Origin of the sequence: Pseudomonas sp. CF161 (assembly GCF_000416215.1) — a bacterium.
Lineage (GTDB): Bacteria > Pseudomonadota > Gammaproteobacteria > Pseudomonadales > Pseudomonadaceae > Aquipseudomonas.
This window is the reverse complement of the sequence record NZ_ATLP01000112.1, coordinates 1-228595: the sequence shown is the minus strand read 5'-3', so window position 1 is coordinate 228595 and position 228595 is coordinate 1. Positions and strand designations below refer to the sequence as shown.

The following is a 228595-nucleotide window of genomic DNA, read 5'->3' as shown; positions in this document are numbered from 1 at the left end:
ATCGACATCCAGGCCAGGGTGAAACCCAGGGGAATCAGCAGCACGCCGAAGACGAATTCACGGATGGTGCGGCCGCGGGAAATCCGTGCGATGAACAAGCCCACGAACGGCGACCAGGCAATCCACCAGGCCCAGTAGAACACTGTCCAGCCACCCAGCCAGTCGCTGGGTTTGTCGTAGGCGTAGACGTCGAAACTCTTGGTCGGCAGCGCGCCGAGGTAGTCCCCGATGTTCTGGATCAAGGTGTTGAGCAGGTGCTGGGTCGGTCCGGCGAACAGCACGAACAGCAGCAGCGCCACCGCCAACAGCATGTTGATGTCGGACATCACCCGCACGCCCTTGTCGACACCGGCCACCGCGACCAGGATCGCCGCGCCCATCATCAGGGTGATCAGGCCGACCTGGATCCACTGGGTGTGAGCGATGCCGAACAGGTAATCCAGCCCGGAGTTGAGGTGCAGCACGCCAAAGCCCATGTCGGCGCCCAGGCCGAACACCGTGGCGATGATGCCGAAGCCATCCACCGCATAGCCGATGGGGCCGTTGATGCGCTTGCCGATCAGCGGGTACAGCGCCGAACGCAGGGCCAGCGGCAGGTTATGCCGGTAGGCGAAGTACGCCAGGGCCATGCCGACGAAGGCGAACACGCCCCAGCCGTGCAGGCCCCAGTGCAGGAACAGCAACTGCATGGCCTGGCGCGCGGCGTCGGCGGTGCCGGCCTCGCCCTGGGGCGGTTGCAGCATGTGGGTCAGGGGTTCGGAGACACAGAAGAAGAACAGGGTGATGCTGATCCCGGCGGCGAACAGCATGCCGGCCCAGGACAGGTAACTGAATTCGGGTTCGTCGTGGTCGGCACCGAGCTTGATCTTGCCGTAGCCGGACAAGGCGGTGACCACCACGAAGACCAGATACAGGGTCATCGCCAGCATGTAGTACCAGCCGACCGTGTTGGCCGCCCAGTTTTGCGCCGCCAGGAGCCAGGCGCCGGCCTGTTGCGGCAGGGTGATGACCACCAGGCCGAAGATCAGGATAAAGCTCGCCGCGAAGTAGAACACCGGCGGATTCATGCGAATTTGACTGTTGGCGGGAGTAGGCGACGCACTCATGAAAGGTGCACCTCAAACGGGTTGGACGTGGCTGAAATAAACGGACTCAGCAAAGGCAAGCCTCCTGTTGTGAGCGGGCAGCGAACTACCGATTTAACTTGAACGAGCGTTCAAGTTAAACATGGATGGGGGTTCGAGGACTAATCGCAAGGCTCAGCGGTACCTTCAGTACGCTAGCTCAAGGAAGGGTATGACGTAGGCGTGACGGGATCGTTCCGCAGAAAGATCGTTGTTGAGCGTGGCTGCTGGGCCGCAAGAACGCCGAGGGGTGTCAGGGAGGTGCAAGGCGTTGCACAGGGCCAGCGCAGCCTCGCGGGCTCGGCAGCGGCTACAGGCTGCGTTGGGCCGCGAGGGTGCTGAGGGGTGCCAGGTTTACTTCTGCGTCCCATCGTCATGCTGCAAATTGGCCTGGGTCAGGTTGCAGCCGGCCGGCACGCTGCGGGTCAGCCAGACGTTGCCGCCGATGGTCGAACCCTGGCCGATGGTGATGCGCCCGAGAATGGTCGCGCCGGCGTAGATCACCACATCGTCCTCGACGATCGGGTGCCGTGGATGGCCCTTCTGCAATTGCCCGTCTTCGTCCGCCGGGAAGCGTTTGGCGCCCAGGGTCACCGCCTGATAAATCCGCACCCGCTCGCCGATGATCGCGGTTTCGCCGATCACCACGCCGGTCCCGTGGTCGATAAAGAAACTGCGGCCGATCTGCGCCCCCGGGTGAATATCGATGCCGGTCGCCGAGTGGGCAATTTCCGAGCTGATCCGCGCCAGCAGCGGCAACCCGGCGCGGTACAGGTGGTGCGCCAGGCGATGGTGAATCACCGCCAGAATCCCCGGGTAGCACAGCAGCACTTCATCCACGCTGCGCGCCGCGGGGTCGCCGTGGTAGGCCGCCAGCACGTCGGTATCGAGCAGCACCCGCAGGCCCGGCAGGGCCAGGGCGAAGTCCTGGATGATGCGGATGGCCTTGGCCTCGACGTCCTCGGCCTGCTCACCGCCATGGCGGGTGGCGTAGCGCAGTTCGAGGCGTGTCTGGGCCAGCAGCGCATTGAGGGCGGCGTCCAGGGTGTGGCCGACGTAGAAGTCTTCGCTTTCCTCGCGCAGGTCCACCGGGCCCAGGCGCATGGGGAACAAGGCGCCGCACAGGGCTTCGAGAATCTCGGCCATGGCCGCTCGAGACGGCAGTTCCCGGCCGCCCTGCTCGCCACTGACCCGACCATTGCGGGTACGCCACTGGTCGCGGGCATCACGCAGTTGGCCGACGATGGTCTGCAGTTGCCAATGGCTGGATCGCTCGCTCACGCTCAACACTCCTCACTCAGGTAGCCGGACAGTCTGGCTACGGAAACGGCATCCACTTTACGGTATGGGCCGCAGGCAAAATTAAGAACTAATTGTGCTGGTCTTAGCACTTTTTGACATATGCGATTGGCGGTTGCCCGGGCAAATATCGCTGCCTATAGTCCCCGCATTCCCTCAGCCCGTGCACCCCCATGATCAAACAACAGCTAGCCCGCTTCGACCGCCTCGACCTGCTTGGCCACGCCACCGCCCTGGAAAAACTCGAACGCCTGTCCACCTGGCTCGGGCGCGATGTCTACGTCAAACGCGACGACACCACGCCGCTGGCCATGGGCGGCAACAAACTGCGCAAGCTCGAATACCTGGCGGCGGATGCCTTGGCGGCCGGCGCCGATACCCTGATTACCGCCGGGGCCATCCAGTCCAACCACGTGCGCCAGACCGCCGCCCTGGCGGCCAAGCTCGGCCTGGGTTGCGTCGCCCTGCTGGAAAACCCCATCGGCACCGAAGACAGCCATTACCTGCACAGCGGCAACCGCCTGCTGCTGGACCTGTTCGACGCCAAGGTCGAGCTGGTGGACAACCTGGACCACGCCGACGAGCAATTGCAGGCCCTGGCCGAGCGCCTGCGCAGCAATGGCAAGAAGCCCTACCTGGTGCCGATTGGCGGTTCCAACGCCCTCGGCGCCCTGGGTTATGTGCGGGCGGGCCTGGAGCTGGCCGAGCAGATCAAGGACAGCGGCCTGGAATTCGCCGCCGTGGTCCTGGCCTCGGGCAGCGCCGGCACCCACAGCGGCCTGGCCTTGGCGCTGAGCGAGGCGTTGCCGCAGTTGCCGGTGATCGGGGTGACCGTGTCGCGCACCGATGAAGCCCAGCGGCCGAAGGTCCAGGGCCTGGCCGAACGCACGGCCCAATTGCTGGGCGTCGAGCTGCCGGCGAGCTTCAAGGTGGAACTGTGGGACGAATATTTCGCCCCGCGCTATGGCGAGCCGAATGCCGGCACCCTGGCCGCGGTGAAATTGCTGGCCAGCCAGGAAGGCCTGCTGCTGGACCCGGTCTACACCGGCAAGGCCATGGCCGGCCTGCTCGATGGTGTCGGCCGCCAGCGTTTCAATGACGGCCCGATCATCTTCCTCCACACCGGCGGCGCCCCAGCCTTATTCGCCTACGCCAGCGCCTTCGCCTAACCCTCTGTGACCGCTATAGCCGCTGCCTCGCGGGCTCGGCAGCAGCTACAGTTTGCGGGGAGGGTTCACAATTTACGCAACCAAACAAAAAGGAATAACAAACTATATTTATATTATTTTTAAACCTATAAAAGGCGCTTTATAGTCGCGCCGCAGGCTCATTTGCCGCGAGACGCGCAGGCTGCATTTAAGGCAGGATGAGCGCTCGTCACGTTCCTCGATTGACCTGCAACTCCCACCCGCATTGCGCATAAGAAACCACAGGGGCTTGTCATGAATTTTTCTGCACTACGTCGAAATCTGCTTATTGGCACACTGGGTCTGGCCATCGGCGCCGGAATGCTGGGGCAGGCGGTTGCCGGTGAGCAACTGCAAAAGATCAAGGACGCCGGCGTGATCAACGTCGGCCTGGAAGGCACCTACCCGCCTTTCAGCTACGTCGATGAAAACGGCAAGCTGGCCGGCTTTGAAGTGGAGTTCTCCGAAGCCCTGGCGCAAAAGCTCGGGGTCAAGGTCAAGCTGCAACCAACCAAGTGGGACGGCATCCTCGCCGCCCTGGAATCCAAGCGCCTCGACGCCGTGGTCAACCAGGTCACCATTTCCGAAGAGCGCAAGAAGAAGTACGACTTCTCCGTGCCGTACACCGTCTCCGGGATCCAGGCCCTGACCCAGAAAAAGGACGAAGGCAAATTCAAGACCGCCGCCGACCTGGGTGGCCACAAGGTCGGTGTCGGCCTGGGCACCAACTACGAGCAATGGCTCAAGGACAACGTACCAACCGCGATCATCAAGACCTATGACGATGATCCGACCAAGTACCAGGACCTGCGCGTAGGCCGCATCGAAGCGATCCTGGTGGACCGCCTGGCCGCCTTCGAGCTGATCAAGAAAACCAACGACACCCTGGCCGTTTCCGGCGCTCCGTTCTCCCGTCAGGAAGCCGGTATCGCCCTGCGCAAAGGCGAACCCGAACTGCTGGCCGCGGTGAACAAGGCCATCGAGGAACTGCGCGCCGACGGCACGCTGAAAAAACTCTCGGAAAAATACTTCAACGCTGACGTCACTCAATAATGGAAGCAGGCCTTCAACTGGCGCTGGATTCGGCGCCCTTTCTGCTCAAGGGCGCCTACTACACGGTCATTCTCAGCCTGGGCGGCATGTTTTTCGGCTTGCTGCTGGGCTTCGGCCTGGCGCTGATGCGCCTGTCGCGCTTCAAGCTGCTGAGCTGGACCGCCAGGGTCTATGTGTCGTTCTTTCGCGGCACGCCGCTGCTGGTGCAACTGTTCGTGATCTATTACGGCTTGCCGCAATTGGGCATCGAACTGGACCCGTTGCCGGCGGCGCTGATCGGCTTCTCGCTGAACATGGCCGCCTACGCCTGTGAAATCCTGCGGGCCGCCATCAGCTCCATCGAGCGCGGCCAATGGGAAGCCGCCGCCAGCATCGGCATGACCCGCGCCCAGACCCTGCGCCGGGCGATCCTGCCACAGGCCATGCGTACCGCCCTGCCGCCCTTGGGCAACAGTTTTATTTCACTGGTCAAGGACACGGCCCTGGCCGCCACCATCCAGGTGCCGGAACTGTTCCGCCAGGCGCAGTTGATCACCGCCCGGACCTTCGAAATTTTCACCATGTATCTTGCCGCCGCCCTGATCTACTGGATTCTTGCCAGCGCCCTGGCGCACCTGCAGAACCGGTTGGAAGCGCGGGTCAATCGGCATGACCAGGAGTCTTGAACCCATGATCGTGGTTGAAAAACTGACCAAGCAATTCAAGGGTCAGACGGTGCTCAATGGCATCGACCTGACCGTCGCCGCCGGCGAAGTGGTGGCCATCATCGGCCCCAGCGGCTCGGGCAAGACCACCTTCCTGCGCTGCCTGAATTTTCTCGAAGAACCCAGCAGCGGCCGGATCAAGGTCGGCGACATCGAAATCGACGGCAGCCGGCCCCTGAGCCAGCAACAAGGCCTGGTGCGCAAGTTGCGCCAGCAGGTGGGTTTCGTGTTCCAGAACTTCAACCTGTTCCCCCATCGCACCGCACTGGAGAACGTGATCGAGGGCCCGCTGGTGGTAAAAAAAACACCGCGCCCCCTGGCCGAAGCCCTGGGCCGTCGGCTGCTGCTCAAGGTCGGCCTGGCGGGCAAGGAAGACGCCTACCCCCGGCGCCTGTCCGGTGGTCAGCAACAGCGCGTGGCGATTGCCCGGGCACTGGCCATGGAGCCGGAAGTGATCCTCTTCGACGAACCCACTTCCGCCCTGGACCCGGAACTGGTGGGCGAGGTGCTGGCGACCATCCGCAGCCTGGCTGAAGAAAAACGCACCATGGTCATCGTCACCCACGAGATGAGCTTCGCGCGCGACGTGGCCAACCGGGTGATCTTCTTCGACAAGGGCGTGATCGTCGAACAGGGCGACGCCAAGGAGCTGTTCGCCCACCCCAAGGAAGAACGCACCCGGCAGTTTCTGAGCAAGTTTCTCAACCCCGGCACATGAAGCTTCAAACTCCCACCGTCGACTACCCGCTCCCATTTCAGCCCCTGGAAACCTGATGCTGGCGCCGCAGAAAATCCACAACCTGCTCCGGCTCTCGCCCCAGGCCCGGTGCGATTACCTGATCCGCAAGGTGGCGGATTTCCAGGTCATCTGGGGGCTGTTCGCGGACGGCTGGGCCAGCGCCGGCGCTGCCCAGGCCAGCGCCATCCCGTTCTGGCCGGAGGCGGATTTCGCCGCCTTGTGCGCCCACGGCCCATGGCAGGGCTTCCAACCCAAGCCCATTGAGCTGACCCATTTCCTCTCCCACTGGCTGCCCGGCATGCAGCGTGACGCCACGCTCTGCCTGGTGTTTGCGGATGCGCACGGGCAAGGCCTGTTGCTGCCCCCCGAGTCGCTGCTGCAATCGCTCACCGACGAGCTCGACCAGTACCAGTAACGCCCGCGACGCCGCCTGAACGTCCGCCGCTGATCGCCTCCCATCGGGTGTTTTCATCCCTCCCGCCGTGCTCGTTGCTGCCGACGAAAAATGCTCGCCGACGGCGGCCACACACCGCGCCAGCCCGCAGCCACTGGGCCGCCATCGGCCATCCTGCCGTATACGTAAACCCCTTCTATGTATATTCCTAAAAGTTAGTTTATTTAATTTTTATACACGCATAGGGTATATGCACCGGACCACCGGACATTCTTTGATTCTGATTTCGCCGCACGACCGCGGCATATCCATGAGATGTGAGGTAGGTATGGTCCGGAACACAATCACCCCAGTGCAGATCGCCAGGGCATTGCGTGCAGCCAAGGAGTGGCGCTGATGTCCAATCTGGCCGATGCAAAAGTCCAGAGCGATCTGGATATCGCCCCCCTGTTGCTGCCCGCACAGGTCCTGCTCAACGACGCCCAAGCCCTGCAAGCCGCCCATGAACTGGCCGCAGCCGCGCGCCAGCAGGCCGCGCAGCGCGATCGCCAGCGCAAGTTGCCCTGGGCGCAGATCGAGCAATTCACCCGCAGCGGCCTGGGCAGTATTGCCATCCCCCGCGAATACGGTGGCCCGCAGGTTTCATTCGTGACCCTGGCCGAGGTCTTCGCCATTGTGTCCGCCGCCGACCCGGCCCTGGGGCAGATCCCGCAAAACCAGTTCGGGGTGCTCAACCTGGTCCTCGCCAGCGCCACCGAACGGCAGAAAAAACAACTGTTCCAGAGCGTGCTCGAAGGCTGGCGCATCGGTAATGCCGGCCCCGAGCGCGGCACCAAAAACACCCTGGAACTCAAGGCACGCATCACCGCCGACGGTGACGGCTATGTGATCAACGGCCAGAAGTTCTACTCCACCGGCGCGCTGTTCGCGCACTGGGTGGCGGTCAAGGCGCTCAACGATGACGGCAAGCAAGTGCTGGCGTTCGTGCGGCGCGGCACCCCGGGCCTGCGCATCGTCGACGACTGGTCGGGCTTCGGCCAGCGCACCACCGCCAGCGGCACCATCCTGCTCAACAACGTGCGGGTCGACGCCGACCTGGTGGTGGACAACTGGCGGATCAACGAGGTGCCCAATATCCAGGGCGCGGTGTCGCAACTGATCCAGGCCGCCATCGACGCCGGCATTGCCCGTGCGGCGATCGACGACGCCATCAGTTTTGTTCGCGAGCGGGCGCGGCCCTGGGTCGACGCCAACGTCGAGCGCGCCAGCGATGACCTGTATGTGATCGCCGATATCGGCAAGCTGAAAATCGAACTGCACGCCGCCGAGGCGCTGTTGCGCAAGGCCGGCCGGGTGCTGGACCAAGTCAACGCGGCGCCGATCACCGCCGAGTCCGCCGCCCGCGCCTCGATCGCCGTGGCCGAAGCCAAGGTACTGACCACCGAGATCTCGCTGCTGGCCAGCGAGAAGCTGTTCGAACTGGCCGGCAGCCGCGCCACCCTGGCCGAATTCAACCTCGACCGCCACTGGCGCAACGCGCGGGTACACACCCTGCACGACCCGGTGCGCTGGAAATACCACGCCGTAGGCGCCTATCACCTGAACGGCACGTTGCCTGCTCGCCATTCCTGGATCTGACAACCAGACCACTGGAGAAGTACATGACTCTTTCCCAACACGTCGCGGTCATAACCAGCGATGAGCAAGCCCTGATTGTCGCCAGCGACCTGGCCGAAGATTTCAAGCGCGACAGCGCCCTGCGCGACCGCGAACGCCGCCTGCCGCACCCAGAGCTGGAAGTGTTTTCCCGCTCGGGCCTGTGGGGCATCAGCGTGCCCAAGGAGTACGGCGGTGCTGGCGTATCCAACGTCACCCTGGCCAAAGTCACCGCGCTGATCGCCCAGGCGGATGCCTCTCTGGGGCAGATCCCGCAAAACCATTTTTACGCCCTGGAAGTGCTGCGGGTGAATGGCAGCCCCGAGCAGAAACAACGGCTGTACGCCGAAGTCCTGGCTGGCCGCCGCTTCGGCAATGCCCTGGCGGAACTGGGGACCAAGACCGCCCACGACCGCACCACGGCCCTGACCCGCGACGGCGATGGCTACCGCATCAATGGCCGCAAGTTCTACGCCACGGGCGCCATCTACGCCCAGCGCATCCCGACCTCGGTGGTGGATGAACACGGCGTGCAGCAACTGGCCTTCGTCCAGCGTGACAGCCAAGGCCTGAGCGTGATCGATGACTGGTCGGGTTTTGGCCAGCGCACCACCGGCAGTGGCTCGGTGCTGTTTGAAAACGTGTACGTCGCCGCCCAGGACGTGGTCCCGTTCCAGAGCGCCTTCGAGCGCCCGACCACGGTCGGCCCGCTGGCGCAGATCCTCCACGCCGCCATCGACACCGGCATCGCCCGCGCCGCTTACGAGGACGCGCTGCATTTCGTGCGGACCAAGACCCGGCCGTGGATCGACGCCACCAGCGACAAGGCCACCGAAGACCCGCTGACCCTCAAGAGCTTCGGCCACCTGAGCATCCGTCTGCACGCCACCGAGGCGCTGCTGGAACGCTCAGGAGAGTTCCTCGACCTGGCCCAGGCCCAGACCAACGCCGAGACCGTGGCCGCCGCCTCGATCGCGGTCGCCGAAGCCCGCGCCCTGAGCACCGAAATTTCCCTGGCCGCCGGCAGCACCCTGTTCGAGCTGGCCGGCAGCCAGGCGACCCTGGCCGAGCACGGCCTTGACCGTCACTGGCGCAACGCCCGGGTGCACACCCTGCACGACCCGGTGCGCTGGAAGTACCACGCCGTGGGCAATTACTACCTGAATGAAACGAACCCGCCACTGCGGGGGACGATCTGATGGGGGCGAAAAAAAAGATCCTGCTCAATGCCTTCAACATGAACTGCATCGGGCACATCAACCACGGCCTGTGGACTCACCCACGGGACAACTCGACCCAATACAAAACCCTCGCCTACTGGACCGAACTGGCCCAGTTGCTGGAGCGCGGGCTGTTCGACGGGCTGTTTATCGCCGACATCGTCGGCGTGTACGACGTCTATCAGAACTCGGTGGACGTCACGCTGAAAGAGTCGATCCAGCTGCCGGTCAATGACCCGCTGCTGCTGGTTTCGGCCATGGCCGCCGTGACGAAAAACCTCGGTTTCGGCCTGACCGCCAACCTCACCTACGAGCCGCCGTACCTGTTCGCCCGGCGCATGTCGACCCTTGACCACCTGAGCAGCGGCCGGGTCGGCTGGAACATCGTCACCGGCTACCTGGACAGCGCAGCCAAGGCCATGGGGCTCTCGGAACAGGTGGAACACGACCGGCGCTACGACCAGGCCGACGAGTACCTGGAGGTGCTGTACAAGCTCTGGGAAGGCAGCTGGGAAGACGACGCGGTGCTCAACGACCCGGCGCAGCGCATCTACGCCCAGCCGGACAAAGTGCACAAGGTCGAGCACCAGGGCGAGTTCTATCAGGTCGAGGGTTATCACCTGTGCGAGCCCTCGCCCCAACGCACCCCGGTGCTGTTCCAGGCCGGCAGTTCGGACCGCGGATTGCTGTTTGCCGGGCGCCATGCCGAGTGCGTCTTTATCAGCGGCCAGAACAAGCCGTCGACCAAGGCCCAGGTGGACAAGGTCCGCGCCAGCGCCGTGGCCGCCGGGCGCAACCCCGAGGACATCAAGGTGTTCATGGGCCTCAACGTGATCGTCGGCGAGACCGAGGAAGCCGCCTGGGCCAAGCACGCCGAGTACCGCAGCCACGCCAGCGCCGAAGCCGGTGTCGCGCACTTTTCGGCCTCGACCGGCATCGACTTCGCCCAGTACGAAATCGACGAGCCGATCCAGTACGTGAAGAGCAACGCCATCCAGTCGGCCACCAAAAACCTGCAGAACAACGACTGGACCCGACGCAAATTGCTCGACCAGCACGCCCTCGGCGGACGCTACATCACCGTGGTCGGCTCGGCGCAGCAAGTGGCGGATGAACTGGAATCGTGGATCGCCGAAACCGGCCTCGACGGCTTCAACCTGACCCGCATCGTGACCCCGGAAAGCTACGTCGATTTCATCGATCTGGTGATCCCGGAACTGCAACGGCGCGGCTCGTACAAGACCGCCTACGACGACGGCACCTTGCGCGAAAAGCTGTTCCGCCAGGACCGCAAGCTGCCTGAACGACACACCGGCGCGGCCTACCGCCGCTGAGTCCCGGCGGCTCTAGCGAGCCGCCGTGGCTGCAACCCTTGTGGCGAGGGAGCTTGCTCCCGCTGGGTCGCGTAGCGGCCCCAAATCCGGGCGACGCAGTTTCTCCAGCAATACCGCGTCATCAGGGTTTGGGCTTGCTTCGCAAGCCAGCGGGAGCAAGCTCCCTCGCCACAGACAACGCTCTTCGCTGCACCCACAAAAATTGCTCAACTCATTCGTATTGACTGGAAATAACCACCATGAAAAGCAAACTCCTGAGCCACCCAGTCAAAGCACTGGTCCTCGCCCTCGGACTCTTCAGCGGCGCCGTGTTTGCCGCCGACAAACCCCTCAAGGTCGGCACCACCGCGGCCTTTGCCATCCCCCTGGAAGCCGCCGTTGAAGAGGCCGGCAAACAGGGCCTGAACGTCGAGCTGGTGGAATTCACCGACTGGATCGCGCCCAACGTCAGCCTCGCGGCCGGTGATATCGACGTGAACTATTTCCAGCACATCCCGTTCCTGGAAAACGCCAAGGCCGCCGCCGGTTTCGACCTGGTGCCCTTCGCCCCGGGGATCATCAACAACGTCGGCCTGTACTCGAAGAAATACAAAAGCTTCGACGAGCTGCCCGAAGGCGCCAGCGTCGCCATCGCCAACGACCCGATCAACAGCGGGCGCGGCCTGCAACTGCTGGCCAAGGCCGGCCTGATCACTCTCAAACCGGGCGTGGGCTACAAGGCCACCGAAGACGACATCATCGCCAACCCGAAAAAGATCAAGATCCTCCAGGTCGAGGCCGTGCAACTGGTACGCGCCTATGACGATGCCGATCTGGTCCAGGGCTACCCGGCGTACATCCGCCTGGCCAAGACCTTCGACGCCGGCTCCGCCCTGCTGTTCGACGGCCTGGACCACAAGGAATACGTGATCCAGTTCGTGATCCAGCCCAAGAGCAAGACCGACCCGCGGCTGATCAAGTTCGTCGATATCTACCAGCATTCGCCGGCTGTGCGCGCCGCCCTGGATAAAGCCCACGGCAAGCTCTACCAAGCCGGCTGGGAAGGCTGAGATGAGCGTCGCCAGCCTTCAGCGCAAGCTGCCCGAACAACAGCCCCACAGCGCCCAGCAGGCCGAGCTGCACCCGCAGCTCAACCGCGCCCACGTGCGCTTTATCGGCCTGGGCAAGACCTACCAGGGCGCGCAAGGCCCGGTGCCGGCCCTGCAAGGCATCGACCTGGCGATCCAGCACGGCGAGGTGTTCGGCATCATCGGCCGCAGCGGCGCCGGCAAGTCGTCGCTGATCCGCACCATCAACCGCCTGGAGCAACCCAGCAGCGGCCGGGTGCTGATCGACCAGGTGGACATCGGCGAATTCGACGAAGACCGCCTGGTGCAACTGCGTCGGCGCATCGGCATGATCTTCCAGCACTTCAACCTGATGTCGGCCAAGACCGTGTGGCAGAACGTCGAGCTGCCGCTGAAGGTGGCCGGCGTACCCAAGGAGCAACGCCAGAACAAAGTCCGCGAGCTGCTGGAGCTGGTGGGGCTGCAAGACAAGCACAAGGCTTACCCGGCGCAGTTGTCCGGCGGGCAGAAGCAGCGGGTCGGGATCGCCCGGGCCCTGGTGCACGACCCGGCGATCCTGCTGTGCGACGAGGCCACCTCGGCCCTGGACCCGGAGACCACCCAATCGATCCTCGGCCTGCTCAAGGAGATCAACCAGCGCCTGGGCCTGACCATCGTCCTGATCACCCACGAGATGGCGGTGATCCGCGATATCTGTGACCGGGTGGTGGTGCTCGAGCACGGGCGCATTGTCGAGCAGGGTCCGGTCTGGGAAGTGTTCGGCAACCCGCAGCACGAGGTCAGCAAAACCCTGCTCGCGCCCTTGCAGCATGGCTTGCCGCAAGAGCTGCAACAGCGCCTGCGGGCGCAACCGGAGTCGGCCCAGGCCGCCGTGGTGCTGCGCTTGCAGTTCACCGGCGCCAGCGGCGACGAGCCGGACCTGGCGGCGCTGTTCAGTGCTCTGGGCGGGCGTGTGCGGCTGTTGCAGGGCGGTGTGGAACGGATCCAGGGGCATGCCCTGGGGCAATTGCTGCTGGCGGTGAGTGGTTCGTCCCTGGGCGCGGAAGAACTGCGCCAGCGCGCGGGCGATTGGGCACAACAGGTGGAGGTGCTGGGTTATGTGGTTTGACCGTTTGCTGCAAGGGGTCATCGACACCTTTTTGATGGTCGGCGTGTCCTCGCTGATCGCCCTGCTGGCGGGGATTCCGCTTGCGGTGATCCTGGTCACCAGTTCCAGGGGCGGGATCTATGAAGCGCCGGCGCTGAACCGGGCGCTGGGGGCGTTTGTGAACCTGTTTCGCTCGATCCCGTTCCTGATCCTGATGGTGGCGCTGATTCCCTTTACCCGGCTGATTGTCGGCACCACCTATGGCGTCTGGGCCGCCGTGGTGCCGCTGACCATCGCCGCGACGCCGTTCTTCGCGCGGATCGCCGAAGTCAGCCTGCGGGAGGTCGACCATGGGTTGATCGAAGCTGCGCAGGCCATGGGCTGCCGGCGCTGGCACATCGTCTGGCACGTGCTGCTGCCCGAGGCGCTGCCGGGGATCGTGGGGGGGTTCACCATCACCCTGGTGACCATGATCAACTCCTCGGCCATGGCCGGCGCCATCGGTGCCGGTGGCCTGGGCGACATCGCCTACCGCTACGGCTACCAGCGCTTCGACAGCCAGGTGATGCTCACCGTGATCGTGCTGCTGGTGATCCTGGTGGCCGCCATCCAACTGGGCGGCGACCGCCTGGCCCGAATCCTCAACAAACGCTGACGGTGGCCCCTGCGGCAGCGGCTACAATTCGTCGCCGCGTTGCCCCTGGGAGACTTGGGGTATATTCGGGCCCTCTCTCTTCCTCGCGCAGCCGCCATGAAACTCGCCCCCGACGACCTCGACCAGATCACCGCCACCACACTCGGCCACTACAACCAGGTTGCCGAAGGCTTTCGCGAAGGTACGCGCGATCATGATGTGAGCCAGAACATCGATGCGCTGCTGCGGCATATCCAGGGCACGGCTCCGTTTACCGTGCTGGATTTCGGCTGCGGCCCGGGCCGCGATTTGCAGACTTTCACCCGTATGGGCCATGTCGCGGTCGGCCTCGACGGCTGCGAACGTTTTGCGCAAATGGCCCGCGACGACAGTGGCTGTGAGGTCTGGCAGCAGGACTTTCTCAAACTCGAACTGCCCGCCGGCCACTTCGACGGGATCTTTGCCAACGCGGTGCTGTTTCACATCCCCTTGCAGGAGTTGCCCCGGATCCTCAAGCAACTGCACGCCACGCTGAAACCGGGCGGCGTGCTCTTCAGCTCCAATCCGCGCGGCGACAACCGCGAGGGCTGGAACGGCGAACGCTACGGCTCGTACCACGATCTGCCGGCTTGGCAGGCCTTGCTGACCGCCGCCGGCTTTGTCGAACTGGAGCACTACTACCGCCCCGCCGGCCTGCCGCGCGAGCAGCAGCCGTGGCTGGCCAGCGTCTGGCGCAAGGCCTGACGCGGCCGGCGGCTCACGCCTGCGGCTGCGGTTCCTGGATTTTGTACCAGGCCACATAGAGCGCCGGCAGGAACAACAGGGTGAGCAGGGTGGCGACGATAATGCCGCCGATCATGGCGTAGGCCATCGGCCCCCAGAACACTTCGCGGGCGATGGGGATCATCCCCAGGCTCGCCGCCGCTGCGGTCAGCAGGATCGGCCGGCGCCGGTGCTGGGTGGCTTCCACCACCGCATCCCAGGGTGAATAACCGTCCTGCTCGAAGGCATCGATCTGGGTCACCAGAATCACCGAGTTGCGGATGATGATGCCGATCAGCGCAAGGATCCCGAGGATCGCCACAAAGCCCATGGGCGTACCCGTCGGCACCAGGGCCAGGACCACGCCGATCAGGCCCAGGGGCGCGACGCTGGCCACCAGGAACAGCTTCTGCACGCTGTGCAGCTGGATCATCAGGAAGGTCGCCATCAAAAACAGCATCAGCGGCACCACCTTGGCAATCGGCCCCTGGGCCTTGCCGCTCTCCTCCACCGTACCGCCGGTGGCCACCGAGTAACCCACCGGCAACGCCGACGAAAACCGGTCGATGGTCGGCTTGAGCTGCTTGACCAGGTCGGTGGGCTGGATCTCGTCGCGCACCGCGGCCTTGATGGTGATGGTCGGTTTGCGGTCGCGACGCCAGACCAGCGGCTGCTCCAGCTCGTAACGCACGGTGGCGAAGGCCAGCAGCGGAATCGAGGTGCCGTTGGGGGTGACGATCTGCAGGTTTTGCAAGGTCTCCGGCGAACCGCGTTCATTATCGTCGGCCCGCCCGACCACGTTGATCAGGTAAATATCGTCATGCACCTGGGTCACGGTGGAGCCGCTGACGATGCTATTCATCACCCGCGCCACGTCTTCGGAAGACAGCCCCAGCTGCCGCGCCTTGTCCTGGGCGATGTCGATGCGCAGGACTTTGCCCGGCTCGTTCCAGTCGTAGATGATCTCGCCGATATGGCTGTTTTTATCCAGCTCGGTGGCCAGTTCGATGGCGTGCTTGCGCACCTGGTCGATGTCCTTGCCACTGACCCGGTACTGGATCGGCCGCCCCACCGGCGGGCCCATTTCCAGGGCCTGCACGTAGCTGCCGATGCCGACGAAGTCTTCACGCAGGCGCTTCTGCAGGCGCTGGGTCAGGGCCGTGCGCTGTTCCAGGCCTTTGCTGACGATCACCAACTGCGCGTAGTAGGGGTTTTGCAGTTGCTGGTCCAGGGGCAGGTAGAAGCGGATCGCACCTTCGCCGATGTAGGTGCTCCAGCGCTCGATATCCGGGTCGTCCTTGAGGGTCGCCTCCAGGCGATCCACGGCCAGGCGCGTCTCGTTGATCGAGGCGTTCTGCGGCAGGTTGAGGTCGACCAGGATTTCCGGGCGGTCGGAAGACGGGAAGAACTGGTTCTGCACGAAACGCATGCAAAACACCGACAGCGCGAACAGCAGCACGGTGATGCCGATGGCCCACCAGCGGTTGCGCATGGCCCACAGCAGGCCGCCGTTGAACGCCCGGCCAATGCGCCCCGGTTCATTGGAGTGGGGTTTGACGTTGCTGCTGAGGATGTGAATGCCGATCACCGGCGCGAACAGCACCGCCACCACCCAGGACACCAGCATCGCCACCGCGATCACCGCAAACAGGGTGAAGGTGTACTCGCCGGCGGAGCTGGCGTTGAGGCCGATGGGCACAAAACCGGCCACCGTGACCAGGGTCCCGGTGAGCATGGGGAACGCGGTCGAGGTGTAGGCGTAGGTCGCCGCCTGCTCCTTGCTCTCGCCCATCTCCAGGCGCGTGACCATCATCTCCACCGTGATCATGGCGTCGTCCACCAGCAGCCCGAGGGCGATGATCAGGGCGCCGAGGGAAATGCGCTGCATGGTGATGCCGCTGTACTCCATGAACACGAAGACCATGGCCAGCACCAGCGGGATCGAGCAGGCCACCACCAACCCGGCGCGCACGCCGAGGCTGATGAAACTCACCACCAGCACGATCACCACCGCCTCGAACAGCGCGCTGGTAAAGCCGCCCACCGCCTCTTCCACCACTTCGGCCTGGTCCGAGACCTTGTGCACCCCGACACCCACCGGCAGGTCGGCGGTCAGCTCGTTCATGCGTGCGTGCAGCGCTTTGCCGAAGTCCTGGATGTTGCCGCCCTTCTTCATCGCAATCGCCAGGCCGATGGCCGGCTGCCCGTTGAAGCGGAACATCGGCGTCGACGGGTCGATGTAACCACGGCTGATGTCGGCAATATCCGCCAGGCGATAGAAGCGGTCATTGAGCCGCAGGTTGACCGTGGCCAGGTCCTTCTCGGAAGCGAACTGCCCCGAGGTACGCACGGAAATCCGCTCCGGCCCGGCCTCGATCACCCCGGCCGGGGTCACCGCATTCTGCGATTGCAGGCTTTGCAGGACCTGGCGCTGATCGATGCCCAGGGCCGCCAGCTTGCGGGTCGAGAAGTTCAGGTAGATGACTTCATCCTGCTCGCCGACCATCTCCACCTTGCCCAGGTTCGGCACCTGGCGGATCTCGGCGCGCACCTGTTCCACATAGTCGCGCAGTTGCCGCAGGCTGAGGCCGTCGGCGGTAAAGGCGTAGATCGAACCGAACACATCGCCGAACTCGTCGTTGAACCCCGGGCCCTGGATGCCCTGGGGGAAGTCGCCGCGAATGTCGTTGATCTTCTTGCGCACCTGGTACCAGATCTCGGGGATGTCCTTGGCGCTGGTGGTGTCGCGCAGGTAGACGAACACCGTGGACTCGCCGGGGCGGGTGTAGCTTTTCACGTAGTCGAGGGAGTCGAGTTCTTCGAGTTTTTTCTCGATGCGGTCGGTGACCTGCTTCAGGGTTTCTTCCTGGGTCGCCCCCGGCCAGCGGGTGGAAATCACCATGGTCTTGATGGTGAAGGAAGGGTCTTCCTCGCGGCCCAGGTTGAGGTAGGAGAAGACGCCCATCAGCAGCGCAACAAACATCAGGTACCAGACAAACGACTGATGCTTGATGGCCCACTCGGATAAATTGAAGCTCCCTTTCATCGCGGGGCGTCCTCGTCGATTTTGACTTTCTGCCCCGGTTTGAGGCTGTTGACGCCGGCGCTGACCACCCGCTCACCGGCCTTGACGCCCTTGCCGATCAGGGCCGAATGCGTGTCGCGGCGCAGCACCGTGACCTCACGCGGGGCCACGGTCTGGTTCTGGGTATCGATGACCCAGATCCGGGTCTTGCCGTCGACCTCCTGCAACGCCGACAGCGGCAGCTCGGTGCGCGGCTCGATGGCCGAACTGAGGCTGACGCTGATCGCCGTGCCCAGGCGAAAGCCATCGGGGGTCTCGGTCAGGGTCAGGCGTGCGCGGCGGGTGCGGGTCGCGCTCTGCGCCTGGGGTTCGATCTCGCGGACGATGGCCGTGGTGTTGATGCTCGGGTCCAGCTGCGCCGCGACCTTGAACACCACATCCGCCGGCAGTTGATCCACCAGGCCGGCCGGCAGGTCGATCACCGCTTCCTTGATGTCCGGGCGGGCCAGGGTCACCACTTGCTGGCCGGCGGTGACCACCTGGCCGGCCTCGGCGTTCCAGGCGGTGACCACGCCGCCGTGATCGGTGCGCAACTCGCTGTAGGTGAGCTGGTCCCGGGCCTGGCTCACCGAGGCCTTGGCCTGGGCCAGGGAAGCGCCGGTGGTTTGCAGATCGGTCAGGGCGATGTCCAGCTGGGCCTGGGCGCCCACCCCGCGATCGAACAACTCCTGCTGGCGCCGGGCATTGGCCTGGGCATTGATCCACTGCGCCTCGATCCGCGCCAGGTCACCCTGGGCCGCGCGCAACTGGTTCTGCTGATCGGTGGGGTCCAGGGTCGCGAGCAACGCGCCCTGCCCGACCTCGGCGCCGACATCCACGTTGCGATTGGCGATCCGCCCCGGCACGCGAAACCCCAGCTGGGTCTCGTAGCGCGCCTGGATGCTCCCGGCAAAACGCCCCAGGCTTTCCTCGGATTCGGGTTTGATTTCAATCGACAGCACCGGGCGCACCGGCTCGGGCGCCGGCTCTTCCTTGGAGCAACCCGGCAACAGCAGCACGCTGCACAACAGCGCGGCGAACGGCAACGACAGGCGCATCATGGCTGGGCTCCCTGGGCTTTATCCTCGGCGGCGATCTCGACGAACATCTGCGGATGCAGCAACTGCCCGCCGGCCACCACGACTTTTTCACCGCCCTTGAGGCCTTCGCCGATGATCACTTTGCCGGTCAGGTAGCGCGCGACCTTGACCGTGTGCAGCTCGGTCTTGCCGTCCGCGCCCACCAGCCACACGGCGGGCTCGCTTAAGTTCTTGGTCAGCGCCGACCAGGGCAGCTCGACGCTGGCGGTGCCCGGCGCACTGGCGGTGGCACTCACTACCGAGCCCAGGTCCATGCCCGCCGGCAACTCCTTGAGCGCCACCTTGACCTGCACCGTGCCGCTGTCGGCCGAAACCACCGGGGTCACCTCGCGGAGGGTGCCAGTGGTCTTGACCTCAGGGTTGTCCAGCAGGCTGATGACGATCAGCGCGTTATCCGGCGGGGCCATCAGCAACGATTCATAGACGTTGAACACCGCGTCGCGCTCGCCGTCCCGCGCCAGGCTGAAAATCGGCACCGTGGCCTGCACCACCTGGCCGACTTCGGCCTGGCGCGCGGTAATGATGCCGGGGGCCTCGGCCACCAGCGCGGTGTAGCTCAGTTGCTCGCGGGCATTGGCCAACTGCGCCTGGGCTGCGGTCAGGGCGCTCTGGCTGCTGCGCAGGGCGGCCTGGGCCGAGTCGTATTCACTCTGGCTGGTGTAGCCCTTGGGCAGGAGTTTTTGCTGGCGCACAAAAGCCGCCGCGGCCTGCTTGACCCGCGCCTGCTCGGCCGATACCGAGGCGGCGGCGGAGTCGACGTTGGTCTGCAGGTCCTTGGGGTCGAGCCGGGCCAGTACCTGTTGCGCTGAAACCCGGTCGCCGACGTCTACTGCGCGCTGGATGATCTTGCCCCCCACGCGAAACGACAATTCGGTCTGCACCCGGGCCTGGATGTCGCCGGTCAGGGTCACGGAGGGGGCGAAGTCGCTGCTGCGCACCTCCATCACCCGCACCCGCGGGCGCTCCTTTTCCACGGGCTTTTCCGCACCGCAGCCGCAGAGTAGAGCCAGCAAGCTCATCGCTACGATCCACTTCGATTCGAGACCAGCCATGCAGGCTCCTTTGCGTGATGCTGTCGTGCCAGTGACGTTACGACTGTGAGCTTAGAACAGGGTTCCATCCCTGCACGCACCCTGTTCACCGGGGCAAGCGAACATGCCCGCACGGGCGTTTGAGCACCACCGCAGCCTCAGGTTTTGCGTCCGCTGCGCGAACGAACGGGAGCAGGCTCCCTCGCCGCAACCCTCCCTTTGCGCCAAATCAGGCACACTCCCCACCACGCAAAGGAGACCCGGCATGCTCAAGACCCTGGCGGTGGCCAATTACCGCTCGATCAACAAACTGGTAATTCCGCTGGAGCGGCTGAACCTGATCACCGGCCCCAACGGCAGCGGCAAGTCCAACCTGTACCGGGCCTTGCGCCTGCTGGCCGAGACCGCCCAGGGCGGCGTGGTCAATGCCCTGGCGCGCGAGGGCGGCTTGCAATCGACCTTCTGGGCCGGGCCGGAAAGCATCAGCCGGCGCATGCGCAGCGGCGAAGTGGCGATTGAAGGCGGCGGGCCGCGCAAGAAAGTCACGCGCCTGCGCCTGGGGTTCGCCGCTGAGGATTTCAGCTACGCCATCTCCCTCGGCCTGCCCGAGCCGCCGCCACCGCTGAACCTGTCGGCGTTCGCCCTCGATCCGGAAATCAAGAAAGAATGCATCTGGGCCGGGCCGCTGTATCGCCCGTCCAGCCTGTTGGTGGGGCGCGCCGGGCCGATGATCCGCACCCGTGAAGGGCGCACGTGGGACGTGATCGCGCAGCACACCGCGACCTTCGACAGCCTGTTCGATCAAGTCGGCAGCCTGCGCTCTTCGCCCGAGGTGTTGCTGCTGCGGGAAAGCATCCGTGGCTGGCGCTTTTATGACCACTTTCGCAGCGATGCCGACGCACCGGCTCGCCAGCCGCAACTGGGCACCCGCACCCCGGTGCTGCACCACGACGGGCGCGACCTGGCGGCCGCCTTGCAGACCATCCTCGAAATCGGCGACCCCGAAGCGTTGCACCAGGCTATCGGCGATGCGTTCCCCGGCGCACGGCTGCAGATCGCGCCGCTGCAAGGGGGGCGTTTCGCCATTGAGTTCTATCAGGAAGGGTTGCTGCGTCCGCTTTCCGCAGCCGAGTTATCGGACGGCACCTTGCGCTACCTGCTGCTGATCGCAGCGTTGCTGACCCCGCGCCCGCCGACGCTGATGGTGCTCAACGAACCGGAAACCAGCCTGCACCCGGACCTGTTGCCGGCCCTGGCGCGCCTGATCATCCGTGCTTCGCAGCACTGCCAGGTGTGGGTGGTGTCCCATGCCAGCCGGCTGATCGCCGCCCTGCAACAGGACCCCGAATGCAATTCCATCGTCCTGGAAAAAAACTTCGGTCAAACCGAAATCGTCGGCCAGGGCATGCTCGACGAACCGGCGTGGCATTGGCCGGATTAGACGCCGTTGGGTGTCAGTTTTAATGGCGGTGGCAGGTAGGGCCAGCGCAGCCTCGCGGGCTCGGCAGCGCTGGCCCTGACAGGCGCCGAAGAGGCACCTGGGAAAACACGGCTACAGGCTTAGCCCTGCCATTTTCCGCCTTCGACGATCACGCTCTCGGGCTTGGTGTCGTCGCTCAGTTCCTTGCGCACGTACTGGTCGTAGAGCTTGAGCAGGTATTTCTCTTCGCCCAGCTTGGCCAGTTCGGCGTTGACCCAGTCGCGCAGTTCGATGTTGCCTTTCTTCACGGCCGGGGCGATGGGAGCTTCGTCGCCGAGTTTTTCTTCCAGCACGCGGTAGCCCGGGTTCTGCTTGGCCCAGCTGAACAGCACCAGGTTGTCCTGGGCATAGGCGTCGCCGCGACCGTTGGCCAGGGCTTGCAGGGACTCGGAGTTTTTCTCGAACTTCAGCAGTTTCCAGTCCGGGTGGGTCTTGGTCAGCCAGATATCGGCGGTGGTGCCGGTGGTGACGATGGTGGTGCGGCTCGCCAGGTCATCGAGTTTTTTCACCTCGCTGCCATTCGGCACCAGCGCCTGCACGGCCACCTTGAGGTTGGGGTTGGTGAACTCCACCGCCTCCTTGCGCTCCGGGGTCACGGTCATGTTGGCCAGGATCAGGTCGACCTTGTCGCTCTGCAGGAATGGAATCCGGCTGGCCGGCTCGACCGCCACGAACTCGACCTTGTTCTCATCGCCCAGCAGGTCCTTGGCGAAACGTCGGCCAATGTCGGTATCGAACCCCACATAACGCCCGGCCTCATCGACGAACCCGAACGGCGGCTTGTCGGTAAACACGCCGACAATCAGCTTGTCGCGGGCCTTGATCTTGTCCAGGTAGCCGGCCGCAGGCGCAGCGCTGACCGTGCTGGCCGCAGGCTTGGGGGTCTCCGTGGATTTATCGCAGCCGGCCAGCAGGGCCAGGCCGAACAACGGCAGTAACAACAGCGAAGACTTGGCAGTTTTCATAAGCGCTCCAGTTCCTTTTCAGGTGCTTTTTTAGGCAGTGTTTCAACGAAGGAGAACTTCTCCAGGAACTGCTGCGCGCGTGCGGTCTGCGGGTTCGTAAAGAAAATCTCGGGAGGGTTCTGTTCGACGATGCGCCCGGCGTCCATAAACACCACGCGGTCGGCCACGGCCCGGGCGAAGGCCATTTCGTGGGTCACGATCAACAGGGTCATGCCGTCCCGGGCCAGGCCCTGGATCACTTGCAGTACTTCCTTGACCATTTCCGGGTCGAGGGCGGCGGTCACTTCATCGAACAACATCACTTGCGGGTTCATGCACAGCGAACGAACGATCGCGATGCGCTGCTGCTGGCCGCCGGAGAGCTGGCGCGGGAAGGCATCACGCTTGTCCAGCAGGCCGACGCGGGCGAGCAAGGCTTCGGCTTGTTCGCGGGCCTCGCGGCGCTCGCGTTTTTGCACCTTGAGCGGGCCGAGCAGAATGTTGTCGAGCACGCTCATGTGCGGGAACAGGTGGTAGCTCTGGAACACCATGCCGATCTGCTGGCGCACGTCGCGCCAGTCGGTGCCCTTGTCCAGCAGCTCCCGGCCATTGAAGGTCAGGCTGCCGCTGTGGGCCACTTCCAGCCCGTTGAGGCAGCGCAACAGGGTGCTTTTGCCACAGCCGCTGGGGCCGAGGATCACGATCACTTCGCCCGATTCGACCCGCAGGTCGACCTGGTCGAGCACCTGCTGCTCGCCGAAAAACTTGTTGAAACCCTGGAACTCGATCAGTGCGCTCATGCTTGCGTCCAGCGCCGCTCCAGCACGCGGGAAGCGGCCGACAGCGGGTAGCAGATAAAAAAGAAAAACAGAAACAGCGCGCCGTAGATCAACACCGACTCATAGGTGCGCTCGATGATCTGCTGGCCGACCTTGATCACATCCACCACGCCGATCAGCACCGCCAGCGAGCTGGTCTTGATGATCCGCGTGTAGACATTGATGGTCGGCGGCGTCATGCGTTTCAGGGCCTGGGGCAGCAGCACATAGATGAACAGTTGCGGGCCGGACAAGCCGATCGACAACCCCGCCTCACGCTGGCCACGGGGCAGCGAATGCAGGGCGCCGCGCACCACCTCGCCCACTTCACTGGCGCCCCACAGCGACAGCACCAGCACCGCGCAGGTGAAGCTGGGAATGCTGATGCCGAAAAAGATCGGAAAGCCGAAAAACAGCAGGTACAGCCAGACCAGCACCGGAATCGCCCGGAACAGCTCCAGATAGACCCGCAGCACGACGTTCAGCCACGTACTCGGCAGGTTGCGCAACACGCCATACACCACGCCGCCCAGGGTGCTGAAGGCGATGCTCAAAAAGGAGATCGACAGGGTTTGCAGCGCGCCCTTGCCCAGTTGCGGCAACGACACCCACAGCAACTCAAGACCCGAACTGGCCATGCTGGAGCCTCCTTTCCAGGCGGCTGAGCAGCAGCGACAGGGGCAAGAACAGCAACACGCAAATCAGCGTCAGCACGGCGAGCATTTCGTAGGTCTTGTAGTACAGCGCGATGTAGCTCTTGGTGGTGTAGAGAATCTCCGGCACCGCCACCGCCGAGACCACGGTGGTTTCCTTGAGCAGGAAAATGAAATTGGCGAACAGCGACGGCAGGCTGAGGATCCCGGCTTGCGGCAGGATCACGTAGCGCAGCAGTTGCCAGGGGGACAGGCCGATCGAACGCCCCGACTCCAGTTGCGCCTGGGGCACGGCTTCAACACCGGCGCGCAGCACTTCGGTGAGGTAGGCGCCGCCGAGAAAGGTCATGGTGATGATCGCCGCCGCAAACCCGGAAATCTTGATCCCCAGGGCGGGCAAGGCGAAGTACACGAAGAACAGCTGGATCAGCAGCGGCGTATTGCGCGCCAGCTCCACATACAGCGCCACCAGGCGCCACAGGTAGGGGGTGCGAAATACCAGGATCGTGGCGTTGATCAGGGCCACCAGCAGCGATGTGCAGATGGCGATCAGGCCGACCTGCAAGGTCACGCCCACGGCTTTGAGAAACGCCGGCAGGGTGCCGAGGATAAAGGCGTAATCGAGAGTCATTGAGAATCCTGAACGCCGCTGGGGTACAGCGGCGGTGGTGCGGTCCTTGGGCAGTGGATAACCACCCGGCAAGCACCGACTTTAAAGGTATAAAAACAAGAATTTAAATACCGTTAAAGCATATTGATATCACCCAAAAAACTAACCCGCGAATTTGCCGGGCTGGCGCCTAGGGTCTACCGTTTCAGCCGTGGACGCCGGGCTGCCTTTTGCCCCGGCGCGCCTCAAGGAGACACAGCCCAGGCTGCCCATCAGCCTCACAAGGACGTTGACCATGGCCGATGCCAACACCCCGCAGCCCCTCGATCCCCACGACCTGCTGAAATGGCTGACGGCCCTGCGCCGGGCGATGCAGGCCGGTTGACCGACCCGTTCCTGTGCGGCGCCGTCTGTGCTGGCGACCACGCTTCCAGCGGGCAATAAAAAACGCCGACGCTGTGAAAGCCGTCGGCGTTTAAACCTTGAAGGGGTTTGCTACAACCTCAGCGTAGTCGATCAGAACGCCGGCAGTACGGCGCCGCTGTATTTCTTCTCGATGAAGGCTTTGACTTCAGGGCTGGTCAGGGCTTTGGCCAGCTTCTGGATCGCAACGCTGTCCTTGTTGTCAGGACGCGCTACCAGGAAGTTCACGTACGGCGAGTCGGCGCCTTCAATCACCAGCGCGTCCTTGGCTGGGTTCAGGCCAGCTTCCAGCGCGTAGTTGGTGTTGATCATGTCCAGGTCGACCTGATCCAGCACCCGCGGCAGCATGGCGGATTCCAGTTCCTTGAACTTGAAGTTGTGCGGGTTCTTGGCGATGTCCTTTGGCGTGGCCAGGGTGTTGCTCGGGTCCTTGAGCTTGATCAGGCCCGCCTCGTGCAGCAACACCAGGGCGCGGCCGGTGTTCACCGGGTCATTGGGGATCGACACCGTGGCCCCGTCCTTCAACTCGGAGAGGTTCCTGATCCTGGTCGAGTAGGCGCCAAAGGGTTCGATGTGCACGCCCACCACCGGCACCAGGTCGGTGTGGCGGGTTTTGTTGAAGTCATCGAGGAACGGCCGGTACTGGTAATAGTTGGCGTCGAGGTTTTTCAGCGCCAGTTGCTGGTTGGGCTGGATAAAGTCGGTGAAGACCTTGATATCCAGGTCCACGCCTTCCTTGGCCAGGGTTGGTTTGACGAATTCGAGGATCTCCGCGTGGGGCACCGGGGTGGCACCGACGATCAGTTTTTCATTGGCGTGAACGCTCAACGACAGGACGGCGGCCAGGATGGCCAGGGACTTTTTCATGCTGTGCTCCTAAGGCAGAGGCGAGTGACCGTCGTGGGGCGCACGTGAGGCCGTTTTTTGGTTTTGAAAAGGAACGGCTCAACGCCGGCTGTAGCGCGCCACCAGGCGGTCGCCGGTCATCTGCAGGGCCTGGACCAGCACCAGCAGCAGGACCACGGTGACCACCATCACGTCGGTCTGGAAACGCTGGTAGCCGTAGCGGATGGCCAGGTCGCCGAGGCCGCCGCCGCCAATCACCCCGGCCATGGCGGTGTAGTCCACCAGGACGATGGCGGTCACGGTGACGGCCGCCAGCAACCCGCCACGGGCTTCCGGTAACAGGGTGTGGCGGATGATCTGCCAGGTGCTGCCACCCATGGCCTGGGTCGCCTCGACCACGCCGCGGTCGACCTCGCGCAGGGCGGTTTCCACCAGGCGCGCAAAAAACGGCGTGCAGCCCACCACCAGCGGCGGGATGGTCCCGGGCACTCCGAGGGAGGTGCCCACCAGCAGCGTGGTCAGGGGGATCAGCACAATCAGCAGAATGATGAACGGCAGCGAACGCAGTATGTTGACGATCACCGACAGCACCCGGTAGACGCCAATCGCCTCGTGCAACTGGCGCTTGCCGGTGAGAAACAGCAACACCCCCAGGGGCAGCCCCAGCAGCACGGTAAAACCCAGGGCGGCAAACAGCATGCTCAGGGTATCGAGGCAGGCCTGGCCGATATCGGCCCAGTAAATATTCTTCAGCCACTCAGCCATGACGTGTGCCTCAGGACCAGTCGTGGCGCGGCGGCTTCACGCCATTGAGCAGCCAGTTGCCGAGCACGTGGTACTTCCAGCGCACCGGGTCGTGCAGGGTGTGCACCCGGGCGTTGCGCCAGTGACGGTCGAAGTTGTGCTTTTTCAGGGTCGAGCGGGTGCCGCCCAGTTCGAACAGCTTGTTGCTGGCCTCGATGGCAATCTCGGTGGTCAGCACCTTGGCCCGGGCCACCGCCAGCGAGGCCAGGGCCACGTTGTCTTCATCGGGCGCCGGACGCGCCGCATCCAGGGCCAGGCCGGCCCGTTCCAACAGGGCCTCGGCGGCTTCCAGACGGATGTCCAGGGCGCCGATCTGAATGATGGTCAGCGGGTCTTCGCTGGCTTTTTCCACACCGGCGTCGATCCATGGCCGCGCATGCTGCTGCACAAAGGCCACGGTGTCGCGCAGCGCGGCACGGGCGATCCCGGCGTCGATGGCGGCGGTGGTCAGTTGGGCGAAAGGCCCGGCCAGGGTCGGGCTCTCGTAGGAGCGGTAGGTGGGAAACAGGTTGAAGGCCGGCACGTGCAGGTCCTGGGCCAGCACCGTGCCGCTGGAGGTGGTGCGCTGGCCCATGCTGTCCCAGTCATCGATCACTGAAAGCCCCGGGGTGCCACGGGGCACGAAGGCCAACTGGCCCTTTTGCTCTTCGTCCAGGGCCAGTACCGCCAGCCAGTGGGCATACAGCGAGCCGGTGCAGTAACCCTTGCGCCCGTTGATGCGGTAGCCGTCACCCTCGCGACGAATGGTGGCCTGGATGTCCTGCACGTTCTTGCCGCCGGTTTCCGACAACGCATTGGCGAAGCGATGGCCTTGCAGGGCCAGGGCGAAAAAATGCGCCTGTTGCTCGGCGCTGCCCTGCAAGCGGATGTCCTCCAGCAGGCAGTAATGGTTCTGCGGGATCTGCCCCAGGGACGGATCGGCTGCCGAGATGATCGCAATCACCCGCGCCAGCACCGCGTAGGACACCTGGGCCCCGCCAAACTCGCGCGGCACGCTGATGCCCCACAGGCCACTGTTGGAATACAGGTCGACCACCTCGGCCGGCACCTGGCGGCTGCGGTCGCGCTCGGCGTCCTGTTCCAGCAGCACGGCGGCGACCCGCTCGGCGACGCTGATGGCTTCGGCCTCGTCGCGGATCACATGGGCAGCGGGTGAATGGATGGGGTAAACGGCAGATTCAGGCAAGGAAGGCATGCAGCGCTCTCGGGTGAATAAAGGTCTGCCAGGGCTATTGCAGCTTCCATGCCGGAAGTTTTAGCCAATGAATTCAAGCAGTTGCGCCAGCGCGACAAGCAGTGGAGGTTGCCCCGGCGAGCAAACTGCTGGATCACTGTTGCCCAGCGAACAGCGCGCCACTGTTGCCGGGGCGACACCTCGTCGGCTCGCGCCAGGGCCTATGACGCCCGGGCCTATAGTGAATCCACCGGAAAAACCGGCCCACCCGCGTCACTCACCACGATCCAGGAGAAGCGTCATGAGCGTGAATCCGATTCCCGAGGGCTACCCCAGCATCACCCCCTACCTGGGCATCCAGAAGGCCGCCGAAGCCATCGAGTTCTATAAAAAGGCCTTCGGCGCCGTTGAAGTCATGCGCCTGAGCATGCCCGACGGCGGCATTGGCCATGCCGAACTGCGCATCGGCGACTGCCCGATCATGCTCGGCAGCCCCTGCGAGCAAGGCCCCTTGAGCAACCCCCAAGCCTCGCCGTCGGTAGGGCTGCACCTGTACGTCAAGGACGTCGACCAGCAGTTCGCCCTGGCCATCGCTGCCGGCGGCCAGGTGGTGTCCGAGGTCAAGGATCAGTTCTACGGCGACCGCAGCGGCACCCTGAAGGATCCGTTCGGCCATCTGTGGTTCCTCGCCAGCCGCAAGGAAAACCTCAGCAACGAAGAAATCAGCCAGCGCGCAGCACAGATGTTTCAACAGGCCTGAGCCCGAACGTTGCGGCACCTCACCGCCGCCCGCGTTCTGCCTGACCGTTAGCGGCTCACCCGCCCTCCCGCCCCCTGTGGCCTGGCCCAGGCTCGGGACCCGGTGGGGCGCTGGCTGGCTCTGAAACATTTCCTTTCATATCCACCTGCGGGTTTTAAGATTCTCATTCGTCTTAATTAGATGCAGCCGGCCGCGTTGGCTAAACCTGTGCCTCCACTTTTTGTGCCCGGGGCATGATGGCAATTTGCCAAAGCGGCTCCACTCCTCGAATCAAGACGTGCATTCAATGTCGAAGAAGTCTCGCTCAAAAATCTGGTTTCTCGTCCACAGCTGGCTGGCGCTGCCCATCTGGTTCTTTGTGCTGATCGTGTGCGTTACCGGCACCCTGGCGGTGGTCAGCCAGGAGATCGTGTGGCTGGCCAACCCGGATGTCCGGGCCAGCAAACCGTCGGATGATGCCCAGGCCCTCAGCTACGACCAGGTGGTCGCGGCCATCAAGCAGGCCGAGCCGCAGCTGCTGGTCGAGTCCATCAGCACCCCCGACGAAGCGCATTTCGCCCTGGATGTGGGCATCAACTACCCCGACGGGCGCTCGGTCACGGTGTACGTCAACCCGTACACCGGGGCGATCCAGGGGGTCAGCCCGCAGTTCGACTTCCAGGCCTTTACCCGCGCCCTGCATGGCTGGTGGCTGGTGCCGTTCACCAACGGCTACAGCTGGGGCTGGTACCTGGTATCGCTGCTGGGGCTGCCGATGCTGGCGTCCCTGGTGACTGGCCTGGTGGTGTACAAGAAATTCTGGAAAGGCTTCTTCAAGCCCGTACGCTTCAGGCACGGGGCGCGGATCTTCTGGGGCGATTTCCACCGCCTGAGCGGCCTGTGGTCGATCTGGTTTATTGCGGTGATTTCCATCACCGGCATCTGGTTTCTGATCCGGGCGATTCTGGGCGACAACCACATCAGCATCTCCAGCGAACCGATCGTCCCGGTGATCGCCCGCGAAAACGTGCCGATTTCGGCCGACGGCAAGCCGGCGGCGATGATCGGCCTGGATGAAGCCATCAGCATCGCCACGCAAAAAATCCCCGGCTTCGACATCAGCTTCGTCAGCCTGCCGAGCAACGCCTACAGCCACTTGTACATTGGCGGCCGCGGCTGGTATCCGCTGATGTTCCAGACCGCCAACATCAACCCCTACACCGGCTCGGTGGACAGCTCCAGCCTGCTGGCGGACCGCAACGCCCTGGAGTTCGTCACCGAATCCATGCGCCCCCTGCACACCGGCGATTTCGGCGGCCTGTGGATCAAGCTGATCTGGTTCTTCTTCGGCCTGCTGCTGAGCATGATGGTCCTCAGCGGCCTGCTGATCTGGACCAAACGCACCGCCCTGGCCACCGCCCACGCGCTCAAGCGCAGTAACAAACCGGCCCGTGGCAGCACCCCGCCCCGGGCTGTCCCGGCGATGAACACCGACACCCCGGAGGGCAACCTGTGAGCCAGGCAACCACGACCACACCGACCTCGGGCCTGAGCCGGCTGTGGCACAAATGGCGTTTCCACCTGAACATCCTGCTGTTGCTGGTCCCCCTGGGGTTCATGCCCAAGTACTTTGCCGACGCCGCGCTGTTTCGCGGTGACAGCGGCCTGGGCGAACGGGAACTCGGGGAAATCCAGGTCGGCCCCTGGAGCCTGCGCCTGGCCGAACTGCGCAATGAAGCACCGCGCTTCGACGGCCCGGCCGGCTACATGAAGAGCTTCAATGCGGCCCTGTGCGAGGCCTGTATCGATCAGGTCAAGGCCACCTACCTTCGCATCGGCAAACCGCGCAGCCTGCGCGCCGCCGGGGTGATTTTCTTCGGCACCCCGTACCGCATGGGCGCCACCTTGCCGGTCGCGGAAAAAACCAAGGCCGACGCCGAACTGTGGATCACCATGGAAGGCTGGGACGGCAGCATGCACCAGGCTGCCATCCCCCTGAGCCAAGCGTCGCCCGCCACCATCGCCTGGCTGAACAAACAAGGAGGCAAACCATGATCTTCGCCGCACCCATCTCCCGCCTGCGCCTGCTGGGCAGCGCGCTGCTGCTGGCCGCCGGCGCCGCATTCAGCGGCAACGCCCTGGCCCACAACCCGATGTGCGAATGCAAGGCCATCGACGCCGAGCAGATCCAGTGCACCGGCGGCTTCTCCGACGGCAGTGGCGCCCCAGGGGTGACCCTGGACGTGATCGGCTACGACGAGACCATCCTCGTCCCGGGCAAGCTGGGCACTGACTCGACACTGACCTTCAAGAAGCCGGCGTCCGAGTTCTACGTGCTGTTCGACGCCGGCCCCGGCCACGTGGTGGAAATCGACCAAGCCGATATCGAGGCCCCATGAGCGCCTCCACAACCCAGATCGTGCGCCCTGCCGGCGCCGGCCATGAAACCCTGTACGTGCTGCTGTTGTGCCTGGTGATCCTGGCCGTGGCCGGTTCGGTGGCGCTGCTGCGCGGCGAGTCGCAGACCGTCAGCAGCGTCGACAGTCATCAACTGGACGCCCGACGCGACCTCAGCGCCGGCGAACAGGGGATCTACGCCGACCTGCGGGTGACCCTCGATGAAATCCACCTGCTGCAAGCCGAGGCCCAGGCGCTGCCTAGCCCCGCGCAACTGGCCACAGAAGGTTTCGCGCCCTTTGCCCAGGACGCCAGCTCGGTCAGCCGTGGCGACCACGCCTGGCAATTGCTCGGCCAGGCCTATGTCGGCCTGAGCCAGAACCCGGAGGTGGCGGGCTCGTTTGTGATGCGCATCGGCGCTGACCCGACCAACCCGGACATCTGGCTCAACCGCAGCAAGCCCCTCGCCGCCCCGACCGACTTCAGTGACCAGGCCCTGCTCGATGCCGGCTGGAAACAAGTGGTCGCGCAATTCGATGCCGGGGTGACCCGCCAGCATCGGCACTGAAACTCCGCATTCACCCGAGAGAAGACTGCTTGCCCATGCCTATTTCATCTCTACGTCGCCCGCTGCTGCGCGGTTTGCTGGTCGGCCTGCTGGCCCTGCTGCTGGCGCCCCTGGCCCAGGCCGATCAGGCCAAGCGCCTGCGCATCGGCATCACCCTGCACCCGTATTACAGCTATGTGGCCAATATCGTCGGCGACAAGGCCGAGGTGGTGCCGCTGATTCCCGCCGGCTTCAACCCCCACGCCTACGAACCGCGCGCCGAAGACATCAAGCGCATCGGCACCCTGGACGTGATTGTGCTCAACGGCGTGGGCCACGATGACTTCGCCGACCGCATGATCGCCGCCAGCGAGCGCCCCGACATCCCGGTGATCGAGGCCAACGAAAACGTACCGCTGCTGGCCGCCACCGGTGTCGCCGCCCGGGGCGCGGGCAAGGTGGTCAACCCGCACACCTTCCTCTCCATCAGCGCCTCCATTGCCCAGGTCAACAACATCGCCCGCGAGCTGGGCAAGATGGACCCGGACAACGCCAAGACCTACACCCAGAACGCCCGTGCCTATGGCAAGCGCCTGCGGCAGATGCGCGCCGACGCCCTGGCCAAGCTGACCAAGGCCCCCAACGCCGACCTGCGAGTGGCCACGGTGCATGCGGCCTACGACTACCTGCTGCGCGAATTCGGCCTGGAAGTCACGGCCGTGGTCGAACCGGCCCACGGCATCGAGCCCAGCCCCAGCCAGCTGAAAAAGACCATCGACCAACTGCGTGAACTGGACGTGAAGGTGATCTTCTCCGAGATGGACTTCCCGTCCACCTACGTCGACACCATCCAGCGCGAATCCGGGGTCAAGCTGTACCCGCTGTCGCATATTTCCTATGGCGACTACAGCGCCGAGAAGTATGAAAAGGAAATGACCGGCAACCTCGACACCGTGGTCCGGGCGATTCAGGAGGCTGGGGCATGACCGCCATTGAAACCCTGACCTGCGGCCCGTCCATCGAGTTCGCCCAGGTCAGCCTGACCCTGGGCCGCACCACCATCCTCGACAACGTGAGTTTTGCCGTGCAACCCGGCACCGTGCACGCCCTGGTCGGCCCCAACGGCGGCGGCAAGAGCTCGCTGATCAAGACCCTGCTCGGGCAGATGCCGCACCAGGGCCAGCTGAGCCTGCAATGGCCAGGCGAGCCGGGGGTGATCGGCTACGTGCCCCAGGCCCTGGAATTCGACCGCGGCCTGCCGATGACCGTCGACGACTTCATGGCCGCCATGTGCCAGCGCCGCCCGGCGTTCCTCGGCCTCAGCCGGCATTACGCCGGGGCCATCGGCGAAGCCCTGGAGCGGGTCGGCATGCAGGACAAACGCAAGCGGCGCATGGGCGCGCTGTCCGGCGGCGAACGCCAGCGCGTGCTGCTGGCCCAGGGCTTGATCCCGGCCCCGCAACTGCTGGTGCTGGATGAGCCGATGTCGGCCCTCGACGAAGCCGGGATCCAGGTCTTCGAGCGCCTGCTGGGCGACTGGCGCCGCGCCGGGATCACCCTGCTGTGGATCGAGCACGACCTGGAAGCGGTCGGGCGCCTGGCAGACCGGGTGACCGGCCTCAACCGTCGCGTGCTGTTCGACGCCCACCCGCAACAGGCCCTGACTCCGGAACGCCTGCTGACCCTGTTTTCCACCCACCCGCGCGCTGCCGACGTTGTCAGCGGGAGTGCTGCCTGATGAGTTATGAAGCCTTCCGTTTGATGATCCAGGGCTGGGCCTCTTCCGGTTATTTACCCGAAGCCCTGGCCTACGGTTTCGTGGTCAACGCCCTGCTCGCCGGCCTGTTGATCGGCCCGGTGCTGGGCGGCCTGGGCACCCTGGTGGTGGTCAAGCGCTTCGCGTTCTTCTCCGAAGCCGTGGGCCACGCGGCGCTGACCGGGGTCGCCATCGGCATCCTCCTGGGCGAACCCTACACCGGGCCCTACGGCAGCCTCTTCGGCTACTGCCTGCTGTTCGGCATCCTGCTCAACTACCTGCGCAACCGCACGGGCCTGGCGCCGGACACCCTGATCGGCGTGTTCCTCTCGGTGTCCCTGGCCCTGGGCGCCAGCCTGCTGCTGATTTTGGCGGGCAAGATCAACGTGCACATCCTGGAGAACGTGCTGTTCGGCTCGGTGCTGACGGTCAACGGCAACGACCTGCTGGTGCTGGCCGTGGTTGGCGCACTGGTCATGGGCCTGAGCCTGCCGCTGTACAACCGCATCATGCTCGCCAGCTTCAACCCGCAACTGGCAGCGGTGCGCGGGGTGGCGGTGAAAAGCCTGGATTACCTGTTCGTGATCCTGGTGACCCTGATCACCGTGGCGGCGGTGAAAGTGATCGGCGCGATCCTGGTCGGCGCGCTGCTGGTGATCCCGGCCGCTGCCGCACGCCTGCTGAGCCAGTCGCTGAAGGGCTTTTTCTGGATCTCGGTGTTGATCGCCACGGTCAGCACCCTGTGCGGGATTCTCGCGCCGATCCTGTTCGACCTGCCCATCCCCTCCGGCGCCGCGATCATCCTGGTGGCCGGCATCGCCTTCGCCCTCGCCGCCATCGCCCGCGGCACGGTCCCCAGTCTGAAAGGGAATATCGGATAAATGCTTGGTTCACTGCACACCCCCCTGCGTCACCTGACCGTCGCCCTGGCCCTGGCCGGGCTCGGCATCAGCCATGCCGGCGCCGCCGAACGCTTCGAGCCGATGCACATGCTCGCCAGCAACGGCCTGGGCAATGCGGCCCTGCACTCGGCCACGGCCAGCAAGCCGGTCACCGTACTGGCCTCGTTGCCGGTGACCTTCGGCCTGGGGCAGATGTTGCTGCAAGGCACGTCGGTCAAGCTGGAGCGGGCAGCACCGGCCAACCTCCCGGGTTCGCGCCAGACCGCCTACTTCACCGGGCGCGGTGCCCCGGCCCTGAGCAAACTGGCCCTGAGCGCCGACGCGGTGATTGGCCTGCGCTCGATCTGGCCTGACGATCCGCTGTACCCCAACGCCCGGCGCAGCAATATCCATGTGGTCGAAGTCGACGCCGCGCGGCCGGTGGATGGCGCCCTGCCGGGTATCGCCCTGCAACCGGGCAAGACCGATGGCCTGAACAGCCAGCCCTGGCTGTCGAGCAACAACCTGGGGCGCATGGCCGATGTGCTGGCCGCCGACCTGGTGCGCCTGGCGCCCGAGGCCAAACCGAAGATCGAGGCCAACCTGGCCGCGCTCAAGCAGCGCCTGCTCAAACTCAGCGCAGACAGCGAAGCGCGCCTGGCCAATGCCGATAACCTCAGCACGTTCAGCTTGAGCGAGCACTTCGGTTACCTGGTCAGCGGGCTCAACCTGGAGTCGATCGGCGTCGATGCACGGCCCGACAACGAATGGACAGCCCAAGCCCTTGAGCAACTCAAGACCCAGCTCAAGGACCACGACGTGGCCATCGTCCTCCACCACCGCCAACCGTCCGAGGCCGTGAAAGCCGCGATCAGCGCCGCAGGCAGCCAGTTGCTGGTGCTGCAAACCGACAGCGACGACCCCCTGGCCGAGCTGGAAAGCAACATCGGCCAGGTCACCCAGGCCCTCACCCCGCAGTAACCCGCGTTGTCGCCGCTGCCAGGCTCCGGCAGCGGCGACAGGCCGCGCAGCCCCTTACAAACGCCCTACACCCGCTTACACATTCCCTCAAGAACCCGCGCGGCCCCCGGTGCTAGGCTGCTGCGCGCACCGTCAGTTCCATCAGGGAATCTATTCATGAGTGACTACCTCACGCTCAACCAGGCCAATTGGGACCAACGCGCCCCACTGCACGCGGCCTCAAAGGGCTACGCCGCCCAACGTTTTATCGACGAACCCGACTACCTGTCCGACGTGGTGCGGTTCGACCTGCCATTGCTTGGCGATATCCGCGGCCTGCGTGGCGTGCACCTGCAGTGCCATATCGGCACCGACACCCTGTCGCTGGCACGCCTGGGCGCGCAGATGAGCGGGCTGGATTTTTCCCAGGCCTCACTGAGCGAGGCGCGGGCGCTGGCTGAACGCTGTGGCGTGGCGATCGAGTTTGTTGAGTCCGAGGTCTACCGCGCAGCGCAGGTCTTGCCGCGCGCCACCTTCGACCTGGTCTATACCGGCATCGGCGCGCTGTGCTGGCTGCCGAGCATCGACAGCTGGGCGCGCACCGTCAGTGAGCTGCTCAAGCCCGGCGGGCGGCTGTTTATCCGCGAGGGTCACCCGATGCTGTGGGCACTCGATGAAAGCCGCGAAGACGAGCTGGTCATTACCCAGCCGTATTTCGAACGCAGCCAACCGATGGTTTGGGATGACGCCAGCACCTACGTCGACACCGACACCCCGCTGACGGCCACGGTGACCCATGAATGGAACCACGGCCTGGGGGAAATCATCGGTGCCCTGCTCAGGCATGGCCTGCAGATCAGCGCCCTGGTCGAGCACCAGAGCATTCCCTGGGAAGCGTTGCCCGGTCAGATGCGCTGCGACGCCAACGGCGAATGGCACCTCAAGCACGCCCCGTGGCGCCTGCCGTTGAGCTACACCCTGCAAGCCATCAAACCCCTGTAGCCACTGCCGCGGCCCGAGCCTGCGGCAGCGGCTACAGGTGCGGCGTATCTGGGATTTACTGCGCCGCCGCGGCCTGTCCATCCATTTTCTGGCGCAGGCTCAAGGGGCGCATGTCGGTCCAGACCTCTTCGATATAGGCCAGGCATTCCTTTTTGAAACCGCTCTTGCCGACGGTGCGCCAGCCTTGTGGCACGGCTTTGTAGTCGGGCCAGATCGAGTATTGCTCCTCGTGGTTGACCACTACCTGAAAGAGGATGTCCTCGCGGTCAAATACTGAAGTCATTGCGTGTCTCCATCGATATAAGGTTCGCCGCGCCACGTGCGCGACCACTGTGTAAAAGGAACGGATCAGCGCGGTAATAAATTACAAACTGCTCACCGCAGCAGCCATCGCCAGGCTGAAAATCTTCGCCACCTGGTCAATTTCCGCCGCGGTAATCACCAACGGCGGCAAGAAACGCACGACGCTGCCATGGCGTCCGCCCAGCTCCAGGATCAACCCGCGCTTGAGGCACTCGCGCTGCACCAGTGGCGCCAGTTGCCCGTAGTGCGGCGGGTGGCCCTGGGCATCGCGCTCGCCTTCGGGGTTGACCAGCTCGACGCCGAGCATCAGCCCCCGGCCGCGAATATCCCCCAGCTGCGGGAACTCGCGCTGCAGGATCCGCAAGTGCTCGGTCAGGCGTTCACCCATGGCGGCCGCGTGTTCCGGCAGGCGATGCTCCTTGAGGTAACGCATCACCGCCGACCCGGTAGCCATGGCCATCTGATTGCCACGGAAGGTGCCGGCATGGGCCCCCGGCAACCAGGTGTCGAGCCAGTCGCGATAGACCATGACCGCCATCGGCAAGCTGCCGCCAATGGCCTTGGACATCACCACCACATCGGGAATGATCCCCGCGTGCTCGAAGGCGAACATCTTGCCGGTGCGGCCGAAACCGCTCTGGATCTCGTCGACGATCAGCGCCACGCCAGCCTTCTCGGTAATCCGCCGCAGGCCGCGCAGCCAATCAAGATCGGCCGGGATCACCCCGCCCTCGCCCTGCACCGCCTCGACGATCACCGCCGCCGGCAACTGCACCCCGGCTTCCGGGTCGTTCAGCAGGTTTTCCAGGTAATGCAGGTTGACCTTGACCCCGGCCTCGCCCCCCAGGCCGAACGGGCAGCGGTAGTCGTAGGGGTAGGGCAGAAACTGCACACCACTGCTCAACAGGCCGGCCATCGCGCGCTTGGGACCCAGGCTGCCCATCAGGCTCAAGGCCCCCTGGCTCATGCCGTGGTAACCGCCCTGGAACGACAGCACGGTGCTGCGGCCGGTGGCGGTACGCACCAGCTTCAACGCGGCTTCCACCGCGTCGGTGCCGGTGGGGCCGCAAAACTGGATCTTCGCCTCGTCGGCCAGGGCCTGGGGCAACAGGCCGAACAGGTCCTGGACAAACTGGTCCTTGACCGGCGTGGTCAGGTCCAGGGTCAGCAGCGGCAACTCGTCGGCCAGCACTTGCTGGATGGCCTCGATCACCACCGGGTGGTTATGCCCCAGGGCCAGGGTGCCGGCACCGGCCAGGCAATCGATAAAGCGCCGGCCTTCGACGTCCTCGACATAAATGCCGCGAGCGCGCTTGAGCGCCAACGGTATGCGCCGTGGGTAACTGCGGGCGTTGGATTCCTGGCGCGCCTGACGCGCCAGCAACGGCGATTCGTTGAACTGATACAGGGTTTCGGCCGGCGCGGGGCTGACCCGCGCGGGCTGATCTTCAATAAGGCTGGTAACGGCTGACATCGCAAACCCTCACGCTGGGATTGACCAAAACTGCTCACCCGCCAGAGGCCGCCGTGACGGCGCACACTCGCGGGTTTTCCTGTTCTGGAAACGCACCAGCACGACAGGGATTTACACCCAGGGGACAGTTAATTGCTCAACGGCAGGCGCCGGGTAATCCGCATTCGGCGGCGTGGGCTCGCGGGCAGTCGTCAGCCGCGTTGCTCCAGCCACGAAAAAGACCCAGAGCGTGATGCCCTGGAGAGGAATCAGACGGCGTGCAGCGGCAAGGTCAATTCGACCCGCAGGCCATCCGGCCGACTGTCGAACAGCAAGGCACAACCACAGCGCTGGACGATCGCCTGGACAATCGCCAGCCCCAGGCCACAGCCGGTGCTCTGGCCATTGCGCCAGAAACGCTGGGTCAGGTGTTGCAGATCTTCCTGGGCAATACCGGGGCCATGGTCGCGCACCTGGAAGCGCACACGGCTGCCGACGGTTTCCAGGGTCAGCTCCACCGGCGCGTCGGCCGGTGTGTGGCGCAAGGCGTTGTCCAGCAGGTTGCGCAGGGCGGCAATCGCCAGCACCGAGGGCATTTCCACCGGTGCGGTGGCCACCGGTTCGTTCAGCTGCAGGCGGATCCGCTGGCGCGCGCCGCTGGCCGCGTCCTGGATCGCCAGGCGCGCCACCTGCTCGGCGTTGCACTGCACGCCGTCGTCGAACGACAGGCTGCCCTCGACCCGGGCCAGCAGCAGCAATTGTTCCAGGGTCCGGTGCATGCGGTCGGCGCCCTCTTCGGCGCGGGCCAGGGATTGGTCGCGCGCGGTCCCCTCGGTCATGCGCGCCACTTGCAGGTGGGTCTTGATCGCGGTCAGCGGGCTGCGCAGTTCGTGGGCGGCGTCGCCGGTCAGGCGGCGTTCCCGTTCCAGGGTCTTGGCGATGCGCTGGAACAGCTGGTTCTGGGTTTCCACCAATGGCCGCAGTTCGCTGGGCATCGGGTCGATCTGCAACGGCTCCAGGGAATCGGCGCTGCGCCGCATCAAGGCGTCGCGAATACGGTTGAGCGGCGCCAGGCCCTGGCCGATGCCCAGCCAGAACAGCCACAGGCACCCCAGCAGCGCCACACCTACCGGCACCGAGGCCGCCAGCAGCACCGACATGTTCAGGGCTTCGCGCTCCACCTGGCGATCCGCAGTGGTGATGCGCAGGTTGTCGCGGGCCAGGGTGAAACTGCGCCAGCGCGCGCCGTCGATCATCTGGTCATGAAAGCCGAGTTTTTCGGCCTCCAGTTTCTGTTCCGGGGTGCTGTGGCTGCGAGCCAGAATCTCGCCCCGCAACGAGCTGACCTGGCACGCCATGCCACCGGGGACGTTCAATTGCTGGGCACTGAAATGGGTGCCCTCGCCCTTGTTCGGCAGCTCCGGCAACTGCTCCAGCAGGCCGGCGACCATGCGCGCCGAGGCCACCAGGCGCTGGTCGAGGGAGAACATCATCTGATTGCGCAGGTCGCTGAGCATCCAGGCCGCCGCCAGGGCCCAGATCAGGATAAAGGCAGCGCCCAGGGTCAGGCTCAGGCGCAGGCGCAGGCTCATCACTCAGGCGTCCTCCCCGCCATCTGCCGGCCCCAGGCGATAGCCCAGGCCGCGCACGGTCTCGACGATGCCGTTGCCGAGCTTGCGCCGCAGGTGGTGGATGTGCACGTTCAGCGCGTTGCTCTCCAACTCATCGTTGAAGCCATAGACGCTGTCTTTGAGCTGTTCGCTGGAGAGCACCCGACCACGGTTGTGCAGCAGCGCCTGGAGCAGCGCCTGCTCGCGTCGGGACAGGTCCACCGGTGCGCCGCCGAGCAGGGTTTCCCGGGTACTGGGGTCGTAGCTGAGGCGGCCATGCTCGATCAGGTTGACGCTGCGCCCGGCCACCCGGCGCAACAGGGTGTGCAGGCGCGCGGCGAGTTCACGCAGGTCGAAGGGTTTGAGCAGGTAATCGTCGGCACCGGCCTGCAGGCCGTCGACGCGGTCGGTGACCGAGTCGCGTGCGGTGAGGATCAGCACCGGAATCTCCAGGCCTTGCTGGCGCTGTTGCTTGAGCAGTTTGAGGCCGTCTTCATCCGGCAGGCCCAGGTCGAGCACCATCACATCGAACTCGGCCACCCCGAGCATGGCCCGCGCCGCGGAAGCGGTGGCGACATGCTCCACGGTCAGGCCCTGGGCCGTGAGACCGGCGACAATGCCGCTGGCGATCAGCTCATCATCTTCACAGACAAGTACGTGCATGGTGAGACCTGTAGAAAAGCGTTGATTAAGACCGCGCGGGATTAAGCCGACATTATGGCCCGCACGGCCAACGCCACAAGCTGCGCAGGGTTAATCATCGGTTAATCGCCACCCGCCATTGTGCTCGCTGCCCCCAAAGGTTTAAGGCTTTAGCATGCGTCGATTGTTTATTTTGCTGTGTTTACTGGTCTCGGCCGTGGCCCAGGCGGGGAATAACCCGTTCGAGGTCAAGCCGGACTTCCTGCCGGTCGGCAAGGCTTTCGTGTTCACGTCACAACGTCTCGACTCCGGAGAGACCCAGCTCTATTGGCAAATCGCCGAGGGTTACTACCTCTATCAACAGCGGCTGAAACTCGATGGCCTGGCGGATGCGCACAAACCGCCGCTGCCCGAGGGCGAGGCCCATAGCGATGAGTTTTTCGGCGCCCAGCAAGTCTATCGCCAGGGCCTGGAACTGAAGATCCCGGCCGGCGCCAGCGGCAAGATCAAGGTCGGCTGGCAAGGCTGCGCCGACGCCGGCCTGTGCTACCCGCCGCAATCGCTGGAGGTTGACCTGGGGGGCAGCCCGGCGCTGGCCGGCAACACCCCGCAAGCAGCAGACCAGGCCCTGGCCAGCAGCCTGCAACAGCAGAGCCTGGGCTGGAGCCTGCTGCTGTTCTTCGGCCTGGGCCTGGTGCTGGCCTTTGCCCCGTGCTCGCTGCCGATGCTGCCGATCCTCGGCGGGCTGGTGGTGGGCAGTGGCGCCAGCCCCCGTCGCGGCCTGGCCTTGGCCAGCAGCTATGTGCTGAGCATGGCCCTGGTGTATGCCGCCATGGGCGTGATTGCCGCGCTGCTGGGCAGCAACCTGCAAGCCTGGCTGCAACAGCCCTGGGTCCTGGGCAGCTTCGCCGCGCTGTTCGTGCTGCTGGCGCTGCCGATGTTCGGTTTCTTCGAACTGCAACTGCCCGCCTTCCTCCGTGACCGCCTGGAAGACGCCAGCCGTCAGCGCCAGGGCGGCAGCCTGATCGGCTGCGGCATTCTCGGCGCCCTCTCCGCCTTGCTGGTCGGCCCGTGCATGACCGCGCCCCTGGCCGGCGGCCTGCTGTACATCGCCCAGACCGGCGACCTGGTATTCGGCGGCCTGGCCCTGTTTGCCCTGGGCCTGGGCATCGGCCTGCCGCTGTTGCTGCTGGTGACCGTGGGCAACCGTTTCCTGCCCAAGCCCGGGCCGTGGATGAACCTGCTCAAGGGCGCGTTCGGTTTCATGTTCCTCGGCACCGCGATCTACATGCTGCGACCGGTGCTGGACGCCAGCCTGTGGATGGGCTTGTGGGGCGCCCTGGGCCTGGTGCTGGCCTACGCCACCTGGCAACAACGGGCGATTGCCGGACGGCTGCTGCACCTGTTCGGTGCCGGCGCGCTGCTGCTCGGCCTGTGGGGCAGCCTGCTGGTAGTGGGCGCCGCCGGCGGCAGCGACAACCTGTGGCAACCCTTGCAGGTCTACAGCGGCGGCAACGTCGCCAGCGCCGCAACCGCCGACGAGGCGTTCCATACCGTCAAGACCCCGGCCGAGCTGCAAGGCGCCCTCGATAACGCCAAGGCCCAGGGCCAATGGGTGCTGCTGGACTACTACGCCGACTGGTGCGTGTCGTGCAAAATCATGGAGAAACAGGTGTTCGGCCAGGCCACTGTCATGCAGGCCCTGAGCGACGTGCGCCTGCTGCGCCTGGATGTCACCGCCGACAACGCCGACAGCCGCGAACTGCTCAACCGGTATAAAGTGCCGGGGCCGCCGAGCCTGCTGTGGATCGGCCCGGACGGCGAAGAACGTCGTAGCCAGCGGATCACCGGTGAGGTGGATGCCGCGGCTTTTCTGCAACGCTGGACCATCACCCGGGAAGCCCGTTGATGTTGACCTTTACCATCGGCACCTTTGCCATCGCCCTTAACCACCTGCTGTTGATCAGTGCATTGGCGCTCGCCACCCTGATTGGCTGGAGGGTGGCCAAGCGCGGTGGTGAAAACCCCGAATCGGTGCTGTTCAGCCTGTTCCTGCTCGGCCTGCTGGCTGCGCGCGCAAGCTTTGTGCTGGCCTACTGGAAACACTACCGCGATGACCTGTGGCAGATCGTCGACCTGCGCGACGGCGGCTTTCTGGTCTGGCCCGGGGTCATCGTCCTGGTGCTCGGGGCGCTGGCCTGGGGCTGGCGCCGGCCGGCACTGCGCCGGCCCCTGGGCGCCGGGGTCGGCAGCGGCCTGGCGTTCTGGCTGCTGGCCAGCCTGTCGCTGACCCTGTACGAGCAAGGCACGCGCCTGCCCGAGATCACCCTGCACAGCGCCACCGGCGAAAGCGTGCAGTTGACCGACTACCAGGGCGGCCCGCTGGTGATCAACCTCTGGGCCACCTGGTGCCCACCGTGCCGACGGGAAATGCCGGTGCTGGAAAAAGCCCAGCAGCAACGCCCGGACCTGACCTTTTTGTTCGTCAACCAGGCCGAAAGCATGCAAAGCGTCAGCACCTACCTGGCCACCCAGGGTCTGAACCTGAACAACGTGCTGTTCGACGGCAGCGGCCGCCTCGGCAAGGCCGTGGGTTCGATGGCGTTGCCGACTACTCTGTTCTATAGCGCCGACGGGCGCCTGTTGGGCAGCCATCTGGGCGAACTGTCCGAGGCCAGCCTGGCCCGCGCCCTGGAAAACTTCGACACGCCGCACACCTCGGCGCTCGCCCCTTCAAGGAAACTGCCATGCCCTTCATCCGCCACCTGCTGACCCTGTCCCTGGGCGCCGCCCTGCTGCCAGTAACCGCGCTGCACGCCGAGGAACTGCCGGCGCCGATCCGCAAGATCGAAGCCAAGGGCGCCAAGATCATCGGCAGCTTCGACGCCCCCAGCGGCCTCAAGGGCTACGCCGCGCAGTACCAGAACCGTGGCATGACCCTGTACCTGACCGCCGACGGCCAGCACGTGCTGCTGGGCAACCTGTACGACGCCGACGGCAAGGACCTGAGCGCCGAGCCCCTGCAAAAGCTGGTGTACGCGCCGATGTCCAAGGAAGTCTGGGCCAAGATGCAAGCCAGCAACTGGATCGCCGACGGCAACAAGGACGCACCGCGCACCGTGTACCTGTTCAGCGACCCCAATTGCCCGTACTGCAACATGTTCTGGGAACAGGCCCGGCCCTGGGTGAACGCGGGCAAGGTTCAGTTGCGGCACATCATGGTCGGCATCATCCGCGAAGACAGCCCGGGCAAATCCGCCGCCCTGCTCGCCGCCAAAGACCCGCAAAAAACCCTGGCCGACCACGAAAAAGCCGGCAAGGCCAGCACCCTCAAGCCCCTGGCGAAAATCCCGGCAGCGATCCAGGCCAAGCTCGACGCCAACATGAAACTGATGGAAGAACTCGAACTGTCCGCCACCCCGGCGATCTTCTACCTCGACGACAAGGGCGAGCTGCAACAGCAGCAAGGCGCGCCTTCACCGGACAAACTGCTGAAAATCCTCGGCCCGAAATAAGCCATACCGCCCGCCGCTTCCTGCGCGAAACGGCGGGCGGGCAACACCTTCAACCGCGCCGCCCCTCCCCTGATTTCCGCAGCAGGCAGAGGTGGATCAGCACCTCTGTGTCCGCGACCAAAGGCAAAAGGAAGCCAGGTTGATTGAGCCCTGTAGCCGCTGCCGCCAGGCTCGGGCCGCGTTCGGACGCTGGCCAGGACAGGCACCGTCAAGCGTCGGGATTACACCGCAACATCATTCACGGCGCTCGATGATATTCGGCAACTGTTCGGTCATGCCGTGCGCCGTCAAATACCGGGTCACTTCCTCGACCCAGGCGTCATTCGAGGCGATGCCGGCCCAGGCCTGGCTGCCGACTCGGTGGTAGGGGCGGTCGTCGAAGGTGTAGATCAGGCGCTGGTTGAATTGGCTCAGGTCGAGGTTGTTCTTTTCACTTTGACGCAGCAGGCCATTCAGGACTTTCTGTTCCTCTTCTTCATTGCGGCGGTAATGGGACAGTTTCGGCGAGCTGAGGACCAGGAACTGCGGCGCGACCTGTTCATCCAGGGCCGCCTGCAAGCGGTAATGGCCATCCAGGATCAGGTAGGCATTCAGGCCGCTGACGTACCACAGCAGGATCGGCGGCAGGCTGCCCTCGCGCGCCTTTTTGCGCCACCACTTCAGGCGTCCGGAAAACGGGTCCACCGCGTGCAGACCGACCACCGCCCCACCGCATTCCCCGAGTGCGACCCAGCGTGGCGCGCCGGGCTCCTGGTTGCTCAGGAGGTTGTCGCCCCGTATCGACCACTCAGGCAGATGGCTCAGGGCGTCCTGGCCGCCGACGAAATTCCAGCGCTGTTCCTGTGCCCACTGGCTCTGTATCAGCTTCAGCGGCTGATGCCACAAGCCGCGCACCAGCCAGTAGCCGGGGTACAGGAAATCGGGCTGCTGGTGCAGCAACTGGTCGATGAAAAACCGGCTCCAGGCCTTTAAGCGCAAGGCCGGCGCCAGTTGCGCATGCTGTTCGACCGTGGGCGAATCAATGGCCTCGACCAGGGTCAGCGGCAGTTGCTCGAGCAGGGTGTTGCGGATCAGCCACACCCCGTAAAAGCAGCGCGACAGGGTGCCCCAGAGCAGGGTCTGATCCCCCAGCACCAGTTGCATGCGCAGGTTGTCGCCGCTGAGCAGACGCAACGGCGGCTTGGCAGCGCACGGGCGCTTCACGTCCACGCCCAAACCGCTCCAGTTGCCTGCGAGGTCCTCGATATCACGCCAGAAAATCTGTTCCACCTTCACTCCTCAATCCCTGCCTGCCACTCGCGAGGCTCACGCCTTGCGCTGAATAATGTCCTGCAAATGCCCGGTTTCACCCTGGGCCTGCAAATGCCGGCTGACGTCATCGACCCAGGCCTGATCCGAACCGATCCCGACCCAGGTGTGGGTCTGCGGGGAATGCTCGGGGCGGTCGTCGAAGGCGTGGATCAGGACGTCATTCATGCTCGCCGGATCGAAGTTGGGGTACTTGTCGATCTGCCGGCGCAAGGTTTCCAGCACCTGCTGCTGCCAATCGGGGTCGGGCTGCACCGGCTGGATATGGGTGGAGCTGAGGACGATAAACTGCGGCGGGCGGTTTTCCTCGATCGCGGCCTGCAAGCGGTAATGGCCATCGAGCACCACATAGGCACTGAGGCCGCCGACGAACCACAACAGGATCGGCGGCAAGCTGCCCTCGCGCGCCTTCTTGCGCCACCACTTCAGGCGCCCGGCCGTGGGGTCGACGCGGCGCAGGCGCAGCAGGTTGCTGTCATGGGACCACCAGTTGATCCAGTGCACCGGCTCCACGGCCAGGTCGTCGGCCAGCGCCCTGCCCCGCAGGCGCCAGCCCGGCAGGTGGCTGGAGGTGTCGTCGATGGAGGCAAAGGACCAGGCCGCAACGCCGTTGCGCTCGATGCCACGAATGTTGTCCGGGTCCGGCAGCAGGCCCCGGGCAATCCAGTAGCCGGGGTAGAAGAAGTCCGTTTGCAGGCTGTGCAGCTGGCTGACGAAATGGCGACTCCAGGCCTTGAGCCGCACGTCCGGGGCCAGCGCCTGATGCTGTTCGACCTCTGCCGAGGAGATGCTCGGCAGCAGTTGCAGCGCCTCGGCCGCCTGGGCATTGCGGATCAGCCACACGCCGTCGCAATGACCGGCCATGGTCGCCCAGAACAGTGGCGTGGCGCCCAGCATCAGCTGCATCCGCCAGTTGTTGCCGGTCAGCAGGTGCAGCTTGGGCTTGCGCGCTTCGCCCTCGACCTGGACCCCGAGGCCGACCCAACGGCCTTGCCGACTCTCGATATCACGCCAGTAAAGCTGTGCCGTCATCGTCCCTGATCCTTGAAAGCCTGTCTGAAACAACAATGCCCGGCAGCGCCGCTGAAGGCGCTGTCAGGCAAGGGGCCGCGACTATAGCAAGAATTACAGGGGGAGACGGAGGCTGGGCTGACCTTCGATTCGCCTACCGCTGGGTTGGCGGATGGAGGGGACAGCGCAGCCTCGTGCCTCGGCAGCGGCGACAGGGTCAGGGGGTTAGAGGCCCTCCAGTTCGGCCATGAGATCGCTCAGGCGGTCGGCTTTTTCTTCATCGATTTCGCTGGTGCCCAGGCCCTCGATGTACTCGGCCAGTTCTTGCACCGTGCTGCACTCGAACATGGCCCGCAGCGGTACGTTGCGCTGCAGTTGCTTTTGCACCCGCGAGGCGATCTGCGTGGCCAGCAGCGAGTGCCCGCCGAGCTCGAAGAAGTTGTCGCGGATGCCCACCTGCTCGACCTTCAGCACCTCGGCCCAGATCGCGGCCAGGGTCTGCTCCAGTTCGTTGCGCGGTGCCAGGTAGTCCTGGCCTTGCAACTGGCCGATCTCCAGGGCCGGCAGGGCCTTGCGCTCGAGTTTGCCGTTGGCGTTCAAGGGCATGCGCTCCAGCCATAGCCAGTGCAGCGGCACCATGTATTCCGGCAGTTCGCTGCGCAGTTGCTGTTTGATCCGCTCCAGGCGTTCGCCGGGCGTGAGCGCCGAGTCACTGGCCACCAGGTAGCCCACCAGGTGCTTGCCATTGGCGCCTTCTTGCACCCCGACCGCCGCTTCGCGAACGTCCGGGTGCTCGTGCAGGCGGGCTTCGATTTCCCCCAGCTCGATGCGGTAGCCGCGGATTTTCACCTGGTGGTCGATGCGCCCGACGTACTCCAGCACACCGTCGCTGCGGCGCCGCGCCAGGTCGCCGGTGCGGTACAAACGCTCGCCCGGCGCGCCGAACGGGTTGGGCACGAACACCTGGGCGGTGCGCAGCGGATCGCTGACATAACCGCGCCCGACACCGGTGCCGGCCACGCACAATTCGCCGACCGCGCCCAGGGGCGCCAGGGCCAGGGCGTCGTCCACCAGGTACAGCAGGTTGTTGTCGGTGGGCGTGCCAATCGGCAGGTAACTGCCACGGGTCGAGGCCTGGTCGACGCGGAAGAACGCCACGTCATCGGAACATTCGGCCGGCCCGTAGGCATTGACCAAGCCCACCTGGGGATAACGCAGCAGCCACTGATGCGCCAGTTCCGGTGGCATCGCCTCGCCGGTGGGCAGCATCCAGCGCAGGCCGTCGAGCGCCACCGACTCCTGGGCGAGCATGCCCTGGATCAGTGACGGCACGCTTTCCAGCACGCTGATGCCCTGGGCCTGCACGTGTTCCAGCAAGCCCAGGGGATCGTGGGCCAGGGCGTTGGGCACGATGTCCACCCGCGCCCCGAACAGCGGCGCCGCGAGGAACTGCCAGACCGAAATATCAAAGCTCTGGGACGCCGTCTGGGCGATCACATCGGCCTCGCTCAGTTGCAGGTACGGCACCTTGCTCAACTGGTTATTGAGCATGCCGCGCTGCTCCACCATCACGCCCTTGGGCAGGCCGGTGGAACCCGAGGTGTAGATCACGTACGCCAGGTTGTCCGGGGCGCTGTAGCGGCCCGGGTTGCCCTCGGCAAAATCGCCGGCCTGCACCGCTTCCCACACCAGCAAGTGCGGGCGGTGGGCACAGGCCAACTCGTCGAGCAGGTGCTGCGCCTGTTCACGGCAGGCTTCGGTGCACACCAGCAACGGGGTCCGGCTCAGGTCGATGATGCGTTCCAGGCGCTGGCTCGGCAGGCCCGGGTCCAGGGGCAGGTAACCGGCCCCGGCCTTGAAGCTGCCGATGATCATGCCCAGCAGGTCCAGGCCACGCTCGGCCAGCAGCGCCACCGGTTGATCGAAGCCCACGCCCTTGGCCAGCAGGGCATGCCCCAGGCGGTTGCTGCGTCGGTTCAACTCGGCGTAGCTGTGGTGCTGATCCAGGCAGGTGGCGGCAATGCGTTGCGGATGGGCCACCACCTGCGCCTCGAACAGCTCGACGTAACTGCGCTCCAGTGGGTATTCATGGGCGCTCTGGTTGCAGTCGTGCAGCAGGAATTGCTGCTCCTGCTCGCCGAGCAATGGCAGGTCGGCCATGTCCCCGTGCAAGCCGTGCATCAACGCCAGCAGCAGGCGCTTGAACTCGCCCAGCATGCGCTGCACGGTGTTCTCGTCGAAGTAACGCTGGTCGTAAGAGAGGTGCAGCCCCAGGTCATCCCCCGGGTAGCACACCGCCGTCAGCGGGAAGTTGGTGTGGGTACGGCCCGAATCCGAGGTGGCATTGAGGCTTTGCGCACGGTCCAGCACCGAGACTTCCACCGGCGCGTTCTCGAACACAAACAGGCTGTCGAACAGCGGCTGGCCCTTGGGCAGTTCGCTGTGTTCCTGGATGCTCACCAGCGGCAGGTATTCGTACTCGCGCAGCTCCATGTTGCTGGCCAGCAACTCGCCGAGCCACTGACGCACGCTGCACGGCTGATCGTCGGCCGGCATCTTGACCCGCAGCGCGACGCTGTTGATAAACAGCCCCACCGTGCGTTGCATCTGCGGCATCTCTACCGGGCGTCCGGCCACGGTGACGCCGAACAGTACGTCGCGCTCGCCGCTCAAGCGCCGCAGCACCAGGGCCCAGGCCGCCTGGGCGAAGGTGTTGATGGTCAGCTGGTGCTGCTGCGCCAACTCGCGCAATTGCGCACCGTCGCGGGCATCGAGACGGGTGTAGCAGTCGCCGACGGTCATGCCACCGCTGTCTCCAGCATGTTCACGCAGGAAAGGCCGGTCGCTGGGGATCGGCGTCGTCTGCTCGAACCCTTGCAGGTTGCGCTGCCACCACTGGCGCGCCTCGGCCAGGCTCTGGCGTTGCAGCCAGCCGATGTAGTCGCGATAGCGCGGCGCCACCTCCAGCTGCGGGTCGCGGCCTTCGCCGAGGGCGCTGTAGATCTCGAAGAAGTCATTCATCAGCAACGAGCGGCACCAGGCATCGATCAGGATGTGGTGGTTGCTCATCATGAACCAGTAGCGGGTCGCGCCGACGCGGATCAGCCGCAGGTGGAACGGCGCCTGTTCCAGCAGTTCGAACCCGGCTTCGCGCTCACGCTTGAGCAGCGCTTGCAGTTGCGGTTCCTGCTCGGCCTCGGCCACCGCGGTCCAGTCCAGGTATTCGATCGGGGTGCTGCCCGGCTTGTGGATCACTTGCAGCATGTCTTCGCCGACGTTCCAGCAGAAGGACGCGCGCAAGGCTTCATGACGGGCGATCACCGCCTGCCAGGCCTGGGCGAAACGCTCGGGGTCGAGCGCGCTGTTGATGCGGTAGCGATCCTGCATGTAGTACAGGCCGGTGCCCGGCTCCAGCAGGGTGTGCAGCAGCATGCCTTCCTGCATCGGGGTCAGCGGGTACACGTCTTCGATCTGCGCCGCCGGCACCGGCAAACCGTCCAGCTGTGCCTGGGTCAGGCGGGCCAGGGGGAAGTCCGAAGGCGTCAGGCCGCCGGCATCGTCCTTGAGGCAATGGCCAATCAGGCTGCGCAGCTCGCCCAGGTAGGCCTCGGCCAGGTCGCTGATGGTCTGGCTGTCGAAGCGCTCGGCGCTGAAGGTCCAGCGCAGCACCAGTTCGCCGCCATACACCTGGCTGTCGACGCTCAGCTCGTTGGGCAGCGGCGCGTCCGGCGAGTGGGCCGGGCCCACCGGCTCTTCCAGCGGGCGGAACAGCGCGTCCTGGGCAAAGCTCTGGTCGAACTGCCCCAGGTAGTTGAAGGTGATCGGCGCCCGGGGCAAGGCGGCCAGGGTCTGGCGGCTCAGGTCATCGGCCAGGTAACGCAGCACGCCATAACCCAGGCCCTTGTGCGGCACGGCGCGCAATTGCTCCTTGATGGCCTTGATCGAGGCGCCCTGCCCGGCCGCTTCTTCGATCTGCAACGGGGTCAGGCGCAGCGGGTAGGCACTGGTGAACCAACCCACGCTGCGGGTCAGGTCGATGTCGTCGAACAGGGTTTCGCGGCCGTGGCCTTCGAGCTGGATCAACGCCGAGTCCTGCCCGGTCCAGCGGCACAGCACCCGCGCCAGGGCAGTCAGCAGCAGGTCGTTGACCTGGGTGCGGTAGGCGGCGGGCGCCTGTTGCAGCAGTTGCTGGGTGCACCGGGCATCCAGGGTCACGCTGACGGTCTGCCCATGCCGCTGTTGCTGCCCGCCCTGGGCGCGCTCCACCGGCAGCTCGGCGCTGGGGCCGGCCAGTTGATCCTGCCACCAGCCCAGTTCTTCGCGCAGGGACTCGCTGCCGGCATAGGCCTGCAAGCGCGCCGCCCAGTCGCGCAGGGCACTGGTTTTCAGCGGCAGGCGCGGCGCCTGCTGCTCGAGCAATTGGCGGTAGACGCTTTGCAGATCGTCCAGCAGCACGCGCCACGAGACCCCGTCGACCACCAGGTGGTGAATGGCAATCAACAGCCGTTGCTGGTCTTGCGGCCCGTCCACCAGCAGCGCCCGCAACAGCGGTCCCTGCTGCAGATCGAGGCTGCGCTGGGCATCGCTGAACAGTTCGAGGCAACGCTCCATGGACGGCACGCGCACGTGCCACAGCAGCGGCTCGTCACCCAGCGCCTGGTGTTCGGCCTGCCACGCGCCCGCGTCCCGGGTAAAGCGCAGGCGCAGGGCGTCGTGCTGCTCCAGCAGCGTCCGCAGGGCCTGCTCCAGGTGCTGCGGGTCCAGCGGCTGGGTCGGTTGCAGCAGCAAGGCCTGGTTCCAGTGCTGGCGCTCGGGGATGGCGCTGTCGAAGAACCAGTGCTGGATCGGCGTCAGGCCCGACGCGCCGCTGAGCAGGCCTTGCTCGGCGCTGACCTGCTGGCTGCGGCTGGCGACGGCGGCCAGGGTCTGCACGGTCTGGTGCTGGAACAGGTCACGCGGGCTGAAATGAATACCCAGCTGGCGCGCCCGGCTGACCACCTGGATCGACAGGATCGAGTCGCCCCCCAGTTCGAAGAAATTGTCGTTGAGGCCGACCTGGGTCAGGTTCAGCACTTCGCACCAGACCTGGGCCAGGGTCTGCTCCAACTCGTTGCTCGGCGCCACGTACTGCTGGCGGTTGAGCTCCGGGTCCGGCAGGGGCAAGGCGCGACGGTCGAGCTTGCCGTTGGCGGTCAGGGGCATGCTCGCCAGCAGGATCAGGTGGGTCGGCACCATGTAGTCCGGCAACTGGCTTTTCAGGTGCAGCTTGAGCGCGTCACGCAGGGCGTTCTGCTGCTCCGGGCCGTGCTCGGCTGCCTCGCTCACCAGGTACGCCGCCAACTGCCGGCCACCGGGCATCTCCAGCACCAGCACCACCGCCTCACGCACCGCGGCATGTTCCAGCAGGCGGGTCTCGATCTCCCCCAGTTCGATGCGGAAACCGCGAATTTTCACCTGATGGTCGATCCGCCCCAGGTATTCCACCAGGCCGTCGGCACGCTGGCGCACCAGGTCGCCGGTGCGGTACAGGCGCCCGCCCTCGGTGCTGAACGGGTCGGCGACAAAGCGCTCGGCACTCATGCCCGGACGCTGGTGATAGCCCTGGGCCAGGCCGGCACCGCCGACATACAGCTCACCGGTGGCACCTTGCGGCACCAGGGCCAGGTCGGCATCGAGAATGTAGGCGACACGGGCGCCGATCACGCTGCCGATGGGCACGCTGCCGACGCCCTCCTCCAGTACCTGGGGCGCGAGGCTGGCCAGGGGCATGACCACGGTTTCGGTGGGGCCGTAGGCGTTGAAGAACAGGCTCGGCTGGAACGCCGCGCGGATCCGGCTCAGGTGCTCGCCGGTCAAGGCTTCGCCGCCGGTGATGCACATGCGCACCGGCAGGGTTTCACCCTGGGTGGCCAGCCATTGCGCCAGCTGGCTGCCGTAGCTGGGGGTAAAGCCGAGGATGTTGATCCGGTGCTGGCGGATCAGTTGGCAGATCTCTTGCGCGTCCCACTGGCCCTGGGCCCGCAGCACCACATGGGCGCCGCTGAGCAGCGGCACCAGCAGGCGCTCGGTGGCGGCGTCGAAGTTGATCGAATAAAAGTGCAGCTCGCAATCGTCGGCACGCATGCCGAAACGCTCGATCACCGCCTGGCAATGCATGGCGATTTCGCCGTGGGCCACCACCACGCCCTTGGGCTTGCCGGTGGAACCCGAGGTGTAGATCAGGTAGGCCTGATGCTGCGCCAGGCTGATAAAGGGCAACTCACTGGCCGGGTAGTCGGCCAGCAGCGCGCCGTCGGCCTCCAGGCACCAGCGCCCGACCGTGGCCGGCAGCGGGCCCAGGGCCTCGAACATCGCGCGGTCGCTGAGCAGCAGGCCGATGCCGCTGTCTTCGATCATGTAATGCAGGCGGTCCAGCGGGTATTCCGGGTCCAGAGGCACGTAGGCGCCGCCGGCCTTGAGGATCGCCAGCAAGCCGATGACCATTTCCAGGGAACGCGGCAGGGCCAGCCCGACCCGGACCTGGGGGCCAACCCCACGCTCGCGGAGCATCCAGGCCAGACGATTGGCGCGGCTGTCGAGTTCGCTGTAGCTCAGGGTCTGCCCGGCAAAGGTCAGGGCCGGCGCGTCCTGGCGACGCTGCGCCTGCTGGCTGAACAGCTGCTGGATGCACTGGTCGAGACGATGCACCCCAGGCTCGATGCCCAGGCTGTCCAGCAGGTGCTGTTGCTCGCCGGCGTCCAGCAGCGGCAGTTCGCTCAGGCGCTGCTGCGGATTGGCAATCAGCGCCTGCAACAGGTTGCGCCAGTGCCCGGCCATCCGCGCAATGCGCGGCTCGTCGAACAGGTCGGTGCTGTAGGTCAGGCAGCACCCCAGGCGATGGTCGAGGTCGGTGACTTCCAGGTTGAGGTCGAACTTGGTCGCCCGCGCATCGTTGGCCAGGTACTCCACGCTCATCCCGGCCAGTTGCCGGCGTTGCTGGAACTCCCAGCGCTGCACATTGCACATCACCTGGAACAACGGGTTGTAGGCGGCGCTGCGTGGCGGTTGCAGGGCTTCCACCAGGTGGTCGAACGGCAGGTCCTGATGGGACTGGCCCTCGATCACGGTGTGCCGCACCTGCTCGAACAGCTGGGCCACGCTCATCTGCCCGTCGAGCTGGCAACGCAGGACCTGGGTATTGAGGAAGGCACCGATCAGCCCTTCGCTTTCCGGGCGGATGCGGTTGGCCACCGGCGCGCCGATGCGCAGGTCGGTCTGGCCGCTGTAGCGGTACAGCAGCACTGCCAGGGTCGCGGTCATGGTCATGAACAGGGTCAGACCCTGTTGCGCATTGAAGGCCCGGACCCGCGCCGCCAAGTCGTCACTCAGGTCGAAGCGGTACAGCTCGCCCTGATGGCTTTGCACCGGCGGCCGCGGCCGGTCGCTGGGCAACTCCAGCAGCGGGTGCTCGTAGCCCAGTTGCGTGGTCCAGTAGTCGAGCTGGCGCTGGCGTTCGCCGGCCTCCAGCCACTGGCGCTGCCACACGCTGTAGTCCAGGTACTGCACCGGCAAGGGTTCCAGGGGCGACTCGCGGTCGTCGATAAAGGCTTCGTACAGCGCGCTCAGTTCCCGGGCGAAAATATCCATCGCCCAGCCTTCGGTGACGATGTGGTGCAGGGTCAGGACCAGGTAGTGCTCCTGCTCGCCGGCCTTGACCAGGCACACCCGCAGCAGCGGGCCGGTCTCCAGGTTGAACGGTGTATGCGCCTCGCTGTCGGCCAGTTGCTGCAGGCGCGACTCCCGGGCCGCCGCGTCGAGCGCGGAAAAATCCTTCCAGGCCATGCGCACCGCGCTTTGCCCGTGCACCTGTTGCCGGGCCACGCCGTCGACGCTGGGGAAGGTGGTGCGCAAGGTTTCGTGGCGCATGATCAGCGCCTGCAATGCCGCCTCGAAACGCCCGATATCCAGCACACCGCTGAAACGCGCCATGCCGCCGACGTTATAGGCCGGGCTGTCGGGCTCCATTTGCCACAGGAACCACATGCGCTGCTGAGAATAGGACAGCGGCACCGGCAGGCTGCGGTCGACCTTGGCAATCGGCGGCTGCTGATTGCGTTGCCCCGCTTGCTGGATCAACCGCACCTGTTCGGCAAAGTCCCCCAGCTCGCTGGCTTCGAACAGCACCCGCAGCGGCAGCTCGACATCACAGGCCTGGCGGGTGCGGGAAATAATCTGGGTGGCGAGCAGCGAGTGGCCGCCCAGGGCGAAGAAATCGTCACGCAGGCCGATCCGCTCCTGGCCCAGCACGTCACGCCAGACCCCGGCGATTTGCTGTTCTAGGGCGCTGCTCGGCTCGACGTGCTCGCGCACCTGCCACTGCGGCTCGGGCAAGGCACGGCGCTCGAGTTTGCCGCTGGGGCTCAGGGGCATGGCCACCAGGCGCAGCAGTTGCGCCGGCACCATGTAGTCCGGCAGTTCGGCGGCCAGGGCCGCTTTAAGGCGGGCGCTCTGTGCGGGCTCATCCTCGCAACGGTTGCTGGCGGTGTAGTAACCGATCAGCTGCGCCCCGGCCACGGTGTCGCGCACCAGTACCGCAGCCTGGGCCACGCCGTCCTGGGCCAGCAGCCGTGCTTCGATTTCCTGCGGCTCGACGCGAAAGCCCCGCAGCTTGACCTGCTGGTCGAGGCGCCCGAGGTATTCGAGCACGCCCTCGCGGCTCCAGCGCACCCGGTCGCCGGTGCGGTACAGGCGCTCGCCGCTGACACTCAGCGGGTCGACCACAAAACGTTCGGCGGTCAGCGCCGGACGTCCCAGGTAGCCACGGGCCAGGCCGTTGCCGCTGATGCACAGTTCGCCCGGGACGCCGGCAGGCAATGGGTTGAGGTCGTGGTCGAGCACGCGGCAAATCACATTGCCCAGGGGCCGGCCGATGGGCGAACGCTCGCCGTCGGCATCGGTGCAGTGCCAGTGGGTGACGTTGATCGCGGTCTCGGTCGGGCCATAGCGGTTGTGCAGTTGCACCTGCGGCAGTTGCTCCAGGACTCGGCTGCGCAATTGGGCAGGCAAGGCTTCGCCCCCGGAGAACAGGCGGCGCAGGCTTGTGCACTGGGCGGCCAGGGGCTCATCGATAAACAGCTGCAACAGCGGCGGCACAAAATGCAGGGTGGTCACGCCGTAGTCCTGCACCAGGCGGGCGATACGGTGCGGGTCGCGATGCTCGCCGGGGGCGGCGATCAGCAACTGGCAACCGGTGATCAGCGGCCAGAAGCACTCCCAGACCGACACGTCAAAACTGACGGGCGCCTTTTGCATCAGCACGTCGCTGGCGTCCAGGCAGTAGGTGGCCTGCATCCACTGCAAGCGTTCGCTCAGCGCCTGGTGGGTCACGCCCACGCCCTTGGGCTGGCCGGTGGAGCCGGAGGTGTAAATCACGTAGGCCAGGTGCGCGCCATCCAGGTGCAGGCCCGGGGCCTGGCTCGGCCAGGTGTCGAGCTTGAGGCTGTCCATGGCGATGGTGCTGACGCCCGCGGCCTGGGGCAGGCGCTCGAGCAGGTGGGTCTGGGTCAACAGCAGCTCGACGCCGCTGTCGCCCAGCATGTAGGCCAAGCGCTCGACGGGGTAATCCGCATCCAGCGGCACATAGGCGCCACCGGCCTTGAGGATCGCCAACAGGCCGATCAGCAGGTGCGGCGAACGCTCGGCGGCAATCGCCACCCGCACATCCGGGCCCACACCCTTGTCGCGCAGGTAATGGGCCAGGCGGTTGGCCTGGGTGTGCAGCTCGGCAAAGCTCATCTTGCCGCCGTCCCACAGCAGGGCATTGCGCTCCGGGGTCAGCCGCGCCTGTTCGCACAGCAGCTCCGGCAGCCAGCGCGTGGCCGGGGTGCAGGCTGCGTTGCTCCAGTGCAGTTGCTGAGCCTGCTCGGCCGGGTTGAGCAGTTGCAGGTCGCCGATGGCGGTGTCCGGCTGCTCGCAGGCCTGTTGCAGCAGGCTCACAAAATGCTCGGCCAGACGCTCGATGGTGGCGGCGTCGAACAATTCATCGGCGTAGTCGAAGGCCAGGCTCAGGCGCCCGTTGCGGTCTTCGTCGCTGTGCAGTTGCAGGTCGAACTTGGCTTCGCGGCTGTGCCACGGCAACTCTTCGGCCAGCAGCCCGGGCAGCCGGCGCAAGGCGCTGAGATCGCGTTGCTGGTGGTTGAACATGACCTGGAACAGGCCCTGCTCCCGCGCCTGGGGGAAGGCTTCCAGCAGTTGCTCGAACGGCAGGTCCTGATGGGCCTGGGCTTGCAGTGCGGCTTGCCGGGTCTGTTGCAGCAGCTCGGCGAACGACAGCCGCGAATCGATGCTGGCGCGCAGCACCTGGGTGTTGATAAAGAAGCCGATCAGGCCCTGGGTTTCCAGGCGCGGGCGGTTGGCATTGGGCACGCCGATGCGTATGTCGCGCTGGCCGCTGTAGCGATACAACAGGCTCTGGAACGCCGTCAGCAGCACCATGAAGGTGGTCGATTGCTGGGCCTGGGCGGCCTGGCGCACGGCCTCGCTCAGGCTCGCGCCCAGGCGCAGGCTGTGGCGTGCGGCGCTGCGGGTGAGTTGCGCCGCGCGCGGGTGGTCGGTGGCCAGTTCCAGGCTCGGGTGCTCGTCCCCCAGTTGTTGTTTCCAGTACGCCAGTTGGCGCTCGCCCTCGCCCTGGGCCAGCCACTGGCGCTGCCAACTGCCGTAGTCGGCGTACTGCAACGGCAGGGGCGCAAGCGTCGCCACCTGCCCCTGGGAGGCCGCCGCATACAGGCGCGAAAACTCGTCGATCAGCAGGTTCAGCGACCAACCGTCGGCAATGATGTGGTGCAAGGTCACCAGCAGTTGGTGTTCTTCGTCGTCCAGGCGCAGCAAAGTGACCCACAGCAGCGGGCCGTGCTCCAGGTCGAACTGGGTGCGAGCTTCGTCCTCGCGGATCTGCTGGGCCCGGGCTTCGCGCTCGGCCGGCGGCAGGTCGCCGAGGTCGATCAATTGCAGGTTGAATTCCGCGCTCGGGGCCACCTGTTGCAGGGCCTGGCCGTCGCGTTCGAAAAAGTGCGTGCGCAGCGATTCATGGCGCTCGATCAATTGCTCGAAGCTGCTGCGCAGGGCATCCGGGTCCAGTTCGCCGCGCAGGCGCAAACCGGCGGGAATGTTGTAGGCCGTGCTCTGCGGGTCGAGTTGCCAGGTGATCCACAGCCGGTTCTGGGCTAGGGACTGCGGCAGGGCCTCGCTGCGGGACAAGGCACCAATGGCGCCCTGGGCCAGGCCGCCATCCTGTTGCAGGCGCGCCACCTGGGCAGCAAAGCCGGCCAGGGTCGGCGCCTCGAACAGCAACCGCAGGTTCAGCTCCAGGCCCAGGGCTTCCCGCAGGCGCGCCACCACCTGGGTCGCGGCAATCGAGTTGCCGCCCAGCAGGAAGAAGTGATCATCGGCCGCGACGTGGGGCACGTGCAGCTGCTCGGCCCAGATCTGCGCGATCACCGCGTGCAGCTCACTGCTGCCCTGCTCGGCCGGGGCCGACTCAACGGCGCCATTGAGCGACGGCGGGAACACTCCATAGTGATCCAGGCTGCCCTCGGCCAGGCGCGTGCGGCAGGCCGAACGCTGCAGTTTGCCGCTGGAGGTCTTGGGCAACGCCCCCGGGTTGAGCAGCAGCACCACGCTCGGCGCTTCCTGATAGGCCTCGGCCACGGCCTGGCGAATCAGTTTGATCAAGGCCTCGGGGGCCAGGATTTTCTGCACGCTGCGGCTGATCTCCGCGGCAATCCCGATGCCCTCCACGCCCTGCTCGGTGACGGCGAACGCCGCGACCCGGCCTTTGCGCACCACCTCCACTTCCCGCTCGATGGTTTGCTCGATGTCCTGTGGATAAAGATTGTGCCCGCGCACGATCAGCAGGTCTTTCAGGCGCCCGCTGATGTACAGCTCGCCAGCGCGCATAAAGCCCAGGTCGCCGGTGCGCAGCCAGGTGCGACCGGCGTGCTGGACAAAGGTCTTGGCGCTGGCTTCGGGGTTGCGCCAGTAACCGTGGGCGATGCTCGGGCCGGCGGCCCAGACTTCGCCCACCTGGTTCTCGGCCAGTTCGGCCAGTGTGTGAGGGTCGACGATCAGCACCGCGTGCAGCGGCTGGCTGCTGCCGCAACTCATCAGCGCGTTGCCGCTGCCCGGCTCGGCGCAGTTGCGCGCCAGGGCCTGGTCATCCAGGCGCAACGCCGGGATGCCCTGGCCACGGGTGCCGCCGGCCACGAACAAGGTGGCCTCGGCCAAACCATAAGAGGCAAAGAACTGATGGGAGGTGAATCCACAGGCGGCGAATTTCTCGGCGAAACGCTCCAGGGTGTCCAGGCGAATCGGCTCGGAACCGGAATAGGCCACGCGCCAGCGGCTCAGGTCCAGGCGCGCCAGGGCCGACTCGCTGACCCGCTCGCTGCACAGGCGGTAGGCGAAATCCGGGCCACCGCTGATGGTGCCGCCGTACTCGCTGATCGCCTCCAGCCAGCGCAGGGGCCGACCGAGGAAATAGCCCGGGGACATCAGGACACAGGGCACGCCACTGAAGATCGGTTGCAGCAAGCCGCCGATCAGGCCCATGTCGTGGTACAGCGGCAGCCAGCTGACGATCACGTCATCGGGGTTGAGGTCGATGCCAAAGCCGCGACGGATCAGCAGTTCGTTGGCCACCAGGTTGCCATGGCTGACTTGCACACCCTTGGGCAGCGCCGTGGAACCGGAGGTGTATTGCAGGAAGGCGATATCGTCGGCCGCCAGCTCAACGGCCCGCCAGCCCTGGGCCAGGCTCGGGTCCAGCGTGTCGACACAAAGCAGGGGCGGTGCACCGGGGGCTTGCAGCTCTGCCATCTGCAGCAGGGATTCGCGCAGGCTGGCGCTGGTCAGCAGCAGCCTGGGCTCGGCGTCGGCGATGATCGAGATCAGCCGCTCCTGGTGATGGCGCCGGCTCGACTCCGGTGGATAAGCCGGGACCGCAATCACCCCGGCGTACAGGCAGGCAAAAAACGCCGCGACATAATCCGGCCCGCTGGGGAACAGCAGCACCGCCCGATCGCCCAGCTCGGCGTTGGCTTGCAGGGCCGCAGCCAGGGTCCGCGCGCGCAGGTCGAGGTCGCGGTAAGTCAGGACCACGTTCTGATCCTGGTCTTCGGCAAGAAAGCGCAAGGCCACTTGATCGGGCGTCTGAGCCGCCCGGCGTTGAAGGGCGTGGGCCAGGGTGCTGGGGAGTTCGAACGCGTCCGTCATGGGGTTTCCTGCCAGGATTATGCTTGCAATTGGTGTCGATCCGGGAGCTGCCGCGCGCCTCACAACCCTTTTATAAACAAAGGGTTATGCCGATATACGGAAGGTTTTCAGCGCTGCATGACAAGGCTTTTGGCCCGTGACCTTTCTCCAATGAGAACGGATGACGTCTTGAAATAATTAGTCGCCATCCTGCCCTCCCAAGGCTCGGCGCCGGGGTCAGACGTGCAGCAGTTCTCAATCTGCACCTTAGGGGAGCATTAATTCTCTTTCTCAATTGACAATCATTATCATTCAGCCTAATTTGTCGCTCGATGTGTAGGACGAGTCCCAATCTTCTGTCGTCCCACTTACCCCCCTGCAACAAGGTGATTTCCATGACGGAACAAGTATCCACAAGCAAGTGTGATTCACCGCTTCTCCAGGCGTTTGTCGATAACCGCCTGATTCTGGTCAAGATTGCCGCGCGCATCACGGGCTGCCGCTCGCGCGCCGAAGACGTGGTGCAGGATGCGTTCTTCCGATTGCAGTCGGCACCGCAGATCACTTCGTCGTTCAAGGCCCAGCTCAGCTATCTGTTCCAGATCGTGCGCAACCTGGCGATCGACCACTACCGCAAGCAGGCGCTGGAGCAGAAGTACTCAGGCACTGAAGAGGAAGGTTTGAATGTGGTCATTCATGGCGCGTCCCCGGAAACCTCGCACATCAATTTTTCGACCCTGGAACACATCGCCGACGCCTTGACGGAGCTGCCGAGTCGCACCCGCTATGCGTTCGAGATGTACCGCCTGCACGGCGTGCCGCAAAAGGACATCGCCAAGGAGCTCGGCGTCTCGCCGACCCTGGTCAACTTCATGATTCGCGATGCCCTGGTGCACTGCCGCAAAGTCTCGGGCAACCGCGCCGATACCTACGCCCGCCGTTGAGCCCCGCCTCTTCCTGAGGCCAGCAACTTAGCTTGCAGCCGACCAGGGCCCGGAGCAGAAAACTGCACCGCCCTCGCCGGCAAGCCCGCTCCCGGGATTACAGCAGGGAGCAACGATCGAAAAAGCGTTCACGCCCCAACATCATCAGGGCCGCGCGCTTGTGAGGAAAATCGAACTCCTTCTCGCAGTGAAAACACTGGTTGTGCATATAGCCGATCATCTTCGCGTTATCGGCGCGCGGCTCGGCAACCACCGTCTGGGTGCGCGGGTCGTCGAGGAACAGGTAATGCACCAACGCCGATAACCAGCTCGCCACCTTGTGCGGGCCGCGCTGATCCTCTTCACCCACCAGCATGTGAATGCCGCGATCGTAATTGTCGGCGTCATAGAACGGCGCGATCCGGTCTTCCTTGGCCCAGTAGGCTTCGAAGTAGGCGAACGGCTGGTCGTCGAAACAGCCGATCAGGGTCAGGGTGTGGGGGTCGGCCTGCAGCTTGTCGAGGTATTCGCGGTGCTGCTCGAGGCTGCCCCCTTCCTGCCAGAAACTCAGGACCCGCGGGTTGTTCTGCCAGCGGTTGAAACGCGCCAGGTCGCTCTCGATCTCCAGGGTGCGCAACGACACCCAGCCCCCCAACCGCGCATCGAAGCGTCGATAGACTTCGCCCCGGGGCTTGACCGGACGTCGCGGGTGGCGCTTGCCGTCGCTGATGATCATCTGCTGTGGATAACTGCCGGTCAGCGACTCCCCCAGCCAGGGTTGCGGCAACTGCCAGAACAGGGTGCGCTGGCACAGGTACTGCTCGGCGTGCTCGCCGGCTATCAGCAGCCCGCTGCGCAACGCCTCGTCAGGGCGCTCGGGCAGGTGCCAGGTCAGGCACTGGCAGCTTGGGTCGCGGGCGAACAACCAATAGCAGGCGGCCCAGATGGCCTGGCCCAACGGCCGTTGGTGCAGTTGCAGCAGGTGGACCTGGGTCTGCTCCTCGCGATCGAGGCGCAGCTGGATCAGCAACTGCCCTTCCAGTATGAGGCTCAGGCAGGTGGCAGTTTCATCGGCGGCAAGGCGCTGCCCCTGGGGCAACGCCAGGGCGCTCAGATCGTTCAGATTGGACATGGGTCGGGCTCACGATAATCGTCGACAGTTCAAGCAAGTGACGTGATCGGTGAGCAAAAATTTAGCCTTCAATGCCTGGCGGCGGGCCATCAGGCCCAATCAGCGACGGGCCACTGGCCTGACCACGATGCGGTAGGGGTCGAAGATCTTCAGCATTTGCCCGTTGTCGCGCAGGCCTTGGAGCAACTGGCCGAAGGCTTCGCCGCTGATCGGGGCCTTGGAGCGGATCAGCGCATAGTGGTGATACACCTGATCGATGCGCTCGGACACCAGCAATTGCGGGGCGTCATCGGCGTTATGCAGCAGGAAGTCGCTGAGGTAGGAGCGGGTCACCAGGGCAATGTCCGAACGCCCGCGCAGCACCATCAGCAAATTGCTGTCGTGGGAGTACGTCAGGGTGGCGTTGTAGGTTTGCGCCAGGTACTTGGGGTCGGCGTTGAAGTGGGCAAAGGCATAGTGGTAGCCGCTGAACAGCGCCAGGCGCTTGCCGGAAAGGTCGTTGAAGTATTCCTGGCCCCGCTGCGGCGTGCGCTGGGCGACGAAAATCTCTGCGTCCTCCAGGCCCATGTCGACGCTGGTGTGAGCGATGTCCTGCCAACCCCAGGCGGGGTTTTCAAAAATCGCCATGTCCACGCGGCCCTGCTCGAAATCACGAAAGCGCCGGGGGATGGACGTGGGGACCAGAACGAACTGGTAGTCGCTTTGCAGTTGGTTCAGGGCTTCCACCAATTGCGGCAGGAGCCCGGTGTCGGCACCCTGTTCGGGGCGCACGGTGTAAGGCGGAAAGTGCGCTGCCGCGACCCGCACCAACTGCGCCGCGGTTGCCGGCCCCATCCATAGCGCAGCCAACGCCAGTAACGCGATTTGCGTGGCCGTACGCATGGACAAGGACATCAAGGCAACGCACCTCAAAAAAGATCGGGGGGAATGCAAGTAAGCTAGGCGGTTTCAAGCACTTCGACAACTTTTGCAACAAACAATGATGGCTTGGGCCAAGGCCTGCTAACGGTCCTTGAGCACCAGGGTCAAGGCTTCCTCGGCCAATTGCTCCAGGGTCATGCTGCCATCGGCGCGAAACCAGGTGGTGGTCCAGGACAAGGCACCGGTCAGAAAGCGCCGGGTGATAAACACATCGCCCTTGATATACCCCGCCTCCCGGGCCTCGCCCAGCACCTGCAACCAGATCTGCTCATAGATATCGCGCAGCGCCAGCACTTGCGCCTGGCCCTCGGCGGACAGCGAACGCCACTCGTACACCAGCACCGCCATGGCTTCGCCGCTGCCGCCCATGATCGACTGCAATTCACAGCGAATCAGCGCCAGCACCCGCTCGCGCACACTGCCGGCCGCCGCCAGTTCGACCCGCATCAACGCGGTGTTGTAGTGGATGGTTTCTTCCATCACCGCGCGCAGGATGTCGTCCTTGCTTTTGAAGTGATGAAAAATGCTGCCCGATTGAATGCCCACGGCGCTGGCCAGGTCTCGCACCGTGGTGCGCTCATAGCCTTTATTGCGAAACAGATGGGCGGCGGTTTGCAGCAGCTTGCCCCGGGCGCTGTCGGGATCGGTCAGTTGCCCGTTGGCGACCAGCTCGCGTATGGCCTGCAAGGCTTTTTGCTCGTCCACGGGTTCTCTCCTACATTCAGCCAATCAGAAATACGCTGCCGCCCCTGAAAACAGGCGGGTTGCGCGCGCAATTTAAGCCTCCGGGGGCGACCAAGCAAGCGCTCGGGTCGAAGATATCTTGCGCATTTACAAACCAAGCGCTTGCTTGGTAGTCTCCTCGCAGTTCTTTTACCCGAGAGCCCTGCCATGACCAAGACCGTACGCATCGGCTGCGCCAGCGCCTTCTGGGGCGACACCTCGAGCGCCGCCGCGCAACTGGTGGAAGGCGGACACCTGGATTACCTGGTGTTCGACTACCTGGCCGAAATCACCCTGTCGATCATGGCCGGTGCGCGCATGAAGGATCCGACGGCCGGCTTCGCCACGGACTTTGTCGACGTCTTGAGCCCGCTGCTGGCGACCATTGCCCAGCAGCGGATCCGGGTCATCAGCAACGCCGGCGGGGTCAACCCCCAGGCCTGCGCCGCGGCCCTGCAAGCCGCCTGCGACAAGGCCGGGGTCGGGCTGAAGATCGCCGTGCTGCTGGGCGACGACCTGCAACCTCAATTCAAGCAACTGCGCGATGCCGGCCTCCACGAAATGTTCAGCGGCGCGCCCCTGCCGGCCACGTGTGTCTCGACCAACGCCTACCTGGGCGCCCCGGGGATTGTCGAAGCACTGCGCCTGGGCGCCGACATCGTGATTACCGGGCGAGTGGTCGACAGCGCGGTGGTCAGCGCGGCGCTGGTGCATGAGTTCGACTGGTCGTGGCAGGACTACGACAAACTGGCCCAGGCCGCCCTGGCCGGGCACATCATCGAGTGCGGGGCACAATGCACCGGCGGCAACTTCACCGACTGGCGCGAGGTGCCGGACTACGAACACATCGGCTTCCCTATCGTCGAAGTCGCGGCCGACGGCCAGTTCGTGGTGAGCAAGGTCGAACACAGCGGCGGCCTGATCAACCCCCTGAGCGTCGGTGAGCAGTTGCTCTACGAGATCGGCGACCCGCGTGCCTACCTGCTGCCGGATGTGGTCTGCGACTTCAGCCAGGTCCAGCTGCGGCAACAGGGCAAGCAGGCGGTCAGCGTGCACGGCGCCAAGGGCCTGCCGCCCACGGCCCAGTACAAGGTCAGCGCCACCTACCTCGACGGGTTTCGCTGCACCGCCAGTTGCCTGATGGCCGGCATTGATGCCGTCGCCAAGGCGCGCCGGGTCAGCCAGGCGATCATCGACAAGACCAGCGAGATGTTCAGCCAGCGCGGCTGGGGGCCCTACAGCGAAGTGAACATCGAACTGCTGGGCAGCGAAGCCACCTATGGTGCCCATGGCCAGCGCCAGGACAGCCGTGAAGTGGTGATCAAACTGGCGGTGCGCCATCCGAACAAGCAGGCCCTGGTCCTGTTTTCCCGGGAGATCGCCCAGGCCGCCACCGGCATGGCGCCGGGCCTGACCGGGATCGTCGGCGGCCGGCCGACGGTGTATCCGTTGATCCGCCTGTTCTCCTTCCTGATCGATAAACAGGCCTGCCCGTTAAGCATCGACTTCGCCGGGCAGCAGCATCCCTGTGCCCTGCCCGCCGTCGATGCCCTCGACCCGGCGGCCCTGCCCGCCCCGCACCCGGTGCCCAGGCCCGAAGGGCGCGCGGACGCCAGCGTGGCCTTGATCAAGCTGGCGGTGGCGCGTTCCGGCGACAAAGGCAACCACAGCAATATCGGGGTCATGGCCCGCAGCGCCGAGTACCTGCCGTGGATTGCCGAGGCCCTGACCCCGCAAGTGCTGGTGGACTGGATGAGCCACGTGCTCGACCCGGTGCATGGCCGGATCGAACGCTGGTACTTGCCGGGCAGCCACAGCCTCAACTTCCTGCTGGAAAACGCCCTCGGCGGCGGTGGCGTGGCCAGCCTGCGGATCGACCCGCAAGGCAAGGCCTTCGCCCAGCAGTTGCTGGAAATCCAGATCCCGGTGCCCCAGGGCATCGCTGACGCCGTCAATTAACCCAAAGGTGCCGCCGTGGCTTACGACTCGATCTTCAAACCTGGGCTGTTCAGCGGCCAGACCGTGCTGGTCACCGGCGGCGGCAGCGGTATCGGCCGTTGCACCGCCCATGAACTGGCGGCGCTGGGCGCCCATGTGCTGCTGGTGGGGCGCAAGGCCGAGAAGCTGCAAGCGGTGGCCGGGGAGATCGCCGAGGACGGCGGCAAGGCCAATTGGCAGGCCTGCGATATTCGCGACGAAGAAGCGGTGAAGGCACGGGTGGCCGAGCTGATCGCCGCCCACGGGCCGATTCATGGCCTGGTCAATAACGCCGGCGGGCAGTACCCCTCGCCCCTGGCGTCGATCAATCAGAAAGGTTTTGAAACCGTGATGCGCACCAACCTGGTGGGCGGCTTCCTGATGGCCCGGGAAGTCTTCAATCAGTCCATGAGCACGCACGGCGGGAGCATCGTCAACATGCTCGCCGACATGTGGGGCGGCATGCCGGGCATGGGCCATTCCGGCGCGGCGCGCTCGGGGATGGACAACCTGACCAAGACCGCCGCCTTCGAATGGGGTTACGCCGGGGTGCGGGTCAACGCGGTGGCGCCGGGCTGGATCGCCTCCAGCGGCATGGACACCTACGAAGGCGCATTCAAGGCGGTGATCCCGACCTTGCGCGAGCACGTGCCGCTCAAGCGCATCGGCAGCGAATCGGAGGTCAGCGCGGCGATTGTGTTTCTGCTGAGCCCGGCGGCGGCCTTTATCAGTGGCAGCACCCTGCGCATCGACGGCGCCGCCAGCCTTGGCAGCCGCGCCTGGCCGCTGCACAAGGCGCAACGCGGCACTGCGGCGTACAACGGTTTCCACCGCGCCTACCTGCCGGACGTACTCAAGGATGAGGAGTAAGCCATGCCGGTGATCCACTCCCAGCTCGACCCCCACAGCCCGTCATTTGCGCAGAACCGCGAGGCGATGCTGGCCGCCATCGCGCAGATCCGCCAGCTGGAGCAGAACCTGCTGGACAAGGCCGCCCAGGCCAAGGAGAAGTTCGCCCAGCGAGGGCAGTTGCTGCCCCGTGAGCGCCTCAATTTGCTGCTGGACCCGGGGGCGCCGTTCCTGGAACTGGCGAGCCTGGCCGGCTACAAGCTGCATGACGACAAGGACGGCAGCCAGGCCGGTGGCGGCCTGATCGCCGGGATCGGCTACGTGTGCGGGGTGCGCATGCTGGTGGTGGCCAATAACAGTGCGATCAAGGGCGGCACCATCTCCCCCAGCGGCCTGAAAAAATCCCTGCGCCTGCAGCAGATCGCCCTGGAAAACAAACTGCCGGTGGTGACCCTCGCCGAGAGCGGTGGCGCCAACCTCAACTATGCGGCGGAGATCTTCGTCGAAGGCGCGCGCAGTTTTGCCAATCAGGCGCGCCTGTCGGCCATGGGCCTGCCGCAGATTACCGTGGTCCATGGTTCAGCCACTGCCGGCGGCGCTTATCAACCGGGGCTGTCGGATTACGTGGTGGTGGTGCGCGGCAAGGCCAAGCTGTTTCTGGCCGGACCGCCGCTGCTCAAGGCCGCCACCGGTGAAGTGGCCACCGATGAAGAACTGGGCGGTGCGCAAATGCACGCCCAGGTCGCCGGGACCGCCGAATACCTGGCAGAGAACGACGCCGATGGCCTGCGCATCGCCCGCGAAATCGTCGGCCTGCTGCCGTGGAACGCCCAGTTGCCCGTGGCCGCCCCGCGCCCTTACGCCGAACCGCTGTACCCGATCGACGAGTTGCTGGGGTTGATCCCCGACGACCCGAAAAAACCCTACGACGTGCGGGAAATCATCGCGCGCCTGGCCGATGCCTCGAACTTCCTGGAGTTCAAGGCCGAGTTCGACCAGCAGACCATTTGCGGCCATTTGCAGATTCAGGGTCGGGCCTGCGGCTTTATCGGCAACAACGGGCCGATCACGCCCAAAGGTGCGAGCAAGGCCGCGCAGTTCATCCAGCTGTGCGATCAAAGCCGCACCCCGCTGCTGTTTTTCCACAACACCACCGGGTTCATGGTGGGCACCGAGTCGGAACAGCAAGGGGTGATCAAGCATGGGGCGAAGATGATCCAGGCGGTGGCCAATGCCCGGGTCGCCAAGCTGACCATCGTCGTCGGCGGTTCCTACGGCGCCGGCAACTACGCCATGTGCGGACGCGGGCTGGACCCGCGCTTTATCTTCGCCTGGCCCAACAGCCGCACGGCGGTGATGGGCGGCGCCCAGGCCGGCAAGGTGCTGCGCATCGTCACCGAGGCCAAGCACGCCAAGCAAGGCCAGGTCGCCGACCCGAAGATGCTCGACATGCTGGAACAGGCCACCGCGCAAAAGCTCGACAGCCAGTCCAGCGCCTTGTATGGCAGCGCCAACCTGTGGGACGACGGGCTGATCGACCCCCGGGACACCCGCACGCTGCTGGGCTACCTGCTGGATATCTGCCACGAGGCCGAGGTGCGCCAATTGCAACCCAACAGCTTCGGCGTGGCGCGGTTTTGAAACGAAATACCCCTGTAGCCGCTGCGGCTAGGCGGCGCTGACCCTAACTGACACCGGCCGTACACCTGATATCCCTCTTGTGATTTGGAGGGCCAGCGCAGCCTTCGGCAGCGGCTACAGGTCGGGCGTTCGGGCCATCAGGATTGACGCGGTGTGACTCAACCTCAGGAGCACAATAAAAATGATCTTCACCCAGGAACATGAAGCGCTGCGGCGCACCGTGCGCAGTTTTGTCGAGCGCGAGATCAACCCCCATGTCGAGGAATGGGAGAAAGCCGGGCGCTTTCCGATCCACGAGGTGTTTCGCCAGGCTGGCGAGCTGGGGTTGCTGGGCATTTCCAAGCCGGAGAAGTTCGGCGGCATGGGCCTGGACTACAGCTATTCGATCGTCGCCGCCGAAGAGTTCGGCACCATCCATTGCGGCGGCATTCCGATGTCCATCGGGGTCCAGACCGATATGTGCACCCCGGCCCTGGCGCGGTTCGGCTCCGATGAGTTACGTGAGCAATTCCTGCGCCCGGCCATCAGCGGCGAACAGGTGGGCTGCATCGGCGTCTCCGAGGTCGGTGCCGGCTCCGACGTGGCGGGCCTGAAGACCACGGCGCGCAAGGATGGCGACGACTACGTGATCAACGGCAGCAAGATGTGGATCACCAACTCGCCCTGCGCCGACTTTATCTGCCTGCTGGCCAACACCTCGGACGACAAGCCCCATATCAACAAGTCGCTGATCATGGTGCCGATGAACACCCCGGGCATCAGCCTCAGCTCGCACCTGGACAAGCTCGGCATGCGCAGCTCGGAAACCGCCCAGGTGTTTTTCGACAATGTGCGGGTGCCCCAGCGCTACCGCATCGGCCACGAGGGCGCGGGCTTCATGATGCAGATGCTGCAGTTCCAGGAGGAGCGGCTGTTCGGCGCGGCCAATATGCTCAAGGGCCTGGAGTACTGCGTCGACAGCACCATCGAGTACTGCAAGGAGCGCAAGACCTTCGGCAACGCGCTGATCGACAACCAGGTGATCCACTTCCGCCTGGCCGAACTGCAAACCGAGATCGAATGCCTGCGGGCCCTGGTCTACCAGGCCACCGAGCAGTACGTGCGGGGCCAGGACGTGACCCGCCTGGCGTCCATGGCCAAGCTCAAGGCCGGGCGCCTGGGGCGCGAAGTCAGCGACAGTTGCCTGCAATATTGGGGCGGCATGGGTTTCATGTGGGACAACCCCGTGGCCCGGGCCTATCGCGATGTGCGCCTGGTGTCGATTGGCGGCGGCGCCGACGAAATCATGCTGGGCATCATCTGCAAACTGATGGGCATCCTCCCGGGGAAAAAGAAATGAGCCGCCTGCCCGAATGCCAGACCCTGCTGCTCGAACCCCACAACGGCGTGTTGCACATCACCCTCAATCGCCCGGACAGCCGCAATGCCATGAGCCTGCAAATGGTCGCTGAACTGCGCGCGGTGCTGGCTGCCGTGCGGGACGATCGCAGCGTGCGCGCCCTGGTACTGGGCGGCGCCGGCGGGCACTTCTGCGCCGGTGGCGACCTCAAGGACATGGCCGGCGCCCGCGCCCAGGGGCCGAGCGCCTACCGCGAGCTGAATCGCGCCTTCGGCACCTTGCTCGAAGAGGCGCAACAGGTGCCCCAGGTCTTGATCGTGGTCCTGCAAGGTGCGGTGCTCGGTGGCGGTTTCGGCCTGGCCTGTGTCAGCGACATCGCGATTGCCGACCACCAGGCGCAGTTCGGCATGCCCGAAACCAGCCTCGGCCTGCTGCCGGCGCAGATCGCCCCCTTTGTGGTCCGGCGTATCGGCCTGACCCAGGCCCGCCGCCTGGCCCTGACCGCTGCGCGTTTCGACGGCAACGAAGCCGAACGCCTGGGGCTGGTGCACTTTGTCGAGCCTGATCCCCAGGCCCTGGCGGAACGCCTGGACGAGGTGCTGGCCCACGTCCTGTGCTGCGCCCCCGAGGCCAATGCCGCGACCAAGGCCCTGCTTCTGGCCAGTGCCGACGAAGCCCTGCCCGCCCTGCTGGATCGCGCCGCCGAGCAGTTCGGCCAGGCGCTGGTCAGCGCCGAAGGGGTCGAAGGCACCCTGGCTTTTGTACAAAAACGCCAACCGGCCTGGGCCCGTTGAGCCAGTGGCCGGCCAGCCACTGCCGCTGAAGCCGGCTTCGCCAGAACTACCACCTCAGGGAGCCCCCCATGCGTGCCTTCAGCAAAATCCTTGTCGCCAATCGTGGTGAAATCGCTTGCCGTATCCAGCGCACGGCCCAGGCCCTGGGCTATCGCACCGTGGCGGTGTTCAGCGACGCCGATGCCGACGCCCTGCATGTGCGCATGGCCGATGAAGCCGTGCATATCGGCGCGGCGCCGGTGCAACAGTCCTACCTCAACAGTGCCGCGATCCTGGACGCTGCCCGGCGCAGTGGCGCCGACGCGATTCACCCCGGCTACGGCTTTCTTTCGGAAAACGCCGCGTTCGCCAGCGCCTGCGAGGCGGCCGGCCTGACCTTTATCGGCCCCAGCGCCGAAGCCATCGAACTGATGGGCAGCAAGCGCCTGTCCAAACTGGCGATGCTGGCCGCGGGCGTGCCGTGCATTGCCGGCTACCAGGGCGCCGAGCAGGACGATGCCCGCTTGCAGGCCGAGGCCGAACGCATCGGCTACCCGCTGATGATCAAGGCCAGCGCCGGTGGCGGCGGGCGCGGCATGCGCCTGGTGCAACAGCCCGCACAGCTGCAGGAGCAACTGCGCACTGCGCGCTCGGAAGCGCTGCATGCCTTTGGCAGCGATGAGTTGATTCTGGAACAGGCGTTGATCGAACCGCGGCACGTCGAGATCCAGGTGTTCGGCGACCAGCATGGCAACCTGATCTACCTCGGCGAGCGCGATTGTTCGATCCAGCGCCGGCATCAGAAAGTCATCGAGGAAGCGCCGTGCCCGGTGATGACCGCCGACCTGCGCCAGGCCATGGGCGAGGCCGCCTTGCAGGCCGGGCGCGCGGTCAACTATGTCGGCGCCGGCACCGTCGAGTTCCTGCTGGATGCCCGCGGGCAGTTCTATTTTCTGGAGATGAACACCCGCTTGCAGGTCGAGCACCCGGTCACCGAGCTGATCACCGGCCTCGATCTGGTGGCCTGGCAGCTGCAGGTCGCCGCCGGCCTGCCCCTGCCCTTGCGCCAGGAGCAGGTGCAGCTCACGGGCCATGCCATCGAAGTGCGGTTGTATGCCGAGGATCCGGCGCAGCAGTTTCTACCCCAGACCGGCCGGGTGCAGCGCTGGGAACCCGCCTCGGGCCCTGGGGTGCGCATCGACCATGGCCTGCTCGAGGGCCAATCGGTCAGCCCGTTCTACGATCCGCTGCTGGGCAAGCTCATTGCCCATGGCGCCACCCGAGAAGAAGCCCGGCGCAAGCTGCTGCGGGCGGTGGAGGATTCGGTGCTGCTGGGGCTGGCCAGCAACCAGCGGCTGCTGGCCAATCTGCTGGCCCATCCGGGATTTGTCAGCGGCCAGTTCAGCACCGCCTTCATTGCCGAGCACTGCGCCGATGACCCGAGCCTGCACGCCCTCGTCCCCAGACCCGAACAGCTGGCCATCGCCGCCGCACTGTTTTATCAACAGGCCAGCGGCGCCCATTCCCCAGGCCTGGCGGGCTGGCGCAACACCCCCAACCCGGCCCTGCACTACCGCCTGGGGCATGAGCTGCAAAGCTGGTCGATCGCGGTCAGCCCGTTGCCGGCGAACAGGGTGCAGGTGCAACTGGCAGACCAGACGCTTCAGCTCAAATTGCTGGAGCAGGACGGGCGCTGGGCCCGGGTCGAGGTCAACGGCGTGCAGCGGCGCCATGCCTACCACATGCAGGGCGAGCACCTCTGGCTGGGCACCGCCCCCGGCAGCCTGCACCTGCAGGACCTGACCCACGCGCCGGTGGCCGGCCAGGCCAGCGCCGCGACGGGCACCCTCAAGGCGCCCATGGACGGGGCGATTGTCGATGTGCTGGTCAGCGAGGGCATGCCGGTGAGCAAGGGCCAACTGCTGCTGGTGCTGGAAGCGATGAAGATGGAGCACCCGCTCAAGGCCGGCATCGACGGAGTGATCAAACGGGTTCAGGTGAGCCTGGGCGACCAGGTGAAAAACCGCCAGATTCTGCTGGAGGTGGAATAAGCCGCTAGGCGGATACGCCGGCTTTGGCTACGCTCATGCCTCATCTGGATGTTCAAGGCTGGAATTTGCGATGCCCCACTGGCTGGTAATAGATCTGGAAGCCACCACCGATGAAGGCGGCTGGCCGGTGAGCGAGATGGAAATCATCGAGATCGGCGCCACCCTGGTGAACCGGGAAGGCCGCGAACTGGACCACTTTCAACGCTTCGTCCGGCCGTCGCGGCGGCCGATGCTCACGCCCTTCTGCCGTGAACTGACCCACATCACCCAGGCCAATATCGACGCGGCGACGCCCTTGAACGAGGTCTGGCCGCAGTTCGAGCGCTGGCTCAGCCCGCACCACGAGCGCTTGCACGGCTGGGCCAGCTGGGGCGATTACGATCGCCAGCAACTGCTGCAGGAATGGCAGCAACTGCACCTGCAAAGCCACCTGAGCCAGGTGCCCCACATGAACCTCAAGCAGCGCTTCGCCAAGGCCCGGCGCCTGGAACGGCCCATGGGCCTCAACAGCGCGCTGCAACTGGCGGGGATGCAGTTCAGCGGCCAGCAACACCGGGCCCTGGAGGACGCGCGCAATACCGCGCGCCTGCTGCCACTGATTCTTCCGGCCTGAGCCTGCGGGCAACAGGTGACGCCCCTAATGCCCTTGTGCATACTGGCCGACCTTTTTGACCCTTTTTCTAGAGGAATCGCCCATGTTTAAAGTCAACGAGTACTTCGACGGCACCGTCAAGTCGATTGCCTTCGGCACGGCCGAAGGTCCGGCCACCATCGGCGTCATGGCTCCGGGCGAATATGAGTTCGGCACCGCGCAACGGGAAATCATGCACGTGGTCTCCGGCGCCCTGACCGTCAAGCTGCCCGACAGCAACGGCTGGGAAACCTTCGCCGCCGGTAGCCAGTTCAATGTTCCGGCCAACAGCAAGTTCCAGCTCAAGGTCGCGGTCGATACCGCCTACCTGTGCGAGTACCGCGGCTGATCCGAACCCCAGACGCTGCGCAAAAAAAATGCCCGAATCCTGCGATACGGGCATTTTGCATTTCAGGGCCAGGGATTATTCGAGCACGGTGACCGTCATCCCGACTTCAAGCCGACCGTTGCTGTCGTTCACCAGGTTTTGCCCGAACATCGCACCGTCTTCCTCGGCCCGATACTGCTGCAGGGTGGCCAGAGGCTCGCGGTCGGCGCTGCGCTCGCCGGTCTGCGGATCGATGGTGGTGAGGATGCAGCGCGCGCATGGCTTGACCAGCCGAAACTCGATATCGCCGATTCGCACCCGCTTCCAGCCGTCCTCGGCATAGGCGCTGCTGCCCTCGATCACCAGGTTGGGTCGAAACCGCAGCATCTCCAGGGGGCGCCCCACACGCTGCGACAAATCTTCCAGGGACGCCTGGCCAATCAGCAACAACGGAAAACCATCGGCGAAGGCCACCTGATCGTCGTCCTTGCCGTAACCGGCCTCGGTGGTACGGGCTCGCTCCAGCGGCACCTGCACCAGGCGCGTCGGCTTGCCGACAAAATCGCTGACCCAGGCCGCAGCAGTCGCGCCGGCATCCGGCACGCGCAGGGTATCGCGCCAGATGGTCACTCCCCGCAGCTCGGCATCGGCGCCGGGCACGGCGACATCGATCGCGCTGTGCCCGGGGGCACTGAGGGTCAGGCCACCGCGTTCGTTATACAACGCCGAGAGTTGGCTCATCCGCGCCACGGCACGCTGCGTCAGGAAGCGGCCGCTGGCTTCATCCACCAGCATCCAACGTCGATCGCCATCCAGGCCCAGTTTGTCCAGGGTGATCTGTTGCAGGGACTCGCCCTGGCCGGACTTGAGGGGGTATCGATAAAGCGCGCTGAGACGCATGGCTGCTTCCTGGGGGGCAAAAACGCCACCTTATACCAGCCACCGGATGATGCAAGAAAACCCGCCACGGGCAGGCCTTGCGCCTGCCCGCAGCCGCCAGGTCAGGCCGGGACTTCGTCGAGCATCAGGCGCTGGCGCACCACGTCGACCAATTTGTCCGGCTGGAACTTGGAGAGGAAGTTGTCGCAACCGACCTTCTTCACCATCGAGTCGTTGAAGCTCCCGGACAGTGACGTGTGCAGCACCACATACAGGCCACGCAGGCGCGGGTCGTTGCGAATCTCGGTGGTCAGGCGATAACCGTCCATCTCCGGCATTTCCGCGTCGGTGAAGATCATCAGCAGCTTGTCGGTCATGACCACGCCGGTATCGGCCCAGGCCTTGAGCATATTCAGGGCCTTGAGGCCGTCACTGGCGATGTGCATCTTGACCCCGAGCTGGCCCAGGGTGTCGCGCAGTTGCGACAGCGCTACGTTGGAGTCATCCACCAGCAGCACTTCGCGACCACGGGCGCGTTCCAGCACCGGATCGTCGAGCTTGTCGCGGGAAACCTTGGCGTTGTAGGGCACGATCTCGGCCAGGACTTTCTCGACGTCGATGATTTCCACCAGTTGATCGTCGACCTTGCTGATGGCGGTCAGGTAATGCTGGCGGCCGGCACTGGTCGGTGGCGGCAGGATGGCTTCCCAGTTCATGTTGACGATGCGATCGACGCCGCCGACCAGGAAGGCCTGCACCGAGCGATTGTATTCAGTCACGATGATGGTGCTGTTTGGCCCCGGGATCAGCGGGCGCATGCCAATGGCCTGGGACAGGTCGATGACCGGCAAGGTCTGGCCCCGCAGGTTGACCACACCGCACACAAACGGATGGCGCTGGGGCATCAGGGTCAGCTTGGGCAGTTGCAGAACTTCCTGCACCTTGAAAACGTTGATCGCGAACAGCTGCCGCCCGGCCAGGCGGAACATGAGGATTTCCAGGCGATTCTCACCCACCAGCTGCGTACGTTGATCTACTGTGTCGAGAATGCCGGCCATTAAAGACTCCTGGGCGTGTTCTGATGAATTCACTAAAGGGAGTTATCGGCTGATACAGCCGGACCTTGACCCCCTTACAAAATGCCACGTAAACCCATTGATGTCACATTAACATCATGGTTTACTGCGGTCGTCATCTCACACGAACAAGACATTACTGGCGCCGACTACAAAGCGCCGGCAAAGTTCCTGCGTCTAGGGGAATCCCCTAGGAACAATCAGGACCAACCTGATATTCGCAGTATCCAATAGCCATTAATGTGACGCCATTCTCATTGCATGAATGGAGTCAGGCTTTTGTGTGCGACCGCAGGAACACAGCTTGAGACCCTCTCAAGCCCCACCGTCCTTGATATTCCAGCGCACGAGCCCTCGCTTGTCAGCGGCGCTGACGGTGCCTGCCTTTGCAGATTCGGCCACTCCCTGCCCACTCCCGTCGCCCCATCAGTTGCACTGGCTCGCAGCACGCTCGGCCTCATGGGCATCCTCAAGGCCCTGATCGGCCGTACCCTTCCATTACCTGGCGTCCCGTCGTGGAGATCCGCATGCTGAAGGAAGGCAAAGAAGGGTATCAGCCGTTGTCGGAGTTCCTCGCCGAAGCCGAGAGGCTGCTGGCCAAGTCCGAAGATTGCCTGAATCACCTGCACCTGATCAGCAACGATGAAGAAGCCATCCAGTGCCTGCGCGACTCCCTGCTCACGCTGGCCAACATCACGTACGCCAGGGATGTAGAGCCTCTCAGTGATTTTGCCCGGTGCGTCCATGAGGTACTGGACCGGTCCCGAAACTCGATGGACCTGGGTCAACAGGTGCTGCTCGCACTCAAGGACTGCCTGACACTGATGGCCTGGCAGCTGGAACTGGTCGACCCCACCAGCGGCCAACTGAATATGGACGAAAGCGAACAAAGCCTGCTGCTCGATGCCCTTGCCTTACAGCTGGATCAGTACCCTCCCCGGCGGATCTCCCTAGGCACGCCCTACCAAACGCCCTCTATCTCCAAGCGAAACATCTGAAGGCGCGGCCAATCATTTCGACTTCGGGCCTGCTCAAACAGCCCATTGCGCATTTTGAGCGCGATGTCGCCATTGAATACTTCATATCCCTCAGCGACAGACTCAATTATTAGCAGCGTTAACTAAGGCCCATTATCGGACTGCAAGTTAAGCGTGCTATCGCCTAATAAAACCCCAATGAAATCAATTAGATATTTCCCAGCTTCAAGTAAGACAAAATGGAACATCCGTCCCACAGCTAATAAACCTGACTTCCCAGACATATAAGTTGCCTATTTGCCAACGCGACCAACGGTATTCGAAGTGGTATTATGCGACCCACTAGATGCATTAAGTGATGGCAAAGTGCCTTTATTCAGAACCTGAACAATGCTGGCTCGCGACTTAAAGAGCGTGCTGGTTTTTAACCTTGCCCGTTCAAACAGCACCGCTTTTCAAACCGGGTCCCGTCGCGCTTGATGACCGGGCTCCCCGTACTGAACATTTATTGGCTTCATATGCTATGCACGCCAGCCTCAAGTCCTTTATCACCTGGTCGCGCCCTCATAAAAACCTGCTGTGGCTGAGCCTGTTGCTGTGCTCATGCGCGGCCGTCGCCAATCTGGTGATCTACTGCCTGGCCAGTACCCTGCCGACGGCCCTGCTCGTGTTGAATATGGCGGCGCTGGCCTGTACCTGGATCCAGTACGGCTATACCCGCAAGTCGATCGAGTTCCAGCCCCAGGAGCTGGCCGACCGCCTGCTGGAAGTCCAGGAAAACGAACGCCATCGCCTCAGCCGCGAACTGCATGACGATATCGGGCAACTGCTGACCGCCGCCAAGCTGCAAAACGAATGGCTCAAGCGGCGCCTGCCTGAAGACCTGCACAGTCACTGTGCGGCCCTGGGCGCCACGCTGGATGAGACCCTGGCCAAGGTGCGCGACGTCTCGGCCATTCTCAACCCCCGGCAACTCAACAGCCTGGGGCTGGAAGCCAGCCTGCGCGCGCACCTGCTCAAGACCCTGGAAAACACCCCGGTGCACTGGAGCCTGGAATGCCAGCAGCACTTGACCGGGATCCCCGAGGAAATGGCCGTGGCAGCCTTTCGGGTTACCCAGGAAGCCGTCACCAATATCTTGCGTCATGCCCAGGCGCAAAACCTGCTGGTGCGCCTGCAGCGCTTGCCGCAGGGACTGTCATTGCTGATCAGCGACGATGGCCGGGGTTTTGCCCCGGCGGCCAACCCGGGTGCCCAGGGGCAACGGGGCATGGCCGGCATGTCCGAGCGCATCGCACAACTGGGCGGCACCTTGAAAATCACCAGCCAGTCCGAGCAGGGAACACAGATTGAAGCACTCTTCCCCTGGGCTCCCAGGGCACTCGAACGGGCCAGCAAGAATAAGGTTTTACATTGACCTGTAATTTACTTCTCGTGGATGACCACTCGCTTATCCGGGCCGGCGTGCGAGCCCTGGTCATGGACATACCCGGCTACGCGGTAATCGGCGAGGCCAGCGACGGCACCCAGCTGCTGGAGCTGGTTGAACAACTGCAGCCGGATATCGTGCTGCTGGATATTTCCATGAAAGACACCGGTGGCCTCGAAGCCTTGCAACGACTCAAGGCGGTACGTCCGCTGAGCAAGGTGCTGATCCTGTCGATGCACACCGACCCGGCCCTGATCATGCAGGCGCTGGAGTCCGGCGCCCATGGCTACCTGCTCAAGGACACCACCGCCACCGAACTCGAACACGCCCTGCAAGCCCTGCGCAACAACGAGCGCTACCTGAGCCCGGCCATCGCCCACACGGTGATCAACCAGGCCCTCACCCGGGTCCAGAAGCAGCAGCCGGAACAGGCCGACACCCACAACCTGACCGCGCGCCAGCTGGAAATCCTGCGCCTGATCGTGCGCGGCAAGTCGACCCGGGAGATCGCCCAGGGCCTGGGCCTGAGCATCAAGACCGTGGAAACCCACCGCTCGCAGATCATGAAGCGCCTGCAGATCTACGACGTCGCGGGCCTGGTGCTGTTTGCCGTGCGCGAACAGATCATCAGCCTCGACGACTAGTGCGCCAGACGCTGGCCGAGCAAGGGTGAACCCGCCGGCAAATGCACGCGCAGCGCCCCAGGCCGGGCGCAGAAACGCAGGCTGTCGCCCTTCAGCGGCTCGCCGTCGAGGTTGATGTCCAGGCCTTCGCTGACTTTGATCTCGACCCACGGCAAGCGCGCCCGGACAAACATGTTGTCCAGGCCAAAGCCCCCGGCCAACAGGTCCTTCAAGGTCCCGACCAGTTCCTGCGGTGCCGGCAGGATGCTGATATCCAGCAGCCCGTCATCGGCCAGCGCATTCGGGCACAGCACATGCCCCCCACCCGCCTGGCGCCCGTTGCCGATCCCCAGCGCCAGCAACTCGCCGCGCCAGTGGAAATCCGGCCCCTGCAACTCGCCGTAGGCCGCATGCAGCTCGCTGAAACGGGACAGACCGGTAAACAGATAAGCCGCACCGCCCAGGACTTTCTTCAGGTCTTCGGACGTATTGGCGGTCACCTGGCTGCCAAACCCGCCGGTGGCCATGTTCAGGAACACCTGGCCGCCGACTTCCCCCAGATCGATCGCCTGGGGCGCGACATCGAGCAAGTCCAGCGCGGCTTCCGGCTCCAGGGGGACACCGGCCGCGCGCGCGAAATCATTGGCCGTGCCCAACGGCAACAGAACCAGGCTGGCCTCGCCGGCATGCCCGGCCATGGCCTCGGCGATATCGCGCAAGGTGCCATCGCCGCCACCGGCAATCAGCTGTGGATAACCTGCGGCCAGGGCTTCACTCACCAGGCGCTGGGCGTCGCCCGCCTCCCAGGTCAGACGTACGGCCAGTTCCCAACCCTGCTCACGCTTGCGTTCGACGGCATTGCGTACTTGTTCGTTGAGGGCTTGCTTACCGTGTAAAATCAACAGCGCTTTGCGCTCGCTCATCCGTCGTCACTCCTGTCAGTCGAAGGTTGCTGCTGGATGTTGACCACCGGACGAGGAAAAAAGCCCGTGGTTGGCCATTTAATTCATCACCTTCGTCGATTCCTGTGGAAAAACCGCGCATCACACTCGTACCAGGGCGGCTCGCCCTTACCCAGCGTAGGCCGCCGGCCCAGGTTTTGTGCGCGCATGGCGTCACAAACCATTTCGCTTTTACTCGGCGCAGCCCTGGCAGCGCACCTGACCCCTGAGGCCTTCTGAGTGAGCACTCTGATTCCCTGCATCATCGCCGGCGGCGCCGGGACCCGGTTGTGGCCCGTTTCCCGGGAGGCCCTGCCCAAACCCTTCATGCGCTTGCCCGACGGCGAAAGCCTGCTGCAAAAAACCTTCGCCCGCGCGAGCGGGCTGGATGACGTCGGCCGACTGCTGACGGTAACCCGGCGGGAAGTGCTGTTTAACACCCTCGATGACTACCGCCCCCTGAACCGCCGCCAGCTGGAACTGGATTTCATCCTCGAGCCTTTCGGCCGCAACACCGCGCCAGCAATCGCCGCAGCCGCCCTGCACGTGCGCCGCCACTATGGCGAGGACGCCCAGTTGCTGGTGCTGCCGGCCGATCACCTGATCACCGAGCTGGACGCCTTCGCCACCGCGGTAAGTCGCGCTCGGACACTCGCCGAACAGGGCTGGCTGGTGACCTTCGGCCTGGTTCCTCAGCGCGCTGAAACCGGCTTCGGCTACATAGAAAAAGGCCCGGCACTGGACGATGCGAGCTTTCAGGTCGCACGTTTTGTCGAAAAACCCGACGCGATGACTGCCCAGGCTTATGTCGACAGCGGTCGCCACCTCTGGAATGGCGGCATGTTCTGCATGCGCGTCGACACCCTGCTGGAACAATTGCGCGAGCATGCGCCCGAGGTGCTGACCCGCGTGCAAGAGTGCCTGGCGCTCAGCCACAGCCGCCAGGGTCCTGGTGAGCGGCACCTGGAACTCGATGCGGACAGCTTCGCTTGCGTACCGGATATTTCCATCGACTACGCACTCATGGAGCGCTCGCACAAGGTGGCCGTAGTGCCCTGCCAACTGGGCTGGAGCGATATCGGCTCGTGGCAGGCGGTGCGCGAACTGAGCCCGGTCGACGCCCACGGCAACCAATGCCAGGGGGAAAACGTGTTGCTGGACGTCAGCAACTGCTACATCGATGCTCCGCGGCGCCTGGTGGGTGCGATCGGCCTGGACAACCTGATCATTATCGACACCCCGGATGCCCTGCTGATCGCCGATGGCGCACGCAGCCAGGACGTCGGGGTCATCGCCCAGGCCCTGAAGCGCCAGGGCCATGACGCTTATCGCCTGCACCGCACCGTCAGCCGACCCTGGGGCACCTACACGGTTCTGGAAGAAGGCCCGGGGTTCAAGATCAAACGCATCGTGGTGCAGCCCCGCGCCTCACTCTCGCTGCAACTGCACCATCACCGTAGCGAGCACTGGATAGTGGTCAGCGGCACGGCCCAGGTCACCCATGGCGAGCAGGCGTTCGTGCTGAAAACCAACGAATCGACCTTTATCAAACCGGGCCGCCCGCACCGCCTGGTCAACCCGGGGGCTGACGAACTGGTGATGATCGAAGTGCAAAGCGGCGAGTACCTGGGGGAGGATGACATTGTGCGTTTCACCGACGCCTATGGACGCACCCCCGACGAAAAAGGGCCGGCCTGATCCGGTCAGCTGGATTCTCTCGGCGAGGCTCCAGCTTTCGTACGGACTCTATTTACTTTTCTTACAACAGATTGGGAATTGCCTGAATTGACCCCATCCCGGCAATCGAAGATGGTTCAGGTCAGGCGAACGGCGCCTGTTACAGGGACGTGAACATCATGAATGACAAGCAACTTTTCGAGGGCTCGAACTCCGGCCTCAATCGCCGATCCGCCCCTAACCTGTGGTTGGCGCCCAAGCCTGTGCAGGTGGCGGGCGGGGCCATGCGCTCGACCATCGAACTCAAGGCCGGCAAGGGAAAATGCCTGCGCCTGTTGAAAAGGCTCGCCTGGGCCGGCCTGGCCGTGGCCCTGCTGACGGGGCTGCTGAGCTGGGGCATCAACAGCCGCTTCGGCTTGCTGCTGTTGCTCTTGCTGCGCTAGTCGCCTGGCCTTGCCGACACACGCCCGACCATGATCCGGCCGGGCATGTCTGTCGTCATTTCAACCGAGCACTTCACTCAAGGGAATGAAGTTGACCCAATCGCCCTCGACCAGGGTGCGGCCCTCGAGCACCTCGACCAGCCCTTCGGCCCAGGCAGCGCTGCGCAACACACCGGAGCTCTGGTTGCGGTAAATCACCGCCCGACCTTGCTCCATCCGCCCACGCAGGTACTCACGCCGGTTACCGGGCTTGGCCCAGGCAAACCCCGCAGGTACCTGAAACTGCAACGGCAGCACATCGCGTACACCCTGCCGGCGCAACAGATAAGGCCGGGCCAGCAAGGCAAAGGTCACCAGGGTCGACGCCGGGTTACCCGGCAGACCGATGACCGGCACCCCGCGAAAATGCCCAAAGGTCAGTGGCTTGCCAGGCTTTATCGCCAGCTTCCACAACGCCAGTTCACCTTCCTCGCGCAAGGCGATGCCGAGGAAATCCGCTTCACCCACCGAGACGCCGCCGGTGGATAAAATCAGGTCGACATCGGACAGCTCGGCCAGGCGCTGGCGCGTGGTCGGCAGGTCATCGGGAAGAATCCCGGCGTCTACCACCTCACACCCCAGGCGTTGCAGCCAACTGCAGAGCAGGACCCGATTACTGTTATAGATCTGCCCCGGCCCCAGGGCCTGGCCCGGCTCAACCAGCTCGTCACCGGTAGACAACACCGCGACGCGCACCGGGCGCACCACCTCAAGCTCGGCGCAACCGAGGGACGCGGCCAGCCCTTGCTCGATAGGCCCCAGGCGCGTGCCGGCCACCAGCACCGTCTCGCCTACGGTGGTTTCCTGGCCCTGAGGGCGAATGTTCTGCCAGGGGCTCATCGGCTCGCTGAACAGCACTCGCTCATCTGCCTGGACCTGGGCGTTTTCCTGCATTTCTACACAATCGGCACCCGCCGGCACCGGCGCACCCGTGAAAATGCGCGCACAGGTGCCAGGCTTCAGCGGTTCGGGCGCCTGCCCGGCGAAGATCCGCTGGCTGACCGGCAGCGGCTCGCCGTGCCAATCCGCAAGACGCAAGGCATAGCCATCCATCGCACTGTTGGGCCATGGCGGCAGGTCCAGGGTGGAAACCAGGTCATCGGCCAACACTCGCCCCTGGGTCTGGGCCAGGGGCAAGCGTTCACGCTCAAGAATCGGCGCCGCTTCGGCCATCGCCAGCAACTGTGCCAAGGCCTCTTCCACCGGCAGCAAGGCGCCGGTCTTGCCGGGCTTACCCACGGGATTCACAGGGTGCGGCCTGCTTCAAATGGGGAACGAAGTTGCATGGCCGATGGCGCGAGTCCAACTGCTCGGCGAGGATCCCGTCCCAGCCGGTGCGCACGGCATTGGTCGAACCCGGCAGGCAGCAGACCAGCGTACCGTTGGCCAGCCCGGCCAGGGCCCGGGACTGCACTGTGGAAGTGCCGATATCGGCCACCGAGATCTGCCGGAACAGCTCCCCGAAACCATCGACCTGCTTGTCCAGCAGGCAACTGACCGCTTCCGGCGTGCTGTCGCGGCCGGTAAAGCCCGTACCGCCGGTGATCAGCACCACCTGCACCACGTCATCGGCAATCCAGGTCGCCACCTGCGCGCGAATCTTGTAGAGGTCGTCTTTAAGCAGAACCCGTGCGGCGAGGTTATGCCCGGCGGCGCTCAGGCGATCGACGAAGACCTGACCGGAGGTATCGGTCTCCAGGGTGCGGGTATCACTGACCGTCAGCACGGCAATGTTCAGTGCTGCGAAAGGCACATCAGCCTTGGCTTTCATAGGCTCGATCCAGTTGTAGGAGAAACGGCCCGGTGTTATATCACAGCGCTCTCTTTGACTGCCGCTACGGAGACCTGCCATGACCTCGCGCCTGCCCACACCGCCCTGTTCGATCCTGCTCCTGGCTGGCGGACGAGGGCAACGCATGGGCGGCCAGGACAAAGGCTTGATCGAATGGCGCGGGGAGCCGCTGATCGCCCATTTGCAACGCCTGACCCGTGGCTTGAGCGACGACCTGATCATCTCCTGCAACCGCAACCTGGAGCTGTACGCCAGCTATGCCGATCAGTTGGTGCACGACGACAGTCAGGACTTCCCCGGGCCGCTGGCGGGGATTCGCGCCGGGCTCAAGGCTGCGCGCCATGAGCGGTTGCTGGTACTGCCCTGCGATGTGCCCCAGGTCGACACCGAACTGCTGCTGCAGATGCTGCAAACCGCCAGTGCCCACCCAGGCAAACCGCTGATGCTGCGCCAGGGCGAGCACTGGGAGCCCCTGTTGTGTGTCATCCCGACATCACTGCTAGCGGACGTGGAACGGGCTTGGCTGGAAGGTCAACGCAGCCCCGGAAAAGTCATGCGGGACCTGGGGTGCGTGGCCCTGCAATGCCCGGAAAATGATGCACGGCTGGCTAACCTGAACACGCCTGAGCTGTTACACCAGCACAACAGAGTGGCAGAATGACGCTAGTAAGGAACTTGCTGACGCTGTATACGTCTGAACATCAGCACTCAAAGTATTCAATTTCGGAGACATGCAATGACTCAACGGACTCTCGCCACGCTCATGCTCGCACTGGGTATCGCCACTCTTGCCGGTTGCGCCTCGCCTACAGTGATCACCTTGAATGACGGTCGCGAAATCCAGGCCGTCGATTCACCTAAGTTCGACAAGGATTCGGGCTTCTACGAATTCGAACAACTGGACGGCAAGCAAACACGCATCAACAAAGATCAGGTTCGTACCGTCAAAGAGCTGTAAGCCCACCGGCTTGCGCCCGACTGACATAAAGCCCGCCTTGCGCGGGCTTTATTCTATGCAAGGCACTGAAATCCAGCGCCGTGCCCCCTACCAGTCCAGGCGGATGCGACTTTCGAACTCACGCTCCTGCCCCGTCAGCGGGTCGACAAAACGCAGGCCCTGGGCCAGTAACTTGAGCGGCTTGGCATAGTCGTCCTCGGCGTCCTTGAGCACCTGTGGATAAAACGGGTCATTGCAGATCCCCGCCCCCAAGGCACTCATGTGCACCCGCAGCTGGTGCTTCTTGCCCGTCACCGGGTACAGCCCGTAGCGCCAGAGCTCGCCGTTTTTTTCCCGAACCTCCACCGCCGTTTCGGTATTACTGACGCCGGCGCCTTCCTGCATGCGGAAGAACGGCTCGCCCTCTACCAGGCGACTCTTGTGCACCAGGGGAAAGTCATGTTGCGGCAACGCCCGGGCAATGGCCTCGTAGCGTTTTTCAATCTGCCGCGTGGGAAACAACGATTGATAGGCCGAACGGCTATGGGGGTTGGCGGAGAACAGCACCAGCCCTGCGGTGTGCCGATCGATACGGTGCAAGGGCACCAGGTGGGGGTTGTCCAGACGCCGGATCAATCGGCGCAGTAGCGTCTGCTCGACGTACTCGCCTGCCGGCGTGACCGGCAGAAAATGCGGTTTATCGGCCACGACCAGATGCTCGTCGGCGAACAGGATCGACTCCTGCACCGGTATCACCTTTTCGTCCGGCACTTCGCGAAAATAGTGAATTCGCAAGCCTTCGCGGTACACCAGGTCAATGCCGACAGGCTGCCCCTGCCCGTCAAGCACCCGCCCGCGGGCAATGCGGTCGAGCCACTGCTCGCGGCTGATGGTGCTGAAGTGATCACAGAGGCAATCGAGCACTGTCGACCAGGAACCTGGAGGCAGGTACAAGGTGCTGGCCTGGTGCTGCGCGGCATTGAAAGGTGCGGAAGACATACGAAAAGCTCGAGCCGTTAATGCAAAGGCGCATTATCCGGCAAGGGCTGCGAGGAGCCTAGGGGAGTTTGCACAAGCGAATCAAGCGTGCCCGACCTTGGCTTGCGCCGCTGCATCGGTGAACTCCTTGAGCCAGCGCAGCACATCCACCGCCTCCCAACGCCCTGGATCGTAGAGCGCATAAAGCAGGCCCTGGTAGCCCACCACATCCAACTGGCGGTGGTAGCCGGCGCGCTGAAACAAGGCTTCGATTTCGGCGAAGCAGGTGTTGAAGTGCAACTTGTTGAACGGTGTCTTGCCTTCGGTGACCAGGCCATCCAGGCGCAGTTCGAGCACCGCCTCATGCACCACATCGGCCGACATGCGGTTCACACTGCTTTTCAGTTGTTCGACATTAACCATCATCTATCCCTTCCCTTCTTCATTCGTCCCCTGCCTGCACCCTCTGCACGGCAAGATCATCCACGGCCCACATAGCTGACCACCCACAGCACCACCCCCCAGATCTACAGCGACTCCTGATCATTCAGCGCAACCGACGGTATCGACGGGCGCGCAGCCTTGAGCAGCAGGCCGCCCCGGGGATCGGGCGCCAGCAGGCGCAGGCTGAAGCGACTTTCACCATCGAGATGGACCACGACATAGTGTTCCGCGACCGGGGTCGCCGAGCGATCGACAATCAAGCGGTCACCGGGGTAAATGCCAAACCCGAGCAAGCTGTCGTCGTCGACCAGCACTGCGCGGATCTGCGGGGCGCCCAGGCCCACGGTACGGTCCAGGGAAAACCCGTTCAGCAGCGCCTGTTCATCCGCGACAATGCTGGAATCAGCCCGCGACTCTCCGGGCTCGGGCAGCAAGTGCTGCAAGCGCTCGGCACGGGCAAGAATGGTCAACGACATGGCAGGGCACCCCAAATACTGTACAGGCATACAGTAAACGAATTATCGGGTTGTTGCCAACGGATTAGCAGGCGCGCGACAGGCGGGGAGCCAGGGCGCGTTGCCCTCAGCGCAGGAAGGCCACGACCTGTTCGGCCTCGAAAGGCCAGTCCAGCTCGGCACCGGTGTCTACCCGGCGCAGTACCGGAATGCGCAAGCCATAAGCCTCGAACAGGGCCTCGCTGTCGGCGATGTCCACCAACTCGACCAGCAACCCATGCTCGACCAGCGGCATCAATTCTGCTTCGGCGAGCTCACACAGGTGGCAACCAAGGGTGCCGAACAACTGGCATTCAGGAGGCATGACGCACAGACCAAAAAAAGGAACAGGGGCGTTATTCTAGGCCTGTCGCCCATGCTCGTCGACCCAGGCCCGGGCCGCATTACAGCCCAAATCCGGGTCTCGCCGGCGCCCTCGAATCCGCCTGCCGGACCACTCATTCCGACATTCCCGGCAAAACATGACCTATATCAGCTCACGCCCAGGGCGATTGCGCGACCCTCGCGGCTTTTTTGCCTCTAGGCTGTACCCCCACGTGCGCCCCCCTGTCCGGAGATACCTGTGTTTGCCAATCTGTTGATCATTCTCGCCTCGTCGCTGGTGGTGATAGCCCTGTTCCGGCGCCTGCGCCTGCCGCCGGTACTGGGCTACCTGTGCGTCGGCCTGCTGGTGGGCCCTACGGCATTCGACTGGGTGAATGACAGCGAAGACCTGCCGGACCTGGCCGAATTGGGGGTGGTGTTTCTGCTGTTTTCCCTGGGGCTGGAATTCTCCCTCTCGAAAATGCTCGCCCTGCGCCACGTGGTGTTCGGCCTGGGGAGCTTGCAGGTGCTGTGCTGCGGCGTATTGCTGGGCGGCCTGCTGGCGATCTTCGGCATGCCCCTGGGCGCGGCACTGATGCTCGGCACCGGCCTGGCCCTGTCATCGACGGCGATTGTCAGCAAGGAACTGACCAGCCTGGGGGAAATCTTCAGCAGCCACGGCCAGAACGCCATCGGCGTGCTGCTGTTTCAGGACGTGGTTGCGGTGTTGCTGCTGACCCTGGTCCCGGTGTTCGCCGGCCACAGCGAGCAGGCCTGGTACTGGGCCTTGCCGAGCACCCTGGGCAAGACCGTGGTGTTGTTTGTTGGCCTGCTGCTGGCCAGCCGCTGGTTGCTGCCCCGCTTGTTTCACGAGGTGGCCGCCTCCCATTCCGCCGAGCTGTTTGTACTGCTGGCGCTGGTGATCGTGCTGCTGACCGCCTGGCTGACCCACCTGCTTGGCCTGTCCCCGGCCCTGGGTGCATTTCTTGCCGGGATGCTGCTGGGCGAAAGCCATTACCGGCACCAGATCGAGGCCGACATCCGGCCGTTTCGCGACATCCTGCTGGGCCTGTTTTTCGTCAGTATCGGCATGTTGATTGACCTGCAATTGTTCGCCAGCCACGGGCTGCTGATTCTCGGCCTGACCCTGGCGCTGCTGCTGATCAAGGGGTCGGTGGTGGCGATCCTGCTCAAGCTGCGGGGCAGCGATGGCGAAACCGCCTGGCGCAGCGGCCTGGCCCTGGCCCAGGGCGGCGAGTTCTGCTTTGCCCTGATGGCGCAGATGCAACAAGGCCAGTTGATGCCCGCCGAGATCAGCGGCCTGCTGCTGGCCGCGACGTTCTGCTCGATGTTGCTCACGCCCCTGCTGTTGCGGGCGGCGCCGGCGATTGCCGCACGCTTGCACCGCAAGCCGAACCAGGAAGCCCGGCTCGAAGAAATCAGCGCCCTCACCGCCGAACTGCAAGGGCACGTGGTGATTTGCGGTTATGGCCGCGTGGGCCAGTCGATCGGGCGCTTTCTGCGCCGCGAGCAGCAGCACTTCATCGCCCTGGATGACGACCCGGTGCGGGTCCAGGAAGCGGCGGCGGGTGAAAGCTGCGTGCATTACGGCGACTCACGACGCGGCGACCTGCTCACTGCCGTCGGCCTGGAACGCGCCCGGCTGGTAGTGATTGCGGTGGATAAGACCGATATCGCCCTGCTGGTGCTCAAGGAGGCCCGGCGCCTGAACCGCCAGGTGCCGATCCTGGTGCGGACCCGGGATGACAGCCAACTGGCCGAACTCAAGGCCGCCGGCGCCAGCGAAGTGGTGCCCGAACTGCTGGAGTCGAGCCTGATGCTCGCCTCCCATGCCCTGATCATGCTCGGCGTGCCCGAACAGCAGGTGCAGGCCAAGGTCGACGATGTTCGCCGCGACCGCTACCAGTTGCTTCACGGTTTCTACCACGGTGCGCAGAGCAACCTCATGGACAACAACGGCCAGCCCCGGGTGCTCAAGCATGCGGTCAACCTGGGGCCCGACGCCCACGCCTGCTACCTGCCCTTGAGCGCCCTGGGCCTGGAACAACTGGGGGCCCAGGTGCAGAGCATCCAGCGCGACAGCAAGGAACTCTCGGCCGACACCGCGACCCGTCTGCAGCCCGGCGATACCCTGGTGCTGTGCGGGCCTCTGGGGGCAATCGAAGCCTGCGAGGCACGGCTGCTCAGCGGCCTGTAGCCCGCGCCAGCACACGCCGGGGAACGCTCGCGGTCAGTCCTGGCTGACCGCGCCGATCTTGTGCAGCGACAGGTCGGCGCCGTAATACTCCTCTTCCTGGCTCAGGCGCAGGCCGTGGCAGGCCTTGATCGTGCCGTACACGGCAAAGCCGCCGAGCAGCGCCACCGTCACCCCGAGGGCGGTGCCGATCAATTGGCTGGCCAGGCTGACCCCGCCCAGGCCACCGAGGGCGCTCTGGCCGAAGATCCCGCAGGCGATGCCGCCCCACACCCCACACAAACCGTGCAATGGCCAGACGCCCAGTACATCGTCGATCTTCCATTGGCTCTGCGCGGCGATAAAGCACCAGACAAACAAGGCGCCGGCAATGGCCCCGGTGACCAGCGCCCCCACCGGGTGCATCAGGTCGGATCCGGCACAGATCGCCACCAGGCCGGCCAATGGGCCGTTGTGCAAAAAGCCCGGGTCATTGCGCCCGACAATCAACGCCGCCACGGTGCCGCCGACCATCGCCATCAGCGAGTTGACCGCCACCAGGCCACTCACGCCTTGCAGGGTCTGGGCGCTCATCACGTTAAAGCCGAACCAGCCGACAATCAGAATCCACGAGCCCAGGGCCAGAAACGGAATGCTCGAAGGCGCAAACGCCACCAGCTTGCCGTCGCGATAGCGGCCATTGCGCGGGCCCAGCAACAGCACCGCCGCCAGCGCCAGCCAGCCGCCCATGGCGTGCACCACCACCGAGCCGGCAAAGTCGTGGAAGCCGGCGCCAAAGCGCGCCTGCAACCAGGCTTGCAGGCCGAAATTGCCATTCCAGACCATGCCTTCGAAAAACGGATAGATGAAGGCCACGATCAGCGCCGTCGCACACAGTTGCGGCACGAAGCGCGCCCGCTCGGCGATGCCACCGGAAATGATCGCCGGAATCGCCGCGGCAAACGTCAGCAGGAAAAAGAACTTCACCAGGCCGTAGCCATGATCGGCGCTGAGCACCGCCGCCGGCTGCAGGAAGCTGACGCCGTAGGAGATCCAATAGCCTATAAAGAAATAGGCCAGGGTCGAGATCGCGAAGTCACTGAGGATCTTCGACAGGGCATTGACCTGATTCTTCTGGCGCACGGTGCCGACTTCAAGGAAAGCAAAGCCGGCGTGCATGGCCAGGACCATGACCGCGCCAATCAGGATAAACAGCGAGTTGGAAGCATGGACCAGACTGTCCACAGCGCTTTGCAAATTTTCCATGGGGTTGGCAGACCTGATATCAGCAATAGACCCCTGATGCTGTGGACCCGGCTACTTGCACCAAGTTGGCACCCACCACCCCTTTGCAGGGGCATTGGCGAACCGTTTTGGCGCAGAGGCTGCGTCGAGGCAAATCGTGCTTGGGGATCAAAGGTTCGATTTTTGGTTTTTTAGGCTAAGGTTTGACGCGCCTTGCGGGTGCGGGTGCGCGTTTTCAGCGCAATCGCCCGAGATTGCGCACCACGACAAAGCAAAAGCTGTACCAGAGATTTGCACTGAACCTTCAGCCAAGGCTCATACTCGAAACACTCACAAGCCACTACGGAGATAACCATGGCCAGCAAAACGGCAAAGACTGCTCAAGAAATACTGATGGCGGATTTTCAGGCACTGGTCAGTGACACGGAACGTCTGCTGGAACACACCGCGACCCTGGCCGGCGATCAGGCCGACGAGTTGCGCGGGCAGATCCACGACAGCCTGTTGCGCGCCCGCGAAACCCTGCAACTGACTGAAGACTCCCTGCGCGAACGCGGCAAGGCGGCGGTCACGGCCACTGAAGACTATGTCCAGTCCAACCCCTGGCAGTCGGTCGGCATCGCGGCAGGCGTGGGCTTTTTGATTGGCTTGCTGGCGACACGGCGCTGATATGGCTATCGGAGATTCCGACTCGCCCGCAGCGGGCGCCAGCTCCTCATCGCGGCGCCTGGGCGCTGCTTTCCTGGGTTTGTTGCACAGCCACGTCGAGCTGTTCGGCATCGAACTGCAAGAGCAGAAATCGCGCACCGTAAGCCTGTTGCTGTTTGCCGGGCTGGCCCTGGTGTTCGCCTTGCTGTTGCTGGTGGGGCTCTCGGCGCTGGTGTTGATCCTGCTCTGGGACACCTACCGCCTGGCCGGCATCATCGGACTCTGCGTGTTCTACAGCCTGGCCGCGCTGTTTTGCGCCATGCGCCTGCGAGCCGCGATCTTCGATGAGTCCTCGCCCTTCCACGGCACCCTCGAAGAACTCGCCAACGACCGGGAGCGCCTGCTGCCATGAACCTGCCCGAGATTCCGCAAAACAGCTCCCGCCGGGAAATGCGCAAGGCACTGATCCGCTTGCGCATGGAAATGCATCGCCAGGAAATCCGCCACGAATCCCAGCAACTGCTCCAGCCCTTGCAGCGCATGCGTGGGCTGGGTCAAAGCTGGCAAGCCGGTTTGGGTATCAAGCACGCGCCGTTATGGGGCGTGGCTGCGGTGACCCTGCTGGGCTTTTTCACCGGCAAGGGGGCCAAGGGCGGCGGCGTCAGCAGCCTGACCCGGATAGTCCGCCTGGGCACCACCCTGGTGCCGCTGATCAAACTGGTCATGCAAGGCTCATCGCGTAAAAACTAGTCAGTCTGAATCTGGCTGCATTCTTGCTAAGCATCCTCGATCGGCCCCTTTATCAAAGGGGCCGTTTCCTGCCTGTCCAACCGACAGTCGCCGGCTTCAAATCCAACAAGACTCACTTAAGGAGGCCATGTGATCGACGGGCAACCGCTCGCCTGCTTTCAGCCATTCATCGATACCGCCACCGGGCGTATCGCGGGTGTCGAAGCCCTGGGGCGCCTGCGCCAGGCTGATGGCCAACTGGCTTCGGTCGGTCCTTTGTTCGCCGACTCCAGAACCCCTTCGACCGCCCTGCGCCGCCTTGATCGCCTGATTCGCGACAACGCCCTGGGCCGCTTGCACGAAGCGCCCGAGGAGTGGTTCCTGAGCCTGAATATCTCGCCGCGCTGGATCAGCCGCCTGCGCAGCGGCCAAGCCCTGCCGAGCCTCAAGCAGTTGCAGCAACATGGGGTCGACCCACAGCGCATCGTCTTCGAGATCACCGAACTGGGCGGCAACAGCCAGCGCCTGGCCGAAGTGGTGGCGCGTTATCGCGAGGCCGGGGCGCGTATCGCCATCGACGACTTCGGCGCCGGCTACTCCCAGCTCGATCGGGTGCTGGCCCTGCAACCGGATATCCTCAAGCTCGATATGCGCCTGTTCCAGGCGGCGGCCCGAGGGGGTCCGAGCAGTGACGTGGTCAAGGCCCTGGCACAAATGGCCGAGAAGACCGGCTGCTGGATCATCGCCGAAGGGGTGGAGACCGAGGCCGAGCTGAATTTCGCCCTGGAGTGCGGTTCGCGCTATGTGCAGGGGTTTCTGTTTGCCCGCGCCGAGGAACATTTTTTCGCCAGCGACGCCTTTGTCGCACCGTTCGCCCGACTGCGCGAGCGCTACGTGCAGCACAAGCTCGGCGAGCGCAATCGGTTGATGGTGATGCGCCAGCAACTCGCCGAGCTGATGGCGATTCTGCAAGCCTGGGCCCAGGCCCAGGCACCGATCAGCCAGCTGCCACAGTTGCAGGCATTCCCCTGGCTGCTGCGCTTCTATCAATGCGACCGCCATGGCACGCAACTGACCCCCAACCTGGAATGGCGCAACAACGGCTGGGAAGCCAACCACAGCTATGTCGGGCACAACTGGTCGTGGCGACCGTACTTCTATCACCTGCTGGCCGAAGGCTGGGACGAGCGCCGACTGACCCTGTCCAGCACCTACCGCGATGCCACCAGCAACCAGTATTGCCTGACCGCCGGGCAGTTTTTCGATAATGGCCAGCGTCTGCTATTGATCGATATCGATGCCGCCGGGCTTTAGTGATTAGCAGCACTTGCAGGTCGTGACGCGAACCGGGAAGCTAGCTCATCAGTCACTTGACGGAGAGACCCAGCCTTGGATTGGCAGACCCTGCTCAACCGCGAACGCCTCGGAAAACCGCTGCACAGCCCAGAAGAACTCGGCCGCAGCCCCTTTCACAAAGACCACGATCGCATCATCTTCTCCGGCGCCTTTCGCCGCCTGGGACGCAAGACCCAGGTGCATCCGGTTTCAAGCAACGATCACATCCACACGCGCCTGACCCACTCCCTGGAAGTCAGCTGCGTCGGCCGCTCCCTGGGCATGCGGGTCGGCGAAACGATCCGCAGCGCCCTGCCGGACTGGTGCGAACCCAGCGACCTGGGGATGGTGGTGCAATCGGCCTGCCTGGCCCACGACATCGGCAACCCGCCCTTCGGCCATTCCGGTGAAGATGCCATTCGCCACTGGTTCCAGCAGGCTGCCGGACGTGGCTGGCTGGATGCGATGAGCGAGGCCGAGCGCAACGACTTCCTCAATTTCGAAGGCAATGCCCAGGGTTTCCGGGTACTGACCCAGCTCGAATACCACCAGTTCGACGGCGGCACGCGCCTGACCTACGCCACCCTCGGCACCTACCTGAAATACCCATGGACCGCACGCCACGCCGACTCCCTGGGCTACAAGAAGCACAAGTTCGGCTGCTACCAGAGCGAGCTGCCGCTGCTGGAGCAGATCGCCCACAAACTCGGCCTGCCGCAACTCGAAGAACAGCGCTGGGCCCGCCATCCGCTGGTGTACCTGATGGAGGCCGCGGATGACATCTGCTACGCCCTGATCGATCTCGAAGATGGCGTGGAGATGGAGCTGCTGGAGTATGCCGAGGTTGAATCACTGCTGTTGGGGCTGGTGGGTGACGACCTGCCTGAAACCTATCGCCAGCTCGGCCCCCAGGATTCACGCCGGCGCAAGCTGGCAATCCTGCGGGGCAAGGCCATCGAGCACCTGACCAACGCCGCCGCCCGTGCGTTCGTCGAGCAGCAGGATGCGCTGCTGGCCGGCACCCTGCACGGTGACCTGGTGGAACACATGCACGGCCCGGCCAAGCGTTGCGTGCTGAACGCCAAGGACATCGCCCGCAAGAAAATCTTCCAGGACAAGCGCAAGACCCTGCATGAAATCGGCGCCTACACCACCCTGGAAATCCTCCTCAACTCCTTCTGCGGCGCGGCGCTGGAGCAACATGGCGGGCGCACCCCGTCGTTCAAGAACCGGCGCATCCTCGACCTCCTGGGCAACAACGCCCCGGACCCGAACTGGCCGCTGCACGCGTCCTTCCTGCGAATGATCGACTTTATCGCAGGCATGACCGACAGCTACGCCAGTGAAATGGCCCGGGAAATGACCGGCCGCTCAAGCCCGCAGTAACCGCGCCCCGCCCCGCCCTTCGCCATCGTGGAAGGGCGGTATGACCTGCCCCCCCCCAAGCACACCTTTGGACGGCTTCCAGGCCTGTTCACCGAACGCGGTGTGTTGCGCTGATGGCTGCTCATTTACATTTGCAAACGGATGTACTTCACCCAACCGCCAGCCCTTTGTAATCCCCACCTCCATTGCGCGTAGGAACCTTCCTAGTTTGCGTTTGAGGCCCTGGATCACGTCTTCCCGACGTTGAGCTGGGCTAATGTTCGGGGCCTTTAATTGCTCCGAGCAGGTTTAACATGAGTTCGATTTTCATCATCGACAACCATCCGATCATGCGTCTGGCGACCCGCATCCTGATGGAACACGAAGGCCACCAGATCGTCGGCGAGACCGACAACGGCGTCGATGCCCTGCAGTTGGTCCGCGAGTGCATGCCCGACCTGGTCATCCTCGACATCTGCCTGCCCAAGATCGATGGCCTGGAGCTGCTCTACCGCTTCAACGCCCTGAGCCCCACCCTGCGGACCCTGGTCCTGACCGCCCAGCCGCCGGCGCTGTTCGCCAACCGCTGCATGCGGGGCGGAGCCAGCGGCTACCTGAGCAAGGAGCAGGAGCTCAGCGAACTGCTTGGTGCGATCAAGGCAATCCTGGGGGGTTATCACTACTTTCCCAGCCAAACCCTGTCCACCACGCCCGCCGAGCACAGCTCGCCCCTGGAACTGGCCCTATTCCGCTCACTCAATGACCGCGAACTGATCGTCTTGCAGCTGTTCGCCCTGGGCCGTACCAACAAGGAAATCGCCACCGGCATGTTTCTGAGCAACAAGACTGTCAGCACCTACAAGAAAAGAATCATGCAAAAACTGGATATCCAGTCCATGGCCAAATTGATCGATATGGCTAAACGCAATGCACTGGTCTGACCGCTCACACAGCAGAAAAAAACGGCGCTTGCCAGATAAATATCAAAACGCCACTATTCGGTATTTTCAAGACTCTGCCTTGATGTTCAGGGTATCGGGCGGCAGCCTCCCGCTTGCGTCGCAAGGCAAAATGGATCTGCCTTAACTATGCTTCCCCCCAAGCAGCGCCCCCCGTGCGCCCTGGAGAGCACTGCAATGCCGAGCACGCCGCGGTCCGAACAACGCCGCTTTCCTCTCCACGTGCATATCAGCGTGATGTTCACCTTTTTGCTGCTGTTGACCGGTATCGTGCTGGGCTTTTTCAACTATCAGCAAACCACTCGGATCATCCTGTCCAGCAGCGAACATTTGTTCCAGCGCATCGAGCAGGATGTGCAGCAGGACTTGAAACACACCTACCAGCCGATTCGTTACCTGCTCAGCCTGCAAGCCGACAACCCGGCCATTCAGGCACCCGACCTGAATCGACGCCTGGCGCTGCTCAAGCCGTTCAGTCAATCGCTCATCGACCATGGGGAACTGGCCTCACTCTACGTGGGGTATGCCAACGGCGACTTTTTCATGGTCCGGCCGCTGCGCAGCGCCGCGCTCAAGGCCGCACGCAAGGCTCCGGAGGCGGCCGCCTACGAAGTCTGGAGCATCGAGCGCGACCCCGGCGGCGAGCAGGTGCGCTCGCAAACCCTGTTCTACGACAGCGCCCTGGGCCTGCTCGATCAACGCAGCAATAGCAACGAGCGCTATGACCCGCGCACCCGCGCCTGGTTTGCCAATGCTCCTCGCGATGACGAACAGATCACCACCGCCCCCTATGTGTTCTTTTCCACGCGCAACGTCGGCACCACCCTGGCCCGGCGCAGCGGCGACAGCGCGGTGATAGGCGCCGACCTGACCCTCGAACAACTGTCCGCCACCCTGGCCAAGCACCGCGTCACCCCCAGTACCGAAATCGCCCTGATCGACGCCAACGGCAATGCGGTGGCCTACCCGGACAGTACCCGGCTGATCATCGAGGCCCAGACCGCGCGGCTGATCAAGGCCAACGATCTGAGCCCGGCCCTTGATGCGTTGCTGCACGGCGCGGCCCAGGCCAATCGCCTGCAGGTGGGCGACCGCACCTGGATCGTCGCCAGCCGGCATATCGCCGAAGGTGGTCCCGGCGGCCTGCAACTGGCGCTGCTGGTGCCGGAAGATGAACTGCTGGTGGATGCCTATCGCATGCGCTGGCAGGGTGCACTGATCACCTTGGCCACGTTGTTGCTGTGCCTGCCCCTGGGCTGGCTGATTTCGCGAGTGCTGGTCCGGCCGTTACGGGCCCTGGTCCAGGAAGCCGACGCGATCCGCAGCTTCGACTTCCACTACCCGGTCACCCGGCGCTCGCCGGTGCTTGAGGTCGATCAGTTGAGTGTCTCGATGGCGCGGATGAAGGACACCCTGGCGAGTTTCTTCGAGATCACTGCCAGCCTGTCCGCCGAGACGCGCTTCGACCCGCTGTTACAACGCGTGTTGTTTGAAACCGTGAAAATCGGCCAGGCCCAGGCGGGGCTGATCTTCCTCTGCGAAAGCGAAGGCACGCGCCTGGAGCCCCATGGGCTGACCATCGACGGCCAACAGCAAGACCCGAAGGCATTCAACCTGCCCGCCCTGGTCCTCGATAACCCCCAGGGGCCGACCTGGCTGCAGCAACTGGCGAACCGCGACAGCCTGGTGACCACCCTGGGCTTCGAGCAGGCCGGGGATCTGCAACCTGTGATGTTGGCCCTGGCCTGCCCCAGCGCCCACCTGATCGGCCTGCGCCTGCGCAATCGCCACAACGAAACCGTCGGCGTGCTCGTCTTGCTGCTGGTGGACAGCGGCCAGGAAGCCGACCTGGAAAAACTGCGCCCTGATCGCATCGCCTTCATCCAGGCCATATCAGGCGCTGCCGCGCTGTGCATCGACAGCCAGCGCCTGCAAAACAAACAAAAGCAGTTGCTCGACTCGTTTATCCAACTGCTGGCCGGGGCCATCGATGCCAAGAGCCCCTATACCGGCGGCCACTGCCAACGGGTGCCGGCACTGACCCTGATGCTGGCCGAAGCCGCTGCCGCCAGCCAGCAACCGGCCTTCGCCGCCTACCAGCCCAATGAAGATGAATGGGAGGCCCTGCATATCGCCGCCTGGCTGCACGACTGCGGCAAGGTCACGACCCCGGAATACGTGGTCGACAAGGCCACCAAGCTGGAAACCCTGAACGACCGTATCCACGAAATCCGCACACGCTTCGAAGTCCTCAAGCGCGATGCCTGGATCAACTACTGGCAAGGCCTGGCCCAGGATGGCGACGAATCCTCACTGGCCGCTGCCCGGGATGCCGAGCTGGCCCAGCTGGACGCCGATTTCGCCTTTGTCGCCCACTGCAACATCGGCGCCGAAGCCATGGCCGAGGCCGACTTGCAGCGCCTGCGAGAAATTGCCGAACGCACCTGGAGCCGAACCCTGGATGATCGCCTGGGGGTTTCCTGGGAGGAGAAAAAACGCCAGGAGCGGGGGCCGGTTCCAACGCTGCCGGTCCATGAACGGCTCCTCGCCGACAAACCCGAGCATCTGCTGGAGCGCGCTGAAAGCGAACTGATCGCCGCAGACAACCCCTGGGGCTTCAAGCTCGACGCACCGCCCCACAAATACAACCGGGGCGAGCTCTACAACCTGAGCATCACCCGCGGCACGCTGACCCGCGAGGAGCGCTATGTGATCAACCACCACATGGTGCAAACCATCCTGATGCTCAACCACCTGCCCTTCCCCCACCACCTGCACAACATCGCGGAAATCGCCGGCGGCCATCACGAGAAAATGGACGGCACCGGCTACCCCAAACAGTTGAAGCGCGAACAGATGAGCCTGCCGGCACGGATGATGGCAATCGCCGATATCTTCGAAGCGCTGACAGCCGCGGATCGCCCCTACAAGAAGGGCAAGACCCTGAGTGAAGCCCTGGGCATCATGGCCATGATGTGCCGTGACGCCCATATCGATCCCGAACTGTTCGGCCTGTTTATCGAGGCCCAGGTCTATCGGCATTACGCCGAACGCTTCCTGGAGCCGCAGCAGATCGATGCGGTCGACCCGCAAGGCCTGCTGCGCAAGGCCGGACTGATGGAGTGAAGCGGATCAGCAGTCGCTCAGGCGCAGGAAAATCGCCGCCAGGGCTTCAATGCCGGTTTGATCCTCGACGCTGAAGCGGGCCAGTTTCGGGCTGTCCAGATCCAGCACACCGATCAGCCGCCCGTCCTTGACCAGCGGCACGACCAACTCGCTGTTGGACGCGCTGTCGCAGGCAATGTGCCCCGGGAACGCGTGCACATCTTCGACCCGCTGGGTTTGCCGCGAGGCCGCAGCCGCACCACATACACCACGACCGAAGGCAATCCGCACACAGGCGATCTGGCCCTGGAACGGGCCGAGCACCAGCTCTTCATCACGGTTGAGGTAAAAACCGGCCCAGTTCAAATCGTCGAGCTGGTTGAACAGAAACGCCGAAAACTGCGCGGCGTTGGCAATGAAATCCCGTTCATCGGCCAGCAGGGACTCCAGCTGGGCGCACAACAAGCCATAGCCTTCCAGGCCCTTACCGGCGCTTTGCAAATCGATCATGCCTTTTGCTCCAGCAACTTCAGGCCGACCCAATAGCGGGCGAATTGATAGGCGCAACGGCCATTGCGGTTACCGCGGCCGGTGGCCCAGCGCACCGCGAGAATCTCCAGCTCTTCATCACGCTGCCAGCTCAGGCCGGCCTTGCTCGCCAGCTCGCCGATCCAGTGCTCCACCACATTGAGGAAGTGTTCCTGGGTGAACGGGTAGAACGACAGCCACAGGCCAAAGCGATCCGACAGGGCGATCTTGTCTTCCACCGCTTCGCTGGGGTGAAGTTCGCCATCGACGCGCTTCCAGTTCTCGTTGTCGCTCTCTTTCTCGGGCACCAGGTGCCGCCGGTTGGAGGTCGCGTAGAGCAACACGTTGTCCGGCGCCTGTTCCAGCGAGCCATCGAGGACGCTCTTGAGTACCCGGTAATCGCCTTCACCGGCCTCGAACGACAGGTCATCGCAGAACAGCACGAAACGCTGGGGCAGCTTGACCAACTGCTCCACCACTCGCGGCAGGTCCGCGAGGTGGTCGCGCTCGATTTCGATCAGGCGCAAACCGCCTTTGGCGTGTTCGGCCAGCAAGGCCCGCACCAACGACGACTTGCCGGTGCCGCGCGAGCCCCAGAGCAAGGCGTGGTTGGCCGGCATGCCATCGAGAAACTGCTGGGTATTGCGTGCCAACTGCTCACGTTGCCGGTCGACGCCGATCAGATCGGACAAACGCATGTCGAGGCTGACCTCCAGAGGCAGCAGGAAGCCGTTGCGCCCCTCCCGTTGCCAGCGCGCGGCCAGGCAGTGCGTCCAGTCGATGACTTGTCGCGGGGCCGGCAGCAACGGCTCAAGCCGAGCCAGGACCGCATCGGCGCGTTCAAGAAAAGCATTCAATCGAGAATCCACGACTTCTCCTCAGACAGGTTCACAATAATGGTCGGGCATCCAGACGAAACAGGAGTGTGGTGCCCGTGGTCTACCCAGGCAGGATCAGCGCCAGGCCCCTGCCGGCAATAACTGACGATCAGCTATGCTTGCCCAGCGAAGGGAAACGGAAAGTGGCTCAGCATCCCATGGATATTAAATTCACCCACCGCCTGTCTTACAAACAAGCCAGGCTTACAGTGCTGGTCGGCTTCATCCTCGGGACGGCGCTCAGTCTGCTGCAAATCGGCATCGATTATGCCAGTGAAGACGCCTCCATCAATCAGGAAATACGCTCGCTCCTGGAAATCAGCCATAACCCGGCCTCGCGTATCGCCTACAACATCGACGCCGAACTGGCCCAGGAACTGACCCTGGGTTTGCTGCGCTCACCGGCCATCATTGGCGCGCAACTGATCGATAACAACAACACCCTGCTGGCCAATGTCGAGCGTCCGCCGCTGAAAAGCCGCTACCGGGCCATCAGCGACTTTCTGTTCGGCGCCAATCGCCAGTTCGAAGACCGGCTCTTTCTCAGCCATCTACCCGAAGAATCCTTGGGCACCTTGCACCTGGAGGTCGATACCTTCGCCTTCGGCAGCCGCTTCCTGCGCCGGGCCGAAGTGACCCTGATCAACGGCTTCGCCCGCAGCCTGATCCTGACCGGGATTCTCCTTGGGCTGTTTTACGTGATGCTGACCAAGCCGCTGGTCGGGGTGATTCGTGAACTCAGTGGCCGTGACCCGCGCAGCGCCGACCAGCCCAAGCTGGACTTCCCGCCGGGCCACGAAAACGATGAAATCGGGGTGCTGGTCAAGGTCGCCAACCAGCAGTTCGAAAACATGTCCACCGAGATCCAGCAACGGCGCAACGCCGAAAACCGCCTGACCGACTATCTTGGCCAACTGGAAAACATCGTCTCCGCGCGCACCACCGAGCTCAAGGCAATCAACCAGCGCCTGAGCCAATCCAATGAAGAACTGGAAACCGCCCGCAGCACCGCTCTGGATATGGCCCAGGCACGGGCCGCCTTCCTGGCCAACATGAGCCACGAAATCCGCACCCCGCTCAATGGCTTGCTGGGCATGATCGCCTTGTCCCTGGACAGCCAACTGAACGCCGAACAACGCCAACAACTGTCGATCGCCCACGATTCCGGCAAGGTGCTGGTGGAGCTGCTCAACGATATTCTCGACATGTCGAAGTTCGACGCCGGGCAACTGGAGCTGGAACGCATCCCGTTCGACCTCGGCGTGCTGGTCGAAGACACCGCCAACCTGCTGTCGCAGAACACCGCGTCCAGCGTCGAATTGACCTGCCTGATCGAACCCGATTTCCCGGCCCTGGTGCTGGGTGACCCGACTCGGGTGCGGCAGATCGTCAGCAACCTGCTGTCGAACGCGCTGAAATTCACCCGATTCGGCCGGGTGGATGTGCGCCTGTGCGCCCACGATGACGGGGTGCGGATCGAAGTCTGTGACACCGGCATCGGCATCGCACCGGAAGCTCAACTGCGGATTTTCCAGCCCTACACCCAGGCTGGCGCCGGCATCACCCGCCAGTACGGCGGCACCGGCCTTGGGTTGGCCCTGACCCACAACCTGTGCGAGGCCATGCAGGGGCGGCTGAGCATCAGCTCTGAAGTGGGTTTTGGCAGCCAGTTCTGCGCCGACCTGCCGTTGCCCTGCCATACCCCGGCACTGGCTCCGGCGCCGTTGTTTGGCAATATCCTGGCGATTACCGAGCCTGGCAGCGGCCTCGCTGAACTGCTGGGCAAACTCCTGCCGGCCTGGGGCCTGAATTATCGACGCTGCAACCTGAGCGATTCGCTGCTCGGGCTCGAGCCCGACCTGTTGATCACCGACTGCCCGGAATGCCTGTTCGGCCTGCGCCCAACCCTCTCTGCGCCGATCCTGCTGGTCACCGCCTATGGCAGTTTTCTACCCAGTGAGGAAGCTGCTGCCCTGGCGCCGCTGCAGCAACAGGCCCGGCCATTGGCGCGCAATGCCCTGTACCAGACCCTGCGTCGGGCACTGCTGGGGCACACCGTGATCATCGACGACGCCCAGTTGGAGACCTACACGCCTTTACGTCGAGCACGGATCCTGCTGGTGGAGGACAACCCGGTGAACCAGCTGGTGGCCAAGGGCATGCTCGGCAAACTCGGCTGCGCCGTGAGTGTCGCGGCCCACGGTGCCGAAGCCCTCAACCTGCTGGAGCACGAGGACTTCGATCTGGTGCTGATGGACTGCAACATGCCGGTCATGGACGGTTACGAGGCCAGCCGGCAGATACGTCGCAGCGGCCGCTGGCCAGACCTGCCAATCATCGCCCTGACCGCCAACGCCATGCCCGAAGAACGCGAACGCTGCCGCCTGGCAGGCATGAGCGATTACCTGGCCAAGCCGTTCCGACGCGAAGAACTGGCCGCCCTGCTGGACCTCTGGGTGCCAACTACGACAATGCTTTGATCTGGGCCAGCAAGCGGTCCAGGCCATTGCGCAACGCGTCCAAACCATTGAGGTCGACGCCGCTGTCGCAGAGCAAGGCCGCCTTGAGCGGCGGCACTTGCTCGCGCAGGGCCAGGCCCGCGGGGCTCAGGCTCAGGTGCACCTCACGCTCATCCAGGGCCGAGCGCTGGCGCTGCACCAGTTGCAACTGTTGCAGCCGCTTGAGCAATGGCGTCAGGGTTCCGGAGTCCAGCGCCAGGCGCTCGCCCAGGGCCTTGACGGTGGGCAATTCGGGCGGCGTTGCCTGCCACTCCCACAGCACCAGCATCACCAGATACTGCGGGTAAGTCAGGCCCAACTGGTCGAGCATCGGCTTGTAGCCCCGCACCACAGCCCGCGAGGCGGCATAAAGTTTGAAACACAGCTGACGGTCGAGGCTCAGCGAATCGGCGGACAGGTCGTTCATTTGAGCAGGGCTTCAATCTCGCTCGTCAGGTCCTGGGGCTTGGTGGCCGGCGCGAAACGCTTGACCACCTGCCCATCCTTGCCGATCAGGAATTTGGTGAAGTTCCACTTGATGCCCTGGGAACCCAGCAGGCCCGGCGCACGCTTTTTCAACTGCACGAACAGCGGATGGGCCTGCGCGCCATTGACATCGATCTTCTTGAACAGCGGGAAGCTGACGCCGAAGTTCAGTTCGCAAAACTCGGAAATCGCCCCTTCATTTCCCGGTTCCTGCTTGCCGAACTGATTGCACGGGAACCCCAACACCACCAGACCTTGATCCTTGTAGGTCTGCCACAGCGCCTCCAGCCCTTTGTACTGCGGCGTAAAACCACACTTGCTGGCGGTGTTGACCACCAGTACGGCCTTGCCATGGAAGTCGGCCAGGGTCGTTTGCTCGCCCTTGATGGTGGTGCACGGGATGTTCAACAGGGTGTCGCTCATGGTGCAGGCTCCAGGAACAGTAAAGGTCGCTAAAAATATCGCGCAATTAAATTGCGTACAACCTAATTCACTGAAAAGCGATTTCGAAAAATCGCTCCTTGTCGGCAGGACTTAGCGCGGCACCAGGTCCAGGCACACCGAATTGATGCAATAACGCAGGCCGGTCGGTGGCGGGCCATCGGGAAATACATGCCCTAGGTGCGCATCACATTTGGCGCACACCACTTCAGTGCGGATCATGCCGTGGCTGACATCGCGAATCTCGACCATGGCGCTTTCACCGATCGGCTCGTAGAAGCTCGGCCAGCCGCAGCCGGAATCGAATTTGGCCCGCGAGTCGAACAAGGGCTCGTTGCAGCAGATGCAGTGATAGACCCCGTCGGTCTTGGTGCCGTTGTACTTGCCCGAGAACGGTCGCTCGGTGCCTTTGAGCCGGCAGACGTTGTACTGCTCGGGATCGAGCATGGCGCGCCATTCTTCAAGGGTTTTTTCCAGCTTTTCCATCATCCCTCCTCTGCAACTGAAAAAGCCCGATCTGTATCTTTTCCACGGATCAGGCGGCACGTATGATTGCGCCTCGTTAGACGCCAGTCTGGCAGCCGCGCCAAGCGCATTCAAACGGATTTTGCCGCTGCAAGCGTAGGCTACAGGCCTGTGTGAAAACGCAGGATTCCCAGTACGGTAGTTCATCCGCCATCTGGATCGTTCATTTTCGGGAACACATCGCCATGCAGGTCAGCAAATCGAACAAGCTCGCCAACGTCTGCTACGACATTCGCGGCCCAGTGCTCAAGCACGCCAAACGTCTGGAAGAGGAAGGCCATCGCATCCTCAAGCTGAACATCGGCAACCCGGCACCCTTTGGTTTCGAAGCGCCGGATGAAATCCTCCAGGACGTGATCCGCAACCTGCCGACCGCACAGGGCTACAGCGACTCCAAAGGCCTGTTCAGTGCGCGCAAGGCGGTCATGCAGTACTACCAGCAGAAGCAGGTGGAAGGCGTCGGCATCGAAGACATCTACCTGGGCAACGGTGTTTCCGAACTGATCGTGATGGCCATGCAGGCCCTGCTCAACAATGGCGACGAAGTGCTGGTCCCGGCCCCGGACTACCCGCTGTGGACCGCTGCGGTCAGCCTGGCAGGCGGCAATCCGGTGCATTACCTGTGTGACGAGCAGGCCAACTGGTGGCCGGACCTGGCCGACATCAAGGCCAAGATCACCCCGAACACCAAAGCCCTGGTGATCATCAACCCCAACAACCCGACGGGCGCCGTATACCCCAAGGAAGTGCTGCTGGGCATGCTCGAACTGGCCCGCCAGCACAACCTGGTGGTGTTCTCCGACGAGATCTACGACAAGATTCTGTACGACGATGCCGTGCATATCTGCACCGCGTCCCTGGCTCCGGACCTGTTGTGCCTGACCTTCAACGGCCTGTCCAAGTCGTATCGGGTCGCGGGCTTCCGCTCCGGCTGGGTGGCCATTTCCGGTCCCAAGCACCATGCCCAGAGCTACATCGAGGGCATCGACATGCTGGCCAACATGCGCCTATGTGCCAACGTGCCGAGCCAGCACGCCATCCAGACCGCACTGGGCGGCTACCAGAGCATCAACGACCTGGTCCTGCCCCAGGGCCGCCTGCTGGAACAGCGCAATCGCACTTGGGAACTGCTCAATGACATTCCCGGCGTAAGCTGCGTCAAGCCCATGGGCGCGCTGTACGCCTTCCCGCGGATCGACCCGAAAGTCTGCCCGATCCATAACGATGAGAAGTTCGTCCTCGACCTGCTGCTCTCGGAGAAACTGCTGGTGGTTCAAGGCACAGCCTTCAACTGGCCATGGCCCGACCACTTCCGCGTCGTCACCCTGCCACGGGTGGATGACCTGGAACAGGCAATCGGCCGGATCGGCAGCTTCCTCAAGTCCTACCGCCAGTAAGCACCCGTTGCAGTGCGATCGGTCCGCCGGTCGCCCTGCGATTAATTCAGCAACACATCTTCGCTCCCCTGCCCCGCCTCCCTTCTATAAGCTGACACCCTCCCGATGCACCGCTGGTGCAAGGGCTTGTAGCAACAAACACACTTCGGGATTTATCTGATTCGCCGCAGAAATTTCATGCACGCGTCTAGGATCAGTCTGTAAGACACAGTTTGAAATAGTCACCCGGTTGAATAGCCCGGTGCCGCACCTTATATACCCCGCAGTACGCTACATCTTAAGCATGAGGAGATTTTAACAACCATGATGCGCATTCTGCTGTTTTTGGCCACTAACCTGGCGGTCGTGCTGATTGCCAGCATTACCCTGAGCCTTTTCGGCTTCAACGGGATCATGGCGGCCAACAAGGTTGATCTCGACCTTACTCAGCTGCTGATCTTCTGTGCCGTCTTTGGTTTCGCCGGTTCGCTGTTCTCGCTGTTCATCTCCAAGTGGATGGCGAAGATGAGCACCAGCACCCAAATCATCAGCCAGCCACGCACTCGTCACGAGCAATGGCTGCTGCAGACCGTTGAGCAACTGTCCCGTGAAGCCGGGATCAAGATGCCCGAGGTCGGTATTTTCCCGGCTTACGAGGCCAACGCCTTTGCCACCGGCTGGAACAAGAACGACGCGCTGGTCGCGGTCAGCCAGGGCTTGCTGGAACGTTTTTCGCCGGATGAAGTTAAAGCCGTGCTGGCCCATGAAATCGGGCACGTTGCCAACGGTGACATGGTCACCCTGGCATTGATCCAGGGCGTGGTGAACACCTTTGTGATGTTCTTCGCCCGTATCATCGGCAACTTTGTCGACAAGGTGATTTTCAAGAACGAAGAAGGCCAGGGTATTGCCTATTACATCGCGACCATCTTCGCCGAGCTGGTCCTGGGCATCCTCGCCAGCTCCATCGTCATGTGGTTCTCGCGCAAACGCGAGTTCCGTGCCGACGAAGCCGGCGCTCGCCTGGCCGGTACCAGCGCGATGATTGGCGCCCTGCAGCGCCTGCGCTCGGAACAAGGCTTGCCAGTGCACATGCCCGACACCTTGAACGCCTTCGGCATCAACGGTGGTCTCAAGCAAGGTCTGGCTCGGATGTTCATGAGCCACCCACCGCTGGAAGAGCGTATTGAAGCACTGCGTCGTCGCGGCTGATAGCGACACCGGTAACACCCAAAAGGGCGACGCGAGTCGCCCTTTTGCATGGCCGCGATAAAACCAGGCTCAGGACTTGTCCAGCAACCGGTAAACCCGTTCGTCCAGGCGCGTGACCCCGCCCTTTAGAAACTTCCAGCTCTCGCCCAGGATGTCCCGCTCCACTTCGACCTCAAGCTGCCAGCGCACGCCCAGCAAGTGCCTGACCTCATCGTCGAGCACGGCAAAGGGCGGCCCTTCGATGAGCGCCTGGTCGTAATCCATGGTGATCAGCAAGCCACTCGTGCCCTGGGGCAGTATGCGATTCAACAGCGCGGCGTACTGGCCGCGCATCTCAGGCGGCAAGGCGATCAACGCTGCACGGTCATACAAAGCCGTGCAATCGGCGACGTCCTCGGCGGTCAGGGCAAAGATATCGCCGCACCAGAGCTGAATCGTGCCCTCCTGGTAAACCTTGAAACGCTCGTGCCGAGTAACGGTGGGCGTCAGTTGCTGTTCACTGAAGAAGTCCTGGATGGCCTTTTCCGACAGTTCAATGCCCTGCACCTCGTGCCCCAGGCCGGCGAGCCACTTGAGGTCCAGGCTTTTGCCACACAACGGCACCAGCACCCGGACCCCAGGGGTGAGCCCCAAGTGCGGCCAGAACTGCTGCAGATAGGGATTGACCTCTGATAGATGAAAGCCGATCTGATCGCGCTCCCAGCGTTTTTGCCAAAATTCCGGCTCCATGAATCACCCTGAAAATTCGATCAAAAAGCACTAAAAATTATATTAGATTTAGATTGATGATCTGATTGAAGATGGCCCTATCTTAACCCCCAGGATCCCCTCCATGCTCCCCAGCCTGTTTATCTCTCATGGTTCACCCATGCTCGCCCTGGAGCCCGGGGCCAGCGGTCCGGCATTGGCGCGGCTGGCTGCACAACTGCCAAAACCCAAGGCAATCGTGATGGTTTCCGCGCACTGGGAAAGCCAGGACCTGCGGGTCAGCGCCAATCCGCATCCGGAGACCTGGCACGACTTCGGCGGCTTCCCCGCCGCCCTGTTCGCCGTGCAGTACCCGGCCCCGGGTGATCCAGCCCTGGCGGCCCAGGTGGTAGAGCTGCTCAAGGCCGATGGCCTGCCCGCACAACTCGATAGCAAGCGCCCCCTCGACCACGGCGTGTGGGTACCGTTATCGCTGATGTACCCCGCAGCGGACATTCCTGTGGTCCAGGTGTCGCTGCCGAGCCGCCTCGGCCCTGATCTGCAGACTCGTATCGGGCATGCATTGGCCAGCCTGCGCGAGCAGGGAGTATTGCTGATCGGCTCCGGCAGCATCACCCACAACCTGGGTGAGCTCGATTGGCACGCCGGGCCGGAGAGCATCGAGCCCTGGGCCAAGGATTTTCGGGACTGGATGATCGACAAGCTGGCAGCAAACGATGAGGCCGCCTTGCATGATTACCGGCGCCAGGCGCCGAATGCGGTGCGCAGCCACCCCAGTGATGAGCACTTGCTGCCCCTGTATTTCGCCCGTGGTGCCGGCGGCGACTTCAGCATCGTCCACCAAGGCTTCACCCTGGGTGCATTGGGCATGGACATCTATCGCTTTGCCTAGACGCCTCACTGCCCCGCCTGCCGCCAGGCGATAAACCCCAGGCAAAAAAAAACCCCGAACCAGTCGGGGATTTTTTATGTTCGATCAATCAGCTCGAGAGCGGATCAATCTTCGCGATAGCGACGCAGCTTCAGCTGCTTACCGGCAACGCGAGTGTCCTTCAGCTTGGTCAGCAACTTCTCCAGACCATCTTCCGGCAGCTCCACCAGGGAGAAGCTGTCACGCACCTGGATGCGACCGATCGCTTCACGAGCCAGGCCGCCTTCGTTGAGGATGGCGCCCAGCAGGTTCTTGGCAGCGATACCATCACGCGCGCCCAGCGCGGTACGGCAGCGTGCACGGCCTTCAGCCAGCGGGATCGGAGCACGACGCTCGCGGTCACCACGGTCTGGACGGTCGCCAGTGCGCTCAGGACGATCGCCACGCGGTGCGTTGTTCGGCACCAGTGGACGCTCTTTCTCGATGGCTGCCAGGGTCAGAGCCTGACCGTTGGTAGCTTTGCGCAGCAGGGCAGCGGCCAGGGCACGTGGCGTGCAGCCGATATCGGCAGTCAGGCGATCCAGCAGATCACCGTGGGTCGATTCAGCATCAGCCACCAGCGGCGACAGGCTGTTGGTCAGCTTCTTGATACGCGCGTCGAGCACCGCTTGGGCGTCCGGCAGGCGAACTTCAGCAACCTTCTGACCGGTTACACGCTCGATCACTTGCAGCATGCGGCGCTCACGTGGAGTCACCAGCAGCAGTGCACGGCCTTCGCGACCAGCACGGCCGGTACGGCCGATACGGTGCACGTAGGATTCCGGGTCGTACGGCATGTCCACGTTGAATACGTGGGTGATGCGCGGTACGTCCAGGCCGCGAGCAGCAACGTCGGTCGCCACAACGATGTCCAGACGGCCATCCTTGAGGGAGTCGATCACGCGCTCACGCTGGTTCTGGGCAATGTCACCGTTCAGCGCAGCGGCTTTGTATCCTTTGGCTTCCAGGGCACTGGCCAGGTCCAGGGTCGCTTGCTTGGTGCGCACGAACATGATCAGGGCGTCGAAGTCTTCCACTTCCAGCAGGCTCAATACAGCCGAGGTCTTCTGGTCAGCGTGAACCAACAGGTGAGCCTGTTCGATCGCGGTAACGGTCTGAGTCTTGGTCTGGATCTTCACGTGTTGCGGATCGCGCAGGTGGCGTTCGGCAATGGCACGGATCGACTGTGGCAGGGTGGCCGAGAACAGTACGGTCTGACGGGTTGCTGGCAGGGCCTTGAAGATAACTTCCAGGTCGTCCATGAAACCCAGTTTGAGCATTTCGTCAGCTTCGTCGAGAACCAGGTGGTTCACGGTAGCCAGGACTTTTTCGTCACGACGCAGGTGGTCGCACAGACGGCCCGGAGTGGCGACAACGATCTGTGCGCCATTACGGATTGCTTTCAGTTGTGGGCCCATAGGCGCGCCGCCGTAAACGGCCACAACGGTAACGCCCGGCATTTGCTTGGCGTAGGTTTCGAAAGCGGTTGCAACTTGCAGCGCCAACTCACGGGTTGGAGCCAGGATCAGGGCTTGCGGTTCGCGCTTAGCAGGATCGATGCGGTGCAGGATCGGCAGGGCAAACGCAGCGGTTTTACCCGTACCGGTTTGCGCCTGACCAATCATGTCGTGACCGGCCATGATGATCGGGATCGATTGATGCTGGATAGCCGAAGGCTCCTCGTAGCCAGTCGCGATGACGGCTGCAAGAATATTCGGATTAAGATTAAAAGCGGCGAAGCCGCCGGTTTCCTGGGTCATGGGTCTGCCTCTAAGTGCATCCGCAAAGACCCATGCTCCAAAGCTGCGCATGCCGTGTAAGACTCAAGAGTCGCCCTGGCAGCTTTGTCGGCGGGGATTTGCGAAAACGATTGAATGAAAGAATCGTCAAGGATAGTCCGCGCAGCGGACAAGCAGCCGAAGCTGACTTCGGGGAATTGCAATACCTAAACGTGGCCCGGTTAAAGGCCGGCGCGCACTATACCGGAATTACTCAAAAAAGGGAGATATTTTTATTGGAAAACCCGGCTGTATAGGTCTATGTCATGGGCTTTGCGGATCACCCGCCAACGGTTTATTTTTCAAAGGCCCGGCCCCGCTGGCGATAACGCTTAAACGGTTCACCTTTCTGCCCGATACCGTCGGTCCGAGATGCCCCTTCCCTCCCTAGGATAAGTCCATGAATCAGCCCAGCAGCAGTCGCGTCAGCCGTGAACAGCGTGGTCATCTGTTTCTGATCGGCCTGGACCGGGTCGCCAAGCGCAACGCCTTTGATCTCGAGCTGCTCAACCAGTTGAGCCTGGCGTATGGCGAGTTCGAGGCGAGCAGCGAGGCCCGGGTTGCGGTGGTTTTCGCCCATGGCGAGCACTTTACCGCCGGGCTCGACCTGGCCAATGTCGGCGCGGCACTGGCTGAAGGCTGGCAGGCCCCTGCCGGCGGTTGTGACCCCTGGGGAGTGTTTGCCGGCCCTTGGGTCAGCAAGCCGGTGATTGTCGCGGCGCAGGGCTACTGCCTGACCATCGGCATCGAGTTGATGCTGGCGGCCGATATCAACCTGTGCGCCAGCAATACCCGTTTTGCCCAACTGGAAGTGCAGCGGGGGATTTTTCCTTTTGGCGGCGCCACCCTGCGCCTGCATCAGATCGCCGGCTGGGGCAACGCCATGCGCTGGTTGCTCACCGGCGACGAATTCGATGCCCACGACGCCTTGCGCCTGGGCCTGGTGCAAGAGGTGATGGCCAGTGAAGATTTGCTGCCGCGCGCGATGCTGCTGGCCGAGCGGATTGCCCGGCAGGCGCCGCTGGGGGTCCAGGCCACCTTGATGTCTGCCCGCCAGGCGCGCCTGGAAGGTGAAACTGCGGCAGCCCAGGGCCTGCCGCCGCTGGTGAAAAAACTCCTGAACAGCGAGGACGCCAAAGAGGGCGTGCGGGCAATGATCGAAAAGCGCCCAGGAGTATTCAAAGGTCTGTAGCCGCTGCCGAGGAACGAGGCTGCGCTGGCCCTGACCCGCCCTACACCTGATTCCCCCGGCGCACATAGCGGCCTACGGCGACGTCACCGGCCATCAGGTCGCTGGGCGGATGGCCTTGATCAGCGGTTGCAATGAGTAGCCCAGGCGCGGGGCCAGGGCTTCGGCGCGGGCAGCCAGGGCGCCGCTGTCCAGTTCCTGGTCAAGGTCGGCGGGCACGATCAGGATCACGTTGCCCTCCTTCACCGGCAGCTCCCAGTAATGCCGATGATAAAGCCCACGCAACAGCGCCGCGCCCAGGGGCTTGCCATCATCGGTGGCCCACTGGTTGATCACCAGCCAGCCGCCCGGGTTGAGGCGCTTCTGGCAGTTCTCCAGAAACCCCCAGGCCAGGTGCCCGACGCCCGGGCCGACATCGGTATAAAGGTCGACGAAGATCAGGTCCGCGGGCTCGGCAGTCTCCAGCAGTTCCAGGGCATCGCCGACGCGAATGTACAGCCGTGGATCATCGTCCAACCCCAGGTATTCGATGGCCAGGCGCGGCACATCGGGGCGCAGTTCGATGGCTTCGACGTCTTCCAGCGGCAGAAACTTCAGGCAGGCCTGGGTCAGGGTCCCGGCGCCGAGGCCGAGAAACAGCGCGCTTTCCGGGTGTTCATGGCACAAGGCACCGATCAACATGGCGCGGGTGTAGTCGTACTCGAGCCAGCTCGGATCGGCAGTGAACACGCAGCTCTGCTCGATGGCGTCGCCAAACTCGAGAAAGCGGTAATCGGCCACTTCCAGCACCCGGATCATGCCGAACTCATCGTGCACTTCGGCGAGCAGGTGCTCGACGCGCTCCTCAGTCATCTCATCTCCTAGGCGCAATGGGGCTCAAGCTCGCCATTGCAATCAACCAACCACTCGGCGCCGAGCGGGAAAGGCGCGATTGTCGGCCAAGCGACGGGAACAGGTCACGCACTAATTGCTGATAACATGCGCCTCCCACCGAAGAACACTTGAGTGCGTGATGAGCCAACCCTGGAGTCCCGACAGCTGGCGTGCCTTGCCGATCCAGCAACAACCCCACTACCCCGACGCAGCCCATTTGCTGCAGGTCGAGCAATCCCTGGCCAGCTATCCGCCGCTGGTGTTTGCCGGTGAAGCCCGGGAGTTGCGACGCCAGTTTGCCGAGGTGACCCAGGGTCGCGCGTTCCTCCTGCAAGGTGGCGATTGCGCCGAGAGCTTCGCCGAGTTCTCCGCAGCGAAGATCCGCGACACCTTCAAGGTGCTGCTGCAGATGGCGATCGTCATGACCTTCGCCGCCGGCTGCCCGGTGGTCAAAGTCGGGCGCATGGCCGGTCAATTCGCCAAGCCGCGCTCGGCCAACGATGAAACCATCGACGGCGTGACCCTGCCGGCCTACCGGGGCGATATCGTCAACGGCATCGGTTTCGACATGAAAAGCCGCGTCCCGGACCCGGACCGCCTGCTGCAGTCCTACCACCAGTCCACCGCGACCCTGAACCTGCTGCGCGCGTTCGCCCAGGGCGGCTTTGCCGACTTGCACCAGGTGCACAAGTGGAACCTGGACTTCATCGCCAACTCGGCCCTGGCCGAGAAGTACAGCCACCTGGCCGACCGGATCGATGAAACCCTGGCCTTTATGCGCGCCTGCGGCATGGACAGCTCGCCACAACTGCGCGAGACCAGCTTCTTCACCGCCCATGAAGCCCTGCTGCTGAACTACGAAGAAGCCTTTGTGCGGCGCGACAGCCTGACCAACGACTACTACGACTGCTCGGCGCACATGCTGTGGATCGGCGACCGCACCCGCCAGCTGGACGGCGCCCATGTCGAATTCCTGCGCGGGGTGAACAACCCGATCGGGGTCAAGGTCGGCCCGAGCATGAACACCGACGAGCTGATTCGCCTGATCGATATCCTCAACCCGGATAACGACCCCGGGCGCCTCAACCTGATCGTGCGCATGGGCGCGAACAAGGTCGGCGATCATCTGCCCCAACTGATCCGCGCGGTGGAAGGCGAAGGCAAGCAAGTGCTGTGGAGCTCCGACCCGATGCACGGCAATACCATCAAGGCCAGCAGCGGCTACAAGACCCGCGACTTCGCGCAGATCCTCAACGAGGTGAAGCAGTTCTTCCAGGTGCACGAAGCCGAAGGCAGCTACGCCGGCGGCATCCACATCGAGATGACCGGGCAAAACGTCACTGAATGCATCGGTGGCGCGCGCCCTATTACCGAGGATGGCCTGTCGGACCGCTATCACACCCACTGCGACCCACGGATGAACGCCGACCAATCCCTGGAGCTGGCGTTCCTGATTGCCGAGACCTTGAAACAGGTCAAGCGCTGAGCAAGCCGGGCGCGCTCGTGGCGGGACAAGCCCGCGAGCGTGCCCGCGCCGCCCTAGAGAAAACCGCGCAATCGCTGGGCACTGGCCCTTGGGCAATTGAGCTGGACCTGCTCCAGCCCTAGCCACTGCGCCATTTGTCGTAAATTGGCCGCCAGCGCCATCATCCCCTGTTCATCCAGCCCCTGCGGTTCTTCATGCACGGCATGCACCGCCAGGCGCCCCAATGCCCGCTCAGCCCGCAGGTCGACCCGCGCGGCGATCCGCTCGTCATGCAGGAACGGCAGCACGTAGTAGCCATAGATCCGTTTGTGTTGCGGGGTATAGATTTCCAGCCGGTAGCGAAAATCGAACAGGCGCTCGGTACGGCTGCGTTCCCAGACCAGCGAATCAAAGGGCGAGAGCAAGGCACTGGCTTCGACCTTGCGCGGCACTTTAGGCGCGGGCAGGCAATAGGCCGCTTGCCGCCAGCCTTCGACCTCGCACCGTTGCACCTCGCCGGCCTCAAGCAACTGGGCCAGGCGCGCCGGGCCGTCCGCGGGGCTCAGCCGGAAGTAATCACGCAGGTCTTTTTCCGTGGCGACCCCAAGTGCGCCAATCGCATGCAACAGCAAACCGCGCTGGGCCTGTGCATCGTCGAGCAGGGGCTGCTGCAGGATGGCGGCGGGCAGCACCCGCTCCGGCAGGTCGTACAGCCGCTCGAAACCACGACGCCCGGCCACCGTCACTTCGCCGGCAGCGAACAGCCACTCCAGCGCGTGCTTCTCGGCACTCCAGTCCCACCAGGGGCCGGCGCGTTCCTGCCGGGTCGACAGGCTGCCCGCCCCCAGCGCGCCCTGCTCCTCGACACAGGCCAGCACCCGGCGAATGGTCGCCTGCTGCTCCTGGCCAAAACGCGCCAATTGCCCATAGATCCCTTGCCCCTGGCGGGCACGCTGCATTCGCCAGCGCAGCAAGGGGTACATGGCCAGCGGCAACAGTGAGGCCTCATGCCCCCAGTATTCGAACAACCGACGTTGGCGGCCCTGGCTCCAGGCCGCTTGATCGAGCAGTTGCGGGGAGTAATTGCCCAGGCGCGAGAACAACGGCAGGTAGTGCGAGCGCACCAAGGCGTTGACCGAATCAATCTGCAGCAGGCCCAGGCGCCCGATCATCCGATTGACCTGGGCCGAACTGACCGCAGCGGTCGAGGGCCGTACGCCAAAGCCTTGAGCAGCCAAGGCCAGGCGTCGGGCCTGCTTGATGGAAAACGACAGTTGGGCGGGCATGGGCATCTCCTTGTCTGCCCGCAAACTACCTCAGCTGCCAGCCGCTTGTGTAGCCGTTTATTTGGACATCGGGTCATCCCAGAAGGGCCGGCTGATTTCACGCTCGACATCCGCGCGGCTCAAGCCGATGTCCTTGAGCGCTTCGTCGCTCATGCTCGCCAACTCGACCCGCTCACGGTAGCGCTGATGCCAGCGGGCCACCGTTTGCAGCACCGTCCGCCAGGAAAGACCATGGAACGAGAACTTCTGCACCAGCACATAACCTTTTTGACCTTTCATCATCTTGCCCTCCAGTGGGGATGACTAAAGTCTCGCCGCGCAGCTAAGATCAATCCAACGAATGTTTCTTATGAAATACATCTCGGAGATTGATGAATTGTCCAACTACCCCAGCATCGACACCGAAGTCCTGCGTACCTTCGTCGCCATTGCCGATCAGGGCGGCTTTACCCGGGCTGGTGAGTTGGTCAATCGCACCCAATCTGCCGTCAGCATGCAAATGAAGCGCCTGGAGGAAGACGTGCTGCAGCGCCAGCTGTTCCAGCGCGACGGACGCCAGGTCAAGCTCACCGCCGAAGGGCAGGTGCTGCTGGGCTACGCGCGACGGATCCTGAAACTGCACAGCGAAGTGTTCAATACCCTGCGCGAACCCCACATGGTCGGCACGGTACGCATCGGCACGCCGGATGATTATGTGATGCGGTTTCTGCCGGGGATTCTGTCGCGCTTCGCCCAGGCTTACCCGCTTATCCAGATCGAAGTCCACTGCGAATCGTCCAAGCAACTGTTGCAGCGCCAGGACCTGGACCTGTCCATCGTCACCCGCGAGCCAGGCAACGAGATCGGTCAACTGTTGCGCAAGGAGCGCTTCGTCTGGGCCGAGGCCCAGTGCTTCAACCCTCACGAACAAACGCCCATGCCCCTGGCCATGTTCAACAGCGACTGTTTCTGCCGGCTGTGGGCCTGCAATGCGCTGGACGCCGCAGGGCGTGATTATCGGATTGCCTACAACAGCTCCAGCCTGGCGGCGATCATGGCGGTGGTCAGCGCCGGCCTGGCGGTCACTGCCCAGCTCGAAAGCCTGATCACCTCGGACATGCGCATTCTAGGTGCCGCGCAAAACCTGCCGCAGTTGCCCGAGGCCAGCATCATGCTGCTGCGCAACCTGAACACGCCCTCGCCCATCACCAAGTGCCTGGCCGAGCATATCGTCGACGGTTTTAAACTTTGAAGCCGAGCATCACCGCGCACAGCACCAGAAACCCGCAGAACAATCCGCGCAACAGGCGTTCCGGCATCGAGTGCGCAATCTTCACGCCCCAACTGATGCTCATCAAGCCCCCCAGGGCCAAGGGCAGGCCGATCATCCAATCCACTTCCTGGTGCACGCCATAAGTCACCAGGGTGACCCCGGTACTGGGCAGCGCCAGTGCCAATGACAAGCCCTGGGCAACCACCTGGCTGGTGCCGAATACGCTGGTCAGTATCGGCGTGGCAACCACCGCGCCGCCGACCCCGAACAGCCCGCCCATGGTGCCCGAGGCCGCGCCCAGCACGCCCAGCCAGGGCCAGGAATAACGCATCTGCGCCGATGCCGGGGTATTGCCGACAAACATCCGCAGCAGGTTGTAGCAAGAGAGCGCCACCAGGAATGCGACAAACCCGATGCGCATGATCTGCGCATCAATGCCGACTGCCCAGATCGAGCCGATCCACGCAAAACAGAAGCCCATGCTCGCCAGTGGCAAGGCGTGCCGCAGCTCGATGCGATTGCGCTGGTGATAACGCCACAAGGCCAGCATCACATTGGGCACCACCATCACCAGGGCAGTGCCCTGGGCGATTTGCTGATCCAGGCCGAACCACACGCCCAACACCGGAATCGCAATCAAGCCGCCACCGATGCCAAACAGCCCACCCATGGTGCCCAGGGCCACACCCAGCAGCAGATACATCACAAGATCAATCACGGTGCATTTCCCCTCACGTCAGAGGGTGCATGCTACGCAGTCGGCGCTGGTACGGAAACGCACAGCAACGCACAATGGCTGTGCCAACTCCGCACAAGCGCATTAAAAATGAACCCCAAAGCCCTGACCGACCAGCTCGGACTGTTCCTTGACGTCCTGGAAACCGGCAGTTTTTCCGCCGCGGCCCGACGTCATCCCCTGACGCCCTCGGCGGTGGCCCGGCGCATCGACAGCCTGGAAAGTGCTATCGGCAGCAAACTGTTCATGCGCACCACCCACGCCGTGGTCGCAACCGCGGCGGGCCTGGCCTTTGCTGAACGCGCACGACGGATAGTCGCCGAACTGCAATTGGCCCGAGCCGAAGCGGTGTCCCTGAGCCACGCCCCTGAAGGGCTGATCCGGGTCGACGCTCCGGCCGCCTTCGGCCGACGCCACCTGACGCCGGCAATCGCCGACTTCCTCGGCGTCTACCCGGGGCTGGATGTGCAGTTGCACCTGATCGACAGCTTCGTCGATATGCAGGGCTCGAACCTGGGCAAGGTCGACCTGGTACTGCGTGCCGGGCATATGGTCGATACCCGGCTGGTGGCCACACCACTGGCCAGCATTGTGCGCATTGCCTGCGCCAGCCCGGCCTACCTGAAAAGCCGCGGGACGCCGGCCCACCCCAGCGAACTCGGTGAACACGACGGGCTTGACTGGGAGGGGCTGGCCCCACTCTTCGCCTGGCGTTTCGAGCAGGACGGGCAGATGCACAGTCATCGCCCGCAGCGCATCCGCATGAGCGCCAACAACGCCGAAGCATTGCTCTCGGGGGCGCTGGCCGGCCTGGGCATCGCCCACCTGCCCACCTGGCTGGCCAGTGAATACCTGCTGCGCGGCGAGCTGCTACCACTGTTTTGCCAGCATGGCCTGCCCCCGGCGGAAACCTCCGGCATCTATGCCCTGCGCCTGGAGCAACACAGCAACGCCCGCAGCCGCCTGCTGCTGGAATACTTGAAGGCGCGCTTCAGCCCCGTTCCCCCTTGGGACCTGGCCCTGCAAAGCAAGATGGGCTGAAACCCTGGACCCACCGCCCTCGCACAATTATCTGGCGCATTAAAGATTCGCCCGCTAGATTCAAAACCTGTACTGATCAAGGCCCCACCATGACCACCAACGGCTCCCTCCCCGACTCTTGCGACGAACTGCGCCTGGATAATCAGCTGTGCTTCGCCCTGCATTCCACCTCGCTGCTGATGACCAAGGTCTACAAGCCCCTGCTGCAAGCTCTGGGGCTGACCTACCCCCAATACCTGGCGATGATGGTGCTGTGGGAGCGCGACGGCCTGACCGTTGGCGAGATCAGCACTCACTTGCTGACCGACCCGGGCTCCCTGACCCCGCTGCTCAAGCGCCTCGAAGCCGAAGGCCTGCTCAGCCGTACCCGCAGCCGAGAGGATGAGCGGGTGGTGATCGTCGAGCTGACCGCGCAAGGTCGCGCCCTGCGTGACAAGGCTCGCGAAATTCCGCACTGCATCCTGGCAGCCAGCGGCCAGACGGTGGAGCAACTGCAAAAGTTGCAGGCCGACCTGCTGGCGTTGCGCGGCCATCTGCAACACAGCCTCTAGCCCCTCCTGCCTGCACGCCCTCCCGGGAGCCGCCCCTCCACATGACCTGCTGGCGTGCGGACAGTCTCGCCAGCAACCTCGAAGATTAGAATTCTTAAAAATCAAATAGATAAGAAATCTCGCGGGGGCAGAGCGACATTGCTTCGAAAATATATATTGCGCACTAAATATTAGCGCGATACATTTGTTTCGCAGTTACTTGGCGCACTAACATTTAGCGCAAAATAAACCTCGGAGACCTACCTCATGCAAACGCTCTATACCGCAGTCGCAACCGCTACCGGTGGCCGTGATGGCCGCGCTGTCTCCAGCGACAACATCCTCGACGTTAAGCTTGCCACCCCCAAAGAACTGGGCGGTGCCGGTGGCCAGGCGACGAACCCGGAACAGCTGTTCGCCGCCGGCTACTCTGCGTGCTTTATTGGCGCCCTGAAATTCGTCGCCAGCCAGAGCAAACAAAAAATCCCGGATGCAGCCTCGATCACCGCCCACGTCGGCATCGGCCAGATCCCCGGAGGTTTCGGCCTGGATATCGACCTGCATGTGAGCCTGCCCGGCCTCGAGCAAGCCGAGGCCCAGAGCTTGGTGGACGCGGCGCACCAGGTCTGCCCGTACTCCAACGCGACTCGCGGCAACGTCGATGTGCGCTTGCACGTCAGCGTCTGAGCCCTGCCAGCAAATCCCAGACACAAAAAAGCCCGACTCAATGGTCGGGCTTTTTCGTACGCGAGGTTTAAGCCAGGCTTAGACCTTGGCGCGGCCCTTGTAGGAGCCACCGTCGCGGGTGTCGATCTCGATCCAGTCGCCGATTTCAACGAAATCTGCAACGCTCAGCTCGGTACCGTTTTTCAGTTTGGCAGGCTTCATCACCTTGCCCGAAGTGTCGCCGCGAGCGGAACCTTCGGTGTAGTCAACCTGACGCACGATAGTGGTCGGCAGTTCTACGGAAACCAGACGCTCTTCGAAGAAGATCGCTTCGCAAACATCGGTCATGCCTTCTTCAACGAAAGGCAGAACAGCTTCGATGTCTTCAGCGTTCAGCTCGTACATGGTGTAGTCGGTGGTGTCCATGAACGTGTAGGAGTCGCCGCTGATGAAGGACAGGGTCGCTTCTTTGCGGTCGAGGATCACGTCGTCCAGTTTGTCGTCGGCGCTGTAAACGATCTCGGTCTTGTAACCGGTCAGCAGGTTTTTCAGCTTGGTCTTCATGATCGCGCTGTTACGACCCGACTTGGTGAACTCAGCTTTCTGAACCAGCCAAGGATCGTTTTCGAGACGGATCACCATCCCGGGTTTCAGTTCTTTACCAGTTTTCATTACGAATATCCGAATTTGGATGGGATTTACAAAAATCTAGGCCGCGTATCATATCCAATTTAGGTAAAACTGCACCAGCGCCGCGGCAAGATCAGCTTGCAAGGCCTGTTCCAGACACCATTGCTCGGCATGCAAGGACACCTCCGGCCACACATCGAGCAGGCTTTTCCAGCGTTGGCCCATGTCGCCACCGGCATTCCACGCCTGCCACAAGCCATTGATTGCGTCACGAGCCTGCGGCGACAGGCCTTGGGTATACAGATCGAGGAAGGCCTCGAGCTTGTCCAGGTGGATATCTTCGTCCTGACGATAGATGTGCCAGAGCATCGGACGCCCGGCCCATTGCGCCCGTACAAACGAGTCTTCGCCGCGCACGGCATTGAACTCGCAGCACCACAACAACTGATCGTATTGTTCCTGCCGGACGAACGGCAGGACCTGCACCGTCAGTGCGCCACGCACCTGTTGCGCGCCGACATGCAACTCGTCGCAGGCCAACCAGCGCTGCACATCACCGAGAATTCGGCCTTCGGGCACCAGCAGATGGGTCGGCCGGGTATCGGCTGCCAACGCGTCGAGCCAGCTGCCCAGGCCGGCATTTTCATAGGCAAACAATGAGATCAGCCGTGCATCGCTCGCGGCAGATACGCCAAGCCCTTGCAGGAAACTGTGCTGCGCAAGGGTGTCTTGTTGAAACGCCCTACGCCTTTCCAATAGCCCTGCCTCACGCAACAGGCCACCTGTCCCCGGGCGAAACCCGGGAAAGAAAAAGTACTTCTGCACGCCCTTGAACTTCACCGACGGCAAGCCGTGGCAGCCGACCACCCAATCCTCGGCGCTCAGGTAATCGAGATTCAACCAGAGCGGCGGGCGCTCGCGCTCGGCCATGGCGTCCATATAAGCCGCAGGCAGTTGGCAGGCGAAGGCGGCAATCACCACATCGGCAGCCGGCTGCGCAGCCCAGTCCGTCGACCAGTGCCGCACCTCGACGCCTGCCTGCCATTGGCGGGCGGCGCTGATGTCGATTTCCGGGCACAGGCGCTCGAAGGCCCGCAGATCGTCGACCCACAGGCGCACCTCGCACTGATGCTCGGCCACCAACTGCCGGGCGAGGCGCCAGGTGACCCCGATATCGCCGAAGTTGTCCACGACGCTGCAGAAAATATCCCAGGAGGCTTTCATTCCGGGCTCCGATTGGCAAAGGCGCCGATTGTCCGCATAAATCGTCCCGCGCAGAAGAGCCGACGCCGATTAATCTTCGTGCGACAATCGGCCCCCGCACTCGTCCGCCCGCCAGGAGGCCGCCATGTCCTACCGCCCCACCGCCCGCAAACCGCTGCGCATCAGCTTCAATGGCCTGAAACTCAGCGCCAGCATTGCCTTGGGTCTGTGGCTGGGTTTTGTGGCCATTGCCCTGACCTGCTGGCTGGCCTCGTGTTTTGTGTTCAGCCAACAACTGGCGCCGGTTGCCCAAGCCGTTCAGCAACTGGCCAAACCGCCCGTGGTCGAACCGGCACCCGCCAACCCGATGTTCGAGCAGTATCAGGAAAACCTGCGCAAGAACGAACAACAGCAAAGCCTGGAGAATGCCCGCAACAACCTGCGCAATCAGTCCAATCCCAAATGCCAGTTCTGGCTGCAACAGGACCAGACGGCGCCGACCGACAAGAGCCGGGCCAACGTCCTGCAGTTCTGCGACTGATCATGAACAAACACGCGATCCATCAACTGATCCTGGAAAAACTCCGGGACGACCTCGAAGTGGCACAGCGCGCTGCGCAAACGGCCTACGAGACGGCGACCCACGAAGAAAACATCGCCGAAAACAAATACGACACCCTGGGCCTTGAGGCTTCGTACCTGGCTGCCGGCCAGGCCAAACGAGTAGAGGAGATCAGGCAAGCCCTGGGGTTGTTCCAGAACCTGACACTGCGCGCCTATGACGAGCAGACAGGGATTCAGGTGGGGGCCTTACTGGGGCTTGAAGATGAAAACGGCCACGAACAATGGCTGTTTCTGGGGCCGGATGGGGCCGGGCTGAAGGTGTACGTGGTAGGCCAGTTGATTACCGTCATCACCCCTCGCTCCCCGCTGGGCCAGAGCCTGGTGGGTAAGTTCGAGGGGGATGAGGTGCAAATCGTTGTCGCGGGCACTCGGCAACAGTTCACTGTTACCGAGGTGAAGTGAGCACGCCGCAGCCTTAGTGCACTGGCAGCTCAACGCCGTCGAACAGTTCTTCCAGTTCCTGTTTGTTGTGGCACTGGATGGCCTTGGCCATGACTTCCCGCGTCAGGTGCGGGGCGAACTTCTCGATGAAGTCGCACATGAAACCACGCAGGAAGGTGCCACGGCGGAAGCCGATCTTGGTGATGCTCGACTCGAACAGTTCGCTGGCATCCAGTACCACCAGGTCACTGTCGAGCTTGGTATCGACCGCCATCTTGGCCACGATGCCAACGCCCAGGCCCAGGCGTACGTAGGTCTTGATCACATCGGCGTCGGCGGCGGTGAACACCACCTTGGGGGTCAGGCCACGGTGGCTGAAGGCTTCGTCGAGCTTGGAACGGCCGGTGAACCCGAATACGTAGGTGACGATCGGGTATTCGGCGAGGGTTTCCAGGGTCAGCTTCGGCAGCTTGGTCAACGGGTGGCCCTGGGGCACGACCACGCAACGGTTCCAGCGATAGCACGGCATCATTACCAGGTCACCGAACAGCTCCAGGGCTTCGGTGGCGATGGCGAAGTCGACAGTGCCGTCGGCGGCCATTTCGGCGATTTGCATAGGCGAGCCCTGATGCATGTGCAGGGCAACGTCCGGGTATTGCTTGATAAAGCTGCTGATCACCGGCGGCAGTGCATAACGCGCCTGGGTGTGGGTAGTGGCGATCGACAGGGTGCCCTTTTTCTCGTTGGAGAACTCCTGAGCGATCTGCTTGATGCTTTCGACCTTGCGCAGAATCTCGCCGGCGGTGGTGATGATGCGCTCACCGGCCGGAGTAACACGCGTCAAATGCTTGCCGCTGCGGGCAAAGACTTCGACCCCCAGCTCGTCTTCGAGCAGGCGGATCTGCTTGCTGATACCCGGTTGCGAGGTGTAAAGGCTTTGGGCTGTAGCGGAAACGTTGAGGTCGTGGTGCGCCACTTCCCAGATGTAGCGCAATTGTTGGAGCTTCATATCAATCCCTCAAAGCAGTTGGACGCCACGGGTATCAGCGACGGTATATAACTATATTAATGGTTTGAAGAATAAATCTAGAACTTTTTATTAGAAACTCTTCGGCGCCCCTTTCAGATATCCCCCAGTCGACGACGCTGCACCAAGGGCACGAGGTACACCGGCACCTTCGCCAACTGCAACACACGGGCTGCCGTCCTGCCCAACGGGGTTTCCACGCCCGCTTCGTAGCTATGACTTCCTACGATCAGCAAATCCACGGAGAGTTTCGCCGCCTGTTCGAGAATGACCTGCGCAGGGTCCCCCTGAAATACCCTGACCGACTGAATCAACGCCAGGTCCTGCATGCCTTCCCCCAGCTCTTCACGGAAGCTGTCGAGCACCCGCTGCTCGATACTGGCCATCACCGTGCTCAAGCCCTGGCTGTGAAAATCATTCAATGCCTGCTCATCGAGGTAGCTCTGCAGCACCGACTCGGCAAACAGCCCCATAGGCTCCACGGCGTGGATGACATGCAGGTCGGCATTGAACGTTCGAGCCAGCTCCACCGCATGCTGCATCACATAAGGTGCGTACAGACCAAGGTCAGTGGCATACAGCATCGAACGAATCATATGACCTCCATGACTGCCAGGACGGCGGAGATTGATTCAGCTTAGCAGTGCCCGGCCAACTGCGACGCCAGCCGCCGGGCCCGGGATCAAAGGCTCAGGTTTTGCTCTCATTGCTGATGCCGTGGGGCACATGGCCAGTGGCGACCACTTCGCGCGCCAGCTCGCAATGACCGGCCTGATCATCGAAAAATACGTCTGCGGCAAAAGCCTCGAGAAACGCCGCTTTCTCCAGGCCGCCCAGGAACAGCGATTCATCCAGACGAATATCCCACTCGCGCAAGGTGCGGATCACCCGCTCATGGGCCGGCGCCGAGCGCGCGGTGACCAGGGCAGTGCGGATCGGACAAGCGTCTTCGGGAAACTCGCGCTGCAACAGATTGAGCGCAGCGAGAAAGCCTTTGAACGGCCCGCCTCGCAAAGGCTCGCGAGCAGATTCGCGCTCCTTGGCCTGGAACGCTTCAAGGCCGCCCAACTGATAAACCCGTTCCGATTCGTCGGAAAACAACACCGCATCGCCATCGAAGGCAATGCGCAACTCGGCGCTGGCGGCACGGCGCGCGCCGCCCGACAAAATGGTCGCCGCAGCGAACCCGGCATCCAGCGCGCTGCGCACGTCTTCGGCGTGAGTCGAGAGGAACAGGTCACAACCGAATGCCGCGAGATAAGGGTAAGGGCTGCGCCCGCCGACGAAAGCGGCCCGGGAGATATCCAGGCCGTAGTGCTGAATCGAATTGAACACCCGCAAGCCGGTGTCGGCGCTGTTGCGCGAGACCAGGACAACTTCGACCCGGGCTCGCCCAAGGCTGGCGTTGAGGCTGAGAAGCTTCTTCACCAGGGGAAAAGCCTCACCCGGCTCGAGGTTTTCCTCCTCATGCTCGATCTGATACTGCCGATAAGCCTCGACGCCCTCCGCCAGGTAGACCTTGTGGCTGTCGCTCAAGTCAAACAGTGCCCGCGACGAAATCGCCACCACCAACTTTCCACCCAGGCCCTTAGCCATGTACTGCTCCCCCGCCCGACGGTTTCAATCGTTATGCCGATCAATAAAACTCAATGCCTGATACAGCGCTTCGATTCTCGGCAGCTCACATCCCGCGGCCTTGGCAGCGGCCAGAGGCGCAGCATAGATGGCCGCGAGCTCCAAGGGGCGCTTGTGCAGATAATCGTGGTACATGCTCGGCCAGTAATCCGGCATTTTTTCCGTAACCTTGAACAGATGCTCGGCATAACCGGTCGGCACGCCATGCCCACAGGCCTCTGCCCCGCGCACCACCTCGGCCATCAAGGCCTGGATCAACTGACGGCTTGAGTCATTGACCATCAACGGCGCGGTGCTGGCCTTGAGCAGCACCGACAGACCGTTGTACGGCACATTCCACACCAGCTTCTGCCAGCGTGCCTGACCCAGGTCAGGCATGGCCTGGGAATCGAGACCGGCTTCGCGAAACATCGCCGAGCCTTCCTCGACAATGGCCTGACGCGCCGCCGCATCCGACGCCGGGCCACTGTGATACCCCAGATTCACCGCACCCAGGGCCTGATGCTCAATCACACCGGGCGCCGAACGGTATGCACAGATATAGCAAAGCCCACCCAGCACATGGATTGACTCAGGCAGCAAGGGACGCAGTGCTTCTTCGACGCCCAAGCCGTTCTGCAGCAACAGCACCCTGGCCCCTGGGGCCGCTGCGCTGATCAAGATGGGGGCCAGATCAGGATTGCTGGTGGCCTTGGCTCCCACCAGCAACCAGTCGCAAGGCGGCAGATCCTCGCCGTTGGCGTAAGCCTGCACCGGGTTCAGTGTCAGTTGGCCTTGAACCGCATGGTTCAGTTGCAAACCACGCTCTGCCACCGCGGAGAACTCACCGCGCAGCAAAAAGTGCACGTCGAAACCGGCCCGCGCCAACATCACGCCATAAAAACCACCGATCGCCCCGGTACCAATAATGCCGACTCGCGGCTTGTGCCCAGCACTCATCATGGCAACTCCTCTGCAATTCGCTCCAATGCCTGGTGCACGGCGTCGGCGAGATCATTCGCGCGCAGACGCGATTGCACAGCGCCATAAAACTCACCGTCGCGCACCACGAACAGGGCCGGCAAATGAAACACCTGATAACGCTGGACGACGCCACCGTTGTTACCTGCATCAATCCAGCACAGCCGATCGACAGGCAGATCAAAGGTGGGCAGTTGCTGGCGCGCCCAGCGACAGCTGGAACAGCCGATGCTGGTGAAAATCACCAGGGAAATGCCACTCATCGCCAACAACCGCTGATCGGTGTCGAAATCGGTCAGCTCCAATTGGGCCACTATACTGGCAGAAACACTGTCGACTAGCCGACGCTCGGGGTCCGCGCTCATGGGACGTTTTCTACCTCATCCAGACGATGTTCCGGTTGAACTGACCTTGCGCAAACACTCGTGCATTTCGCGGCAGCGGCTGCACACTATCAGCCTCGGCGGCGTGGCTTGCAATTACCACCGCGCCTGGCGATGCGGCACGGCGCTGCTGGTGCGCATGCCGACCCTGGGCGAAAACGCCTGCTATAAGGGCTATGTCGCCTGGTGCCTGCGCCGCAAGCACGGCTACCTGGTGGGTATCGCCTTTGTCGACGAACAGACCCTGTTCGGTGCGCGCATGGGCGCACAGGTCTGCCAGATCGAACGCTACTGCCGCCTGCACGAACCCCAGGCCGAACGACAGCGTACCGAGGCGCTCGCCCTGCAATGGATCACCCAGCACGCCGAGGACTTTTCCCAGGAGCAGGTCCATCGCGCATTTATCCAGCCCTAGCGGGATAAAACCCCCGCCAGCCCATTGTCGAATCACCGGCTAACGCGCTAAGGTTCCGCTCCCCGACGCGCTCAAATCCGCTGTGCTCCGCCGCGCGGGGATCGCTGGCGGCCGGCACCCGTGACCTGACGAGTAACACGATGGCTGATTTACCGATCAACGACCTTAACGTCGCCTCCAACGAGACGCTGATCACTCCTGATCAGCTCAAGCGTGATATCCCCCTGAGCGACGCTGCCCTGCGCACCGTGACCAAGGGCCGCGAGGTGATCCGCAATATTCTGGATGGCACCGACCATCGCCTGTTTGTCGTTATCGGCCCTTGCTCGATCCACGACATCAAAGCAGCTCACGAGTACGCCGAGCGCCTGAAGGTACTGGCCGCCGAAGTGTCCGACACTCTGTACCTGGTAATGCGCGTCTACTTCGAGAAGCCGCGGACCACGGTCGGCTGGAAAGGCCTGATCAACGACCCTTACCTGGACGACTCATTCAAGATTCAGGACGGCCTGCACATTGGCCGCCAGTTGCTGCTGGACCTGGCCGAGATGGGCCTGCCAACCGCCACCGAAGCGCTGGACCCGATCTCCCCGCAGTACTTGCAGGACTTGATCAGCTGGTCGGCCATCGGCGCGCGCACCACAGAATCCCAGACCCACCGCGAAATGGCGTCTGGCCTGTCTTCGGCTGTCGGCTTCAAGAACGGCACCGATGGCGGCCTGACCGTTGCAATCAATGCCCTGCAATCGGTTTCCAGCCCTCATCGCTTCCTGGGTATCAACCAGGAAGGCGGGGTGTCGATCGTCACCACCAAAGGCAACGCTTATGGCCACGTGGTATTGCGCGGTGGCAACGGCAAGCCGAACTACGATTCGGTGAGTGTCGCGCTGTGCGAACAGGCGCTGAACAAAGCGAAGATCAAACCCAACATCATGGTCGACTGCAGCCACGCCAACTCCAACAAGGACCCGGCGCTGCAACCTTTGGTCATGGAGAACGTGGCCAACCAGATTCTCGAAGGCAATCAGTCGATCATCGGCCTGATGGTCGAGAGCCATCTGAACTGGGGCTGCCAGGCGATTCCGAAAGACTTGGCCGAATTGCAATACGGCGTGTCGATCACGGACGCCTGCATCGACTGGGAAAGCACCGAGAAAACCTTGCGCGGCATGCATGCCAAGCTCAAGGACGTATTGCCTAAACGCGATCGCGGCTGATTTCTCAAAAGACGCACACAAAAACGCCGGGCTCAGCCCGGCGTTTTTGTGTGTGCCCGCTCAGAGTTTCGCGGCGTGACGCTGATGGCGCTCCATGTAGCGCTCCACGTATGAGCACGACGGGATCACCGTGTACCCCATGCGATCAGCGTACTCCAGGGCCTGCTCGGTCAACGCGGCAGCAATGCCGCGGCCACGCAATGCGTTGGGCACGAATGTCCGATAGATATCCAGGGTCTGCTTACCCAGGTCCATGTAAGTCAGGTAGGCACGATGACCGTCCACATTGGTCTCGAACTGATGACCAGCCTGGTCATGGTGGATGGACAACGCCTCGCTCATCACTACTCCTCGCGGGTCTTGGATTCTGACCCCTACCTTACCGATGTTTTTCCGGCGAAGGAACATCTACGCCACCCCGTGCCTGACTGGACACCGAGAAAAGCCTACCGCTCAGGTTCAACCTGCACGTTACAAATAGTAGGCATCATTGGCATAAATGCTCAAGACGCACTCATCTTGTCCTGCGCAGCATGAGGCGCGTCACACGCCGAGCTAACAGTGCAAGCCAAAATGCTCACGCACACAACGTTTCACCAATGACACACTGAACATCGCCGGATGTTGAGACTTAAGACGAGCGCCCCTTCTTAAAGTCACCTCAACATCAACAAAGATACGTGAGCGCTTACACAGAATCTGAAGAAAAGTGTAGACGCCTCAATATAAATCGACTTTAGCCTACACTCAGAAACTGCTGCGGGGAGTGGCAATCGGGTAACACCGGCTATCCAGCAAGGCACCCAGGCCGGGCCTCGCAGCTGCACGCTTTTTATACAACTGGCTAAAAAGTTGCTCGAAAAAGATTCAGCACCTAGAATTTTTTTTGCTTCTTGCGCTACGTCAGTTTACTTACTACAAGTAATGGGTAGTATGTACGCCGGCTATTTCCTCACTCTGAAGAGATAGCTACTAATAGAAAGTCCTTGAAGGGGAACACGATGAACAACGTTCTGAAATTCTCTGCTCTGGCTCTGGCCGCAGTTCTGGCTACCGGTTGCAGCAGCGTATCCAAAGAAACCGAAGCTCGTCTGACTGCTACTGAAGACGCAGCAGCTCGCTCCCAGGCTCGTGCAGACGAAGCCTACCGTAAAGCTGATGAAGCTCTGGCTGCTGCTCAAAAAGCACAACAGACTGCTGACGAAGCTAACGAGCGCGCTCTGCGCATGCTTGAAAAAGCTAGCCGCAAGTAATAGTCCCTCGGGATTGTTATCAAGCCGATCCATTTTTGGGTCGGCTTTTTTATTGCCCGGACTTTCCTGCAGGCAATAAAAAACCCGTCGAAACCAGAGGCTCCGACGGGCTTTTGCAGCCGTGATTACTGCTCTGGATCTACGGGAACGGAAGATACCGTCGGTGCGGAAACAGGCACCGCGATCTCCACCGGCAGACCATCCTCGGCCGCGACAACATCACGCACCACATCCCAATTCATGCGCAGGCTGTTCGCCAGGTCTTCGCGCTTGAGCAAGGCATTGATCACTGCGGTGTGCTTGTCGACCACCGACGGGTTGCCATTGTCATCCAGTGGCGTGTGCGCCTCCAGATAGACCTTGCCACCGCTGACGCCAAACTTGTAAGGGTCGTTGAGAATTCGTACCGAGGTACCCACCGGCACCATGCCGGCCATTTCCAGCACGTTGTTATTGAACATGCGGAAACAGCCGTGACTGGTGCGCATGCCAATCCCGAATTTCTTGTTCGAGCCGTGAATCAGGTAACCCGGAGTTCCCAGGGTGAACTTGAATGGGCCCAGCGGGTTGTCCGGACCGGCCGGCACCACGTTTGGCAGCGGGTCACCGTCGGCCGCATGCTCGGCCTTGATCGAAGCAGGAGGCGTCCAGGTCGGGTTCGGGGTTTTGGCCACAATGCTGGTGTGCGCAATCGGCGAACCCCAGCCTTCGCGGCCGATGCCCAGGGGGAAGGTGTAAACGACGTTACGTCCCTTGGGGAAGTAATACAGCCGATATTCGGCCAGGTTGATCACGATGCCCTCGCGCGGGCCCGGCGGCAGAATGAATCGGGTCGGCAGAACCACTTCCGTACCCGCTCCCGGCAACCAGGGATCGACGCCCGGGTTGGCCGCCACCATTTCCAGATAACCCAGGTCGTAAGTCGTTCCCAGATCGGCAAAGGTGTCTTCGTACTTGGCCTTGATCACCTGCACCTGGCCCACGATGTCTTCGCCGGGGGGTGGTAGAGGCAACTCCAGTGCGGCAACCGGGCCTGCCACACAAAGTGCGGCAAGCGTCAGGCAGCGGGTGACGGCAGGAAAACGCGGCAACATCCGGAAAATCCTTCGCATGATCAACGGGTGAGAAAAAAGCGATTGTACACCGCAGCTTCCCGCTTCGGCAGTTGGCTGGGGTAAGCGTAGCTACAGGCCATCCGATGGCGAATGTTCAAAGTTCGAAGCGCAGTTCAGGCCAGATCGGTGGGGTGCCGCGCTTCTGCGACTCGAGAATTGCGCGGCAGAGCGGGCACAGGCGCTGCTCCTGAAAAATGGTGCGGTCCACGCTCGACCAGCGCGGCTGGGCGGGTAGCAAAGAGCCACATAACGTCCGGTCGGCAGCACCACCGAGTTCCAATTGACGCGTGACCAAGTGCACCCGAACTTCCTGGCAGGCAAACAGATCCAGCTGTTCGTCAGGCTCGATCAGTTGATAGGCAAACAGGGACCAGGCAGGACGCGGCATTGGGGGCTCCAAATCGGGGGCGCCACATTAGCCGAAACACTGCCACTAGAAAAGCGTCAAAGCAGCGGTTTTAGCGTCGGCCAGACATTTTCCAGCAACTTGCCCTGGGCCGCAGCCGCCGGGTGCAGACCATCGGCCTGCATCAGCTCGGGAATGCCGCCGATCCCTTGCAGAAAAAACGGCACCAGGGCGATTTTCTTCTCGCTGGCCAGGTTGCTGTAGACCTCGGCAAATGCCTGGGTATAACGCACGCCATAGTTGGGAGGTAGCTGCATGCCCAGTAGTAGCACCTTGGCACCGCTGGCTTTTGAGCTATCAATCATCGACGCAAGATTTTGTTGCAATTGCGTTGGCAGTTGACCGCGCAGCCCATCGTTGCCCCCGAGCTCCAGGATCACCACATCCGGCTTATGCTCTGTGAGCAGCCCAGGCAGCCGCGCCAAGCCCCCCGCGCTGGTGTCGCCGCTGATCGATGCATTGATCACCTTGTCGTTGAAACCTTCGTCCTTGAGCCGCTGCTCCAGCAGGGTCACCCACCCTTGTCGGGTATCCAGGCCGAAAGCCGCACTGATACTATCGCCAACGATCAGGACTGTACCCGCCGCTGCGTTCTGGGCCATGCACATCAAGGCCAGGCCAGCACTCAAAAACCACACACGCATCGGACTCTCCATGGGCGCAAGCATTCTCACTGCGCGGAACCTTAGCAAAGTGGTTCCCAGCGCGGAAGGTGAACTGACCATCCTGCACCAACTCAGCCTGGAACTGAACAAGGGCGATAGCCTGGCCATCGTCGGTGCATCAGGCTCCGGCAAATCCACGCTCCTGGGCCTGCTGGCCGGGCTCGACTTGCCCAGCAGCGGTGAAGTCACGCTTGCGGGCCAGGCCCTGAGCACCCTGGATGAGGATCAACGAGCACGCATCCGTGCCGAACACGTGGGTTTTGTCTTTCAGTCATTTCAATTGCTCGACAGCCTCAATGCACTGGAAAACGTCATGCTGCCGCTGGAGCTGGACGGTCGCAAGGATGCTCGCGAGCGTGCGACCCAATTGCTGCAACGGGTGGGCCTGGGCCAGCGCCTGACCCACTCACCGCGCCAACTCTCCGGCGGCGAACAGCAGCGGGTCGCGATCGCCCGGGCATTTGCGGCCGAGCCCGACGTTTTGTTTGCCGATGAACCGACCGGCAACCTCGACAGCCACACCGGCGAGCGTATCTGCGACCTGCTGTTCGAGCTCAATAAAGAACGCGGCACCACATTGGTACTGGTCACTCACGACGAACGCCTGGCACATCGCTGCCGGCGCCTGATCCGCCTTGAAGCCGGCCTGCTGGTCGCCCCTCTGGAGCCTTGATGGCACGCCTGCCGCTGTTGCGCCTGTTCAGCCTCGCCCTGCGTCAACTGCTGCGCGATGCACGCGCCGGTGAGTTGAGGGTGTTGTTCTTCGCCTTGCTGGTGGCCGTTGCGGCCAGCACCGCCATCGGCTATTTCGGCGCCCGCCTGAACGGCGCCATGTTGCTGCGCGCCACCGAATTCCTCGGTGCCGACCTGTTGCTCGAGGGCAGCTCGCCGGCACGCCCGGAGCAGATCCAGAGCGGCCGGGAACTGGGGCTGGAGCATGCGCAGATCGTGGAGTTCTCCAGCGTCGTCGCCACCGACAAAGGCATCCAGCTGTCCAGCATCAAAGCGGCGGATGAGGTCTATCCATTACGTGGCGAGCTGAAAAGCGCACCGGCGCCCTACGCCGCCGAAGAGTCAGGGGGTGGACCGAAGCCAGGTGAGGCCTGGGTCGAATCGCGCCTATTGGCCGCGCTGGACTTGAAGATTGGCGACAGCATCGACGTGGGCATGAAGACTCTGCGCCTGGCCCGAGTGCTGACCTACGAGCCGGACCGTGCCGGTAACTTCTATAGCCTGACGCCGCGGGTGCTGATTAATTTGTCCGACCTGGCGGCCACGGGCGTGGTGCAGCCCGGTAGTCGGGTCAGCTACAAGGAGCTATGGCGCGGCACCGCTCCGGCGCTGGAAACCTATCGACAATTGATCAAACCAGGGCTGGCGGCCAATCAGCGCTTGCAGGATGCACGCGACGGCAACCAGCAGATCGGCGGCGCCCTGGGCAAGGCCGAGCGCTACCTGAACATGGCCAGCCTGGTAGCCGTATTGCTATCGGGCGTCGCGGTGGCACTGTCGGCCACGCGCTTCGCCACCCGGCGCTTCGATGCCAGCGCCCTGCTGCGCTGCCTTGGCTTGTCCAGGCGTGAAACCATGCTGTTGTTCAGTGTGCAGTTGGCCGTCCTTGGTCTGCTGGCCAGCCTCAGCGGCGCGCTGATAGGGTGGCTGGCTCAACTCGGATTGTTCGCCCTGCTGCATGAGCTCTTGCCCAGTGATGTACCGCCGGGTGGATGGCTGCCGGCGGTCGCCGGGATCGGCACCGGGCTGGTGGCACTCGCCGGCTTCGCCCTGCCGCCGCTGGCCGCTCTGGGTCGTGTTCCGCCATTACGGGTGTTACGTCGCGATCTGCTGCCCATCCCTTCCAGCACCTGGATGGTCTATGGCGCGGCCCTGCTCGCCCTGGGCCTGATCATGTGGCGCCTGAGCCTGGATCTGGTGCTGACCTTCGCCTTGCTCGGCGGTGGTGTGGTGGCCGCGGTGGTGCTGGGCGGGCTTCTGCTGCTCGCCCTGCAAAGCCTGCGACGCCTGTTGGCTCGCGCCTCGCTGCCGTGGCGCCTGGGCCTGGGACAGTTGCTGCGCCACCCACTGGCGGCTGCGGGCCAATCCCTGGCATTCGGCCTGATTCTATTGTCGATGGCGCTGATCGCCCTATTGCGCGGCGAGCTACTGGATACCTGGCAGAATCAGCTACCGAAAAATGCCCCCAACTACTTCGCGCTGAATATCCTCCCCGCCGATAAACAGGCCTTCACCGATCGTCTGGTGGCACTCTCCGCACCTTCGGCACCGCTGTACCCGGTAGTACCGGGGCGACTAATCAGCATCAACGGCGAGCCGGTCAGGGATATCGTCAGCAAAGACTCCAGCGGCGATCGCGCAGTTCAGCGCGACCTGAGCCTGACCTGGGCCGCCGACTTGCCACAAGGCAATAGCATCACGGCAGGGAGCTGGTGGTCGAGCCAGCCGCAAGGCGATCTGCCCGGCGTCTCGGTGGAAAACAAGGTCGCAGAAAGCCTGAAGCTCAAAATCGGCGATCGGCTGACCTTCACCGTCGGCGGCATCAATCGCGAAGCCCAGGTCACCAGCCTGCGCAAAATCAACTGGGATAACTTCCAGCCCAACTTCTTCATGATCTTCCAGCCGGGCACCTTGAAAGATCTCCCCGCGACCTACCTGACCAGCTTTTACCTGGCGGCCGGGCATGACCAACAGATCGTCGAGCTGTCCCGGGCCTTTCCGGCAGTGACCATCCTTCAGGTGGAGGCCTTGCTGGAGCAACTGCGCAGCATCCTCGCCCAGGTGACCCTGGCGGTGGAATACGTCTTGTTGTTTGTCCTGGCTGCCGGGATGACCGTCCTCTTCTCCGGCCTGCAGGCCACCCTTGACGAGCGTATTCGCCAAGGTGCGCTGTTGCGGGCCTTGGGGGCGGAACGGCGGTTGCTGGTTAAAGCGCGGCGTATCGAGTTCGGCCTGCTCGGCGCTGTCAGTGGCCTGCTGGCTGCTCTGGGTTCTGAGCTGGTGAGCCTGGTGCTCTACCGCTATGCCTTCGATCTGCCTTGGCACCCACATCCGTGGTTGCTGGTGTTGCCGCTGATCGGTGCGGCGCTGGTTGGCGGCGCGGGGGTTTTCGGCACCCGGCGGGCCTTGAATGCCAGCCCACTGACGGTACTGCGCGAAGGCTGAAGGCCAAGGCCCGTCTCAGACAGCGACGGGCCTACTTTTGATACTCGATTCGATTGATCCACCAGCAGGTTTCACCTCCCGGCGTAGGAACAATCGCTTCATCCCCCTCTTGCTTCTTCAACAGCGCTCGCGCCATTGGCGAGTCGATGGAGATGTAATCCTTCTGCCCGTATATCTCGTCATAACCAACAATACGAAAGCGCTTGGTCTCCCCCTCTTCATTCTCCACCTCGACCCAGGCGCCGAAGAACACCCGCCCCTCCTGCTCCGGCGCGTATGAAACCACGCGCATGTCTTCCAGGCGCTTGCGTATGTAGCGCACCCGGCGATCAATCTCTCGCAGCAGCTTCTTGTTGTACTGGTAATCGGCGTTTTCACTTCTGTCACCCAGTGACGCAGCCCAGGTGACTTTGCGGGTAGTGTCGGGACGCTTTTCCCGCCATAGATAGTCGAGCTCTTTCTTGAGAGCCTCATGACCTTCCTGGGTAATCAGTTTTGTACTCAATTGCTTAATCACCACCCGCAATGAACCGACCATGAATCTCACGATTTGGCCTGAGGCCGAACAACCTGCCTGGCCGGACCTAAGTCCAGGGCCCAGCCTACTTGAGAAAAACCGATGATAAATCACTGCGGAAAAGTAGCTAGCCCTAATCCTTGTGGTGGACGAGGCAGCCACATCAACCGATCTCTATCTGGGATGGTTTGAAAGAGGAAAATGACGCCCTGGTCTTTCAACAAGATCAGGGCTCAATAGCGGTACCTGGAATCAGGCAGAGGCAGGCTTCAAATGACGCGATTCACCCTTACAGCGCGCTCAGACCACGCCATCAGGAGAACACTCGCCCTCACCAAGGGGAAGGCTGGAAATGGCATGGAGGCTGTTGTTGAAAGTCACCGTTTCGTTGAAGTCTTTCACAATGCTGCTGAGCTTTTTCTTGGCATTGGTCAGTTGTTTCAAGCGCTCTACCAATTCAGCAGTCTTTTTCTGTATATCCAGCTCACGCACTTCCAACTTCAGATCCCGGGCGCGTTGCTGCTTGGGTAGTGGCTGATACCGACATCCTGGATAACCGCATGTGGGTCAAGGCAGGGAATGAATCGGATTCTCAGGCACCGCAGGTCTGGTCAGATAACGAAGCGTTCGTAGTGAACATTCTGAGTGACTTCCATGCACAGAGCGCTTTGCTGAATCCGCGATCGCAACCGCGGAACCAGCCGACTTTTACTCGGATTGAAAAATTGATCGAAGAGAACGAAGAGCGCTTTCGCGAGAAGACTGAAAAGCTCGAAGCACCTCTGACTCAGACGGATGCCGAGTTAACCGCGCTATACGCTCTCAGCCCTCCAATCGAGGCAGAGGAATGGACTCCCAAGGGCACAACAACACAAGCGGACCATCAACAAAGCCAACAAATACGCAAATCATTAAGAGACCTGCAACTGCAGCTCAACAATGAAATTGCCTCACTGGGAAGAGCAATCAAGCTGATCAATATCTTTACGATGCCGCTGCTACTTCTCCTGATCGCCATTTACGTAAAACGCCGACATCCTCGTTGAAGTACTCGCAGTCATCGAGAGAGGTGACTGCGCGCTGAGTTAACAATCTGCCCTTTTTGGCATCGCGCGCACCAAAACTATCAGATTAGTCCGATTCATTTTTCAGACCAGTCAGATCATCGTAAGGCTCAAGCAGCCACTTTTCGAACGATCACCCGCCCATTACGACCCGGCAATGAGCGCACAACAACAAAAACGAAACCGCGCACTTTGCAGTGCTCGGACGACATTTCCCACTACCTTAGACTCGAGGGGAACCTGTTCATGGGAAACATCATTATCGTCGACGATCATCCGCTGATCAGACTGGCCATAAGGTCGATACTTGAACCCCATCAACACACGATCATTGCCGAAGCAAGCAACGGAGCCGATGCCGTACAGCTGGTGCGCAAACACGTTCCGGACCTGTTGATTCTGGATTTGGGCATTCCCAATCTGGATGGCTTTTCGGTCATCGCCCATATCAAGTCAGCACACCTGCAAGTCAAGACTCTGGTACTGACCTCCAGTGATTCGAAGAACTTCGCCTTGCGTTGCCTGCAAGCAGGTGCCGCAGGCTTTCTGTGCAAAACCGAAAACCTCAATGAGCTGGCCAATGCGGTCAAGGCGATTTTGTCGGGCTATAGCTACTTCCCCGAAGACACGATCAATATCCTGCAGCAGAACAACACGGCGGCTTGCCAGGAAAGCGTGTTGATTTCACGACTCACAGATCGTGAAATTACCGTCTTGAGGTTGTTGGCAACAGGGCTGAATAACCAGCAGATCGCCGACGCACTGTTGATCAGCCACAAGACTGTAAGCACTTACAAAGTGCGCTTATTGAAACGTTTCAATATTTCCAACCTGGTCGCGCTGGTTGATCTGGCGAAACGTAACGCGATTGTTTAAACAGCGCGAACCCATCCAACGAAACTCGCCATCAGCCGTGCCAGGAGTGGTTACAGCCGGTCTTGAGGGCGAGTAATCAATCCCTGGCGCGCAACACGGGTCAGCTGCTTGATGACTTCAGCAGTGTTTTCGGCACTAGGAGCCTGGATGACCGCGAGGTCAAAACTGTCGTTGGAGAAACGAGCCAGGGACTCCCCCTCTTCGACAAACTGGATCAGGAAAGCCGAAGGCCTGCCAGTGCGTCGCGGCCAACCGTCCAGGTATCGCAATAGAGTGGGTTGGTGCTTGCCAGCCAGAAGGATTTTCGGATTGCGCTGCACAAGGTTCGCCGTGATCGGCGCAAGACGTACAAGGGGGCGTATTGCATTCATCGTGTCGTGTCTCTGCCTCAAGTTTCTGCCGGGCAGGTGAGAGGCAACACCGAACCAGCGCTTTAGCGGTATTTCGAAGCCTTCTTCAAGCTTCTAACGACAATCTTTCGATCATCTGGCGCCCCGCAAGTAGCTGTTTAAATCGGCGCATGAGCAGCATCCTAGAGAAGCCCATAGGCCAGTGTCAAGAACCTCCATAAACGAAAAAGGCCCGCATCAGGCGGGCCTTTCCAGTGATACGCCAAGCGCTACTTGGTGATCGCCGCATCCAGCGAAAGCTTGCCCGCGCCCTCAAGCAATACCGCCACGGTGCCACCAAGCAATGCCAGGGCAAACTCATAACCGTTGTTAGCCATGAACAAACCGTTGCTGATGTGCACCGAGAAGATCGCCACCAGCAAGGTAAAGGACAGGCCCAAAGCTGCCGGGCGAGCCAACAGGCCGATAATCAATGCCAGGCCACCAAAGAACTCCGTTCCCCCCGCCAGCAACGCCATCAAATGACCTGGAGCCAGGCCGATACTTTCCATCCATTGCGCGGTGCCGGTCAGGCCATAACCGCCAAACAGACCGAAGAGTTTTTGTGAGCCATGGGCTGCGAAAATGATGCCGACAAAAATACGCAATACGGTCAGGCCAAAGCCAGCGCGGGTGCTCAGTACGTTTTTGATCAGTGGGCTCATGCTGTGTAGTCCTTGTTTAAGGTGGGAAGTTGGTCGCCATACTAATCAGTTTTTATCATGTTAAAAGCGCAAAAAACCCGCCATAACAATCAATTTTATCGATTACTTGCGTGACGCGACGTTTCTTGCCTGGGGCTCCAACGAATCCCTTTCACGGTCGAAGGCCAGATAATATTTATTGACGCTATTAACATAGCTGACGGCCCCCATTCCCACCTGTTCCATGGCGATACGCTCCACCTGGAAAAACCACTGATTAGGGTTCAAGCCACGGCGCTTGGCCTCGGTACGCATGCCTTGGACCCGCTCAGGCCCCATGTTGTAAGCCGCCAGCACGAAGGCCATGCGTTCACGCTCATTAAGCTTGGGGCTGGCGAAAAACTTACGTCGGATCAACGCCAGGTATTTGGCCCCGGCCTGAACATTGTTATCCAGGGTCTGAATATCATCCACGCCTACCCGTTGCGCCGCAGATGAGGTGATCTGCATCAGGCCGGTCGGACCTGCGCCGCTGCGGGCGCTGGGCTGCAAGGCAGACTCCTTGAATGCCAGGGCCGCCAGGTTCAGCCAGTCCATCCCCTGTTCCTTTGCGTGCTTCTGCAACACTGGTCGCAGCTTTTCCAGACGCTGGCGGTCGGCGCGAGCCAAGGGGTAATGCACCTGGTACAGACGCCGGTAGATGCGCAAAAACGCCACATCCTGATCGGCCGGGGTTTTGTAAGTCTTCAGAAAGCGGTCGATGCTCGCACGCAGCATCGATGCGTCCCGGCGCACAAACCAGTGCTCCTCGCCCGGCTCGCTAATAAGAACCTGACGATCGAAGCGCAACTTGGGCAGGATCTTGCCCCAACGTTCAGCAATCGGTTGTTCAACAATGGTCAGGTGGAAAATCCCGCCCTGGACCATTTCCAGTACATCCTCCACCGCCAGGCTGGGATCAACCCACTCCACTTTCACCGGCGCCAATTTGTGCAGCGCCAGCTTCTGATTGATCTGGCTGATGGCGTCGCCGGCAACGCTGCCGGTGGTCAGCGCCAGGGTTTTGCCGGACAGCTGTTCCAGCCGGGTATAGCGGCGCTCGCCCTTGATCCCCACCAGAAGCAGCGGCACGTTACTGGCAATGGGATCACTGGGGCTCACGGCCTGTCCTGGCTGTGCCTCAAGCAATTCGCCCGGCGCGACCAGGTCACCTTCGCCACGTTGCAAGGCGCCAAGCAGCTGATCCTTGGACTTAGGAATGATCTTGAGGTTGATTTCCTGGCCATCGCGGGCGTGACCATTCAGGTACTGCTCGAAGGCGCGCAATCGGTGGTACTCGACACCAATCGCCTGGCCCTGGACTTCCCCCGAGCTATTGCGACTCTGATTGACCAGCACCCGCAACACCCGGCTACTGCGAATCTCCGCCAGATCGCGAACCTTGCTCGAGGCCACGATTTCCGGTGGCCCAGCCAAACGTGCCACCGCCGGTAACGGCAGCCACAGCGACAAGCACAGCGCAAACAAAACCGAGGGTCGGATCATCCGCTCTCCGGAAAGAATACTGGCCAACTCTTCAAGGAAGACTTGAGAGTCGGGGGTCAGAAACAGAGCGCCTTGAGCGCTGGCAAAGTGCGAAAGACGGGCACAGCAATGGCTGGGTTACCAGCCGAAGCTAACTTCCGACAGCAAAAGACAGCTTTAACTCGTTGTAGTTCTTGGCTTTTCTTATAAATCTACAGCTCTGATATGCTTTCCGGCCGCAGGCGGAGGTACACCATGCAACTCATCGATATCGGCGTCAACCTGACCAACCCAAGTTTCGCCGAAAAGCACCAGGCTGTTCTCGACCGGGCGTACGCGGCAGGCGTGTGCCAATTGGTCCTGACCGGTACCAGCGTCGAGGGCAGTGAACAGGCTTTGGAATTGGCCCACCAGTTGGACGAAAGCGGCCAACGGCTGTTCACCACTGCCGGGATCCACCCCCACTCGGCCAGTGACTGGAATGCTGACAGTGCCCGCCGCCTGCGCGCCCTGCTCAATGAGACCCGGGGGCGTGCAGTGGGAGAATGCGGGCTGGATTTCAATCGGGACTTTTCGCCGCGCCCGCAGCAGGAAAAGGTGCTGGAGGAGCATTTGGCCCTGGCCGCAGACTTGCAGCTGCCGGTGTTCCTCCATGAACGCGACGCCAATCAGCGCATGCTGGATATTCTGCGCGACTTCCGCGATCGCTTGCCCGCCGCGGTGGTGCACTGCTTTACCGGCGAGCAGCGCGCGCTGTTCAGCTACCTCGACCTGGACTTGCATATTGGTATCACTGGCTGGATCTGCGACGAGCGCCGTGGCACGCATTTGCACCCGCTGGTTCGGGAAATTCCTCGGGGTCGCCTGATGCTGGAAAGTGACGCGCCCTACCTGCTACCACGCAGCCTTCGTCCCAAACCTAAAAATGGCCGCAACGAACCGGCCTACCTGACGGAGGTGCTGCGCGAAGTGGCCTTGCATCGCAACGAAAGCCAAGAGGACCTGGCCACCCACAGTACAGCCTGTTCCCGGGCATTCTTCGGCTTGCCGGATATTGCTTGACCCACATCAAGATTTGTCTGAGCAAGTAGCGGCACAATAATGGCACCTTGCCAATACTGTTTCGCTCAATCAGAGAAGACCTTCCATGGGTGCCTGGCTTAGCAACATCTCGCTGAAGTACAAATTCTGGGCGGTCAATGCGGTCGCCTTCGTTACTACCCTGCTGCTGGTGCTGTACGCCGTACAACTGGAGCAGCAGGCTCGCAGCCAGGCGTCTCAGGGTGCCGCTCAAGCCCAGGCACGGCTGCTCAACGCCTGGCCGGCTGGGCAGGCTTTGCCCCGTGCCGATCATTTACTGAGTTTTCAGCCCGGGCAGACGCCCTCTCTCAACGATCGTCCATTACCCGAACTGAACGGCGCCAAGGGCTGGGTCGAGTTCAGCCATATGCCCTTGTTCGGCGATAACCCACTGATGGGCGCTGAAGTCATCAGTCGTGCCGATGGCCAGCAGATCGCGGTACTCGCCTACGGCCCGAGCCTGAGTCAGGTGTTCAGCGAACGCTTCACCAACTACGCTGCTGCTGTATTCATCCTGATGTTCGCCATGCTGTGCGCCTCGCAACTGTTGATCCGCTTTCTGCTGAGCCAACTCAACACGCTCAAAGACGTGATGCTGCATGTTGAAAAGACCGGCGACCTTGCGGCCCGTGTTCCCCTGGCCTGCAAGGATGAAGTCGGGCAGATGGCGACAGCGTTCAACGCCATGCAGGCCGGCTATCAGCGCGTGGTCAACACCGTGGCCGATACCGCCCGACAGTTGGATGTGGGTGCCGCGCGCCTGGCGTCGAGCATGAACGACGTACGCCATGGCATGCTCGGCCAGCAAAGTGAAACCGACCAGGCGGCTACCGCGATCAATGAAATGTCGGCCACGGTCTACCACATCGCCCAACATGCCGGCGCAACCCGCGACCTGTCCCAGACTGCCGACACATTGGCTGGCAGCGGCCAGGAGGTGGTCAGTCGCGTGCAGAAATCCATCGCTGGGCTGTCCAGTGGCGTACAGCAGACCGCCGAGATGATCCAGCGCCTAGCCGAAGACAGCCAGAAAATCAACGGCGTGGTCAGTGTGATTCACAGCATCGCCGAACAGACCAACCTGCTGGCCCTCAACGCTGCGATCGAAGCGGCCCGCGCCGGGGAAATGGGTCGTGGTTTTGCCGTGGTTGCCGACGAGGTGCGCAACCTCGCCAAGCGCGTGCAAAGCTCAACCGATGAGATCACCACCATGGTTTCCGCCCTGCAGGCCGGAACCCGCGATGCGGTGGACTTCATGCAGGAAAGCTCGTTCAAGGCCGACGACTGCGTGCAACAGGCTCAGGAGGCTGGAGTCGCGCTGGCCGAAATAACCAGTGCCGTGGCGCAGATGCGTGAAAGCAATACCCAGATCGCGGTGGCCGCCGAGCAACAGAGCCAAGTGGCGGAAGAGATGAATCGTGCGGTGGTCAGCATCCGTGATGTGACCGAAAACACTGTGCAGCAAACCGTCGATTCGGCCACCACCAGCAACGAACTGGCGACCCTGGCCGGCGCCTTGAGCAAGGCGATCGGACAGCTGAAGCTTTAATCGCAGGTCATCGGCCAGCCCAGCCCTGTAAGGTTATCGGTTGGTCGCAAGGCGCGGGACTTGGCCGGTGTGAATCTCCCCCCAATAGCCTATCAACCCGATAGCAACGCTTGATTCGATGTTGCCCAACGTCGCCCCTATTCTTGATTCATCGGCTTCAGCAAATGAATCAAGGAGGGCAACATGGGCAAACGTCATCCCAACATCCCCGCATGGCAATGGCGCACCACCCCGGAAAGCCATCGCAACTCGGCCAACCTGGTATTGCAGTTGATTGCAGGCCCGTTATTTATCGTGGGTTTCCTGCTGATTGCATCAGGGGTGTTCGCGCCCAGCGCGGTCAATGTTGCTATCGGCGCAGTCGCGGTAGTCGCCGCTCTGTCGCTGCAACGTCGTGGTCACAGCCTGCAAGCCTGAAGTTGCGGGCCGTGCGGCACTGACAGGACTGTTCGCCAGCGCATTGGCAACCCTGTTAGCGACCCGTGTTCACTGCTGCCAAGTGGCCGGACGCTGTCCGCGCCACTCGGCAGCAAGGGGCTCAGGCGAAAATCGTTACCGTTTGCCGGCTCAAGGCGATCAATCGGCCTTCCGGGCTCCAAAGCGCGGCGGCGGCATGACCATAACCATCGCGTGCATGCTCGATGTGCACGCAGTACTTGCACCAGTCCAGGGTGCTCAACTCCAGCAATGGCTGAACGAACTCAATAGTCCAGGTCAGGGTGCTGCCCGCCGCCGGTTTGCGCAGGTGCGGCAACAACGCCGGCGGCCAGGCATCGACCAGGGCGAGAATATGCGCCTCGGTCAGCGGCTCCTCCTTCACGTCTCCGCGCAATCGAACCCAACCACCCATGTCACGGGATTGATTACCGGTAAAGGGCAGGCCGCCGATGCTCCAGCGCATCGCCAAGTGGCGCATGAACTCGGGCGTTACCCCCTTGATATAGGGCAGCTCCTGGCACTCATCCCAGTGTTTCATTTCCGGTGCCGGTTGCGCCTCGACGCTGACCTCGGAGGCCCGGGAAGCGCCGAAACTCCCCTGCACCAAAGTCACCACCTGCCCGTTCTGCATCGCCCGGCCCAATACTTGGCTGACGGCCTTGCCCTCGCGTAGCACATCCACTTCGAAACTCACCGGCACATCCGGCTCGACCGGCCCGACAAAGGTAATAGCCAACGAACGTACAGGACGATCGGCCGTAACCCTGGCGCGCATGGCTTCGTACTGCAAGGCCACCACCAGGCCCCCAAAACTCGCCCGCCCCTGGGCCCACTCGGCCGGGATAGACAGCTGCTGGGGATTCTGGCGAACGGCATCAAGCAAATCGAAAAAGCGCATGGAAACCTCGAGAGCGGAAAAGAACTCGAGGATATTAACCAGCCAAAAGCAGGGGCACAGCACTTATTCCCGCCAAACAAGCGGACAGATGAGCCGTCAGGGCATGGTCAGGACTTGAAACAATCGGCGCTGAGTTTGTCCAGCACCCGGTCGGCACGGGTTTGCGCCTTGAGCATGGTGCTGCGCCAGACGCTCACGCAGGGCTGCAAGTCCGGTTGCTGCTCAGCCTGGGCCAGCCACTGCCAGCAGTCATGCCAATCACCCAGTGCCGCCTGGGCCGCCTTGAGCCGGGACATTGCCTTGGCCGGCAAACGATCGAGTTCGGGGTAGGCATCAGCGGCGTAGCGTACGCGTTTGATCAACAGCCGCAGGCGGTGTCGGTCATGGGCAGGGTCATGCAGTGCCAGATCCAGTGCTTTCCACTGTTTGGCCAGGCGCTTTTCGATGCGCTGGCGCAAGCCGCGCAAGATGCCCTGACGCTCGGACGCCCGTAAAAACCGTGGGAAAGCATCGAGCACCATCAGTAACTGCTGCACTTGCGGCCCGCTCGCGACGGCCGGAAGCTCCTGGGCCAGTTGCGCGGTACGCCGATCAGCGGCCTGATGCTGCCCGTGCTGATGCAGATAAGCCGCCAGCACTTCGCGATCCCGCAAGGGCGTGGTCAATTGACCGACCTCACCCGCTACCGCCTCAAGTTGCTCTACCCCAGGCAAACCGCGCAGGGGTCGCAACAAGCTACGCAGGCGCCGCACGGTAATCCGCAAGTCATGCAGTGCTTCGAGATCCGTACTTGCCGCCAGCCGGGCCTGACAGGCCAGCAAGCGCACTTCCAGGCTCAGGACCTGAGCCACCAATCGATCAACCAGGGCTGACATCATTGACTCCCGCATCGAGCATTCACGGTTGCAGCCTCTGAACGGCTCAACCTGTTTCCCTCAGAATGACACCGCCGGCCAGCCTGCAGCATTGCGCTGCGTCATGCCGGCCGGCGGTGGTGGCCGTTCCACGACCTCACACGGCAGCAGTGATTGCATCAACGGCCAGCGCGGGACTCGCGGATGTAGAACCGTGCCTTCTCGGCCTTGCTGGCGCAACCTTCAAAGGCTTCAAATTGTTGCTGGGTCTTGGCCCCGGTCAGCAGGGACAAGGCCTTGGAGTAGCTGACGGTACCGGCAAAGCCTTCAGCCTTGGCCAGGTCCAGCTCATGCCAGGCCGCATCCAGTTGCGTGCCGCAGGTGTCGCGGTAAGCGGTTTTGCCGGCGCAACCGGCCAGTGCCAACACAATCAGGGGCAGACAGATCCAGGCTTTCATCGATGACACCTCAGGAATAAAACACAGTCGTACAAGATCAGACGATCGGCACCGGGAAAAGTGCCTTGATGGCCTCCGGGAAATATAGCGCGCACCAGCATAGCTGCACGCGCTGCGGCGCCCTAGGTAAACCGCGCGCTGCAGCGTAATACAGGCCACGATTGAACAGCCCCCCTCGAAGGGTGCATTGTTGGAGCCTGTTTGCCTAAGGGTCGAGTCATGAAGAAGCGTGTTGCACTGGTTCTGGGCTCAGGTGGCGCCCGGGGATACGCCCATATCGGGGTGATCGAGGAAATCGAACGGCGTGGCTATGACATCGCCTGCATCGCGGGCTGCTCCATGGGCGCGGTGGTTGGCGGGATCTACGCCGCCGGCAAGCTCAACGATTATCGAGAATGGATCGAGAGCCTGGATTACCTGGACGTACTGCGCCTGGTGGACGTCAGCTTTCGCCTGGGCGCGATTCGCGGCGAGAAGGTTTTCGGCCAGATCCGCAAAATCGTCGGCGAGATCAACATCGAAGACCTGCGAATCCCTTACACCGCCGTTGCCACCGACCTGACCAACCAACAGGAAATCTGGTTCCAGGAAGGCTGCCTGCACCAGGCCATGCGTGCTTCGGCAGCCATCCCCAGCCTGTTCACGCCGGTCATGCAGGGCAATCGCATGCTGGTGGACGGCGGCCTGCTCAACCCGCTGCCGATCGTGCCGGTGGTATCCAGCCATTGCGACCTGATCATCGCCGTCAACCTCAACTCGACCAACCAGCGTCACTATCAATTGCCGGTGATCCAGCGCCCTCCGGCCTTCAAGAGCCGCTTCGACAACCTGATCAGTTCCCTGGGCTCGCACATGCCCTTTCGCCGCAAGCAGGCCGAACAGCTGTTGCTGATCGAGCAGGAAGCCTTGAAAGCCGAGGCAGCGGAGATCAATCCCTGGATCGAATCGGCCCAGCCCGAAGCCCAGCAACCGGCGGCGGCACCGGAAAGCGAGGGGGCGCCGAAGTCTGCCACCGGCTCCTTCATCATCGATAACGTCGGCCCGGCCTCGCTGCTGGACCTGATCAACCAGAGCTTCGAGGTGATGCAAACCTCCCTGGCCCAGTACAAAATCGCGGGCTACCCACCGGATATCCTGATCAACGTGCCCAAGCGCGTCTGCCGTTTTTTCGAGTTCTACAAAGCGCCGGAGCTGATCGCCCTGGGTCGTGAAATCGCCAGCGATACCCTGGATCGCTACGAAAGCGAGCAGAACTGAGCAGCGAACGCCTGGACGTTCAGGACTCGGCGTTCAACAAGCGATAGCCGATCCCTGCTTCGGTGAGGATAAAACGTGGACGGGCCGGGTCGTCCGCCAGCTTCTGACGCAAGTGCCCGACCACAATCCGCAGGTAGTGACTGTCTTCGGTATGGGTCGGCCCCCAGATGTCCTTGAGCAACTGCTGCTGGGTAATCACCCGTCCCGGGTGGCGTGCCAGTTGCGCCAGCACCGCGTACTCCTTGCGGGTCAGGGCCACTTCCACGCCCTCGAGCAGCACCCGGCGATAGGCCAGGTCCACGGTCAAGGGTCCAAAGCTCAGGGCTGCTTCCTGCCCTTCACCGACAGGTGCCTGACGCAACAGGGCTCGGACCCGCGCCAGAAACTCCTGGATCCCAAAAGGCTTGGTCACGTAATCGTTGGCGCCGCCGTCCAGCGCTTCAACTTTCTGGATTTCACTGGCACGCACCGAGAGCACCAGCACCGGCACACTCGACCACTCGCGAAACTCGCGCAGCACCTGCTGCCCGTCCATGTCCGGCAGGCCCAGGTCGAGCACCAACAGGTCTGGTTTGTTCAGCGCGGCCTGGGCCAGCCCTTCATTGCCAGTGCCGGCCTCGATCACTTTGTAGCCTTGGGAGGCCAGGCTGATGCGCAGAAATTTGCGAATCTGCGGTTCGTCGTCAATGACCAGGATGGTCGCGGTCTGGCTCATGATTTCCATTCAAGACAAATAAGTTGCAAAAGAGTAGCCCAGCGCTGCCTGCGCGGGCCTGGCCTGAGCGATGCCGGACAGCCCATCACACCTGGGCCTCGACCGCAGGTTGGGTCGGCAACGGCAGGAACAGGGTAATACAGGTGCCACGTCCCTCGATGCCTTCGGCGACGCTGATGTGCCCACCGTGGGCACCGACCATGCCCTGGCAGATTGCCAGCCCCAGGCCGGTGCCCTGGCCGCCTCGGTCACCCCGGGCGGCGGTGTAAAACATATCGAAGATTTTTTCCCGCTCGTCCTGGGGAATACCCGGTCCCTCATCGCTCACGGCAAACCACAGTTCGCTTTCACTCGCACCGACGCTCAACTGCAAACGGCCGTGGGCGGGAGAGAAGCGCGCGGCGTTCTCCAGCACATTCACCAGCGCCTGTTCGATCAAGGCCGCGTGCACATACAACAGCGGCAACTGCGCAGGCACCTCGGTGCTGACCTGCAACGAGGCGAGCACGGCCCGCAGGCGGTTCATTGCGCTGCCGACAATATCCCCGGGGGCCACCCAGTCCCGCGCCAGCTTCAAGGCACCGTGGCCCAGGCGGGTCATGTCCAGCAGGTTCTGGATGTAGCGGTCCAGGCGCTCGGCCTCGTCACGGGTGCCCTCCAGCAATTCGCGGCGGTCCTCCAGCGGGATCGCCTCGCCCAGCGCCAGCAAGCTGTCGATACTGCCGCGCATCGAGGTCAGGGGGGTGCGCAGGTCATGGGACACCGAGGCCAGCAAGGCGCTGCGCAGTTGTTCGGTTTCGCCGTGCAGCCTGGCGGCTTCCAGGTCTTCGGCCAGTTGCGCCCGTGCCAGCGCCTGGGCCAGCGGCTGGCTCAAGGCGGTCAATAGCCGCCGACGTTGCCCGGTAAGCTCCGCCCCCTCTTTCGGGCAAACCCCCAACAAGGCCAGCGGGCCCTCGTCCACCGACAGCGGCCACCACCACCAGCGGCCAAAAGGCAGGGTACCGGTGCCATGGCCGGCCGGCTGGTCGTGCTGCCAGGCCCAATCGGCAGCCGCGCGCTCGGCTTCGGAGAACTGCAGCGGGCCACCGGTTTCCACCTTCCAACCGCCCTGCCCGTCGCGGTTGAGCAGGCACAACTGCAAGTCCTTCCAGCCGTTCAAGTGCTGGGCCGCAGCGCTGATCACCGCCTGGCGATCAGTGGCGGCGGTGAGTTTGCGCGACAGATCCAGCAGCTCGCTGGTTTCTTCCTGGGTATCGCGCAATGCCTGCAACTGGCGGCGTTGGCGGGCAGCCAGGTTACCGGTCAGGGCCGCCATCATGAGGAAGAACACCAGGGTCAATACATCCTCTTCGCGCTGGATCGAGAAGGAAAAGCTGGGCGGGATAAACAGGAAGTCATAGGTCAGAAACGACAGCACCGCGCACGCCAGCGCTGGCCCCAGGCTGCTGCGTACCGCCACCAGCAACACCGCGGCCAGAAACACCAGGGAGATGTTGGGCAGCGGCAGCACACTGGCCACCGCCCAGGCCAGGGCACTGGCCAAGGCCGTGGCCAGCAGCGCCAGCCCGTAGTCGAACCAGGCCACGGATTGCTCGGTGCGCAGCCGTGGCTGATGCGGTTGCGCTTCGCTGTCCAGGACGTTGATTTCCAGGCCGCTGGCCTGACGCAACAAACGCGCCGCCAGCCCGCCGCCGAACCAGCGGCGGCGCAGGCGATGACTGGACTGGCCGACCAGCACCAGGCTCGCCCGCCGCTCCGCCGCATGCTGAATCAGGGTTTTCGCCACTTCGGCGGCGCGCAGCAACACCACTTCACCGCCCAGGCGCTCGGCCAATTGCTGCGCCGCCTGCAAGCGCAGGCGCGACTGCTCGTCACGCACACTGCCGTTATCGACATGCACCATGCTCCAGGGCAAGTGCCGACGCTGTGCCACCCGGCTCGCATGCCGCACCAGGCGTTCGGCCTGGGCATCGCCATCGACCCCGACCAGTAACCGGCCGCGCACGGCCGGCGCCGCCTGCCCCAGCTGCCGATAGCCCTGGGCCAGGTCATCGTCGACCTGGGCCGCCGCAGTCTGCATCGCCAACTCGCGCAAGGCAGTGAGGTTGGTTTGGGTAAAGAAGGCATCGATGGCCGCCCGCGCCTGCTCCGGCACGTAGACCTTGCCATCGCGCAGGCGCTCCAGCAGCTCACGGGGCGGCAGGTCGACCAGCAGCAGCTCATAGGCTTCCTGCAGCACCCAGTCAGGCAAGGTTTCGCGCACTTGCACACCGGTGATGCCGCGCACCTGATCGTTGAGGCTTTCCAGGTGTTGCACGTTGACCGTGGTGAACACGTCAATCCCGGCCGCCAGCAGTTCCTGGATGTCCTGCCAGCGTTTGGCATGGCGACTGCCGGGGGCGTTGCTGTGGGCCAGCTCGTCGACCAGCACCAGCTTGGGCCGAGCCTTGAGCAAGCCGTCGAGGTCCATCTCTTCCAGCATCACTCCGCGATACTCGGAGCGCACCAGCGGCTGTTGCGGCAGGCCGCCGAGCAAGGCTTCGGTTTCTGCGCGGCCGTGGGTCTCGACCACCCCGGCCAGGACCTTTACCCCCTGGCGCAGTTGCGCATGGGCCGCCTGCAACATGGCGTAGGTCTTGCCCACGCCCGGTGCGGCGCCCAGAAAAACCTTGAGCCGACCGCGTCCATCGCGGGGCAGATCAGCTAACAGCGCGTCGGCGCGGCCGGAATCGCTCATGGGCGGAACTCTCTGCAACAAAAAAATTGATCAACGGAGCGGCCGTAAACAGCCGCGCCTGCGCCTACAAAGTTTCCAGGGCCCGATTCAGGGCCAGCACATTGACCACCGGTGGACCTATCAGCGGCTGCTCGACCAGGGTGTCCACCAGCGCCTGGACCTTGGCCTGGGGCAGGTTGCGCGCTGCCGCGACCCGCGCCAGTTGATAGGTAATCGCTGCCGGAGGCAAGTGCGGATCCAGGCCACTGCCAGAGGTGGTAAGCAAGGCCAGGGGCACCGGTCCCTGCCCAGGCACCAGCAGCTTGTTGGCGTCATCGATGACCCGCGTGGCAAGGGCCGGATTGCTCGGTGCCAGGTTGCTGGCGCTGCTGGAAACCGTGGCAAAAGCGCCCGCAGAAGGACGCGGGTGGAACCAGGCATCGCCGACAAAATCCTGGGCGATCAAGGCCGAGCCACGCACCTCGCCGTCGGCGTCACGCACCAGGCTGCCATTGGCCTGGTCCGGGAAGGCCAACTGGGCGACACCGGTCACCACCAGTGGATAGGCAACACCGGTGATCAGGGTCATCAATACCATCAGGCTCAAGGCCGGACGCAATAGGCTAGACATCATTCAATCCTCGATTCACTAAGTCCGATCCCGGCAGGAGCAGGCGGGTCAGCCGGCCCCTGTAACGGGGAGTTACACCAGGTGCAGCGCGGTCAGCAACATGTCGATCAGCTTGATACCGACGAACGGCACCACGATCCCGCCCACGCCGTAAATCAGCAGGTTGCGCCGCAGCAGGTGGGCCGCACTGGCTGCCTGCACCCGCACCCCACGCAATGCCAACGGAATCAGCACGACGATGATCAGGGCGTTGAACACGATCGCCGACAGGATCGCGCTCTGCGGGCTGGTCAGCCCCATGACGTTGAGCACGCCCAGCTGTGGATAAATCGCCGCAAACAACGCCGGCAGGATCGCGAAGTACTTGGCCACATCGTTGGCAATCGAGAAGGTGGTCAGCGCGCCTCGGGTAACCAGCAGCTCCTTGCCGATCTGCACCACGTCCAGCAGCTTGGTCGGATCGCTGTCGAGGTCGACCATGTTCGCCGCCTCGCGGGCCGCCTGGGTGCCGTCGTTCATCGCCATGCCGACATCCGCCTGGGCCAGGGCCGGGGCATCGTTGGCGCCGTCGCCACACATGGCCACCAGTCGCCCGTCGTTCTGCTCATGGCGAATCCGCGCCAGCTTCTTCTCCGGCGTGGCTTCGGCCAGCACGTCATCGACACCGGCTTCGGCCGCAATGGCGGCGGCGGTCAGCGGATTGTCGCCCGTCACCATCACGGTACGAATCCCGAGCTTGCGCAGCTCGGCGAAACGCTCGCGAATGCCCGGCTTGACCACGTCCTTGAGATGGATCGCGCCCAGCAGCTTGCCCTCGGCGCACACCAGCAAGGGGGTGCCGCCACTTTGGGCGATCTGGTCGATCTCCCGGGACAGCGCCGCAGGCAGGTCCTTGCGTTGCAGGCCGACAAAGGCCAGCAGCGAATCCACCGCCCCCTTGCGGTAGACCCGCCCCTGGTAATCGACCCCGGACAAACGGGTTTCCGCGCTGAACGGCACGGCGGTCAGCAGGTCGATCGCCGGTTCAGGCTGTGGATAAAGCCCGCGCAGGTACTCGACGATGGACTTGCCCTCGGCGGTGTCATCGGCCAGGGAGGCAAACAACGCGCCCTCGGCCATCTCTTTGGCACTGACCCCGGGCGCTGCGTGAATCGCGGTGCAGCGACGGTTACCGAACGTGATGGTGCCGGTCTTGTCCAGCAGCAGGACGTGCACGTCCCCCGCCGCCTCCACCGCACGCCCGGATTTGGCGATCACATTCAGCCGCACCAGGCGGTCCATGCCGGCGATGCCGATGGCCGACAACAGGCCGCCAATGGTGGTCGGGATCAAGGTCACCAGCAACGCCACCAGAAACACCAGTGGCAGGCTGCCGTTGGCGAAGTGGGCAAAGGGCTGCAAGGTCACCACCACCAGCAGAAAGATCAGGGTCAGGCCGATCAGCAGGATATCCAGCGCCACCTCGTTCGGCGTTTTCTGGCGCTTGGCGCCTTCCACCAAGGCGATCATGCGGTCCAGGGTCGACTCGCCGGGGTTGGCGGTAATCCGCACCCGCAGCCAGTCAGACACCAGCCGGGTATTGCCGGTGACCGCCGAGCGATCTCCCCCGGACTCGCGGATCACCGGGGCCGATTCCCCGGTAATCGCCGCTTCGTTGACCGCGGCAATCCCTTCGATCACCTCGCCATCACCCGGGATCATCTCCCCGGCTTCGACTCGCACCACATCCCCCTTGCGCAAGCTGGCGGCGGGTACGACCTGGAAGCTGCCATCGTCCTTTTGCCGCCGTGCGCTCAAACCTTCGCTGCCAGCCTTGAGGCTGTCGGCGCGAGCCTTGCCACGGCCCTCGGCCAAGGCTTCGGCAAAGTTGGCGAAAAGCACGGTAAACCACAGCCAGAGCGCGATTTGCGCGGCGACGAAGGTCGGTACCGCAGGGTCCGGCAACACACACAGGACCGTGGTCAGGACCGCCGTCAGCTCCACCACCAGCATCACCGGCGAACGCTTGAGCTGGCGCGGGTCGAGTTTGACGAAGGCCTGGACCAGCGCCGGGCGCCACAGGGCCGAGATTGCGGTTTTCGACTGCTCCGAGGTCACCGGCCGGGCGCTGCCAGGCGTGCCGCCAGCAGCATCAGGCGCGGATTTTTTTGCAGCAGGAACATGCATATTCATCGTCTAATCCTCAGCCCTTGAACCCAAGGGCAGCCATGCTCAGGTGTTCGGCAATAGGCCCCAGTGCCAGGGTTGGCAGGAACGTCAGGCCGCCCACCAGCAAAATGGTCACCGTCAGCAGCGTGACGAACAGCGGGCCATGGGTCGGGAAACTGTTCTGGCCAATCGGCGCGGTCTTCTTCATCGCCAGGCTACCGGCCAGGGCCAGTACCGGCAGGATGTAGCCGAAGCGCCCGATCAACATGCCCAGGCCCAGCATCAGGTTGTGGAACGCCGTGTTGGCGCTGAAGCCGGCGAAGGCCGAGCCGTTGTTGGCACTGGCCGAGGTGTAGGCATAGAGCAACTGGCTGAAACCATGGGGCCCGGGGTTGCTGATGGCCGATGCGGGCACCGGCAGGCTGGCGGCAACCGCCCCCAGCACCAGAACACCGATTGGCATCACCATCAGGGTCACCACCAGCAATTGCACTTCCTTGGCCTGCAGTTTCTTGCCCAGGTATTCCGGGGTTCGCCCGATCATCAACCCGGCCAGGAATACCGCGATCAACACGTTGAGCAACATCCCGTAAAGACCGGCTCCCACGCCGCCGAAGATCACTTCGCCAACCATCATGTTGATCAGCGCCACCATCCCGCTCAGGGGGTTGAGGCTGTCATGCATGCCGTTGACCGAACCGTTGGACGCCGCGGTGGTGGTCACCGACCAGAGCACGGTGGCGGTTGTACCGAAACGCGCTTCCTTGCCTTCCAGCGGCGCGGTCTGCTCCACCGCCACATTGTTCAGCGCAGGGTTGGGCTGGTATTCGGCCCACAGCGAGGTGGCGCCGCCAATCAGGAACAACGCCAGCATGCAGGCGATGATGGCCCGGCTCTGGCGCAGATCCTTGACGTAATGGCCAAACGTAAACACCAGGGCCACCGGGATCAGGATGATCGAGCCCAACTCGAACAGGTTGCTCCAGGCGCTGGGGTTTTCGAATGGGTGGGCCGAGTTGGCGCCAAAGAAGCCGCCGCCGTTGGTCCCCAGTTGCTTGATGGCGATCTGGCTGGCCGCCGGGCCCAGAGGGATGACTTGATCGGCGCCCTGCATCGTCAGCGCATTCACATAGTGAGCGAAGGTCTGAGGCACCCCCTGCCACACCAGGAACAACGCCAGCAGCAGGCACAACGGCAGCAAGCCATAAAGCGTTGCGCGGGTCATGTCGACCCAGAAGTTGCCCAGGGTTTGCGCCGAGCGACGACCGATGCCACGGCACAAGGCCACCAGCACGGCCAGGCCGGTGGCGGCGCTGACGAAGTTCTGCACGGTCAGGCCTGCCATTTGGCTCAGGTAGCTCAGGGAGGCTTCGCCGCTGTAACTCTGCCAGTTGGTGTTGGTCATGAAGCTGATGGCGGTGTTGAACGCCAACGTCCACTCCTGGCCCGGCAGGTTTTGCGGATTGAGCGGAAGGTGGTCCTGGAACAGCAGGATCGCAAACAGCAGGACAAAGCCCGCCAGGTTGAAAGCGAGCAACGCCAGGGTGTACTTCTGCCAGCTCTGCTCGGTCTGTGGATCAACCCCGGACAGGCGATAGCAGACCCGCTCCACCGGCCCCAGCACCGGCGTCAGCCAAGTGCGCTGGCCTTCCATTACCTTGTAGTAGAACCGTCCCAGCAACGGCGCCGGTAGCAGCACCAGGGCGAAAAAAGCCAGGATCAGCCCGTAGTCATAACTGTGCATAGCTGCTCCTAGTTCCGATCCGCGCGCAACAGCGCAACCAGTAGATAAATGAACAGCCCCACTGCCAGCAGCAGTGACACCCCGTCCAGAACGCTCATGGAATTTCTCCGAGTTACGGCGATTGCCGCGTGTAGGGGCATTGTCCGCAGGCAGCCTGTAAAGGAACGAGATCGACGCGGTGGGTCAGGCATAAAGAAAGCGTAAAGAGTGGCTTTGCATGCCCTTTACGCCTGGTTGCCAGGGGCCGATGGCCATTGACCACCGCCAACAGCGGTGCCCCGATGCAAGGCACGCGCCTGCCCGATTTCGAACGCTTTGAGGGGCGAAAAGAGGCTGAACATCCTCGATACGACAGCTTTCCAGGCTTTGCGACGTACTGGCCAAGACTGGCATGGCCGGTGCAGCCCTCCCCTTCGAGCACTTCAAACCGTTCAGGGAGCACGCGATGAACACACAACTCAAACCCACCTTGGGCACCCTGCACTTATGGGGTATTGCGGTCGGCCTGGTGATTTCCGGGGAGTATTTCGGCTGGAGTTATGGCTGGGGCGTGGCCGGGACCCTGGGGTTTCTGCTGACCTCACTGATGGTCGCAACCATGTACACCTGCTTCATATTCAGCTTCACCGAGCTGACCACGGCGATTCCCCATGCCGGCGGGCCCTTTGCCTATAGCCGTCGGGCCTTTGGTGAAAAGGGTGGGCTGATTGCGGGCCTGGCGACCTTGATCGAGTTCGTCTTCGCCCCGCCCGCCATCGCCCTGGCGATTGGCGCCTACCTGAACGTGCAGTTTCCCGCCCTCGACCCGAAACACGCCGCAGTCGGCGCCTACCTGGTGTTCATGGGGCTGAACATTCTCGGGGTCAAACTGGCAGCCACCTTCGAACTGGTGGTGTGCGTGCTGGCGGTGGCCGAGCTGCTGGTATTCATGGGCGTGGTCGCGCCGGCGTTCAGCTTCAGCAACTTCGCCCTCAATGGCTGGGCCGGTTCGGACACCTTCGGCGCGCCGGCGATTGCCGGGATGTTCGCGGCCATTCCATTCGCCATCTGGTTCTTTCTCGCCATCGAAGGTGCCGCCATGGCCGCCGAAGAAGCCAAAGACCCGAAACGCACCATTCCCAAGGCCTACATCAGCGGCATCCTGACCCTGGTGCTGCTGGCCATGGGGGTGATGTTCTTTGCCGGCGGCGTGGGTGACTGGCGCACCTTGTCGAACATCAACGACCCGCTGCCCCAGGCAATGAAGACCGTGGTCGGCGAAAGCTCGGGCTGGCTGCATATGTTGGTGTGGATCGGTCTGTTCGGCCTGGTGGCGAGCTTCCACGGCATCATCCTTGGCTACTCGCGGCAATTCTTCGCCCTCGCCCGCGCCGGCTACCTGCCCAAATCTCTGGCCAGACTGTCACGCTTCCAGACCCCGCACCGAGCGATCATCGCGGGCGGCCTGATCGGTATCGCCGCCATCTACAGTGACGGCCTGATCAACCTGGGCGGCATGACGCTGACGGCGGCCATGATCACCATGGCGGTGTTCGGAGCGATTGTGATGTACATCATGAGCATGCTCAGCTTGTTCAAGCTGCGCAAAACCGAGCCCAACCTCGAGCGTACTTTCCGTGCCCCGGGCTACCCGCTGGTGCCCGCCACCGCCCTGGCACTGGCGGTGGTCTGCCTGGTCGCCATGGCCTGGTTCAACACCCTGATCGGGCTGATCTTTCTCGGTTTCATGGCAGCCGGCTTCATCTACTTCCAGCTCACCGCACAACTGCGCGCCGAGGCTCCAGCGGACGCGATGCTCACCGGGCTCTGACCACGCAGTGAACGCACACCCGCCGGATCAGGCATACAATGGAACCACTGCGAAACGCTTTAACTCAAAGTGGTACAGGCAGGCTCGCAGGCGAACCCTTCGCCCACCGGCCTGCCATCAAGGAGAGCCCTATGCCCTGGTATGCCTGGTTGATTCTGGTGGTTGCTATAGGTTCGATCGTCGGCGGCTTGATGATGCTGCGCGACACCGCCAACAAGGTGGAACTGACCGAAGAGCAACGTAAACGCGTCGCCGAGCGCAACGCACAAATGGATGCCAAGGAAGCGCAAGACCGTTAAGCCTCACGCCCCTTCCCTGATCAGGAAGGGGCTTTTCAATGGCCGCTATTCCCAATCGGCCTTGGCCAGTTGCAGGCCATGCTGCCCTTTATAGGCCGCACGTTGAGGTTGGCTCCAACCCTCGAGCAACGATTCCTCCAGCTGATAAATCTCCACCCCCAACGGGAGGCAGACGCTCAACGGATCCTGGGCATCCGGGCCCCACATCGGCAACGACAGATCGCCGCCCGGACAGGTCGACAACGCACACAGCACGTCGATCTCGGCAAAGAACTCGAGGTAGTCGCCCTTTTGCGCCGGACAGGCCTTCATGAAATACAGGTCATCATGGTTGAGCCCGGTGCACTGGAAGATATTCAACACATCGTGCACATCGAACTCGGTCAAGCCATGGGGCAGCACGGCGCGTGTCAGATTGGAGTGGCAATGGTGATGGAAGTCCTCACCGGTCAGCATCCGATTGACGTACGGGTCGCAGCGCGTGCCCAGCAGGTCATGCACGCGGCCGCCGTGCTCATCGATGCCGTAGCTGGCCAGACTGTCATCGGTGATGGTGACCAGCGGCCGCAGAAACGGCAGATTCGACCAGAGCCGGTCATGGGTGCTGACGTGGGCACCCTGCAATTGCCGGGTTCGCGCCGCCCACAACCGCTCCCGCGGGTCATTGGCATTCCAGACATTGAAGTCGCCAACCTGAGGCCCCACCGGGGTAGTCACCCGAAACACATGCCCGGCGGGGACTTTCCAGGCGCGCCCGGTGCGGATCGGAACCTCGAACTGCTCAATCAGCCGACGCTTGTCGGGTGTATCGCGGATCCGCTGATAAAACGCCGTATCTACCTGCAAAGCAGAACCTTTGCTCACCTGATAAGCGGCTGGATAGTCCTTGTACATGGTTGAAGCCCTCGCGAGTTAACGGGAAGCCTGATTGAGAATGTCGAGCAGCAAACGCTCGGAGTCGTACAGATAACCCTCCATGGCCACGCCCGCCTCGTCCCTGTTGCCTTCGGCCAGCAAGTCATGGATCTGCCGGTCCCGCGTCAGCCAGGGGGCCTGGAAATGCTGCTCGTCCGGGGCGGCACAAAACACCAGACGCATCTGAGCCACTACGTTGGTGAAGAACTCATCGAACAACCGACTGCCCATCAACCCCACCACATGCTGGTGGAAACCCAGGCTATGGGTGCCTACCGAGCGCCAGTCTTCACGCTCCCAGGCCAACTGCGCGGCCTCAATGGACTCGAGCATGCGATCGGACTGGTAGTCGCGCAGCGGCAGGCTAATGGCGATGGCCTGCAACTCCAGCGTCCGGCGCACCTGGAACAGATCACGTACGTCTTCCGTGCCCAAGCGCCGGACCATGACGCCCTTGTTGCGCACATAACGGGTCAAGCCTTCCTGCCCAAGCTGATGCAAGGCTTCGCGGATGGTATTGCGTGAGGCGTTGTAGGCCGCCACCAGCTCGCTTTCGATCAACGCCATCCCGGGCAGCAGACGACCACCGATAATATCGTCACGCAATTCGAGCCTGATCTGATCGGCCAGTGACACACCTGTACTCATGAGGCGCCTCGACATTGTTCAACAATCACTGAACAACAGATAACCACTAATCGTGCCAACCACCCGCATCCAGCCAGTACCGGACTGACTCCCGCCGACAGCTGGCCGTCGGGGCTTTGAAGTACAGTCACCATCTGATTAACCTTGGTTAAGATGGCGCCTCAGTTTGTGGAGATTTCTCAGATGCGGTACTCACCAGACCACAAAGCCCAGACCCACCAGCGCATCATCAAAGAGGCTTCGCAACGCTTCCGACGTGATGGAATCGGCGCCACAGGACTGCAACCACTGATGAAAGCCTTAGGCCTGACCCACGGAGGCTTCTACTCGCATTTCGCGTCCAAGGACGAACTGGTCGAGAAAGCCCTGCAAGCCTCGGCCGCAGAGCTCGACGAACATTGCGCCCAGCTGTTCAGCGAGCCGCGACCGCTGCACGCCTTTATCGACAACTACCTCTCCGAATGGCATCAAAGCTCCCCTCACCAAGGATGCCCCCTGCCGACCATGTCTGCAGAGCTGGGTTTGCGCGGCCAGCCAAGCTCCACCACCGATGCCATCCTCATGGCTCGACTTGAACAAGTGCAAAACGCCTTGTTGGGTACAGAGCAGGCTAACGATCAAAGCCTGCTGATCATGTCGACCTTGGTCGGTGCCCTGGTACTGTCGCGCAGTGTGCACAGCACCAAGCTGGCTCGACACATACTGGATGTCGCGCGTGAGCACCTGAAGCAAACGCCACAGACGTCGAGCTGAACAGGCTTGCGTGAAGCACTCGGGAATCTTGGTCACGGCCACATTGCGCAGCCCTGCCCCGCAACGTTCAGCTCACAATAAAAGTCTGCTCACACTCACCAAAACCGACGCCAAAAAAAGCCGGTCAATGACCGGCTTCAAACGTTAGATCAGCTTCAATTGACCTCGAGTTTCTCGCGGTTCTTTTCCAGCAGCACCTTGCCGATCCCTTTGACTTCCAGCAACTCATCCACCGACGTGAACGGGCCATTGCTTTCGCGGTAAGCGATGATGGCCTTCGCCTTGGTTTCACCGACACCGAAAAGCTCACGCTGCAATGCTGCTGCGTCAGCGGTATTCAAATCGAGCTTGGTTACCGCGACCGGTGCGGGAGCTGAAGCAACGATCGGTGCTTCAACTTGCGACTTGGCAACCGGAGCAGCGTTGACAACAGTCGCCGCCACGCCGGCCAGCAATGCAAAGATCAACGAAGAAAAGTAAGGGTTACGCATTGAGTGACTCTCCATGACATCGATTAGGAAAAGCAGCTTTTCCGAAGCTGCCTTCCAAACCTAGGTGATGTGCCGGGCAAGTCAAAAGTGGGTGAGTTACAGCTTATGTAGGCCTAGGGTTTGAGGCGCCGCTGCTGATAAATCCAATCAACGATCTCCCCGTCCGGGGTATAGCCGCTGACCGTCTCGCGCAGCAATTGGCGAACCTTGGCGTAGTCGTCCAACTCAACAGCAGCAAGCAGTTCAGTCAGCCGGACCTTCAATACATCCCAAGGCAAATGGTCTTCGTTGGCACTCATGATCATGGGGTGATCCGTGGCTGCAACGTTGTCGCCAATCAGTAACTCTTCGTAAAGCTTTTCACCCGGACGCAAGCCTGTGAACTCGATAGCGATATCACCATGCGGGTTCTTGTCCGAGCGCACGCTCAGACCCGAAAGGTGAATCATCTTCTCCGCCAACTCGACGATCTTGACCGGCTCTCCCATGTCCAGCACGAACACATCACCGCCCTGCCCCATGGAGCCGGCCTGAATCACCAATTGAGCGGCTTCAGGGATGGTCATGAAGTAACGGGTGATCTTGGGATGAGTGACCGTCAGCGGGCCGCCAGATTTGATCTGCTTATGGAACAACGGAATGACTGAACCGGAAGACCCCAGCACATTACCGAAGCGAACCATGGTGAAGCGGGTTTTATTGACCCGAGAAATATTCGACTCATCGCCCAGAAAAACTGGAGCCAGTTCACGACTCAACGCCTGCAGAGTCAATTCGGCAAGACGCTTGGTACTGCCCATGACATTGGTCGGGCGAACAGCCTTGTCAGTGGAGATAAGTACAAAGTTTGCAACACCTGCCTGCAAAGCGGCCTGAGCCGTATTCAGCGTGCCGATAACGTTATTCAGGACACCTTCGGCAATATTGTGCTCAACCATCGGCACATGCTTGTACGCCGCGGCGTGGTAAACCGTATCGACCTTCCAGGTTGTCATCACATCTAACAACTTCGCCTGATTACGGGCCGAACCTAAAATGGGAAGCAACTTGACCGGCAATGATTCGCGCGCAACGCGCTGCTCCAACTCTGACAAAATGCTGTAAAGATTGAATTCGCCATGGTCGAACAGCAGCAGCGTCGTAGGCTCGGACGAAAGTATCTGCCTGCAAAGTTCAGAGCCGATAGACCCACCCGCTCCCGTCACCAGAACAATTCGCCCTTTGATACAACGAGCAAGCAACTCCTCCTGCGCGGGCACTGCATCACGCCCCAGCAAGTCAGCAATGTCCACCTCTTGAATGTCATCGACCTTTACCCGACCGCTGGCAAGGTCCATAAAGCCGGGAACACTGCGCACGTGCAGTGGGTATTTCTCTAGGAAACCCAATATTTCCCGACGACGACTGCGGCTTGATGAGGGGATAGCCAAGAGCACTTCGATCGCCCCAGTATCATCAATCATCTGTTTGATGTGTTTTGGCTTATAGACCTGCAACCCAGAGATCACTCGATCGGCGATGCTGCTGTCATCATCGATAAAGGCCACAGGACGCATAAGCTTGCCCATGCGCAATGCAGCAACAAGCTGGTTACCGGCAGCGCCGGCGCCATAGATGGCAACCTTGGGCAGCCCATCATCGCGACTAGTAAAAGGAACATGCTGTGCCGCGGTAAACCAGTCACCGATAAAGTACTGGCGCATCACCAGACGTAGCCCACCTACAAAAACCATGCTCAACCACCAATAATTGAACACGATGGAACGAGGGACGACCGTTTGATGATTACTGTACAAGTACACAACCAGGGCCAATATCAACGCGGATAAACTGACTGCCTTGACAATGGCGATCAGCGCATCATTACCAAAGTAACGCATCACAGCGCGATACATTCCAAACCGGACAAAAAGCGGAATCGCCACCACCGGTGCGCTCAAAAATAGCCAGAGATGAACGACAAAGGGATTGTTCAGATCATCAAACCCCAACCTCACAACAAATGCCATCCACAAGGCGATCCAGACCAACACAATGTCGGCGGCCACCTGAAGGAAGCGCTTTTGTCGGCGCGGAAGGCTCAACAGATATGTTCGTATTTTATCCATAACCCCTTTTACTACCTCAATCCCTAGCCTTGATAACCATGGTGTATTGATTTATTTGGTCAGCAAGCCAATACCTGTTCCGCGCCAACTCATGCAGGCCTGTATCAGCTTTTTTGTTCCAACTCTCCAGCATGGAATCTGAGTGCCAGGAAAATCAAAGGCAGATAGGCTAGCGCAACACCAATAATACCATCCAGGCCAAAAAGACCGACGCCAAGCGCTATTGGTAGCAACCAGAACAAGTTGATAAACACGACAGCAAGCGTGACCGGCAGATGGCGCCCAAACTGACGGGAAGCGAATTGATATCCATGGCTACGGTGCGCTTCGTAAACCTTATCTCCTCGCACCAGACGCCGGATCAGTGTGAAAGTGGCGTCAACGATAAACACGCCAAGCAGGATCAGCCAAACCCACAAAAATTGTGGCGAACTCCACGCAGCTTGCAGGGATAGGACACCGAGGATAATGCCGAGAAAACCACTGCCCGCGTCCCCCATGAAAATGCGTGCCGGAGGGAAATTCCAGTAGAGGAATCCGAGAACAGCCATTGCCAGTAACAATGGCGACCAAATCAAATGCTCATTGCCAGTCAACCAATAGATCAGGCAAGCCCCCAGGCACGTACAAATAGCCTCAACACTGGCAATACCATCAATCCCATCCATGAAGTTGTAGAGATTGAGCAACCAGACCAGATAAAAAGCAGCCAAGGCGTGGCCCAGCCAACCGAGGCTGATGTCAGCCCCAAAAAGCTTGATAGCCGGCAACCCACCCAACCAGAGCAAGGCCCACCCCGCGGCAAGGAAATGCGCCAATAATCGCCAGCGGGCGGCAATATGCCCATGATCATCTAGAAACCCAACAACTGCTATCAGCCCTCCAGCTCCCGTCAGCGCCCATACAACAGGCAATGGCACCTCAACTGCAAACGCCAGAAACGGCAAAGTGAGAAGGAAACTAAGGACAATAGCCACACCGCCCCCACGCGGCGTCGGTACCGTATGAGAGCTGCGCCCGTTAGGAATATCCATAAGGCTGCGCGCCAATGCGTATCGACGCAGTACCCATGTGAGCCAAAGCGAGGCAAGTGCCACCCCCGCAAAAAAGTACCAGATTGCCATTTACGATTCAGTTCCTGAAACCATAGGAGAGTTCATCAGCGGACAAATTCAAGGCGCTTACATCCGGGTGAAAATAACTGCGCTCTTTGGACTGCCTGCTGATTACTTACGCTGTTCGATAAAATGCTGAGCGGTGACGCGCAGTGCAGCATCGACACTCAGGGGAGGAGTCCAGCCTAACAACTCGCGGGTTTTACTGATATCGACCTGGAGCGAACCGCATAAGCGCTGGGAAAAAGCTTTTCTGCCCAGCAGCGTAGCCCCTGTCTCAAGCATCCAACTAGGCACAGGCAATAGACGAGCCGGAGAGCCGAGGGCTTGCCCCATTCTACGCAACAACTCAGTCGTAGAAAGATCCTCACCATCGCTAACCAGAAAGGTCTGATTGGCAGCTGCAGGATGACTGAGACAGGTGACGACTAAATCAACCAGGTTTCCCAGCGCCACCAGACTACGGCGATTATTGATCGCCCCCAATGGCAGCGGCACTCCCTTGCTCAACCAACGCATCATATTCAGAAAATTGGCTTTCACACCCGGTCCGTAAACCAGAGTAGGCCGGATAATGACAACCTCCATCCCGGTTTGCCCGGCGATCTCCCTTAACCCCTGCTCGGCTTCCATTTTGGAAATACCATAGGGATCTGCTGGTGCAGGTTTAGCATCTGCAAAATAAGGAGCGCCAGGAACTGTTCCTTCGCCATTGACCTTGATCGAACTAATAAATACAAAGCGACGAACGCCCGATTGTGCTGCTTGCCGGGCCAGATTGAGAGTTCCTTCAACATTCACCCGCCGAAAATCACGAAGGCTGTCACTTGAGGTTTCATGCATGACATGAACACGTGCCGCAGCATGAATAACAGCACTGCATCCACCTAAGGCATCCCCCCAAGCTGTAGACCCATCGATATCGGCAACTTTCACAACGACTGTGGACTCAGGTAAATCGTTTACAGGCGTTCGCAGCACTGCAACCAATTCATTTATTGGGGAGATGGATAACCGCTCGTGAACAGCACGACCCACAAGGCCGGACACTCCGGTTAAAAGGATCCTACTCATCTTACCTCTTGAAATTGAAATACTTATTGATTCAGTGAAATCGGCCAGCTAGAAACATCAAACCTTTGATGAACAGCCTTCAAATCAAGAGTGACGACCCAAACGCTGATTAAAAAATAGACAGAAAAAATCTTCAACGGCCCATAAAATCAAGAAATGCATAGAACCATGGACACGCCAGATGTGAAATTCAAAAATAAAAATTTTACAAAATGACGATCCTCCGACAAAAAATCGGAAGAGCCACATCATTAATTTCAAGATGCTTAAAAAATATTCTACCTGAGTATTATTGATATCAATTTACTAAGGCATGCTAGGTAATAACATCTGCGCCAAAAGTCAAAAACAACTAAGCCTGACAACTTCAGTCATTGCCTTCAGGTATATTTAGAAAGAATTAAAAACCTTCCTCCTCTTCTTCATTCACTCGATCTCGCAGCTCTTTACCCGGCTTGAAATGCGGCACAAATTTCCCGTCGAGGCTTACCGACTGCCCTGTCTTCGGGTTGCGACCCACTCGCGGCGCACGGTAGTGCAGTGAGAAACTACCAAACCCCCGAATCTCGATCCGGTCGCCGGTCGCCAGGCATTGGGACATTTGCTCAAGCATAGTCTTGATGGCCAGCTCAACATCCTTGGATGACAGCAGCCCTTGATGGGTGACAATTCGTTCGATCAACTCCGACTTCGTCATATTTTTCCCTTCTTTTTCAAGCAGCTAGGTCAGTGCTCAGAAGGTTTTAGCATGCTCTGAGGATTTTGAACAGCCCGTGTATTGACTTATCTGCTGGACCACAATTGCATCGCATCTAGCGCCCCCTTCAGCACCTCAGAGCCACTTACCTGCACATGACCAGCATTGTGCGGGTAACGTAGCCAGCGGGGTTCCAACCGAAGGGATAATCGCCCTCCTCGTCCTTCGCATCGCTGGACTTGGTTATGACTTTGTAACCACCGGCTTTGCACTCCTTAGCTGCGCGCTTGTAACATTTTTCCCAATCCGAGCCCAAGCCCGAGCAATCAATTTCAATTCCACTGACGCCACGTATCGCATGGGTCTTGGCGCTGGTGGTACATCCAGCAAGAAGGAGCACGGCGACAATAACTGCGAGTCTGTTCATTCCCTTCCTTATGCAGCATAGGCTGCGATGCTGATACCCTTTCAACCCAAGCCTAGCTCCTGATGAGCAAGCTCGTTGCTTATAAGAAGAGACAACTCAGTGCATATGTTGGTTTCAGAAGGGTTTAACTCAAACTCCAAGCACAAAAAAGGGCGACCGAAGTCGCCCTTTTTCTATGGTCTTACAGAACTTAGTTCTGTTTTTCCATTTGTGCACGCAACAGGTCGCCCAGAGTGGTAGGACCAGCAGCGATGTCCGAAGCAGCTGGCTTGTCGCGCAGGCTTTGGATTGCTTCTTTCTCGTCTTCAACGTCTTTCGACTTGATCGAGAGCTGGATTACGCGGCTCTTACGGTCAACGCTGATGATCTTGGCTTCAACTTCTTCGCCTTCTTTCAGAACGTTACGCGCATCTTCGATGCGGTCACGGCTGATTTCAGAGGCTTTCAGAGTAGCTTCGATATCGTTGGCCAGGGTGATGATGGCGCCTTTGGCGTCAACTTCTTTTACAACACCCTTAACGATTGCGCCTTTGTCGTTCTCTTGAACGTACTCGGAGAACGGATCGCTTTCCAGTTGCTTGATACCCAGGGAGATACGCTCACGCTCTGGGTCAACCGACAGGATAACAGTGTCCAGCTCGTCGCCCTTCTTGAAGCGGCGTACGGCTTCTTCGCCCACTTCGTTCCAGGAGATGTCGGACAGGTGAACCAGGCCGTCGATGCCGCCGTCCAGACCAATGAAGATACCGAAATCGGTGATCGACTTGATGGTGCCGGAGATTTTATCGCCCTTGTTGAACTGGCCAGAGAAATCTTCCCATGGGTTAGATTTGCACTGCTTGATGCCGAGGGAGATACGACGACGCTCTTCGTCGATGTCCAGAACCATAACTTCCACTTCGTCGCCGACTTGTACGACTTTCGAAGGGTGGATGTTCTTGTTGGTCCAGTCCATTTCGGAAACGTGTACCAGACCTTCAACGCCTTCTTCCAGCTCAGCAAAGCAGCCGTAGTCGGTCAGGTTGGTTACACGCGCGGTAACGCGAGTGCTTTCTGGGTAACGAGCTTTGATAGCGACCCATGGATCTTCGCCCAGCTGCTTCAAGCCCAGGGAGACACGGTTGCGCTCACGATCGTACTTCAGAACCTTGACATCGATCTCGTCGCCAACGTTGACGATTTCGGAAGGATGCTTGATACGCTTCCAAGCCATGTCGGTGATGTGCAGCAGGCCATCAACGCCACCCAGATCGACGAATGCGCCGTAATCGGTGAGGTTTTTAACGATACCTTTGACTTGCTGGCCTTCCTGCAGGGATTCCAGCAGAGCTTCACGCTCGGCGGAGTTCTCGGCTTCGAGGACGCTGCGACGGGAAACGACAACGTTGTTGCGCTTCTGGTCCAGCTTGATGACCTTGAATTCCAGCTCTTTGCCTTCCAGGTGCGTGGTGTCGCGCACTGGACGGACGTCAACCAGAGAACCTGGCAGGAACGCACGGATGCCGTTAACGTCGACAGTGAAGCCGCCTTTAACCTTACCGTTGATAACGCCCTTGACCACTTCTTCGGCTGCGAAGGCTGCTTCCAGAACAATCCAGCATTCAGCGCGCTTGGCTTTTTCACGGGACAGCTTGGTTTCACCAAAGCCATCTTCAACCGAGTCCAGCGCAACGTGAACTTCGTCACCGACGTTGATAGTCAGATCGCCAGCGTCGTTGTAGAACTGCTCAAGCGGGATGAGTGCTTCAGACTTCAGGCCAGCGTGAACGGTTACCCAACGAGCTTGGTAATCGATATCAACGATAACACCGGTGATGATGGAGCCTGCCTGAAGGTTCAGGGTTTTTAGGCTTTCTTCAAAGAGTTCCGCAAAGCTTTCGCTCATTTTAATTCCTGTTGATAAGGGCGAAGAATACGCCCATCTGCCACATCCCAGACGATGTGGGTTACGTTCATATAAAAGAAAGACCGCGGGACTATGACTGGTTCCCCACGCTCTTCCTTGGTCACCCGGCGATGTCGCGAATGGCGATCTCGCTCAGAATGCGTTCCAGCACCTGCTCGATGGACAACTCCGTGGAATCCAGCTGTATGGCGTCAGCCGCCGGCTTAAGCGGGGCTACCGCTCGCTGGGTGTCGCGCTCATCGCGCGCACGAATCTCATCTAGCAGACTCGACAGACTAACACCATCGACTTTTCCCTTCAACTGCAAGTAACGGCGACGTGCACGCTCCTCGGCACTGGCAGTGAGGAAAATCTTCAGCGGCGCCTCTGGAAAAACCACCGTGCCCATGTCACGACCGTCAGCCACGAGGCCCGGCGGCTCCTGGAATGCCCGCTGGCGCTGCAACAGCGCATCACGCACTGCGGGCAATGCGGCGACCTGGGAAGCCCAGGCACCCACCTGCTCATTGCGCAAATCATCAGTGACATCATCACCTTCGAGAATGATGCGCTGCGGATGCCCTTCAGTCGCACCGAGGAACTGCACATCGAGATGTGCCGCGAGCAATTTCAGCGATTCTTCGTTGGTCAGGTCGACGCCATGGTTGCGTGCGGCAAATGCCAGCAGCCGGTACAAGGCTCCGGAGTCCAGCAGGCACCAGCCCAGACGCTTGGCCAGAATCCCGGCGATGGTGCCCTTGCCTGAACCGCTAGGCCCATCGATGGTGATTACAGGTGCCTTGATGTTCACGACTGAGCCTCTTGCGCTACGCGGATACCGACCTGCGCGCACAGCGCGAGGAAGTTGGGGAAAGACGTCGCCACGTTCGCGCAATCATGAATGCGGATCGGAGCATTAGCCCGCAGCGAAGCCACGCTGAAGGCCATCGCAATCCGGTGATCACCGTGACCGTGCACTTCACCGCCGCCAATCTGGCCGCCATCGATAATGATGCCGTCCGGCGTAGGTTCGCACTTGACGCCCAGCGCCAGCAGGCCGTCGGCCATGACCTGGATACGATCAGACTCCTTGACCCGCAGCTCTTCAGCACCACGCAGCACGGTACGCCCTTCAGCGCAGGCCGCAGCGACAAACAGCACCGGGAACTCGTCAATGGCCAAGGGCACCAGTTCTTCAGGAATCTCGATACCTTTGAGTTTAGCTGCCCGTACGCGCAGGTCCGCCACAGGTTCGCCACCGACTTCACGCTGGTTTTCCAGGGTGATGTCCGCCCCCATCAGGCGCAGGATGTCGATCACGCCGGTACGGGTCGGGTTGATACCGACGTGCTCCAGCACCAACTCCGAACCCTCGGCGATCGACGCAGCCACCAGGAAGAACGCCGATGACGAGATATCGCCCGGCACTTCAATATGCGTAGCAGTCAGTTTGTGGCCGGACTCAACCGAAGCGGTCGCACCGTCGACGCTGACCGGGTAGCCAAAGCCGCGCAGCATACGCTCGGTATGGTCGCGGGTCGGCGCAGGCTCGGTCACGGTGGTTTTGCCTTCGGCGTACAGCCCCGCCAGCAGCAGGCAAGACTTAACCTGGGCACTGGCCATCGGCATGGTGTAAGTCAGGCCCTTGAGCGTGTTGCCACCGCGAATGACCATCGGCGGGCGACCTTCGGCAGCCGTTTCAATGACAGCGCCCATTTCCCGCAAAGGGTTGGCCACGCGATTCATCGGACGCTTGGACAGCGACGCATCACCCGTCAGGGTGCTGTCGAAGTTCTGCGCCGCCAGGAGGCCGGACAGCAGGCGCATCGAGGTACCGGAGTTGCCCAGGTAGATAGGACCTGGAGCAGGTTTCAAGCCATGCAGGCCAACGCCGTGAATGGTGACACGGCCGTGGTGCGGACCTTCGATCACCACCCCCATGTCGCGGAACGCCTGCAAGGTCGCCAAGGCGTCTTCGCCTTCGAGGAAACCTTCAACTTCGGTGACGCCTTCAGCCAGCGAGCCGAGCATGATCGAGCGGTGAGAAATCGATTTGTCACCCGGTACACGAATCCGCCCATTCAGGCGGCCACCAGGATTTGCCAGGAAAATCAGATCGTTGGAGTTCATAGCGTCCACATAGGCCCGGCGGGCCAGGATTTTACTGAAATGCTCGCGGGCAACCCGGGCGCGAGTGAATACGCCCAACAATTGGTGCCCATCCCCTGCATCGACCGCGTCGCGCAGGGCGTCGAGGTCGTTGCGAAATGTATCGAGTGTGCGCAGTACTGCTTCGCGATTGGCGAGGAAGATGTCGTGCCACATGACCGGGTCGCTGCCGGCGATTCTCGTGAAATCGCGGAAACCGCCCGCAGCGTAACGGAAGATGTCCAGATTTTCACTGCGCTTGGCCAACGAGTCGACCAGGCCGAATGCCAGCAGGTGGGGCAAATGACTGGTCGCCGCCAACACTTCATCGTGGCGCTCGACCTGCATATGCTCGACATCCGCTCCCAGCTCGCGCCATAACCGATCGACCAGCCTCAACGCCTCGGGGTCGGTCTGCTCAAGCGGAGTCAGAATCACCTTGTGCCGACGAAACAGCTGAGCATTGGACGCTTCGACGCCGCTCTGCTCGGAACCGGCAATCGGATGCCCCGGCACGAAGCGCGGCGGCATACCACAAAAGGCCTCGGTTGCCGCGCGCACCACATTGCCCTTGGCGCTGCCGACATCCGTCAGAATCGCCTGCCCCAGGTCCATGCCAGCCAAGAGCGCCAGGAGTTTTTCCATGGCCAGGATCGGTACTGCCAGCTGGATCACATCAGCGCCCTGGCAGGCCACGGCGAGGTCTTCTTCGCAGCGGTCCACCACGCCCAACTCGACTGCCAACTTGCGCGATTGAGGATCCAGATCGACCCCGACCACCTCGCGACATACCCCGCTTTCACGCAGGCCCTTGGCAAAAGAGCCACCAATCAGCCCCAGACCGACCACCACCAGGCGACCGATCATAGGCACAGCAGATTGCATTGGAATGACATCAACCACGAGCCAGAACCTTGGACAACGCCTCGAGGAAGCGGCTGTTTTCAGCCGGCAGACCGACGGTAATACGCAGGTGGTTCGGCATACCGTAATTGGCCACCGGACGCACAATCACACCCTCGCGCAGCAACCCCTGGAATACCGGAGCAGCCACCCTTCCTACGTCCACGGCAATGAAGTTGCCCTTGGAAGGAATCCACGACAGGCCCAGCTCGCGAAAACCCGCCTCCAGCTGCTGCATACCGGCCTCATTGAGGCGACGGCTTTCAGCCAGGTATTCCTCGTCCTGCAACGCCGCGCAGGCAGCAGCCAACGCCAGGCTGTTGACGTTGAACGGCTGGCGAACCCGGTTCAGCACATCGGCCACCACCGGCGTCGACAAGCCATAACCCACACGCAACGACGCCAGGCCATAGGCCTTGGAGAAGGTCCGCGAAACCAGCAGATTCGGGTAGGCCGCCAGGAAATCCAGGCCATCGGGCAAGTCGCTGCCTTCGGCGTATTCGATATAAGCCTCGTCCAGCACCACCAGCACATGCCCTGGCACATCCTGCAGGAACTCGTCCAACGCTTCGGCGCTGAACCAGGTACCGGTCGGGTTGTTCGGGTTGGCGATAAACACCACCCGGGTATTGGCGTCGATTGCCTGCAGCATTGCAGGCAGGTCATGCCCCCAATCCTTGGCCGGAACCACATGCGCCTGTGCGCCCACGGCCTGGGTGACAATCGGATAGACGGCAAAGGCATGGGCGCTGAATACGGCATTCAAGCCCGGGGCCAGGTAGGCACGAGCGACCAGCTCCAGAATGTCATTGGAACCATTGCCCAGGGTGACCTGGCTCAACTCGACCGCACAACGCTCGGCCAACAGGGTCTTGAGGGCAAAACCATTGCCATCGGGATAACGGGTCAGCTCCGCCAGCTCGTCACGGATCGCCGCCAGCGCCTTGGGGCTGGCGCCCAGCGGGTTTTCATTGCTTGCCAGCTTGACGATTTTTGCCGGATCGATGTCCAGCTCACGTGCCAGTTCGTCCACGGGCTTGCCCGGAACGTAAGGCGAAAGTTGTTGCACGCCCGGCTGTGCCAGAGCGAGGAAGTCGCCACTCATTGTTAAAGCCTCAGAGAACCGCTTTCGGGTAGGAACCCAGCACCTTGAGTGCCACTGCTTCCTGACTGATCTTCTCCAGTACACCTTTGACCAGTGGGTCGCGGTGATGGCCGACGAAGTCGATAAAGAACACATAGGTCCATTTGCCACTGCGCGAAGGTCGGGTTTCGATTCGCGTCAGGTCGATGCCGTTATCGTGGAATGGCACCAGCAGCTCATGCAGTGCGCCCGGCTTGTTGCTCATGGAGACGATGATCGAGGTCTTGTCGTCGCCGGTCGGCGGCACTTCCTGGCTGCCGATCATCAAGAAACGCGTGGAGTTGTCCGGGCGATCCTCGATTTTTTCGGCCAGGCGGGTCAGGCCATACAAGCCTGCAGCCATATCGCCGGCAATCGCCGCCGAGTTCCACTCACCCTTGACCCGCTTGGCAGCCTCGGCATTGCTGGAGACCGCGACACGCTCAACATTCGGGTAGTGCGCGTCCAGCCACTTGCGGCACTGGGCCAGGGACTGGGCATGGGAGTAGATGCGGCTGATGCTGTCAGTCTTGGTGTTTTCACCAACCAGCAAATGATGGTGAATCCGCAACTCGACTTCGCCACAGATCACCATGTCGTGCTCAAGGAAGCTGTCGAGGGTGTGGTTGACCGCGCCCTCGGTGGAGTTTTCCACCGGGACCACGCCAAAATTCACCGCACCGGCTGCCACTTCGCGGAACACTTCATCGATCGCCGCCATCGGCTTGCTGATCACGGCGTGGCCGAAATGCTTCATTGCCGCGGCCTGGGTGAAAGTGCCTTCAGGGCCGAGGTAAGCCACTTTCAGCGGCTGCTCGAGCGCCAGGCACGACGACATGATTTCGCGAAACAGGCGCGCCATCTCTTCGTTGCCCAACGGCCCCTGGTTGCGCTCCATCACCCGCTTGAGCACCTGAGCTTCACGCTCAGGACGATAGAACACCGGCACTTCGCCTTCGGCCAGGGAGGCCATCTTGACGCGCGCGACTTCCTGGGCGCAGCGCGCACGCTCACTGATCAGTTCCAGGACCTTTTCGTCCAGGGCATCAATGCGCAGGCGCAGTGCCTTGAGTTCTTGCTCAGACATTAACCGTGTTCCTTCTCGAACTCTGCCATGTAGGCCACCAGCGCATTGACTGCGGTAATGTCGACGGCGTTGTAGATGGAGGCGCGCATGCCACCAACCGAGCGGTGACCCTTGAGGTTCAACAGGCCACGCGCTTCGGCACCGGCCAGGAACGGCTTGTCCAGGCGATCGTCAGCCAGGCGGAACGGCACGTTCATCCACGAGCGGTTGGACTTGTTGATCGGGTTGCTGTACAGGCCGCTGGCGTCGATGAAGTCATACAGCGTGCGCTGCTTCACTTCGTTGAGCTTGCCGATGGCCGCTACGCCACCTTGCTCCTTGAGCCATTCGAACACCAGCCCGGACAGATACCAGGCCAGGGTCGGCGGGGTGTTGTACATCGAGCCGTTGTCCGCCGCGACCTTGTAGTCGAGCATGGTCGGGCACAGGGAACGGGCACGCCCCAGCAGGTCTTCACGGATGATGTTGACCAGGATGCCGCTCGGGCCGATGTTTTTCTGTGCGCCGGCGTAGATCATGCCGAAACGGGAGATATCCACAGGACGCGACAAGATGTCGGAAGACATGTCAGCCACCAGCGGAATATCGCCGGTTTCCGGGATCCAGTTGAATTCCAGGCCGCCGATGGTTTCGTTCGGTGCGTAATGCACGTAGGCCGCGTCTTTCGACAGCTGCCATTCGTTTTGGCCAGGAATGGCGAAATAGTCGTAGGGCTTGGCGGTGGCAGCCACATTGACGTGGCCGTAGCGCGAGGCTTCTTCAATGGCTTTCTGCGACCAGATACCGGTATCGATATAGTCGGCCGAGCCGTTTTCCGGCAACAGGTTCAGAGGGATCTGAGCAAATTGCTGGCTGGCGCCGCCCTGCAGAAACAGCACTTTGTAGTTCGAGGGGATATCCAGCAGGTCACGCAGATCCTGCTCAGCCTTGGTGGCAATGGACACGAACTCATCGCTGCGATGGCTCATCTCCATGACCGACAGGCCCTTGCCATGCCAATCCAGCAACTCGGCCTGGGCACGCGACAGGACAGCTTCAGGTAGCGCAGCGGGACCTGCGCAGAAGTTATAGGCTCGTTTGCTCACATCCACTCTCGCTATGCATTCACGGTAGCGGACAGAGCAAACACTCTGCCCTGCTACGATTTATTTAGTCTTGCGACTCTTCTTCGCCTGCGGCGTCAGCCTGCCGGCCCTCGGTTGCGTCATCCGGATCGGTGCCCGCGTCCAGCACGGTCCCTTCGAACTCTTCACCCTCTTCGCCTTCCAGCTCGTCACCCTCGACTTCAGACGGCTCCTGCACCCGCTCCAGGCCGACCAGGGTTTCATCGCTGGCCAGCTTGATCAGGGTCACGCCTTGGGTGTTGCGACCCAGGCTCGACACTTCGTCGACCCGTGTACGCACCAGGGTGCCCTGGTCGGAAATCAGCATGATTTCCTCACCATCCAGCACCTGGACCGCACCGACCAGACGGCCGTTACGATCATTGCTGACCATGGCGATAACGCCCTGGCCGCCACGTTTGTACTCAGGGAACTCGGTGATCGCCGTGCGCTTGCCATAACCACGCGCGGATGCGGTCAGGATCTGGCTGCCCTCTTCCGGAATCAGCATGGAAATCAGCTTCTGGCCTTCCGGCAGACGCATGCCGCGCACACCGCGAGCAGTACGACCCATGGCGCGAACGTCGGATTCCTTGAAGCGAGTGACCTTGCCGCCATCGGAGAACAGCATGACTTCACGCTCGCCATCGGTGATCGCGGCAGAAATCAGCACGTCGCCTTCGTCCAGCTCCAGCGCGATCAGGCCGACGCTGCGTTGACGGCTGAAGGATTCCAGCGGGGTCTTCTTCACGGTGCCGCCAGCGGTGGCCATGAAGATGAAGTGACCTTCGGTGTATTCCTCGACCGGCAGCATGGTGGTGATGTACTCACCCTCATCCAGCGGCAACAGGTTGACCAGCGGACGACCACGGGCCGCACGCGATGCTTCAGGGATTTCGTAAGTCTTGAGCCAGTACACCTTGCCCTTGCTGGAGAACAGCAGCAGCGTGGTGTGGCTGTTGGCTACCAGCAGGTGAGCAATGTAGTCCTCATCTTTCACGCCAGTGGCCGATTTGCCTTTCCCGCCACGACGCTGGGCCTGGTACGCAGCCAATGGCTGGGTCTTGGCATAGCCGCCGTGGGAGATGGTCACCACGCGCTCTTCTTCCGGGATCATGTCACCCAGGGTCAGGTCGAGACGGGCATCGAGAATCTCGGTGCGACGCACATCGCCGTATTCGGCACGAATCACTTCCAGCTCTTCGCGGATCACTTCCATCAGGCGCGTAGCGCTGTTGAGGATGCGGATCAGCTCGCCGATCTGGTTGAGGATCTCTTGATACTCAGCCAGCAGTTTTTCGTGCTCCAGGCCGGTCAGACGGTGCAGACGCAGCTCCAGAATGGCTTGCGCCTGCTCTGGCGACAGGAAGTACTTGCCTTCGCGCAGGCCGTACTGCGGGTCCAGGGTCTCTGGACGGCAGGAATCGGCACCGGCACGTTCGACCATTGCCACCACCGCGGAGGATTCCCAGGCCGTGCTGATCAGCGCTTCCTTGGCTTCCGACGGGGTTGGCGAGGCCTTGATCAGGGCGATGACCGGGTCGATGTTCGACAGGGCAACCGCTTGACCTTCAAGAATGTGGCCGCGTTCGCGCGCTTTACGCAGCTCGAACACAGTACGGCGGGTGACGACTTCGCGACGGTGACGAACGAAGGCTTCCAGCAGATCCTTGAGGTTGAGGATCCGTGGGCGGCCATCGATCAGGGCCACGATGTTGATGCCGAACACCGCTTGCAGCTGGGTCTGGGCGTAGAGGTTGTTGAGGATTACCTCAGGCACTTCGCCGCGACGCAGCTCGATCACCACGCGCATACCGTCTTTGTCGGACTCGTCGCGCAGCTCGGTGATGCCTTCGAGCTTCTTCTCTTTAACCAGCTCGGCGATCTTCTCGATCAGACGCGCCTTGTTCAGCTGGTAGGGAAGCTCGGTAATGACGATCTGCTGGCGGCCACCGACCTTATCGATGTCTTCGATCATCGAGCGGGCGCGCATGTAAATACGGCCACGACCGGTGCGATAGGCTTCGATGATGCCGGCACGACCGTTGATGATCGCGGCAGTCGGGAAGTCCGGGCCCGGGATGTATTGCATCAGCTCGTCGACCGTCAACTCAGGGTTGTCGATCAGCGCCAGGCAACCGTCGATGACTTCACCGAGGTTGTGCGGCGGAATGTTGGTCGCCATGCCCACGGCAATACCGCTGGAACCGTTGACCAGCAGGTTGGGAATACGGGTCGGCATGACCGCCGGGATCATTTCGGTGCCGTCGTAGTTCGGCACCCAGTCCACGGTTTCTTTATGCAGGTCGGCCAGCAGCTCATGTGCCAGCTTGGTCATGCGCACTTCGGTGTATCGCATGGCCGCGGCGTTATCGCCGTCGACCGAACCGAAGTTGCCCTGACCGTCTACCAACAGGTAGCGCAGCGAGAATGGCTGCGCCATCCGAACGATGGTGTCGTACACCGCGGTATCACCGTGAGGGTGATACTTACCGATCACGTCACCGACAACACGGGCAGATTTCTTGTACGGCTTGTTGAAGTCGTTGCCCAGCTCGCTCATCGCGAACAGCACACGCCGATGCACGGGCTTCAAGCCATCGCGCGCATCAGGCAGTGCCCGCCCGACAATTACGCTCATCGCGTAGTCGAGGTAGGACTGTTTCAGCTCGTCTTCGATATTGACCGGGAGGATTTCTTTGGCCAGTTCGCCCATGAGAAGCCTGATTCCTTTTTCTGGTGAAACCTCGTCACATCCATATGGGACGAACGAAGCTCGTCGCTGCAGGCTTAGCGCCTTGCACCGACTTACGACAAATCAACAAGTTATGCCATGGATTTGCGCAGTAAAGGCAACCGCTTTGGGCCACCTTGGAAACCGCCGGATGTTATCACAATCGCCGCCACGCACCTATCCCCCAGATGCGCATGGTGCGTAGTTAGTTGACCGGTGACAGGCTGATAGGGGACCAGAGAAGCTCAGAGGCGGATTTCGCGCTTAAACGGGGATTTTTTCTTGACCAATAGCCGCTCCCAGGGAGCAGCGACCTGCTCCACGGGAAACAACTATCTCAATGCAGGCGTTTGCGGCACATCAATTGGGCCATTTTCGCAGTATCCGGGCGCTCGACGATGCCTTTTTCAGTGACGATGGCGTCGATCAGGTCTGCCGGCGTCACGTCGAATACCGGGTTGAACGCATCCACTTCGGCACCGACGCGCTTGCCGCCCACTTCCAGCAATTCCTTGCCGTCGCGTTCTTCGATCGGGATTTCGTCGCCACTGGCCAGGTTCATATCGATGGTGGAACTGGGGGCGACCACCATGAAGCGCACGCCATGGTGCATGGCATTGACCGCCAACTGGTAGGTGCCGATCTTGTTCGCCACGTCACCGTTGGCGGTAATGCGGTCGGCGCCGACTATCACCCAGGTCACACCCTTGGTTTTCATGATATGGGCGGCGGCGGAGTCGACGTTCAAGGTCACCGGAATGCCTTCATTGGCCAATTCCCAGGCTGTCAGGCGCGAACCTTGCAGCCAGGGCCGGGTTTCATCGGCGTAAACGCGCTCGACCATGCCTTCGAGCCATGCTGCGCGGATAACCCCCAACGCCGTGCCAAAACCACCGGTGGCCAGTGCGCCGGTATTGCAGTGGGTCAGCAGCGCCTGGGCATTGCCCTGGTGCCGGCGGATCAGGTCCACGCCCAGCTGCGCCATGGTCAGGTTGGCTTCGCGATCACTTTCATGAATGGCCAGGGCTTCGGCCTCGAGCACGGCCAGCGGGTCGATGTGGTCCTTGAGCCGCTCCAGACGGTCGCGCATGCGATTGAGCGCCCAGAACAGATTGACCGCGGTCGGGCGCGAGTCGGCAAGCAGGGTGAAGTCCTCCTCCATTGCCGCCTGCCAGTCACCGCCGGCGGCAAACCGCGCGCGCGCCGCCAGGACCACGCCATAGGCCGCGCTGATGCCGATTGCCGGCGCGCCACGAACCACCATGGAGCGAATCGCCTCGGCCACGCCCGCAGCGCTGGTGTAGGCGATCCAGGTTTCCTCGAAAGGCAAAATGCGCTGATCGAGCAGATACAGGGCGTCATCCCGCCAATCGATGGCCTTCACCTTCTCCGCAGCCAACAGTCGATCGCGCATCCCTCACCCCGCACTCATGAACAAAAGCCGTCGATTATAGCGATCCCCCGGCGAAGACGCTCGGGTATACTTCGCCATCCCTTACAAAAGCTCTGGAACCGATCTTCGATGCCGACACCTGCCGCTGCGCTCGACTTATTGCTGTTGCCGACCTGGTTGGTGCCTGTCGAACCTGCTGGCGTGGTTCTCAAAGAACACGGCCTGGGCATTCGCGACGGGCGCATCGCCTTTATCGGACCCAGGGACGAGGCCTTGCGCCTGAAGGCCACGCATGTGCGGGAACTGCCAGGCATGCTGCTCAGCCCGGGCCTGATCAATGCTCACGGGCATGCGGCCATGACCCTGTTTCGCGGCCTGGCCGACGATCTGCCGCTTATGACCTGGCTGGAAAAACACATCTGGCCGGCCGAGGCCAAGTGGGTCGATGAAGCCTTCGTGCGCGACGGCACCGACCTGGCGATTGCCGAACAGCTCAAAGGCGGTATTACCTGCTTCTCCGACATGTACTTCTTCCCCAAGGTGGCCAGCGAGCGCGTGCACAACAGTGGCATACGCGCGCAGATCGCAATTCCGATCCTCGATTTCCCGATCCCCGGCGCCCACGACGCCGATGAAGCGATCCGCCAGGGCGTCGAGCTGTTCGGCGACCTCAAGCACCACCCGCGCATCAAGATCACCTTCGGCCCTCATGCACCCTATACCGTGGGCGATGAGAACCTGGAAAAAATTCGCGTTATCGCCGAAGAACTCGACGCCTCGATCCATATGCACGTCCATGAAACCGCATTCGAGGTGCAACAATCCCTCGAACAGCGCGGCGAGCGCCCTCTGGCCCGCCTTGGCCGCCTTGGCTTGCTCGGCCCGCGCTTCCAGGCCGTTCATATGACCCAGGTCAGCGATGAAGACCTGGCTTTGCTGGTAGAAACCAACAGCAACGTTATTCATTGCCCGGAATCGAACCTCAAGCTGGCCAGCGGTTTCTGCCCGGTGGAGCGACTGTGGCAGGCCGGGGTGAATGTCGCGGTCGGTACCGATGGCGCCGCCAGCAACAATGACCTGGACCTGCTGGGCGAAACCCGCACTGCCGCGCTACTGGCCAAAGCCGTTGCAGGCTCCGCCACCGCGCTGGACGCCCATCGCGCCCTGCGCATGGCGACCCTGAACGGCGCCCGCGCCCTGGGCCTGGAGGCTGAAGTCGGTTCGCTGGAGCTGGGCAAGGCCGCGGACCTGGTGGCGTTCGATCTGTCGGGTTTGGCCCAGCAGCCGATTTATGACCCGGTTTCGCAGCTTATATATGCCACCGGCCGCGATTGCGTGAAACACCTTTGGGTCGCCGGCAAGCAGTTGCTCGACGACCGGCGCCTGACCCGCCTCGATGAACAGCAGCTGTGCGCCACGGCCACCGCCTGGGGCCAGCGCATCAGCGGACATACCGAATAGACAGACCCCTTGAGGATCAACTCAAGGCCCAGTGCAGAATTTTTTAGATTTGAGGATTACCCATGAGCAACGTCGACCACGCTGAAATCGCCAAATTCGAAGCCCTGGCTCACCGCTGGTGGGACCGTGAAAGCGAGTTCAAACCCCTGCACGACATCAACCCGCTGCGGGTCAACTGGATCGACGAGCGGGTCAACCTCGCAGGCAAGAAAGTCCTCGACGTCGGTTGCGGCGGCGGCATCCTCAGCGAAGCCATGGCCCAGCGCGGCGCTACCGTGATGGGGATCGACATGGGCGAGGCACCACTGGCAGTGGCGCAGCTGCACCAGCTGGAGTCGGGTGTCAGCGTCGAATACCGGCAAATCACCGCCGAAGCCCTGGCCGAAGAAATGCCCGAGCAATTCGACGTCGTGACCTGCCTGGAAATGCTCGAACACGTACCGGACCCGTCGTCGGTAATCCGCGCCTGCTTCCGCATGGTCAAGCCGGGCGGCCAGGTGTTTTTCTCCACCATCAACCGCAACCCCAAGGCTTACCTGTTCGCCATCATCGGCGCGGAATACATCATGAAGCTGTTGCCGCGCGGCACCCATGACTTCAAGAAATTCATCCGCCCTTCCGAGCTTGGCGCCTGGAGCCGCATGGCCGGCCTGACCGTCAAGGACATCATCGGCCTGACCTACAACCCCCTGACCAAGCACTACAAGCTGGCGGCGGACGTGGACGTCAACTACATGATCCAGACCCTGCGAGAGGAATAAGCCCATGGGTATCAGAGCAGTTCTTTTCGACATGGACGGCACCCTGCTCGACACCGCGCCGGACTTCATCGCCGTCTGCCAGAGCATGCGCACCGATCGCGGCCTGGCGCCGATCGTCGACCAGCATATCCGCGACGAAATCTCCGGCGGTGCCCGGGCCATGGTCGCCGTGACCTTCTCCATGGACCCTGAATCGCCCGGATTCGAAGAGCTACGCCTGGAGTTCCTCGAGCGTTACCTCCAGCACTGCGCGGTGCACAGCAAATTGTTCGACGGCATGGCCGAGCTGCTGGCGGATATCGAGAAGGCCAACCTGATCTGGGGCGTGGTGACCAACAAGCCGCTGCGCTTCGCCGAACCGATCATGCAGCAACTGGGGCTGTCCGAACGCTCGGCCCTGCTGATTTGCCCGGACCACGTGAAAAACAGTAAGCCCGACCCGGAGCCGCTGATCTTGGCGTGCAAGATGCTCGACCTGGACCCGGCCAGCGTGTTGTTCGTCGGCGATGACCTGCGTGATATCGAATCCGGTCGCGATGCCGGCACCAAGACCGCCGCCGTGACCTACGGCTATATCCACCCGGACGACAACCCCAAGCACTGGGGCGCCGACGTGGTAGTCGATCACCCGCTGGAACTGCGCCGCGTGCTGGATAACGCCCTCTGCAGCTGCTGATGCGACGCGGGTAATACCCCTCGCCCGAGCAGTTGCACTGTCACCGCCCAGGCTGTGCGACCGGCCCTGCTCCAAGAGCGCTGTCGGTCCTATCGTTGAATTGTGTTGAGGTTTTTATGTTTGATTACTCCGCTCGCCCCGAACTGCTCAAGGATCGGGTCATCCTGGTCACCGGCGCCGGCCGTGGCATCGGTGCCGCCGCCGCCAAGACCTTTGCCGCCCACGGCGCCACCGTATTGCTGCTGGGCAAGACCGAAGCCAACCTGACCCAGGTCTACGATGAAATCGAAGCCGCCGGCCACCCGCAACCGGCGGTGATCCCGTTCAACCTGGAAACCGCCCTGCCTCACCAGTACGATGAGCTGGCGGCCATGATCGAAACCGAATTCGGCCACCTCGACGGCCTGTTGCACAACGCATCGATCATCGGCCCACGCACGCCGCTGGAGCAGCTCTCGGGCGAGAACTTCATGCGTGTGATGCAAGTCAACGTCAACGCCATGTTCATGCTGACCAGCACCCTGCTGCCGTTGCTCAAGCTGTCCAAGGACGCCTCGGTGGTCTTCACTTCGAGCAGCGTCGGCCGCAAGGGTCGTGCCTACTGGGGCGCCTACGGCGTTTCCAAATTCGCGACCGAGGGCCTGATGCAGACCCTGGCCGACGAACTGGATACCGTCGCCCCGGTCCGCGCCAACAGCATCAACCCTGGCGCTACCCGCACCAGCATGCGCGCCCAGGCCTACCCGGGGGAAAACCCGAGCAACAACCCAACTCCGGAGCAGATCATGCCGGTCTACCTCTACCTCATGGGGCCGGACAGCAGTGGGATCAACGGCCAGGCCTTCGACGCCCAGTAAACATGCCGTACATCAGGTCGCGGCGGAAAGCCGTCGCGGCCTTTTTTGAAATTCCGCGGACTTTTGCCGCCTCCAGTCAAACAAATGCCGCGCCAGGCATCTTTTCTTGCCGCCCCTCATCGCCAACAGATTGAATTCAAAAGAGTTTTATTTATCTGAACCGAATGGCATGACTTTCGCTCTAAACCTGCTCATACACGCAGTGTATTGGCGAGCCAGGCACCGCCCGAATCGGGGCTTATAACGACGGGCAAAGCGGATTAGACTGTGAAAACTCGTCCTACGGGACTGATGGAACAGTATGACGCGCAGCCCAGAGCCGCTCTCACCCAGCCAGTAAGACTGCATTACGTGCTCAGGGGCTCACGCCATATGAAAACACCCACCCAGACCAACGCAATTGACTTCGATAGCGCCAAATTGCAACGCCTGGGCTTTGGTCAAGCATCGCCATTGGCGCAACGTCCGGTAGGGCTGGCTCAATTACGCCAGCAACTAGGCCTGCAGCTGCAAACCAGCCTCGAACCACAGCGGATCCTTGGCCTGTTCTTCCGTGAAGTCCAGCGCCTGGTTCCCCTCGATGCGATGGTCTATCAACACACCCCCAGCGACCTGCGCCTGGAGTTCGGGCTGCGCGGCCACCACTCGGTCAGCTACAGCCTCAGCCATGAAGGCGAGCCCATGGGCGAACTGGTGTTCCGGCGCAATCAGCGCTTCAGCGACCAGGAACAGGGCAACCTCGAATCGCTGCTCTCATCCCTGCTCTACCCGATGCGCAACGCCCTGCTGTATCGCGCAGCGACCCGCAGCGCCCTGCGTGACCCCCTGACCGATACCGGCAACCGTATCGCCATGGACCAGACCCTGCAGCGCGAAATCGAAATGGCACGCCGACACACCCAGCCGTTGTCACTGCTGATGCTGGATATCGACCACTTCAAGCGAATCAATGACAACCATGGCCACAGCGCGGGCGATGAGGTGCTCAAAGCCGTTGCAGCAGCCATCAAGGGCCAACTGCGCAATGTCGACATGGTGTTCCGTTTCGGCGGGGAGGAGTTTCTGATCCTGCTTTCCAACACCGGGCGCGATGCCGCCGCGATGATTGGCGAGCGTCTGCGGCATGCGACCCAGACCCACGATTATCGGGTCGACGGCTTGCCGATCGAACTGACCGTCAGCCTCGGCTGCTCGACGCTGTTGCCTGGCGAGTCATCGGACAGCCTGCTGCGCCGTGCCGACAGCGCACTCTATGTGGCCAAGCGCGAAGGCCGTAACCGCCTGGCAATGGCTGGCTGAACCTGCTCCGGAAACACTCGCGGGCAGGTTCGTCGCCTCAAAAAGCCGCAGCTCCCCTTGACGCCGAACCTGCCCGCGCGGGCAAATCCTGTACTCAGCCTTCCGCCAGGGCCAATCGCTCACGGCTTACGGGGACTTTTTCCTGCTGCATGCAGCGCTCCAGGAACAGGTACATGTAGTCGTAGCTCTTGCACACGGCCTGGCGCAACTCGACCTGCAACGCCTTGCTCGGATTCTGGCCGGCCAGGGTGCAGATGATTTCCAGCGCTTCCCATGGGTGGGCGTCGTCGTACTGGGCATGCATCTTCAACCATTTCATGGCGCGCTTGCGGTCCTCTTCAGGAAAAGCCGCGGCGTATAGGCCATTGGAACAGACCAGCGCGGACCACTCGCCCGTCGCACCTTCGATCGCATAGTTGGTGGCAGCAATCGCCACGATCAGCGAATCAGACGAACTGGTATGCCAGCACCAGTGGCTCAAGGCGTGGAGTTCGGGCGGCACTTGTTGCGCCTGCAGGTCCTCCAGGCTGACGCCATGGGCTCGACTCCAGTGCACCCAGTAATCGGCATGGTTGAGTTCGACGCGAATATTACGCATCAGCCAGCGTCGCGCCATGTCCTCGCCCGGATGGCGGGCAAAGCGGGTCTTGGTCAGGTTTTGCGCCATGTACAAAGCAAACTGCTCGACCACCGGCCAACCGCCAATAAGGTATTGGCGCATGGTCTTGGCACTGAGTTTGTTGTCACGCATGCGCTGATACAGTTCGTGTTCGACTACACGGCGCTTGCTCTCGCTGCAATCCTGGATCAGTTGCTGAGCCCAGGCGGGGTAACTTGCGGCTTCCATGAGCGGGCCGGTTCGGTTGAAGGTGTCAATCACTGTCGGGCTCCTTTTGAGTGTGATTCATACTGATCAACAAAGGTTTCAACGGAACGTGCCGGGCGCCTTGAACAACAGCGGCTGCGCTCGTGGTGGTCGACATTGCAGACTGTCACAGGTGAACAATTGCGGGCGTTCGATGATGTAGCCCTGAGCAAAATCCACACCGATTTCGAGCAACGCCTGCTCGATCTGCGGTGTTTCGACAAACTCGGCAATGGTGCGTTTACCCATGACATGGCCGATATGATTGATCACTTCGACCATGGCGCGGTTAATCGGGTCGTCCAGCATATCCTTTACGAAACTTCCATCGATCTTCAAGAAGTCTACAGGCAAATGTTTGAGATAAGCGAATGAGGACATGCCCGCACAAAAGTCATCCAGGGAGAAGTGACAACCCAACCCTTTGAGTTCATTAATAAAACGAATCGCACTGCCCAGGTTGGCAATAGCGCTGGTTTCGGTGATTTCAAAACAGATCATCGCCGGCGGTATGGCGTAGCGGGTGAATTGCTCGCGCAGGAAGTCGAGAAAGTCGTCATCACCGATGGTAATGCCCGACAGATTGATCGCACACATGGCCATCGGCCCTTCGCCTTTCTCCTCGATGCACTGGGCAATGATCTTGAACACGTTCTGCACCACCCAACGGTCCAGGGACGTCATCAGCCCATAGCGCTCAGCCGCAGGAATAAAGCTGTCCGGCAGGATCATGCGCCCGGCCTCGTCATGCAGGCGCAACAGAATCTCGATATGCCCGCCCGAGCGATCAGGATGTCCGAGGGCTGCAATCTCCTGGGAATAGAGGCAGAAGCGGTTTTCCTCGAGGGCCATGTGCAGGCGCTGGACCCAGGCCATTTCGCCAAAACGCAGGGACAGCTCCGAGTCATCGGCGTGGTAGACCTGGACTCGATTGCGGCCCTTTTCCTTGGCCATGTAGCAGGCCATGTCGGCCGCACGCAGGGAGGTTTCCAGAGTGGTTGGGGTCTGCGCGATATGCACCAGGCCGATGCTGACCGTGGTCACGAACGGCCGGCCCTTCCACACGAAATGCAGGTTCTGCACAGTCTGGCGCAGGCCTTCGGCGATTTTCTCCGCCGCGTCGGGTGGGCAGCTCTCCAATAAAATGCCGAACTCATCGCCCCCGAGGCGGGCCAGGGTATCGCCCTCGCGCAGCCCGGACTGCAAGAGCGCACAGATGTGCCGCAATAATTCATCCCCCGCCGCGTGACCACAGGTATCGTTGACCAGCTTGAACTGGTCCAGGTCCAGAAACATCAGCGCATGGCGCCCTGGCTGGCGCGACAGGTTGTGCAGCGCCTGCTCCAGGCGGAACTCGAATTCCCGGCGGTTGGCCAGCCCCGTCAGCGCATCATGGGTCGCCTGCCAGGACAGATTGGCGATGTACTGACGCTCCTGGGTCATGTCGTGCAGCACCAGCACGGTGCCGCTGACCTTGCCCGCGTTCTGGATCGGAGCACCGACCAGGGTCACCGACACCGTGCTGCCGTCGAGGCGCTGGATCAGCTTGGAATGCTCACTGCCGCCACTGAGCTGGCCGCTGAGAATATGCTCGATCAGGGTAAACCCGTCGGCCTGGGCATTTTCATCCAGCAGGTTGAACAATGCCGCCAGGGGCAACCCCACCGCCTGCTCGGCCTTCCAGTGGGTCAATTCTTCGGCTGCGGGGTTCATATAGGCGATGGCGCCTTCCACATCGGTGGTGATCACCCCGTCTCCGATGGACTGCAGGGTGATTTGCGCCCGCTCCTTTTCCAGCTGCAAGGCGTCGGCAAATTCATGGCGCTGGGTGAGCAATTTGTGAGTGCGCAATAACGCCAGGGCAATCAGCACCAGCGCGGTGGCCAGGTTGGTCACCAGCAGCAAGCGCAGGATGACCCGCGAGCCCTCGCCCAGGGCATCACTGAACGCCTTGGCGGCCGGGGTCACGCCGTCATTGATGGCGAAAATCTGGCTCTTCCAGCGAAGGATATCGGCATCACTGACTTGATTGCGGCTGATGCTCTGGTGCATGTCCTGCGCCACTGCATCCAGCTGCACCAGGTAGCTGTCGCCGACGGTCCACAGGTCGATGGCTTTTTCCAGGTAGCTGAAGTGGCGAAAGTTGAGGTACAGCCAGATCAGGCTGGACACATCGTCCGGATGGTTGCCACCCTTGAGGATCCCCAGTCGCGCGGCTTCCAGGTCCGGCGGCTTGCGGTCCAGGGCAAGACGCAGCTCATGACCGCCCTGGGGCACGGCAATTGAATTCTGGTATTTGAGGAAGGCCGATTCATCGCGGCTGTCGGCATAGAGGTTGAGGTAATAAATCGCATCCTTCTGCCCCTTGGACCACAGGCTTTCGCCCGCAACATACCCACGCACCGCCGAAAGGACGTAGAGGCTCAAGCCACCCAACAGGGCTTGAAACAACACCACGGCGATAAATGGCCAGACAATGCCCAGCAGCCGTGGGGTTCCGAGAGTGCGCTTTTGCTTCATGAGGTCCCTTGCATAAGCATTGCCCAATGAACACCCGAGGAGTCCTGCACCTACCAGCACAGACTAGGCTAGTTTGCGTCCGTTCGAAGTGCAGCGAGGCGCGCGCGTCGCCGCCACGCCCTTGAATGCCTGTGGCCGATACGCTCGAAACAGGCTTTCCACCAAGGAATTCAATTACTAAGCACAGAAAATCGGGCAAAACTCAAGAGTGTCAAATTTGCTGCAAGTGCCCATAAAGCTTGGCGTACAACCCTCCGTCGGCAATTAACTGCTGATGGTCGCCATCTTCGGCAATCTGTCCGCCATCAAACACCAGCACCCGATCTGCCTGTTTTACCGCCGACAGGCGGTGGGCGATGATCAGGGTCGTGCGCCCGCGCAGGAAACGCGTCAACGCCTGGTGCAGGCTGTACTCGGTAGCGGCGTCCAGAGCGGAGGTCGCTTCGTCGAGTATCACCACCTTGGGCTCGGCCAGGACCATGCGCGCAATGGCCAATCGCTGGCGTTGGCCGCCGGACAAACGCACCCCTGAACGTCCGACAACGCTGTCCAGGCCCTGGGGCAGGTTGCGCACCGTGGCTTCCAGCTGGGCGATTTCCAGGGCCTGCCAGCAGGCAGCATCGGTGCGCTCGCGGCCCATGGTCAGGTTGGCGCGGATGCTGTCGTTGAACAGCGCCGGATGCTGCAACACCACCGCGACGTTTTCCCGCACGGTCTCCAGGCCGATCTCCTGCTGGGTCGAACCGCCGAAGCGGATGGTCCCGGCCTGCGGGGTATAGAGCCCCAGCAGCAGCTGCACCAGGGTACTTTTGCCACCGCCACTGGCGCCGACGATAGCGACCTTTTCGCCAGGGGTGATCGACAGGTCCAATTGATTGAGCACCAATTCGTCGCCATAGCCAAAACACAGGCCACGGACGTCGATGCCCACGGTTTCACGGCCCTGGAACGGGTCCACGCCCCCCGGGTATTGCGGCTCGTCGGCACGCGCCAGCAACTCGTTGATGCGTGAAAGGGCACCACCGGCGGCGTAGTAGGCGTATTGCAGGTTCAGCAACTGCTCCACCGGGCCGATCATGAACCAGAGGTAGCTGAATACCGCCAACATCTGGCCGATGGACAGATCGGAAAACAACACGGTGAGCATGGCCGCGGCACGAAATATATCGATACCGAACTGGAACAGCAGCCCGCTGGCGCGGCTGGATGCATCACTTTTCCACTGCGAGGCCACGGCAAAATCGCGAACCTCCCGCGCCCGCAACCCTAGGCGGCCGAGAAAGAATCCCTGGCGATTGCCGGCCCGCACTTCCTGTATCGAGTCCAGGGTTTCGGTCAGGGCCTGGGTGAACCGCGCGGTGCTGTCGTTCTCCAGCTTCTTCAAGTGCTTGACCCGCTTGCCCAACTGCACCGTGGCGTAGATCACCAGCGGGTTGAACAACAGGATCAACAGCGCCAGCTGCCAGTGCATCCACATCAGGATCCCGGCCGTGCCGACCAGGGTCAGCATCGCCACCAGGAAGCGGCTGAGGGTTTCACCAACAAACTTATCCACAGTGTCGAGGTCGGTGACCAGGTGCGTGGTCACGGTGCCGCTGCCCAGGCTTTCGTATTCAGCCAGGGAGATGCGTTTGAGACGCTCGATCAGCCGGGTGCGAATCCGATACACGATGTCCTTGGCCAGCCCGGCGAACAGCCGCGCCTGCAACACGTTGAACACCAGCGCGCCGCAGCGCAGGGTCAGGGTCGCCAGCAGCATCAGGCCGATATAACCGGCCGCGCTCTGCCACGCCGTGGGCAAGGCATGGTTCATGAATTTCAGCGCGGCATCGCCGTGGCCTAGCAGCACTTCGTCCACCAACAGCGGCAGCAGCAGAGGGATCGGCACGCTGCACAAGGTCGCCAGCACGGCGACGCCGTTGGCAATCCACAGGGCTTTCTTGTGATGCAGTGCCAGGCGGCGAATTTCCGCCCAGCTCAGGCGGTCGACCGTTTGACCGTGCTCGCTCGTCGCGTCCCGCTCATCCACCGGCAGCTCGCTCCAACCAGCGCCCGAGCAGCGGCGACAATTCGCTCAGCGGTTGATAACCATTGGTCAGCAACGCCAGTTGCCCATTGCGCTCGGCCAGCAGGGTCGGGAAACCGGCAATGCCCAGATCCTGGACCCAGGTGAAATCCGCAGCGGTGGCGGCGTGCTGTTCGGCACGGTCGAAAGCCTCGGCGAATTCGATTCGCGGCACACCCGCCTGCTCGGCCAACTCCACCAGCACGCTGGCGTGGGTGACGTCGCGCCCCTCACGGTAAAACGCTCGCTGGATCAGCCCGAGCAGCGTCCAGGCGCAATCGGGCGCCAGGCTGCGGGCGGTGACGATGGCCCGGCACGCAGGCTCGGTGTCGTAGACGAAGCCATCCGGCAGCGCACCTTCGAACTGGAACGGCTGGCCGGTGGCCTCGGTGACCGCCTGCCAGTGCTCAAGAATGTAGCGCCGGGTGGTGGGCTCGAGCGCCGCACCGCTGCCGGTGCGCAAACCACCCACCACCAGGTGCAGCTCGACACCTGCTGCATGTGCCTGCTCCACCAGGGCCTCGGCCACCGGAGCGAAGCCCCAGCACCAGGAACACATCGGATCCATTACATAGAGCAGGCGGGCAGACATGGCTCAGGCCTCGGAAGGTGATTGCTTGTAGTTGTAACCAATGGGGTGGGGCATGTTGCGAGCCTTGGCCAGTTCGATCTGCTTCTGCCGATCGGCGGCGCTGCGTCGGGTCTTCTCGCTCAGGGTGTTCCAGCAGTGCGGGCAACTGATGCCCGGCACATAGTGCTCGGATGCGCGATCTTCGACGCTTACCGGAGTGCGGCAGGCATGACATTGATCGTAGTCGCCTTCGCTCAGGTCGTGACGCACGGTGACCCGGTTATCGAAGACAAAGCAGTCGCCCTGCCATTTGCTCTCTTGCTGCGGCACTTCTTCGAGGTACTTGAGGATCCCGCCCTTGAGGTGGAACACCTCGTCGAAGCCTTCGCTGAGCATGTAGCTGGAGGCTTTTTCACAGCGAATGCCGCCGGTGCAGAACATCGCGACTTTCTTGTGCTTGCTCGGGTCGAAGTGGGCTTTGATGTAATCGGGGAACTCGCGAAAACTGGTGGTTTTCGGATCGATGGCGCCTTCGAAGGTGCCGATCGAGACTTCATAGTCGTTGCGGGTATCGATCAGCAGTACTTCCGGATCGCTGATCAGGGCGTTCCAGTCTTGCGGGTCGACATAGGTCCCGACCTGCTTGTTGGGGTCCACGCCCTCGACACCCAGGGTCACGATCTCTTTCTTCAGCTTGACCTTGGTGCGGTAGAACGGCTGCTCGTCGCAGTACGACTCTTTGTGGTCGATGTCGTCCATGCGCGGGTCGTTCTTGAGCCAGGCCATCAGCCCGTCGATGCCTTCGCGGCTACCGGAAACCGTACCGTTGATGCCTTCCTCGGCGATCAACAGGGTGCCTTTGATGCCGTTGTCGAGCATCGCCTGCAGCAGGGGTTCGCGCAGGGCTACGTAATCTTCAAGGGTGACGAACTTATACAGTGCCGCCACGACAATGGGTTGTGTCATGGGTGATCTCCAGGTGGCTACCCTCGTAAAGGGTGAACCGGATGCGAAAAAAAACGCGCCGACTGAGCGGCGCGTTGCGGATTGTAGCAGGAAGGCAGCTACAAGCTCCAAGGGGCAAGCGTCAAGCTTGCGTCGGCCCCTCAGTGCTTGCCGCTGCCCCCGGCGCAGGTCGGCGAGGCCGGGGCCACACCGATCTTCGCCCACTCCTCCGGGGTATAGGTATGCAGCGCCAACGCATGGAACTCGCCCATCAGGTCGCCAAGCGTGGCGTACACCTTCTGGTGGCGCTTGACACTGTTGAGCCCGGCAAACTGCTCACTGACCAGCACGGCCTTGAAATGGGTCTGCAGCCCGCGACTGTGCATGTGGCTTTCATCCGCCACCTGCAAATGCTCCGGCTGCAATGCGCCGAGCGCCGATTCGATACGTTGTTGCATGGTCATTCCTGGCTCCGCTTACTTCTTCTTCGCCGGTGCTGCTTTTGGCGTCAGTTCAGTGGTCATGTCATCCAGCAGCTTGTTGACCACAGGCACCGCGCTTTCCAGCTTGGCTTGGGTCAGCTGTGCCGATTGCTGGGTCAGCTGAGGCATTTTTTCCAGGACTTTCTTGCCCAGCGGCGACTGGTAGAACGCCACCAGGTCCTTGAGTTCGGATTCGCTGAAATTGCTGGTGTAGAGCTTGACCATGTCCGGCTTCAGCTTGTTCCAGCCGATGGCCTGGTCCAGGGCGGCGTTGGCCTTGGCCTGGTAGGTGTCCAGCAGGGCTTTTTTCGATTCTGGGGCTTTGGTCTGCTCGAACCGCTGAGCGAACATTTGCTGCACTTGCATGTACACCGGGGTACCCAGCTTGTCGGCGTGCGCCAGGGTCAGGAAGGCTTCGGCACTGGCATTGTGGCTGGCGGTATCGGCAAGAACCTGGCCGCTGGCGCAAACCAGAACAACCGCGGTACAGATGGCACGAAGACGAGTCATCGAGTTTCCTTTTCTAGCAGGCGAGGTAAGACCCCAAGGGCGACCATTCTGCGCCTAAAAAACTCATGCACTCAACCCCACCCCTTGCCGCGCCTGGATTTGCTCGACCAAACGACGCAAAAGCAGCTTTAGGGAACCCCACTGCCCGATCACGACCTAAACTGCGCAATCAGACCTACAGGAGTGTGCACGATGAGCCGTATCGAAACCGACAGCCTTGGCCAGGTTGAAGTCCCGGATGAAGCCTACTGGGGCGCTCAGACACAGCGTTCGCTGATCAACTTCGCAATCGGCGACGAGCGCATGCCGCTGTCGGTGGTGCATGCCCTGGCCCTGATCAAGAAGGCGGCGGCCCGGGTCAACGATCGCAACGGCGACCTGCCCGCCGACATCGCGCGCCTGATCGAGCAGGCCGCCGACGAAGTGCTGGCCGGCGATCACGACCAGCAGTTTCCACTGGTGGTGTGGCAGACCGGCAGCGGCACCCAGAGCAATATGAACGTCAATGAGGTGATCGCCGGACGCGCCAACGAACTGGCCGGCAACCCACGCGGCGGCAAAAGCCCGGTGCACCCCAACGACCACGTCAACCGTTCGCAAAGCTCCAACGACAGCTTCCCGACCGCCATGCACATCGCCGCAGCCCAGGCCGTGCAGCATCACCTGCTGCCGGCGATCGCCGAGTTGTCGGGCGGCCTGGCCGAACTTTCGGCGCGGCACATGAAGCTGGTGAAGACCGGACGCACTCACTTGATGGACGCCACGCCCATCACCTTCGGCCAAGAGTTGTCGGCATTCATCGCCCAGCTCGATTACGCCGAACGGGCGATTCGCGCCACGCTGCCAGCGGTGTGCGAACTGGCACAGGGCGGCACCGCAGTGGGCACCGGGCTCAATTCACCCCACGGTTTCGGCGAAGCGATTGCCGCCGAGCTCGCCGCGCTGTCGGGCCTGCCGTTTGTCACTGCCCCCAACAAATTCGCCGCCCTCGCCGGCCATGAGCCGCTGACCAGCCTGTCCGGGGCGCTGAAGACCCTGGCCGTGTGCCTGATGAAAATCGCCAACGACCTGCGCCTGCTGGGCTCCGGGCCGCGGGCCGGGTTTGCCGAGGTCAAGTTGCCGGCCAACGAACCCGGCAGTTCGATCATGCCCGGCAAGGTCAACCCGACTCAGTGCGAAGCCCTGTCGATGCTGGCCTGCCAGGTCATGGGCAACGACGTGGCCATCGGCTTTGCCGCCAGTCAGGGTCACCTGCAACTGAACGTGTTCAAGCCGGTGATCATCCACAACCTGCTGCAATCGATTCGCCTGCTGGCCGACGGCTGCAGCAACTTCCAGCAACATTGCGTGGCGGGCCTGGAACCGGATCCGCTGCAAATGGCGGCGCACCTGGAACGCGGCCTGATGCTGGTGACCGCGCTCAACCCGCATATCGGCTACGACAAGTCGGCGGAAATCGCCAAGAAGGCCTACGGCGAAAACCTGACCTTGCGCGAAGCGGCGCTGCAGCTGGGTTATCTGACCGATGAGCAGTTCGATGCCTGGGTCCGCCCGGAAAACATGCTCGAGGCTGGCAAACAGGGCTGATTCGGGCTGTGGATAAAAACGGCTCTTGCACAGGCAACCTATGCAAGAGCCGTCGCTCAGTCAGCGGTGCAACCCGCCGCCAGGCCCTACAAAAGGGACTGCCTGCTCAACGCACGGCCTCGAACAGCCCAGTCGCGCCCATGCCCCCGCCCACGCACATGGTGACGATGCCATAGCGCAGGTTGCGCCGTTGCAGCTCGCGCACCAGATGCCCGACCTGGCGCGAGCCGGTCATGCCGAACGGGTGGCCGATGGAGATCGAGCCGCCGTTGACGTTGTATTTCTGATTGTCGATTTCCAGGCGATTACGGCTGTACAGGCACTGCGAGGCGAACGCTTCGTTGAGCTCCCACAGGTCGATATCGGCCACTTGCAGGCCCTTGGCCTTGAGCAGCTTGGGCACCGAGAACACCGGGCCGATGCCCATCTCGTCGGGTTCGCAACCGGCGACCGTAAACCCGCGAAACAACGCCCGAGGCTTGAGCCCCAGCGCCAGCGCTTTTTCCAGGCTCATGACCAGGGTCATGGACGCGCCATCGGACAATTGCGAGGAGTTGCCTGCGGTCACCGAGCCGTCTTCGGCGAATACCGGCTTGAGGCCGGCCAGGCTTTCCAGGGTGGTGTCAGGGCGGTTGCAGTCGTCGCGGTCCACCACTCCCTCGAGAATCTGCACCTGGCCGGTGTTCTTGTCCTCGACCCGGTACTTGACCGCCATCGGCACGATTTCGTCATCAAACAGGCCGGCCGCCTGGGCCTGGGCCGTACGCTGCTGACTTTGCAGGGCGTACAGGTCCTGCTCTTCGCGGCTGACGTTGTAGCGTCGGGCGACGACCTCGGCGGTCTGGCCCATGGGGAAGTAGATACCGGGAACCTGTTCCTTGAGCAGCGGGTTGATCAGGTTGTCGGTGTTGACGCTCTTCATGGTCAGGCTGATGGACTCGACGCCACCGGCGACGATGATCTCGCTGCAACCGGAAGCGATCTGGTTCGCGGCGATGGCGATTGCCTGCAGGCCCGAGGAGCAGAAACGGTTGAGGGTCATGCCCGCAGTGCCGGTGCCCAGTCGCGAAAGCACCGCGACGTTGCGCCCGATGTTGTAGCCCTGGGCACCTTCGTTGGAGCCGGCGCCGACGATGCAGTCCTCGACGCTGGCCGGGTCGATGCCATTGCGGGTCAGCAGCGCATTCACGCAATGAGCCGCCATGTCATCCGGACGGGTCTGGTTGAACTTGCCGCGAAAGGATTTGGCCAGGCCAGTCCGTACGCTGTCGACGATCAGCACTTCACGCATGGCACACCTCATTGTTGTTGTCGGTTAAGAGTGGATCGAGCATAGATCCAGCCCTCCCCCGACCGCGACAATCATTCACCCCGCGTATGCAAAACCATCGCCTTATTTGCCGTGCTTCTTATCGTGCTTGTCGGACTTTTCAAACGCCGACTCCAGGGCGCGGTTGATGGTGCGCAGCACTTTGACCCGCGCCCAGCGCTTGTCATTGGCTTCGACCAGGGTCCAGGCCGCAACTTCGGTGCTGGTGCGATCAACCATGTCGCCAACGGCCGCGCGATAGGCGTCCCACTTGTCGCGGTTGCGCCAGTCGTCCTCGGTGATCTTGAAGCGCTTGAAGGGGATTTCCTCGCGGGCCTGGAAGCGCTCCAGCTGAGTCTGCTTGTCGATCGCCAGCCAGAACTTGACCACGATCACCCGCGCATCATCAAGCTGCTCTTCGAAGTCATTGATCTCGCCATAGGCACGCAACCAGTCACCCGGGCTGCAAAAGCCCTCGACCCGCTCCACCAGCACCCGGCCATACCACGAGCGGTCGAACACGGTGAATTTGCCCCGTGCCGGAATGTGCCGCCAGAACCGCCAGAGATAAGGCTGTGCCCGCTCCTCTTCGGTGGGCGCGGCAATCGGCACGATGCTGTACTGGCGCGGGTCGAGCGCCGCCGCCAGACGGCGAATGGCGCCCCCCTTGCCCGCCGCATCGTTGCCTTCGAATACCGCCACCAGCGCGTGCTTGCGCATGCGCTTGTCCCGCAGCAAGCCGGCGAGGCGCGCCTGCTCGGTAATCAGTTGTTCTTCGTAGTCGTCTTTTTCCAGGTGCTGGGTCATGTCCAGGCTGTCGAGCAGGCTGATCTGATCGACGCTCACCGGTAACGGCGCTGCGTTCACCGTGGCCGGCTTGATGTCGGGCCGGTTGAGGGCGTTCTGCAGGCCCTCGAGCAGAATCCGCCCCACCGTCAGGCTGCGGTAGTGCGGGTCCACGCCTTCGATCACGTGCCAGGGCGCGTAGTCGCGGCTGGTGCGGCGCAGGACACGCTCGCCGTATTTGACGAACTTGTCGTAGGTCTTCGACTGCTGCCAGTCCAGGGGGCTGATGCGCCAGCTGTGCAGCGGATCGTCCTGCAGCGACTTGAGCCGCGCCTTCATCTGTTTCTTCGACAAATGGAACCAGAACTTGAAGATCAGCGCGCCCTCGTCGCAAAGCATTTTCTCCAGGCGCTCGGCGGCGTTGATCGCCTGATCCAGGCGTGCGTCCTTGAACTCCCCATGCACCCGCCCCTGGAGCATCTGGCTGTACCAGTTGCCAAAAAACACACCCATGCGGCCCTTGGCCGGCAGCATCCGCCAATAGCGCCAGGCCGGCGGCCGCGCCAGTTCTTCATCGGTCTGCTGGTCAAAGGTGCGCACCTCGATCAGCCGCGGGTCCATCCATTCATTCAGCAGCTTGACCGTCTCGCCCTTGCCCGCGCCTTCGATGCCGTTGATCAAGACGATCACCGGAAAGGCCGCTTTCTCTCGCAACTCGAACTGGGCTTCCAGCAAGGCTTCCCGCAGGGCGGGGACTTCAGCGTCGTAGACTTCTTTGTCGATGGCGTGACCGATTTCGGCAGATTCGAACATGGGCGGCTCCCTTCCAAGATGGGGCAAGACTAGCGGATCGCCCCCTGGCTGTGAAAACAAATCCCCGCCGATTCATTTCCCCGGCCTGGCCCGCGCGCCCATGGCAACCGTCCGCCGAACCACCGCCTTGTCATGGATCAATCGCCGCCACGGCGATCGGCTAGAATGGCCGCCTTGCCGTAATCGAGCCGAACATGACCGCCGTATTGCCCCACGCCCAGCTCGACTGGGACGAACAGGGACGCCCGCACTCGCGGGTGTTCGATGACGTGTACTTCTCCACCGAGTCCGGGCTGGATGAAACCCGCCATGTGTTTATCGAACAGAATCGGCTGCGCGAACGCTTTGCCGCGCTGGTCCCGGGTGCTCGCTTTGTCATTGGCGAGACCGGCTTCGGCACCGGGCTGAATTTTCTCTGCGCCTGGCAGCTCTTCGAGCAACAGGCCGAGCCCAGCGCTCGCCTGCATTTCGTCAGTGTCGAAAAATACCCGCTGACCCCGGCCGACCTGCAACGCGCCCTGGCCCTGTGGCCGGAATTGGCAGCGTTCGCCGAACCACTGCTCAAGGCCTACGTCGCGGTGCATCAGGGTTTCCAGCGCCTGGTCCTGGATCAGGGCCGCATCACCCTGACCCTGCTGATCGGCGATGCCCTGGAGCAGTTGCCCCAGCTCGACGCGCAGGTCGATGCCTGGTTCCTCGACGGCTTCGCCCCAGCGAAAAACCCCGACATGTGGACCCCGGAGCTGTTCGCCGAGCTGGCGCGACTGGCCGCCCCGGGTTCGACAATCAGCACCTTTACCAGTACCGGCTGGGTGCGCCGCCTGCTGAACGCCGCCGGCTTCAAAATGAAACGCACCCCGGGCATCGGCCACAAATGGGAAGTGCTGCGCGGCGAGTTTCTCGGCTGGCCCGCCGAAACACCGGCACCCGCCGCAGCCAGGCCCTGGTTCGCTCGCCCCGATCAGGCCCCGACAGAAAAACACGCCCTGGTGATCGGTGCCGGCCTGGCCGGTTGCGCCAGTGCCGCGAGCCTGGCCGCACGCGGTTGGCGGGTCAGCTTGCTGGAACGCCATGCCGGGCTGGCCCAGGAAGCCTCGGGCAACCCCCAGGGCGTGCTCTACCTCAAGCTTTCGGCCCACGGCACCGCGTTGTCGCAGCTGATCCTCAGCGGCTTCGGTTACACCCGGCGTCTGCTGGAGCACCTGCAACGGGGCGTCGACTGGGACGGCTGCGGGGTGCTGCAACTGGCGTTCAACGCCAAGGAAAATGAGCGCCAGCAACAGTTGGCCGAGGCCTTTCCCGCCGACCTGTTGCATCGGCTGGACCAGGCCCAGGCCGAGGCACGGGCCGGTATCGCCCTGGCCCAGGGTGGGCTGTTTTTCCCCGAGGGCGGCTGGGTTCATCCACCAGCACTGTGCCAATGGCAGGCCCGCGACCCGTTGATTAAGGTCCTCGCGCACCACGATGTGCTGCAGCTGCACAAGGTCGACCAGCAGTGGCAAGCCTGGGACGGCGAGCAGTTGCTGGCCAGTGCCCCGGTGGTGATTCTGGCCGGCGCGGCAGAGATCAAGCGCTTCGCGCCCAGCGCCGAGCTGCCCCTCAAGCGTATTCGCGGGCAGATCACCCGCCTGCCGCAGACCGCCCTCAGCCAGAGCCTGGCCACTGTGGTCTGTGCCGAAGGTTATGTCGCGCCGCCACGCCTGGGCGAACACACCCTGGGGGCGAGCTTTGACTTCAACAGCGACGACCTGACGCCCACCGCCGCCGAACACGCCGGCAACCTGCAGATGCTGGAAGAAATCTCCAGCGACCTGGTGGCCCGCCTGCAGGCCGATCAACTGCCTGTGGATAACCTGCAGGGCCGGGCCGCGTTTCGTTGCACCAGCCCGGATTACCTGCCGATCGTCGGGCCGCTGGCGGATCAGGCGCTCTTTGCCCAGACCTACGCCGCACTGGCCAAAGACGCGCGGCAAATACCGGACCTGCGATGCCCCTGGCTGGATGGCCTGTATATCAACAGCGGCCACGGCTCCCGGGGGCTGATTACCGCGCCGCTGTCCGGCGAACTGCTGGCCGCCTGGCTGGAAAACGAGCCGCTGCCCCTGCCCCGCGCCGTGGCCGAAGCCTGTCATCCCAACCGTTTTGCCTTGCGTCGGCTGATTCGCGGCAAAGCCTGAGTCCCTTGGCGGCGTTGCTCCCGCGCAACGCCGCGCCCATGCCCTCCAAGCCTTTTCCAGCACCCGGCTGCGCACTACAGCCGGGCGCCTTATAACCTATCGGTCTAAAACTCCCGAGTTTCACATAGGTCAGTTTCTGAGTACCGGCCCTTCTGGCCGATCAACGATTGACTCTCCCCAACGGAAAAACCGGTAAGGACTTATGTGCGGACTAGCTGGCGAATTACGCTTTGATCATCAACCTGCCGACCTGGCAGCGGTTGAACGAATCACCCATCACCTGGCCCCTCGCGGCCCTGACGCGTGGGGCTTTCATAGCCAGGGGCCGATTGCCCTCGGCCATCGACGCCTGAAAATCATGGACCTGTCGGACGGCTCGGCGCAGCCGATGATCGACAACCAGTTGGGGCTGTCCCTGGCGTTCAACGGCGCGATCTACAACTTCCCCGAGCTGCGGGCCGAACTCGAAGGCCTGGGTTACGCCTTTTATTCCGGCGGCGACACCGAAGTGCTGCTCAAGGGTTATCACGCCTGGGGCGCCGACCTGTTGCCCAAGCTCAACGGCATGTTTGCCTTTGCCATCTGGGAGCGTGATGCCCAGCGCCTGTTCATCGCCCGCGACCGTTTGGGCGTCAAGCCGCTGTACTTGTCGCGCACCGGCCAGCGCCTGCGCTTTGCCTCGGCCTTGCCGGCCCTGCTCAAGGGCGGCGACATCAACCCGATCCTCGATCCGGTGGCGCTGAACCATTACCTGAACTTCCACGCCGTGGTCCCTGCGCCGCGCACCTTGCTGGCCGGTATCGAAAAACTGCCGCCCGCGACCTGGATGCGCATCGAAGCCGATGGCCGCACCGAGCAGCAGACCTGGTGGACCCTGCCCTACGGCCCGCGCGCCGACGAGCTCAACCTGACCCTGGAAGACTGGCGCGACCGAGTGCTCGACAGCACCCGTGAAGCGGTGGCGATCCGCCAGCGGGCGGCGGTGGATGTCGGCGTGCTGCTTTCGGGCGGTGTCGATTCGAGCATGCTGGTGGGCCTGCTGCGGGAAGTCGGGGTGGAAAACCTTTCGACCTTCTCCATCGGTTTTCAGGATGCCGGCGGCGAACGTGGCGACGAGTTCCAGTACTCGGACCTGATCGCCAAGCATTACGGCACCGAGCATCACCAGTTGCGTATCGACGAACGCGAAATCATCGAGCAGTTGCCGGCGGCCTTCCGTGCCATGAGCGAGCCCATGGTCAGCCACGACTGCATTGCCTTTTACCTGCTGTCGCGGGAAGTGGCCAAGCACTGCAAGGTGGTGCAAAGCGGCCAGGGCGCCGATGAACTGTTTGCCGGTTACCACTGGTACCCGCAGGTGGATGGCGCCAGCGATCCGTATGCCGCCTACCGCGAGGCGTTCTTCGACCGCAGCTATGACGACTACGCCGCTACCGTGCAGCCCAAGTGGCTGACCGCCAACGACGCCGCCGGTGACTTTGTGCGCGAGCATTTCGCCCAGCCCGGAGCCAACGCCGCAGTGGACAAGGCTTTGCGCCTGGACAGCACGGTGATGCTGGTCGATGACCCGGTCAAGCGTGTGGATAACATGACCATGGCCTGGGGCCTGGAAGCACGCACGCCCTTCCTCGACTACCGCCTGGTGGAGTTGTCGGCGCGGGTGCCGGGTAAATTCAAGCTGCCGGACGGCGGCAAGCAGGTGCTCAAGGAAGCGGCGCGGCTGGTCATCCCCAGCGAAGTCATCGACCGCAAGAAAGGCTACTTCCCGGTCCCGGGCCTCAAGCACCTGCAAGGCGACACCCTGAACTGGGTGCGCGAGCTGCTGCTGGACCCGAGCCAGGATCGTGGCCTGTTCAACCCGGCCATGCTCGACCGCCTGCTGACCGACCCGCAAGGCCAACTGACGCCACTGCGCGGCTCCAAGCTGTGGCAACTGGCAGCGCTGAACCTGTGGCTCAGCGAACAAGGAATCTGATCGATGAAACCCCACGCCACGGCTTACAGCCAACGCTTGTTACGCGGTCAGGCGCCGTCTTATGAACGCCTGCAAGCGCGCTTTGCCGAAGACGGCAGCGAGCCCGGGCCGGAACCCATTGCCGTGCATTGCGGGTGGGGCCGGCTGTTGATCGGCCATACCTTTCCCGACCCGGCGAGCCTGGCCCTGGAGTTGCTCAACGAACAGCCCGGCGAGCGCGATATCGCGCTCTATGTGGCGGCGCCGCAGCAGATTCTGGGGCTGGAGCCGACGCAGCTGTTTCTCGACCCGTCCGACACCCTGCGCCTGTGGTTCAGCGATTACCGCCAGGCGACCCGGGTCTTTCGCGGGTTTCGCATCCGCCGCGCGCAGAACGAGGCCGACTGGCAGGCCGTCAACCAGCTGTACCAGGCACGCAATATGCTGCCCATCGACCCGGCGCTGTTGACTCCGCGCCACGCGGGCGGCCCGGTGTACTGGCTGGCGGAAGACGAAGACAGCGGCGCGGTGATCGGCAGCGTGATGGGGCTCAACCATCACAAGGCGTTCCAGGACCCGGAAAACGGCAGCAGCCTCTGGTGCCTGGCGGTAGACCCGCAGTGCACCCGCCCCGGTGTCGGCGAAGTGCTGGTGCGGCACCTGATCGAGCACTTCATGAGCCGTGGCCTGAGCTACCTCGACCTGTCGGTGCTGCACGACAACCGCCAGGCCAAGAACCTCTATGCCAAGCTCGGTTTTCGCACCCTGTCGACCTTTGCCATCAAGCGCAAGAACGGCATCAATCAGCCGCTGTTCTTGGGCCCCGGGCCGCAAGCCGAGTTCAACCCTTACGCGCGGATCATTGTCGAGGAAGCCCATCGCCGTGGCATCGATGTGCAGGTCGACGATGCCGAGGCCGGGATGTTCACCCTGAGCCACGGCGGGCGCCGGGTGCGCTGCCGCGAGTCCCTGAGCGACCTCACCAGTTCCATCAGCATGAGCCTGTGCCAGGACAAAAGCCTGACCCACAAGGTGCTGCGCAGCGCCGGGCTGAATCTGCCGGCGCAGCAATTGGCGGGCAACGCCGACGACAACCTGGCGTTTCTCGATGAACACGAGCGGGTTGTGGTCAAGCCCCTGGACGGCGAGCAAGGCCAGGGCGTGGCGGTCGACCTGCGCAGCATTGAAGAGGTGCAGCAGGCCATCGATCATGCCCGGCAGTTCGACAGCCGGGTGCTGCTGGAAAGCTTTCACCAGGGCCTGGACCTGCGAATCCTGGTGATCGGCTTTGAAGTGGTGGCGGCCGCGATTCGCCGGCCTGCAGAAGTGATCGGCGACGGCCAGCATTCCATCGGTGCCCTGATCGAAGCCCAGAGCCGCCGACGCCAGGCCGCCACCGGCGGCGAAAGCAAGATCCCCCTGGACCACGAAACCCAGCGCACCCTGCATGCCGCGGGCTATGACTACAACAGCGTGCTGCCGGCGGGCGAACGCCTGTTTGTGCGACGTACCGCCAACCTGCACACCGGCGGCACCCTGGAAGACGTCACGGCGATTTTGCATCCGACCCTGGTCGACGCTGCGGTGCGAGCCGCACGGGCGCTGGATATCCCCATGGTCGGCCTCGACCTGATGGTGCCGGCCGCCGATCAACCGCAGTACGTGTTTATCGAAGCCAACGAACGCGCCGGCCTGGCCAACCACGAGCCGCAGCCGACGGCGGAGCGCTTTGTCGATCTGCTGTTCCCCCACAGCCAACCGGCGACCTAGGTTTGTCCTGGGCCGGCATCGGCAGCCCGTCGGGCTGTGGTGCCGGCACCAAGGCCCTTGACCTGCAACAGGCAACACGCCCTTGGCCTCATCGAAACCATCGATGCCCTTTACTCATCAGGAGTTTCCATGACCCGTAAAATCCCCGAACCCGACCTCACCTACCTGCAGAAAGTCCTCCTGGAGATGCTGGCCATCCCCAGTCCGACGGGCTTTACCGACACCATCGTGCGTTACGTCGCCGAACGCCTGGAAGAGCTGGGCATTCCCTTTGAACTGACCCGCCGCGGCACCATCCGCGCCACCCTCAAGGGCCAGAAAAACAGCCCGGACCGCGCGGTGTCGGCGCACCTGGACACCATTGGCGCCAGCGTCCGCGCGGTCAAAGACAATGGGCGCCTGACCCTGGCCCCGGTTGGCTGCTGGTCCAGCCGCTTTGCCGAAGGCAGCCGGGTCAGCCTGTTTACCGATAACGGGGTGCTGCGCGGCAGCGTGTTGCCGTTGATGGCCTCCGGGCACGCGTTCAACACGGCGGTGGATGAAATGCCCATCAGCTGGGACCACATCGAGCTGCGCCTGGACGCCTATTGCACCACCCGCGCCGACTGCGACTCCCTGGGCATCGGCGTCGGTGATTTCGTCGCCTTCGACCCGCTGCCGGAGTTCACCGAAAGCGGGCATATCAGCGCCCGCCACCTGGACGACAAGGCCGGCGTCGCCGCCCTGCTGGCCGCACTCAAGGCCATTGTCGACAGTGGCGAACCCCTGATGATCGACTGCCACCCGCTGTTCACCATCACCGAGGAGACCGGCAGTGGCGCGGCGGCCGCCCTGCCTTGGGATGTCAGTGAATTTGTCGGCATCGACATCGCCCCGGTCGCGCCCGGCCAGCACTCCAGCGAACACGCGGTGAGTGTCGCCATGCAGGATTCCGGCGGCCCTTATGACTACCACCTGTCGCGCCACCTGCTGCGCCTGGCCCATGACCACGAGTTGCCGGTACGCCGGGATTTGTTTCGCTACTACTTCAGCGACGCTCATTCGGCGGTCACCGCCGGTCACGATATTCGCACAGCGCTGCTGGCCTTCGGTTGCGACGCGACCCACGGCTACGAACGCACTCATATCGACAGCCTGGCGGCGCTCAGTCGCCTGCTCGGGGCCTACATCCTGAGCCCGCCGGTATTTGCCAGCGACGCGCAACCGGCCCAGGGCTCACTCGATCGCTTCAGCCATCAACTGGAGCATGACGCCCAGATGGAGAGCGACACCCGGGTGCCGTCGGTCGACAGCCTGGTCGGGCAAAAATCATAACGGCGACTGACGCACTGCCTGCGCGCGCTTTGGCTGGCGGCGCAGGCCCGGGCGCAGTAGCATCCGGGATTGTTTGCCGGAGGCCCGTATGCTGATTCCCCACGACCAACTTGAAGTCGACACCCTGACCCGCCTGATCGAAGACTTCGTGACCCGCGACGGCACCGATAATGGCGATGACACCCCGCTGGAAACCCGCGTGCTGCGGGTGCGCCAGGCCTTGAGCAAGGGCCAGGCGCTGATCGTCTTCGATCCGGAAAGCGAACAGTGCCAGTTGATGCTCAAGCACGATGTGCCCAAGGCCCTGTTCGACTGAATAGTCTCCGGGCCCGTAGCGGGCCCGATCAGCCGTTGGAGAAGCGCGGGCCGAACAGGATGACGCTCGCGCCTATCACACACAGCGCCACCCCGAGCCAGTCCGAGCTCAGCGGACGCACCCGCTCCACCAGCCCCAGCCAGCCAATCGAAGCGATGATGTAGATCCCGCCATAGGCGGCGTAGGCGCGCCCCGCATACGAGGCCTCGACGCGGGTCAACAGCAGGGCGAACAGGGTCAGGCTCAACAGCGCAGGGATGATCCACCAGGCACTCTTGCCCTGGCGCAACCACATCCAGAAGGCGTAGCAGCCGGCGATTTCAAACAGCGCGGCGAGGAAAAACCACAGGTAATTGAGCATGCAAGGTCTCGTCAGGATTGCCAGATGCCGGCAACCCTAACGACGCACCGGCCAGCGGGCAAGTTCAGCTTGCGCTTTGCCGGGCCTTGGCCCGCATCTTGTCGGCCATCAGGGTCATTTCGTCGTACAGCAACTGCGGGTTCTTCTGCTTCAGGGCCCAGGCCATGCGCCCCTGCTCGTGGGGCAGGATCATGAACTCGCCGGCGGCGACCTGACGGTAGATATAGTCGGCAATGTCCGCGGCACTGATGGGCGAGCTTTCAAGCAGTTTGCCGACCTGGGCCTTCATCGCCGGGGTCGGTCCGCGGAATGAATCCAGCAGGTTGGTCTGGAAGAACGACGGGCATACCACATGCACCCCGACCTCCTGTTGCGCCAGCTCGATCAGCAGGCTTTCCGACAGCGCCACCACACCGGCCTTGGCCACGTTGTAGTTGCTCATGGCCGGGCCCTGCATCAGGGCCGCCATGGAGGCGATGTTGATGATCTTGCCCTTGCTCTGTTCCAGCAACGGCAGGAACGCCTTGCAGCCCTTGACCACGCCCATCAGGTTGATTGCGATCTGCCAGTCCCAATCCTCCAGGGACAGCTCGCTGAAAAAACCGCCCGAGGCCACCCCGGCGTTGTTGACGATGACATCGATCCCGCCCAGCTTCACCTCGCAGGCCTGGGCAAACGCGGTCAATTGGCTGTAGTCGCGCACATCGCAGCGCTGCACGAAGCCATCGCCACCCGCCTCGCGCACCAGTTTCAGGGTTTCCTGCAAGCCCGGCTCACTGACATCGGACAACGCCAACTGCCAACCTTCACGAGCCCAGCGCAGTGCGATTTCACGACCCAGGCCGGACCCGGCGCCAGTAATCATCATGCGATTTTGCATAGGAGTTGCCTTGTTGTTCCGGGGAAGTTGAGCCGCAGTGTAGCGAAGGAGCCTGGCTCTCCCACGTACCATCAGATTGCTGAATGCCCCAGGCAAACTTAGCCCCCAGGCCCTGCACAACCCGAGTCGGGACTTGGCCCGGATCAATAAGTTCAGCGTCGAGCGGCAAGCGCTCCAGCATTAAAAGAAATAAACCCGTGTGCAAAAAACATTAAAAATACTTGGAATTTTTTCTCCGCGTGCAGAGTCGGATTTATTAAGCGGTTCGGCTTAGTTGATAACTGAGTTGATAACTGAACCTCGTCGTCAAACAGCCGCGTATTGACCGAAAACTCCAATAAGGAAATCGACATGGGCACAATTCTGATCGTTATTCTGATACTTCTGCTGGTCGGTGGTCTTCCAGTGTTCCCGCACTCCAGAAGCTGGGGTTACGGCCCGTCCGGTATCATCGGTGTGGTTCTGGTCGTCCTGCTGGTATTGCTGCTGCTGGGTCGAATATAAGCACATCGTTATTGTCTAGCTGAAAAAAAAGAGGCCCTTGCAGGGCCTCTTTTTTATTACGCTTACTGATCAGTCCGGCTTGCCATCGATAACACCGGCAGTGTTATCAATCAGGCTCTTGGTAGCTGTTTGCAGGAACGCTTCCAACTTGAGTTTCATCGCGGCGGTGTCAGGTGCGTCCGGAACGATTTCAGCTCGTGGGTCAGTCCCCAGTTGGTATTGGTACATCTTGGGCAGCATTTCCTTTTCCTTGGGCAGGACCAGGATCTCGCCCGCCGTCACGATGGCGGTGGTCTGCTCGCTACCCGATGGCTTGATCACGCCAAACCCGGTATCGCCTTCCGGCAGGTTGAGCAGATCACGGCCCCAGCACTGGTGACGCACTTCACCACCCAGGCGGCCCATGATGGTCGGCACGATGTCGACCTGGGTCCCGACGATGTGGCTGCGCGGACCGAACTTTTCCTGGATCCCCGGCGCGATCATCAGCATCGGCACGTTGAAGCGACCCAGGTCCATTTCGGTGATCTGGCGCTCGTTGCCAAAGCCATGGTCACCCACCACCACGAACAGGGTTTCCTTGAAGTAAGGCTCTTTGCGCGCCTTCTCGAAGAACTGACCCAATGCCCAGTCGGCGTAGCGCATGGCGGTCAAATGCTCATTCAGGGTGCCGCGATCGGTCACCGGCTCAACCGGCAACGGCGTCGGCAGCGCGTACGGCGTGTGGTTGGACAGGGTTTGCAGCAGGGCATAGAACGGTGCGCCATTTTCCCGCGCCTTGAGTTCGACCAGGCCGCGATCGAACATATCCTGGTCGGATACGCCCCAGGTCGGGTCGGAGAACACCGGGTTGACGAAGTCGTTGCGCCCGACAAAGTTGGTCATGCCCTGGTTGCTGAAGAAGCCCGACTGGTTATCCCAGGCGAAGTCGCCGTTATAGACGTACACATCGTCGTACTTGCGAGCACTGAGCAACTGCGGCAGACCCGACAACTTGTGGCTGCCTTCCGGGGTCTGCATCAGGTATTCGAAACCGGGCAGGTTCGGGAAGCAGGCCATGGTGGCAAACATGCCCTGGTGGGTATGGGTGCCATTGGAGAAGAAGTTGTCGAACAGCAACCCTTCCTTGGACAGCTTGTCGAGGTACGGCGTGATGTTGCCGGGAGCGCCCAATGCACCGACCGAGTGACCGGCCATGCTTTCCATCAGGATCACCACCACGTTCTTGATCGGCAGGGTCTTCTCGGCGGGCGGCGTGTAGTCACGGCGCACAGCGGCCGTGTTGGCATCCACCAGTTTTTCGTCCGGCATCACCAACATCTCGCGCACAATCTTGGTCGCCTCTTCCTGAGGCAGGGTGGCTTTCCAGATGTTGCCGCGGTCTTCCGACATGCGGTCCTTGGCTGCCGCCACCAGTTGCAGGGTGCCATTCAGGCCCAGCTGGTTGGCGAAGTTGGAGTCGGTGGTGTACACGTCACCCCAACGCAGCGGCGGCCCCTGGCGCAAGGTGCCACGTGCTGCAACCACACAGATCAGCAGGCAGACCACGAACACACCGACCCGGGCGTACCAGGGGGCGATCTGCCGGGTGCCGATGCTGCCACCGCTGAAGGGGCCACGAGGGCGGGTCGCACGGTCAGCGCCCTTGAACGCCAGGCTCAGGATCCAGGTACCCACGGCCCACGCCAGCAGGTAGCGCACCACCGGGAAGCCGTACCAGAGCATGCTCATCACGGTTTTCGGGTCTTCCTTCACATACTGGAAGACCAGGCCGTTGAGGCGCTGGTGGAACTCGCGGTAGAAGTCCATCTCCATCAGGCCGAGGAACAGCGCGATGCTCGATACCAGGGTCAGCCAGAAGCGGAAGAAACCGCGTGCGGCCATGGCCCTGGCGCTGAACAGTGCCAGCAACAGCGGAATGCTCAGGTACACCACCAGCCGCAGGTCGAAACGCAGACCGTTGGCGAACGCTTCGAGGAAGGTCGAAGCCGGGGTGTCGAGGATCATCTCGCGGTTGTAGGCCAGCAGCGCCACGCGCAGCAAAGTGAACATCACCATCATGACCAACGCGCACAGCAGCGTATAAGCCAGGTGGGATTTGACGGTCGGTTGCAGCAGGCGATTCGAGGCTCGCTGCTGACTCAGGGCGTCCGGGTTTGCCATGTCGTTTTAGGACCCATTGGAAGTTTAAGTTTCAAAAATGCAGCTGCGCTCTGCCCTCTTTTCGCCACCAGGGGCAGGGGGGATACGCGGAGCGCAAATGTTGCACGATCACTCGTGGCATTGCCATTGATTACTGGCAAACACCCAAGCAAGCCTGCAACGGCTCTAGGGCAATAGATTGCGTCACAAAACAGAGGAAACGGTGCGGGCGGATTGTCTTGGAAACTTTGTGAAAATTTTGTGCAACGCATATTTGGTCACACAAAAAAGGGCCCTGAGGCCCTTTCCATATGATGATCAGTCGTTGCTCGGCTTGTTCACCGCTTGCAAGACGTACTGCGGCAGGGCAAAGGCGCCGATATGGATTTCCGGGTTGTAGTAGCGCGTCACGATACCGCTGCCGGCAAAACGCTGGCGCAGGACGTCGCGGGACAGCTTGCGATACGCGGTGTCGGTCGCGCCCCAGGCAAAGGTCATGGCGCCGCCGATGTAGGTCGGAATCGCCGCCTGATAGAAGTGCCAATCCGGGAACAGGCTGCGCAGGCGGCCGGCGGTGGTCTGGACTTCACCCAGTTGCATGAACGGCGTGCCGTTCTGGGTGACCAGGATCCCGCCTTCATTCAGGCAGCGATGGCAGGCCTGGTAGAAGTTTTCCGAGAACAGGACTTCACCCGGACCGATCGGGTCGGTGGAGTCGGAGATGATCACGTCGAACTTCTCTTCGGTGGTGGCGACGAAGCGCATACCGTCGTCGATCACCAGGTTCAGGCGTGGATCATCGAACGCACCCTTGGAGTGGTTGGGCAGGAACTCTTTGCACATTTCGACCACGGTGCCGTCGATCTCGACCATGGTGATGTGTTCGATACCGCGATGCTTGGTCACTTCACGCAACATGCCGCCATCACCGCCGCCGATGATCAGCACGCGCTTGGCCGTGCCGTGGGCGAGGATCGGCACGTGGGTCAGCATCTCGTGGTAGATGTACTCGTCAGCCTCGGTGGTCTGGATCACCCCGTCCAACGCCATGACCCGGCCCATGCGCGGGTTTTCGAAAATCACCAGGTGCTGGTGCTCGGTGCGCACTTCGTGGAGCATTTTTTCAACGCGAAAACGCTGGCCGTAGCCTTCGTAGAGGGTTTCCAGGTATTCGCTGGTCTTGGTGCTGCTCATGGGTAAGTCCCCCGATAAATGCTGGTGGCAACGGACGGTTACCCGCCCATGATGGTCGGATGCCGACACCTGCGTGTGGGCATTCAACCAAGGAAAGGCGCGCATTCTACGTCGCCGAACATGACAGGTCGAACCTTCTGGTTCGACTTTCATGCCCGGCCCGGGCCACGGCATCGATCACCCGGCAGCCGTTGCCGGGGCTCGGGGGCTGTTACACCCGCAGGGGGTCAGATCCGCACGTTGCCTCGCGGCCCGGCGATCGCCCAGATAATCAGGCCCAGCACCGGCAACAGGATGATCAGCAGCACCCAGATGATTTTCATCCCGGTTTCTGCGCTACTTTTCAGAACGTTGATGATCGCCCAGATATCCAGCGCCAGAATAATCAGGCCGATAAGGCCATTGAAGGTGGATCCCATGGTGTTGCTCCCAAGTGATGGATTGCACCCTTAGGATAGCCGCGCCGGGCCAGGGTTCCGTTTTATTGCGCAGAACGCCGGTTTTAAACGTGAATCGCGACTTTGAGCGCTTCCAGGGACGGCGCAGCGGCGATCCCTACCTCGGCGCACAACTCCAGGACCCGTGGCACGTCGTTGCCGTACACCAGCACCAGTTGCAGCTCGTCATCCAACAGTTGGCTGAAGTTCATCAGCACATAACCGCCGTTTTCCGGGTTCATGCTGGCCATCTGGATCTGGATGCGGTTGAGGGCGGTCAACGCCTCGGTCTTCGCCAGTTGCTTGGGCTTGATGTTGAAGGTCACGCCCGGGCCGAACGAGTCGACGATCTGGGCGAACAGGTCGACATAGGTATCGGCCTGGAACAGCACGGTGTCCGGCAGGCTGCCGACCACCACCCACTCACCCAGCGGGATCGGGAAAGTATCGTCGTAGTTGATGTCCGGGTTGGCCGCCAGAAACGCTTCGGGGTCGGCGTAGGCTTGTGCCGCGTCGGTGGCGATTTGCTCGATTTCAGCGTCGCCCATGCACCCGGAGCTGATTTTGCCGATGAGTTCGATTAGGGCGGTTTTCATGGGTGCATCCTGAAGGCGAGTGATTTTTTCGGGCGCGCAGGATAGCGCAAAGGCCCGGATGCGGCGAGGGTGTTGCGCCCTCGCCCTCCGCTGCGGTCAGCCCAGCAGGCGCTCAAGCTGGGCGATCGTGTCCTTGGCGCCCATGGTCTTGGCCGCCTCCAGCGCACTCACGCCATTGGCGTCGCGGCCCTTGGGGTCGGCGCCCTGGCTGATCAGGTAATCGACGATCTCGGTGCGGTTGAACATCGCCGCCATCATCAGCGCGGTACGGCCGTCGAAGGACGAACCTTCGACCTCGGCGCCGCCCTCGACCAACGCCTTGACCACCGCCAGGTCGCCCTTGAACGCCGCGCCGGCAATCGGGCTCTGCCCGTTATCGTTGCGAATCTCCGGGTCGGCCTTGTGTTTGAGCAGCACTTGCACCGCGTCCAGGTGGCCGTGGTAGCTGGCGAGCATCAGCAAGGTGTCGCCCTTGTGGTTGCGCAGGTTGATCGGCAGGCCGTTGCTCACCAACCTGTCGAGCATCAATGCGTCACCCTGGCGGGCCACGTTGAACACCTGCTCGGCAAACTCCTCAGCTTCTTCCTGGGTCATCTGGCGGCTGTTGTCTGTCATCGGAAACTCCACATTCGGCAAATTGCAAAGGCGCTAGTTTCCTTAAGCCGCCCCGGCCCTGTCACCCCTTTTTTCTCAAGAGCGGCCATAGCCAGAATCAATAACGGAATTTGCCCGCCTGGATATCCAGCACCGTCTGTTCGGTCACCTGCACATAGGTATCCGAGCCTGGCAGCCAGGCATAGATCGGGTCGTCACCGGTCTTGGCAGGGTCGAAGGCTTCTTCCTTGAGCCGGGTTTTCTGGTATTTGAAAGTGCCGGTGGTTTCCATCTTGACCTTCACCCGCAGGAACAGCGGCACGGCATACGCCGGCATCTGCTCCCGGGCAAATTGCAGCAGATCGCGAAAGTCCAGGGTCGCCAGGGACTCGGCCGGGGTGATCGCCGCCATTCCGGCGCGGCCGTTGGTGTTGTGCACGTGCACCCCGTAGGCCACGGCCTCGGCGATATGGGGGTGTTGCAGGAAGATATTCTCGACCTCGGTGGTGGACACGTTTTCGCCCTTCCAGCGATAGGTATCGCCCAGGCGGTCGACGAATTGCGCATGGCCAAACCCGATATCGCGCAGCAGGTCGCCGGTGTTGAAGTAGCGATCGCCCTTCTCGAACACATCGCACAGCGTGACCTTGCGGTTTTTCTCCGGCTCGGTGTAGCCGTCCAGAGGCGCCTTGTCATCGATCTTCGCCAACAGCAGGCCCTGGCCGCCCTTGGCGACCTTCTGCATGAACCCGGCACTGTTGCGGATCGGTTCCCCCGTGTCGTGGGCGTACTCCACCAAGGCCCAGGACGCCAGGGAAAACCCAATGGTGTTGTTGAAGTTGAGCACGTTGGTGAAACCGATATTGCCGTCGCTGGCGGCGTACAGCTCGCAGATATGCCCGACGCCGAAACGTTGCTTGAACTCGGCCCAGACGCCCGGGCGCAGGCCGTTGCCGATCATCTTCAACACCGGGTTGTCGCCGTCCCGGGGGCTGGGCGGCTGATCGATCAGGTAGCGGCAGAGTTCGCCGACATAACCCAGGGTGGTGGCATTGAATTGCCGCACGTCATCCCAGAACCGGCTGGCACTGAACTTGCGCCGGATGGCAAACCCCGAGGCGCCGACAATGGCCGAACCCCAGCACACACAAAGCCCGGTAGCGTGGTACAGCGGCAAGGTGCAATAGACCACGTCTTCGGGCTGCATATTCAGGGCGATGGTGCCGAAGCTAGCGGAGGTGCGCATCCAGCGTCCGTGCTTGAAGATCCCGGCCTTGGGCAGGCCGGTGGTGCCGGAGGTATAGATGTAGAAACATGGGTCATCGAGGTAGATCTGCTGGGTGCTCGGCGGATTGCTCGATGGCGAATCGGCGCTGGCGCTGATCAGGTTGATAAAGCCCTCGGGCGCCTCGCCCGGATCGACAAAGGTCTGTTGATCGGCAACGAACCAGGTCCGCTGCGGGTCGATCATCAACTGTGGGCGAACCGCTGAATAGGCCGCCACCAACTCGCCACCGACCACAATCGCTGCCGGCTTGACCAGATTCAGGCTGTGCGCGAGCACGCCCTGGGTCTGCGCCGTATTGAGCATCGCGCAGATGCCACCCAGCTTGGCCACCGCCAGCACCGTCACCAGCAGTTCCGGGCGGTTCTCGATAAAGATCGCCACCACATCGCCCTTGCCCAGGCCCTGTTGCTGCAGGTAATGAGTGATGCGGTTGGCCCATTGGTTGACCTGTGTATAAGTCAGCCGCTGGTTGCCATAGAGCAGCGCCGCGCCATCGGGATTGCGCTCTGTTGCCTGTTCAAAGGTCCAGCCCAGGCCGCAGGCTTGATCAGGTTTTTCGACGTTGGCTGCTTTCATGCCCTTGAGCACCCGGGGCAACGCCCGGGCAATGGACGGCAACTTACGAATCATCATGCCCCAGGTGATCATGTCGCTTTGATTGCTGTTCATGGATCCCATCCTGTTTCTTATTATTCGGTCGCGCGGACCTGGCAATCCGCCGCTCATGACTGTCCCTGTCGTGATTAACCGGCACTACTCGGCAACTCCCGTAAACAGCTGGCACAACGCTTGGCCACGACAGCCGTGAGGCAGCGTTGCAGGCTGAAAAGTACGTCAGCCGTTCTCGGACTGTACACGTGGTTTTTGCAAAGTTTTGTATCCCTCGGCAACGCCTGCCCTGCGGGGGGAATGGCCGACCGCGAGTCTGAACCATGGAATTTTCAGGTCGGTGCCAGGGTCACAGCGGTAGCCGGATCGAGCGCCGGGGCCGGCCCGAACCACGCAAAATGCAGGATGCACGATGGCCATTCATGCAATATGCACGAAAAAGAAAAATCGGATAATTTATAAGCTATTGATTTTAATAGAGTTTTACTAAAAACAAATACTGGCACAATCACTGCACCTATCACTCCACGCTTGCCATTCAAGAGCTAACGGAGCTGATAGACATGAGCCTGATCCAAGAAAAATTTTCGTCGCTGTTCTCCAACTTCGAAGTCACCACTCAGCCACGTCCAGACGGCGGCATCCTGCTCACATTGCGCAACAGCGAAGGCCGACAGTTCAAACGGTCGATCTCCTACGCGCAACTGCATGCCGGTGATCAGTTGTCCTGGGTGATCAGTGCGATTCGTCGCGACCTGGCCGAACAAGCCAGCGAGTTGCCACAGATTTCCATGCTGCAAAGCCAGAATCGCTTCGCCCTGCCGACCTATCACTCCGTTTGAGTGAAGCCCGCGCCACCCTTCAGGCCGTGCCAGCCTTGCGCTGACACGGCCTGACTGGTTTTAGAAGCTGGCCGGATCGATATCGGCAAAGCTCGTTACGTTCAGATGCCCCAGCAGTTCCCCGCCGTCGCGCACCAGGCCACAGGTGGCCATGCCGGCGGCTTTGGCTGCGTCCAGTTCCTGGACGATGTCCGACAGGAACAGCACCTGCGCCGCCGGGCAAGCCATGGCCTGGCTGATGCGGCGGTAGGATTGCTCCTCGCGCTTGGGCCCTGACGTGGTGTCGAAATACCCGCTGAACAGCCCAGACAAATCCCCGGCATCCGAACAGCCGAAGATCAGCTTCTGCGCCTGGATCGAGCCGGACGAGTAGACAAACAACTCATAACCTTGCTGATGCCAGCGTTGCAGCGCTTGAACCGCGTCGGGGTAGACATGCCCCTTGAGCTGACCGGCCTGATAGCCCTGCTCCCAGACCATGCCCTGCAATGCCTTGAGCGGCGTGGCCTTGCGGTCTTCGGCGATCCAGCCCAGCAGGATCTCGATCACCCGCTCCACATCCGCCGCCGCCTCGCCGCTGTCCTGGCGCACCGCCTGCAACTGCTCGGCCACATCTGCGCGGGTGGCGTGCTGGCGGACAAAGTCGGGCAAATGCCTGGCGGCGTAGGGAAACAGCACATCAAACACGAAACTCACCGCGCTGGTGGTGCCTTCAATGTCGGTCAGAATGGCCTTGATCGGCATCCGCTCAATCCTCCAGGCGTGGGAAACGGCTGGCGATGTCTTCGCCAGTAAACTTGGCAACCCAGCCCTCGGGGTTGTTGAACAGGCGAATCGCGACAAAGTGCGGGTGCTCGCCCATGTCGAACCAGTGCGGGGTGCCGGCCGGCACCGAGATCAGGTCGTTTTTCTCGCACAGCACCGCGTACACATAGTCATCGATGTGCAGGGTAAACAGCCCACGACCGGCGACGAAGAACCGCACTTCGTCCTCACCATGCCGATGCTCGTCGAGGAACTTGGCGCGCAATTCGGCTTTTTGCGGGTGATCGCTGTTGAGGCTGATGACATCGACAGTGATGTAACCGCGCTCGGCCATCAGGCGATCGATCTGCACCTGGTAGGCGGCAATCACTTCTTCCTGGCTGGCGCCCGGCTCGATCTTGCTGGCAGCTTGCCAGCGATCGAAACGCACGCCCTGCTCGGCCAGGGTCGAAGCGATATCGTCGAAATGGGTCAGGACCTTGTTTGGCAGGTCCGGGCTGGATACGTGGTAAACGGACAGGCTGCTCATAATGGCAACTCCTAGGTCTTCGCCCCGCCTTCCGGCTTTTACACACCGGTCAGGCGAGGCACTTCATCAGGCGATGGCTACTTCGGTCGAAGAAAGCCTTGACGGTTTAACGGTTCAGGATCGCGCGGGTCTTCAACTCGCATTCGAACAGAAACTCAAAAGCCTCGATCTGGCGCAGCGCGTCACTCATGCGTGCGCCCCAGGTGTACAGGCCATGGCCACGAATCAGGTAGCCGACGCAATCCGGGTGGGCTTCCAGCCAGGGCTGGACCTTGGCCGCCAGGCGCGCAATGTCCTGATCATTGTCGAAAATCGGTACCCGTACCCGCGACTCGTGGGTCGAGACGCCGCTGAAGGCTTTCTGCAATTCGTAGTCTTCGAACTCGATCACGGTCCCCGGGGTCAGCCGCGAGAGCACTGTGGCGTTCACCGAATGGGTGTGCAATACCGCACCGATCTGCGGGCGCCAACTGTAGAGCTGGGTGTGCAGCAGGGTTTCCGCCGACGGTTTCTTCCCCGGCTCCAGGCTGTTGCCGGCCAGGTCGGTGGCCAACACATCGTCCAGCCCCAACTGCCCTTTATGCTTGCCAGAGACCGTGAGCAAAGCCTCGGTCGGCGACAGGCGGGCCGAATAGTTGCTGCTGGTGGCCGGCGACCAGCCGCGGCCATAAAGAAAGCGCCCGGCATCGATGATTTCCTGGGCGAGCTGTTCACGGGTAAGGCTCATGGCCTGTCCTCTTGCATACGTGTGGCAATGATAACGGCAGCAGCCAAAGCTGCGACGCTGGCAATACTAAAGGTCAACACGGGCCCCAGGGCATTCCAGCTGTACCCGGAATACAAGGCCCCCATGGCCCCGCCGGCACCGGCCAGGGCGGCATACAGCGCCTGGCCCTGGCCCTGCTGACGGGCACCGAAACTACGTTGCACGAAATGAATGGCAGCCGCATGAAAGCTGCCGAATGTCGCCGCGTGCAGCACCTGGGCCAGCAACAAGACCCCGAGGTACTCGGCAAACTCCCCCAGCAGCAGCCAGCGCAAGGCCGCCAGCAGCACACTCGCCAGCAGCACCCGGCGTACTGAAAAGCGCGCCAGGATCCGGCTCATGGCCAGGAACATCAGCACTTCGGCCACCACCCCCAGTGCCCACAACAGGCCGATCAACCCACGGCTGTAACCGAGTCGCTCCAGGTGCAACGTGAGGAAGGTGTTATACGGGCCATGGCTCAACTGCATCAAGGCCACGCACAGATAAAACGCCAGGACGCCCGGCGCCCGCAGTTGCTTGAGAAACCCCGAACCGGCCGGGCTGCTGCCCTGGGTCGCAGGCTGGGCATTGGGCACCCAGGCGCTGCTGAGCACGATTCCGGCCATGATCACCACCAGCGTCACCGGGTAGATATCCAGGCTCAGCCATTCGAACAGGCGACCGATGATGACCACCGCCAGGATAAAACCGATCGAGCCCCAGAGGCGGATCTGGCTGTAGCGCGCGGTCTGGCCCCGCAGATGGGCCAGGGTGATGACTTCGAACTGGGGCAGCACCGCGTGCCAGAAGAAGGCGTGCAAGGCCATGACCATCGCCAGCCAGGCGTAGGTCTTGCTGATGAAAATCAGCGAAAAACTCAGCAGCGTGCAGATCGCGCCAAAACGCACGATGGCCAGGCGCCGCCCGCTGTAGTCCCCCAGCCAGCCCCAGATATTGGGCGCCACGCAGCGCATGAGCATGGGGATGGCCACCAGCTCGCCAATGCGTGCACTGGAAAACCCCAGGTGGTGGAAATACAGCGCAAGAAACGGCGCGGTCGACCCCAGCAAGGCGAAATAGAACAGGTAGAAACTGGAGAGCCGCCAGTACGGGAGCGCCGCCACGGCGTTCAGACCGTGGCGACTGGCAGGACCACCATTACAACTGGCCCAGCACCGGCGTGCTGACGCGCACGTCGGCATTCTGCCCGCGGTGACGCAGCAGGTGATCCATGAGCACGATGGCCATCATCGCCTCGGCGATCGGTGTAGCGCGAATCCCGACGCACGGGTCGTGACGGCCTTTGGTGATGACGTCCACCGGATTGCCGTCAACGTCGATGGAACGGCCCGCCGTGGTGATGCTGGAGGTTGGCTTGAGTGCCAGGTGGGCCACGATCGGCTGCCCCGAAGAAATCCCGCCGAGGATGCCGCCGGCGTTGTTGCTGAGGAAACCTTGCGGGGTCAGTTCGTCACGGTGTTCGGTGCCGCGCTGGGCGACGCTGGCAAAGCCGGCGCCGATCTCCACGCCCTTGACCGCATTGATGCTCATCAGCGCATGGGCCAGCTCGGCGTCCAGGCGATCGAAAATCGGCTCGCCCAGGCCCGGCATCACGCCTTCGGCGACGACCGTGATCTTGGCGCCGACCGAATCCTGGTCGCGGCGCAGCTGGTCCATATAAGCCTCAAGCTCCGGCACTTTGTCCGGGTCGGGGCTGAAAAAGGCGTTGTCTTCCACCGAGTCCCAGGTCTTGAACGGGATCTCGATGGGGCCCAGCTGGCTCATGTAGCCGCGGACCACAATGCCCTGGGTGGCCAGGAACTTCTTGGCGATGGCGCCGGCCGCGACGCGCATGGCGGTTTCCCGCGCCGAACTGCGGCCGCCGCCACGGTAGTCGCGTACGCCGTATTTATGGTGGTAGGTGTAGTCGGCGTGGGCGGGGCGAAACAGGTCCTTGATCGCCGAGTAATCCTTGGACTTCTGGTCGGTATTGCGGATCAGCAGACCGATGGCGCAACCCGTGGTCTTGCCTTCGAACACCCCGGAAAGGATCTCGACCTCATCGGGCTCCTGCCGCTGGGTGGTGTGGCGGCTGGTGCCGGGCTTGCGCCGGTCCAGGTCACGTTGCAGATCGTCCAGCGACAGCTCGAGGCCCGGCGGGCAGCCGTCGACAATGGCGACCAACGCCGGACCATGGCTTTCGCCCGCGGTGGTGACAGTGAACAGCTTGCCGTAGGTATTGCCGGACATGCGGGGAGCTCCGTGAAATCAGCCGAAATAACTCAATCAGGATTACTGAGCGCGCCAGTATACGCAGGCTATCGGACTAGTTCATCCTCGAACCTTATCCGTACCGGGAAGTCCAACCGGCACCTTATCCATGATGGCGTGATGATGCTGCGAGTTCTCCTCTTGAGCCTTACCCTGTTCACCGGCCTGGTCCAGGCTGCCGTATTGCAACGCCCGATCAGCCTGGACACCGGCCACGGCGAACTCTATGGCTCGCTGCTGCTGCCCAAATCCGAGCAGCCGGTGCCGGTGGTGCTGATCATCTCCGGCTCCGGCCCCACCGATCGCGACGGCAACAACCCGGACGGCGGGCGCAATGACAGCCTCAAGCGCCTGGCCTGGGTGCTGGCCAAGCACAACATCGCCAGCGTGCGCTACGACAAGCGCGGGGTCGCCGCCAGCCTGGCCGCGACCCCGGACGAACGCAACCTGACCCTCGACGCCTACGTGTCGGACGCCGTGGCCTGGGGCCAGAAGCTCAAGGCCGACTCGCGCCTGGGCCCGCTGATCGTGCTTGGCCACAGTGAAGGCGCGCTGATTGCCACCCTCGCCGCGCCGCAACTGGATGCGGCGGCGGTCATTTCGGTGTCCGGCACCGCGCGCCCGGTCGACCAGGTACTGCGCCAGCAACTGAGCTACCGTCTGCCACCCGCGCTGATGCTGCGCGCCAACGAACTGCTGGACAGCCTCAAGGCTGGCCGGGTGGACGAAGACGTGCCGCCGCAGCTGCAGGTGATCTTCCGCCCCAGCGTCCAGCCCTACCTGATCACCCTGTTCCGGGAAGACCCGTCCGCCGCCTTTGCCAGACTGAAAATGCCGGCACTGATCATTCAGGGCAGCAACGACATTCAGGTTGGCGTCGGCGATGCGCAAATGCTCAAGGCGGCCAAGCCGGATGCACAGTTGGCGCTGATCGAGGGCATGAACCACGTGATGCGGATCGTGCCCAACGACATCAAGCGTCAGTTGGCCTCCTACAAGGATCCGCAACTGCCACTGGCCGCCGAGTTGGGAACGAAAATTCTCGGATTTATTGACGGACTTCACATCCGTTAACGCGTTTTCGCCCTCCAGTCCTGAAAAAAACGGCCGATAAGCCTTTGCCGGCCGCTTACTTTCCGTCGGCAAGCAGCGCTTGGACAGGACCTCGCCGTTATGACTGAAACCCCGAATTCAACCGACACCGAACTCGACAAACCCGCCCCGGAGGCGGTCGAGCGGCCGTGGGCGGATGTGCATGCCGAGCACCATAAGATGCTCCGCCTGGCACCGCTGCAGACTGATCGCACCACCGGTGGGCGGCCTTTGCGTTTTGTGGAGTTCGGTTATGCCGAGCGCAGCAACAAAGAGCACAGCTTGCTGCGCATGAGTGTTTCGTTGCCCGGGCAACGGGTACGCAAGGAACAGAATCATCTGGATCTGTGGGTCGACCATGCCACCCACAGCGTCACGTTCCAGCCGGAAAGCGGCTTGCAGCTCGAACCGTCAAACCGTGGGATTGGGCGCTTCCTGCTGGCCCAGGCGGCGATCTGGGCGCAGAAGAAGTGGTCGCACTATCGGATCGAAGGCTTTGACCTGGCGAACAAGGATGCGCTGAACGAGGACACGCGCCTGCGCCGCGACCACGTGTTGCGCACCCAGGGCTTTGATGTGGTCTACGCCGATGCCCAGCACTTGAAGGGCAGCGTGAAGGCGGTGCAGGTCGGCGAGCTGCTGGACAAGTGGAACACGGAGAAGCTGCAGTTCGTGGAAATCCTCGAAGCCGCGCAGATGCTCCAGCAAGCCGAACAGAACCTCGAAGAGCTGGAAGGCAAACTGCGCAAGCAGGACGAAAAGGTCAGCAAGTACAAACGCGAAGATACCGGGCTGCGCTTTACCATCAGTTGCCTGGTGGCCTTTGCGGTGTTCCAGGCCGGGCTGCTGATCTGGATCGCCACCCACCGCTGAACAGCCGTGTCGTCACGCAAAAGCCCGCCATCGAGCGGGCTTTTTCATGCATCAGACGCGGGAGGCAAACAGCGCCTGATGCGCTCGGCACTGCTCGGCGGTCAGCATGAACACGCCATGGCCGCCGCGCGCGAAGTCGAGCCAGGCGAAGTCGACTTCCGGGTACAGCGCATCGACATGCACCTGGCTGTTACCGACCTCGACGATCAGCAAGCCCTTCTCGGTCAGGTGCTCGCCGGCCTCGGCCAGCATGCGTCGCACCAGGTTCAGGCCGTCTTCACCACAAGCCAGGCCCAGCGCTGGTTCGTGCTGATACTCATCGGGCATGTCGGCAAAATCTTCGGCGTCGACATAGGGCGGGTTGGACACGATCAGGTCGAAACGCTGCCCCGGCAGTCCGTCAAACCCATCGCCCTGCACGGTGAACACACGTTCATCGACGCCATGGCGCTCGATGTTCTGATTGGCCACTTCGAGGGCTTCGAACGACAGGTCGGCGAGTACCACTTCGGCACTCTGGAATTCGTAGGCACAGGCAATGCCGATACAGCCGGACCCGGTGCACAGATCGAGAATCCGCGCTGGCTCGCTGCCCAACCAGGGCGCAAAGCGTTTTTCGATCAGCTCGCCAATCGGCGAACGTGGGATCAGCACGCGCTCGTCGACAATGAACGACAAGCCACAGAACCAGGCCTCACCCAACAGGTAGGCGGTGGGGATTCGCTCTTCGATCCGACGCTTGAGCAGCCGTTGCAGGTTGACCAGCTCATCGTCCTCCAGCGCGCAATCCAGATAACTGTCGGCGATTTCCCACGGCAGATGCAGGGCTCCGAGTACCAACTGGCGGGCTTCATCCCAGGCATTGTCGGTCCCATGGCCGAAAAAAAGATCCTCCCCATGAAAACGGCTGACAGCCCAGCGGATGTGGTCGCGCAAGGTGCGCAGGCGGGAAGTGATCACGGGCAGACTCCTGAAAAAACGACTGGCAATTCTAGCAGCCTAAACGCTCCCCGACGACGCTTGAAAAAAACCGCCACTGGAGCCGTTTTACGTCGTCCGGCGCCATTGCACGCGGCCCTTGACACGGCTGTAAGCCAACAACGGCGCACCTTACGTTAGTAGCGATTCACAGAAGCGCTCTGCCAGAGGACAATGACGCAAAAGCCCCACTCACAGGAGCCCCAGAATGTCTGTTCCAAAGACGATGTTTCAACTCAGCGGTCGTGGTTACGCAGCGGCCAATCTGAGCCACGCGACCCTGGTGATCATCGACGCCCAGAAAGAATATTTGAACGGCCCGCTGGCGCTGTCCGGCATGTCGGCGGCCGTCGCCAACATTCAGCAACTAGTGGCCGCTGCCCGCGCCGCCGGTCGGCCTGTGGTGCATGTGCGTCACCTGGGCACCGTCGGCGGCCTGTTCGACCCGCAAGGCGAACGGGGCGAGTTCATCCCCGGCCTCGAACCCCAGGGTGACGAAACCATCATCGGCAAGCTGCTGCCCAGTGCCTTCCATGGCACCGACCTGGAAAAACGCCTGCAGAACCTCGGCTCGCTCGACCTGATCGTCGCCGGCTTCATGAGCCACTCCAGCGTCAGCACCACCGTGCGCGCGGCCAAGAACCTCGGCTTTCGCTGCACGTTAGTGGAAGACGCCTGCGCCACCCGCGACCTGCCCTACAAGGGCGGCATCCTCAGCGCCGAAACCGTGCAGCAGACCGAAATGGCAATCATGGCCGACAACTTCGCCACCCTGGCGCAGACCAAAGATTTGATTTGATCCCTCCTCAGATGAGCGGCTGGTGGGCCGCTCATCCGTAATAACCTGTCATTGGCGCCAATTGCCTTAGCCTCAGGAACAACCCGCGCATCTCCCGGTCGAAGGGCCGATACCCATTGAGGAAGGTCGGAATGAAGATATCCGATGGTTTTGACGCACGCCGACTACGGCCCAAAGGCCCGCGGAACTGGCGATTGCGCTTGGGCGCGGCATTCTCTGCATTGCTGGCGACCTTCGGTGTGCTGCTGGCAATGGCGGGCGCTGCCAGCCTGCTCGGACGCCCTCCGGCACTCGGCGAGTTGAATGCGAGCCCAGCGGGCTCGGCGGTGATTCTGGTGGTGGGCCTGTTGTTGCTGTACGCCGGTGTCTGGCTCTGGCGTCGCTGCCGGCGTCGCATGCGCCAACCGCAGACACTGAACATCGCCCCGCACCTGATGAAAAAACATGACTGAATCGACGGGCCCGTGTTTTGTCGCGCCGCTGGCGTCGAGTTGGGTAAACTAGCCGCCCTTCGCGGAGGCTGACATGCAAGACGACGATTTTTCCCTGTTCAAAAGCGAGATCCGCGGCGTAAAGCCGATCAAGCATGATCGCGCCGATACCGGCAAACCCAAGTCCGACCGGGCGCAGATTGCGACATTGCGCCAGGCCGCGACCGTGCGCAACGACGCCACGACCGTGGATGGCCTGTCCGACCAGTTCGTCATCGACGTGGGCCCGGAAGACGAGTTGATGTGGGCCCGCGACGGGGTTCAGGAAAGCCAGATGCGCAAGCTGAAGGTTGGCCAGATCCCGTTCGAAGGCAGCCTCGACCTGCACGGCATGACCGTGGAGAAAGCCCGGGAAACCCTGTGGGCCTTTCTCGCCGAAGCCACCAAATTCGAAATCCGCTGCGTGCGCGTGACCCACGGCAAGGCCGTGCGCCTGGACGGCAAGCGGCCGATGATCAAAAGCCACGTCAACACCTGGTTGCGCCAGCATTCGCAAGTGCTCGGCTTCACCTCGTGCCAGGCCAGGCATGGCGGTGCCGGAGCCGTTTACGTCATGCTCAAACGCACCATGATGGAAGGTCGCGACGAATAAAGCCGATGTTGCGTGCTTGCAGCGTCGTGTCCGCCACCGTACCCTTGCCCTTTGCGTAAAATCCCACAGGTAGTTTCATGTCCCTGGAACAGAATTACACCGCGATCCTCGGCCAACTGGGCGAGGACGTCTCCCGCGAGGGCCTGCTCGACACGCCCAAGCGTGCCGCCAAAGCCATGCAGTACCTCTGCCGCGGTTATGAACAAACGCTGGAAGAAGTCACCAACGGTGCCTTGTTCAGCTCCGACAACAGCGAAATGGTGCTGGTCAAGGACATCGAGCTTTACTCGCTGTGCGAACACCACCTGCTGCCTTTCATCGGCAAGGCCCACGTCGCTTATATTCCGAGTGGCAAGGTCCTGGGCCTGTCGAAGGTCGCGCGCATTGTCGATATGTATGCCCGCCGCCTGCAGATCCAGGAAAACCTCAGCCGGCAGATCGCCGACGCCGTCCAGCAAGTGACGGGCGCCCTGGGCGTGGCTGTGGTGATCGAGGCCAAGCACATGTGCATGATGATGCGCGGTGTCGAGAAACAGAACTCGTCCATGATCACCTCGGTGATGCTCGGCGAGTTCCGTGAAAACGCGGCTACCCGCAGCGAGTTTCTCAGCCTGATCAAGTAATACCGAACACAGAAAAACCGGCGTTCATCGCCGGTTTTTTTTCGCCTGGGCAAAATCAGGTAAGCTGCCGCCCCTTCATTCATGGGCAAGAGGCTGTAATTTTGATTGTCAAAGCGCTCCGAGTCGGCCTGGGCCAACTCATCATCCTCATCGACTTCATCACCCGCCCGCGCAAGCAGCAGCGCCCTGCCGCCGCCCAGGCCCAGGTCGATCAGGCCGCCAAAGACCTGACCCTGTACCAGTTCCATGCCTGCCCGTTCTGCGTGAAAACCCGCCGTACCCTGCGCCGCCTGAACGTGCCGGTGGCCCTGCGTGATGCGAAGAACAACGAACAGGACCGCCAGACCCTGCTGGAACAGGGCGGCAAGATCAAAGTCCCGTGCCTGCGCATCGAAGAAAACGGCCAGACCACCTGGATGTACGAATCCAAAGTGATCATCGATTACCTCGACAAACGCTTCCAGGCGGCTTGAGGTCGCCAACCCCGGGGCTGCTCAGCCCCGGTCCGGCGGTCGCGCGGGGTCAGTCAAACATCCCGATATACCCCGGCTGGCTTTGTACGCGCTGGATCCAGGCCTGGATCGCCGGGTAGCGAACCAGGTCGAAACCACCCTCATCGGCCACGTGGGTGTAGGCATACAACGCAATATCGGCAATCGAGAACTGCTCGCCCACCAGATAGGGCGTGCGACTCAGTTGCTGTTCCATCACGTCCAACGCCTTGTAGCCGCGTTTTTGCAGTTTTTCGTATTCATGCTGCCGCTCTGCCGGCAAGCCCTGGTACAGCTGGATAAAACGCGCCACGGCGATGTAGGGCTCGTGACTGTATTGCTCGAAAAACTGCCATTGCAGGACCTGGGTGCGCAATCTCGGCTCGCTGGGCAGGAACCGGCTGCCATCGGCCAGGAAATTGAGGATCGCATTGGACTCCCACAAGCAGGTGCCATCCTCAAGTTCCAGCACCGGAATCTTGCCGTTGGGGTTCTTGGCCAGAAAGGCCTCGGTCTGGGTGTCGCCGCTGAGGATATCCACCGCCTGCCAGGCATAGGGCAACCCCAGCAGGTGCAGCATCAGTTTGATCTTGTAGCAGTTGCCTGAACGATAATCGCCGTAAACCTTGTACATGGCCCTCCCCTTAGGCTGCTTGTGCAGCCTGTGCTTGACGTACTACGGCGGCCAACCGCTTGAGACCTTCGTCCAGCCGCGCTGGATCGATATGACTGAAATTCAACCGCAGATGACCTGGATTGCGGTCCGGCTCGGAAAAGAACGGCTCGCCAGGCATAAAGGCCACGTCCTGTTCCAGCGCCGGCTTGAGCAAGGTGCGGGTGTCCAGGGGCTGTTTCAAGCTCAGCCAGAAAAACAGTCCGCCCTGAGGCACCTGCCAATCTGCCAGATCCGCGAAATGAGTCTGCAGCGCGACCTGGAACGCATCGCGGCGCACCCGGTAAAACGCACGCAACTCGTGCAGGTGCTGCTGGAATTTTTCGCTGCCAAGCCATTGCATGGCCTGCCACTGGCCAACACGGTTGGTGTGCAGGTCGGCTGACTGTTTCAGGCGCAGCAGGTGCGGGAACAGGTCCGGGCTGGCGATCAGGTAACCCACGCGTAACCCGGGGAGCAAGGTCTTGGACACGGTGCCGGTGTAGATCCAGCTGGCGTTTTTCAGGCGGCTGACGATAGGGGTGGCGCTGCCGCCGTCAAAGGTCAGCTCGCGATAGGGTTCGTCTTCGATCAGGGTCACGCCGAATTCATCGAGCAACGCCGCCACCGCATCGCGCTTGGCTTCGCTGTAGCGCACCGCCGACGGGTTCTGGAAAGTCGGGATCAGGTAGATAAACGCCGGCCGGTGTTTTTCCAGGCGCGCGCGCAATGACCCAAGATCCGGTCCGTCCGCCTCCAGGGGCACGGTGATGCAGTCGGCGCCGAACAGCTGGAAGATCTGCAGCGCCGCCAGGTAAGTCGGCGCTTCGAGCATGATCTCGGTGCCCTTGTCGATGTACAGCTTGGCCGCCAGGTCCAGGGTCTGCTGGGAGCCACTGACCACCAGCACCTGGCTCGCTTCACACGGCACTCCAAGAGCCCGGGCCTCGGCGGCGAGGATCTCCCGCAGCTGCGGTTCGCCTTCGCTCATGCCGTATTGGCCCATGGACAGCGGCATGTCGTCCCACTCGATCTTCGGCAGCATCACCTCGGCCGGCAGCCCGCCGGCAAACGACATCACTTCCGGGCGTTGGGCTGCGGCAAGGATTTCACGGATCAGGGAGCTTTTAAGGCGAGAGACACGTTCGGAGAAGGCCATGGGGATCACCGCTAGCGAAGGCTGAAGGAAATACGTCAAACTGCTTGACCGAAATTACGCCGAGCCGGGTAGATACGTCAATATGCTTGACCTTAAAAACCAGACCACGCAGCAAGACGCCATGGAAGCGTTTTTCTTCGGCTACCAGGCGTTCACCGCCAAGGCCGACGAAATGCTCGAACGCCGAGGCCTGAGCCGGGTGCACCAGCGCATTGTGTTTTTTATCGCCCGCTACCCGGGGCTGAGCGTGAAAGAACTGCTCACCGCCCTGGGCGTGAGCAAGCAGGCGCTGAACATTCCATTGCGCCAATTGATGGAAATGCACCTGGTCAGCAGCGTTGCGTCCGAAGCCGACAAGCGCAAACGCCTGCTCGAATTGAGCGAAGACGGCGTACGTTTTGAACAGTCATTGCGCCGGGAGCAGGTAAAACTGCTGCAACGCGCCTTTGCCGAAGCCGGCGAGGCCGCCGTGAATGGTTGGCTGGCCGTGAACAAGGCGCTGGGCGAAAACCGCTGATCCCCTCCCCCGGGCCAGATCTGGCCCCAGAAAACGATTGCACGGTTGCCGATACAGGCCGCGCCGCCTGGCGGCCTTGCGTCACCCTTTGGCGCATATAGCCGTTGTGCCAGAGTTTTCGAATACAATATAGAAAACATTATTTGCTTTCTTTGTATACAAACGCATAATTCGCTCCGTGCGAGTTCCTGACCTTTCAGTCAACAAAACCCGCCAGCCTTGCCTGCCTCAAAGAGCCGCTGCCCACCCTCGCGTGTCCGGTTCTGGAAATAACAATAAAACTCTTGAGGAGTACTCGCTGTGGAAAGCCGCAAATCCGAAGCCCCTACGCTCGACCTCTCGCCGCCGCTGCGCCATGGCTGGCTGGAGCGCATCTTCAAACTCAAGTTGCATGGCACCACGGTCAAGACTGAGTTGATTGCCGGCCTGACGACCTTCATCACCATGGCCTACATCATCTTCGTCAACCCCAACATCATGGCCGACGCCGGCATCGACCATGGCGCGGCGTTCGTGGCGACCTGTATCGCCGCCGCCCTCGGTTGCCTGCTGATGGGGTTGTACGCCAACTGGCCGGTGGGTCTGGCGCCGGGCATGGGCCTCAATGCGTTTTTCACCTACACCGTGGTCGGCACCATGGGTTACACCTGGGAAACCGCGCTGGGCGCCGTATTTATCTCGGGCGTGCTGTTCATGATCCTGACCCTTTCCCGGGTGCGTGAATGGCTGCTCAATAGCATTCCGGTGAGCCTGCGTTATGCCATGGGCGCCGGGGTCGGTCTGTTCCTCGGGCTGATCGGCCTAAAAACCGCAGGCATTGTCGTCGATAGCCCGGCCACCCTGATCAAGCTCGGTTCGTTGCGCGAACCCGGCCCATTGCTGGCAGCGATCTGCTTTCTGATGATCGCCGTACTCAGCTACCACCGGGTGTTCGGCGCGATCCTGATCAGCATCATCGCCGTGACCGCAGCCGGCTGGGGCCTGGACCTGGTGCATTACAACGGCATTCTCTCGACCCCGCCGAGCCTGGCCCCGACCTGGATGGCGATGGACATCGCCGGGGTGTTCAACGTCAGCATGATCAGCGTGGTCCTGGCTTTTCTGTTTGTGCACATGTTCGACACCGCCGGCACCCTGATGGGCGTGGCCCAACGCGCCGGGCTGGTCAACGCCGATGGCCGGATCGAAAACCTCTCCCGGGCCCTCAAGGCCGACAGCGCGTCCAGCGTGTTCGGGGCCATGGTCGGGGTGCCGCCGGTAACCAGCTACGTCGAAAGCGCCGCGGGGGTTGCCGCTGGTGGTCGGACTGGTCTTACCGCGGTCACCGTCGGCGTGCTATTTATCGCTGCCATGTTCTTTGCACCGCTGGCCGGCATGATTCCCGCTTATGCCACCGCCGGCGCATTGATTTACGTGGCGATGCTGATGATGGGCGGCATGGCCCATATCAATTGGGATGAAGCCACGGACAGCATTCCGGCGATAGTCACGGCAATCATGATGCCGCTGACGTTCTCGGTGGCCGATGGCATCGCCCTGGGCTTTATCACCTATGTGGTGCTGAAGGCCGGCACCGGCAAGCACAAGGAAATTTCCGTCAGCCTGTACGTGCTGTGTGCGATCTTTATCGCCAAGTTCATTTTCTTGTAGGCGACACCGGTTTTAACCGCCTCACCCCGTCGGGTGGGGCTTTTGTGCATTGGGAGGAAAGTGATGAGTGTGGAAACCTGGCTGCTGTTCAGCGGCGCGGCGCTGGTGGTAATCCTGATTCCGGGGCCCTTGTCGTTGCTGATGATCAGCAACAGCTTGAACTACGGCTTGCGCCGTTCGTACCCGGCGTTTCTCGGCGGGGTGTTCGCTTCGATCTGCCTGCTGAGCGCTTCGGCGCTGGGCCTGGGCGCGCTGCTGCTGGCCTCTGAACAGCTGTTCAGCGCCCTGAAAATCGTCGGCGCGGTGTACCTGTTCTACCTCGCCTGGCAGAGCTGGCAACAATCGCGGCAGCCTGCCCAGGGGGCGCATGTGCCCGAAGCTGCACCGACCCCGCGCTTTCGTGCACTGTTTGGGCGCGCATTCGTCCTGGGGGCGAGCAATCCCAAGGACATCCTGTTCTTCGCCGCCTTCCTGCCGCAGTTTCTCAGCGCCGAGCAGCCGTTCCTGCCACAGCTGTTGATCATGATCGCCACCTGGACCGTGCTCGACCTGCTGTGCAAGCTGGCCTACGGCCTTGGCGCACACGGTGCCGCGCGCTATCTGCGCAGCGGCAAGGGCCAGAGCTGGTTCAACCGCATCAGCGCCGGGTTGTTCGGTGGCGCCGGTGCGGCATCACTGCTGAGCCGCTGAGGGCAACGCCGGCGAGCCGCCTCCTGCGGGAGGCGGTTGCCGGCAACGCTTTGCAGCAGACGAAAAAAAGCCCGCAGTGTGAGCGGGCGAAAGACCAAAGAAGCTATTTGCGCAGGATTCTTGGGGGAGCCTCCTAGCTTCCTCTGTAGGTCGAATAGCTGTAGGGCGAAATCAGCAGTGGCACGTGGTAATGGTCCTGCTCGGCCGAGATCCCGAAGCGCAGCACCACCACATCGAGGAACGCCGGCTCAGGCAGCTGAACGCCACGGGCGCGGTAGTAGTCCCCGGCGTGGAATTGCAGTTGATAAACCCCGGAACGGTAGTCATCACCTCGCAGCAAGGGAGCATCGCAACGGCCGTCACTGTTGGTCAGGGCGCTGGCGACCAGCTCCAGCTGAGCACCCTCGACCCGGTACAGTTCAACCTTGATTGCGCTGCCAGGGCAGCCATGTGCGGCATCCAAAACGTGTGTAGTCAAACGTCCCATTGATTGTGCGTGGCTGGCGCGCTTCAAGCACCCAGACCTCGCGCCTCCCGGAGTCAGTTAATAAGGAGGCCGCACCCTTTCAGGGCATGAAAAAAATGCGGCGAGCGACTGATTAAGACATTTTTCAAAAAAATTGTACACAATAAAAATCACAAATTAAGTCATCTAACGGCCATCAAGCCTTTAACCACCGTCCGGCGGGCACGCCATGGAAATAGAAGGTTTATTGTCGATTAGCTGACCAGTCAGGCAGGTTTCTTGCAGTGTCACCCTGCACCGGAAACCGATGAAAAATGCAAAAATTCAGGCTTACAATGTGATTACAGTTTTGTATACAATCATTCCATCGCAGTGACGCCAGCCTGGCTTTTGTATTTCAGGCCACGCCACGCCACCGTTATCACGCACAAGAAGGAAGACTGCAGTGAGCGCTGACTACCCACGCGACCTGATCGGTTACGGCCCCAACCCACCTCATCCTCACTGGCCGGGTAATGCCCGGATTGCCCTGTCCTTCGTGCTCAATTACGAAGAAGGCGGCGAACGCAACATCCTGCACGGCGACAAAGAGTCGGAAGCCTTCCTCTCGGAAATGGTTTCGGCGCAACCGCTGCAGGGCGAACGCAACATGAGCATGGAGTCGCTGTACGAGTATGGCAGCCGTGCCGGCGTGTGGCGGATTCTCAAGCTGTTCAAGGAATTCGACATCCCCCTGACCGTCTTCGCCGTGGCCATGGCCGCCCAGCGCCACCCGGATGTGATCCGCGCCATGGTCGATGCCGGCCACGAGATCTGCAGCCATGGCTACCGCTGGATCGACTACCAGTACATGGATGAAGCCCAGGAACGCGAGCACATGCTCGAAGCGATCCGCATCCTCACCGAAATCACCGGTGAACGCCCTCTGGGCTGGTACACCGGCCGCACCGGTCCCAATACCCGGCGCCTGGTGATGGAGGAAGGAGGCTTCCTCTATGACTGCGACACCTACGACGATGACCTGCCGTACTGGGAGCCGAACAATCCTACCGGCAAGCCGCACCTGGTGATCCCCTACACCCTCGATACCAACGACATGCGCTTCACCCAGGTCCAGGGTTTCAACAAGGGCGATGACTTTTTCGAGTACCTCAAGGACGCCTTTGACGTGCTGTATGCCGAAGGCAGCGACGCGCCGAAGATGCTCTCCATCGGCCTGCACTGCCGCCTGATCGGTCGCCCGGCCCGCCTTGCAGCGCTCAAGCGTTTTATCGAATACGCGAAAAGCCACGAACAGGTCTGGTTCAGCCGTCGAGTCGACATTGCCCGCCACTGGCAAGCCACCCACCCTTATCAAGGGGCCGCGCAATGAGCCACTTCAAGACCCTCAAGCCCTCGACCTTGAGCCGCGACGCCTTCGTCCAAGCCTTCGCCGACATTTATGAACATTCGCCATGGGTGGCCGAAAAGGCCTTCGACCTGGGCCAGGACCCTTCGCTCGACGAGATCGAAACCCTGCACCAGCGCATGAGCGACATCCTGTTGAGCGCCGATCATGCCAGCCAGCTGGCACTGATCAACGCTCACCCGGACCTGGCCGGCCGTGCCGCCGTCCAGGGCCAACTGACCGAAGCCAGCACCAACGAACAAGCGGGCGCCGGTATTCACCAATGCACGGCCGAAGAGTTTTCTCGCTTCACCGAGCTGAACGATGCCTACAAGGCCAAGTTCAAGTTTCCCTTCATCATGGCGGTAAAAGGCAGCAACCGGCATCAGATCCTCGCGGCGTTCGAAACGCGCATTCACAACTCGGTGGACACCGAATTCAAATGCGCGCTGGCGGAGATCAACAAGATAGCCCTGTTCCGTTTACTGACCCTATAGCGACCTTAGCCCGAGAGACCCACCACGTACGCGACGGTTTCCCAGGGCTCTGCAAGCATCCCCAGCCACTTTATTAAAGGCAGACAAGAAGAATGAAAGCTTACGCCGTACCTTTCGAGAAGTTCGTCAACCTGGCCGATGCCCGCCTGGGCACCAAGATCATTTCGGTGACCGATGACTGGTTCGCCGATGCCAACCGGATGTTCCAGCCGACTCCGGCCGTATGGAAGGAGGGCGTTTTCGATGACAACGGCAAGTGGATGGACGGCTGGGAGTCGCGCCGCAAGCGCTTCGAAGGCTACGACAGCGCAGTGATCCGCCTGGGCGTGCCAGGTTCGATCAAGGGCGTGGACATTGACACTTCATTCTTCACCGGCAACTTCCCGCCTTCGGCGTCCCTGGAAGCCTGCTTCCTGGCCTCCGGCGAGCCCAATGAAAACACCCAGTGGGTGGAAGTGCTGTCGGCCGTCGAGCTGCAAGGCAACAGCCACCACTACCACGAGATCAGCAACGACCAGGCCTTCAGCCACCTGCGCTTCAATATCTACCCGGACGGTGGCGTGGCTCGCCTGCGGGTGTACGGCATTCCGTTCCGCGACTGGTCGGCGATTGGTGACAACGAACAGGTCGACCTGGCCTCGGCCCTCAACGGTGGCCGCGCCCTGGCATGCTCCGATGAACACTTCGGCCGTATCAGCAACCTGCTCAACCCGGGGCGCGGGATCAACATGGGCGATGGCTGGGAAACCGCACGTCGCCGTACCCCAGGCAACGACTGGGTCATCGTCGCCCTAGGCCACGCCGGCGAAGTCGAGAAAATCGTCGTCGACACCCTGCACTTCAAGGGCAACTACCCGGACAGCTGCTCGATCCAGGGTGCCTTTGTCAAAGGCGGCACCGACAGCCAGATCGAGACCCAGTCGCTGTTCTGGCGTGAACTGCTGCCGAGCCAGAAGCTGGAGATGCACGCCGAACACACCTTCGCCGAGCAGATCAAGGCCCTGGGCCCGATCACTCATATCCGCCTGAACATCTTCCCGGACGGTGGCGTCAGCCGCCTGCGGATTTTGGGCAAGGTCGCTAAATAAGCAGTACACGTGGGGAGAGAGCTTGCTCCCTCCCCACCCAAGCAGAACAAACAACACAGAATTCGGATAAGAGACAGCCATGCGCACACTGATGATCGAACCCCTGACCAAAGAAGCCTTCGCCCCCTTCGGTGACGTGATTGAAACCGACGGCAGCGACCACTTCATGATCAACAACGGTTCGACCATGCGCTTTCACAAACTGGCGACGGTCGAAACCGCTACGCCGGAAGACAACGCGATCATCAGCATCTTCCGCGCCGACGCGCAGGACATGCCGCTGACCGTGTGCATGCTGGAGCGTCACCCGCTGGGCAGCCAGGCTTTCATCCCGCTGCTCGGCAACCCCTTTCTGATCGTGGTCGCGCCACTTGGCGATGAACCTGTATCGGGCTTGGTCCGCGCCTTTGTCAGTAATGGCAGGCAGGGCATTAATTACCATCGCGGCGTTTGGCACCACCCGGTGCTGACGATCGAAAAGCGGGATGACTTCCTGGTGGTTGATCGCAGTGGCACAGGCAATAACTGCGATGAGCATTTTTTCAAAGAGGATGAGCGTTTGATCCTCGCCCCCCACCAATAAGAGAAGGTCTGATCACCCGACAACAAGGGTGACAGGCGAGAGGTAAAGACTGTGGAAGCACATCTGTTGGAATGGCTCAACCTGAGCGTGCGTTGGGTACACATGATCACCGGCGTGGCCTGGATCGGCGCATCGTTCTACTTCGTCTGGTTGGAAAACAACCTCAACCGCGTCAACCCCAAGGATGGACTGGCCGGCGACCTGTGGGCGATCCACGGCGGCGGTATCTACCACCTGGAAAAATACAAACTGGCCCCACCGACCATGCCGGACAACCTGCACTGGTTCAAATGGGAGGCCTACTTCACCTGGATGTCGGGGATCGCGCTGCTGTGCGTGGTGTTCTACTCCAACCCCACGCTGTACCTGCTGGCACCGGGCAGCGGCCTGAGCGGCCCTGAAGGCGTGGCCATCGGGATCGGCTCGCTGTTCATCGGCTGGTTCGTCTACTCCTTCCTCTGCGACTCGGCCCTGGGCAAGCGCCCTGCCCTGCTCGGACTGATCCTGTTTGTGCTGCTGATTGCGGCCGCCTACGGCTTCAGCAAGGTATTCAGCGGTCGCGGTGCGTACCTGCATGTCGGCGCCATCATCGGCACCATCATGGTCGGGAACGTGTTCCGCATCATCATGCCGGCCCAGCGCGCACTGGTCGCCGCCATCGCGGAAAACCGCACCCCCGACCCGGCACTGCCGGCCAAGGGCCTGCTGCGCTCGCGCCACAACAACTACTTCACCCTGCCGGTGCTGTTCATCATGATCAGCAACCACTTCCCGAGCACCTACGGCAGCTCGTACAACTGGCTGATCCTGGCTGGGATCGCGGTATTAACCCCCGCCACAACAGCCACAAGTTTGCCTGGACCCTGCCCGTGGCAGCCCTGGGCATGATTTGCCTGGCATACGTCACCGGTCCGGCGACCGCCCCGACCGCCGCACCGGTGGCCAAGGCCGCGGGCCAGATCGACTACCAGCCCCTGCCGGAAACCGCCCTGGGCGGTGGTGCCAA

At 62.3% G+C, this 228595-nt stretch carries 213 protein-coding genes and 2 pseudogenes (1 of these 215 cut by a window edge); 104 read left to right on the top strand and 111 right to left on the bottom strand.

What is annotated here, in order from left to right:
• Positions 1-1067, bottom strand: partial view of a choline transporter BetT gene (gene betT, locus CF161_RS26905; protein WP_020299791.1) — the 5' portion only. Its footprint begins 898 nt before the window's first position; only the first 1067 of its 1965 coding nucleotides appear in the window; it begins with the start codon at positions 1065-1067; the stop codon falls past the left edge of the window.
• A 411-nt stretch (positions 1068-1478) separates the two neighbouring features.
• Positions 1479-2405, bottom strand: a complete 927-nt coding sequence (gene epsC, locus CF161_RS26900) for a serine O-acetyltransferase EpsC (protein WP_020299790.1) — start codon at positions 2403-2405, stop codon at positions 1479-1481.
• Positions 2406-2596: 191 nt separating this feature from the next.
• On the opposite strand from epsC, the gene CF161_RS26895 reads away from it, so the two are divergent.
• From CF161_RS26895 to CF161_RS26840, 12 genes are all read left to right on the top strand, one after another.
• Positions 2597-3592, top strand: a complete 996-nt coding sequence (locus tag CF161_RS26895; protein WP_020299789.1) for a D-cysteine desulfhydrase — start codon at positions 2597-2599, stop codon at positions 3590-3592.
• Between the two features lie 273 nt (positions 3593-3865).
• Positions 3866-4663: a cystine ABC transporter substrate-binding protein gene (gene tcyJ / locus CF161_RS26890; protein WP_043230463.1), complete on the top strand. Its 798-nt coding sequence runs from the start codon at positions 3866-3868 to the stop codon at positions 4661-4663.
• Positions 4663-5328: a cystine ABC transporter permease gene (tcyL, locus tag CF161_RS26885; protein ID WP_020299787.1), complete on the top strand. Its 666-nt coding sequence runs from the start codon at positions 4663-4665 to the stop codon at positions 5326-5328. The genes tcyJ and tcyL overlap by 1 nt, the downstream gene beginning before the upstream one ends.
• A 4-nt stretch (positions 5329-5332) precedes the next feature.
• The gene (gene tcyN, locus CF161_RS26880) at positions 5333-6085 is read left to right on the top strand and encodes an L-cystine ABC transporter ATP-binding protein TcyN (RefSeq protein WP_020299786.1); all 753 of its coding nucleotides are present in this window, start codon (positions 5333-5335) and stop codon (positions 6083-6085) included.
• 55 nt (positions 6086-6140) lie between these two features.
• Positions 6141-6521: a DUF2750 domain-containing protein gene (locus tag CF161_RS26875; RefSeq protein WP_020299785.1), complete on the top strand. Its 381-nt coding sequence runs from the start codon at positions 6141-6143 to the stop codon at positions 6519-6521.
• A gap of 375 nt (positions 6522-6896) precedes the next feature.
• Positions 6897-8138: an SfnB family sulfur acquisition oxidoreductase gene (locus CF161_RS26870; RefSeq protein WP_020299784.1), complete on the top strand. Its 1242-nt coding sequence runs from the start codon at positions 6897-6899 to the stop codon at positions 8136-8138.
• A gap of 23 nt (positions 8139-8161) precedes the next feature.
• Positions 8162-9355, top strand: a complete 1194-nt coding sequence (locus tag CF161_RS26865) for an SfnB family sulfur acquisition oxidoreductase (protein ID WP_020299783.1) — start codon at positions 8162-8164, stop codon at positions 9353-9355.
• Positions 9355-10710, top strand: a complete 1356-nt coding sequence (locus CF161_RS26860) for an LLM class flavin-dependent oxidoreductase (RefSeq protein WP_020299782.1) — start codon at positions 9355-9357, stop codon at positions 10708-10710. Before CF161_RS26865 ends, CF161_RS26860 begins: the two co-directional genes overlap by 1 nt.
• A 239-nt stretch (positions 10711-10949) precedes the next feature.
• Entirely contained in the window at positions 10950-11759 is an 810-nt protein-coding gene (locus CF161_RS26855; RefSeq protein WP_020299781.1) for a MetQ/NlpA family ABC transporter substrate-binding protein, read from the top strand.
• A gap of 1 nt (position 11760) precedes the next feature.
• Positions 11761-12885, top strand: coding sequence for a methionine ABC transporter ATP-binding protein (locus tag CF161_RS26850; RefSeq protein WP_020299780.1), 1125 nt, complete (start codon positions 11761-11763; stop codon positions 12883-12885).
• Positions 12875-13519, top strand: coding sequence for a methionine ABC transporter permease (locus CF161_RS26845; protein ID WP_020299779.1), 645 nt, complete (start codon positions 12875-12877; stop codon positions 13517-13519). Before CF161_RS26850 ends, CF161_RS26845 begins: the two co-directional genes overlap by 11 nt.
• 96 nt (positions 13520-13615) lie before the next feature.
• Positions 13616-14242 carry a bifunctional 2-polyprenyl-6-hydroxyphenol methylase/3-demethylubiquinol 3-O-methyltransferase UbiG gene (locus CF161_RS26840; RefSeq protein ID WP_020299778.1) on the top strand — a complete coding sequence of 209 codons (627 nt, stop codon included), beginning with the start codon at positions 13616-13618 and terminating at the stop codon, positions 14240-14242.
• 13 nt (positions 14243-14255) lie between these two features.
• Here the strand turns inward: CF161_RS26840 and CF161_RS26835 are convergent, their stop codons facing one another.
• From CF161_RS26835 to CF161_RS26825, 3 genes are read right to left on the bottom strand one after another with little or no spacing between them, the layout of a single operon-like run.
• Positions 14256-17306 carry an efflux RND transporter permease subunit gene (locus CF161_RS26835; protein ID WP_020299777.1) on the bottom strand — a complete coding sequence of 1017 codons (3051 nt, stop codon included), beginning with the start codon at positions 17304-17306 and terminating at the stop codon, positions 14256-14258.
• The gene (locus tag CF161_RS26830) at positions 17303-18385 is read right to left on the bottom strand and encodes an efflux RND transporter periplasmic adaptor subunit (RefSeq protein WP_020299776.1); all 1083 of its coding nucleotides are present in this window, start codon (positions 18383-18385) and stop codon (positions 17303-17305) included. The genes CF161_RS26835 and CF161_RS26830 overlap by 4 nt, the downstream gene beginning before the upstream one ends.
• Complete coding sequence (locus tag CF161_RS26825; RefSeq protein WP_043230460.1) at positions 18382-19476, bottom strand: efflux RND transporter periplasmic adaptor subunit; 1095 nt, start codon at positions 19474-19476, stop codon at positions 18382-18384. The genes CF161_RS26830 and CF161_RS26825 overlap by 4 nt, the downstream gene beginning before the upstream one ends.
• 244 nt (positions 19477-19720) lie before the next feature.
• On the opposite strand from CF161_RS26825, the gene CF161_RS26820 reads away from it, so the two are divergent.
• On the top strand, positions 19721-20896 hold the full coding sequence (locus tag CF161_RS26820) for an AAA family ATPase (protein ID WP_020299774.1): 1176 nt from the start codon (positions 19721-19723) through the stop codon (positions 20894-20896).
• A 119-nt stretch (positions 20897-21015) separates the two neighbouring features.
• Here CF161_RS26820 and CF161_RS26815 read toward each other — a convergent pair whose 3' ends face one another.
• From CF161_RS26815 to CF161_RS26785, 7 genes are all read right to left on the bottom strand, one after another.
• Complete coding sequence (locus tag CF161_RS26815) at positions 21016-21900, bottom strand: transporter substrate-binding domain-containing protein (protein ID WP_020299773.1); 885 nt, start codon at positions 21898-21900, stop codon at positions 21016-21018.
• Positions 21897-22679, bottom strand: coding sequence for an amino acid ABC transporter ATP-binding protein (locus CF161_RS26810; protein ID WP_020299772.1), 783 nt, complete (start codon positions 22677-22679; stop codon positions 21897-21899). Before CF161_RS26810 ends, CF161_RS26815 begins: the two co-directional genes overlap by 4 nt.
• Positions 22676-23335, bottom strand: a complete 660-nt coding sequence (locus CF161_RS26805) for an amino acid ABC transporter permease (protein ID WP_020299771.1) — start codon at positions 23333-23335, stop codon at positions 22676-22678. Before CF161_RS26805 ends, CF161_RS26810 begins: the two co-directional genes overlap by 4 nt.
• Complete coding sequence (locus tag CF161_RS26800; protein ID WP_020299770.1) at positions 23316-23981, bottom strand: amino acid ABC transporter permease; 666 nt, start codon at positions 23979-23981, stop codon at positions 23316-23318. The genes CF161_RS26805 and CF161_RS26800 overlap by 20 nt, the downstream gene beginning before the upstream one ends.
• A 495-nt stretch (positions 23982-24476) precedes the next feature.
• Positions 24477-25250, bottom strand: a complete 774-nt coding sequence (locus CF161_RS26795) for a MetQ/NlpA family ABC transporter substrate-binding protein (RefSeq protein WP_020299769.1) — start codon at positions 25248-25250, stop codon at positions 24477-24479.
• A gap of 78 nt (positions 25251-25328) precedes the next feature.
• The gene (locus CF161_RS26790; protein WP_020299768.1) at positions 25329-25994 is read right to left on the bottom strand and encodes a methionine ABC transporter permease; all 666 of its coding nucleotides are present in this window, start codon (positions 25992-25994) and stop codon (positions 25329-25331) included.
• Positions 25995-26004: 10 nt separating this feature from the next.
• Positions 26005-27228 carry an SfnB family sulfur acquisition oxidoreductase gene (locus CF161_RS26785; protein ID WP_020299767.1) on the bottom strand — a complete coding sequence of 408 codons (1224 nt, stop codon included), beginning with the start codon at positions 27226-27228 and terminating at the stop codon, positions 26005-26007.
• Between the two features lie 280 nt (positions 27229-27508).
• On the opposite strand from CF161_RS26785, the gene CF161_RS26780 reads away from it, so the two are divergent.
• The 10 genes from CF161_RS26780 to CF161_RS26735 all read left to right on the top strand — a co-directional run bounded on the left by CF161_RS26780 (position 27509) and on the right by CF161_RS26735 (position 35489).
• Complete coding sequence (locus CF161_RS26780; protein WP_020299766.1) at positions 27509-27967, top strand: VOC family protein; 459 nt, start codon at positions 27509-27511, stop codon at positions 27965-27967.
• 286 nt (positions 27968-28253) lie between these two features.
• Positions 28254-29462, top strand: coding sequence for a PepSY domain-containing protein (locus CF161_RS26775; RefSeq protein ID WP_020299765.1), 1209 nt, complete (start codon positions 28254-28256; stop codon positions 29460-29462).
• Positions 29459-30001 (top strand): hypothetical protein, encoded by a 543-nt coding sequence (locus CF161_RS26770; RefSeq protein WP_020299764.1) that lies wholly within the window; start codon positions 29459-29461, stop codon positions 29999-30001. The genes CF161_RS26775 and CF161_RS26770 overlap by 4 nt, the downstream gene beginning before the upstream one ends.
• Complete coding sequence (locus tag CF161_RS26765; RefSeq protein WP_020299763.1) at positions 29998-30345, top strand: hypothetical protein; 348 nt, start codon at positions 29998-30000, stop codon at positions 30343-30345. The genes CF161_RS26770 and CF161_RS26765 overlap by 4 nt, the downstream gene beginning before the upstream one ends.
• Complete coding sequence (locus CF161_RS26760) at positions 30342-30911, top strand: DUF6162 family protein (protein WP_020299762.1); 570 nt, start codon at positions 30342-30344, stop codon at positions 30909-30911. The genes CF161_RS26765 and CF161_RS26760 overlap by 4 nt, the downstream gene beginning before the upstream one ends.
• Positions 30912-30946: 35 nt before the next feature.
• Positions 30947-31876, top strand: coding sequence for a metal ABC transporter substrate-binding protein (locus CF161_RS26755; protein ID WP_020299761.1), 930 nt, complete (start codon positions 30947-30949; stop codon positions 31874-31876).
• Positions 31873-32628: a metal ABC transporter ATP-binding protein gene (locus CF161_RS26750; protein WP_020299760.1), complete on the top strand. Its 756-nt coding sequence runs from the start codon at positions 31873-31875 to the stop codon at positions 32626-32628. The genes CF161_RS26755 and CF161_RS26750 overlap by 4 nt, the downstream gene beginning before the upstream one ends.
• The gene (locus CF161_RS26745) at positions 32628-33527 is read left to right on the top strand and encodes a metal ABC transporter permease (protein WP_020299759.1); all 900 of its coding nucleotides are present in this window, start codon (positions 32628-32630) and stop codon (positions 33525-33527) included. The genes CF161_RS26750 and CF161_RS26745 overlap by 1 nt, the downstream gene beginning before the upstream one ends.
• Entirely contained in the window at positions 33528-34508 is a 981-nt protein-coding gene (locus CF161_RS26740) for a metal ABC transporter solute-binding protein, Zn/Mn family (protein WP_020299758.1), read from the top strand.
• Positions 34509-34664: 156 nt separating this feature from the next.
• The gene (locus CF161_RS26735) at positions 34665-35489 is read left to right on the top strand and encodes a bifunctional 2-polyprenyl-6-hydroxyphenol methylase/3-demethylubiquinol 3-O-methyltransferase UbiG (protein WP_020299757.1); all 825 of its coding nucleotides are present in this window, start codon (positions 34665-34667) and stop codon (positions 35487-35489) included.
• A 55-nt stretch (positions 35490-35544) separates the two neighbouring features.
• Here CF161_RS26735 and CF161_RS26730 read toward each other — a convergent pair whose 3' ends face one another.
• The 4 genes from CF161_RS26730 to CF161_RS26715 all read right to left on the bottom strand — a co-directional run bounded on the left by CF161_RS26730 (position 35545) and on the right by CF161_RS26715 (position 39518).
• Positions 35545-35772, bottom strand: coding sequence for an MbtH family protein (locus CF161_RS26730; RefSeq protein WP_020299756.1), 228 nt, complete (start codon positions 35770-35772; stop codon positions 35545-35547).
• A gap of 81 nt (positions 35773-35853) precedes the next feature.
• Positions 35854-37266, bottom strand: a complete 1413-nt coding sequence (locus tag CF161_RS26725; protein WP_020299755.1) for an aspartate aminotransferase family protein — start codon at positions 37264-37266, stop codon at positions 35854-35856.
• 248 nt (positions 37267-37514) lie between these two features.
• Positions 37515-38840 (bottom strand): ATP-binding protein, encoded by a 1326-nt coding sequence (locus tag CF161_RS26720; RefSeq protein ID WP_177326806.1) that lies wholly within the window; start codon positions 38838-38840, stop codon positions 37515-37517.
• On the bottom strand, positions 38841-39518 hold the full coding sequence (locus CF161_RS26715) for a response regulator (RefSeq protein ID WP_020299753.1): 678 nt from the start codon (positions 39516-39518) through the stop codon (positions 38841-38843).
• A 154-nt stretch (positions 39519-39672) separates the two neighbouring features.
• Here CF161_RS26715 and dsbD point away from each other — a divergent pair, with 154 nt between their 5' ends.
• The 3 genes from dsbD to dsbG are packed head-to-tail and all read left to right on the top strand — an operon-like array spanning position 39673 to position 43012.
• Positions 39673-41406, top strand: a complete 1734-nt coding sequence (gene dsbD / locus CF161_RS26710) for a protein-disulfide reductase DsbD (protein ID WP_020299752.1) — start codon at positions 39673-39675, stop codon at positions 41404-41406.
• Entirely contained in the window at positions 41406-42269 is an 864-nt protein-coding gene (locus CF161_RS26705; RefSeq protein ID WP_020299751.1) for a TlpA disulfide reductase family protein, read from the top strand. Before dsbD ends, CF161_RS26705 begins: the two co-directional genes overlap by 1 nt.
• Complete coding sequence (dsbG, locus tag CF161_RS26700) at positions 42245-43012, top strand: thiol:disulfide interchange protein DsbG (RefSeq protein WP_020299750.1); 768 nt, start codon at positions 42245-42247, stop codon at positions 43010-43012. Before CF161_RS26705 ends, dsbG begins: the two co-directional genes overlap by 25 nt.
• A gap of 234 nt (positions 43013-43246) precedes the next feature.
• Here the strand turns inward: dsbG and CF161_RS26695 are convergent, their stop codons facing one another.
• The 3 genes from CF161_RS26695 to CF161_RS26685 form a co-directional block, all read right to left on the bottom strand.
• Entirely contained in the window at positions 43247-44281 is a 1035-nt protein-coding gene (locus CF161_RS26695) for a hypothetical protein (RefSeq protein ID WP_043230521.1), read from the bottom strand.
• 36 nt (positions 44282-44317) lie between these two features.
• On the bottom strand, positions 44318-45352 hold the full coding sequence (locus CF161_RS26690; protein WP_020299748.1) for a hypothetical protein: 1035 nt from the start codon (positions 45350-45352) through the stop codon (positions 44318-44320).
• Between the two features lie 204 nt (positions 45353-45556).
• The gene (locus CF161_RS26685; protein WP_020299747.1) at positions 45557-58579 is read right to left on the bottom strand and encodes a non-ribosomal peptide synthetase; all 13023 of its coding nucleotides are present in this window, start codon (positions 58577-58579) and stop codon (positions 45557-45559) included.
• 374 nt (positions 58580-58953) lie between these two features.
• Here CF161_RS26685 and CF161_RS26680 point away from each other — a divergent pair, with 374 nt between their 5' ends.
• Positions 58954-59502: an RNA polymerase factor sigma-70 gene (locus CF161_RS26680; RefSeq protein WP_020299746.1), complete on the top strand. Its 549-nt coding sequence runs from the start codon at positions 58954-58956 to the stop codon at positions 59500-59502.
• A gap of 97 nt (positions 59503-59599) precedes the next feature.
• Here the strand turns inward: CF161_RS26680 and CF161_RS26675 are convergent, their stop codons facing one another.
• The 3 genes from CF161_RS26675 to CF161_RS26665 form a co-directional block, all read right to left on the bottom strand.
• Positions 59600-60613 carry a GNAT family N-acetyltransferase gene (locus CF161_RS26675; RefSeq protein WP_020299745.1) on the bottom strand — a complete coding sequence of 338 codons (1014 nt, stop codon included), beginning with the start codon at positions 60611-60613 and terminating at the stop codon, positions 59600-59602.
• Between the two features lie 99 nt (positions 60614-60712).
• Positions 60713-61507, bottom strand: coding sequence for an ABC transporter substrate-binding protein (locus CF161_RS26670; protein WP_043230457.1), 795 nt, complete (start codon positions 61505-61507; stop codon positions 60713-60715).
• Between the two features lie 108 nt (positions 61508-61615).
• On the bottom strand, positions 61616-62239 hold the full coding sequence (locus tag CF161_RS26665; protein WP_020299743.1) for a TetR/AcrR family transcriptional regulator: 624 nt from the start codon (positions 62237-62239) through the stop codon (positions 61616-61618).
• Positions 62240-62425: 186 nt separating this feature from the next.
• On the opposite strand from CF161_RS26665, the gene CF161_RS26660 reads away from it, so the two are divergent.
• The 8 genes from CF161_RS26660 to CF161_RS26625 all read left to right on the top strand — a co-directional run bounded on the left by CF161_RS26660 (position 62426) and on the right by CF161_RS26625 (position 71867).
• Complete coding sequence (locus CF161_RS26660) at positions 62426-64216, top strand: acyclic terpene utilization AtuA family protein (RefSeq protein ID WP_020299742.1); 1791 nt, start codon at positions 62426-62428, stop codon at positions 64214-64216.
• A 15-nt stretch (positions 64217-64231) separates the two neighbouring features.
• Positions 64232-65104, top strand: a complete 873-nt coding sequence (locus tag CF161_RS26655; RefSeq protein WP_020299741.1) for an SDR family oxidoreductase — start codon at positions 64232-64234, stop codon at positions 65102-65104.
• Between the two features lie 3 nt (positions 65105-65107).
• Entirely contained in the window at positions 65108-66724 is a 1617-nt protein-coding gene (gene atuC, locus CF161_RS26650) for a geranyl-CoA carboxylase subunit beta (protein ID WP_020299740.1), read from the top strand.
• A 181-nt stretch (positions 66725-66905) separates the two neighbouring features.
• Complete coding sequence (gene atuD / locus CF161_RS26645) at positions 66906-68063, top strand: citronellyl-CoA dehydrogenase (protein ID WP_020299739.1); 1158 nt, start codon at positions 66906-66908, stop codon at positions 68061-68063.
• Positions 68060-68857 carry an enoyl-CoA hydratase/isomerase family protein gene (locus tag CF161_RS26640; RefSeq protein WP_020299738.1) on the top strand — a complete coding sequence of 266 codons (798 nt, stop codon included), beginning with the start codon at positions 68060-68062 and terminating at the stop codon, positions 68855-68857. Before atuD ends, CF161_RS26640 begins: the two co-directional genes overlap by 4 nt.
• Positions 68858-68925: 68 nt before the next feature.
• Entirely contained in the window at positions 68926-70887 is a 1962-nt protein-coding gene (locus tag CF161_RS26635; RefSeq protein ID WP_020299737.1) for an acetyl/propionyl/methylcrotonyl-CoA carboxylase subunit alpha, read from the top strand.
• Positions 70888-70957: 70 nt separating this feature from the next.
• Positions 70958-71500, top strand: coding sequence for an exonuclease domain-containing protein (locus tag CF161_RS26630; protein WP_020299736.1), 543 nt, complete (start codon positions 70958-70960; stop codon positions 71498-71500).
• An 82-nt stretch (positions 71501-71582) separates the two neighbouring features.
• Positions 71583-71867: a pyrimidine/purine nucleoside phosphorylase gene (locus tag CF161_RS26625; RefSeq protein ID WP_020299735.1), complete on the top strand. Its 285-nt coding sequence runs from the start codon at positions 71583-71585 to the stop codon at positions 71865-71867.
• Positions 71868-71942: 75 nt separating this feature from the next.
• Here the strand turns inward: CF161_RS26625 and CF161_RS26620 are convergent, their stop codons facing one another.
• Entirely contained in the window at positions 71943-72746 is an 804-nt protein-coding gene (locus CF161_RS26620; protein WP_020299734.1) for an MOSC domain-containing protein, read from the bottom strand.
• Between the two features lie 101 nt (positions 72747-72847).
• Positions 72848-73783 carry a chemotaxis protein CheV gene (locus CF161_RS26615; RefSeq protein ID WP_020299733.1) on the bottom strand — a complete coding sequence of 312 codons (936 nt, stop codon included), beginning with the start codon at positions 73781-73783 and terminating at the stop codon, positions 72848-72850.
• A 545-nt stretch (positions 73784-74328) separates the two neighbouring features.
• On the opposite strand from CF161_RS26615, the gene CF161_RS26610 reads away from it, so the two are divergent.
• The 3 genes from CF161_RS26610 (at position 74329) to CF161_RS26600 (ending at position 76851) form a co-directional block, all read left to right on the top strand.
• Positions 74329-74799: a hypothetical protein gene (locus CF161_RS26610; RefSeq protein WP_020299732.1), complete on the top strand. Its 471-nt coding sequence runs from the start codon at positions 74329-74331 to the stop codon at positions 74797-74799.
• Between the two features lie 502 nt (positions 74800-75301).
• On the top strand, positions 75302-76195 hold the full coding sequence (locus tag CF161_RS26605; protein ID WP_020299731.1) for a sensor histidine kinase: 894 nt from the start codon (positions 75302-75304) through the stop codon (positions 76193-76195).
• The gene (locus CF161_RS26600) at positions 76192-76851 is read left to right on the top strand and encodes a response regulator transcription factor (RefSeq protein WP_020299730.1); all 660 of its coding nucleotides are present in this window, start codon (positions 76192-76194) and stop codon (positions 76849-76851) included. The genes CF161_RS26605 and CF161_RS26600 overlap by 4 nt, the downstream gene beginning before the upstream one ends.
• On the opposite strand, the gene yegS is transcribed toward CF161_RS26600, so the two are convergent.
• Positions 76848-77753 (bottom strand): lipid kinase YegS, encoded by a 906-nt coding sequence (gene yegS / locus CF161_RS26595; protein ID WP_020299729.1) that lies wholly within the window; start codon positions 77751-77753, stop codon positions 76848-76850. The genes CF161_RS26600 and yegS overlap by 4 nt on opposite strands.
• Before the next feature lie 258 nt (positions 77754-78011).
• Here yegS and CF161_RS26590 point away from each other — a divergent pair, with 258 nt between their 5' ends.
• Both CF161_RS26590 and CF161_RS26585 read left to right on the top strand, forming a co-directional pair.
• On the top strand, positions 78012-79469 hold the full coding sequence (locus CF161_RS26590; RefSeq protein ID WP_020299728.1) for a mannose-1-phosphate guanylyltransferase/mannose-6-phosphate isomerase: 1458 nt from the start codon (positions 78012-78014) through the stop codon (positions 79467-79469).
• A 158-nt stretch (positions 79470-79627) separates the two neighbouring features.
• The gene (locus CF161_RS26585) at positions 79628-79891 is read left to right on the top strand and encodes a hypothetical protein (protein ID WP_020299727.1); all 264 of its coding nucleotides are present in this window, start codon (positions 79628-79630) and stop codon (positions 79889-79891) included.
• 60 nt (positions 79892-79951) lie between these two features.
• Here CF161_RS26585 and glp read toward each other — a convergent pair whose 3' ends face one another.
• Entirely contained in the window at positions 79952-81178 is a 1227-nt protein-coding gene (glp, locus tag CF161_RS26580) for a gephyrin-like molybdotransferase Glp (RefSeq protein WP_043230453.1), read from the bottom strand.
• Positions 81162-81701 (bottom strand): molybdenum cofactor biosynthesis protein B, encoded by a 540-nt coding sequence (gene moaB / locus CF161_RS26575; RefSeq protein WP_020299725.1) that lies wholly within the window; start codon positions 81699-81701, stop codon positions 81162-81164. The genes glp and moaB overlap by 17 nt, the downstream gene beginning before the upstream one ends.
• Positions 81702-81780: 79 nt before the next feature.
• Between moaB and mobA the strand changes: the two genes are divergently transcribed.
• Positions 81781-82383, top strand: coding sequence for a molybdenum cofactor guanylyltransferase MobA (gene mobA, locus CF161_RS26570; protein ID WP_020299724.1), 603 nt, complete (start codon positions 81781-81783; stop codon positions 82381-82383).
• A gap of 75 nt (positions 82384-82458) precedes the next feature.
• The gene (locus CF161_RS26565; RefSeq protein WP_043230450.1) at positions 82459-82680 is read left to right on the top strand and encodes a YgdI/YgdR family lipoprotein; all 222 of its coding nucleotides are present in this window, start codon (positions 82459-82461) and stop codon (positions 82678-82680) included.
• 87 nt (positions 82681-82767) lie between these two features.
• Here the strand turns inward: CF161_RS26565 and CF161_RS26560 are convergent, their stop codons facing one another.
• From CF161_RS26560 to CF161_RS26545, 4 genes are all read right to left on the bottom strand, one after another.
• A complete protein-coding gene (locus CF161_RS26560; RefSeq protein ID WP_020299722.1) occupies positions 82768-83658 on the bottom strand; it encodes a pseudouridine synthase in 891 nt (296 codons plus the stop codon).
• A gap of 81 nt (positions 83659-83739) precedes the next feature.
• Positions 83740-84060, bottom strand: coding sequence for a hypothetical protein (locus CF161_RS26555; protein WP_043230518.1), 321 nt, complete (start codon positions 84058-84060; stop codon positions 83740-83742).
• A 104-nt stretch (positions 84061-84164) separates the two neighbouring features.
• Complete coding sequence (locus tag CF161_RS26550; RefSeq protein WP_020299720.1) at positions 84165-84557, bottom strand: S24 family peptidase; 393 nt, start codon at positions 84555-84557, stop codon at positions 84165-84167.
• 106 nt (positions 84558-84663) lie between these two features.
• The gene (locus tag CF161_RS26545; protein WP_020299719.1) at positions 84664-84900 is read right to left on the bottom strand and encodes a glutaredoxin family protein; all 237 of its coding nucleotides are present in this window, start codon (positions 84898-84900) and stop codon (positions 84664-84666) included.
• Positions 84901-85158: 258 nt separating this feature from the next.
• On the opposite strand from CF161_RS26545, the gene CF161_RS26540 reads away from it, so the two are divergent.
• Entirely contained in the window at positions 85159-87117 is a 1959-nt protein-coding gene (locus CF161_RS26540) for a monovalent cation:proton antiporter family protein (RefSeq protein WP_020299718.1), read from the top strand.
• Between the two features lie 33 nt (positions 87118-87150).
• On the opposite strand, the gene CF161_RS26535 is transcribed toward CF161_RS26540, so the two are convergent.
• Positions 87151-88359 carry an ammonium transporter gene (locus CF161_RS26535; RefSeq protein WP_020299717.1) on the bottom strand — a complete coding sequence of 403 codons (1209 nt, stop codon included), beginning with the start codon at positions 88357-88359 and terminating at the stop codon, positions 87151-87153.
• A 333-nt stretch (positions 88360-88692) separates the two neighbouring features.
• On the opposite strand from CF161_RS26535, the gene CF161_RS26530 reads away from it, so the two are divergent.
• The 7 genes from CF161_RS26530 to CF161_RS26500 all read left to right on the top strand — a co-directional run bounded on the left by CF161_RS26530 (position 88693) and on the right by CF161_RS26500 (position 96500).
• Entirely contained in the window at positions 88693-89007 is a 315-nt protein-coding gene (locus CF161_RS26530; protein ID WP_020299716.1) for a YqjD family protein, read from the top strand.
• A gap of 1 nt (position 89008) precedes the next feature.
• Positions 89009-89398, top strand: coding sequence for a phage holin family protein (locus CF161_RS26525; protein WP_020299715.1), 390 nt, complete (start codon positions 89009-89011; stop codon positions 89396-89398).
• Positions 89395-89736 carry a hypothetical protein gene (locus CF161_RS26520; protein WP_020299714.1) on the top strand — a complete coding sequence of 114 codons (342 nt, stop codon included), beginning with the start codon at positions 89395-89397 and terminating at the stop codon, positions 89734-89736. Before CF161_RS26525 ends, CF161_RS26520 begins: the two co-directional genes overlap by 4 nt.
• A 129-nt stretch (positions 89737-89865) precedes the next feature.
• Positions 89866-91029: an EAL domain-containing protein gene (locus CF161_RS26515; RefSeq protein WP_020299713.1), complete on the top strand. Its 1164-nt coding sequence runs from the start codon at positions 89866-89868 to the stop codon at positions 91027-91029.
• A 75-nt stretch (positions 91030-91104) separates the two neighbouring features.
• Positions 91105-92436 carry a deoxyguanosinetriphosphate triphosphohydrolase gene (locus CF161_RS26510; protein ID WP_020299712.1) on the top strand — a complete coding sequence of 444 codons (1332 nt, stop codon included), beginning with the start codon at positions 91105-91107 and terminating at the stop codon, positions 92434-92436.
• Positions 92437-92729: 293 nt separating this feature from the next.
• Complete coding sequence (locus tag CF161_RS26505; protein ID WP_020299711.1) at positions 92730-93356, top strand: response regulator transcription factor; 627 nt, start codon at positions 92730-92732, stop codon at positions 93354-93356.
• Between the two features lie 195 nt (positions 93357-93551).
• Positions 93552-96500, top strand: a complete 2949-nt coding sequence (locus CF161_RS26500) for an HD domain-containing phosphohydrolase (RefSeq protein ID WP_020299710.1) — start codon at positions 93552-93554, stop codon at positions 96498-96500.
• A 6-nt stretch (positions 96501-96506) separates the two neighbouring features.
• Here the strand turns inward: CF161_RS26500 and CF161_RS26495 are convergent, their stop codons facing one another.
• Both CF161_RS26495 and CF161_RS26490 read right to left on the bottom strand, forming a co-directional pair.
• Positions 96507-96989, bottom strand: a complete 483-nt coding sequence (locus tag CF161_RS26495; protein ID WP_020299709.1) for a GAF domain-containing protein — start codon at positions 96987-96989, stop codon at positions 96507-96509.
• On the bottom strand, positions 96986-97876 hold the full coding sequence (locus tag CF161_RS26490; RefSeq protein ID WP_020299708.1) for an ATP-binding protein: 891 nt from the start codon (positions 97874-97876) through the stop codon (positions 96986-96988). The genes CF161_RS26495 and CF161_RS26490 overlap by 4 nt, the downstream gene beginning before the upstream one ends.
• A gap of 167 nt (positions 97877-98043) precedes the next feature.
• On the opposite strand from CF161_RS26490, the gene CF161_RS26485 reads away from it, so the two are divergent.
• The gene (locus tag CF161_RS26485; protein WP_020299707.1) at positions 98044-100365 is read left to right on the top strand and encodes a response regulator; all 2322 of its coding nucleotides are present in this window, start codon (positions 98044-98046) and stop codon (positions 100363-100365) included.
• Here CF161_RS26485 and CF161_RS26480 read toward each other — a convergent pair.
• From CF161_RS26480 to msrB, 3 genes are all read right to left on the bottom strand, one after another.
• The gene (locus tag CF161_RS26480) at positions 100349-100810 is read right to left on the bottom strand and encodes a MarR family winged helix-turn-helix transcriptional regulator (protein ID WP_020299706.1); all 462 of its coding nucleotides are present in this window, start codon (positions 100808-100810) and stop codon (positions 100349-100351) included. The two genes, CF161_RS26485 and CF161_RS26480, sit on opposite strands and share 17 nt — an antisense overlap.
• Positions 100807-101292, bottom strand: coding sequence for a glutathione peroxidase (locus tag CF161_RS26475; protein ID WP_020299705.1), 486 nt, complete (start codon positions 101290-101292; stop codon positions 100807-100809). Before CF161_RS26475 ends, CF161_RS26480 begins: the two co-directional genes overlap by 4 nt.
• A gap of 111 nt (positions 101293-101403) precedes the next feature.
• Positions 101404-101796 (bottom strand): peptide-methionine (R)-S-oxide reductase MsrB, encoded by a 393-nt coding sequence (gene msrB, locus CF161_RS26470; protein ID WP_020299704.1) that lies wholly within the window; start codon positions 101794-101796, stop codon positions 101404-101406.
• 224 nt (positions 101797-102020) lie between these two features.
• Between msrB and CF161_RS26465 the strand changes: the two genes are divergently transcribed.
• Positions 102021-103232 (top strand): pyridoxal phosphate-dependent aminotransferase, encoded by a 1212-nt coding sequence (locus CF161_RS26465; protein ID WP_020299703.1) that lies wholly within the window; start codon positions 102021-102023, stop codon positions 103230-103232.
• Positions 103233-103535: 303 nt separating this feature from the next.
• Complete coding sequence (gene htpX, locus CF161_RS26460; protein ID WP_020299702.1) at positions 103536-104423, top strand: protease HtpX; 888 nt, start codon at positions 103536-103538, stop codon at positions 104421-104423.
• 69 nt (positions 104424-104492) lie between these two features.
• On the opposite strand, the gene CF161_RS26455 is transcribed toward htpX, so the two are convergent.
• A complete protein-coding gene (locus CF161_RS26455) occupies positions 104493-105152 on the bottom strand; it encodes a thiopurine S-methyltransferase (RefSeq protein ID WP_020299701.1) in 660 nt (219 codons plus the stop codon).
• 103 nt (positions 105153-105255) lie between these two features.
• On the opposite strand from CF161_RS26455, the gene CF161_RS26450 reads away from it, so the two are divergent.
• The gene (locus CF161_RS26450; protein WP_020299700.1) at positions 105256-106023 is read left to right on the top strand and encodes a class III extradiol ring-cleavage dioxygenase; all 768 of its coding nucleotides are present in this window, start codon (positions 105256-105258) and stop codon (positions 106021-106023) included.
• A gap of 104 nt (positions 106024-106127) precedes the next feature.
• Here CF161_RS26450 and CF161_RS26445 read toward each other — a convergent pair whose 3' ends face one another.
• The gene (locus CF161_RS26445; RefSeq protein WP_020299699.1) at positions 106128-107801 is read right to left on the bottom strand and encodes a DEAD/DEAH box helicase; all 1674 of its coding nucleotides are present in this window, start codon (positions 107799-107801) and stop codon (positions 106128-106130) included.
• A gap of 418 nt (positions 107802-108219) precedes the next feature.
• Between CF161_RS26445 and CF161_RS26440 the strand changes: the two genes are divergently transcribed.
• Positions 108220-109011 carry a crotonase/enoyl-CoA hydratase family protein gene (locus CF161_RS26440; RefSeq protein ID WP_020299698.1) on the top strand — a complete coding sequence of 264 codons (792 nt, stop codon included), beginning with the start codon at positions 108220-108222 and terminating at the stop codon, positions 109009-109011.
• A 93-nt stretch (positions 109012-109104) separates the two neighbouring features.
• Here the strand turns inward: CF161_RS26440 and CF161_RS26435 are convergent, their stop codons facing one another.
• Complete coding sequence (locus CF161_RS26435; RefSeq protein ID WP_020299697.1) at positions 109105-109860, bottom strand: spermidine synthase; 756 nt, start codon at positions 109858-109860, stop codon at positions 109105-109107.
• A 160-nt stretch (positions 109861-110020) separates the two neighbouring features.
• Here CF161_RS26435 and CF161_RS26430 point away from each other — a divergent pair, with 160 nt between their 5' ends.
• A complete protein-coding gene (locus CF161_RS26430; protein ID WP_020299696.1) occupies positions 110021-111367 on the top strand; it encodes a class II 3-deoxy-7-phosphoheptulonate synthase in 1347 nt (448 codons plus the stop codon).
• A 53-nt stretch (positions 111368-111420) separates the two neighbouring features.
• On the opposite strand, the gene CF161_RS26425 is transcribed toward CF161_RS26430, so the two are convergent.
• Together CF161_RS26425 and CF161_RS26420 are read right to left on the bottom strand one after the other, a co-directional pair.
• Positions 111421-112632 (bottom strand): winged helix-turn-helix domain-containing protein, encoded by a 1212-nt coding sequence (locus CF161_RS26425; protein ID WP_020299695.1) that lies wholly within the window; start codon positions 112630-112632, stop codon positions 111421-111423.
• 57 nt (positions 112633-112689) lie between these two features.
• Complete coding sequence (locus tag CF161_RS26420; protein ID WP_020299694.1) at positions 112690-112911, bottom strand: DUF1127 domain-containing protein; 222 nt, start codon at positions 112909-112911, stop codon at positions 112690-112692.
• A gap of 97 nt (positions 112912-113008) precedes the next feature.
• On the opposite strand from CF161_RS26420, the gene CF161_RS26415 reads away from it, so the two are divergent.
• Positions 113009-113863 carry a LysR substrate-binding domain-containing protein gene (locus CF161_RS26415; protein WP_020299693.1) on the top strand — a complete coding sequence of 285 codons (855 nt, stop codon included), beginning with the start codon at positions 113009-113011 and terminating at the stop codon, positions 113861-113863.
• Here the strand turns inward: CF161_RS26415 and CF161_RS26410 are convergent.
• Positions 113853-114587, bottom strand: a complete 735-nt coding sequence (locus CF161_RS26410) for a sulfite exporter TauE/SafE family protein (protein WP_371106555.1) — start codon at positions 114585-114587, stop codon at positions 113853-113855. The two genes, CF161_RS26415 and CF161_RS26410, sit on opposite strands and share 11 nt — an antisense overlap.
• Positions 114588-114710: 123 nt before the next feature.
• On the opposite strand from CF161_RS26410, the gene CF161_RS26405 reads away from it, so the two are divergent.
• The 3 genes from CF161_RS26405 (at position 114711) to CF161_RS26395 (ending at position 116878) form a co-directional block, all read left to right on the top strand.
• Complete coding sequence (locus CF161_RS26405) at positions 114711-115661, top strand: LysR family transcriptional regulator (protein WP_020299691.1); 951 nt, start codon at positions 114711-114713, stop codon at positions 115659-115661.
• 89 nt (positions 115662-115750) lie between these two features.
• A complete protein-coding gene (locus CF161_RS26400) occupies positions 115751-116212 on the top strand; it encodes a MarR family winged helix-turn-helix transcriptional regulator (protein ID WP_020299690.1) in 462 nt (153 codons plus the stop codon).
• Between the two features lie 246 nt (positions 116213-116458).
• Entirely contained in the window at positions 116459-116878 is a 420-nt protein-coding gene (locus tag CF161_RS26395) for an organic hydroperoxide resistance protein (protein WP_020299689.1), read from the top strand.
• Between the two features lie 78 nt (positions 116879-116956).
• On the opposite strand, the gene CF161_RS26390 is transcribed toward CF161_RS26395, so the two are convergent.
• Both CF161_RS26390 and earP read right to left on the bottom strand, forming a co-directional pair.
• Positions 116957-117529 carry an elongation factor P gene (locus CF161_RS26390; RefSeq protein ID WP_043230442.1) on the bottom strand — a complete coding sequence of 191 codons (573 nt, stop codon included), beginning with the start codon at positions 117527-117529 and terminating at the stop codon, positions 116957-116959.
• 48 nt (positions 117530-117577) lie between these two features.
• Entirely contained in the window at positions 117578-118711 is a 1134-nt protein-coding gene (earP, locus tag CF161_RS26385; protein WP_020299687.1) for an elongation factor P maturation arginine rhamnosyltransferase EarP, read from the bottom strand.
• A 124-nt stretch (positions 118712-118835) separates the two neighbouring features.
• On the opposite strand from earP, the gene CF161_RS26380 reads away from it, so the two are divergent.
• Both CF161_RS26380 and CF161_RS26375 read left to right on the top strand, forming a co-directional pair.
• Positions 118836-119231 carry a hypothetical protein gene (locus CF161_RS26380; RefSeq protein ID WP_020299686.1) on the top strand — a complete coding sequence of 132 codons (396 nt, stop codon included), beginning with the start codon at positions 118836-118838 and terminating at the stop codon, positions 119229-119231.
• A gap of 2 nt (positions 119232-119233) precedes the next feature.
• Positions 119234-119716, top strand: coding sequence for a GreA/GreB family elongation factor (locus CF161_RS26375; protein WP_020299685.1), 483 nt, complete (start codon positions 119234-119236; stop codon positions 119714-119716).
• Positions 119717-119729: 13 nt separating this feature from the next.
• Here CF161_RS26375 and cysB read toward each other — a convergent pair whose 3' ends face one another.
• The 5 genes from cysB to CF161_RS26350 form a co-directional block, all read right to left on the bottom strand.
• Positions 119730-120704, bottom strand: a complete 975-nt coding sequence (cysB, locus tag CF161_RS26370; protein WP_007931387.1) for an HTH-type transcriptional regulator CysB — start codon at positions 120702-120704, stop codon at positions 119730-119732.
• A gap of 113 nt (positions 120705-120817) precedes the next feature.
• Entirely contained in the window at positions 120818-121318 is a 501-nt protein-coding gene (locus CF161_RS26365) for a universal stress protein (protein ID WP_020299684.1), read from the bottom strand.
• A 94-nt stretch (positions 121319-121412) separates the two neighbouring features.
• Positions 121413-122318 carry a 5'-nucleotidase gene (locus tag CF161_RS26360; protein ID WP_020299683.1) on the bottom strand — a complete coding sequence of 302 codons (906 nt, stop codon included), beginning with the start codon at positions 122316-122318 and terminating at the stop codon, positions 121413-121415.
• A gap of 24 nt (positions 122319-122342) precedes the next feature.
• Positions 122343-123296 carry a putative 2-dehydropantoate 2-reductase gene (locus CF161_RS26355; RefSeq protein ID WP_020299682.1) on the bottom strand — a complete coding sequence of 318 codons (954 nt, stop codon included), beginning with the start codon at positions 123294-123296 and terminating at the stop codon, positions 122343-122345.
• Complete coding sequence (locus CF161_RS26350; RefSeq protein ID WP_043230439.1) at positions 123296-123682, bottom strand: thioredoxin; 387 nt, start codon at positions 123680-123682, stop codon at positions 123296-123298. The genes CF161_RS26355 and CF161_RS26350 overlap by 1 nt, the downstream gene beginning before the upstream one ends.
• Here CF161_RS26350 and CF161_RS26345 point away from each other — a divergent pair.
• On the top strand, positions 123681-124115 hold the full coding sequence (locus CF161_RS26345; protein ID WP_043230436.1) for a hypothetical protein: 435 nt from the start codon (positions 123681-123683) through the stop codon (positions 124113-124115). The genes CF161_RS26350 and CF161_RS26345 overlap by 2 nt on opposite strands.
• 140 nt (positions 124116-124255) lie before the next feature.
• Positions 124256-125332 (top strand): 3-deoxy-7-phosphoheptulonate synthase, encoded by a 1077-nt coding sequence (locus CF161_RS26340; RefSeq protein WP_020299679.1) that lies wholly within the window; start codon positions 124256-124258, stop codon positions 125330-125332.
• 60 nt (positions 125333-125392) lie between these two features.
• Here CF161_RS26340 and CF161_RS26335 read toward each other — a convergent pair whose 3' ends face one another.
• Positions 125393-125674 carry a GNAT family N-acetyltransferase gene (locus CF161_RS26335; protein WP_007931380.1) on the bottom strand — a complete coding sequence of 94 codons (282 nt, stop codon included), beginning with the start codon at positions 125672-125674 and terminating at the stop codon, positions 125393-125395.
• A 659-nt stretch (positions 125675-126333) separates the two neighbouring features.
• Here CF161_RS26335 and oprI point away from each other — a divergent pair.
• Entirely contained in the window at positions 126334-126585 is a 252-nt protein-coding gene (gene oprI, locus CF161_RS32510) for an outer membrane lipoprotei OprI (protein WP_003172710.1), read from the top strand.
• A 125-nt stretch (positions 126586-126710) separates the two neighbouring features.
• Here oprI and CF161_RS26325 read toward each other — a convergent pair whose 3' ends face one another.
• From CF161_RS26325 to CF161_RS26315, 3 genes are all read right to left on the bottom strand, one after another.
• Positions 126711-127679, bottom strand: a complete 969-nt coding sequence (locus CF161_RS26325) for a L,D-transpeptidase family protein (RefSeq protein WP_020299678.1) — start codon at positions 127677-127679, stop codon at positions 126711-126713.
• Positions 127680-127794: 115 nt separating this feature from the next.
• Positions 127795-128088 carry a hypothetical protein gene (locus CF161_RS26320; protein ID WP_020299677.1) on the bottom strand — a complete coding sequence of 98 codons (294 nt, stop codon included), beginning with the start codon at positions 128086-128088 and terminating at the stop codon, positions 127795-127797.
• A gap of 56 nt (positions 128089-128144) precedes the next feature.
• Positions 128145-128750 carry an arylesterase gene (locus tag CF161_RS26315; RefSeq protein ID WP_020299676.1) on the bottom strand — a complete coding sequence of 202 codons (606 nt, stop codon included), beginning with the start codon at positions 128748-128750 and terminating at the stop codon, positions 128145-128147.
• 10 nt (positions 128751-128760) lie between these two features.
• On the opposite strand from CF161_RS26315, the gene CF161_RS26310 reads away from it, so the two are divergent.
• Together CF161_RS26310 and CF161_RS26305 are read left to right on the top strand one after the other, a co-directional pair.
• Entirely contained in the window at positions 128761-129444 is a 684-nt protein-coding gene (locus CF161_RS26310) for an ABC transporter ATP-binding protein (protein ID WP_020299675.1), read from the top strand.
• Positions 129444-131948 carry an ABC transporter permease gene (locus CF161_RS26305; protein WP_020299674.1) on the top strand — a complete coding sequence of 835 codons (2505 nt, stop codon included), beginning with the start codon at positions 129444-129446 and terminating at the stop codon, positions 131946-131948. Before CF161_RS26310 ends, CF161_RS26305 begins: the two co-directional genes overlap by 1 nt.
• A gap of 31 nt (positions 131949-131979) precedes the next feature.
• Here the strand turns inward: CF161_RS26305 and greB are convergent, their stop codons facing one another.
• Both greB and CF161_RS32935 read right to left on the bottom strand, forming a co-directional pair.
• Positions 131980-132453: a transcription elongation factor GreB gene (greB, locus tag CF161_RS26300; protein WP_020299673.1), complete on the bottom strand. Its 474-nt coding sequence runs from the start codon at positions 132451-132453 to the stop codon at positions 131980-131982.
• A 312-nt stretch (positions 132454-132765) separates the two neighbouring features.
• On the bottom strand, positions 132766-132963 hold the full coding sequence (locus CF161_RS32935; RefSeq protein ID WP_177326805.1) for a hypothetical protein: 198 nt from the start codon (positions 132961-132963) through the stop codon (positions 132766-132768).
• A gap of 62 nt (positions 132964-133025) precedes the next feature.
• On the opposite strand from CF161_RS32935, the gene CF161_RS26290 reads away from it, so the two are divergent.
• Complete coding sequence (locus CF161_RS26290) at positions 133026-133511, top strand: hypothetical protein (protein WP_020299671.1); 486 nt, start codon at positions 133026-133028, stop codon at positions 133509-133511.
• Positions 133512-133775: 264 nt separating this feature from the next.
• Complete coding sequence (locus tag CF161_RS26285) at positions 133776-134405, top strand: response regulator transcription factor (RefSeq protein WP_020299670.1); 630 nt, start codon at positions 133776-133778, stop codon at positions 134403-134405.
• A 50-nt stretch (positions 134406-134455) separates the two neighbouring features.
• Here CF161_RS26285 and CF161_RS26280 read toward each other — a convergent pair whose 3' ends face one another.
• From CF161_RS26280 to CF161_RS26270, 3 genes are all read right to left on the bottom strand, one after another.
• On the bottom strand, positions 134456-134776 hold the full coding sequence (locus CF161_RS26280) for a hypothetical protein (protein ID WP_020299669.1): 321 nt from the start codon (positions 134774-134776) through the stop codon (positions 134456-134458).
• Between the two features lie 248 nt (positions 134777-135024).
• Positions 135025-135459 carry a DoxX family protein gene (locus tag CF161_RS26275; protein WP_020299668.1) on the bottom strand — a complete coding sequence of 145 codons (435 nt, stop codon included), beginning with the start codon at positions 135457-135459 and terminating at the stop codon, positions 135025-135027.
• Between the two features lie 102 nt (positions 135460-135561).
• Positions 135562-136983: a transglycosylase SLT domain-containing protein gene (locus tag CF161_RS26270; protein ID WP_020299667.1), complete on the bottom strand. Its 1422-nt coding sequence runs from the start codon at positions 136981-136983 to the stop codon at positions 135562-135564.
• Between the two features lie 234 nt (positions 136984-137217).
• Here CF161_RS26270 and CF161_RS26265 point away from each other — a divergent pair, with 234 nt between their 5' ends.
• The 3 genes and pseudogenes from CF161_RS26265 to CF161_RS26255 all read left to right on the top strand — a co-directional run.
• Positions 137218-138024 carry a TatD family hydrolase gene (locus CF161_RS26265; RefSeq protein WP_020299666.1) on the top strand — a complete coding sequence of 269 codons (807 nt, stop codon included), beginning with the start codon at positions 137218-137220 and terminating at the stop codon, positions 138022-138024.
• Between the two features lie 85 nt (positions 138025-138109).
• On the top strand, positions 138110-139591 hold the full coding sequence (locus CF161_RS26260) for a methyl-accepting chemotaxis protein (protein WP_020299665.1): 1482 nt from the start codon (positions 138110-138112) through the stop codon (positions 139589-139591).
• Between the two features lie 183 nt (positions 139592-139774).
• A pseudogene (locus tag CF161_RS26255) lies at positions 139775-140005 on the top strand (terminase); the annotation flags it as partial.
• Positions 140006-140129: 124 nt separating this feature from the next.
• On the opposite strand, the gene CF161_RS26250 reads toward CF161_RS26255, so the two are convergent.
• The 3 genes from CF161_RS26250 to CF161_RS26240 form a co-directional block, all read right to left on the bottom strand.
• Positions 140130-140927, bottom strand: coding sequence for an acyl-CoA thioesterase II (locus CF161_RS26250; protein ID WP_020299663.1), 798 nt, complete (start codon positions 140925-140927; stop codon positions 140130-140132).
• A 107-nt stretch (positions 140928-141034) separates the two neighbouring features.
• Entirely contained in the window at positions 141035-141802 is a 768-nt protein-coding gene (locus CF161_RS26245; protein ID WP_020299662.1) for a CHAD domain-containing protein, read from the bottom strand.
• Positions 141803-141960: 158 nt separating this feature from the next.
• The gene (locus tag CF161_RS26240) at positions 141961-142239 is read right to left on the bottom strand and encodes a hypothetical protein (RefSeq protein WP_020299661.1); all 279 of its coding nucleotides are present in this window, start codon (positions 142237-142239) and stop codon (positions 141961-141963) included.
• A 219-nt stretch (positions 142240-142458) separates the two neighbouring features.
• Between CF161_RS26240 and CF161_RS26235 the strand changes: the two genes are divergently transcribed.
• Complete coding sequence (locus CF161_RS26235) at positions 142459-143496, top strand: patatin-like phospholipase family protein (protein ID WP_020299660.1); 1038 nt, start codon at positions 142459-142461, stop codon at positions 143494-143496.
• 19 nt (positions 143497-143515) lie between these two features.
• Here the strand turns inward: CF161_RS26235 and CF161_RS26230 are convergent, their stop codons facing one another.
• The 6 genes from CF161_RS26230 to kdpF form a co-directional block, all read right to left on the bottom strand.
• The gene (locus tag CF161_RS26230) at positions 143516-144211 is read right to left on the bottom strand and encodes a response regulator (protein WP_020299659.1); all 696 of its coding nucleotides are present in this window, start codon (positions 144209-144211) and stop codon (positions 143516-143518) included.
• Between the two features lie 85 nt (positions 144212-144296).
• Positions 144297-146948: a sensor histidine kinase KdpD gene (locus CF161_RS26225; protein ID WP_020299658.1), complete on the bottom strand. Its 2652-nt coding sequence runs from the start codon at positions 146946-146948 to the stop codon at positions 144297-144299.
• Between the two features lie 64 nt (positions 146949-147012).
• Positions 147013-147558 (bottom strand): potassium-transporting ATPase subunit KdpC, encoded by a 546-nt coding sequence (gene kdpC / locus CF161_RS26220; RefSeq protein ID WP_043230516.1) that lies wholly within the window; start codon positions 147556-147558, stop codon positions 147013-147015.
• Between the two features lie 72 nt (positions 147559-147630).
• Complete coding sequence (kdpB, locus tag CF161_RS26215; RefSeq protein ID WP_043230505.1) at positions 147631-149724, bottom strand: potassium-transporting ATPase subunit KdpB; 2094 nt, start codon at positions 149722-149724, stop codon at positions 147631-147633.
• Between the two features lie 16 nt (positions 149725-149740).
• Positions 149741-151450: a potassium-transporting ATPase subunit KdpA gene (gene kdpA / locus CF161_RS26210; protein ID WP_020299655.1), complete on the bottom strand. Its 1710-nt coding sequence runs from the start codon at positions 151448-151450 to the stop codon at positions 149741-149743.
• Positions 151451-151458: 8 nt separating this feature from the next.
• Positions 151459-151548, bottom strand: coding sequence for a K(+)-transporting ATPase subunit F (kdpF, locus tag CF161_RS32505; protein ID WP_007899818.1), 90 nt, complete (start codon positions 151546-151548; stop codon positions 151459-151461).
• 347 nt (positions 151549-151895) lie between these two features.
• Here kdpF and eat point away from each other — a divergent pair, with 347 nt between their 5' ends.
• Complete coding sequence (eat, locus tag CF161_RS26205; RefSeq protein ID WP_020299653.1) at positions 151896-153260, top strand: ethanolamine permease; 1365 nt, start codon at positions 151896-151898, stop codon at positions 153258-153260.
• A 131-nt stretch (positions 153261-153391) separates the two neighbouring features.
• On the top strand, positions 153392-153559 hold the full coding sequence (locus CF161_RS32500; RefSeq protein WP_020299652.1) for a DUF2897 family protein: 168 nt from the start codon (positions 153392-153394) through the stop codon (positions 153557-153559).
• A gap of 45 nt (positions 153560-153604) precedes the next feature.
• On the opposite strand, the gene CF161_RS26200 is transcribed toward CF161_RS32500, so the two are convergent.
• Both CF161_RS26200 and CF161_RS26195 read right to left on the bottom strand, forming a co-directional pair.
• On the bottom strand, positions 153605-154453 hold the full coding sequence (locus CF161_RS26200) for a DUF1989 domain-containing protein (RefSeq protein WP_020299651.1): 849 nt from the start codon (positions 154451-154453) through the stop codon (positions 153605-153607).
• 18 nt (positions 154454-154471) lie between these two features.
• The gene (locus CF161_RS26195) at positions 154472-155122 is read right to left on the bottom strand and encodes a GntR family transcriptional regulator (RefSeq protein WP_043230423.1); all 651 of its coding nucleotides are present in this window, start codon (positions 155120-155122) and stop codon (positions 154472-154474) included.
• Between the two features lie 183 nt (positions 155123-155305).
• Here CF161_RS26195 and CF161_RS26190 point away from each other — a divergent pair, with 183 nt between their 5' ends.
• A complete protein-coding gene (locus CF161_RS26190) occupies positions 155306-155875 on the top strand; it encodes a TetR/AcrR family transcriptional regulator (protein ID WP_020299649.1) in 570 nt (189 codons plus the stop codon).
• 155 nt (positions 155876-156030) lie between these two features.
• Here CF161_RS26190 and CF161_RS26185 read toward each other — a convergent pair whose 3' ends face one another.
• The 14 genes from CF161_RS26185 to mtnA form a co-directional block, all read right to left on the bottom strand.
• A complete protein-coding gene (locus CF161_RS26185) occupies positions 156031-156366 on the bottom strand; it encodes a helix-hairpin-helix domain-containing protein (RefSeq protein ID WP_020299648.1) in 336 nt (111 codons plus the stop codon).
• A 113-nt stretch (positions 156367-156479) separates the two neighbouring features.
• The gene (locus CF161_RS26180) at positions 156480-158474 is read right to left on the bottom strand and encodes a nucleoside-diphosphate sugar epimerase/dehydratase (RefSeq protein ID WP_020299647.1); all 1995 of its coding nucleotides are present in this window, start codon (positions 158472-158474) and stop codon (positions 156480-156482) included.
• Positions 158475-158578: 104 nt separating this feature from the next.
• The gene (locus CF161_RS26175; RefSeq protein ID WP_020299646.1) at positions 158579-159598 is read right to left on the bottom strand and encodes a glycosyltransferase family 4 protein; all 1020 of its coding nucleotides are present in this window, start codon (positions 159596-159598) and stop codon (positions 158579-158581) included.
• Positions 159599-159700: 102 nt separating this feature from the next.
• Positions 159701-160663: an SDR family oxidoreductase gene (locus CF161_RS26170; RefSeq protein WP_043230420.1), complete on the bottom strand. Its 963-nt coding sequence runs from the start codon at positions 160661-160663 to the stop codon at positions 159701-159703.
• A gap of 400 nt (positions 160664-161063) precedes the next feature.
• Complete coding sequence (gene ihfB / locus CF161_RS26165) at positions 161064-161360, bottom strand: integration host factor subunit beta (protein ID WP_020299643.1); 297 nt, start codon at positions 161358-161360, stop codon at positions 161064-161066.
• A gap of 145 nt (positions 161361-161505) precedes the next feature.
• Positions 161506-161787, bottom strand: coding sequence for a hypothetical protein (locus tag CF161_RS26160; RefSeq protein ID WP_020299642.1), 282 nt, complete (start codon positions 161785-161787; stop codon positions 161506-161508).
• 190 nt (positions 161788-161977) lie between these two features.
• Positions 161978-163672 carry a 30S ribosomal protein S1 gene (rpsA, locus tag CF161_RS26155; RefSeq protein ID WP_020299641.1) on the bottom strand — a complete coding sequence of 565 codons (1695 nt, stop codon included), beginning with the start codon at positions 163670-163672 and terminating at the stop codon, positions 161978-161980.
• A 121-nt stretch (positions 163673-163793) separates the two neighbouring features.
• Positions 163794-164483 carry a (d)CMP kinase gene (gene cmk, locus CF161_RS26150; RefSeq protein ID WP_020299640.1) on the bottom strand — a complete coding sequence of 230 codons (690 nt, stop codon included), beginning with the start codon at positions 164481-164483 and terminating at the stop codon, positions 163794-163796.
• The gene (locus CF161_RS26145) at positions 164480-166687 is read right to left on the bottom strand and encodes a bifunctional prephenate dehydrogenase/3-phosphoshikimate 1-carboxyvinyltransferase (RefSeq protein ID WP_020299639.1); all 2208 of its coding nucleotides are present in this window, start codon (positions 166685-166687) and stop codon (positions 164480-164482) included. Before CF161_RS26145 ends, cmk begins: the two co-directional genes overlap by 4 nt.
• Positions 166688-166715: 28 nt before the next feature.
• A complete protein-coding gene (gene hisC, locus CF161_RS26140; protein ID WP_020299638.1) occupies positions 166716-167828 on the bottom strand; it encodes a histidinol-phosphate transaminase in 1113 nt (370 codons plus the stop codon).
• A 10-nt stretch (positions 167829-167838) separates the two neighbouring features.
• Positions 167839-168933, bottom strand: a complete 1095-nt coding sequence (pheA, locus tag CF161_RS26135; RefSeq protein ID WP_007899727.1) for a prephenate dehydratase — start codon at positions 168931-168933, stop codon at positions 167839-167841.
• Positions 168933-170018: a 3-phosphoserine/phosphohydroxythreonine transaminase gene (gene serC / locus CF161_RS26130; RefSeq protein WP_020299637.1), complete on the bottom strand. Its 1086-nt coding sequence runs from the start codon at positions 170016-170018 to the stop codon at positions 168933-168935. Before serC ends, pheA begins: the two co-directional genes overlap by 1 nt.
• A gap of 64 nt (positions 170019-170082) precedes the next feature.
• Positions 170083-172752, bottom strand: a complete 2670-nt coding sequence (gene gyrA, locus CF161_RS26125) for a DNA gyrase subunit A (RefSeq protein ID WP_020299636.1) — start codon at positions 172750-172752, stop codon at positions 170083-170085.
• Positions 172753-173107: 355 nt separating this feature from the next.
• The gene (gene mtnA, locus CF161_RS26120) at positions 173108-174184 is read right to left on the bottom strand and encodes an S-methyl-5-thioribose-1-phosphate isomerase (RefSeq protein ID WP_020299635.1); all 1077 of its coding nucleotides are present in this window, start codon (positions 174182-174184) and stop codon (positions 173108-173110) included.
• Positions 174185-174292: 108 nt separating this feature from the next.
• On the opposite strand from mtnA, the gene CF161_RS26115 reads away from it, so the two are divergent.
• The 5 genes from CF161_RS26115 to CF161_RS26095 all read left to right on the top strand — a co-directional run bounded on the left by CF161_RS26115 (position 174293) and on the right by CF161_RS26095 (position 179217).
• Complete coding sequence (locus CF161_RS26115) at positions 174293-175624, top strand: TRZ/ATZ family hydrolase (RefSeq protein ID WP_020299634.1); 1332 nt, start codon at positions 174293-174295, stop codon at positions 175622-175624.
• A 62-nt stretch (positions 175625-175686) separates the two neighbouring features.
• Entirely contained in the window at positions 175687-176385 is a 699-nt protein-coding gene (gene ubiG / locus CF161_RS26110; RefSeq protein WP_020299633.1) for a bifunctional 2-polyprenyl-6-hydroxyphenol methylase/3-demethylubiquinol 3-O-methyltransferase UbiG, read from the top strand.
• Between the two features lie 4 nt (positions 176386-176389).
• On the top strand, positions 176390-177061 hold the full coding sequence (gene mupP / locus CF161_RS26105) for an N-acetylmuramic acid 6-phosphate phosphatase MupP (RefSeq protein ID WP_020299632.1): 672 nt from the start codon (positions 176390-176392) through the stop codon (positions 177059-177061).
• A gap of 116 nt (positions 177062-177177) precedes the next feature.
• Positions 177178-177918: a YciK family oxidoreductase gene (locus CF161_RS26100; protein WP_020299631.1), complete on the top strand. Its 741-nt coding sequence runs from the start codon at positions 177178-177180 to the stop codon at positions 177916-177918.
• 372 nt (positions 177919-178290) lie between these two features.
• Entirely contained in the window at positions 178291-179217 is a 927-nt protein-coding gene (locus CF161_RS26095; RefSeq protein WP_020299630.1) for a GGDEF domain-containing protein, read from the top strand.
• Positions 179218-179311: 94 nt separating this feature from the next.
• On the opposite strand, the gene CF161_RS26090 is transcribed toward CF161_RS26095, so the two are convergent.
• The 7 genes from CF161_RS26090 to CF161_RS26060 all read right to left on the bottom strand — a co-directional run bounded on the left by CF161_RS26090 (position 179312) and on the right by CF161_RS26060 (position 187175).
• On the bottom strand, positions 179312-180064 hold the full coding sequence (locus CF161_RS26090; protein WP_371106554.1) for a TenA family transcriptional regulator: 753 nt from the start codon (positions 180062-180064) through the stop codon (positions 179312-179314).
• A gap of 78 nt (positions 180065-180142) precedes the next feature.
• A complete protein-coding gene (locus CF161_RS26085) occupies positions 180143-182602 on the bottom strand; it encodes an EAL domain-containing protein (RefSeq protein ID WP_020299628.1) in 2460 nt (819 codons plus the stop codon).
• Positions 182603-182813: 211 nt separating this feature from the next.
• Positions 182814-184631 (bottom strand): ABC transporter ATP-binding protein, encoded by a 1818-nt coding sequence (locus CF161_RS26080; RefSeq protein WP_020299627.1) that lies wholly within the window; start codon positions 184629-184631, stop codon positions 182814-182816.
• Positions 184624-185226: a DsbA family protein gene (locus tag CF161_RS26075; RefSeq protein ID WP_020299626.1), complete on the bottom strand. Its 603-nt coding sequence runs from the start codon at positions 185224-185226 to the stop codon at positions 184624-184626. The genes CF161_RS26080 and CF161_RS26075 overlap by 8 nt, the downstream gene beginning before the upstream one ends.
• A 36-nt stretch (positions 185227-185262) precedes the next feature.
• The gene (locus CF161_RS26070) at positions 185263-186204 is read right to left on the bottom strand and encodes a rhodanese-related sulfurtransferase (protein WP_020299625.1); all 942 of its coding nucleotides are present in this window, start codon (positions 186202-186204) and stop codon (positions 185263-185265) included.
• A 140-nt stretch (positions 186205-186344) separates the two neighbouring features.
• Positions 186345-186647 carry a BolA family transcriptional regulator gene (locus CF161_RS26065; protein ID WP_020299624.1) on the bottom strand — a complete coding sequence of 101 codons (303 nt, stop codon included), beginning with the start codon at positions 186645-186647 and terminating at the stop codon, positions 186345-186347.
• 12 nt (positions 186648-186659) lie between these two features.
• Positions 186660-187175 (bottom strand): DUF2059 domain-containing protein, encoded by a 516-nt coding sequence (locus tag CF161_RS26060; RefSeq protein ID WP_020299623.1) that lies wholly within the window; start codon positions 187173-187175, stop codon positions 186660-186662.
• A 192-nt stretch (positions 187176-187367) separates the two neighbouring features.
• On the opposite strand from CF161_RS26060, the gene CF161_RS26055 reads away from it, so the two are divergent.
• On the top strand, positions 187368-188762 hold the full coding sequence (locus CF161_RS26055; RefSeq protein ID WP_020299622.1) for a class II fumarate hydratase: 1395 nt from the start codon (positions 187368-187370) through the stop codon (positions 188760-188762).
• Between the two features lie 106 nt (positions 188763-188868).
• Here CF161_RS26055 and CF161_RS26050 read toward each other — a convergent pair whose 3' ends face one another.
• Positions 188869-190053 carry a thiolase family protein gene (locus CF161_RS26050; RefSeq protein WP_020299621.1) on the bottom strand — a complete coding sequence of 395 codons (1185 nt, stop codon included), beginning with the start codon at positions 190051-190053 and terminating at the stop codon, positions 188869-188871.
• A 102-nt stretch (positions 190054-190155) separates the two neighbouring features.
• Positions 190156-191670, bottom strand: coding sequence for a polyphosphate:AMP phosphotransferase (gene pap / locus CF161_RS26045; protein ID WP_020299620.1), 1515 nt, complete (start codon positions 191668-191670; stop codon positions 190156-190158).
• A 194-nt stretch (positions 191671-191864) separates the two neighbouring features.
• Here pap and mnmC point away from each other — a divergent pair, with 194 nt between their 5' ends.
• The 5 genes from mnmC to CF161_RS26020 all read left to right on the top strand — a co-directional run bounded on the left by mnmC (position 191865) and on the right by CF161_RS26020 (position 199201).
• Positions 191865-193847, top strand: a complete 1983-nt coding sequence (gene mnmC, locus CF161_RS26040; protein ID WP_020299619.1) for a bifunctional tRNA (5-methylaminomethyl-2-thiouridine)(34)-methyltransferase MnmD/FAD-dependent 5-carboxymethylaminomethyl-2-thiouridine(34) oxidoreductase MnmC — start codon at positions 191865-191867, stop codon at positions 193845-193847.
• 202 nt (positions 193848-194049) lie between these two features.
• Complete coding sequence (locus CF161_RS26035; RefSeq protein ID WP_020299618.1) at positions 194050-195822, top strand: N-acetylglutaminylglutamine amidotransferase; 1773 nt, start codon at positions 194050-194052, stop codon at positions 195820-195822.
• Positions 195823-195825: 3 nt separating this feature from the next.
• The gene (ngg, locus tag CF161_RS26030) at positions 195826-197571 is read left to right on the top strand and encodes an N-acetylglutaminylglutamine synthetase (protein ID WP_020299617.1); all 1746 of its coding nucleotides are present in this window, start codon (positions 195826-195828) and stop codon (positions 197569-197571) included.
• A 129-nt stretch (positions 197572-197700) separates the two neighbouring features.
• Positions 197701-198885 carry an osmoprotectant NAGGN system M42 family peptidase gene (locus tag CF161_RS26025; RefSeq protein WP_020299616.1) on the top strand — a complete coding sequence of 395 codons (1185 nt, stop codon included), beginning with the start codon at positions 197701-197703 and terminating at the stop codon, positions 198883-198885.
• Positions 198886-198973: 88 nt separating this feature from the next.
• Positions 198974-199201, top strand: coding sequence for a YheU family protein (locus tag CF161_RS26020; protein ID WP_020299615.1), 228 nt, complete (start codon positions 198974-198976; stop codon positions 199199-199201).
• Positions 199202-199229: 28 nt separating this feature from the next.
• On the opposite strand, the gene CF161_RS26015 is transcribed toward CF161_RS26020, so the two are convergent.
• The 3 genes from CF161_RS26015 to CF161_RS32930 all read right to left on the bottom strand — a co-directional run bounded on the left by CF161_RS26015 (position 199230) and on the right by CF161_RS32930 (position 200795).
• Positions 199230-199562, bottom strand: coding sequence for a YnfA family protein (locus CF161_RS26015; RefSeq protein WP_020299614.1), 333 nt, complete (start codon positions 199560-199562; stop codon positions 199230-199232).
• Positions 199563-199626: 64 nt separating this feature from the next.
• Positions 199627-200442, bottom strand: a complete 816-nt coding sequence (locus CF161_RS26010; RefSeq protein WP_020299613.1) for an SDR family oxidoreductase — start codon at positions 200440-200442, stop codon at positions 199627-199629.
• A 152-nt stretch (positions 200443-200594) separates the two neighbouring features.
• On the bottom strand, positions 200595-200795 hold the full coding sequence (locus tag CF161_RS32930; protein ID WP_156882739.1) for a hypothetical protein: 201 nt from the start codon (positions 200793-200795) through the stop codon (positions 200595-200597).
• Here CF161_RS32930 and CF161_RS32495 point away from each other — a divergent pair.
• Positions 200788-200946: a DUF3309 family protein gene (locus CF161_RS32495; protein WP_177326809.1), complete on the top strand. Its 159-nt coding sequence runs from the start codon at positions 200788-200790 to the stop codon at positions 200944-200946. The two genes, CF161_RS32930 and CF161_RS32495, sit on opposite strands and share 8 nt — an antisense overlap.
• 69 nt (positions 200947-201015) lie before the next feature.
• On the opposite strand, the gene CF161_RS26000 is transcribed toward CF161_RS32495, so the two are convergent.
• The 6 genes from CF161_RS26000 to CF161_RS25975 all read right to left on the bottom strand — a co-directional run bounded on the left by CF161_RS26000 (position 201016) and on the right by CF161_RS25975 (position 207866).
• The gene (locus CF161_RS26000) at positions 201016-203109 is read right to left on the bottom strand and encodes an LTA synthase family protein (RefSeq protein WP_020299611.1); all 2094 of its coding nucleotides are present in this window, start codon (positions 203107-203109) and stop codon (positions 201016-201018) included.
• 297 nt (positions 203110-203406) lie between these two features.
• Positions 203407-204282, bottom strand: coding sequence for a polyamine aminopropyltransferase (gene speE, locus CF161_RS25995; RefSeq protein ID WP_020299610.1), 876 nt, complete (start codon positions 204280-204282; stop codon positions 203407-203409).
• Positions 204283-204509: 227 nt separating this feature from the next.
• Entirely contained in the window at positions 204510-204701 is a 192-nt protein-coding gene (locus CF161_RS25990; RefSeq protein ID WP_020299609.1) for a PLDc N-terminal domain-containing protein, read from the bottom strand.
• An 83-nt stretch (positions 204702-204784) separates the two neighbouring features.
• Complete coding sequence (locus CF161_RS25985) at positions 204785-205315, bottom strand: hypothetical protein (RefSeq protein WP_020299608.1); 531 nt, start codon at positions 205313-205315, stop codon at positions 204785-204787.
• Positions 205316-205411: 96 nt separating this feature from the next.
• A complete protein-coding gene (locus tag CF161_RS25980) occupies positions 205412-205930 on the bottom strand; it encodes an ankyrin repeat domain-containing protein (RefSeq protein WP_020299607.1) in 519 nt (172 codons plus the stop codon).
• A 97-nt stretch (positions 205931-206027) separates the two neighbouring features.
• The gene (locus tag CF161_RS25975) at positions 206028-207866 is read right to left on the bottom strand and encodes a long-chain-acyl-CoA synthetase (RefSeq protein ID WP_020299606.1); all 1839 of its coding nucleotides are present in this window, start codon (positions 207864-207866) and stop codon (positions 206028-206030) included.
• Between the two features lie 503 nt (positions 207867-208369).
• On the opposite strand from CF161_RS25975, the gene CF161_RS25970 reads away from it, so the two are divergent.
• Positions 208370-208648, top strand: coding sequence for a DUF3509 domain-containing protein (locus tag CF161_RS25970; RefSeq protein ID WP_020299605.1), 279 nt, complete (start codon positions 208370-208372; stop codon positions 208646-208648).
• A 60-nt stretch (positions 208649-208708) separates the two neighbouring features.
• On the opposite strand, the gene mtnC is transcribed toward CF161_RS25970, so the two are convergent.
• From mtnC to aroC, 5 genes are all read right to left on the bottom strand, one after another.
• Positions 208709-209392: an acireductone synthase gene (gene mtnC, locus CF161_RS25965; protein WP_020299604.1), complete on the bottom strand. Its 684-nt coding sequence runs from the start codon at positions 209390-209392 to the stop codon at positions 208709-208711.
• Between the two features lie 4 nt (positions 209393-209396).
• Complete coding sequence (locus tag CF161_RS25960) at positions 209397-209942, bottom strand: acireductone dioxygenase (protein WP_020299603.1); 546 nt, start codon at positions 209940-209942, stop codon at positions 209397-209399.
• A gap of 106 nt (positions 209943-210048) precedes the next feature.
• A complete protein-coding gene (locus tag CF161_RS25955) occupies positions 210049-210669 on the bottom strand; it encodes a methylthioribulose 1-phosphate dehydratase (protein WP_020299602.1) in 621 nt (206 codons plus the stop codon).
• Complete coding sequence (locus CF161_RS25950) at positions 210666-211814, bottom strand: MFS transporter (protein WP_020299601.1); 1149 nt, start codon at positions 211812-211814, stop codon at positions 210666-210668. Before CF161_RS25950 ends, CF161_RS25955 begins: the two co-directional genes overlap by 4 nt.
• A gap of 34 nt (positions 211815-211848) precedes the next feature.
• The gene (gene aroC, locus CF161_RS25945) at positions 211849-212940 is read right to left on the bottom strand and encodes a chorismate synthase (protein ID WP_020299600.1); all 1092 of its coding nucleotides are present in this window, start codon (positions 212938-212940) and stop codon (positions 211849-211851) included.
• Positions 212941-213081: 141 nt separating this feature from the next.
• Here aroC and CF161_RS25940 point away from each other — a divergent pair, with 141 nt between their 5' ends.
• Together CF161_RS25940 and CF161_RS25935 are read left to right on the top strand one after the other, a co-directional pair.
• Entirely contained in the window at positions 213082-214035 is a 954-nt protein-coding gene (locus CF161_RS25940; RefSeq protein WP_020299599.1) for an alpha/beta hydrolase, read from the top strand.
• A gap of 99 nt (positions 214036-214134) precedes the next feature.
• Positions 214135-214926 carry a hypothetical protein gene (locus CF161_RS25935; protein WP_020299598.1) on the top strand — a complete coding sequence of 264 codons (792 nt, stop codon included), beginning with the start codon at positions 214135-214137 and terminating at the stop codon, positions 214924-214926.
• Between the two features lie 51 nt (positions 214927-214977).
• On the opposite strand, the gene prmB is transcribed toward CF161_RS25935, so the two are convergent.
• Positions 214978-215886 carry a 50S ribosomal protein L3 N(5)-glutamine methyltransferase gene (gene prmB / locus CF161_RS25930; RefSeq protein ID WP_020299597.1) on the bottom strand — a complete coding sequence of 303 codons (909 nt, stop codon included), beginning with the start codon at positions 215884-215886 and terminating at the stop codon, positions 214978-214980.
• A 226-nt stretch (positions 215887-216112) separates the two neighbouring features.
• Here prmB and CF161_RS25925 point away from each other — a divergent pair, with 226 nt between their 5' ends.
• The 5 genes from CF161_RS25925 to CF161_RS25905 all read left to right on the top strand — a co-directional run bounded on the left by CF161_RS25925 (position 216113) and on the right by CF161_RS25905 (position 218882).
• Complete coding sequence (locus CF161_RS25925) at positions 216113-216703, top strand: cysteine hydrolase family protein (RefSeq protein ID WP_020299596.1); 591 nt, start codon at positions 216113-216115, stop codon at positions 216701-216703.
• Positions 216704-216834: 131 nt separating this feature from the next.
• Positions 216835-217155 (top strand): hypothetical protein, encoded by a 321-nt coding sequence (locus CF161_RS25920; RefSeq protein ID WP_043230410.1) that lies wholly within the window; start codon positions 216835-216837, stop codon positions 217153-217155.
• 73 nt (positions 217156-217228) lie between these two features.
• Complete coding sequence (locus CF161_RS25915) at positions 217229-217786, top strand: Smr/MutS family protein (RefSeq protein WP_020299594.1); 558 nt, start codon at positions 217229-217231, stop codon at positions 217784-217786.
• A gap of 77 nt (positions 217787-217863) precedes the next feature.
• On the top strand, positions 217864-218409 hold the full coding sequence (gene folE / locus CF161_RS25910; protein ID WP_003204506.1) for a GTP cyclohydrolase I FolE: 546 nt from the start codon (positions 217864-217866) through the stop codon (positions 218407-218409).
• Positions 218410-218510: 101 nt separating this feature from the next.
• Positions 218511-218882 (top strand): glutathione S-transferase N-terminal domain-containing protein, encoded by a 372-nt coding sequence (locus CF161_RS25905; RefSeq protein ID WP_020299593.1) that lies wholly within the window; start codon positions 218511-218513, stop codon positions 218880-218882.
• A gap of 49 nt (positions 218883-218931) precedes the next feature.
• Here the strand turns inward: CF161_RS25905 and CF161_RS25900 are convergent, their stop codons facing one another.
• Positions 218932-219534, bottom strand: coding sequence for a glutathione S-transferase family protein (locus CF161_RS25900; RefSeq protein ID WP_020299592.1), 603 nt, complete (start codon positions 219532-219534; stop codon positions 218932-218934).
• A gap of 10 nt (positions 219535-219544) precedes the next feature.
• Positions 219545-220711, bottom strand: a complete 1167-nt coding sequence (locus CF161_RS25895) for a PLP-dependent aminotransferase family protein (protein WP_020299591.1) — start codon at positions 220709-220711, stop codon at positions 219545-219547.
• 82 nt (positions 220712-220793) lie between these two features.
• Between CF161_RS25895 and CF161_RS25890 the strand changes: the two genes are divergently transcribed.
• The 3 genes from CF161_RS25890 to CF161_RS25880 all read left to right on the top strand — a co-directional run bounded on the left by CF161_RS25890 (position 220794) and on the right by CF161_RS25880 (position 223568).
• Positions 220794-221228, top strand: a complete 435-nt coding sequence (locus CF161_RS25890; RefSeq protein ID WP_020299590.1) for a MarR family winged helix-turn-helix transcriptional regulator — start codon at positions 220794-220796, stop codon at positions 221226-221228.
• A gap of 300 nt (positions 221229-221528) precedes the next feature.
• Positions 221529-222878 (top strand): NCS2 family permease, encoded by a 1350-nt coding sequence (locus CF161_RS25885; protein ID WP_020299589.1) that lies wholly within the window; start codon positions 221529-221531, stop codon positions 222876-222878.
• Positions 222879-222941: 63 nt separating this feature from the next.
• A complete protein-coding gene (locus tag CF161_RS25880; RefSeq protein ID WP_020299588.1) occupies positions 222942-223568 on the top strand; it encodes a LysE family translocator in 627 nt (208 codons plus the stop codon).
• Between the two features lie 133 nt (positions 223569-223701).
• On the opposite strand, the gene uraH is transcribed toward CF161_RS25880, so the two are convergent.
• Entirely contained in the window at positions 223702-224055 is a 354-nt protein-coding gene (uraH, locus tag CF161_RS25875; protein ID WP_020299587.1) for a hydroxyisourate hydrolase, read from the bottom strand.
• 424 nt (positions 224056-224479) lie between these two features.
• Between uraH and puuE the strand changes: the two genes are divergently transcribed.
• From puuE to CF161_RS25850, 5 genes and pseudogenes are all read left to right on the top strand, one after another.
• Complete coding sequence (gene puuE / locus CF161_RS25870; protein WP_020299586.1) at positions 224480-225406, top strand: allantoinase PuuE; 927 nt, start codon at positions 224480-224482, stop codon at positions 225404-225406.
• On the top strand, positions 225403-225918 hold the full coding sequence (uraD, locus tag CF161_RS25865; RefSeq protein ID WP_020299585.1) for a 2-oxo-4-hydroxy-4-carboxy-5-ureidoimidazoline decarboxylase: 516 nt from the start codon (positions 225403-225405) through the stop codon (positions 225916-225918). The genes puuE and uraD overlap by 4 nt, the downstream gene beginning before the upstream one ends.
• A 92-nt stretch (positions 225919-226010) precedes the next feature.
• On the top strand, positions 226011-227006 hold the full coding sequence (gene alc / locus CF161_RS25860) for an allantoicase (RefSeq protein ID WP_020299584.1): 996 nt from the start codon (positions 226011-226013) through the stop codon (positions 227004-227006).
• Between the two features lie 79 nt (positions 227007-227085).
• Entirely contained in the window at positions 227086-227589 is a 504-nt protein-coding gene (locus tag CF161_RS25855) for an ureidoglycolate lyase (RefSeq protein ID WP_020299583.1), read from the top strand.
• A 51-nt stretch (positions 227590-227640) separates the two neighbouring features.
• Positions 227641-228595 (top strand): annotated as a pseudogene (locus CF161_RS25850) (urate hydroxylase PuuD); the annotation flags it as partial.

Coding starts and splice junctions, on each gene's coding strand:
- CF161_RS26675 (WP_020299745.1), bottom strand. CDS start 60,613: ATGTCCAATCTGAACGATCTGAGCGCCCTGGCGTTGCCCCAGGGGCAG.
- CF161_RS26405 (WP_020299691.1), top strand. CDS start 114,711: ATGAACCCCAAAGCCCTGACCGACCAGCTCGGACTGTTCCTTGACGTC.
- CF161_RS26095 (WP_020299630.1), top strand. CDS start 178,291: ATGAAAACACCCACCCAGACCAACGCAATTGACTTCGATAGCGCCAAA.
- CF161_RS26495 (WP_020299709.1), bottom strand. CDS start 96,989: ATGATCGATTTGCAAAGCGCCGGTAAGGGCCTGGAAGGCTATGGCTTG.
- CF161_RS26550 (WP_020299720.1), bottom strand. CDS start 84,557: ATGTCGTTGACCATTCTTGCCCGTGCCGAGCGCTTGCAGCACTTGCTG.
- CF161_RS26400 (WP_020299690.1), top strand. CDS start 115,751: ATGACCACCAACGGCTCCCTCCCCGACTCTTGCGACGAACTGCGCCTG.
- gyrA (WP_020299636.1), bottom strand. CDS start 172,752: ATGGGCGAACTGGCCAAAGAAATCCTCCCGGTCAATATCGAAGACGAG.
- CF161_RS26635 (WP_020299737.1), top strand. CDS start 68,926: ATGCGTGCCTTCAGCAAAATCCTTGTCGCCAATCGTGGTGAAATCGCT.
- CF161_RS26865 (WP_020299783.1), top strand. CDS start 8,162: ATGACTCTTTCCCAACACGTCGCGGTCATAACCAGCGATGAGCAAGCC.
- CF161_RS26870 (WP_020299784.1), top strand. CDS start 6,897: ATGTCCAATCTGGCCGATGCAAAAGTCCAGAGCGATCTGGATATCGCC.
- CF161_RS26615 (WP_020299733.1), bottom strand. CDS start 73,783: ATGGCCGGCATTCTCGACACAGTAGATCAACGTACGCAGCTGGTGGGT.
- CF161_RS26450 (WP_020299700.1), top strand. CDS start 105,256: ATGCTCCCCAGCCTGTTTATCTCTCATGGTTCACCCATGCTCGCCCTG.
- CF161_RS26245 (WP_020299662.1), bottom strand. CDS start 141,802: ATGTCAGCCCTGGTTGATCGATTGGTGGCTCAGGTCCTGAGCCTGGAA.
- CF161_RS26160 (WP_020299642.1), bottom strand. CDS start 161,787: ATGAACAGACTCGCAGTTATTGTCGCCGTGCTCCTTCTTGCTGGATGT.
- tcyN (WP_020299786.1), top strand. CDS start 5,333: ATGATCGTGGTTGAAAAACTGACCAAGCAATTCAAGGGTCAGACGGTG.
- CF161_RS26775 (WP_020299765.1), top strand. CDS start 28,254: ATGTCGAAGAAGTCTCGCTCAAAAATCTGGTTTCTCGTCCACAGCTGG.
- CF161_RS26485 (WP_020299707.1), top strand. CDS start 98,044: ATGGATATTAAATTCACCCACCGCCTGTCTTACAAACAAGCCAGGCTT.
- CF161_RS26895 (WP_020299789.1), top strand. CDS start 2,597: ATGATCAAACAACAGCTAGCCCGCTTCGACCGCCTCGACCTGCTTGGC.
- CF161_RS26420 (WP_020299694.1), bottom strand. CDS start 112,911: ATGAAAGGTCAAAAAGGTTATGTGCTGGTGCAGAAGTTCTCGTTCCAT.
- tcyJ (WP_043230463.1), top strand. CDS start 3,866: ATGAATTTTTCTGCACTACGTCGAAATCTGCTTATTGGCACACTGGGT.
- CF161_RS26620 (WP_020299734.1), bottom strand. CDS start 72,746: ATGCGTCTCAGCGCGCTTTATCGATACCCCCTCAAGTCCGGCCAGGGC.
- CF161_RS26560 (WP_020299722.1), bottom strand. CDS start 83,658: ATGTCTTCCGCACCTTTCAATGCCGCGCAGCACCAGGCCAGCACCTTG.
- kdpA (WP_020299655.1), bottom strand. CDS start 151,450: ATGCACAGTTATGACTACGGGCTGATCCTGGCTTTTTTCGCCCTGGTG.
- CF161_RS26820 (WP_020299774.1), top strand. CDS start 19,721: ATGCTCAAGACCCTGGCGGTGGCCAATTACCGCTCGATCAACAAACTG.
- aroC (WP_020299600.1), bottom strand. CDS start 212,940: ATGTCCGGCAATACCTACGGCAAGCTGTTCACTGTCACCACCGCGGGC.
- CF161_RS25985 (WP_020299608.1), bottom strand. CDS start 205,315: ATGAAAACCGCCCTAATCGAACTCATCGGCAAAATCAGCTCCGGGTGC.
- CF161_RS26840 (WP_020299778.1), top strand. CDS start 13,616: ATGAAACTCGCCCCCGACGACCTCGACCAGATCACCGCCACCACACTC.
- CF161_RS26565 (WP_043230450.1), top strand. CDS start 82,459: ATGACTCAACGGACTCTCGCCACGCTCATGCTCGCACTGGGTATCGCC.
- ubiG (WP_020299633.1), top strand. CDS start 175,687: ATGAGCAACGTCGACCACGCTGAAATCGCCAAATTCGAAGCCCTGGCT.
- CF161_RS25935 (WP_020299598.1), top strand. CDS start 214,135: ATGACTGAAACCCCGAATTCAACCGACACCGAACTCGACAAACCCGCC.
- CF161_RS26060 (WP_020299623.1), bottom strand. CDS start 187,175: ATGACTCGTCTTCGTGCCATCTGTACCGCGGTTGTTCTGGTTTGCGCC.
- uraH (WP_020299587.1), bottom strand. CDS start 224,055: ATGGGACGTTTGACTACACACGTTTTGGATGCCGCACATGGCTGCCCT.
- CF161_RS26685 (WP_020299747.1), bottom strand. CDS start 58,579: ATGACGGACGCGTTCGAACTCCCCAGCACCCTGGCCCACGCCCTTCAA.
- atuC (WP_020299740.1), top strand. CDS start 65,108: ATGCCGGTGATCCACTCCCAGCTCGACCCCCACAGCCCGTCATTTGCG.
- CF161_RS26240 (WP_020299661.1), bottom strand. CDS start 142,239: ATGAAAGCCTGGATCTGTCTGCCCCTGATTGTGTTGGCACTGGCCGGT.
- CF161_RS26640 (WP_020299738.1), top strand. CDS start 68,060: ATGAGCCGCCTGCCCGAATGCCAGACCCTGCTGCTCGAACCCCACAAC.
- htpX (WP_020299702.1), top strand. CDS start 103,536: ATGATGCGCATTCTGCTGTTTTTGGCCACTAACCTGGCGGTCGTGCTG.
- CF161_RS26315 (WP_020299676.1), bottom strand. CDS start 128,750: ATGCGTGTGTGGTTTTTGAGTGCTGGCCTGGCCTTGATGTGCATGGCC.
- CF161_RS26825 (WP_043230460.1), bottom strand. CDS start 19,476: ATGGCTGGTCTCGAATCGAAGTGGATCGTAGCGATGAGCTTGCTGGCT.
- CF161_RS26340 (WP_020299679.1), top strand. CDS start 124,256: ATGGCTGATTTACCGATCAACGACCTTAACGTCGCCTCCAACGAGACG.
- folE (WP_003204506.1), top strand. CDS start 217,864: ATGTCCCTGGAACAGAATTACACCGCGATCCTCGGCCAACTGGGCGAG.
- rpsA (WP_020299641.1), bottom strand. CDS start 163,672: ATGAGCGAAAGCTTTGCGGAACTCTTTGAAGAAAGCCTAAAAACCCTG.
- CF161_RS26680 (WP_020299746.1), top strand. CDS start 58,954: ATGACGGAACAAGTATCCACAAGCAAGTGTGATTCACCGCTTCTCCAG.
- cysB (WP_007931387.1), bottom strand. CDS start 120,704: ATGAAGCTCCAACAATTGCGCTACATCTGGGAAGTGGCGCACCACGAC.
- CF161_RS26875 (WP_020299785.1), top strand. CDS start 6,141: ATGCTGGCGCCGCAGAAAATCCACAACCTGCTCCGGCTCTCGCCCCAG.
- CF161_RS26195 (WP_043230423.1), bottom strand. CDS start 155,122: ATGAGTACAGGTGTGTCACTGGCCGATCAGATCAGGCTCGAATTGCGT.
- CF161_RS25940 (WP_020299599.1), top strand. CDS start 213,082: ATGATGCTGCGAGTTCTCCTCTTGAGCCTTACCCTGTTCACCGGCCTG.
- CF161_RS26085 (WP_020299628.1), bottom strand. CDS start 182,602: ATGAAGCAAAAGCGCACTCTCGGAACCCCACGGCTGCTGGGCATTGTC.
- eat (WP_020299653.1), top strand. CDS start 151,896: ATGAACACACAACTCAAACCCACCTTGGGCACCCTGCACTTATGGGGT.
- CF161_RS25915 (WP_020299594.1), top strand. CDS start 217,229: ATGCAAGACGACGATTTTTCCCTGTTCAAAAGCGAGATCCGCGGCGTA.
- CF161_RS26100 (WP_020299631.1), top strand. CDS start 177,178: ATGTTTGATTACTCCGCTCGCCCCGAACTGCTCAAGGATCGGGTCATC.
- CF161_RS26175 (WP_020299646.1), bottom strand. CDS start 159,598: ATGGCAATCTGGTACTTTTTTGCGGGGGTGGCACTTGCCTCGCTTTGG.
- CF161_RS26455 (WP_020299701.1), bottom strand. CDS start 105,152: ATGGAGCCGGAATTTTGGCAAAAACGCTGGGAGCGCGATCAGATCGGC.
- CF161_RS26760 (WP_020299762.1), top strand. CDS start 30,342: ATGAGCGCCTCCACAACCCAGATCGTGCGCCCTGCCGGCGCCGGCCAT.
- CF161_RS26745 (WP_020299759.1), top strand. CDS start 32,628: ATGAGTTATGAAGCCTTCCGTTTGATGATCCAGGGCTGGGCCTCTTCC.
- CF161_RS26780 (WP_020299766.1), top strand. CDS start 27,509: ATGAGCGTGAATCCGATTCCCGAGGGCTACCCCAGCATCACCCCCTAC.
- dsbG (WP_020299750.1), top strand. CDS start 42,245: ATGCCCTTCATCCGCCACCTGCTGACCCTGTCCCTGGGCGCCGCCCTG.
- CF161_RS26860 (WP_020299782.1), top strand. CDS start 9,355: ATGGGGGCGAAAAAAAAGATCCTGCTCAATGCCTTCAACATGAACTGC.
- CF161_RS26015 (WP_020299614.1), bottom strand. CDS start 199,562: ATGCTCAATTACCTGTGGTTTTTCCTCGCCGCGCTGTTTGAAATCGCC.
- CF161_RS26065 (WP_020299624.1), bottom strand. CDS start 186,647: ATGACCATGCAACAACGTATCGAATCGGCGCTCGGCGCATTGCAGCCG.
- CF161_RS25900 (WP_020299592.1), bottom strand. CDS start 219,534: ATGTACAAGGTTTACGGCGATTATCGTTCAGGCAACTGCTACAAGATC.
- CF161_RS26265 (WP_020299666.1), top strand. CDS start 137,218: ATGCAACTCATCGATATCGGCGTCAACCTGACCAACCCAAGTTTCGCC.
- CF161_RS26350 (WP_043230439.1), bottom strand. CDS start 123,682: ATGAGCGCGGACCCCGAGCGTCGGCTAGTCGACAGTGTTTCTGCCAGT.
- CF161_RS26335 (WP_007931380.1), bottom strand. CDS start 125,674: ATGAGCGAGGCGTTGTCCATCCACCATGACCAGGCTGGTCATCAGTTC.
- CF161_RS26790 (WP_020299768.1), bottom strand. CDS start 25,994: ATGGCTGAGTGGCTGAAGAATATTTACTGGGCCGATATCGGCCAGGCC.
- CF161_RS26305 (WP_020299674.1), top strand. CDS start 129,444: ATGGCACGCCTGCCGCTGTTGCGCCTGTTCAGCCTCGCCCTGCGTCAA.
- kdpC (WP_043230516.1), bottom strand. CDS start 147,558: ATGTCTAGCCTATTGCGTCCGGCCTTGAGCCTGATGGTATTGATGACC.
- CF161_RS26800 (WP_020299770.1), bottom strand. CDS start 23,981: ATGACTCTCGATTACGCCTTTATCCTCGGCACCCTGCCGGCGTTTCTC.
- oprI (WP_003172710.1), top strand. CDS start 126,334: ATGAACAACGTTCTGAAATTCTCTGCTCTGGCTCTGGCCGCAGTTCTG.
- mtnA (WP_020299635.1), bottom strand. CDS start 174,184: ATGCGCGATCGACTGTTGGCTGCGGAGAAGGTGAAGGCCATCGATTGG.
- CF161_RS26050 (WP_020299621.1), bottom strand. CDS start 190,053: ATGCGTGAAGTGCTGATCGTCGACAGCGTACGGACTGGCCTGGCCAAA.
- CF161_RS26690 (WP_020299748.1), bottom strand. CDS start 45,352: ATGACGGCACAGCTTTACTGGCGTGATATCGAGAGTCGGCAAGGCCGT.
- CF161_RS26390 (WP_043230442.1), bottom strand. CDS start 117,529: ATGAAAACTGGTAAAGAACTGAAACCCGGGATGGTGATCCGTCTCGAA.
- CF161_RS26500 (WP_020299710.1), top strand. CDS start 93,552: ATGCCGAGCACGCCGCGGTCCGAACAACGCCGCTTTCCTCTCCACGTG.
- CF161_RS26355 (WP_020299682.1), bottom strand. CDS start 123,296: ATGAGTGCTGGGCACAAGCCGCGAGTCGGCATTATTGGTACCGGGGCG.
- hisC (WP_020299638.1), bottom strand. CDS start 167,828: ATGAGTGGCGACTTCCTCGCTCTGGCACAGCCGGGCGTGCAACAACTT.
- CF161_RS25890 (WP_020299590.1), top strand. CDS start 220,794: ATGCTTGACCTTAAAAACCAGACCACGCAGCAAGACGCCATGGAAGCG.
- CF161_RS26670 (WP_043230457.1), bottom strand. CDS start 61,507: ATGTCCTTGTCCATGCGTACGGCCACGCAAATCGCGTTACTGGCGTTG.
- CF161_RS26830 (WP_020299776.1), bottom strand. CDS start 18,385: ATGATGCGCCTGTCGTTGCCGTTCGCCGCGCTGTTGTGCAGCGTGCTG.
- CF161_RS26535 (WP_020299717.1), bottom strand. CDS start 88,359: ATGGAAAATTTGCAAAGCGCTGTGGACAGTCTGGTCCATGCTTCCAAC.
- CF161_RS26805 (WP_020299771.1), bottom strand. CDS start 23,335: ATGGCCAGTTCGGGTCTTGAGTTGCTGTGGGTGTCGTTGCCGCAACTG.
- CF161_RS26445 (WP_020299699.1), bottom strand. CDS start 107,801: ATGACCCAGGAAACCGGCGGCTTCGCCGCTTTTAATCTTAATCCGAAT.
- CF161_RS26585 (WP_020299727.1), top strand. CDS start 79,628: ATGAATGACAAGCAACTTTTCGAGGGCTCGAACTCCGGCCTCAATCGC.
- CF161_RS26815 (WP_020299773.1), bottom strand. CDS start 21,900: ATGAAAACTGCCAAGTCTTCGCTGTTGTTACTGCCGTTGTTCGGCCTG.
- CF161_RS26310 (WP_020299675.1), top strand. CDS start 128,761: ATGGGCGCAAGCATTCTCACTGCGCGGAACCTTAGCAAAGTGGTTCCC.
- CF161_RS26730 (WP_020299756.1), bottom strand. CDS start 35,772: ATGACTTCAGTATTTGACCGCGAGGACATCCTCTTTCAGGTAGTGGTC.
- CF161_RS26765 (WP_020299763.1), top strand. CDS start 29,998: ATGATCTTCGCCGCACCCATCTCCCGCCTGCGCCTGCTGGGCAGCGCG.
- ihfB (WP_020299643.1), bottom strand. CDS start 161,360: ATGACGAAGTCGGAGTTGATCGAACGAATTGTCACCCATCAAGGGCTG.
- CF161_RS26225 (WP_020299658.1), bottom strand. CDS start 146,948: ATGAGCGATTCCGGCCGCGCCGACGCGCTGTTAGCTGATCTGCCCCGC.
- CF161_RS26020 (WP_020299615.1), top strand. CDS start 198,974: ATGCTGATTCCCCACGACCAACTTGAAGTCGACACCCTGACCCGCCTG.
- CF161_RS26740 (WP_020299758.1), top strand. CDS start 33,528: ATGCTTGGTTCACTGCACACCCCCCTGCGTCACCTGACCGTCGCCCTG.
- yegS (WP_020299729.1), bottom strand. CDS start 77,753: ATGAGCGAGCGCAAAGCGCTGTTGATTTTACACGGTAAGCAAGCCCTC.
- CF161_RS26705 (WP_020299751.1), top strand. CDS start 41,406: ATGTTGACCTTTACCATCGGCACCTTTGCCATCGCCCTTAACCACCTG.
- CF161_RS25960 (WP_020299603.1), bottom strand. CDS start 209,942: ATGAGCAGCCTGTCCGTTTACCACGTATCCAGCCCGGACCTGCCAAAC.
- CF161_RS26035 (WP_020299618.1), top strand. CDS start 194,050: ATGTGCGGACTAGCTGGCGAATTACGCTTTGATCATCAACCTGCCGAC.
- CF161_RS26200 (WP_020299651.1), bottom strand. CDS start 154,453: ATGTACAAGGACTATCCAGCCGCTTATCAGGTGAGCAAAGGTTCTGCT.
- CF161_RS26855 (WP_020299781.1), top strand. CDS start 10,950: ATGAAAAGCAAACTCCTGAGCCACCCAGTCAAAGCACTGGTCCTCGCC.
- CF161_RS26735 (WP_020299757.1), top strand. CDS start 34,665: ATGAGTGACTACCTCACGCTCAACCAGGCCAATTGGGACCAACGCGCC.
- pheA (WP_007899727.1), bottom strand. CDS start 168,933: ATGTCTGAGCAAGAACTCAAGGCACTGCGCCTGCGCATTGATGCCCTG.
- CF161_RS26055 (WP_020299622.1), top strand. CDS start 187,368: ATGAGCCGTATCGAAACCGACAGCCTTGGCCAGGTTGAAGTCCCGGAT.
- tcyL (WP_020299787.1), top strand. CDS start 4,663: ATGGAAGCAGGCCTTCAACTGGCGCTGGATTCGGCGCCCTTTCTGCTC.
- CF161_RS26525 (WP_020299715.1), top strand. CDS start 89,009: ATGGCTATCGGAGATTCCGACTCGCCCGCAGCGGGCGCCAGCTCCTCA.
- msrB (WP_020299704.1), bottom strand. CDS start 101,796: ATGGAAAAGCTGGAAAAAACCCTTGAAGAATGGCGCGCCATGCTCGAT.
- CF161_RS26425 (WP_020299695.1), bottom strand. CDS start 112,632: ATGCCCGCCCAACTGTCGTTTTCCATCAAGCAGGCCCGACGCCTGGCC.
- moaB (WP_020299725.1), bottom strand. CDS start 81,701: ATGAAAGCCAAGGCTGATGTGCCTTTCGCAGCACTGAACATTGCCGTG.
- CF161_RS26610 (WP_020299732.1), top strand. CDS start 74,329: ATGCTGAAGGAAGGCAAAGAAGGGTATCAGCCGTTGTCGGAGTTCCTC.
- CF161_RS26185 (WP_020299648.1), bottom strand. CDS start 156,366: ATGCGTAACCCTTACTTTTCTTCGTTGATCTTTGCATTGCTGGCCGGC.
- CF161_RS26660 (WP_020299742.1), top strand. CDS start 62,426: ATGACCAAGACCGTACGCATCGGCTGCGCCAGCGCCTTCTGGGGCGAC.
- CF161_RS26070 (WP_020299625.1), bottom strand. CDS start 186,204: ATGACACAACCCATTGTCGTGGCGGCACTGTATAAGTTCGTCACCCTT.
- CF161_RS26520 (WP_020299714.1), top strand. CDS start 89,395: ATGAACCTGCCCGAGATTCCGCAAAACAGCTCCCGCCGGGAAATGCGC.
- CF161_RS26435 (WP_020299697.1), bottom strand. CDS start 109,860: ATGACTGAGGAGCGCGTCGAGCACCTGCTCGCCGAAGTGCACGATGAG.
- CF161_RS26835 (WP_020299777.1), bottom strand. CDS start 17,306: ATGAAAGGGAGCTTCAATTTATCCGAGTGGGCCATCAAGCATCAGTCG.
- CF161_RS26000 (WP_020299611.1), bottom strand. CDS start 203,109: ATGGCAAACCCGGACGCCCTGAGTCAGCAGCGAGCCTCGAATCGCCTG.
- CF161_RS26555 (WP_043230518.1), bottom strand. CDS start 84,060: ATGGTTAATGTCGAACAACTGAAAAGCAGTGTGAACCGCATGTCGGCC.
- CF161_RS26795 (WP_020299769.1), bottom strand. CDS start 25,250: ATGAAAAAGTCCCTGGCCATCCTGGCCGCCGTCCTGTCGTTGAGCGTT.
- CF161_RS26505 (WP_020299711.1), top strand. CDS start 92,730: ATGAGTTCGATTTTCATCATCGACAACCATCCGATCATGCGTCTGGCG.
- mobA (WP_020299724.1), top strand. CDS start 81,781: ATGACCTCGCGCCTGCCCACACCGCCCTGTTCGATCCTGCTCCTGGCT.
- CF161_RS26170 (WP_043230420.1), bottom strand. CDS start 160,663: ATGAGTAGGATCCTTTTAACCGGAGTGTCCGGCCTTGTGGGTCGTGCT.
- CF161_RS26280 (WP_020299669.1), bottom strand. CDS start 134,776: ATGAATGCAATACGCCCCCTTGTACGTCTTGCGCCGATCACGGCGAAC.
- mnmC (WP_020299619.1), top strand. CDS start 191,865: ATGACCGCCGTATTGCCCCACGCCCAGCTCGACTGGGACGAACAGGGA.
- CF161_RS26190 (WP_020299649.1), top strand. CDS start 155,306: ATGCGGTACTCACCAGACCACAAAGCCCAGACCCACCAGCGCATCATC.
- CF161_RS26075 (WP_020299626.1), bottom strand. CDS start 185,226: ATGTGTTCCTGGTGCTGGGGCTTCGCTCCGGTGGCCGAGGCCCTGGTG.
- kdpB (WP_043230505.1), bottom strand. CDS start 149,724: ATGCATGTTCCTGCTGCAAAAAAATCCGCGCCTGATGCTGCTGGCGGC.
- CF161_RS26275 (WP_020299668.1), bottom strand. CDS start 135,459: ATGAGCCCACTGATCAAAAACGTACTGAGCACCCGCGCTGGCTTTGGC.
- CF161_RS26630 (WP_020299736.1), top strand. CDS start 70,958: ATGCCCCACTGGCTGGTAATAGATCTGGAAGCCACCACCGATGAAGGC.
- CF161_RS26845 (WP_020299779.1), top strand. CDS start 12,875: ATGTGGTTTGACCGTTTGCTGCAAGGGGTCATCGACACCTTTTTGATG.
- CF161_RS25975 (WP_020299606.1), bottom strand. CDS start 207,866: ATGAACAGCAATCAAAGCGACATGATCACCTGGGGCATGATGATTCGT.
- CF161_RS26360 (WP_020299683.1), bottom strand. CDS start 122,318: ATGGCTAAGGGCCTGGGTGGAAAGTTGGTGGTGGCGATTTCGTCGCGG.
- CF161_RS26365 (WP_020299684.1), bottom strand. CDS start 121,318: ATGATTCGTTCGATGCTGTATGCCACTGACCTTGGTCTGTACGCACCT.
- earP (WP_020299687.1), bottom strand. CDS start 118,711: ATGAAAGCCTCCTGGGATATTTTCTGCAGCGTCGTGGACAACTTCGGC.
- CF161_RS25855 (WP_020299583.1), top strand. CDS start 227,086: ATGCGCACACTGATGATCGAACCCCTGACCAAAGAAGCCTTCGCCCCC.
- CF161_RS26115 (WP_020299634.1), top strand. CDS start 174,293: ATGCCGACACCTGCCGCTGCGCTCGACTTATTGCTGTTGCCGACCTGG.
- CF161_RS26755 (WP_020299761.1), top strand. CDS start 30,947: ATGCCTATTTCATCTCTACGTCGCCCGCTGCTGCGCGGTTTGCTGGTC.
- CF161_RS26440 (WP_020299698.1), top strand. CDS start 108,220: ATGAATCAGCCCAGCAGCAGTCGCGTCAGCCGTGAACAGCGTGGTCAT.
- CF161_RS26810 (WP_020299772.1), bottom strand. CDS start 22,679: ATGAGCGCACTGATCGAGTTCCAGGGTTTCAACAAGTTTTTCGGCGAG.
- CF161_RS25955 (WP_020299602.1), bottom strand. CDS start 210,669: ATGAGCCTTACCCGTGAACAGCTCGCCCAGGAAATCATCGATGCCGGG.
- alc (WP_020299584.1), top strand. CDS start 226,011: ATGAAAGCTTACGCCGTACCTTTCGAGAAGTTCGTCAACCTGGCCGAT.
- CF161_RS25880 (WP_020299588.1), top strand. CDS start 222,942: ATGAGTGTGGAAACCTGGCTGCTGTTCAGCGGCGCGGCGCTGGTGGTA.
- CF161_RS26260 (WP_020299665.1), top strand. CDS start 138,110: ATGGGTGCCTGGCTTAGCAACATCTCGCTGAAGTACAAATTCTGGGCG.
- CF161_RS32500 (WP_020299652.1), top strand. CDS start 153,392: ATGCCCTGGTATGCCTGGTTGATTCTGGTGGTTGCTATAGGTTCGATC.
- CF161_RS26625 (WP_020299735.1), top strand. CDS start 71,583: ATGTTTAAAGTCAACGAGTACTTCGACGGCACCGTCAAGTCGATTGCC.
- CF161_RS26850 (WP_020299780.1), top strand. CDS start 11,761: ATGAGCGTCGCCAGCCTTCAGCGCAAGCTGCCCGAACAACAGCCCCAC.
- CF161_RS26285 (WP_020299670.1), top strand. CDS start 133,776: ATGGGAAACATCATTATCGTCGACGATCATCCGCTGATCAGACTGGCC.
- CF161_RS25920 (WP_043230410.1), top strand. CDS start 216,835: ATGAAGATATCCGATGGTTTTGACGCACGCCGACTACGGCCCAAAGGC.
- CF161_RS26250 (WP_020299663.1), bottom strand. CDS start 140,927: ATGCGCTTTTTCGATTTGCTTGATGCCGTTCGCCAGAATCCCCAGCAG.
- CF161_RS26395 (WP_020299689.1), top strand. CDS start 116,459: ATGCAAACGCTCTATACCGCAGTCGCAACCGCTACCGGTGGCCGTGAT.
- CF161_RS26025 (WP_020299616.1), top strand. CDS start 197,701: ATGACCCGTAAAATCCCCGAACCCGACCTCACCTACCTGCAGAAAGTC.
- CF161_RS26605 (WP_020299731.1), top strand. CDS start 75,302: ATGCACGCCAGCCTCAAGTCCTTTATCACCTGGTCGCGCCCTCATAAA.
- dsbD (WP_020299752.1), top strand. CDS start 39,673: ATGCGTCGATTGTTTATTTTGCTGTGTTTACTGGTCTCGGCCGTGGCC.
- CF161_RS26230 (WP_020299659.1), bottom strand. CDS start 144,211: ATGAGCCAGACCGCGACCATCCTGGTCATTGACGACGAACCGCAGATT.
- CF161_RS26270 (WP_020299667.1), bottom strand. CDS start 136,983: ATGATCCGACCCTCGGTTTTGTTTGCGCTGTGCTTGTCGCTGTGGCTG.
- CF161_RS26145 (WP_020299639.1), bottom strand. CDS start 166,687: ATGATCGGTCGCCTGGTGGTGGTCGGTCTGGGGCTGATTGGTGGCTCT.
- CF161_RS26530 (WP_020299716.1), top strand. CDS start 88,693: ATGGCCAGCAAAACGGCAAAGACTGCTCAAGAAATACTGATGGCGGAT.
- pap (WP_020299620.1), bottom strand. CDS start 191,670: ATGTTCGAATCTGCCGAAATCGGTCACGCCATCGACAAAGAAGTCTAC.
- CF161_RS26465 (WP_020299703.1), top strand. CDS start 102,021: ATGCAGGTCAGCAAATCGAACAAGCTCGCCAACGTCTGCTACGACATT.
- CF161_RS26545 (WP_020299719.1), bottom strand. CDS start 84,900: ATGCCTCCTGAATGCCAGTTGTTCGGCACCCTTGGTTGCCACCTGTGT.
- CF161_RS26410 (WP_371106555.1), bottom strand. CDS start 114,587: ATGTATCTGCTGCTGGGTGTGGCCCTGGGCACCATGGGTGGGCTGTTT.
- CF161_RS26235 (WP_020299660.1), top strand. CDS start 142,459: ATGAAGAAGCGTGTTGCACTGGTTCTGGGCTCAGGTGGCGCCCGGGGA.
- CF161_RS25925 (WP_020299596.1), top strand. CDS start 216,113: ATGTCTGTTCCAAAGACGATGTTTCAACTCAGCGGTCGTGGTTACGCA.
- CF161_RS26725 (WP_020299755.1), bottom strand. CDS start 37,266: ATGTCAGCCGTTACCAGCCTTATTGAAGATCAGCCCGCGCGGGTCAGC.
- CF161_RS26785 (WP_020299767.1), bottom strand. CDS start 27,228: ATGCCTTCCTTGCCTGAATCTGCCGTTTACCCCATCCATTCACCCGCT.
- CF161_RS26430 (WP_020299696.1), top strand. CDS start 110,021: ATGAGCCAACCCTGGAGTCCCGACAGCTGGCGTGCCTTGCCGATCCAG.
- CF161_RS26345 (WP_043230436.1), top strand. CDS start 123,681: ATGGGACGTTTTCTACCTCATCCAGACGATGTTCCGGTTGAACTGACC.
- CF161_RS26010 (WP_020299613.1), bottom strand. CDS start 200,442: ATGCAAAATCGCATGATGATTACTGGCGCCGGGTCCGGCCTGGGTCGT.
- CF161_RS26290 (WP_020299671.1), top strand. CDS start 133,026: ATGTGGGTCAAGGCAGGGAATGAATCGGATTCTCAGGCACCGCAGGTC.
- mtnC (WP_020299604.1), bottom strand. CDS start 209,392: ATGCCGATCAAGGCCATTCTGACCGACATTGAAGGCACCACCAGCGCG.
- CF161_RS25970 (WP_020299605.1), top strand. CDS start 208,370: ATGAGCCTGATCCAAGAAAAATTTTCGTCGCTGTTCTCCAACTTCGAA.
- atuD (WP_020299739.1), top strand. CDS start 66,906: ATGATCTTCACCCAGGAACATGAAGCGCTGCGGCGCACCGTGCGCAGT.
- CF161_RS25895 (WP_020299591.1), bottom strand. CDS start 220,711: ATGGCCTTCTCCGAACGTGTCTCTCGCCTTAAAAGCTCCCTGATCCGT.
- CF161_RS26180 (WP_020299647.1), bottom strand. CDS start 158,474: ATGGATAAAATACGAACATATCTGTTGAGCCTTCCGCGCCGACAAAAG.
- CF161_RS26375 (WP_020299685.1), top strand. CDS start 119,234: ATGAACAAACACGCGATCCATCAACTGATCCTGGAAAAACTCCGGGAC.
- CF161_RS26090 (WP_371106554.1), bottom strand. CDS start 180,064: ATGGAAGCCGCAAGTTACCCCGCCTGGGCTCAGCAACTGATCCAGGAT.
- uraD (WP_020299585.1), top strand. CDS start 225,403: ATGAGCCACTTCAAGACCCTCAAGCCCTCGACCTTGAGCCGCGACGCC.
- CF161_RS25990 (WP_020299609.1), bottom strand. CDS start 204,701: ATGGGATCCACCTTCAATGGCCTTATCGGCCTGATTATTCTGGCGCTG.
- CF161_RS26480 (WP_020299706.1), bottom strand. CDS start 100,810: ATGAACGACCTGTCCGCCGATTCGCTGAGCCTCGACCGTCAGCTGTGT.
- CF161_RS32930 (WP_156882739.1), bottom strand. CDS start 200,795: ATGTCGATTTCCTTATTGGAGTTTTCGGTCAATACGCGGCTGTTTGAC.
- speE (WP_020299610.1), bottom strand. CDS start 204,282: ATGAGCAGCACCAAGACCAGCGAATACCTGGAAACCCTCTACGAAGGC.
- kdpF (WP_007899818.1), bottom strand. CDS start 151,548: ATGAGCGTTCTGGACGGGGTGTCACTGCTGCTGGCAGTGGGGCTGTTC.
- CF161_RS26380 (WP_020299686.1), top strand. CDS start 118,836: ATGTCCTACCGCCCCACCGCCCGCAAACCGCTGCGCATCAGCTTCAAT.
- CF161_RS26750 (WP_020299760.1), top strand. CDS start 31,873: ATGACCGCCATTGAAACCCTGACCTGCGGCCCGTCCATCGAGTTCGCC.
- ngg (WP_020299617.1), top strand. CDS start 195,826: ATGAAACCCCACGCCACGGCTTACAGCCAACGCTTGTTACGCGGTCAG.
- CF161_RS26715 (WP_020299753.1), bottom strand. CDS start 39,518: ATGCACGTACTTGTCTGTGAAGATGATGAGCTGATCGCCAGCGGCATT.
- CF161_RS26320 (WP_020299677.1), bottom strand. CDS start 128,088: ATGCCGCGTCCTGCCTGGTCCCTGTTTGCCTATCAACTGATCGAGCCT.
- CF161_RS25980 (WP_020299607.1), bottom strand. CDS start 205,930: ATGACAGACAACAGCCGCCAGATGACCCAGGAAGAAGCTGAGGAGTTT.
- mupP (WP_020299632.1), top strand. CDS start 176,390: ATGGGTATCAGAGCAGTTCTTTTCGACATGGACGGCACCCTGCTCGAC.
- CF161_RS26475 (WP_020299705.1), bottom strand. CDS start 101,292: ATGAGCGACACCCTGTTGAACATCCCGTGCACCACCATCAAGGGCGAG.
- CF161_RS26325 (WP_020299678.1), bottom strand. CDS start 127,679: ATGTTGCCGCGTTTTCCTGCCGTCACCCGCTGCCTGACGCTTGCCGCA.